Below are 230,686 nucleotides of genomic sequence, written 5' to 3'. Positions count from 1 at the left end.
CATGCTTGCGTTGAATATGTGTATCAGGAAAGCGCGCCAATAAACTGAGAAACAGACCGGTGATAACCCACTCTCTACTTTGCCAACGCTGCTCATATTCACGAAGCTGTGGAAGTGCGAAATCGAAAAGATTTGCGTAGCCTGTTGCATATTGGCGTGCAATGGTATCTCTATTTGATGCATGCTCCATCACTTCGAGCAGATGACCTGTGGGTGTCTCAAAAACATCATGCTTCGCTGACGCTCCAAGCCCTCCTGGTGCAGCCAATCGAATCGCACGAAACAACCAATCCATATCTTCTTCATTGGCCTGAGTCAGAACATTGCACAATCTGTCACGCAACTTGGTTTTACTGCTGTCTTTATCAAGCATTGCTTGAATCAGTGGCGCACACAACATCAGAATGCCAAGATTGGTATTGCAGCCCACTGCATCGTGGGTAGCTTCAACGGCTCGGTAGATACGCTCTCCCAATCCCAAGCCAGGCGCTGTCAAAGGTTTAGCGCTGACATTAGCGCTATTTGTGAAATCCTCCAGGGTCATGCCGTGTCCATCTGCGTAGCGATGGACATTACCTGGTTTCAGGGCATCAAGTTCACTCAGGCAAGACTGATGATAAGCTGCTTCTATCTGCTGCCTTAGATCACCACCCTCTATCAGGAACTCGGTCACCAGACCACCTCCGTCAATGGTTTGTTTTGACAACAACCAAGAAAGTCTTCAACCAGTAGATCAGTTACATCATGCGGTGTTACCTGTTGTAATCCTTTCCAGGCCGGAATACTGTTGACTTCCAAAACATAGGGCTGATCTCTACCATCACGCAGTATATCAATACCGGCATAGCTCATATCCAAGGCACCAGCAGCTGCTTCTGCCAGCTCTTTTAGTTCCTGATCCAGCACTGCTGCATGACAGCGTGCCCCTTGAGCCACATTACTGATCCATCCCTTTCCTCGACGCAGCATCGCTGCAACTGCTTTGCCATTAATGACAAATACGCGCCAATCATGGACATCTTCTCTACCGGTGGAGATATAACGCTGTAGATAGTAGATACCGTTATATGACTCCGAATCCGGGAGTTCCTCAAAGTTTCTGACTCTCATAAGTCCATTCCCCTGGGAACCGAACAGGGGCTTAAGTACCAGTTCATGGCCTGCCTCGAACTCTTTCATCGCAATCTTCTGCAGATCATGTCCAGCTTGCAGAACCCAGGTTGGTGGTGTCGGTATGCCTGCTGTGTGCAACAGAAAGCTGGTCATGCCTTTATCCACACTGCGTTCGATCGCTCGTGCATCATTGTAGACACAGACACCAAGATGTTTAAGGGCATGCAGAATATCGAGGTAGTGCACAACCTGCTCAAGTGTTCCACCAGGAACGCCCCTAACGAAAACCCCTTCAGGGAGTGTTTCGAAGCCAGGTATCAACAAACCGTGTCGACCACTATTGAGAGTAAACCCGCACTCTTGTAAAGAGACGAATTCACTGCTGTATCCATGGGCATTGAAAGCCTCGCGCAAACGAGCCCCATGCCAACCTGGATCATCGGTAAAAATAGCAATACGATTACTCATGGTGCTATACCGAAGGAGGCCGTGAGCAGGGTATTATCGAGTTTACCCCCTGCGTAACTGTTTCCGCTCTCAAGCGAACTCACCACTACCCTCGCCGGGCTGAACAACATCGGGTCAATTTTGAAAAAATCATATTCATAGGCTTTGAAAACTTCGGCAAATGGACGCCCATAGTCTCGTGATGCACTACTGGGCAGGTCAGTTGCCAGCTTTTCGGCTGCCCCATCCTCTCCATTGACAAACAGTTGCACCAGACCGGCAAATAGAATTGCATCGTTGGTTCGACCCATGGCATTTAGAAAATCTGGTGCTGGCGGTGGCAACGGTGCACTACCAAATCCATCTTGAATAGAATCCAGGTCAAATCCCAATTCATGGGCTTTGTGCATTGCAACTTCCAGAACTCTGGCAACGATCTGTACTGTTCCAGCAAGACTGCTGGTAGGCGTCAGAATCAGTGTCAGGTTCGCTACATCTATTCCGCAATCCCGTGCGATTTTCTCGCACAGCGGCTGCGGTGGAAATCGATCAACCTCGAGCACCAGACAGGTGGAATCTGCCTGATCCCGATAGCCCATCTCTTTCAACAGTGGCTCTTTGTATGCCAGTACACGACCGGGTCCGGAACCCAGTGCGTTAAAGCCTTTTTGACCCTCTTCTTTGTGGGACAGACTCCAGCCTGCATACTGACTGCCCAGACAGGCGAGGACTGGATTCGTTGTCTGTACGTGAACAGAGAGCGGCCAACCGGCCACCGGCCCACTGCCACTTAAACTGACACGGCCCAAACCACCAAGACAGATCTCTGCTATTCTGCGTCCAGCTTCCAGAGAGCCTGGTACATTGATCCCTGCGTCTACAATGACACAGCCGTTTTCCAGGCGCTCAACTGCAATTCTCAATTGGTCTGCATCAGACTGTAGTGATTCCACCAAGGGTTGAGTCAAGGCATTGATACTGGGCATCTTCATACCACCGCCTTACGTTGCTTCGATTCACTGGAGAATGTGCCGAACATTTGTAAAATATCTTCCTGGTAGCTTTCTAAAACAGCTTCTACCCTGTCCACACTTGTGTCGCTTGCAAACAGACTGCACAGTGGTTGTCCCTCGACGATGCGGGTTCCGTCAGCAGGACGATCTTTTACCCAGTCAGGCCAGTTCATAGAGAATGGAATTTGAAGCGTTCTTGGTGCATAGACAATTTGATGACCATGCACAACAGCACTGCTCACCATAGGCACAATTGGCAGTTGGCCCTGGCAAGCTTGGATATGATGTTTAATCCAACCGTCAGTTAATAGATGTTCATACAACTCCAGTGTGGCTGATGGTCTTGGATTAAGATCAATCAGGTAGAGATCGTTATCATTGAGTATGAAGTCAAAGCTGTTTACACCGCGTAATCCCAACTCGAACACCAGCTTTTCTATGATATTGTCCAGCTGATGTCGCTGAATTCCATTCAGTGAAGCCTGGCCTATCGCACCGGTGTAAAGAAATGGTGCAGGCGCATTGGCAGAGTCCATTCCTAACCTGTTATAGCCAATGGTTCTGTGCCGTTTGCCATCGGCAATAAAGAGAACTGACATCACCTGCCCTGGGAGATGTTTTTGGTAGTAACATTTGTAATCTGCCGCAGAGTGCTGAGGATCAAAATAGGCTACCCCCTGGCCACCACAACTGCCTGTTCGTTTTATCAGCCAAGTTTTTTCAACCGCTGAATATGGCGGGGTAAAGCTGACTTCTGGATAGGGGATCCTCAACCTGTTTAGCAAAGAGAAATAGCGACGAGGTTTTCCTATTATCTCAAACACATCAGGGTCATTGCCATAAAGCTGAAATACATTTGATAATCGCTTCAACAATGCAGATGATTCTTCCAATCCCGCACCGAAGATCACTCCACTGATATCGTCTGGGGCATGAGAGACAATTTCGTCGACGAACATATCCATATCTTGTCGCAAGAACCCTCGACTGACAGGCCAGCAATCAGCTATAGCCAAAGTGTCTTGATCACAGAAACCGTCAAGTACTGTGACCTGGTAACCACTGCGAACTGCTGACTCTGCTATAGCTCTACCGCTGTTAGCCAGAACCAATAACGCTTTATGCTCAACTGACATAGGCTCTTGCCACCTCAAAGGCACTGCTGAAATCAAGAAATTCAGGATTACCGGTTTCAAACATTTGTTTCAATAATCTGTGTTGGGTCTGGTATTTCACATTTCCTACTGCCAACGCGCCTATACCCACAGCACCACTCGGCGAATCGGCGATTGCCACACCATCATCCATCACCCCTACCCCTTCAATACCTTCCGGGGGTACCGCATTCACATCACAGGCAACTTTGAGTCGTTCAGCTTTTTGTATATGACTCTTATTCAGCACCTGAACACCCGCTTTGGCTGCGTTGAAAACCACATCAGCCTGGCTGGCAAGTTCAATAATCATTTCATCGTTGCTCGCCACAGCGGCAGACATTGTAGAACCGTATCGTTGATTGCATAACGCCACTAAACCTTCAGCTTTATCCAGGGTGTCATGACTGACAATCACTGCCTCGGCACCTGCATTGGAGGCGAGCATCGCTGCTGTGGATCCGACAGGCCCTGTACCACCGAATACCATCACACGCATATCCTGCAATCCTTTGCTATCGAGCTTCTTGAGCTCTCTTTCTACACATGCGACCATTCCTGCAGCCGTTGTGAAGGCGCCGCTGGGATCTGCAAACAGGGATACCTCGAAAGGTGGCACCATCGACTGTTTTGCTCTATTCATCATCTCCATAGCCACATGAGCATCCCGGCCGCCAATGAATATGCCTGTTCGCTTAACCCCTTTTGGACCACGAGAGAAGATTGCGTCCTGAACCAGATCCTGTACCTCATCCACAGTCACGTTGATGTAGGGTGTACAGGCAGTCCACCCGGCGTCGTACGCCATATTTACGTCAAAAGGGCTGAGATTCTTGACTGCACTCAGCATATGCAGCAAATAAGGTCTTTCCATCAACGGGCTCGCTTGTTGTTTATAAGTCTTGTGGGTTGTTGTAAAAGGGTGATATCCGCACCTTGGTTGCGAGCTGCAACCTGCTGGCAACGGAATGATGAGAACTCGCCAAAATGGTGTTTGAGTGATTGTTCAAGCCAATCGGCCTGATCAGCATCTTCGAGCAGCACAAATCCGGTGGGGCCCCATGAGCTCTGACCAATGCCGTTGAATCCCTGATCTGAAATCCATTCCAAAGCAGCAGAAATCACCGGGCTGGTGAAACGTCCACCCTGGGCCGGAGAGAAATGGTCACCAACCACCTGTTGAATCTTTCCAATCGCATTTGAGAATGGAGAGAGTTGAGCCTCCATGACACCTGGGATCACCTGCATCATCACCAGTCGACACAGATCTGCTGCAGATTGCTCCGGGAATTCCGGCAGGTCTGAGAATGCTGTTAACTCAGCTTCACCATGTAACCCTTGCCCCCGAGTATCAAACAGCAACAAAGCTCGCCATGCTTTGGGAAAATCGAGCCTGACTGCAACTGGGGGGACAGCGTCAATCTCGCCCCGACCACAATCGAGTATGAAACCACCTTGCTCAAATGCGCCTATACCGATTCCCGATCTAACACCGCGCTCCATACACTGGGCAATGGCTCTACTATCACTATCGCCACCATATAGGCGTTCAATTGCTGTTCCTACGGCCAGCGCCATCTGGGTACCTGAGCCCAAACCCACATGGTCTGGAATCGCTTGCATCAACTTGATATCGACGCCACCTTTCAAGCCCCGAGCCTCAAGGTATCGTCTTGCATATTTGATTGCCCGCGCCTCTCCTGGGCCACTGGCAGTAATTTCTGTTGATTTTGCAGCCCTTAAGTGAGTTGCCAGAGTATCGATGGTCAGGCCTATACTGCCAAATCGTCTCCCCAGACCACCGTGCAGATCGAGGAAACCCAGATGCAGGCGTGCAGGTGCCTCAACTTCCACCTGGAGTCCTTCATGACTGGATATGGACGGGTATATCATTTGGTCGCCTTCATTAATTCTCATTATCAATTCACCTCCTGCAATTTGCATGCCTGCAAACCTGAAAGCTATAAACCGTCAGCATCGACACTCTCTCAATAGGATTTGTAATATGCAAAATCTACTCTTGCCTAGAGTGCTATGTGACCTAAACAGAGAAGAGATTGTCACAAATAACCTGTGCGCAGCCAGTAACGAAAAACAAGCTATTGACAGCAAGCATGAGAGATTGGAGAGTGGATTCAGAGGGTGTTTAGAGTAGTCATCAACTGATTTCATATGCAGCATCCATTGCTCGATGAGTCCTGATTGTTGGTAAATGGTGTTAACTGGAACGGGGGTTGTGATAAGTGTTTAATTCCCTTCCAGACCTACAGTTCAATGCACCTGACTTGAATCAATGTGTCACATGCCATGCCCCAGCATTAAACAGTTGACCATTCCCAATGAATGTGCAAGTACAAAAACACATTAGGTTTTGACCAGTTAGCTTGCAAATTGATGAAGAAACATAACTCAAGGGAGCAACCCTTGTCTGCGGCCCACGCCTTGATTTTGAACGGGTCGTAAAGCCAGAGGGCATAAGCAGTTAATAGAGGTGCCCTATTGATGCTCCTGCAGTACGGGTTATTTATAAAGTGGCACACTTTCTGCACTACTGCATGGATTATTCACCGCATCGCCAACAGGATCATTGATACCACATGTGGAATAACACATTACAACAAACCATGAATTCAGTGACCTGCCCCGGCTGCGGATTGAGCTGCGATGATCTGCAGATCACGGTAGATGATGGTCAGCTGAAATCATTGAATAACAGTTGTGAAAAGGCACGCAGCTTTTACAACACAGCCTTCGATAATGCTGACCCAACCCCTATGATTGAAGGCTCCGCAAGCACAATGGATGAAGCATTGTCACTGGGCGCCCAGTTATTGCGGGATTCTGTCTCTCCATTATTTGCGGGTTTAGCTACTGATGTAAACGGCATGCGTAGCATACTGAATGTGGCCGACCATTGTGGTGCAACGTTGGATCATCTCAATGGCGATGCCATGTTCAGGAATCTTCGCGTGGTGCAGGATAACGGCTGGTTTACCACCACCTTTTCTGAAGTACGTAACCGAGCAGATCTGGTGCTCCTGGTGGGTAAGCAGGCTACCGATCGTTTTCCTCGTCTCGTTGAACGGGTATTTCATCCTCAGGAGTCGCTCTTCACCAAGCAAGGTCAACGAAAGATTGTGTTACTGGGTCCCTGGCAGGATGAGGATCTACCAGGAGAGTTGGCAGCCCTGAATCCAACGGTTATTACAACTGAAATCGACTCTATATCAGATACTGTCAGCTTGCTACGCGGTCTGGTTGCCGGCAAACCCGTTAATCCTGGTCATCTGGGTGATTCCCTGACTGGCTTGGCCGAACAACTGTTACAGGCGAAATACAGTGTCATCTGCTGGAGTGCTGCAGAACTCGATATGCCCCATGCTGAGTTGATTGTGCAAGGTTTGGCAGAACTGGCAAAAGCACTCAATGAAAAAACCCGCAGCGCTGCCCTCCCCCTTGCCGGAAGCCAAGGGGATATTACCAGCAATCAGGTCTGTACCTGGCAGCTTGGATACCCTCTGCGTACCCGGTTGAATCGAGGTTATCCTGAGCATGATCCACGCCTCAACCGCTGGCAGGATCTATTGAGCCGTGGTGAGAGTGATCTGTTGATCTGGACCTCATCCTTATCACCTCAGGCGCTACCACCGGACTGTGAATCTCCAACCATTGTTTTGGGTCATGCCGGTATGAAATTTGAGAAACAACCTACGCTCTTTATCCCGGTCGGGGTGCCGGGTATAGATCATCATGGACATTGGTATCGAAGTGATTCCGTCTGTCCGCTACCTCTGGGAAAGTTGAGGGATAGCGATCTCCCATCCGTCGCCAGAGTTATGCAGCAGTTACTCGAAAGGGTGCAATCGAACAAGACAGCGTCAGAGAGGACAAGCGCATGTTGATTAAGCTTGCAGGCGCCAGAGTCTACGATCCAGCAAACAGTGTCGAAGGTGAAATCAGAGACATCTATATTCGTGACGGCATCATTGTCCCTGCTCCAAAAAGTGATGAGACCATACAGAAGACCTATTCCCTTGAGGGTAAGATTGTGATGGCTGGTGCTATTGATCTGCATACCCATATTGGCGGCGGTAAAGTCAATATTGCGCGCACCATGTTGCCTGAGGATCAACGAGGCAACCACAGATTGAAAACCGACCTGACCCGCTCAGGAGGTGGACATGCAGCGCCCTCTACCCTGTCGGCAGGTTATCGTTATGCAGAGATGGGCTATACCAGTTGCTTCGAACCTGCAGTACTGCCTGTGAACGCAAGACAGGCTCATATGGAGATGGCAGATACCCCAATGATCGACACAGGTGGTTATGCAATGCTCGGTAATGACGACCTGTTGTTACAACTGATGGCCGAGGGTGCTGAACAGCAGACGATCAATGACTATGTTGCATGGACGATGAAAGCCTCGCAGTGCATCGGCATAAAAGTGGTCAACCCAGGTGGTATCAATGCCTTCAAGTTCAATCAGCGGAAATTGGATGTTGATGATCTACATCCACATTACAAGCTCAGGCCTCGCGATATAGTACGTACTCTGAGCCGTGCTCTGAATGAACTTGGCGTCCCTCATCCTCTGCATGTTCATGCCAGTAACCTTGGTGTACCAGGTAACTATCAGTCAACACTGGCCACCATGGATGCAACAGAGGGATACCCGATTCATCTGACCCATATCCAGTTCCATAGCTACGGCACTGAAGGGGATAAGAAATTCTCATCTTCAGCTGCAGAGATTGCAGAAGCGGTCAACAAGCAGCCTAATGTCTCCATTGATGTCGGACAGGTGATGTTCGGTCAGACAGTTACAGTTTCTGGCGACACCATGGCGCAACATGCCAACCATAGCCACGCCCACCCAAACAAGTGGACCTGTATGGACATCGAGTGCGATGCCGGTTGCGGTGTGGTTCCGTTTCGATATCGGGACAAGAATTTTGTCAACGCTTTGCAATGGGCGATAGGCCTGGAGCTGTTTCTGATGGTAGACGATCCGTGGCGTGTCTTTCTCACAACGGATCATCCGAACGGCGCCCCCTTTACCAGCTATCCCCATTTAATAAGACTTTTAATGGACCGCAGCTTCCGCAATGATCTCTTGGCACAGATTAATCCCGATGCGGCTGCTGCCAGTCACCTGAAGAGTATGAATAGGGAATATTCACTCTACGAAATCGCAATTATGACCCGTGCAGCACCAGCCCGGATTTTAGGCCTGAAAGACCGTGGACACTTGGCGCCTGGGGCCATGGCAGATATCACCGTTTATCACGCCAACAGTAATCCTGAGCAGATGTTTGAGCGACCTATGATGGTTTTCAAACAGGGCCAGGTAATTGTTGAGGAGGGTCGGATCACAGCACCAGTCACTGGAGCCACCCAAGTGGTGCGACCAGAGTTCGATCCAGGTATAGAGAAGGTGATTGGGCGTTGGTTTGAACGTTATCACAGTATGGATATGCAGAATTTTATGATTTCAGATGATGAGATGTCTGAAGGCATTGGCAGTCCGGTCAACATTCACCCCTGTATGGACAGCCGAGCATGATCATTAACGGTACTCAAATCGAGGATACCTTTGCCGAAGCCTTCGGCATGAGTGCAACCCGCGTCATCATCACCGCAATCAATCCCCGTTGGGCGCGCATCGCCGGTGAGACCATGACCGGCTTTGCCACATCGGTCATTGGTTGTGGCGTAGAAGCGGGTATCGAAGCGGAACTGGAGCAGGATGAAACCCCTGATGGACGACCAGGTATCAGTGTGTTGCTGTTTGGTATGTCGGGAAAAGCCCTGGCAAAGCAGCTGGAGACCCGAGTCGGTCAATGTATTTTGACCTGCCCCACCACTGCAATTTTCTCAGGCATGCAGGGTGAAAAACAGATACCCCTGGGTAAGAATTTGCGCTTTTTTGGTGATGGCTACCAGATTTCGAAACAGATTGGTGGCTCACGTTATTGGCGGGTGCCGGTGATGGATGGCGAGTTTCTTTGCGAAGAGAGTGTCGCCAGGGTGCCTGCTGTAGGTGGAGGTAACTTTCTGGTGCTTGCTGAGAGTCAACAGCAGGCATTAACCGCCTGTGAAAAGGCTATAGAGGCAATGAGCATTATTCCGAATATCATTATGCCTTTTCCTGGCGGTATCGTTCGTTCAGGATCAAAAGTCGGATCAAAGTACAAAACGCTGATGGCCTCAACCAATGATGCTTACTGCCCAACTCTGAGAGGTCTGGTCAAATCCAATCTTGATGAAGATATCGGTTCAGTGATGGAGATTGTTATTAACGGTTTAACGGATACCGATGTAATGCTCGCTACCCGCACCGGTATCAGTGCAGTCTGTGAACTGGGTGCAGAGGCAGGTATCAAGCGCATTTCTGCTGGAAATTATGGGGGTAAATTGGGTCAATTTCACTTCCACTTACGGGAGGTGATGGCATGAGTTGCCTGACCTTGAGATTAAAGTATTCTCTCGCTCAACGAATCGACATGAGTCCGTTCACCCCAGAATCACTCGCTGGAAAATCGGCACATGAAATTGCCCGCATCCCTGTTTGGCAGGGTAACCGGCAGATAGACCTCGGCGAACTGTTCGAGATAGAGGGTAGTGCATCAGAGCAGTTAATCATTCAGTCTGAGAGTGACCGACTTGATTGCATTGGTGCAGATATGAGCAGTGGTAAAATCATTGTTGAAGGTAGTGCAGGCGCCTACCTGGGATGCGCCATGAAAAGTGGTGAGATCTTAGTTACAGGAGACGCAGGTGTTGCCGCTGGCTGTGCCATGAAGTCCGGCCGACTGACCATTAAAGGTAACGCCGGGGATTTTCTTGGTGGCGCCCTTACTGGAGAGCGTCAGGGAATGCGTGGTGGATCGATCATCGTTAAAGGTAATGCAGGTGACCGGGCTGGCGACCTGATGCGTCGAGGAACAATCCTGATAGGTGGTAATAGCGGCGATTATTGTGCCTCACGAATGGTTGCTGGAACCATCATCGTAGGTGGTAAAAGTGGAAAACAGACTGGCATGGCTATGCGCCGTGGCACGCTGATTACTGGCAATGAGCCGACATCGTTACCCGCCACATTCAACGACAATGGTCAACAGACACTCAGTTTTCTTGCCCTGCTCAGCCAAAATATCCCGTCTGATTCAGGATTCGATAATCTCATCGAAAAGGGAACACGGGTTCAACGTTGGCTTGGAGATCTAAGCTGTGATGGCAAGGGAGAGATACTGATCTGGTGCTCATAGAGCTCAGACTACTCTCTGCGCCCCCAATTTCCTGGATATTCTGTTCCTCTCTGACAAGCCAATGGTGCAGTCGAAAAATGATTTTATCCATCCTTCTCTTACATCTTTAAAGATGGGTCTTAAAAACTATCCGATGTAATCAGTCATCTTTGATTCAACTGTCCCTTTTGTGGCACACCCCCCGGTCAACAATATCCCAAGTTGATAACTGCGACAGGAAAATTTCCCAACCATTTTCTGCCATATTGTCTGTCATACCCTCATATAGGGTAAAAAACCTGTAAAAATCTACCATTTCAATTAAAAGGCACAACATTTGCTATGAAGTGGTTACGCTGTCAGAGACTGATAGTGAAGTTATAACAGAGTTAATTCGCTAAAAAGCACTACAAACTTGAGGAGTGATGTCACATGAAATGGTCTACACCTTCCTATGAAGATCTGCGTTTTGGTTTTGAAATAAATCTCTATATCAACAACCGCTAGCAGGTCACTACTGTTACCACCTGTAATACAGGTGGTAACATATAACAACAAAACTATATGCTAATACACATTCTAGGTTCCGGTGCGGGTGGTGGCTTTCCCCAGTGGAACTGTAACTGCCCAAACTGCCAGGGTGTCAGAGCTGGCACCATCAAAGCTACCCCCCGTACACAATCATCCATCGCCGTTAGCGCTAACGGAAAAGAGTGGGTACTCTTCAATGCTTCGCCAGACATTCGTGCACAACTCGATGCCTTTCCAACACTACAGCCTGGTAGATCGATACGGGACACGGCAATCCGTGCAATTCTGTTAGTCGACGCACAGATTGATCACACCACAGGGCTTTTGCTGCTACGAGAGCATACAGAGCCATGGGACGTCTATTGCACTCAAGCCGTACATGATGACTTAACCACTGGCTATCCCATCTTCAATATCCTTGGTCATTTCAGGGGTGTTAACTGGCACGAAGTTAAGACAGATGAATCCACTTTTACCATCCCAGGCATCGACGGTCTGCTCTTTACTGCGGTTCCATTGAAGAGCGAAGCCCCCCCCTACTCTCCCCATCGCCACAACACTGTACCCGGCGATAACGTCGGTATCAGGGTGCAGAATAGTGTCACTGGTCAGAACCTATTCTATGCTCCCGGGCTTGGTTCCATGGAACCCCATATCTTGCCTTACATGCAACAGGCCGACTGTGTCTTGGTCGATGGCACCCTGTGGAAGGACAATGAGATGGTGCAGGCTGGTATCAGCCAAAAGCTGGGGAGTGAAATGGGACATCTCGATCAGTCAGGTGATGGAGGCATCATGGAGATTCTGGGTAGTTTGACCAAGCCAAGAAAAATACTGATTCATATTAACAACACAAATCCAATCCTCGTGGACGATTCTCCTGAGCGCCTGGCGCTAACTGAAGCAGGTATCGAAGTCTCCCACGATGGCATGCAGATAGAACTATAAACGAGAAGAGTTATGACCCCAAATTTACACGCCCCATGGTCAAAGGAAGAGTTCGAAAGCAAACTGCGAGAAAAAGAGAAGTTCTACCACATCAATCATGAATTTCATCTGTTGATGAATAGTGGAAAACTGGATAAGCCGGCAATTCAGGGTTGGGTCGCCAACCGCTTTTATTACCAGGTCATCATTCCGGTCAAGGATGCAGCAATCATGTCCAACTGTCCTGATCGGGATGTTCGCCGACACTGGATACAGCGCATGATTGACCATGATGGCACACAGGGCGATGAAGGTGGTATTGAGGCCTGGCTGTTACTGGGTGAGGCAGTAGGTCTACCCAGAGAGGATCTGCTCTCGCACAAACATCTGCTCCCCGGCGTTAAATTTGCTATCGATGCCTATGTAAACTTCGCTCGCCAGCAACCCTGGGAAATCGCAGCAAGTTCATCACTGACAGAACTCTTTGCCCCAACCATTCATCAGAACCGACTCGATAACTGGCCCAAATATTATCCCTGGATTGATGAGCGTGGTTACCACTACTTTCGTAAACGCCTGACTGAAGCACGACGTGACGTAAAGCACGGACTGGATATCACCTTGAATTACTACAAAAGCCGAGAGCAACAGGAGAAAATGTTAGAAGTTCTGCAGTTTAAACTAGACATTCTCTGGACGATGCTCGATTGCATGTGGATGGCCTATGTGGAAAACAAACCGCCTTATCACAACATACCGGCCTGACCCATGAATAATCATTTTAAAGCAGATGATATTCCCCAGATCGCACCCACTTTTCGTTTTCAGTGGGAAGAGGCACAAGGATGTCATGTGATTCTCTATCCTGAGGGAATGGTCAAACTGAATCCTGCTGCAGGTGAGATTCTCAAGCGATGTGATGGTGAAGCCAGCGTCGCCCTGATCTTGAATGATCTAAAATCGACATTCCCCGAAACGGACCTGGAGGATGATGTCTACCAATTTCTGGATACCGCTTATGACAACCAATGGATCCGACACAAGCCCGCCTAAACCACTCTGGTTATTGGCGGAGTTGACCTATAAATGCCCGTTGCAATGCCCCTATTGTTCCAATCCGCTTGATATCGCACGGTATAAAGATGAATTATCAACGGAAGAGTGGATCAGAGTATTTCGTGAAGCCAGGGCCATGGGTGCAGTCCAGCTCGGATTTTCTGGCGGCGAGGCACTGGTTCGTAAAGACCTGGAGATATTAATCGCAGAAGCCCATCAAATGGGTTACTACACTAACCTGCTTACCTCGGGGGTAGGCATGGATGAAGCCCGCATCAAAGGCTTCAAAGAGGCGGGACTGGATCATATACAGGTCAGCTTTCAAGCCAGTAGTGAAGAGCTAAACAACTTTATTGCAGGCAATAACTCCTTTCAACACAAAATGGAAATGGCTCGGTTGGTGAAGAAGTACGACTACCCGATGGTGCTATGTTTTGTTCTTCATCGTCATAATGAAGACCAGGTAGAACAGATCCTGGAGATGTCCTACGCGCTGGAAGCCGACTATGTTGAACTGGCCACCACTCAATATTACGGTTGGGCACTGCACAATCGTGAACAATTACTGCCTACTCAAGAGCAAGTCGAAGCCGCTGAGGCCGTCGCCCATCGCTATCAAGAGAAATACAAGGGAAAGATGCGGATCTTCTATGTAGTCCCCGATTACCATGAAGCACGGCCAAAAGCCTGTATGAACGGGTGGGGAGCAGTATTCCTCACTGTTGCGCCTGACGGCACTGCCCTGCCCTGCCATGCTGCCAGTGAACTACCCGGACTTACATTTCCAAATGTACGAGATCACAGTGTTGATTGGATATGGAATGAATCATCGGATTTCAATAAGTTTCGTGGATTTGGATGGATGAAAGAACCTTGCCAGAGCTGCTCTGAAAAAGAGAAGGATTTTGGTGGCTGTCGCTGCCAGGCCTACCTGCTCACTGGCGATGCAACCAATGCAGATCCGGTATGCAATAAATCACCACATCATCAACAGATGGTTCAAATGGTTGAACAAGCGAATAATAAAAAAGAGAGTGATGCAGCACCCTTGGTATTCCGCAACATGCGAAATTCAAAAAAGCTGACCTCTGATAAGTGGCCGGAAGCAAGCAGCCAGTAAGCAGAATATTTCCAGATGCGACAGAAAGCATCTCTATAGGGTTATCAAGCTCTGATGCTGAAAAAATAGTGGCAATCCAGAGGTAATCTATGAGGTGCCCTTATCCCGCCTAACTTCCGGATAACATCACTCTAAACCGGTCAGTCTCATGCAACAGAGCAGAAATCATTGCAGGTTCCTCGATAATATGACCCGTCTGCTGCAGCTGAATAAATCTTGAATCAGGGATAGCCTGGTGCAGTAGCCAAGCCGACTCCATAGTACAGGTCAAATCGAAATTACCGTGTACAATAGAAACAGGCATTGAGGGTAGTGATTCAATTCGACTCAGCAACTCATTTTCATCGATAAAGTAACGGTGATAAGCGTAGTGAGTCTCGATTTTTACCTTTGCCAGCAATCTCTGCCGCTGAATACTCGTTTCACTCGCCCGCTGTGGACTTTTCTCACTATCTTTTGCTTTATGCCAATGAACTATGTGATTACCCCATGCAGACCATCTGCGGGCAGCCTGTAGCGATAGATCAGCATCATCACCATGAACCGCACTATAGTACCAATCTATTAAACCAGCTGATTCCTTACAGTTGGGTATATTTATCGAAAGCCCATTCCACACTTGTGGAAAAAGGCGCTTGAGGCCAACAAAAAACCACTCAAGATCTGATTTTCTTGCTAAAAATGTTCCTCTCAGGATCATCCCGGATATCCTGCCTGGATGAGCTAATGCATAGGCCAAACTCAAGGTGGCGCCCCAAGAGCCACCGAACAGCAGCCAGTTCGAAATACCCAGATGCTCCCGAATCACTTCAAGGTCCGATACAAGATCTTGAGTTGTATTCTGTGATGTATCACCTGATGGTTGAGATTTCCCTGAACCTCGCTGATCGAATAAGATAATTCGATAGGTTTCAGGATCAAATAAACGTCGATGATCTGGAGAACAACCTGATCCTGGACCTCCATGTAGAAATATCACAGGAATCCCCTCTCTATTGCCACTCTCCTCAACATAAAGCCGGTGCTTATCTACTGATATATAGTGAACACTATTGGGTTCACAAGAAGCATAGAGAGATCTCATCTTATTATTGGCCTTTGGGTTGTAATCAAAGGATGGTGAGCACTTAACCATTGGGCAGTTAACCACCTGCTATTGGATTCTTTAAGGGAACATTAAGTATCGTTTAGTTCACTTAAGCCGGGTTGAAATAAAGTGTCCCAGCTGTGACACACACCTAAATTCCACACCGAATAAAATGAATCACATGATTTTTCATGAATTGAGTCTTTCTTATGCATATGTATTTTCTGATAGTTCTAAGCAATACAAGTATCTGAATATTTAGGCGGTATGACAACAAACATAAGCATTATAAACTAATAAACTAATAAACTCTTAACTGATTGTTTTTTAAAAGCACACTAATTATTCATATCAAGTTTGCTAATTATTCAGGTCACTATCCATTTTAAATTCAGTAGTTATGAGACGCTTTTTCATATTTTAAACAGTAAGTTAGATAGCATTTATAAAATATAATAAATAATTACTATATATCTATTTTTTAATATTGAAATCTCGAATAAGGGTTAAGCTAACACTGACGAATGAACTGTTAATTAAATTTTATCTACTTTTAATAGTCTAATATTTATATCACTGAGAACCGCAGATTCTCGCCCTTTTATTTCTATTATTTTATTTGGCACACTAGTTGCTCCTTTCAAATTGTCGCGAAATAAGACTACCTGCATTTATGCGACAGAACATATTTATATACCCAAATTAGGAGTGTTCATTGATAGCAGAGGAGAAGCTATACCGACTATTACGATTCAGTACCGGCAGGATGCCACTTTTTCGAATCGTTTGTTTTCCCTTGTTGAGTAGGTAGTCCCACTAATGAAAAAGACCCGAGGATTTAAACTATGGTAAAAGCAAAACGCAAAGTTTTGGCGATATGCTTCACCGCCTCTGCCATGCTGGCTGCAGCAGGTGGTGTTACAGCAAACTCAGAACTTTTGAAAATGCAAAAGAACGCTGATGACTGGGTGATGCCAAATGGTAACTATGGTAGTACCCGTTACAGTGAACTGAATCAGATCAATGCAAATAATGTTAAAGACTTGAAAGTTGAGTGGACATTCTCAACTGGCGTTCTCCGCGGTCATGAGGGTGGCCCATTGGTATTGGGTGATGTGATGTATATCCATACCCCATTTCCAAACAAGGTTTTCGCTCTCGACCTTAATGATAGTGGTAGGATTATCTGGAAGTACGAACCTCGTCAGGATACCAGTGTAATTCCTGTTATGTGTTGTGACACAGTAAACCGTGGACTGGCTTATGGTGATGGCAAGATCCTCATGTCACAAGCCGATACAACACTGGTTGCCTTGGATGCAAAAACAGGCAAGAAAATCTGGTCTGTGAAGAATGGTGATCCAAGCAAGGGTGAAACCTCAACTGCAGCACCAATGGTCGTTAAGGATAAAGTCTTTATCGGCATCTCTGGTGGTGAATTCGGTGTTCGTGGATCAATGACTGCTTACAGCCTCAAGGATGGTAAGCAGGTATGGCGTGGCTATTCAATGGGTCCAGACAGTGACACATTGATGGATGGCAAGAAAACCACTCATCTGGGTAAACCAGTTGGTAAAGACTCCGGCATCAGCACTTGGCAAGGTGACCAATGGAAAATCGGTGGTGGCGCTACATGGGGTTGGTACTCTTATGATCCAGATGAAAATCTGATCTACTACGGATCTGGTAACCCAAGTACTTGGAACCCGGTACAACGTCCAGGTGATAACCGCTGGTCAATGACCGTTTGGGCTCGTGATGCTGACACTGGTATGGCCAAGTGGGTCTATCAGATGACCCCTCATGATGAGTGGGACTACGACGGTATCAACGAAATGATCCTGGTCGACAAAAAGATCAAGGGTAAAATGCGTAAAGCACTGGTTCACTTCGACCGTAATGGTTTTGCCTACACCATGGATAGAGTAAGTGGCGAACTGCTCGTCGCAGAGAAGTATGATCCAGCTGTCAACTGGGCCACTCATGTGGATATGAAGACCGGCCGCCCACAGGTCGTATCCAAGTACTCCACCCATCAGAATGGTGAAGATGTGAACTCTACCGGCATTTGCCCGGCTGCATTGGGTTCCAAGGATCAGCAACCAGCCTCCTATTCACCACGTACCGGCCTTTTCTATGTGCCGACCAACCATGTTTGTATGGATTATGAACCTTTTGAGGTCTCATATACTGCAGGTCAACCCTATGTTGGAGCAACACTCTCCATGTACCCAGCACCTGGTGGTAACAACCTGGGTAACTTCATCGCATGGGATGCAGACAAGGGTAAGATCGCATGGTCAAACCCAGAGCCATTCTCAGTATGGAGTGGCGCACTCGCCACTGCTGGTGATGTAGTTTTTTACGGTACTCTGGAAGGTTATCTGAAGGCAGTTGATGCTAAATCAGGTAAAGAGCTTTATCGCTTCAAAACACCATCCGGCATCATTGGTAATGTCAATACCTACATGCACAAAGGCAAGCAGTACATTGCAGTCCTTTCAGGACTTGGCGGATGGGCTGGCATCGGAATGGCAGCAGGTCTGACCGATCCAACTGCGGGTCTTGGTGCTGTGGGTGCTTATGCATCTCTCAGTGACTACACCCAACTTGGCGGTACCTTGACTGTTTTCTCACTGCCAAATTAATGAGCTGATGTAGCGCTCTAAACCGTCGCCATTCACGCAGATAAATTAGCGTGAATGGCGACAACATACCAACTGAACAACACCTTTACATGGTAATTTTTACGAGGCTCTATATGCAGCACTTAAGATACAGCAAAACCTTTTTCCTGGCAGCCATGGCGCTCACGTATTCTATAACCAGTTATTCAGCTGCATCCAAAGCCGATTATCGGTCTTTTCAGCCATCACCTGATAAACCTTACTATTTCGAAGATGGAAAAGTTGACTTCGGTACCTATAACGGCTTTCGCCGCTATCATGCAGATTGTCATGTTTGCCACGGTCCCGCTGGTCTTGGCAGCTCTTATGCCCCAGCGCTGATGGATTCTCTAAAAGTCATGACCTGGGGAGATTTCGTCAATGTAGTAATCAGTGGACGGGAAGGCATTGATAACAGAATAATGCCATCTTTTGCTCAAAACGTTGATATCGTAACCAACCTATCTGATATTTATGCTTATTTAAAAGCGCGTTCAGATGGTGTCATTGGGGCAAACAGACCCAAGAAATTCCCTAAAGTTAAAAAAATGATTGCTGACAAGTAAAGACCTCTACACATAAAAAAATAAACAATTGTGTATATTTATCAATAGTACAAGTAGTGATAATCTACTCTGTCATTGATGACTGGTCTAGCCGATAGCAGTGGAGATCAAGAAAAATGTTAAAATCAGGTTCAATCTATTCTGTAAGAATGTTGGACCTTTTTTTATTTCTCTCATTGCTATTCCTGGTAGTAGCAAACACGCCAGCAGAGGCAAAAAACACATTTGAGGCTCGAAACAAAGACTATTTAACAGTCTGTGGAGATCCAAACCATCTTCCCTTCTCCAATAAGGAGATGGAGGGATTTGAAAATCAGATAGCTCAGTTGATTGCAGATGACCTCGAGAAGAGGCTTCGTTATCACTGGTGGCCACAAACGATTGGGTTTGTTCGTAATACCCTTCGAGTTCGTCTCTGTGATCTGGTAATGGGTGTTACCTCAGTTAATGAACTGCTACAAAATACCAACCCTTATTACCGCTCTGTCTACACCCTGGTCTATCGTAAGGATAGTGGACTGGAGATTCAATCTCTCGATGATCCTGCATTGAAGGATCTCCAACTCGGAGTTGTTGCAGGAACCCCACCAGCGACATTGCTAAGTAACTATGGACTGATGGGACAGGTTCATCCGTATCACCGTACAGTAGATACCCGGCTATTTTCACCAGCCACTCAAGCCATTGAAGATGTAGCTATAGGGAAGATTGATATTGCTGTCATCTGGGGACCCATAGCAGGGTATGCTGCCAAGCAGCAATCTACTCCCTTAACTGTCATCCCCCTACCCGCAAAAGTTGATTCAGTGCCATTGGCTTTCAATGTATCGATGGGGATACGAAGACGCGAAAACAATTGGAAGCATCAGTTAAATGAAGAGTTAAAAAAACTTGCTCCAGATATTGAAAAGATTTTACTTCAATATGACATACCGCTGTTAGACTCAGACAACAGACTGATCAAACCTTGATACTGACTAAAACAAATAATCTGCTGGATGGTAAACATATCACAGTAATAGTACTGCTCTATGTTGGCTTGTCTGCTTTAAATCTCTTCGCATCGGAACCTAACTCTACGCTTTTTTCATCAGAAGGTTATCGCATTGCTGATTTTCGTGCGCCGGTTCCTGACTCCGTACCTTCAGGCACAACTTTAACAGCGCAGCAGCTAAAAGATCTAATGGATGAAAAGTCGATTCTGTTGATCGACGTCTTACCAACACCGATAAAACCCAAGGATCGGCCGGAAAATCTCTTATGGCTTCCTCCAGCGAGGTTAAACATCACAGGTTCTCATTGGTTACCCAATGTAGGGTTTGGTGCATTGTCAGATGAACTGGACAACTATTTCAAAGGTAACCTGAAAAGATTGACTAAAGAGGATAAGAAAACCCCTATAGTGATCTACTGCCTGGCAGATTGCTGGATGTCATGGAATGCAGCAAAACGCGCTGCAGAAGAGTATGGCTATAAGAGTATATACTGGTTTCCCGACGGTACCACCGGCTGGGAAAAAATGGGTTTGCCACTGGAACAAAGTTTACCGATACCGATTGAGTCAATTGAATAACCCCGTCATACCCAACCACAATGCAGGCACATCCAATCAAGATGGTATAGGCCAACCGTAGGGTGGGGCCATGCCCCACCTTAAACCGTTGATTGTAGTGGTCAGGTCTTATTTGCTCTTAGTCTATTTTTAAATGGCAAATAAACACACTAATATTGCTTATCAAATATCTTGAACGACCAGTGAAATATTCGAGGCTTATGGTGGGGCATGGCCCCACCCTACTGTACTGGAACAAGGTTTTCCGATACCGATAATAACCCAATCATACCCAACCACAATGCAGACACATCCAATCAAGATAGTATAGGCCAACCGTAGGGTGGGGCCCTGCCCCACCAAACCCAGCTACAAAGCAGGCAAATTCAGTCAAGATAGTATGCAATCGTACGAGCCAATGACCCGAGCTTCTCTTCAACTACCCGCGGGCGAGTACAAAGATATTGGATAAAGGTCTCTCGCTCATCAAACATTCTCTGTTTAATCTCCATCTCATTCTGCATCAGAATAAAACGTGCCTGAGCATCTGGTGAGGGGTCATCCTGCAATCGAACCATCTCATCGAGTTCTTCGCTTAGTCTATTGGCACGTTCTGCCTGTCCTTGGGCATACCGGGTTATACCATCAAGCTCCTTTTTGCGCTTAACATTAAGTGACTCAATAACCCCTGCAAACAGCAGGGTAAGTTTGTTATCTTTCTCCTCAGGTATTTGCTGATCAGCAAAAGTAGCAATTTCCCTGTCTGCATCATCAACTACATAATCCGCTGATACGAATCGCAGAACAAGACTCTCAATCTGCTTATCATGTTGCCAAAGTTTCTCCATCCCATCTATCGATGGCCCGGCCCACACCACAGCCGCTGGCACATCAGAGACATAGGCTTGTTCACACGGCCAATCAGGATTTTTCTCCTCTGCCGCAACCTGAAGTGGAATATTTATACTTATCAGGCAGACAAACAGAAGTTTATTCACTCTCTTTTGAAACAATTTCTAACCTCCTCCCTGTTTTCGGGTCATCAACCCTCGAGCCGGGTCATAACCATAAAGTGCACCAGCCAAAAACAGTAATAGTGAGCCAACAACCGCAAACAGCGCAACCCAACCTATCTGTCCATAGAGCGAAAACCTGATTAGCTCAACAGCATGGGTAAATGGGTTAAAGCGACATATCTCGTAAAGGAAAATACTGGAATCCTTAATGCGCCATAAAGGATAAAGTGCTGAAGATGCAAAAAACATGGGGAATATGACAAAATTCATTACCCCAGCGAAATTTTCTAACTGCTTTATAGCGGAAGATAGCAACAAACCCAATGCGCCAAGCATCAAACCAGATAAAAAGAGTGCTGGAAATGCCAATAGATACCCTATCAGTGGTGGTTGAACATCCCAAAACCAAGCTATTGCAAGAAACAGATATACTTGTGCAATAGAAACCAATGTCCCTGCGGTTAGTTTGCAAAGCAGCAGATACCATCGAGGAAAGGGACTGACCATTAACATACGCATGCTACCCATTTCACGGTCATACACCATGGAGAGAGAGCTCTGCATACCACTGAATAGAAGAATCATCGCAGCCAGACCTGGAACTATATACTCTTCATAAAGAATATAGGTTTCATAGGGGGGGATGATGGATACACCAAGTATTGAGCGAAAACCTGCTGCAAAAATAAAAAGCCACACCAGAGGTCTTACCAGCGCACCAAAAAAGCGTTCTCTTTGGTGCAGGAACCTTAAAGCCTCACGAGCCAGAATACCCCATAAACAGATTAGATACTGCTTTATATTCATGCTTGATCACTTCTTGTGAGACTGTTGAAAGCCGACTTCACACTATCAGTTTCTGTCTCCTGCATAATCTGTTTTGCGCTACCTTGAGCGAGTACCTTGCCCCCATGAAGTATCACCAGACGGTCATCGAGTTCAACTTCATCAACTAGATGGGTAGCCCATAACACACCAATTCCATCCTCACGACAGCGTTTACGAACCTGTTGCAGAATTGCCTGACGACTATGTATATCAAGCCCTACTGTTGGTTCATCTGCGAGTAGAAGAGTGGGTTGATGCAGAAGTGCTCTGACAAGTTCCACACGGCGCCGCTGACCACCACTTAAGGCTCTTACCTTGTCTGTAGCACGGTCTGACAAATCAATTTCATCCAGCACGGTAAACATTCGCTTCTCAATTTTATTCGGGTTCAAGCCCTGTAATGCACAGTGATAGCGAAGATTCTGTATTAATGAGAGATCCAGATCCAGGGTCGGTTGTTGGAATACCACACCCAGTTGAGCTAATGCCTTTCGGGTCTGTTTTTGCAGATCGTGGCCATAGATATCAATCTTACCGCCGCGACTCACAAAAAGCCGGGTAATTAAAGAAAAGAGTGTTGTTTTACCGGCACCATTAATACCGAGTAAGACACAGAACTCTCCCGGTTCCAGGGTAAAGGTAACACTATCCAGAACCGGTCGCTTGGTATAGGAGAAACTGACCTCTTTTAAAGTAAGCGCTGCTTCACTCATTTTTTCACCACAATACCCCACGGTAGACGTCCCACTCTGATCGATTTTTTGACTTTTAACCGATTTACATCGATAACCGAGACATCGTTACTTACCCCATTGGTAGTAAATAAAAATTTTTCATCAGGAGAAAAGGCAAGGTTCCAGACCCTCTGACCTACCAGTAGATATTTCTCAACTTCAAATGTGGAAGTGTCGATGACTGCCACCCTGGCCGCTGGCCCTAAGGCGACAAAGGCCTGTTTGCCATCGCCGGTAATCTTGATGCCAACGGGTTGAATAGTCTCTTTGTGGAGTCCTGGAATCTGAAAACTGATCTTCTTTATAATTTTATGGCTATCTGCATCGATCACGCTGACTGTGCCACCAATCTCTGATGAGACCCATACCTGTTTGCCATCGTTGCTGAACTGAGCTACCCGAGGTCGTTGATCGACCAGCACATTATGTTCAACCTTCAAGGTTTCAAGATTGATAAAGTGCGCCATGTTAGTGGTTTCCGAAGTATTGACCAACCATTTACCATCAGGACTGATACCCATACCTTCAGGTTCCACACCAACCTGGATTTCGGTTACCTTTGAGCGCCCCTCAATATCAACCATGGTCACCATATTGTCATCTTCGTTGGCAGCATAGAGATACTTACCCTGCGGCCCAAGCACAAGCAACTCAGGATCTGGACCAGAAGGTAGTTTGTGAGTAACTTTTAAAGTCGCGAGATCAAGTACTTCGATATGATCGGCATCACTGGCACAGACATAGAGTGTTTTGCCATCTTTACTCAAAGCGATACCCCTTGGTCGCTCTCCTACTGCCACTTCATCCAGTACTTTGAGACTCTCTCCATCGATGATGACTATTTTATTGTCTTTCTCACTACTCACATATACGGTATAAGCCGGTAGAGTTGTGGTAACAAGGGATAGTAGTGTCAACCACAGAAGCTGTCGTTTCAGCAGATAGTCGATTCGACCTCGAGAAGATATTCGAGACATTTAAGACTCCTGATTAATATTTGTTTTTTAGTTCTGGGCCCTGAAACCACTTGCAGAGCAGATTCTTCACTTGGCGCATTTGCTTTCGGGTTTATCGTAACCAAGCGTATCCAAGGTGGAGAACTGATGAAGAAAGCCTTTCTGGGGTGATACTGAGATCATCAATCTCGGTGAGGTGATCAATAACGGTTGTCTCATCTGATTATTCCATTCCCGGTAAGTAACCGGTCTGCCTTTGAAAGCAGCCAGATTGAAATCCCCACTCAGAATATATGATTTCAGTTTTTCCACATCGTTGTTTGATGTGCGAGTCGCCGCTTCGCCAATAGTACGCACAGCCAACCAGGCCGCATAATCTCGATCGCTCATCCAGCGCCCCTGTTTCTCCTTGAAACGACGTTGGAACTGTGTTGCGCCCCACTGTTCATGCACCCCACTCCAGGCTGCCGGTGAGAGACCATGTGATCCCCCTACAGGCCGAGGTAGAAATGTTCGGTAGGTGAGAAACTCACCAAACTCATCATGTTCGTCAGCCACAACAAGAATGTCGTAATCCCCAACCTGGCTGAATACATTGACTGCCTCCTGCTCCCTGTTGTGTCCTGAGTCTGTTCGCCTGGCTCCTGGCTCGAAGGTCCAGATTTTTTCTTCAACTATCTTGTGACCATAACGTTTTGCAGCACGTTTAAGTGCCTCGGCATAAGCCTTGTCCTCAGGATGACGACCTGTTACAAGAAACCACTCATCCCATCTTTTCCAGGTCAGATATTGTGCAAGCGCATCTGCGAGCATCGCACGACTGGGAATGGTATGAAATAGGTTAGCTCTACATTCTTGAAATCTGAGATAGTTTTCTTGGGCACTGATATTGAACAATAACGTGTTCTTTGCCTCTGGCAATTCTGCCAGTTTAAGGAGTTTTTTTGCCGGCAGATTGAGAATAAAGAGCCTGAAGCCCTGTTGCTGCAGTTTGACAAAGGCCTCGACCACTGAATCTTCTGGTTTAATATCAATTGTAGTTAAGCGAAATATCTGACCGGTAAACTGCCCCGTTGTATTATTATCGCTGATACCCTGTTCTGCGCCAGCCAGCCCTGTATTGTCGATAACCGGCTCTAGTAGAGATAAGGGTATGTGCTTATCCTCATGCTCTGATAGCAGGGCAATGGGTATCTCCAGAGATTCTGCGAGCGCAGCACCAGAGAAAAACAACCAGCAGATGAGAAAGATATGTTGCTTTATAAGGCTAGCTTTGCTCTTTTTTTTATAATCAGTAACCGATGTGCTCAAGACAACTCCAGATAAATCTCTCTGACTAAGCGGATAGAGAATCCCTGTTGAAATTTTGCAAATTCCATACCATTAAAGTGTTTCAGTTATTTCAGCAATTACAGTCAATATTTGCCTGGGCTGTCATTTTTTCTGAATCGTTCAGTGTCAATGGTGACACACTCTGTCGGTAATGGTGTCTCACATTGGTCAGCTATTGATCCACAAACCCAGTGATCTGTTCGATACTCAGACCGATAGCAAGCCATTGTGTAGCCTCATCATAGTCCAATTATTAAAGAACAGTTAAGGGATTTTTTCCCTATTATCCACTCAAGTAACAAGCATAATAGAACATAGCCACATTGCGATTGGACGAATAACATTCGATTCCCCATCTAGTGTGGTGCGTCATACTAATTGACGATTCTAGCGAGACGCTAAGTGGTCAGCCTCTAGGCGCGTGCTGCAGGGAATGGCAGGGCCATTCCCTGCGCATTACGCCTTATCTCCTGGCCTGAGCTGGCTTCTAGAATCGTCAATTAGTATGACGCACCACACTAGAGAGGAAAGTGATTAATTTCCGAAAATCAGGCACGAATATTGCTGCCTTGGTTATTTAGAAAGAGAAGAATATCTAAAACTATCCTATTGGAGGTATCTGTGAAAAGAATCCATATTCTCCTTCCTGTCGTACTTCTACTGTTTGCAGTAGTCGCTCATGCCCATGGACCAACCCGTCAAAAGGTTATAGTAAAAGAGCAGATCTCAGCTACACCAGATGCAGTATGGGAACTGATCAAGAACTTTCATGATATGAGTTGGCACCCAGTTGTTGCTAAAACCGAAGGAGATGGGGGGAATACTGTCGGTGCATCACGGACTTTAACCTTGGTGAACGATGGAATAATCCATGAATCTCTAAAGAAATATGATGCTGAAAAGCGCACTTTCAGCTATCGAATTGATTCTGTTGATGTCAAGGTATTGCCTGTCACTAACTACAGTTCAACCCTAAGCGTTAAACCTTCTGATAACGGCGGTAGCCTCGTCACCTGGAAAGGTGCCTTTTATCGAGGATACCCTAACAATGATCCACCTCCAGAACTCAGTGATCAGGCAGCTAAGGATGCCGTAACCGGTGTCTATCAGGGCGGTCTTGCAAACCTGAAGAAGCTCTTGGAATAGGATTACTGTTGATTCTGTCGAAATGAATATAGCACTGGCAAAAAACCATCAATTTAAGATTAAGTCTATTTCTTTATGCTTAATCTTACTGTTGACTGGTTTCACCAGTGCTGTTTTATTCGCCGCACCCTTCGCTTATGTAACAAATCAGGGTGATGACTCAGTTTCTGTCATCGATTTGGCATCTTTGACAGAGACAGCAACCATTGATGTAGGTGCGAAACCTGCCGGTATTGTCGTATCCCGTGATGGTAAGCGCATCTACGTATCAAACCCAGAAAGTAAGGATGTCTACCTCATTGATGGTTCAGATTTCAAAATAGTCACAAGCAAGAAGATTGGGCTTGGACCTCTGGGCATAGCACTCAGCCATGATGACAATCAGGTCTATGTGGCTGATTGGTATCAGGATGTAGTGTACATCTTGGATAGCATAGATCTGTCGGTTGAGGCAAAAATTGCGGTTGGAGATTCACCTTCAGGTCTTGCTGCCAGTAAAGATGGAAAACGACTCTATGTTGCAGATAGAGATGATGACCAGATATCTGTAATAGATATTGATGAACAGCGGGTCATCAGCCGTATTGCGGTAGGTAATCGCCCTTTTGGCATCCGTCTCGATCCAGTTGATAAGAGACTCTATGTAGCGAATGTTGCCAGTAACGACCTTACCGTTATCGACCTTAAAGAAAATAGAGTAATTGCCACGATATCAGTGGGTAGTTCACCTTACGGTGTTGCGATCACACCACTCAATGATCGGGTGTTCGTAACAAATCAACATGATAATACCTTATCGGTTATTGATCCGCTCAGTTTAGAGGAAACACACAGATTGGATATTGGTGAATACCCTGAAGGGATCATTGTAGATCCGATCGGTAACAGGGTTTATATCGCCAACTGGTTTGACAACGAATTGGTAGTACTCAATACCAAAACGTTGCAAATAATTAAGCATATACCCACAGGTGAAAGCCCACGTGCCTTTGGTGTATTTGTTGCTGGCGGAACATAAGCTAATTGTCCCATGAGAAAAACCTCAATACAGGAGGAGTGAACCATGCCTCATCAAACCTTTCCAGAAGACTCTACTCTTAAACGTCATTTTGAATCTACAGTTGAGATGAAACGTCAGAGGTGGCTTCAACTGCCCCCTACCGACTCGATCCTCTACCGACATACGACGATGAGTGGTAAAAATCGATCTAAATCGACCTCAATAAATACCTCAACAACCACTGCTGTTAAATCCTCTGCAGCTAATGCCTCGCCAATGCCGCAGTCAGTAGAGAATATACCCCCTGAAAGAGGGTTTTTAGCAAAATTTTTCAGCTTATTCAGCCGTAGTGCATGAAACAGGAGTTATCTTAAATGTTCACGCGCAGTTTGATTATTGCAATATTTTCAGTCTTTTTATGCTCTACACCAATGCTGGCGGAGACCCAGATTCTACCCCCTCCGAGTTTAAACAAAGCTCAGAAGATGTTTTTTTACAAAGATCACCTTCAGGGGATTGGTAAAGGCAGCCAGCTCGACTATGGCTTGAAAAGCACAACTACTGATGATGAGAGCTTCACTGATAAGATTGAACTCAAAGTAACGAATGTTATCAGTGAAAGAAAGCGGGATATCGAGTTTAACTTTCTGACAGGCTCACGACATATCGATTTTTCTCCTGCTAAATCCTACACTGGAAATCCAGTGATTATTCACTTTCTTGAACGGGATATATCCATGATGTCGAGGGATACAGGCGGGTGGAATGGCTATTTTAGAAATCGTATCCGTGATTCTTTTAAGCATCCAGTTCATGTTAAGGATGTGAGTATTAAATATAAAGGTCAAGATATAAAAGGCACTGAAATAGTTATTACCCCATTTATTGGGGATCCAAATTCCGAAAACTTCAAACTGTATGTTAAAAAGAGTTATAAGTTTATCTTCTCTGATCAAGTACCAGGCGGTGTTTATCGAATCCACACACAGGTTCCAAGTGAAAATGGTGAGCAAGTTTTGATTGAAGAAGATATGACATTCCAGAAATTAACGCCTGGCGCATAAAAAATGATAGATAAATTGAGGCCATCCATGTTCAAAACAAGACTATCATTTACCTTGATCACTGTAGGATTTATTTCTATTTTCTCATCTGTAGTAACCGCTGATGAGTGCGATAAATCGGACGCCTACCCTACTTCAGCAAAAGTAGACTATGTCATCGGTTGTATGGCATCTAACGGACAGACTCATGAGATGATGCAAAAGTGCTCGTGCAGCATCGACTTGATTGAAAAGGCAATTCCTTATACTGAATATGAGCATATATCAACCTTATTGAGTCTACAACAGATGGCAGCAGCTGGTAGAAATGCTGTCTATAAAAGCTCTACCTGGTCACAGAAGGCCGTTGCAAAATTGCGGGATGTTCAAGCTGATTCTACTTTACGTTGTTTTTGAACTACCCAGCTTTTGTAGAATTTCCACCCATGATATTCCCATCATCAGCCAGATCATGTTCAATGGAGTCTCTGTATAAACCCTGAAACAGAGGCTCCAATCGTCTTAAAGGCAGCTCTATTAATTGCTTGTGCCCTTATCTGCTATGAACTCTTCTTTGGTAGATCTAACGTATGTGTAAAAGTCCTGCCTTTTGAGTCTTTGACATGTACTTCGAGCACACCAGTCTCTTCCGGCGAAAAACCAAAACGTATACTTGGATCTTCACTTATGGATATATCCGTATCTGCGGTGAAGACCTCCTCTCCATTGAAAGTAACTTGTATCGTTCTGATGAAATCAGCAGGTATGTAGAATCGAGAAACCTGATCAAATTGCAGTCCAGAATTATTGGGATGTTTTATCATTAGTTGGGTTGGGATGATTTCTCCTGAAGTGAATGATTCTGGTAGACGAAATTTTATCCGTCCCAGTTGCGCTTCAGCTGCTGCCGGATCTTTCAACGAAGGTGCAGAGCACCCTCCGGATGCCTTCACATAATTATTCACCATATAGATATTGCCATCGCTAACCTCTGCGATAGCTCGAAGATCAGTATAGGCATTGATACGTACCCGGGTGGATAGTGTTTTCCAACTATGATTTCCAGGAAATTTGAAAACCGCAGCCACGGGAGAAGGATTGTTGTCAATTATAATATAAAGCTTCTTGATATAGCGTTCCGGCGTCTGCTCAAACTTGGATTCAATCGAAATAGGTACAATTGCAGCATCCATAGCCCTTTTTGGCGTTTCAAGCGCAAGAACTTCTGTTCCATCCTGGATATATCTATCCCCTATCAGGGAACTTTTTATCTGAAACCATCGGGCACCATCTTCTGTGGCCTCTACCTTGGCAGGTAGTATAAAACTGATCAATATTACTATTGTGAAGAGAATGCAGGTGTTCCATACCCAGCCTTTGTGTTCCATTGTTGGGACAACTATCATAGTAAAAATCCTCTTTATGAGAAACAGAGTGACTGGAACCTGCTATTCGTCACGTAGTAGGAATTAGATCCAAATCTAATGAAAGTGTTCCAGGCAAAACCTGGACAACCGATTGAGGTGTTTCGACCTCCTAACTGTTTACCAATTATGATTCCTGAATTCCAGCTTCAACCACACAAAAAAACAGGACATTTCTAACCCTCACTTTTTATCACCCCCTCTCTACTCCCACTCTAATTCTGCAAATGCAGCTGTCACATTCCTGCCATGATATGTTTTAAATAACAACCAGTTGGAACGCTCATTCAAACCAACCTGCTCTACAGCCTGTGTAATCGTCCCTCCCTGTTTTATGATCTCTCTAATTTCATTCGCTATATTCTCTAGGTAACGTCGTTGATTGAGCAGTGCAGTTTTCCATTGAGTTACGACTGGTCCGTGACCAGGTACAACTCTCGCTATGGCATCACAGTTCAGACTATCCCTGGCTTTATGATCATCTTCTGTCTTTGCTGAATTGTTGAAACAGTTAGCATTTATAAGACCATTAGTGACCTTCATCCACCCTAGAATACTGCCATCAACCACGGGTATACGATCAATAAACAGCAGATCAGAAAGCCACAAGGTTGCCGTTTTACTGTCATAGATGCTGATATCATTATTAGTGTGAGCAGTAGGATAAGCTGTTAAATGAAGCAAACGTCCGCCAAGATCCAAACTTAGTCGTTGATCGACAGTCACCGTTTGATCAGGAAACACCATTTCAGTGCCCTCAGATGCAGAGCCTAAAATTTGTGTCATATTGTTCAGATAGACTGACTGACGCCTGGCTAGTGCATCTCCAAGCTGAGCATGTCCAATAAATTTCGGGTTATCCTGGCGGAATGCAGCCGCTCCCAAGCTATGATCCGGGTGCATATGGCTCAATATCACATACTCAATCGGTAGATCAGTAATTTCGCGAATCATCTGCCTAAGTGCCATCCCCTCCTGAATATTACTTCCAGTATCAATTACAGCTACACGATCATTACCTACAATAAAACCGATGTTGGCAATATGACCTTGGTTCGACTTGGAAAAATCCTCATGCAAGCCTGGCCTGATGTATATGCCTGGTGCTATTTCTTTTAACTCCCCAGCAGCTGCCGCGTAGATCGGCACAAGCAAAAGCAGTACGCTGGTTGTGAAGATTAGAGTAGTGTGGAATCGGAACCTATTCTGCCTCTTGCTAATCTTCTGAAATATTAAAGTAGAAAATATCCTGTACTCATTGGCATATATTTTGCGAAAATAATTAGAAATAAATTGATGAAGATTATTCAGCATACTGTCTCATCCTGAATCGATACATAGATAAAAAAACAGAATCAATAACTGCTGGAGGAGAGATGACAGCATATTTCCTATGGGCCATTAAAAATACCTGTTTCACTTTCATTGCATTACGAAATCTTTTCTTTGTTGTAACTCTATTGCTCTACAGTACATGCACATTTTCGGCCAACACGCTAAAGATGGCTGTTTTGCAGTTTGGTACTGCCAATTGGGAACTCGATGTAATCAAGAGACATGGCCTTGACCAGGAGCAGGGGTTTACACTTGAAGTCACCAAAATGGCAGGAAAGCAGGCGACTATGGTGGCACTGCAGGCTGGATCTGTTGATGTTTCTGTCAGTGACTGGATCTGGGTCTCCAGACAAAGAAACAGTGGCAAACCCTATACCTTCGTACCCTACTCCACAGCGCTTGGTGCCCTTGTGGTTCCCCAAGGGTCTGACATCAAATCAATCAATGATCTGCAGGGTAAAAAGCTTGGTATCGCTGGTGGACCTCTGGATAAAAGTTGGCTACTGCTGCAGGCGCTTGCACTCCAGGATTCCAATATTGAATTAAGTAAAACTCTGACACCGGTATTTGCCGCACCCCCTCTTCTAAATCAGCAATTAAAACAGGGACGTATCGATGCTGTACTCAATTTCTGGCCATATATAGCACGCCTGGAAGCATTAGGCATGCAGCAGATTATAGGTGTAGAGCAAGTTACGCATGGCTTAGGCATCAATAGCCGTGTCCCTTTCGTTGGTTATGTATTTGACGAACTATGGGCGAAGGAAAATCATCAAATTATCGAAGGTTTTATCCGCGCTACAGATAAAGCCAAACAGATCATGCAAAAATCTGATCAGGAGTGGGAATTACTGCGTCCCTTGATGAAAGCACCGGATAATGCCACTTTTATTGCATTAAGAGATGGTTTTCGAGCGGGTATCCCAAGCCGTTGGAGTGAACAAGAGCTTAAAGATGCCAAACAGTTGTTTGATATCCTCTTTAAATTGGGTGGTAAAAAACTTGTAGGCAATACAACTCAGCTTGCACCGGGAACATTCTGGCCGAACATAACTGATTAAGAGTAGTATCCTTGAATATTCCTGTATATGTCCGTCGTTTCTCTTCCATACTGTTGCTACTACTGATATGGCATATCACTGCTCTAATGTGGCAGAACAGTATGCTACCTCCGCCCAGTAGTGTCGTTGAGGTTATCTGGCAGGAGATGCAGAGTGGACAACTTTGGTTTCACTTGAGTGCTACCCTGATACGTGTTCTGATTTCATTTGTCATTGCGATGCTGGTAGGAAGTATTATCGGAATCATCATGGGCCGATCGCGCATGACCGATCAATTTCTCGACCCCTGGTTAATCGTTTTCCTCAATATACCGGCACTGGTAATCATAATTCTTGCTTATGTTTGGTTTGGTTTGGCTGAGCTAACGGCAATCTTTGCGATTGCAGTTAACAAAATTCCCAATGTTGTGGTGACCATGCGTGAAGGTGCTCGTACTCTGGATGAAGAGTACCATGAAATGGCGCGCAGCTTTAATATAGGCAGACGAAAAACTCTGCTATACATAACCCTGCCCCAGCTACTCCCTTTCTTTGCAGTCGCTGCACGTTCAGGCATTGCATTGATTTGGAAAATAGTGCTGGTGGTCGAACTGCTGGGGCGTAGTGATGGCGTAGGTTTCCAATTGCATCTCTATTTCCAGCTCTTCGATGTCAGTGGCATATTAGCTTACAGTCTCTCATTCATCATGATTATGCTGTTCATTGAGTATGGTTTACTGCAACCTCTAGAGCGGAGAATAAACCGCTGGCGCGGATAGACCTATGTTAGATATCGATATACAACGAAAAAGTTATATTCAGCACAATCCAGAGCGTGAGCTTCTGGTATTGGATAACATCAGGATCAAGGTGAAAGAGGGAGAATTCCTGGCTCTTGTTGGTCCTTCCGGCTGTGGAAAAAGTACCCTTTTACAGATTTTATCTGGCCTTGATAAAACCTTTGAAGGCAACATTACATGGCTTGATAAACACAGCAATTCTTCAGCTAACCTGGGTTATGTATTTCAAAACCCGAGACTTCTACCCTGGCTCAACTTACGTGACAATATTACCCTGGTGCTGGATAATCCTGCTGAAAAAAAACAGCAGGTTGATGAGTTGCTGGAAGCAACTGGTCTGTCAGCATTCAGCGATTATCACCCTGGCCAGCTTTCGATCGGCATGCAACGTAGAGCAGCACTTGCCAGAGCCTTTGTAGTGGAACCCTCTCTACTGATTATGGACGAGCCTTTCGTCTCCCTGGATGGTCCAACAGCCTTTCAGCTCAGGCAACTTCTGCTCGATATACTGGCTATACGTTGTACTACAGTGGTGTTTGTTACTCATGATCTGCATGAAGCAACCATGCTTGCAGATAGAATTCTTTATCTCTCATCCTCACCGGCAAAAGTGATCGGAGAATCACTTGTCGACTTAGCAAGGGACAAGCGTACCAATGAAGAGGAAATTGGAAAAAGATATTTAGAGATCAAAACCCTTTTCAAGAGCTTCTATCAATCTGACAGACTGCCCACAGAGTCATAATGAGATCAGCTCAAACTTGATCTAATATTCGATACCTTTGCGGTCCATCGCTACAAAGATCTACAAAAATAGAGGTTTTTCCTCTATCAAAAGATTCATCGAAGATTGTCTTGCTGAAGTGACAGCTACAGTTCAATGTGCCAGAAAAGTGGAGCACTAGCCTTATGAGGCTACTCAATTACACCCTGTCACTCTATATGGCACATGAATTGCAGTTTAGTTATGAACGATATTTTAACCAATCAGCTCATGAGATATTCTTTTGTCACCCTCAGCTAAACCACAAAAAAGACGACTGGGACAACGCAAGGGACGTAGTGTAGATCAAACCACCCTCAAATTAGTCCGCGAGCTACTTGATGGGATTCCACGACGCCCTGACCTGCTCATAGAATCACTTCACAGAATTCAAGATCATCTGGGATATATCTCCGTAGAACATCTTTCTGCCCTCGCCAGTGAGATGAATCTCTCCAGTGCAGAAGTATATGAGGTAGCGAGCTTCTATCACCACTTTGATCTGGTCAAAGAGGGCCAATCTCCCCCTCCCCCCTTGACTGTGCGTGTGTGTGATTCCATATCCTGTAGTTTGTCGGGCGCTGAAAATCTATTTGCCGAATTACAGGCAGGACTGGGTAGTGGCGTCAGGGTTCAGCGAGTGCCCTGTGTCGGTCGTTGTCAGGAAGCGCCTGTCGCTGTGGTTGGGAAACGGCCTCTCTCCCAAGCAAATGCAGTAAAAGTTCAGCAACTGATTGACGCTGGTGATATAGAAGCTGAATTGCCTGACTATCTTAGCTATAGCGACTATCGTGCTGGTGGCGGCTATAACCTGCTGCAGCAGATTTTGAATGACAAAAGTGAGAGTGATCAATCAGGGAAGCTGTCTGCTGAACAAGTTATTCAGTGCCTGGAAGGCTCAAACCTCAGGGGGCTGGGGGGGGCTGGTTTCCCTGCTGGTCGTAAGTGGCGGATCCTGAAAGATCAACCATCGCCCCGTCTTTTAGCCGTTAATATTGACGAAGGCGAACCTGGCACCCTGAAGGATCGCTACTATCTTGAACGAGACCCTCATCGATTCCTCGAAGGTACACTGATCGCTGCCCAGGTAGTGGGTATCAGCGAAATCTACATCTATCTTCGGGATGAATATGCAGGAATTCGTATGATGCTGGAAAAGGAGATCTCTGCCCTGCAGTCTGATCCTCCCTGTCCACTGCCACCGATACATATGCGCCGGGGAGCCGGTGCCTACATCTGTGGTGAAGAGTCCGCGATGATTGAATCCATCGAGGGTAAACGCGGCATGCCTCGCCAACGCCCCCCCTACGTTGCCCAGGTCGGGCTTTTTGGTCGTCCCACTTTGGAACACAACATGGAGACCCTCTACTGGGTCCGGGAGTTGATTGAGCGTGGCGCTGAGTGGTTTACCGCTCAGGGACGAAATGGCCGGCATGGGTTACGCAGTTTCTCCGTCAGCGGCCGAGTCAATAAACCTGGCGTCCATCTGGCCCCCGCTGGCATTACCATGCGGGAACTGATTGATGAATATTGTGGTGGCATGCAAGAAGGTCATGAACTCTACGCCTACTTTCCCGGAGGCGCCTCCGGTGGAATCCTACCTGAATCACTGGCGGATATACCACTCGATTTTGACACTCTGCAAGCCTACGGCTGTTTCATCGGATCAGCTGCAATTATCGTATTGTCGCAACACGACAGCGCCCGCGATGCAGCGCTGAATGCAATGCGCTTCTTCGCTCATGAATCCTGTGGTCAATGCACCCCCTGTCGGGTCGGCACTGAAAAAGCAGCTGCCCTGATGGCGCAGAAGCAATGGGATCCGGCGCTACTCGAAGAGCTCTCAACAGTCATGATCGATGCATCTATCTGTGGTCTGGGTCAGGCCGCCCCCAACCCTATGCTGAGCATATTGAAATATTTCCCCCAGGAGTTGGATCATGGCGAATAACTCCGAATCAACAGCTCAAGCGATCAACTTTACCCTTGATGGCATCCTCCTGAGTGCAACACCTGGAGAGAGCGTGTTGCAGGCTGCTAAACGCGCTGGTGTGGAGATCCCCCATCTCTGCTACAAGGAAGGATTAAGGGCCGATGGCAACTGCCGTGCCTGTGTTGTTGAGATTGAGGGTGAACGCACCCTCGCTGCTTCCTGTTGCCGCACACCCAGTGAGGGTATGGTGGTGAACAGTCAAGGGGAGCGTCCCCGCAAGTCGCAACAACTGGTGTTGGAATTGCTGCAATCCGACATGGTTGAATCCCAATATACTCACCAAAATGAGCTAGACCATTGGTCTAAAAAGATGGAAGTTGGCAAACCCCGCTTCCCAGCGCGCCAGCAACCTGTAAGTGACAGCTCACACCCTGCCATAAGCGTCAATCTTGATGCCTGTATTCAGTGCACACGCTGCCTGCGTGCCTGCCGTGAAACCCAGGTTAACAATGTGATTGGCTATGCGATGCGAGGAGCAGTTTCATCGATAGTCTTCGACACTGACGAACTATTGGGTAATAGCAGCTGTGTCGCTTGTGGTGAATGTGTACAGGCCTGCCCTACAGGTGCACTGATGCCATCTGAGAATAGGGGTTTGGAAGAGACTGAAAAACAGGTCGATTCTGTCTGTCCCTATTGTGGTGTCGGCTGCCAACTCACTTTTCATGTCAGTGATAATCGTATTCGTTATGTCACAGGAAGAGATGGCCCGGCAAATAACAGTCGCCTTTGCGTTAAAGGCCGTTATGGATTTGATTATGTACACCATAAGCATCGACTGACGAAACCACTGATCCGACGTGCTGATGCCCCCAAACAGGCAGAACTCGGACCCGATCACAACAACCCATTCTCAGATTTTCGTGAAGCAAGCTGGGAAGAAGCCCTGGCAGTGGCTGCTGAAGGCCTCAGCGAGATACGCAGCAATAGTGGTCCCTTAGCATTGGCCGGCTTTGGGTCGGCCAAGGGTTCGAACGAAGAAGCCTATCTTTTCCAAAAGCTGGTTCGCACAGGCTTTGGCAGCAACAACGTTGATCACTGTACCCGTCTCTGTCACGCTTCATCGGTTGTGGCACTACTGGAGATGATTGGATCAGGTGCAGTATCAAATCCAATTGCAGATGTAGATAAGGCTGAGGTTATCCTCATTATCGGTTCCAACACCACTGATAACCATCCTGTGGCCGCCACCTTCATCAAGAATGAGGTTAACGCGGGCAAGACACTCATCGTGATGGATCCGCGACGTACCACGATTGCAAACCATGCAACACATTTCCTGCAGTTCAAACCTGACACTGATGTAGCGTTGCTGAATGCCATCATGAATGCCGTCATTGAACAAGGCTTGGTGGATAGCGCTTTTATTGAGCAACGCACCAGTGGATTTAAAAAGCTGGAGCAACACCTTCGCCCCTTCACCCCAGAAGCTATGGCACCTATTTGCGGCATCGACGCCGCCACAATACGCAAAGTTGCGCGTGTCTATGCCAAATCCAAGGCCTCGATTATTTTTTGGGGAATGGGTGTCTCACAACATATACATGGCACCGACAATTCACGTGCACTGATCTCCCTGGCGCTGATGACTGGCCAGATCGGCAGACCTGGCACCGGACTCCACCCACTACGTGGTCAGAACAACGTCCAGGGCGCCTCTGATGTGGGGCTTATTCCGATGGTATTTCCAGACTATCAGCGAGTCGATAATCCCCAGATTCGCGCTAAGTTCGAAGCACTGTGGGAGACAGAGCTTGATCCAAACCCCGGTTTAACCGTGGTCGAGATCATGCATGCAATCAGTGATGGCAAGATAGAGGGCATGTACATCATGGGTGAGAATCCAGCCATGTCTGATCCAAATCTGAATCATGCACGTAAAGCACTTTCCAGCCTGAAGCACCTGGTGGTGCAGGATATCTTTATGACTGAGACTGCCTGGTATGCGGATGTCATCCTTCCTGCCTCAGCCTTCGCTGAAAAAAACGGAAGCTTCACTAACACTGACCGGAGAGTTCAGCTCGGCCGTCAAGCCATTGATCCACCAGGAGAGGCCCGACAAGATCTTGAGATCATTCAGCAGATGGCAAATCATCTGGGACTCGATTGGCACTACAACCACCCCAAGCAGGTGTTTGATGAAATGCGTCAGGCAATGCCGAGCATTGCCGGGATCTCATGGGAGCGCCTGGAACAAGCCGGAGCCATAACCTACCCCTGTGCAGATGAGAGCGATCCAGGACAGCCTGTGATCTTCATAGATGAATTTCCAACTCCAACGGGTAGAGCCAGCTTTACCCCGGCACCATTTACCAATGCGGATGAACTGCCTGACCACGAGTATCCTTGGGTGCTGATCACCGGCCGTCAATTGGAACACTGGCACACAGGAGCAATGACCAGACGCGCTGAGATGTTAGACAAGATTGAGCCAATTCCAGTAGCAAGTGTCCACCCGGAAGAACTGGCCCGTATTAAGATCGAGCCAGGCGATCCTATCAAATTACAATCCAGGCGCGGCGTTGTTACCGCGTTTGCCCGCGCCGATACTGGGGTTTCTCACGGACAGGTCTTTCTGCCCTTCTGTTACCACGAGGCTGCGGCCAATCTTCTGACCAATGAAGCTTTGGATCCGTCTGCAAAAATACCCGAATTCAAATTCTGCGCCATTCGTCTAATGCCTGGTCAGGGAGACGAATAAGAAATGATCATTTTGAGACAGAAAAAGGACGGTGTGGCATTTCTGTTACAGTTTTTCAGCTTAGTAACAGCTGCAGTTGGCGAGGTGACTCTCTCACATTTAAAAACAAAGTTTATTTCATGTTAATTCAATGGCTTATGATATTTTTTTATATATTGGCCCGTATTCTGCCTTCGGTATCAGTTACGCCAGAAAAGAAAGCTGTATGTGGCGTTGTAAATCACCAACAAATCCGGAGAAGAGAACGTGACCAGTAAGAAAATATCACTAATACTGACCAGTACAGCACTAACAGCACTCTCAATGTCTACCCACGCAGTTTCCTGGGATGCAGGTGACTGGAAACTGGGTCTCTCAGGCAACGTTAACGCACACTATGTTTATACAACCTGTGATTCAGGTGATCTTCAGAGTGGTGGAACTACTTTGACCAGTCTTCAATGTGCTGGTTCAGTAGATGAAGATGGTAATCCAGACGACGTTTCTTCCGTTCAGAATGGTCTATTGCCCGCAGCTATGGTTTTTAGTGCAGGCACCAATCAGGATGGCTATGACCTAAACGCCACTATCGGCGTTTACTATGGCACCAACAGTAACGAGGCTTTGGGATTCTCTACTGTCGATGCCCGTCAGATATTTCTAACCTTTGGTAACGAAGGTATGGGTAGTTTTAAGTTCGGCCGTGACTTCGGGCTGTTTGGTTTTGATGCAATCATCGCTGACATGTCTTTGATCGGTATTGGCGCAGGCTTTACACCTTCCGAGCCAGGCCATACAACACTGGGTGGTCTTGGTTTCGGCTATGTCTATGTCGATCGCCTCACCCAAATCAACTACACAACCCCCTCCATGAATGGATTGACAGGCACAATTGGTATATTCCAGCCAATGGATGGCAATGGTGGCGAGAGCGGCAGCAATCCAGGCATCCACGGTAAAGTTGCTTATGGCTGGAAAGGCTCAGTTCCAGGCAGTGTATCAGCAACCTTTTTAACCCAGGACATCGTTACTGATGCCGGAACCTCTGAATCGATCACCGGTTTCGACCTGTTTGGTAAAGTCGATGTCGGCGATATCGGTGTAGCCGCTTCTTTCTTCAGCGGCGAAGGTATGAGCACCCTGGCACTTGGTGGTCTCGTCCTGCCTGGTTTCGATGCAGCAGATGGAACACCTGAAGAGTCACAGGGCTACATGCTCCAAGGCACCTACAAACTCAACAAAACCAAACTGGGCCTCAACTATTCATTCAGCGAAAGTGACAAATTGGTTGAAGTCGAAAACACCCGGATCACCGTGGGTGCTTACCACTCACTGACTGCAAACCTGACACTGCTTGCAGAGTTCTCTTCACTGGAGAGTGAATTGTCTGCAGGCTCAGATGAATCGAACAGCTTCAACGTCGGTGCATTTATGTCTTTCTAGGCCATAGGTAGAAAATCTGCCTATAGATCTAAATAGAACTTTTTCAGTTCCTCCACCCTTAATGCCCACCTCATGACTTTCCCCAAGTCATGAAGGGCATTTTTTTTGTCTGAAATTTACCCTAGATTTGGTGAGTGACGAAACCAGTCGCACACAAATAGTTATCTAAACCCCTTGACGAATAGCCCAGGTCACATCTGCCGCTTGACGATTCTGTAAGACATCATGAACCCGGAAAACTTTTACTCCAGCCATCACGCCTAAAGCTGTGCATGCACAGGTTGCAGGTATCAACTGGGTGGGATCACTCACTTCACACACAGAACCCATAAAGCCTTTGCGGCTAACCCCTAGCATCAGGGGATAACCCAACTCAGCAAACTGCTGCAACTCGGATAAGAGTTTTAAATTGTCTCTTTTGCGTTTGCCAAATCCAATACCAGGATCCAGTAATAGCGAATTTGGATCCACTCCAGCAGTAAGTGCCGCCTCTATACGTTTCTCAAAAAATGCTTTTACCTCTGAAACAACATCTTTGTAGACAGGCGCATTCTGCATGGTAGCTGGAGAGCCCTGCATATGCATCAATACGATAGGTACACCATTTGAAGCAGCAAGGGATAGTATTTCAGGATCATCTCGCCCAGCTGAAATATCATTAATCATGCTTGCACCATGCTCAATCGCAATATCTGCAACCTCACTCAGGGTTGTATCGATACTGATGGGAAATCCTGCAGGCAGGCGTTCACGCAGTTCCACTATGGTGTCGAGTACCCGATTAATCTGCTCTGTTGCACTGATTTTCAAGGCACCTGGTCTGGACGATTCTCCACCAATGTCAATGATATCGGCCCCCTCAGCCACCATTTCTAATCCACGAGATACTGCATTACTACTCTCATAGCGCCCACCATCAGAAAAGCTGTCGGGAGTGAGATTTAGAATCCCCATAATTAGAGGGGATGAAAAATCATTCTTGAACATAGGGTTACACTAATATTCTTATTGGAATGCGATTTGTCAATTGGCCGAACTTGTCTTAGAATTGGTGTGATAATAAATATGAAATATTTAACCTATAAATACACAATGTACTTGATTAAGGATCGATCAGCACACCGGCTTGATATGACCTTAGGAGATAATTTTGGCTAGTGCTATCCTCCAACCGGACAAATCCAACCATGAGGATCTTGTGCTTGCCGCTTTGAGTGGTAACCACTTGGTTCAATCTCCTGAAATTGACGACCTGACACTCCGCTCCTGGCACCGCTGCCGGGACGAGCATGGTCTCGATCCTGGCGCATCTCCTGATCCTGTAATCATTGACAGACAAGATCTACGTGAGCGTCTGCAGCAATACAAACGGATGTTGAATATTGCACGTGTGGAGATGACCGATCTCTATCAGCAACTGGCTGGCTCTGGTCATGCCATTATGTTGACAGATAAAGAGGGCATCCTTTTAAACTTTATCGGTGATCCTCAATTTACTGATGCCGCCGCCCATGCTGGCATGCAACTTGGAGCAGTATGGAGTGAATCAGTTCAGGGTACCAACGGTATGGGTACCTGCCTGGTTGAGAAAAAGCCGCTTGTAATACATAAACAATCCCATTTTTTCTCCCGCAATGCCAGCCTGACCTGTGCTGCGGCACCAATCTTCGATCCTCATGGAGAGATACTGGCAGTTCTCGATGCATCGAGTGAGTCAAAAATGGCTCAGCAGCACACCATGGTGCTGCTCAATATGTCTGCACAGGTGATTGAGAACCGAGTCTTTTTCTGCGCCATGAAGCAATCCTTTGTGCTTCGTTTCCATTCACGCTCGGAATTCATCAGCACCTTGGGTGAAGGTGCCATTGCCTTTGATGAAGATGGGAAAATAGTGGCGATTAATCGTAGTGCAATGTTTCAGCTAAACCTGGAATCACCTCAACAGATTGTTGGCCGTCATATACATCAGCAGTTTACAACCTCACTCACCTCCCTGCTAAAGCATGCCAATTCCAACGCCTTCCCTATTCGGGAAACGCAACATGGAAAACGTTTTTTTGCAACGCTTCGACTACCTGAAAACAGTTGTCGCACCAGTGCAACACCGCCCTGGGAATCAAAGACGAGTGTACCGAGTAGAAGTACAAACAATCCAGGCTCTTCAGACTCCCTCGATGCTTTGCACTTTAACGAACCCCGTATGGCGCGCAACATAAAAACTGCTATAAAGCTGATCGACCGGGATATTCCCTGCATGCTGTTTGGCGAGACCGGCACGGGTAAAGAGATGTTCGCACAGGCTCTACATATGGCCAGTTCACGCCATGATAAAGCATTCATAGCAGTCAACTGCGCCTCCTTACCTGAAAGTTTGATCGAGAGTGAACTATTCGGATATCGACCTGGTGCTTTTACCGGTGCCAGCCGTGAAGGCAGTAGAGGTAAGATTCTACAGGCTGATGGGGGCACGCTGTTCCTGGATGAGATTGGTGACATGCCGCTGCATCTACAGGCACGTCTGCTCAGAGTGCTGGAAGAACGAGAAGTTACACCGCTTGGTGGAGAAAAACCGGTCAAGGTTTCAATTAAGCTGATCAGTGCAACTCACCATGATATTCAAGGCCTGGTAGAGGATGGTAATTTTCGTGAAGATCTCTACTACCGACTTCATGGTGTTTCATTAACAATGCCTGCCTTAAGAGAGCGTTCAGACAGGGTTGAGTTGATTAAAAGTATTGCTCAGTTGGAAGCACTCGATGATGAGGAGTTAACCTGGGATAGTGAAGCACTGAAAATACTTGACAGCTTTCGCTGGCCTGGCAACATCCGGCAACTTCGAAATGTGCTTCGCACTGTCACTGCTTTGTGTGAAAAGAATACAATTACAGTACATGATTTACCGGATGATATTCGTGAAACAGTCTTTTGTGACGAATTACCGGAAGGTTCTGAAAACAACCTCAATGCACTGGCCATAGCTGAACGAGATGCCCTTTTGGGCGAACTCGAAGAGATGCACTGGAATATCAGCAGAGTTGCAAAAAAACTCGATCTTAGTCGTAATACACTCTATCGACGCATGAAACGTTTTGGTATTACACCGCCTCGCTAGAGATTGAAGCTGACTAAGAATTGAATTTTAATGTTAACAGGCCCTAGTCAGCAGTTTCTGCTGACTAGGCTTTAGTCGAATCAACGCCCATCTACTCGTTGCAATATGGCATAATCCCCCCTTCAGATAGTTGGCCCTTTTATTGCGTACAAATATGCTGGTAAGTTTTCAAGGCAGATGATATTTAACGCTCTCAGATATCAATCAAACTTCGTATAAAGCAACACAATCATTAAACGGAAAAGAGTATGGCTAAGTATGATAAGCCACGTGAAGCCTGGGCGATAACTGGCTCAGGACACTACCTCAAAGAGTGCCTGGAATTGGCCAAACAGCGACCAGAGGTGGATCTGTTTTTAAGCAAGGCAGCAGCTGAGGTACTCCCTATGTATGACATAGATATGCCATCATTACGGGATCGTTTTACCTGTTTCCGTGATACCACAGCAAGTGCCTCTCCGGTAGGCCTATTCTATCAGGGACGCTATAGTCGCCTTATCATTGCGCCGGCCACATCAAATACGGTGGCAAAAATGGTTTGGGGCATTGCAGACACCCTGGTAACCAATATCTATGCCCAAGCAGGAAAGTGTCGCATACCAAGCATTGTCTTCGCATGTGACACAGAACCGGAAATGGAGACCGAGGCCCCTGGCGGTATTGTGCCTGTCTACCCAAGACGAGTAGATCTGGAAAACGTCAAGCGGTTGCAGGATTTTGAATACACCAAGGTAGTATCAAGTTATGATCAGTTGCTCTCAGTCCTCTGATATATACACCTTTTTAGTCGTTTTTAAAGAATTTAGAGCATAATTTAAAGTTTTTCACTCCGCTTCCGTTATCAATACAACGGGCAAGGTTTTTGCTCTGGTTTTTTCTGGACAGCTGCCAGGTTGGGGATGAAGTTTTGCCTAGAGTTCTATTGATCGAGCACTCTGCCACGATTCGGCTGATTGAGAAAAATCACTTGATCAAAGGTGGCTTCGAAGTTGAAGTTGACCACGACTACTTAACAGCAAGTAAGCGCCTTAAAGCAGGCTCAGATCACGCTGATGCATTTGATGCCATAGTATTGGGCTGGTCAGGTCATACTGTTCCTGGCGCTGAACAGCTCTTTTCATCTTTGGAAAATCCCACCTATACCGCTTTGCCTCTGCTTACATTTGCCCACGAAGCCGAGAGTCAAATCATCTCCCGTTCGAACAAAAGAGCAAATTCGGCATTCCTACTTTGGGAAGAGTATCGAAAAACCACAGACACCCTCTCTGTTCTGCTAGCTAATTTGAGTGAAAGAGAAAACAAGCAGGGGGTTACCAAGCCTGTCGTTCAACCGATACGAGTACTAATTGTCGATGACTCGACAACCGTAAGGGTGAAATATCGTCGTTTGCTGATGAGTAACGGATACCATGCTGAAACAGCTGATTCGGTATCCGATGGTATGAAAAAAGCTCTGGAGTCACCATTCGATATAGCAATAATTGACTACTTTATGCCCGATGGTACTGGGGACCTTCTCTGCCAAAAACTGAGAGAGCACGAAACGACTTCAACCATTACAACAGCTCTACTGACCGGCACTTATCAGGATAGCGCGATAAAACAGTCTCTCGAAGCTGGCGCTGTTGAATGCATGTTCAAGAACGAGAGCGATGATCTGTTCCTAACCCGTATAGATGCCATGAGCAGACATATCCGCACTCAAAAATCGACTGAAAAAGAGCGTCAACGACTTGATGGCATTCTTCGGTCAGTTGGAGAAGGGGTCTATGGCGTGGATTCAGAAGGATATATATCGTTTGTTAATCCAATTTGCAGAGAAATACTTGGCTATGAAGCAGCGGATCGACTGATTGGCAAGTCAGCAATGGAACTATTTCACTACTCAGATGCTGAGGGAAACCTAAAAAAAGATAGCAGCTGTTTACTGCAGCAAAGCTACTCGAATGGAGTGCCAATAGTAGGACATGAGACAGTCTTCTGGCATAAATCAGCAAAACCAATTCCTGTGGAGTGCACAATTCATCCGCTGACAATTGAAGGCAGATGTGAGGGCTCAGTTGTTGCATTCCGTGACATCTCGGAACGCAAAGCACTTGAACAGGAGTTACGCTGGCAAGCAAATCACGATGCTTTGACAAAGCTCACGAATCGGCGCCTTTTCGAAGAACACCTGACAAATGAAGCAGATCGCCTTAAAAGAAGCAGTGAGACCAGTGCCCTGCTCTATATCGATCTAGACCGTTTTAAATATATTAATGACACTGCAGGTCACGCCGCAGGTGACAGGTTATTGATTGAAATTTCACAACAGATGAAACAACGCCTGAGAAAAACCGATTTACTGGCTCGATTAGGTGGAGATGAATTCGCAATAATATTACGGAATGTAAATAGAGAGAGCGTACTTCAAGTAGCCGATGAATATCGCTTAATGCTTGATCACTACATGTTTATCTACAATGGTAAACAATATAAGGTCAATGGCTCAATTGGTATCGCACTGATAGACAAAGATTCAGAGTCAGCAAGTGAAATACTTGCAAATGCAGATATCGCCTGCCACCTGGCAAAAAATGAAGGGCGAAACAGAACCCATCTATTCTTCCCAGAGAATGATAGTAAAAAGACGATGGATTTAGATCTGGGCTGGTCTTCAAGACTGCACAATGCCCTGTTAAAAGATAATCTGATTCTACATATTCAGCCTATCACTCCTTCACATTGTATCCCGCCCTCATTAATGTCCGAGTCTGAAGGTCCAATTTATAACGAGCTTACAGGTTTAATCCCAGAAGATCAGCAGATCAATGAAGTATTACTACGCATGGATGATCCCGTATGGGGGATAGTCTTTCCCGGTGCATTCCTGCCAACTGCAGAACGTTTCGACATGATGGATAAAATCGACTATTGGGTCATCAATGCCGCTTTGAAAAAGCTCTCGCTGCTGCAGCAAGAGGGTTACAGCGGCATGTTCACTATCAATCTATCTGGTCAAACCATTGCCAACAAAAGCTTGATCGATGATATTGAAGAGCTGGTTATCAATTCTGAAGTAGACACAACAAAAGTCATCTTTGAGATTACAGAAACCTCAGCAGTGACAAATTTAATTTCCGCTAATGAGCTGATTACAAGATTGAGTGTTTTGGGTTGTCGCTTTGCCCTCGACGATTTTGGCAGTGGCTTCTCTTCATTTTCTCACTTAAAGAATCTGCCTGTTGATTTTGTTAAAATCGATGGTCTATTTGTCAGGGGTGTTGCCTCAGACCCCAGTGATCAGGCGATTGTCACCTCCATAAACGACATTGCACACTCCTTGGGCAAAGAGACCATAGCTGAATATGTTGAAAACGCGGAGATACTGGAATTTCTTATGGCATCAAATGTGAACTATGTCCAAGGTCACTACCTGTCGAAACCAATGGACATCTCCAATATTGCACAACAGATGAAAGCCTAATCTTATATATAAAACAGTGATCAAATAGTTTGCTTTCAGGGTTACAAAAGCGCCTTGATTAAGGTATTGCGAGAACGAAGCTTGGTGGTAAGCGTCACTTTTATCAAATAGAGCTATCTGTGGGCCAGAATTGATCAGGATCTTCTTCATCTTTGAGCCTATATTTTTCCTCTAGAAGGGCTTTTCTCTCTTTAGCTCGATAACTTTGAGCGCTAACACATTTCCCAAAAACATCAGTTCCCAAGCTGAAAGTTTTCTAAGCTATCTATTAATTTTTTAAAACATTTTCCGAATAATTCGGACTTACTAATCACCAACCTAGTACTGTTCGACAATAACGATGCTATCGAGTATTATTATTTATGTAGCAATCTGCTACAATATAATCCATGACATTATATTGAGGAATCTCTGATGGCTAAAGCCGCCTCCCCTATACGTTTGCAGGAAGAGTTGATGCAGGCCGCCGCACTGATCGGCGAGCAGGAGCACCGCAGCGCCGCTGAACAGGTTGAATATTGGGCATCGCTCGGCAGGAAGATCGCTCGGCAAGTGAATCCTGACACCCTGTTGGAAGTAGCAGCCGGGCTTGCTCACATCAAGGTGGAGCCTGCAGTAGGTCAACCGGTTGATCCCAAAGCGGTGTTTTCAGCTGTGGAGGCACGACGTCACTCAGGCACCCTCGCCCAGGAGGTAACAACGGCAACCCCGACCTACCAGGCCTCCCTCACACATCCGGGCTGTCTGGAACAAATTGATAAACAAGGAAATCGGAGAGTCGGAAGGTTTCAAAATGGGGTCTTCACTTCACTGGCCGAGCAAGAAACTTGAGTTTGAAAAAGCAGCTTTGGATGCTGGTGGGTGGTAATGGCGCCGGCAAGAGCACATTTTATGAGTTGTTTTTAAAGGATCTGGGCTTGCCCTTTGTCAATGCCGACAATCTAGCGAAAATCGCCTACCCGGAAGATCCGGAAGGCCGTAGCCGGGATGCCGCAATGCTGGCCGAAGGGATGCGGAAAAATCTCTTGCTATCCGGCCAGAGTCTTTGCTTTGAGACGGTCTACTCTCACCCCTCCAAAATCGATTTTGTGGCCGAAGCAAAGGCCCTAGGGTATTACGTTGTAATGGTCTTGATCCACCTCAATGACACGAACCTGAACCAGGCACGTGTGGCCGAAAGGGTCTCAGAGGGTGGTCATTCTGTGCCAGCTGAGAAAATCGTTGCCCGAGTGCCGAGGATGCTCTCGCATGTGCGGATGTCGATACCGCTATGTGATCTCCTCAGAATATATGACAACTCATCTCAGGATGATCCATACCAGCGGGTATTTACGATCGAACAAGGTAAAATAACAAAACATCTAGATCCCCTGCCCGACTGGGCTGAGCAGTTGTTGCAGACAGCTGAGTGAACAACCAAGAGACATCAAAAATAGGAGCATTTTCAGGGATGGGAATCTTACACCATCCTCCCTTGTTTAGCGGCTACCTGTAACGAATCCCTGATCGCGTAGGCGTGGCTTGCGAGTGGCCTCATGATTTTCCTCCAAAAAGTATAGTTTGCCACTGTCACGATATGCTGCGAATGTATAGGTATATGGACTGCTCCTGTTCAGCAATATATTTTCAGGAAAAACGAAATAGTTTTAGTTCACGTATATCCGGTCTTTATTATGGGGAGCTACCCCTGACCTTAACGGCTTAATACACCGTTTGCCAGATACCTTATCGAGACAGTGGCTTCAAGAACCGTCGTTATACCCAGGTTTTATCTGGCTGACTATTTGTCACTTTCCGTTAATACACTGCCAAAACTCGGCTTACATCTTTGGCGAGGTCTATAGTAATTGTGGTAGTATTTTTCATGGTATGGGCTCCGTTGGTTTTGTTCGACCTGTCACTTTAACGAGATTTCGACTTAAGGTGGAGGAGTCCATACCATTGAGACAAGGGGTCTCGTTAATAAAGCTGTTATGCCCAGGAAATAATAATGACAAACAGTACAGTTAAATATTTATTGCTAATGGTGATGCTTGTAACCACAAATATGACACTTGCAGCTTATAACGATGCAAAATATCAGACAAAATCAGAAATGTGTGAAAAGTTATGCGGAGAAGACTCTAATTTATTTCCCAGTGACAACTCAAAATATGAGGGACGTAGAGATGTTGTTAATAATAATAAACAGTCAGTATTCAGCTTCGTTTTCTTAACATGGGGTTATTACATAGCGTATTACATAATCGCAATCGCACTAGCCATATTAATATTTAGAAATGCTAAAGGTCGTGAAACACTTGCGCTCAATTTAAAGCCTATATGGTGGGGTATTCTTGTATTCATTGACCCTGTTCTAGGTATCCTTGCATATTGGGTAATGAACATACTAGATGTTCAAGGCATTATTGAACGCTCAAGTAAAATAAGGGCTTAACCAGTCGTACCTGAAAGACGCTCGTATCACTCACACCTTTGCGCTTAAACGTTCAGCACCACAGGATGCCACCCATGCAAATCATACTCGTTGGATCCTTTACGCCGGCTTTAGTACCACATAGTAAAAACCAATTACGTAGATGGATTTAAGGTATAGAAAAATTTATAAGAGAAACAATGGTCGATATGTTTTTGTGCGACTATTATTTATATTATCAATTCTAGTCGTAGGTGGCCTTCTATATAGCTTTGCAGGGCCGGAGAAAGAATGGGGAACTATTCAAACCATTGGCGTAATACTTTGTGCGATATACTTTCCATGGGAATGGCTTTTTTTAGACAAAATAAAAAAGAATTCAAAATCAAAGCGGTAGCATTGTTGATTGAGTGAAACTTTACATCAATGTAATTCTATTCACGGGGGCTGTACTAACCAGGCAATTCCACTTGGACGCCTTGCTATCAGTTGGCTTCCCAGATACCTATGTGGGAATGCTCAATGCTGTGGAATGCAAAGAAGATCCAGACTCAGAACGTCGGGATCGAGAATTGGCGATCTACCGCTAAAAATTTATAACGAGACAAGAGCTCTTGTTAATAGAGATTATATGTGACAAAAATCAAAGAGCGATAGATGAAAATATTGAAATGCCCTTGTTGTGGTTCACTAATCGACACTAAGAATATAGAAACTCTTTCTTGGTTCACTAATCCTTTCACAAGACCTTCAATTAAGTGTACAAATTGTGAAGCTAAAATCAAGACTAAGAGATGGTTGCTTATACTATGGTGGATATGGGTTTTTACGGGGTTTTACTTCATGTTTTCAGAGTATGACTCATATTATTCTAATTCAATAATACTCGGTGGGTTAGTAGTTATACTCAGCCTACTTTACTCTGGCTTAAGTCATGAGCCTGAATAAACTACATAACAAATGGAAATGGGCGTTTTTGACGTCTGTAGCACTTTCGTTTGTTGCGATTGTGTTTTTGCTCTACGCGGTAATTGACCAAGGCGTCACTATAACCTACATGTCTCAAGGATATCATGACAGCGAAAAAGACTTACAAAGACTGGCTGCAGTATTTCCAAAAGAGGCTTATTCTAAAAAGGATCTGGTTTATTTATTAAGGCGAGAAAACCCGGATGCTATTATTGTTGACAGTAAATGTGCGGTTCAATTAAGGGGGCTTCGTTTTGAATTTAGCGAGAACGGAAAGCTTATTAACATTAATACAAAGGCTGAGTCTTCTCCAGAATACGAATGCGGAGATAGATAACCAGTCGCTTCATCCGATTCTCGTAAATAAAGCTGTTAGATTATTATCTGAGGCCTTGACCTGACTATAACTTCATACTTCAAGATTGCTTTTGACGGTGCTAATCGTCCTATTATTAACCCGGTGACTAAGTACGTTGTCTTCAGGCTTGAAACCCCTAACAATATGATTTTTTAAAAGACAGACTGAAGACAACGTACTTAGTCGCCGGGTTAATAGAAACCAATTCAGGAGAAACAAATGAACAGGCAAGCGATGAACAAAGAAAGCTGGGTAGCCCTATTTCAGTCAATAGGTCTAGATGATGAAAAAATGGCATTGTGGCACAAGGAATTCGAGAACCGTCACCCTGAAGGGCATCAATCTTTTTTGGAATGGCTAGGAATTTCTGGTGAAGAGATCAAGTCAATTCGGTCGGCACAGTAGGTAAAAAAAGGGGCTGGCTTTGTCAGTCCCTTTCTGGCTCGAGGCTCTACATATGAAAACTTACACAATAGGCCAAGTTGCGAATCAATTCTCGATATCTCGAAGCACCCTCATTTACTACGACTCAATTGGGCTTCTTTCCCCAAGTGAGAGGAGTGTCGCAAACTATAGGCTATATACCGAAAAGGATATCTCAAAAATGGAGAGAATATCATTATTTCGAAAGGCTGGCTTACCCTTGGAGTCGATATCATCTCTTCTTAACCATGACGAAACAGATTTAGACTTGGCCCTTGAAAACAGACTGTCCAGTATAAACTCAGAAATTCAATCGTTGAGGGAACAACAGAAGTTTATACTGACGCTTTTAAAGAATACGGATTCCACTAAGTATTCAAGAAGTCTCACCAAGGAAGTTTGGGTGGCGCTACTAGAAGCATCTGGACTCGACGAGAAAGGCATGGAAATATGGCATATTGAGTTTGAACGAACCTCCCCAGAGGGCCATCAAGACTTTCTAGAATCAATTGGAATAGACGCAGATGAAGTATCTGAAATTAGAGAATGGTCTCGCAAAAATATAAACAAATCATCAGTGCATCAAACCGGTAGGGTGAGTCACTCCCCTCTCCCCTCGCGGGAGAGGGGCCGGGGGAGAGGGGGAGAATGAACAGCCTAATTTCATCAACAATCAGTATGATAAAGATGACGGATCAATGTGGCCTTATCTTTCAACCAGATGAAACGCTTCGCGTACACCCTCTCCCCAACCCCTCTCCCGAAAAGGGAGAGGGGCTTTTAGAGTTGTTCTGAGGAGATTGAAAGTTAACGGGACAGCAGTGAAACAAAATCTAAAAATGTAAGGCCGAAATTCACCCCTTGGTCTCTCCATTCTCCAAGACCATCTGCTCCATAAGATCGATAAACTTCTGCTGATAACGCCGTAAATACTTATCCTTATGGTATGCCACCCAGGTGGTCTCCCAAGGGAGCATGTGACTCAGATCCCGTATCTCCAGATCTGGGTCCTGTTCAGGTGAATAGGCCATACTGGCGATCAAACCTACTCCCATACCCTCTCGTACATAGGTTTTTATAACATCAGTATCCGCAGCGCTCAGCACTACATCGGGTTGCAGGCCGGCACGGGCAAAGGTGGTCTGCATATGGTTGGCTCCGGTGAAACCAAATGTGTATGTGATTAATGGGTAGTTACAGATCCGTTCCAGTGAGAGGGGCTTTTCTGCCAATACCGGATGCCCTTTCAGCGCAATGAGAGAACGGTTCCAGCGATAGCAGGGTATTGCATTCAGGGTTGAGTGGTGGCCCAGCTCTTCGGTACAGATTGAGAAATCGACCCGGTCTGTCAATACCATTTCAACCAATTGTTGGGGTGTTCCCTGATTAATCTGCAGATTTACAGAGGGAAATAACTTGCGAAAGGTGCGGATTATCGAAGGTAATACATAGCGCGCCTGAGTATGGGTTGTACCGATTCGAAGAATACCACTCCCCTCCTCTACATGCTCCCGGCCTATGGCGAGGATATTTTCACGGATTGAGAGGGCTTGCCGAGCATAGTTAAGCACCTCCTCTCCAGCCGCAGTCAATCCAATCAATCGTTTACCTTTTCGCATAAACAGTTGCGTTCCCAACTCCTGTTCAAGTTGTGCCAGATGTTGGGATACCGCCGACTGCACCAGATAGAGTTGCTTGGCAGCTAGTGTGACGTTGAAACCGGCGGCCTCCAGGGCGACCAGGGATGTGAGTTGTCGCAGTTCCATATCTTATTTCATGATTGTTTATCAAAATATATTACTTCACAAGATAATAGCTCTCTTCCAATATTGCTACCCAATACCCGTAAATATTTTTGGAGTTTTCATTATGGAAGTCATCGCCAGAACCAAAGAGAGGTTTCCAGCTAATCCTCTGGATGATTTGCAGTTCAAAGGCCTGCAACAGGCGATTCAAAGCTTGAATAGTGAACAACTCGCCTGGGCAAGCGGTTATCTGGCCGGACTTGTTGCCTTGCAACCCACGGGTAATGAGGCTGCCAATGAATCTCCCGCTCTGACCATTCTTTATGCCACCCAAGGTGGTAACGCCCGCAGTGTGGCTGAATCCTTGGCGGTGCGTGCTCAGGATCAGGGATATGCTTTACGTTTGGTCTCTGCCGAAAACTACAGAGCCCGTGATCTGGCTAAAGAGCAACTTCTGATTGTGGTGATCAGCACTCAGGGTGAAGGAGAACCCCCGGAAAGTGCTTTTGAACTGTTTAAATATCTACGTAGCAAAAAAACAGCGCAACTCAAAAATCTTCGTTATGCCATTTTCGGACTCGGAGACTCCAGTTACGATCATTTTTGTGAAGCGGCTAAAGAGCTGGATCATCTACTGAAAGCTCAGGATGCAAAAACACTGGTTAAGCGTATCGATGCCGATGTTGATTTCCAACAGCATCTGATGCATTGGCAGACAGAGGTTTTGCAGTCAGTGGAGAAAGTTTTGCCATCTGATCAAGCCAAGATCATACCGATATTGCGGTCAACTACAGTTCGTCATGACCGTAACAATCCATATCAGTCTGAGCTACTTGAGCGGCGGCGTATCACTACTGAAGATGCTCTGACTGAGATTCACCATCTGGCACTTGAGATCGACCCTGCTGTTATCCAATACCAGCCTGGTGATGCTTTAGGTCTGTTCTTCCGCAACGATCCAGCTCAGATCGAGGAGATCCTCTCTCTTACAGGTTTGGAAGGCTCTGCACAGGTCACTCTAGAGCAGCAAAATATATCACTCACTGAGGCCCTCACAGATAGGCTGGAACTCACTCAACTCCATCCCAGTGTCGTAAAAAACTGGTCATCGATGGCTGATAACAGAGATTTAAATACCATCGCAGAAGATCAAGACTCACTGCGAGGATTTGTTAGGAACCGCCAATTGATCGATCTGATAAGTGACTTTCCCACAGATCTGGATGAACAATCCCTGGTGAATCTATTACACACTCAACAACCACGCCTCTACTCCATCGCCTCCAGTCAGAACAGCATCGAGGAAGAGATCCATCTAACGGTTGCTGCGCTTCGTTACAAGAGTCACAACTGTGACCATCTGGGTGGTGCCTCCGGTTATCTGACCCAGCGAATTAAAGAGGGTGACCCCTTAGGTGTCTATGTCGTGAAGAACCCCAGCTTCAAACTCCCCCAGGCAACAGACAGACCGATCATCATGGTCGGCGCTGGAACCGGTATCGCGCCGTATAGAGCTTTTCTCCAAGAGCGTGAAGCACTAGGCAGCACGGGTAGGAACTGGTTGGTCCTTGGCAATCGCCATTTTCACCGTGACTTTCTCTACCAGACAGATTGGCTCAACTACAGAAAATCAGGTCTGCTGAATCGAATCAGCCTTGCTTTCTCAAGAGATGAGAGAGAGCGAACTTATGTTCAGGCCAGGCTCTATGAAGAGCGCGCTGAACTCTATCACTGGTTACAGGAGGGTGCCCATCTCTATGTCTGCGGTAGCCTTGAGATGGAAAAGGGAGTGCACCACTCCCTGATAGCCATTGCGCAGGATCAGGGCGGGCTAGATGAGGCGTCCGCTATCGAATATATCGAATCTCTGCGTGAGCAGGGACGCTACCAGAGAGACGTCTACTGATGGATATCAAAGTCAATCCAAATGAACTGATCAAAGCAAACAGTCGCTATCTCCGTGGCACCCTTGAACAGAGCATGGCGGATCAAGCAACGGGTGCACTATCTGCGGATGATGCACAAATCAGTAAATTTCATGGATTCTATGAGCAGGATGACAGGGATCAGCGGCAGTCACGTCAGCAACAGTTTCTCGAACCCTACTACAGTTTCATGTTACGGGCACGGCTTCCTGGCGGCGTATGCACACCGCAACAGTGGCTGACCATAGATGCTGTTGGTCGGGAACTGGGGAATGGCACTATCAGACTGACAACCCGTCAAACTTTCCAGTACCACGGCATACTGAAACGAAATCTGAAGCCTCTGATCAAGCGTATCAACCAAGCCATGATCGACTCCATTGGCGGCTGCGGTGATGTTAACCGCAACGTGCTCTGCAATCCCAACCCTGAGCACTCGGAGCTGCACCAGACAGTCCACGATTGGGCCAGACGCATCAGTGAACATCTACTGCCGAAAACACGTGCCTATCATGAAATCTGGCTCGATGGTGAACCAGTGGCCGGTGGCGAGTCCGAGCCTCTATATGGTGAAACCTACCTACCCCGTAAGTTCAAGACTGCGGTAGCAGTTCCACCCTATAACGATGTTGATGTCTACACCAACGACCTTGGGTTTGTTGCCATAGCAGAGGGAGGTCACTTGTCAGGTTTTAACGTCCTGGCTGGTGGTGGCATGGGGGCAACCCACGACGATCCAACAACATTCCCACGCCTGGCCGATGAGTTGGGATTCATCACACCTGAGCAAACTCTGGCTGTCGCCGAGGCGATAGTTGCTGTGCAGCGCGACTTTGGTGACCGGGTCAGTCGTCGTCATGCCCGACTCAAATACACCATTCAACGTATGGGCCTGGCATCCTTTATCGATGAAGTAGAGCAACGTGCCGGGGTACAATTCAAGCCTTCCCATTCTGTCCAATTCACCAGCCAGGGCGACCGCTATGGTTGGGTAGCGGATAGTGAAAACCGTTGGCACTTGACCCTGTATATTGAGAATGGCCGCATTGCAGATACCCCCGAAGCCAATCTTATGAGCGGCCTGCGGGAAATCGCAGGTATTCACCAAGGTGATTTTCGCATTACACCAAGTCAGAACCTGATTATTGCGGGTGTATCTGCCCGTCAAAAACAGCATATAGAAAATATTGCCCGCGAGTATGGCTTGATCAGCAACGCCCAAACCCCAACCAGACTTGCAAGTTTAGCTTGTGTCGCTCTACCCACCTGCCCTCAAGCAATGGCTGAGGGAGAGAGATATTTTCCAAGGTTTCTGGATCGAATTGAAGAGATTGCCGCCCGTTATGGCATACAGCAGCAGGCAGTTGTGATGCGGATGACAGGCTGCCCCAATGGGTGCGCTCGTCCCTATGTGGCGGAAATCGGTCTCATTGGTAAGGGACCTGGGCGCTATAACCTGCAGCTGGGAGGTGATGGCAAGGGATTACGGCTCAATCGTCTGTTCAGAAAGAACCTGACTGAAAATGAGCTGCTCAAGATTATTGACGAACTGTTTCATCTCTATGCTGAGAAGAAATTAACTGATGAAGGTTTTGGCGACTTCAGCGTTCGATATGGCCTGGTCAAGCCAGTGATCAATCCTGCGGAGGACTATCATGACACACCTTGAACAGATCACCTCCCATGAACCTCTCGACGAAGGGTATCTAAAGTACCTGAATCAACAGTTTGAAGCGTTGAGTGCTGAAAAGCGTATTGAGTGGGCTATTGCCAATTTGCCAGGCAATCACATCATGACCTCAAGCTTCGGTATTCAGGGCGCCCTGATGCTGCACCTGGTCAGCCGTATTGCGCCTGATATTCCCGTAGTGTTAGTCGATACCGGTTATCTGTTTCCTGAGACCTATGGCTTTATCGAACAACTGACCGATCGTTTGAAGCTGAACCTTAAAGTCTTTCGTGCAGAAAAATCACCTGCCTGGCAAGAGAGCCGCTACGGTCACCTCTGGGAGCAGGGTGTAGCGGGTATCGATCTCTACAACCGCATTAATAAAGTGGAACCACTGAAGCTTGCCTTGAAGTCACTTGAAGCTGGCAGTTGGTTTGCCGGATTACGACGTCAACAATCCCAGAGTCGCTCTGCGTTACCTGTGGTGCGTATCCAGGATGGCCGCTACAAAGTCCACCCTATAATCGACTGGCACAATCGAGATGTCTATCGCTACCTGCAAAAACATGACTTGCCCTACCACCCTTTGTGGGAGAAAGGCTATGCCTCCGTTGGCGATGTACACACCAGCCAACCCCTGGCAGTGGGTATGCATGAAGAAGAGACTCGATTTTTCGGCCTGAAACGGGAATGTGGTATCCACGAGTAACCGGCTTAAAGCGTTGCTGAATATCGGGGACTGTCACAGTAAAAGAATCCAAGTTATTTAATTAGTTAAGGAGTAATAATCATGAGTAGCAATATTGTATGGCACTCACATCAGGTCGACCAGCAGACACGATCAGAGCAAAAGTTTCAACGCCCATTGGTAATTTGGTTTACAGGTCTCAGTGCGTCGGGTAAATCGACTATCGCGGGTGCTCTGGAACAGATCCTCACCGGCCAGGGTTACCACACCTATCTACTCGATGGCGACAATGTTCGTCACGGCCTCTGCCGTGACCTTGGGTTCAGTGACCAAGATCGACAGGAGAACATCCGCCGGGTGGGTGAAGTGGCAAAGCTGATGACTGATGCCGGATTGATCACCCTGGCAGCCTTTATCTCGCCCTTTAGAGACGACCGTAGAGTGGTTCGAGAGATACTGCCCGATGCCCAATTTGTTGAAGTCTTTGTGGATGCTGATTTGCAGGTCTGCCAGGATCGTGACCCTAAGGGGCTCTATGCAAAAGCACAACGGGGTGAAATCAAACAATTCACCGGTATCGACAGTCCCTATGAAATACCGGAGAAACCTGAAGTGCATATTCATGCTGATAAAATTTCAGTTGCTGAGGCTGTTAATCAACTATTAGCCTATTTGCATGAAGTCGGCGCACTGCAGGCAGGTTATCAACCTGTAGCCTTAGAGGCATAGTCACTGCTGACCACTAACTCTACTCCAGAAAGAGTTGCAAAGCCCCTCTCCCCTGAGAGGGTGTAAAAAAATCGTAGGGTGCGGCCCTGCCGCACCATTAAGGGCTGAAAAAGGTACGATCTACCACCCTTATTCACTGCAAAGCCCAGATAATTGCAACCACCACTAACATAAACCCACCCAGATAGAGCATAAGATGAAGAAGTGCAGCATTCAGCTGAGCTCTTTTTTCACTCTCATCTGGCTCAATCTTCCTAAACGCCTCTAAATCTATTGGAGCCTTCACCTTGTAGTCCGGGTTATCAATCAGTTGCATTGCTTCGCTAAACTGCTCATCGACATATACCCAGAGGGTAGGTTGAAAACCAAATCGAGGAATTATCATTCTTGCTGTATTCTCACCTTGTACAACAGCTGGTATTCCGTTACTTTCCAAACGAGCTTTTAGCTCATTTAAGTATTCTGTGTCATTACTGCGAGTTAACAGCTTCATATCTAAGGAGTCTCTGAAAAATCAGCTTTCAGGAAATGATCTTACTTTTCGAATTGAGTATTACCATCATAAAAAAACCAATATCATATCACTGCTGTCCCATTAACTTTCAATCTTCTCAGAACAACTAAAAAAGCCCCTCTCCCTTTACGGGAGAGGGGTTGGGGAGAGGGTGTACGCGAAGCGTTTCATGTGGTTGAAAGATAAAACCGCATTGATCGTTCATATTTATCTTGCTGATTATTGAAGAAAAATAGGGAGTTCATTCTCCCCCTCTCCCCCAGCCCCTCTCCCGCGAGGGGAGAGGGGAGTTTCTCTCCCCACCTATTTATGATACTCATGATTTGTAAGTTTTTTTAGCTGTGATCCTCTGCTGCTGATGCTTTTTCATATCCCAATTCTCAATCACCAATAGAAACCAATATCAATTAATCAGTTACAACCAATATGGTTGAAGTAAACTGGACAGCAGTGACATCATATATAACATCATGAAAAACAAAAAAACAAATAGGCTTCTACAGATCCTGGCCTCCCTTATGGAAGACTCACCAAACCCTAATGGAAATACAGAGATTAAAAGCTATGGTTTGATTGCCTGTGCCAATCGGGTAAGTATTCGCCATGTTCCAATTGATTCCCCTTGTATACTGTTTATTCTTGAAGGCAGGAAGACTATGTTTAACCAGGGCATGGAGATCGTATGTGATGCCGGAGAGGTTCTCACCCTGCCCTCGCCTGCCAGTTTTGACCTGAGAAACGAACCTGATCCCCAAACAGGACGCTATCGAACCCTGGTTCTCCCTTTTAAACAGTCTGATCTTGAATCAGTACGTAAAATTCATGAATTCTCACAGCCGACAAGTGACAGATTTCCTGAAATTCTCAAATTTGAACACAATGATCTACTGCTGCGTGCTCTACAACACTACCTGAGTTCTGACTCTGAAGACTATCTCTTGAATCACAGACTTCTGGAGCTTCTGCTTATTCTTGCAAAAGAGGATAGTCGACTACTTAACTACAGCTTAAGTCAGGAGAGCTGGAGCCAAAAGGTACGGGCATTTCTAGCTACTGATTTATCAAAAAAATGGGAGATTTCTGAGATCTGCCAACGTCTTGCCATCAGCGAAAGTACCCTGCGCCGTAACCTGAAAAACGAACAGACCGGCTTTCGGGAACTACTTATTGAACAACGCCTTTCCACAGCACTGATGCTGCTATTGCAAACCTCTCTTCCGATAACCCAGATTGCTTTTGAATGTGGCTATCAGTCTGCTTCTCGTTTCAGTAATAACTTCAACAAGCGCTTTGGCCTCTCTCCATCTGAATTTCGCAGTAATGTGAACGAAAACGAACATGACTTGACCGTTAGCGAACATTCATAGCGCAATTGAAATGGCACAATTACTCCCATCATGACCAAGCAGGAGTAATTAAGATGAAAAAGAAAACCGTAGCTCTGCTCAGCACTATCGCACTGACACCCTATGCCAACGCCAGTGAGTTCATTTTAACCAGTCCGCAAATCAGTGAAGGTGGACGTATAGCCGAAGAGCAGGTCTTTAATGGATTTGGCTGTGAGGGAGCAAATTTATCCCCTGAATTACATTGGAAGAACGCGCCGGAAGGGACTAAGAGCTTTGCGATCACCATGTATGACCCTGATGCCCCGACAGGTAGTGGATGGTGGCATTGGAGTCTCTACAATATACCAGTGGAGGTCAGCAGCCTGGATAAAGGGGCGAGCAGTAGTCTGAATCGCTTACCTGAAGGAAGCAGCCAAGGAGAAACCGATTTTGGTAAACCTGGTTATGGCGGCCCATGTCCTCCAGCAGGTGATGCCCCTCATCGCTATAAAATTACAGTTTACGCCTTGAAAACTGACAATATCGATTTAAGCGAAGATGCACCAGCAGCAATGTTGGGGTTTTATCTGCATCAGAACCTTATTGATAAGGCTGTACTATCAGGGTACTACTCTCGTTAACTTTCATTGTATCGCTTTTAAAATTGGAGCCTTTTGTCGATTCTGGGTCGGTACATGGTGTGCGGAACTATGTCGTATCATGGTAATAGAGAAGACATTAAGCCATTATCAAATGCTGAAGTAACACTTTCTGCCAGCTCGAACCGATTCATGAATTGATCAAAGGCGTGTTTGTCACATGGAGTCTACCGAGACTCTCTTGCACAGCTACAGATAACCACTAACACAGTTGCTCTCTGATCACCAATCGAGCGCAGTTTGTGTACAAACTCAGATTGGTACCAAGCTCCGTCACCTGATTCAAGTATCTCCATTTTATTTGCCACACGAAGTTCTATTTTACCGGACAACACATAGATAAACTCTTCCCCGGAATGGATCGCTTGTGGTAAGTCGGAGTGAACTTCATCTGTGACCATTTCAGGGTATTGAATATAGACACTAAGCCGGGCTCCCTGCGGTGCACTGTTACCATGCAGTAGTTCAAACAATGGTGACTCGCCAGCTGATGGCAGTGCTCTTCGGTTCTGATTACGCAGTATCCTGAATCCATCCTGGGAGACCTGGTCACCGACAAATTCAGATACGGTGATACCAAATGCCTCTGCCAGGCGAGCAACGCTGGATATTGACGGTTCACTCAGCCCCCGCTCCAGTTTTGAGAGATAGCTTTTCGTCAAACCAGAGAGTTCAGCCAACCGCTCCAGACTAAACCCCGCCGTGATCCTAAGAGTACTTAACCGAGCAGCTATTGGTAGTTTGCCGGGAGATGACTTTTTTGAGTTGTTCATATTCTGACATTCACCATAAGGTCAGTAATCGGTGGTTGTTAAATTCATATTCATATTACTAATGACACATTGTGTCATATTTGATATATTGAGTCATCAACAAGATGGAGTGCGCCATGCAAGCTCAAAGCTTCACACCCACTGTTGCGGTGATCAGACATCTTGCATTTGAAGATCTGGGACTTTTCAAAACCGTATTGGTGGAGAGAAGTCATCGTGTAAAAACCTATGATGCTGGTATTGATAACCTTGCAGTAGCCATTGAGTCGGCCGATCTGGTTATTGTATTAGGTGGCCCCATTGGTGTTTACGAAGAGGATCGATATCCCTTTCTGGCCATTGAGAGAGAGGCGTTGAGTTTACGTATCAAGCAGGATCGCCCAACGCTTGGAATCTGCCTGGGTGCGCAACTGATCGCTGCCGCTTCAGGTGCAGAGGTCTATGCGGGAAACATTAAAGAGATTGGTTGGGGCAAACTGCAACTGACAGAAGCGGGAAAAAACTCTTGTCTTGCAGCATTGGAAGAGATCCCTGTCCTGCACTGGCATGGCGACACTTTTAACCTACCCGATGGTGCCACGCTATTGGCAGGGAATGACAACTATCCCCATCAGGCCTTCTCTTTGGGGAGAAATATTCTTGGTTTACAATTTCATCCTGAAATCGATATATCACACATTGAGCAATGGTTGATTGGACACTGCTTTGAAATAAATGCAGCAGAGATAGACCCTGTTGCGCTACGCCATCGTAGCCACGAAGTCCAGGGGGTAGTCGAACCGGCGGCACGCCAGTTATTGGAAGTCTGGCTTAAACAACTATCAAAACCAGCTACCTCCTGACAGATTACTCAATAATTAATCTACTAGTCCCTACCCTGTCTGTTCTGGCTTACTGTTGGTGGTAGTTACATCGCCTCAGGCAGTCAGGCGGCCGCTACTGCTTTTGTGCTGATATCAATCGGAACACTGGTTTCATCGAAAATCCTACTTGCCTGGATCGCATCTCACTTCAGCTCGCTGTTACAGAGTCAAACCTAATGTTGGCTAATACGGTTGCTCGGTGTTCTACTGGGAATCTTTGGCATATTTCTCATACAGAAGGGATTCTTATCATTTCTCACAATATTGTAAGGAGATGCTGGACAGGAACAAGAAGCAGCCATGGAGTCTTAGAAAGAGTTCTTCGCTTAAGCTGGCTCATTGACAGATGTCGCTTCAGGTGCTCTGATGGGAAAATGTCATTTGTCTGGTATATATCCGCAATCGATACAAGGTAATCAGATTTAGATTACATATTGGGTATGCGGCGTATCCTATTGTATTTTATAGTATTTATCTGTACACTATAAAATTAAAACACCTTCATCTCAATTTTATACAAAGTCTGACCAATAAGATGTCAATCAACCTCGCCGTTGCACAAAAGAAACTCAGTCAAGGCAAGTTGAGCGATGCTCAAAAACTCCTAACCCGAGCGTTGAAAAAAGAGCCTGAAAATTCAAAAGCACAATACCTGCTCGGTGAAACCCTGCTTCTGCAGGAGAAGATTGATGAGTCTATCCCCTACCTGATGAAGGCAGTCGCAAGTAAGCAGGTGGAGCCATGCTGGTTTGTGATGTGTGGCGTGGCGCTTGAGCGAGTGGGCCAATATGCCGATGCTGAAAAATCATACAATCTGGCAGAACAAGCCGGCTGCATTGATGACCGCATGTATTACATGATCGGTAACTTCCACACCAATATCACCAAAAACTACCAAAAGGCTGAAATCTACCTGGCCAAATTGATCTCAAACAAACCTGAAGCATCAGTGGCCTATTTGGCGCTCAGCAAACTCTATATAAAACAGGAGCGACATGAAGAAGCCATACAGGCACTGGATTGCTGTTTGCAGCAAAATCACGAAACACCAGAAGTCTATATCAATTTAGGCCATGCCTTGTCACACCAGGGCAGACAGGAAGAGGCACTCGCCTGCAACAAAAAGGCCATGGAACTGGACCCCGGCAATGCCGTCGCTATCCAAAACTATTTGGTACAACTGCTCTATATCAAAGACGACCAGGCAGAGATTTACCAGGAAGTACGGAAAATCACAGCGAAAATCAACAAGGGTGCGAAGACAAAATTCTCAGGTACGATTGACTGCGACAGTGAACGGAAATTAAAGATCGCATTTGTCTCTGCCGACTTACGTCATCACGCTATCGCTTACTATTTCAAACCAATTATTGAGCAGTTTGATAAGGGCAGATTCTCGCTATGTTTTTACTATAACAACTTCGTATATGACGAGACCACCAACGATATAAAGCAACATGCGGAACTGTGGCGCGAAACACCCCACTTGAATGATCAGCAACTTGCGAACCAGATAAGAGAAGACAAGATAGATATCCTGGTTGATCTCTCAAATCATACAGTCGGTAACAGATTAACAGCTTTCACTCTGCACCCCGCACCTATGCAGGTCTCATGGATGGGACTGCCAATAACCACAGGCCTGGACTGTATGGATTATGCACTGAAGGATCAGTTAATCGTTGAAAAATGCCATCTTGAAGAGAACGCTTCGGAGAAGATACTGGCTGTTGAAAACCTGACACTCTACAGTCCATTATCTGAGTTACCACCACTCAGCGAACCGCCCTGCATAAAAAACGGATACATCACTTTCGGCTCTTTCAACGGATTGAGAAAAATAGACCGAAAAATAATGGGCACCTGGGCGAAAATCGTTCTCAAACTTCCTGATTCCCACATCAGAATGGTTATCGAAGACTATAATAGTGTCACCATGCGAGAACATATCTACGACATCTTTGGAGAATTTGGTGTCGACAAACATCGAGTCGAGCTAAAACCTAGCCTTGGCATGTCAGACTATATGGCATCTCATAGTGAGGTCGATATCGCTCTCGACCCCTATCCATATCATGGGCAAACAACCAGTTTCAACGCTTTGCTGATGGGATTACCCCTGGTCTCGCTTTGTGGTAAATCTGTTGCCAGTAATATCTCCAGACGCATTCTCACAGCAATTGGAAAGCAAGCCTGGCTGGCCGAAGAGATCGATCAATATATCGAAATTGCGCTGAATTTGGCTCAGGATAAAGAAAAGCTTATCTCAGTTAGGAAAACACTGCGCCAAGAGTTACAGGACTCTTACATAATGGACTATAAGAAACTCACTGGAGAGATAGAATCAGCTCTATTGGCTGGTTGGAACAATCTTTGCGCTAAAAAGTAAACCCAATAAAAACGAACAAAAAATAACGATCACCTCGACCACTGGTTTATCAATTTGGAGTACCTTGAAAACTATGAATATGTCAGAGAAAGTTGATTCAATCGAGGCGGCAATCCCAGAGAGAGACACTTTAAGTCGATTGCGCAGATGGGCCAATGCCAATGATCGAAGCGCTGCAGCAAATGAGGTCAGTGCCTACACCGAACAGCTGATTGAACGCACCGGACACGGAATGGTGCTACGAGAAGCCGACTTGCGCAACCTTAATCTGTCAGGCTTTAACTTACGCCTTGCAGTACTCAATCGTGCCGTATTGCATGGCACCAATCTGAGTAAAGCTGATCTCTCAGGCGCTTTAATGGTTTGTCCGGGAATGGAAAGAACCAATCTTAAAGGGGCTAATCTACAAGGTGTATATATGCATGCCTTTGCCGCTCAGGTCTGCGATTTCACTGATGCTGATATGAGCAATCTCACTGATGCAACAGGCAGTCTTTTTCATGGCTGTTTCATGGGGAGTGTAAACTTTTCCGGTTCCACTATTGCCGGTACCAGCTTCTATCAATGCATAATGGATGGGGTCAGTTTTTCCCGATGCAACCTTCAGGGCTCTACGATCAATGAGTGTCACCTGAGTGGCGCAAACTTTGAAGAAGCGCAACTTTCCCAGCTGACAATTACAAAATGCAATCTACGTGGAGCAACATTGGAGAACGCCAGTGGAGAAGGGTTGGTTCTACAACGGCTGTTAGATGCAGAAGAGCTACGACTATCTCAAGCCAAATTACCTGGCCTGAGAATCAGCCATTCCACTTTATCAAATCTCAATGCAGCTCATTTGTCGGCACCTGAAGCGGATATCTCCAAATCAACCATGCCATCTGCCAACTTCACCTCAGCCAATCTAGAGTATGCTCGATTGATTAATGTCAGTATTGAAAAGAGCAACTTCAGTAATGCAAAACTGGATGGCGCTTTAATTACCAACTGCTCAGCTAACAATGCTGATTTCAGCGGCGCGATGGGCGAAAACATTGCCGTTAGAGAATCCTCTTTTCAAAAAGCCAACATGAATCGCTTCTCGGCTCGCTGCGCCCATTTTCGTGACTGTAATCTTGCTTATGTATCACTCCACAAAGCCTACCTCTATCGGGCAATGATCACGGGTGATCCGCCAAAGTCGATGTCAATGATGGGCGCTGATCTTTCAAATTCCACCCTGGTTCAATCCTATATTGCAGGTGACTTAAGTGACGCCAACCTGAGCGATGCGCTCCTGGTCTACGCCCGTTTGAATCAGGCCGTTTTTAACAATGCCAATTTAACCGGAGCATCTCTGTTTGGTGCAAGTCTGGTTAAAAGTATCTTCGATGGTGCTCTACTGGACAATGTAGTCGGCCCTGCCTACAGCGATCGATGCAGTGGCCTGCAAGAGGCACTGGCAAAATCCAGTGGCGAACAAAGCCAGCGCCTGAGCAAGTTTATCGATGGCTTAGAGTCTCTACTGACTGATCAGAGCCGTGGTTCAACGTGACAGAGGTTTCTCCAACCAAAAATAGAGTTGAAATCCCGCTCGCTGATGTAAAAAGCATCTGCTGGAATGCACTAAACGGCTTTATCTCACCCGTTTCGGCGGTTGATGAAGTGTTGTCGCAGTTACTGGATGCTGAACTCAGGGGTAAACAGAGCCATGGTCTTGTTCGTATTCCATGGTTAAAGAAGAGATTGAAACGGATAGTTCACCAACCCGCTATCAAGCACGAGATCTCACCCTGGTTCAGCCGTTTTGAATGCTCCAGCAGTATCGGTTATCTAGCCGCTCAGGAAGGGACTCTGGAGCTGCAGCGTATTCTGGCCGATCATCCCTTTGGCGTCTCTGTCTGCGCCAGTGCGTTTCCGACAGGAGTCCTAGGACACTACTTAAGCAACTTGGCGAATTCCGGGTATATCGCCATCGGTGTTGCAACCTCCCCCGCACTTGTATCCCTCGCACCAGGAGAGAAACCTCTACTTGGAACCAATCCGATAGCACTCGCACTGCCTGCTTCTGAGAATAAACCTCTATTTATAGCCGATATCAGCCCAGCCCCTGCCACCTTCGGGCAACTACTCTCAATGCTATTCGGTAATGAAGGTGACCTGGAAGAACTAAGTGTTATTAACGGAGATGGCCAACATCCTTCAGAAGCAGGTGAAATGTTTGACGATCAGATACGCTTGGTCGGACAGATAGTTCAGCAATTTAATACCTCTGCACAACGTCGCTCTTACGCACTTACCATTGCCATCCAGCTTCTTACCATTCTTTTTGCAGGAGATTCTCCTCGGGGTGCTCTTGTGCTTGTGGCATTGGATCCAAATCGAATTCCGGGTTTGCACCTCACAGAAACGATCAGTTTTCTTGAAAAGCTGATACAGCGGGGAGCAATAGTTCCTGGTGCACACGGAGAAGCTCACTTAAACAAACAATATCAAAAAGGCACATTATCGCTTCCTGTACCCCTTTGGAATGCTATTGAGAGCTTGGCATCAGCAAGTCATTAAAAGCAGGATACAATCTTGAAAATTTTGATTTTCCCAGTCGACATGGATGCCTCTGAGGCTTTTATCTCAGTCACCCGCTCGCTGGATATACCACTACTTGGCGCCACATCGGTAGAGAAAACAACTCATCATCAAGGTATAGATCAGTTGATTCATCTACCCTACATCACCGAACCGGATTTTGACAAAATCTTTGCCGATACCTTAAAAACACAAGATATAACACATATCTATTCACCCCATCCCGGAGTCTGGACCTATCTGAAGCAGTTAAATGAAGAAAATATGGAGCACTATACCTATCATTTGTGCCACCCCTCACCCTATCAGAATAATTGGTTCGAATATAAAGCCAGCTACGATTGGGCTAAACAGATCTCTGTCGATAGGTTCCTAGACGGTTTTGATACGGGTACAGGAACAGATCCACATCGTCAATTGACGATTAGTGAGTATGCAGGTCTTCATAAACAGTTTGTTCGAATAGCCGGTCAGTGTGATGAAAACAAACTCGCTGCTCTCACACAGATACTGCGCCTGACCCAAAAAGGGGATCTCGTTGAAATTGGCTCCCTCTATGGGCGTTCTGCTTTTGTCATTGCCTGGCTGTCAGATCGATACCGTATCGGAAACTTCATTACTATCGATCCTTGGTCCAATGAGGCACTTGAGAGCCAGGGAGAATCGGCAACTATTTTACATACTGATACAGAAACAATTGACTTTGAGCCTATTTTTAAAAGTTATCTCAGCAATATGTCACTACTCAATAACGTCGGGTATATTCGTGAAACATCCGACAGAGGAATTGAAAAATACCGCAACGCCATAGATCAAGGTAGCTTGTACAACTCTGAGTTCAATGAGATCACTGTTTCAGGGTCGATTGCCCTACTCCACATTGATGGTAATCACAGCTACTCTCATGTTCGTCAAGACATAGAACTTTGGGAACCCTATCTGGCCTCAGGTGGATGGCTACTACTGGATGACTACCTGTGGGCATTTGGAAGAGGTCCTCAGCAAGCCGGGGATGACTTGATAGGTAGGGGGAATTTCGATTTGGCCTTTGTCGCTAGCGATACACTTTTCCTGAGAAAGATTTAATCAATTTCTGACTTGGTGAAAACAGGACCAAGCTGAGGATTAGACACGCTAGGATTATCCCGTATCACCTTTGCTGGAGATCCCACCGCCACGACATTGTCCGGTATATTTCGTGTAACCGTGGCACCCGCTCCAATGATGCTGTTTTTCCCCACTGAGACACACTCTATAATCTGGCATCCAATGCCTAAATAGGTCTCATCGCCACAAACAACATCACCGGCAACACGACTGCCTGGGCCGGCAAATATCGAACTACCCAGCTGGGCGCCATGACCAACCGTGACTTGCCAGTCCAAGGCAACAAAGTCATCAAGTAAAGCACCATGATTGACTGCATTCATCCCCATTAGCAAGACACCTGCACCAATTTTTGCATCTGCTGAGATATAACTTGAAGGATTTACTATGGCCGGACATTCAGCATGCTGTTGCAATAGTAGCTTACCATAGCGATTTCTAGCCACTGGATCGCCAATTCCAACAGCAAACAGATGATCATCAATAAACGATTTTTCTAACAATAGATCATCACCTCCGATGATAGGAAGTCCTTTCACAAATTCTGCCTTCAGGTTGGTTCGATCAATAAAACCAGCAACATCAAATCCCGCTAAGTGTGCAACCTCCAACATACAGCAAGCATGACCACCACTGCCGATGATCACCAACGGTTTTTCAGATTGGCTGCTATTCATCAAAACTCCTATTGCGGTTATCGATTACGCGGCGAGCCTTGAACTTATTACTAGGGAAGCTACCAGGATTACATGTTTCAACCTTTACCCTGAGTCCGAGGTTGGTTTTAAGAAGTCGTTCGGCCTGATTATGAAATTGGGATCGATTTACAGATAGTTCAACCTCCGCTTCTACTCTGATCTCATCTAAAGCTCTACATTTCTCCAGAACGATCCTGAACTCAGTTCCCATTCCATCGATACTACGCAGGATATCTTCTACGTCTGAAGGGTAAAATTTGACTCCTCTTACAATGATCATATCATCCAGACGCCCAATGATTCCGTGGGGCAATCGTGGGTAGCTTCTTCCACATGAACAGGGCTCGTCTGTCATTAACGTTTCATCGCCAGGATAGTAGCGAATCATAGGCTGTGATCTACGCCATAGGTGCGTATAAACAACCGCACCTCTCTGGTTAAAGCCCAAGGATCGGTTTGGGTTTGCGGGATCAACCACTTCAGTGAAATCAATGTCCTGATAGACATGCATACCTGTGCGATCAGCGCACTCCATATTGGAACAAGGGTGTAACTCTGCCACATTACCAAAATCGATTGCGCTGATGCCAAACCCCTCTTCCAGTCGTTTTTTAACTGTAGGAATACTGCCCCCAGGTTCGCCGCCAAAGAAACCAAGGCGTAAACGACTGGACGAAAGTTCAACACCCATATCTTGAGCAGTCTCCAAGATATGCAGGCAATATGATGGTGTTCCGCAAAGCACTGTCGAGCCTACCTGTTGCAGCATCATAATCTGTCGCTCAGTATTCCCCCCCGCCATAGGCAGCACTTTGGCACCAATCTTTTCTGCAGCAGCCAACAGTCCCCAACCACCGACATAGAGACTCAATGGAAAGACAATTTGCACAATATCGCTGGCCCTCAGGCCTGCTGCCCAGCACTGTAAAGCCTGGGCTTCAGAAATCCCATCCCAGTCATCCCCTGATATAGCGAATAGTGTGGGCTGCCCAGTGGTACCAGAAGTACCTTGAATTCGCGATACTTCACTAAAATCCACTCCCAGGTAGTTACCAAAGGGAGGAAAATCCTGCTGGGATTGCCTGAGCATAGCCTTTGTAACAACGGGAACCTTACTGGTAAAGTCGTCTATAGTCTCAATATCACTCGGATGGACCCCATGCTCAGTGTAGAGCTGTCGGTAAAATGGGGTCTTCTCATAAGCATATTCCAATTGAAACTTGAGACGCTGTAATATCAACGCTTGTCGCTCTTCCGGTGGGCGTGTCTCCCTCTCCTTGTCCCAAAACTGTTCATCAGTAGAATGCATGATTGGTTAGTAGTTTACTGTTTACCTGGATATTGTCTGCCCCTTTTAAAGGGCTGCGAACACTAATCTGTTATAGGGGATATGTTACACTCAACCTTAGCATTGCTTTGGCATGCAGTATCTGCCCTCATGCATCCCAGAAAACGGTCTCAATCCTATCATTGAGGTTTGTTTCAGCTAATCCTAGTATATCAACAATGAACTGCCTCATCTGCAATACTTCAAGCCACTACTTCTTTACAAAACAGTTCGATTGTTTTGGCCTGGAAAACGTGGATTACCATCGTTGTCACCACTGTGGGAGTGTTTTCGCCAAAACCTTATTGGAACTAGCAGAAGAAGAATGGCAGACTCTGTGTAGTGATTATCACGGTAGCTATCGGGATAGTGGCAACAACCCTGACGACCCGAATTGGTTACAACGAATAAATCACCAGGGAGAGACGCTGCTGGCACTGACTGACTTAGGCATACTACCTGGAGATGAGAAATGGCTCGACTATGGCTGTGGCGAGGGTGAACTGGGTTCCTTACTTAATGCAGCAGGTCTAAATGTTGATTGTTATGACCGCTATTGGAAAAAAACAACATATATTGATAGCTCTGATTTGATACCAGGTCGTTACCCACTTGTGATCAATACCTCCCTATTCGAGCATCTTCGTGACCGAGATACTATGGACGCAATCATTAACCTAATATCCCATGACGGCGTCTTTGCCCTGCATACCCTGGTACGGGGTGAAATCCCTAAAAATCCCGACTGGTTCTATCTGCTACCAGTACATACAATTTTTTTTACAAACAAAGCCATGGAAATACTATTTAGCAAATGGGGATTCAAGTGCTCTCTCTATGCCGTAGATGCCAGATTATGGTTGTGGTTCCGTCAACCCCTAGCCACTATGTTAAAGAGGGTTCCTGAAATGGATAAACCAAAACAGTGGCGCATCAGTGAGGGGTTTATGGCTTACTGGCCGTAATCTGATATAAAAATGCAAATCTCTGGCCTCCAATATTAATGAGTTCTGATTATGTCATATGAGCTGGACAATGAACTGAGAACTGAACCGTTTCTTCGAAACCCGCGACTGGAGACACTTCTTGAACAACTCAATGGAATGCTACATTGTGTCTCTGTAGAACAGTTGAAACAGTTCAAAAAGCCAAAGTACCCAATTATCTTTGTGGTTGGCGGGCCTCGCTCAGGCACCACATTGATGATGCAATGGTTAGCCTCTAGTGGCCTTTTTGGATACCCATCAAACCTGCTTGCACGCTTTTATCAAGCACCTTACATCGGTGCGATGATTCATCAGATGCTGTTCAATCCTGAGTTCCAATATAAGGATGATTTTGCAGACCTGAGCCCCTACACTTTGGAAAGCAGCTTTAAATCTGATCTTGGTAAAACTGTCGGCATCGCTGCACCGAATGTGTTTTGGTATTTCTGGAGACGCTTTTTTGATTTTAATGACTGCCCATATTTGAATAAACAGCAACTACAGAATGCAGATACTTCATCCTTTGTCAAAGAGTTGGCAGCCATTGAGTCAGCATTCGATAAGCCTTTCGCATTAAAGGGGATCATCGCAAATTGGAACTTGGAGTTCATTGACACACTCTTTGATAAGGTTCTGTTTATCCACGTACGACGCAATCCAGCCTATCAGATGAACTCCATCATTAATGCCAGGGAACGTATTCGGGGAGATCGAAAATTATGGTGGGGCTTTAAAACACCAGAATTAGAAAATCTCGAGTTCCCCACTCCGGAAGAAGAGGTGGCCGCTCAGATTTTTTTTACCCGGAATACAATAGCAGAGTCATTTAGTAGAATTTCAAGTGATCGTTGGCTAGAAGTAGATTATGAAGCATTTTGCCTTAAGCCCAAGCAGGCATATCGTGAACTGGCCAAACGATTAGCGCAGCAAGACTACTCTATTTCCGATCAATACCCTGGCCCTTCAAGTTTCTCAAACAACAATGGGGCCTATACCAAGAAGATAGAGTCGCTAGAGCATATCTACGAAGAGTTTATTAACAGTCAGCAGCAGACGATGGTTCAGCCAACAGCACCCGAATAATTGAAACCACCGTTTCCACCATTGATTCATCAAGCGTTGAACCTGTTGGCAAGACAATGACTCTTTCAGATACCTGTTCGCTGTTTACCAGATATTTCTTTGCTGATGGATAGAGATTTCGATAAGGCTCCATATTATGGCAGCCAGGCCAGAAATAGCGTCTGGCAAGAATATTCTCAGCATGTAATACTTCTACGATCCTATCTCTGCTAACCTGACAACTGTCACTGACCTCAAGAATGATATACTGATAATTATTTAACTCCCTTTCATCATATTCGAGCAGATGAATATCTGATATATCAGATAGCCCTCTTTGGTAGGCATGATAGATCATTCGATTATGTTCAGTTACTTCATCAATGACCTTCAGATTTGAGAGTCCCATAGCAGCAGAGATCTCAATCATCTTTCCATTCGTACCGGGATAGATTACTTTATCAACGCCAGCAAACCCAAAGTTTCGCATGAGCCTCATCTTTTCGGCCAGATTGTCATCATTGGTTAGAACAGCGCCACCTTCAAAGGTATGAAAAAATTTCGTGGCATGAAAACTCAAAACTTCACATGCACCAAAACCACCCACTCTCTTACCCTGGTAGGAACAGCCGAAAGCATGAGCTGCATCAAACATCAATTTCAAACCACTCTCTCTGGCAATTTCTTCCAGTTCATCAACAGGAGCAACGCGCCCCCATAAGTGAACACCAATAATGCCCGATGTTCGCGAGGTAATCATTTTCTTAACTGCAGCGGGATCGAGATTATGGGTTTCAGGGTCTATATCTGCGAAGACGGGGGTAATTGCCTGCCAATAGAGAGCATGAGCAGTAGCAATGTAAGTGTGAGATGGAAGTATAACCTCTCCCTCTAACTTCAGAGCCCGTATAGCAATCTCCAATGCGACTGTCCCGCTACACATTGCAACACAATGTTCAACCTTGTGTATTTCGGCAATCCGTTGCTCAAGTTCTCGAACAACAGGACCATTATTTGTTAACCACTGACTATCTAAAATTTGTTCTGTGTATTGCAAAAAAAGCTTACGATCGCCGATAAAGGGGCGCCCAACATGAAGTGCCAGTTCAAACGCAGGTTCAGCACCATTAACTGCCAAATCATGGATATTTCGAATAGATTTCATTCAGTGTTTAAAAATAGGATTTACGAACACAGTAACGGGTTACTTACCCTGTAGTATTAAGGGCACCTCAAAGTTTCACACCTTGTCCAAGGAGTTACTTTGAGTCCCGTACTCTAATACACAGACGTTAATAGATGTCTCGGATTGTAACAATCACACCAAAACGAAAATATACACTACCCTCTCATCTACTGCTAACTATTCCATTTACGCCTTTTAATACAGGTTCGCAATCAAGGCTTGTAATCATTAACTAGCCAGATAATTGTTAGGATAAATATCGCTACGAATATGGCCAACTGATACGCAATTTTAGACCGCGCCAATTCCCCAACAAAAACTCTTGGTCTTTATCTTTGAGAGAGGATTCAGGATAAGTAATAAAGCCCATAGTAACGAATGGATTATGAGATTCGACGGCTATTGATAATAGAGCATCAAATTAATTCCCAGGCTGAACTGATTCATGACTAAAAACAGACTGATCAATTAATAGAGGTACCCTTAACATAAAGAAACCCAAGACATTCAGCGCATGTATTTGAATATTTTAGTAATAATTGATTAATACCTTATTAAACAGCATGTTATGAGTGTTTTATAAACCATTACATAAATATTCTAACGCTAAGTATTTAAATAAAAAAATAATCTCTAATATGTAATACAATTGTAATAATTTAGGCATATGATTGTAATCGTTTTGTAATATTTGATCCGGATGGAGGTTCTTCTGTACCAGTACAGATGAAGCGCCTCAATAATGGTGCCGACAGATATACATTACAGATACGACAAGAGGCGTTAAGAAGCCCTGTTTCAAATAATTAATCACACATATATCTGAGGGGAATCATGAACATCAAACGATACACTACCCTATCAATGGCAGCTGCTGCCTTGTATCTGACTACACAGGTTGTCAGCGCTGCAGATCGCACCGTTATCCAAAACAAAGGCTCAGATACTCTAGTTAATGTCGCTCAAGCCTGGGCAGAAGAGTACCGAGATGTCGATTCCAATGTCGCTATTGCTGTTTCCGGTGGCGGATCAGGAACGGGAATCGCAGCGATGATTAATGGTACCGTAGATATTGCCAATGCCAGCCGTAAAATGAAATCAAAAGAGATTCAACTGGCAAAAAAGAAAGGACAGAATCCAGTCGAACATGTGGTGGGCTATGATGCGCTTGCCGTATTTCTCCACAACGACAATCCAATCAACGAGCTCAATTATAGCCAGTTACAAGACATATTCGCCCGTGGAGGCAAGGCCACCAAATGGTCGGATTTAGGCATTTCCTTACCTGGTTGTAAAAGTGATGAAATCGTAGTTGTCAGTCGCCAAAACAATTCCGGCACTTACGCCTACTTCAAAAAAGCAGTCTTGGGTAAGAAAGGTAAATTCCGCCAGGGAACCCTCGATATGCACGGCTCTAAGGATGTGGTCGATCTGGTCGAAAAGACACCTTGCGCGATCGGATACAGTGGTCTTGCCTATGCTACCGATCACATAAAGATGGCTTGTGTCAGCAGTAAGGCTGGAGAAACTTGTATCAGCCCCAGCGTAGCAACTGCAAGCGATCGTTCTTACCCTATTGCCCGCCCTCTTTTCATGTACAGCAATGGTGAACCCAAGGGTGAAATCAAAACCTACCTTGATTGGGTAAAAAGCGACGTAGGACAATGCATACTTCTGAAGAAAGGCTACGCCCCTATCAGAAATGTGAGTTGTAACTAATACTCTTATAAGTTCCACTGAGACTATTGGGGTCGAGCTGGTTGAGTGTCAAAGTGACATCTCAATCAGCCTGAACAGGATATGTAGTAAATAGTTTCGGCATAACAAACTAGAAAATATATTCAGAATCACGTTCAACCTGGAGCATCGAGCAATGTCGCATCTTGAAGAACGACTGGAGCGAGACCTTTCAAATCTGCATGACCGTGTAGCAAAAATGGCAGCTCAAGTTCAGGAAGCAGTAAAAAACTCAGTCTATGCACTACAGACCGGAGATAACAAGCTCGCTTATTCGACAGTATTAAACGACAACCCAATCAATCGATGTATGCGTGAAATCGATAGAATATGTCATCGTTTTTTTGCTGTGCACATACCAAGTGGTGGACATTTACGCCTTCTCTCTTCAGTAATTCGCGCCAATATAGAGTTAGAAAGAATTGGCGACTATGCAGTAACGATTGCACGAGAGGCAGCTCAACTTTCTGAATCTCCCAGCGGTAATCTTGGCCGGGAATTAGAGCGGGTGGCAAATGAAACAATGCTGATGCTTCAACAATCAATCAAGGCATTCACTGAATTGAATGCAGAATTAGCCAAAAGCACCATGGTTATGGCCAGTGAATTCGAGCATAATCTCGATGTCATCTATACAGAGATGATGGCCAACGATGATCGGCAACGTGTAGCTGAAGTATTAGCGATATTTGTTGTCTTCAATCAGCTAAAGAGAATTGCTGATCAGTCAAAAAATCTCTGTGAAGATACAGTATTCGCTGTTACCGGTGAGCAGAAAGCGCCGAAAGTCTTCAACATTATGTTTGTAGATGAAGACAACAGTTGCCACTCTCAATTGGCTGAAGTCATTGCCAGGCAAAATCATCCCAATGTCGGCAACTACCGTAGTGCTGGCCGAGTTGCTGCAGATACAATCAACAGCAATCTAATCGAATTTCTTGAAAAGAGAGGCATCGATTACAGTAACGCAGATTTAACAACATTGGAAAAACTGACTGGAAAAGAGATATCAGATCAACATGTAATCATAAGTCTTCAAGGAGAAGTCTCCTCCTACTTGCCAAAACTTCCATTTCGAACATCAGCGATTGAATGGGGCCTGGGTGACATCCCTGAAGATGAGGACAGCCATGAGTTTGACCATCTGTACCGTGAGTTAGCTGTTCTGATCAAAGATCTGATGGAACTGCTTCGTGGGGAGGATGCTTGAAATGCCCGAAACCAATTCGCTGAAAATACCGATTGCCAAGGACTTCGATCGTCGTAATCTAGACTGGTATATCGATAAATTCATTCAGTCTATTGTCTTTGTGGCAGGCATTTCTGCAATTATCTTTATTATTGGCATCTTTGTATTCATTACTATGGAGGGTATGGGATTCCTATTTGAAGACTTTACTTTTAAGGAGTTCTTTCTCTCTCCTTTTTGGGAACCCTCAGACGAAGATGCACCGGAATATGGCATCCTGGCTCTAGTTGCCGGTACAGCCAGTGTCACTGGATTGGCAATGATTGTTGCAATTCCCTTCTCCCTTGGCGCCGCTATCTTTATAGGGGAATTTGCCACAGGAAAAATGCGCGAGTCACTCAAAGTTCTGGTGGAACTCTTAGCTGCAATACCATCAGTAGTATGGGGGTTCATCGGCTTATCCATTATGAATCCGCTTATTATCGATTTGTTTGATGTGCCTGTGGGTCTAAATGTCTTAAATGCCGGCATAATCCTCGGATTGATGGCAGCACCAATAATGACATCCATTGCAGAAGATGCCTTAAAGGCTGTACCTGACCGTTATAGAGAGGCGGCTGAAGCGCTCGGCGCAACGCGCTGGCAAGTGATCTATAAAACTGTAATCCCTGCAGCTAAAAATGGCTTATTGGGTGCTGTGCTTTTAGGTGTTGGCCGAGGCTTTGGGGAGACCATGGCGGTATTAATGGCAACTGGGCACGCTGTAAATATCCCAGGCAGTCTATTTGATCCAGTTCGTGCACTGACAGCCACCATTGCCGCAGAGCTGGGTGAAACAGCCGTTGGCTCACCACACTACCAGGCACTGTTCACCATTGGCATCTTTCTATTCATTATTACTTTTCTGATAAACCTGACAGCGGATCTGATTGTCCGTGGCATCCGTAAGGGGTAAAACAGATGTTTGCTGAATCCGATTTAAATATTAGGAACAAACGAGTACAAAATCTGTTCCGCACACTTTTTTTAATGATGACAGTGTTATTGATCATACCTGTCGCCATCATCCTGATAACACTTGTTGCCAAAGGTGGCAGCGTTATCTCAATAGATTTTCTATTCACCGATCCTACAAACGGAATGACTGCCGGCGGCATCTTTCCTGCGCTGATTGGTACAATATGGATAGTAACCGTCGCGCTACTGGCATCTGTTCCCCTGGGTGTAGCTGCTGCGATATATCTTAATGAATATGCCGGTGATAATTGGTTCACCCGCATCATTCAACTGGCTATTATCAACCTGGCAGGCGTACCCTCCATAGTTCATGCCCTATTCGGCGTTGGTGCTTTCGTTATCTTTTTTGGTTTTGGTACGAGTATTCTTGCAGCCAGTTTAACCCTGGCGATAATGACCCTGCCTGTGGTCATCGTCTCTACACGTGAATCTCTAAGAGCCGTCCCGCAGGCATTCCGTGAAGCTTGTTGGAATATGGGTGCAACCCGATGGCAAACCATTCGGCGTGTTGTATTACCAAACGCAGTCAGCGGCATATTGACCGGTGTCATTCTTGAAGTATCTCGCACCACTGGGGAAACCGCGCCAATCATGTTCACCGGCGCCGCTTTCTTCCTTCCTTTCCTGCCTCAGGGTGTTTTTGATCAAACCATGGCACTCTCACTCCATCTATTTGTTGTTGCAACCCAGGTACCCGGGGTACCAGATGATCTGCCATTCGGCGTTGCCCTTGTGCTGATTGGAATGGTACTTCTCATGAACAGCATTTCGATCGCGTTCCGCATGTATCTAAGAGGTAAAAAGAAATGGTAGACCTGAGTGCAAGCGCAATCACTGAGACAGAGATTGAAAGTTCAGCTGAAGATGCCCCAATAAAACTCAGTATTGACGACTTAACGATCAAGTATGGTAATCACACCGCGCTGAAGGATGTAAACCTCACTGTTCGGGAGCATGAAATATTTGGGATTATCGGGCCTGCCAATGCAGGGAAAACCTCATTTCTTAAAGCATTGAACCGTATGGACACCTTTGACAGCAACATGTCTGTAGAGGGTGAAATCAAGTTTAACGGTTTAAATGTACATAAGTTAAAAAATATCTATGCCCTACGCAGCCGCATTGGGGTGGTTTTTCCACTACCAGTAGGCCTGCCCCTCACCATCTACGAAAATGTCGCGTTATCACCCAGACTTCGAGGCATAAATAACAAGAGTGACCTGGATGTGATTGTTGAGCGTTGTCTTACTCGGGCCGCACTATGGGATGAAGTAAAAGACAGACTAAACTCACTCGGCAGCCTGCTATCAGGAGGACAACAGCAGCGACTGACAATCTCTCGAGCACTATCACAGGATCCTGATTTATTGATGCTGGATGAGTTCTCTATTGCGGTAGACCCAGTGACAACGATGCGCATAGAGGATGTACTAAAAGAGTTGAAACAGGATATGACCATCATATTGGTTACCAACCTTGTTCAGCAGGCTCGTCGCCTTGCAGATCGAACCGCATTTTTTCTCGAATCTGAGTGTGTGGAGGTAGGCAACACTGAAGATCTATTCACTGGTAAGGTAAATGACCAAAGAACCCGCGACTATGTCGAAGGTAAATTTGGTTGATTCCAAATAAATAATTCCAAACGAAGACCAAATATGAACGCCACTGCAAACGCCGAAATGAGTAATTCTCCTGAGTATGCCATTCATACCCGTGATCTAAATCTATGGTATGGAACCTTCCAAGCTCTATTCGATGTGAATCTCAGTATAAAAAACGGCATTATAACCTCGCTGATCGGCCCTTCAGGTTGCGGCAAATCTACCTTTCTGCGCAGTGTTAACAGGATCAATGAGCGATTGGGATATGTTCGTATCAAGGGGAATATTGAAGTTCTTGATAATAATATCTATGCCCCAGGTGTTGAACTGGTTCAGGTAAGAAAGCAGATTGGAATGGTTTTTCAAAGACCCAACCCTCTACCGGTATCGATACGCGACAACATTCTTTTTGGTCATCGCCTGCACAATAAAGATCAAAAGACTTCAAAAAGTGATGATGATGATATTGTCGAGTCGGCACTGAAAGAGGTCTTATTATGGGAAAAGGTCAAGGACCGCCTAAACGACAAAGGCACAGAACTCTCTTTAGAAGAGCAACAGAAACTCTGCATAGCCCGCTTACTACCAGTAAAACCAAGTGTGTTGTTAATGGACGAACCCTGCTCCGCTCTCGATCCTAAAGGAACAGCTGCAGTTGAAGAGCTGATCTGGGAACTACGGGGTGAATACACGATACTGATCGTTACCCATAATATGGCTCAGGCCAGACGAGCCAGTGAAGAGTGTATCTTTATGCTGATGGGTAAGGTAATCGAGCATCAGCAGACAGATGACCTGTTTGTAACACCAGAAAAAAAAGAGACTGCCGACTATATCGAAGGCCGATACGGTTAGGTCCCGGGTTAACTCTGATTACTCTCTGTTCATCTGTTCATCATTCTGACGTATGACCGCCAGCTATTGTCTGGAATATATTTAAGTTATCTATGGTGCGTCAGGGCCGCACCCTACATTGCATGTCTATTAACTCCTGCTATCCAACACTAATCGTTCAGGGACTCTCTGGGTAACTACAATAAAAAGCCCCGACAAGATTCGTATCAAGCCGGGGCGAATTATCCGCAGGTAAGCAGGGGGGCGCTTACGTGGTGCGAATCTCTATTTTTTTCGCTTTGAACTCCTGGCGCTTTGGAATTTTCATCACCAGTACGCCATCGTTGAGTGAGGCATCAATCTGTTCACCATCAAGTTCTTTACTAAGTGAAAAGCTTCGCTGGTAGCGGCTAGCATGCAGACCGGCATTGCCCTCCTTTATACTGTCTGGTAGAGGTAATTGAACCTCACCATCAATTGAGAGGATCTCGTTGTCGATCTCAATATCCAGTCTCTCTTTGGCGACACCGGGTATATCTGCTACCAGCGTGATGCCGTTGCTATCTTCGAATATATCCACTTTTGGCCTAACTGATTTGTAGGAATTAGCTCTAGTGGCTTGACTGTTTTGCGATTGCCTAACTACTTCTTTCTGCTGGGTCATGATTCTTTCCTCCAATCCACAACTATTGAACTGATATTTGACGTGGCTTAGCAGGTTCGCGTCTTTTAACACTGACATGCAATACACCATGCTGATAATCCGCATCTACCTTTTCAGCATCCACATCATCAGGCAAATTAACCAGATAACTAAACTCACCAGAAAAACGCTCTTTTTTTACAGCACTCGCCGCTTCACTATTTCCTTCAGAACGACTACCTGAAATGCTCATCTGATTATTATCCAGTGTTATATCCAAGGCCTTGGAATCAATACCTGCGATGGCAAGATAGATATCAACCTGTTCAGATGTCACACCTACATTAAGTGGGGGTTGATCTGCACTCTTTGGTTGATTGGGTAGGGTTCTAATACCTGCCGCCTCAAGTAGACGTTCCATCTCATTCTCTAGGAACATAAAATCCTTTCTCATGCCTCTTTCAAAACCGTTTAATCTTGTGAACATTTTAAAATCTCCTGGCATTTGTTATGCGTTAGGTAATAGATAGGGACGCATCTAATTTTTTTCAAGTGAGTATAAATTTGAAAAAAAACCTTGACTTGACCGATCGGTCTAATATACTGAACAGATGAATAGTGAACTGGATACTAAAGAGAGAATCCTAGCGACAGCCCGTGAACTCTTTCATGGCAGAAGCTACGCAGATGTAGGTATTAAAGAGATCTGCTCTCTCGCGAAAGTCCAGAAAGGCAGCTTCTATCACTTTTTCCCTTCCAAGCAAGACCTTGCTATGGCGGTCATCGACAACATGTCAGATGATTGGGCAAACGGTTTTGTTGCTGAAGCTTTCGATGAAGCTCTGGCCCCTATAGAGCGTCTCGACTATATGGTCGATGCAGTCTACTACTGGCAAAAAGCAGCGAAGAGCATCGAGGGACGTATGCCCGGATGTCTTTTCGGTAATCTTGCACTTGAAGTCAGTACCCGTGACGAAGTCCTGCGAGCCAGACTGAACGCTGTCTTCGAAAAGGCAAGCAGCCGCTTCAATGAAGCGCTAGAACAAGCAATAGAGATTGGCGATATTCCCCCACTTGATACAAAGGCAACAGCTACTGCGATGCTGGCCTACCTGGAAGGTGTGATTTTGCTAGCTAAAACCAGAAATGATCCTGAGGTTGTGCGAAACCTGGGACCTGCTATCAAGAGTATTCGTATCGAATATAAACATAAGAATTGAGTACTATTTTTTTGACATCAGACTTGACCGACCGGTCATCTTGTATGACTTAACAGCAACATAGAGGAGAAAAGTCATGAATGAAAACACACACACACTGGATGCGCGGGGCTTGAGTTGTCCATTGCCAATATTGAAGACAAAAAAAGCGATCTCTGCACTGGCCGCAGGAGAGATATTAGAAGTGATTGCAACCGATCCGGGATCGGTAAAAGACCTGGACTCATTTTGCAGTCAGACAGGCAATGAAATGATCACAAGTGAATCCTCAGAAGATGGATTTTTTTTCAGGATTCGTAAGGCTTGAAATTAGTGTCAATCTGATCTGAATATTACTAATTGCAAGGAGTTGGAAAATGAGCAGTACAGCATCTGTTGTCGATTTACCGACGAATGAATTAAATCAGTGGTTTGATCAACGTTTTACCGAAAAGATGGAGGAACGTGAAGCAAACCATATCCCTTCAATGACCATCATCGCTACTAAAGGTACTCTGGATATGGCCTACCCGCCATTTATCCTTGCCTCAACAGCGGCAGCATTAGGTTGGGATGTATCGATCTTCTTTACCTTCTATGGTCTGAATCTTTTGAAACAGAGCCTGGATTTAAAGGTTAGCCCACTAGGTAATCCTGCAATGCCAATGAAATTGCCCGAAGGCCCGAGTTGGATCAAGGGCAAAGAGATTCCGATGCCTACCTCAATCATGACGCTACTGCCGGGCTTTGAAAATATGGCAACTGGCATGATGAAGAAAACCATGGATCAGAAAGGTATAGCTTCCATAGATCAACTCAGAGAGTTGTGTATTGAGGCAGAAGTAAAACTCATTGCCTGCCAAATGACAGTGGATCTATTCGATTACGGGAAAGAGGATTTTATTCCTGAGATTGAAGAGTGGGTTGGTGCCGCCAGCTTCCTGCCCAGAGCAATGAAAGCTGATGTTAATCTTTTTGTATAACGAATTATCAAACAATAAGGTTTAGTCTTCTGCCCTCCTCCCCTGTTATATGGGATGGAGGGCAGAAAGCGGAGATTACAAGTAAGTTAAGCAATGTCCACTCTGCCCTTGAGTGGAATATACCTCATATCGGCATTTTAAAAGTGGTAGGGTTAATATAATATCGCTACGCCCCTTATACATTTCTATATGACATAGATTTTCGCATCTATTGTTAAACCCGATGCATGTGTGGATGTATGGTCATAAATATGGATTGATCGATTGCCACCCAGAGCCTGTTAACACAAACCCAATCGGCTCTGGTGCCCCTGAAAGCCTGGAACTATTTGATTTGTATTAACAAGCTCTGGGAAGTTAGGTAAATCATCCTGCCCCGACAAATTGGCATATTTTTTTTCTCCTAGATAACAGTCATTTACCCAGTCATCCATCTATTGGCATGACATTTTGTCATATTCTTGGGGTGCAACTCCTCCCAACCTTTTTTTGTTTTTTTCCATGCCAGACAAAGGGATATCTACACTATTCCATACCTGGCATAAGGATTGCTCTTTCTATATGAATTGGTTTGCACGTTTACCATAAACACCCAACATAACAGCGTGCTGTACCAATCAGGCTTGCTTATTGCCAATAACCAATAACTGTCGGCTGGCATAGTTCCGTGTAACGGAATCAAGCGAAAACAGATACAGGCACATGGGGTGACCTAGATGATTAAACAGTGGCTCATTCAAATAGAGCAGTGGTTATTTGATAAAAACAAGAATAAGCAAACGCCCAATCTCGCCCGCAGGCGACTCTTCAGGCAGGCAGCCATTGGTGCGGTGAGTGTCACTGGTACCGCAGGCTTGGCCAAGAGTGTTGTCGATGCCGTTCCCGCTCCTGATATAAAACAGAAATACCGGCAAGATGCCGCGCAAGGAGAAGTGGAACTCAGACAGAGAGAATATGTAGTAATGACCAACCATGAGAAAGAGGCGATGCTGCAATCATTGATCAAAAACTACAACAACAAAACCTGAGCACCATGAGAGGCTTCAAGCCTTTATGATAGCCACTCGATCAGAGGACAGCCATGCCCAAACAAGATTCGAGCAAAACGAAAGATAACAAACTCACAACCCGCCGGGATTTCCTGCGCAGTGCGGGAAACTATACAGTGGCATCACTCTCCGGCGCGGCAATGCTGCTCTCTGAACCAAAACCGGCAAAAGCCAATGTGACCTGGGAGGAGCATTTCCAAAAGAACTATCGACTGATGACGGACGAGGAGAAACAGCAGGCCATCGAACGCCTTGAGACCCGCTATTCCGAGAAATTTGGCAAGCAGGTTACTGTTGCTGGCACCCCCTCCATGGAGGGGGTTCTGTTCGGTTATGCATTAAATATTCAGAAGTGTATCGGTTGTCGTCGATGTGTTAAGGCCTGTGTGGCTGAGAATAATCAGTCCCGCGGGGATGAGCAGCAGATCGAGTGGATCCGGGTGCTACGTATGGAAAAAGGAAAGTTCTCTGAAACAGACAGGGATCAACATGGCTATCCTGAATCCTTTGGCGTACAGGTAGGTGGTAATGCCTACAAACCTGCCGGTGTTGTATTGGAAGGTCAACACTACTACGAACCGGAACAGGTTCCGGAAAAGGATGCCTTCTATTTTCCAATGCAGTGTATGCAGTGTGAAAAGCCACCATGCGTCAAAGTCTGTCCGGTACGCACCACCTATCGTGATCCAGATGGTATTGTCGTTATCGACTACAACTGGTGCATCGGCTGTCGTATGTGCATCGGCGCTTGTCCCTACTGGGCAAGACGCTTCAACTGGGGTGAACCCAATCTGCCCAAGGAGGAGATGAATCCTGTCACTCACTATCTGGGTAATCGTCCACGCATGAAAGGGGTTGTCGAGAAGTGTTCCTTCTGCGTTCAACGCACCCGCAAGGGCCGCTGGACTGCCTGCGTCGAAGTCTGTCCCGTTGGTGCGCGAAAGTTCGGCAATCTGCTGGATCCCAACAGTGAAATCCGTAAGGTCCTGGACAAAAAGAAGGTGTTTCGTCTGCGAGCCGACCTCAACACCTATCCAAAGTTTTTCTATTTCATGGACTAATGGGAGATCCCCCAATGCGTTTTTTTCAGTTCGTGGTCGATTATCTCAAGGCGGGCTTTACCGGCGGTATCCTGTTCTGGTCCTGGATGCTGCTACTGCTGTTTTTCATCATGCTCTGGGGCTATGGTGAGTATGTACAGATCGCCAATGGCATGATTGTCACCAATCTTAACGATCAAGTCAGCTGGGGATTCTATCTGGCTAATTTCGTCTTCATGGTAGGTGTGGCGGCAGCTGCAGTGACAGTGGTTTTTCCCGCTTATGTCTATAAACACAAAGAGCTGCAGCGGATCGTGGTGTTGGGTGAAATGATTGCCATTGCCGCGGTAGTAATGTGCCTGCTGTTTGTGATTGCCCATATGGGAAGACCTGACCGACTATGGCATCTCCTGCCAGTGATAGGCATCTTCAACTGGCCCCACGCCATACTGACCTGGGATGTCATTGTGCTCAACGGCTATCTGCTGCTGAACATCATCGGCGGTTACTACTACCTTTATAAGAAGTATAGCGGTGGCGAAGTCAACAAGGCCTTCTATCTGCCGATTGTCTATATCGCCATTGTCTGGGCATTGAGTATCCACACGGTTACCGCATTCCTAATCAATACCATGCCGGCACGCCCCATGTGGTTCCATTCGATGATGCCGATCAAATTCATCACCACCGCTTTTGCCGCAGGTCCATCACTGATCATTGTTGTGTTCCTACTGGTGCGCCGCTTTACCCCTATGAAAATTGCCGATGAAGCCTTTCATCTGCTCTCACAGATTGTGGTCTGGTGTCTGGGTATCGCTCTGTTTTTGACTATGTCGGAGATCGTCACCGAACTCTACCCTGCGACAGAACACTCCCTGGGATTGCAATATCTGATGTTCGGACACAATGGACTGAATAGCCTGGTGCCCTTTTTCTGGACAGCGCTCTCCCTGATGGTGGGATCCTTCATACTGCTGCTAATCCCCAGGATCAGGAAAAATCTGACGCTACTACCGTTTATTTGTGTTGCCGCTTTCGTCGGCATCTGGATCGAAAAAGGTATGGGTTTGATGCTGCCCGGTGTGATTCCAACACCGGTTGGCGAGTTCGCAGAGTATACCCCCAGCCCTATTGAATTGATGGTGGTGGGTGGTATCTGGGCAATAGGTTTTTTCCTGCTCACCTTCATGCTTAAAGGTGCAGTGGCGGTACTACTGGGAGAGGTTCGTTACCAAACAGGAGCTAGTAAGCAAACAGTTTCAAAGCAGCAGGCCGAAGCGACAACCTGAGTGAATGAGGCTTGAATTGAACAGGCAAATTCGAATTGGAGAATAACCATGACATGCTATCGAAATCATCGGCCACTCATTGGTTTATGTCTGCTGCTTTTTCTATTCGCCAGACCATTAATCGGCACAGAGAATCAGACTGGCGAAGAGTGTTTCGAAAGTCGGGATGGCATGTCTCAGGTTAAGGTTCGGCAAATCAGCCCTGAGCGGGTGAATGTTAAATGTTCATCTACAACCGGGGGTGTGCTCTGGTGGGATGACCCATTCGCAGACACCATTCCCATGGGGGATATGGAGATCGAAGCGGACTACTCCAATGAAGAGGCAGTGGTGAGACCCCGTGAACCACAGCTCGACAGAAACAAACTACTGACAATCTGTAGCATGGCCTGCCATGATGGCAGTTATGTACCGATTCCCCACACTAAGAATGCACGTCCGCTGAAGATGCATCTGGACACGGTACCAGATGCCATGAATCTCAAACATGGCAAGGGAAACATCTGGTGTCTTGATTGTCACCATCTGGTAGACAGAACCAAACTGATTGACAATTTTGGTTACTCAATCAGTTTCAACCAGCCCCAGAAGCTGTGTGGCAAATGTCATGGACAGGTCTATCGTTCCTGGCGGAACAGCATCCACGGCAAGCGTATCGGTATGTGGGACAAGGGGGGGAAAAAACGTTGGTGGGTCTGTACTGAATGCCATAATCCTCATGATGTTGAACAGGAAAACAGAAACTCAGGTTTTGCCCAACTGCGTCCTGAGCCAGCACCAAACCTGCCCAAGGGAATGGCCAATGCGGATCATGAAAGAATGCTCCATGGTGCAAACCTGGACGAGGCAGATCATGAGTGATGTCGCAGGCTGCAACTGCATGACCATTTAACACTAGGGTAGATCTTATGGTATCAAAAAAAGAGTGCCCTGCTCCTCAAGTCCATATGGGGATTATATGCAGTTTACTATTGGAAATATTGTCATGATAAGTCAAATCAGATTGATCAGTGTAACTCTATCTATTCTCTTCTCTATGTTACCGGTCAGAGTAGAGGCACTGGATGCGGCAGCGCTATATCATGAACGAACCTGTATTGCCTGTCACGGAGCTTATGGCAAGCAGCCGGTGATGGATGAGTATCCAAAATTAGCTGGACAAGCTGAGGCCTATCTACTGGCGCAAATGAAGGATATCAAGAGCGGATCGAGATCAAACGCTCATTCTGTCGCCATGAAAAATGTCATGCATCTGATCAGCGATGAAGAGATTGCTGTGTTGTCTAAATGGCTTGCGTCATTACCTGAATGAATGTTTTATCTAAACAGCACCAATGGTTGCAATCATTGGAATCAGTTGCTCCTGATGCTATCAACCAAAGCTGCAATCCGTTCATAGTAGGTTTCACGGTTCATACCGAGGATAGTGGCACCGAATATTTCTGCATCATTGGCTGTGGCGAGGTCACCATAGTTGACCAGCACCAACTGATAGAGAATAAGCAAAGGAAGATCGTCGTGTCGATTTTCAAAATAGTTATGCACCATGATGGTATAACCATCTTCGGGGTTCTCCGAGACCGGCTCTGTTCTGGCAAACATACCGGGCTCTATACCCTCGGAGACAAACATAAGCTTTACCGGGTAGCGAACGGACTTTCGATCCTCGAGCATATCAAGCACACTCTGGTAGTCAATTACCCTATCATAGCGCTCACGTATCTCTTCTGCCTTTTCCCGGGCATGCAGCGAGACAGCGCTGTGAACAACCTTCCCTGCTCTTTTTTTGACCTTGGGTTTCTGATCTGTCATGACAATCTCACATTAGCTTTTCCAATAAGGATAACGCATGGCTGAGTACAGACTGAAGTTTAGCGAAGATCCCATTGAGGAATCCAGACATCGCACCATGGATGAGATCCATCAGTTCATCCGCCTGATGGATGGAAAACCATTGGCAGTGGTAACCCTTGATGACAAACAGAGCGACCTATGGGACTCAGAGGAAGAGGTGGACTATCAGGATCAGTATGGACAACAAATCGTCAACCAAGTTTCAGATGGCACCACTGAAACGTTGCTCATCAGAAATAGCAACGGACTCCCGCTGGCATTGGGAGTAATCAACCATACTCATGGATGGCAGGGTATAGGCATAGATAAACGTCTTCGCTTTGAAGTCGCCAGAATGTTTCAAGCCGATGAAACAGAGTTTGATTGAGTGTAGAAGTACCACAGATTGTAATTAACCTAAGAGGTTGATATGAGAAAATCAAAGCATATTGATAGATTCATCTATCTCCTCATCGCCACAATTGCGATATCCAGCGCTTATGCGGAAAATGCAGACAACGATAGTGCCAGTCTCTACCTTGCGAAAGCGTGCGCAGGCTGTCACGGGGTGGATGGCCGCACACCGACAACGCCTTACTACCCAATCATTGCAGGGCAAAATGAAGCTTACCTTTATAATCAGTTGAGAGACATGAAGAACGGTAGCCGATCAAACAGCATGTCGAGTGTGATGAAAGGCATCATGAGCGCACTCAGCGAGAATGAGATGCGTACTATTGCAGCTTGGCTTGCCAAGCAGTAGCGGTAATCAACTTGCTTTGTAATTACTCTCGTCTAACTCGTAACGCTTAATCATACGATAGATACTGCGTTCACTGATACCCATAGCTTCAGCAACTTTGCCCCGGCGTCCTGAGTATTTTTTTAATTGATAGGATAAATAGTGCGCTTCCAGCTCTTCCAAGGAAGGATCGTGGTCAAAACTCAGGGTCACTACCCCTTCACTCTTCCCAAGCACACGGCTAAATGAAAAATGCTCTGGTTTGATGGTCTGCCGATCGCCAGAGATAATGATTGCCCGTTCGATTATGTTCTTTAACTCTCTGATGTTACCTGGCCAGTCGTAAGCGACCAGTGAACGAACCGCAGCTGAAGAGAGCCTCTTGCTGACGCGGGTTGAAAAAGAGTGATTATTTACGAAATACTCTGCCAACTCATGAATATCGTCACGCCTGTCCCGTAATGGTGGTATGACGATATTAAATGCGTTGAGTCTGAAAAACAGATCGGAACGAAAGCCACCTTCAGACGACATGGTCTCCAGATCCCGGTTAGTGGCTGCGACAATTCTGACATTCGCCGTCAGATCCTTGGTGCTGCCCAACCTCCGGTACTGTCCAGTTTCGAGCACACGTAAAAGTTTGGCCTGACCACTACTGTTGATTTCCCCAATCTCATCAAGAAACAGAGTGCCGCCCTCTGCCCCTTCGATCAAGCCTTTCTTCTGTTTATCAGCACCTGTAAAAGCACCCTTCTCGTGCCCAAACAACTCGGATTCAAAAAGGTTTTCCTGCAGTGTACAGCAGTCAACAGCAACATAGTTCTGCTCTTTTCGATGACTGTGCCCATGCAGGGCTCGCGCCACCAACTCCTTACCTGAACCACTCTCACCCTGAATCAACACAGTAATATCATTAGGCGCCACGACACCGATCGTCTGTTTCAGTTGAGCCATCGCTGTACTATTTCCCACCAGGGAAGAGTTGCGCTGAATGCTCTGCTCCAACTGTCTTTTGCAGAACATATGGTCTCTGCGTAAGGCAGCATTATCGAGCGCCCTTTCAACAGTAATTGTCAATGTGTCGAGGCTGACAGGTTTTACAATATAATCCACTGCGCCCGCTTTTATAGCACTTACAGCATCGCGCACAGAACCAAATGCAGTCAAAACGATTACAGGATAATTAACTGACAAACCCCCGATATACTCAAGACTATTGGCATCAGGCAGGCGTGCATCGGTGATAATCAAGGATGGTTCATACTTTTCCAGGTAGTCCGTTACACTGCCCCAACGACTCAGACCTTCCACCTCATAATCTAATTTTGATAGGTGTTTTACCATGAGGCTTCTAAGCGTATCGTCATCCTCTACTACAACCAATTTGGATTTCATCTATTCCTCCAGTTCATTCTGGGCATTCGGTAGTACTATGGTAAACACACTGCCAACAGAAACTTCACTGGACACATCAATAGTCCCACCATACTTTTCTATAATCGCCATACTGATTGACAGACCTAAACCTGTCCCTTTTACATCGTCGGCGCGGCGCGAGAAAAACGGATCGAAAATATAGGGGAGATCTTTGGGTCGAATACCCGCACCAGTATCAGAAAAAACCATCCGGACTTTATCCTCATCGACCGAACAGGAAACGGTTAAAATGCCGCCACCAGGCATCGCATGAAATGCATTCTGCGACAGATTGAGGGCTACCATTCTGATTTCACTGTCAGAGGCCAGGACACGGGGCACCTCATGTTCGTAATTCTCTTCAATTGTGATATTCGACTGATCAGCCTGCCATCTGATCAGCGTAAGTGTATCATGCAGCGCACTCGCGACATCGACCAGTTCCAGGTATTCCTGGGGCAATGCGCCGAGCTTCAACAACTTGCCGGTGATTTCAATACAGGTACTGATCTGATCGTCTATCAGTTCGAAATTATGCTTTATCTCTTCAGTGTAGTTGTTACGGATAACAATCTCGTTCTTAGCGGCATCCATAGCCAATTTAAGTGAAGCCAGCGGATTGTGAATCTCATGGGCGACGCCGGTGGCCAGACGCCCCAATTCAGAGAGTTTCTGTTCCTGGGAAAATTTAATTGTTTTTTCAAGATCTCGAATCGATTCAACAATGAGGGTCTTTGTCTGTCTGCCTTGTATAGTCGTTATGGGCGCCGCAAAAATCTCGGCTTCGAAGGTAGTGTGATCCAGACGGTGGTGTTGATGCATCACCTTGATCGGTTTTTTATTTCGTAACACTTCATGAATCGGGCACGTGATCAGGGTCGGTGGACAGGGCTTGGTTGCATTGTGCGTAACCCCGTAACAGGTGGCACCGACCTCCGCCATATCCTCCAGCAAGTGTTGTTCGCAATAGGCTTTGTTGACTAGTAAGACCCTGAAATTATCATCAATAATCCTGATGCCGTCAGGTATGGCGTCAACCAGGGCCTGCAGGAACCCCCTCTGTTCCTCCAATTCCAGCAGTTTCTCCTGTAGTCGCTCAGTCATCAGATCGAAGGTATTTCCAAGTCGGCTTAGTTCATCAGCCCCCTGCATGGAAACCCGGGTTTGTAAATTTCCAGCGCTCAACTCCTGACTTGCATTTGTGAGCTGTTTGACAGGCCTGAGAATATTACTATTTACGAACCACCAACCTCCTGCCAGGTTGAGAATCACGATCAGGAATCCTGCGCTCATCAGCATCAAGGTGGTATTGCTTACTTTGTTCCTAAGTGGTGTGGCATCGTAGTCGACATAGAGAATACCGTTGATCGGGTGCTGTTCTGCCTGACCATGACACTCTTTACAGAGAGGTTTGTTGTGTACCGGATTGATACTGCGCAGCAGCTCTTGCTGCGCTTCATTCTGCACAAAACGGGTTGTTTGTATTGTGCCCTGATAGGGATTTTTCAGCTTTTTGCCAAAGTCCCCGTCGTCACTGCTGAAGCGGATCTCACCAGCCGGATTAGTTATGAAAACCCTGACTATACCCTCTTGTTCACCAAGCTTCTTCACCATCTCGCTCAAGCCGGGAAGGTCTCGTTTGAGCATGGCATTTTCCAAGGATACCTGCAGCAGTTTGTTGACCTGGTTGGCGGTATCCGCCCTTGCCACCTCCAGCTCCGACTGGTATAGCGGGATGTAGAGTAATAGAAAGACAAGGGTGCTTAAAGCAAGACCTGATGTGGTACCCAGGATAAATTTTCTGTTCAGGCTGTCTCTTATCCAGTTCATCTCTTGTAACAACTCAGTTGCTCAGGATCAGATGGTCTAACTGAAATTGTAATAGTAAATAAAATATTTTTTTCTGACAATTTGTCATGTTCATGCGATGAATCCAATGATCATTTCGTAAATAAAAACTTGCTTTTCTGCTTTTGGCTTATGTTTTGCTCATAAATTGGGAATCCGATCACCTTACCCCCCCAATTGCAGGAGAGCCACAAATGAGAAACAACAACAACTCTTCCGATCTCCACCACACTGCTCAAGTATTGTGGTTCCTTTTATGGTTACCGATTATGGGCTTAGCGGAACCGGTCAATCCACTTGGGGAGTCATTACGTGAATCCTTGATCCAGCAGGGATGGCAAGAATACACCGCGACAGATGGCAGTATTATCTACCATCAACCTAAAAAAGAAGCTGCTACTGACATTCAGTCAGTAGTTACTGAAGCATCCGGGATGCACAAGTTCAAGGATGCTTTGCAAGGTGGAGGATGGCAAGTCGAGTGGGATGCAAACAACACTTTAATTTTGATTCCGCAAACAGCACAGGCAGCATCCGAAATCACGCAACAGCCAATACTGACCTCAACCAGTGATTCACTTCAAACAACCGGGGAGTTGCCGAGTGACCTTTCCGGCTTTGATTACTGGCATATTGAACGGGATCAACAGGGGGCGCTACTGTTTCATCCCGTGGATTTATCCCACCTAAAACAGCAACCTGCAGAAGATAGCAATGAGACTCAATTGGAGTGCCGAATTGATCATTTTCAATTGACCAGCAGCTCACTGCCTGTGGATACTTGGTCAGAAGCGCAGGATATTGCAAAGCAGTGGCTCAACAACTCTGGTACAGAGGGACTTCAAGTCGGTCGCATCCGCAAGATAAACCGCATCTATCTGGTTAGTATTGTTGGAGATTCGGCACCCTATCCACTAAAGCACCAACTGGCTATCCGTGTTTCAGATGCTGGTGTGGTACTGATTGAGTAGTGATCGTTTAGACATAAACTCAATCAAATTTATCACTATCAACAACACAACCGGGGAGTGAAGGAATATTGTTACCCTTCCACTCCCCGTTTTCTTTCAGGCGACAAACATCTGATCGATGATGTATGACGAAATGTCAGTCATAGGATATTTCCTCGTCAGGAATAAATTCAATTTGTATATATTCTCTAACTAAATGAAAAATAATATTTAAACTCTCTTTTAAACTCATCCCTACTTTTTTTTCATGTGCAAGCTGTTTGGATCGAAGCCTTAGAGCATGACAAATCGTCAGATTAACTGATTAAACGATAAATCATGAAATCAGCCAAAATCTTTAAAAAACCCTTATAAATCAATACAAAGAATCTCAAACCAAAGCTCTGGCATAGCGCTTGCGTTGTAACTCGTACCAACCCGTACTGATAACAATGACGAATGGAGGAGGGTTTTGGAATGCGGTTGTTAACTACTGCCAGCACTGGTCTATTCGTATTGCTTCCGTTACAGCTCATGGCTGGCTATCCCATAGCTGGTGTAGAGCCTTCAAAGCGTCCAATGAATGCACCGGTCATGAAACCTGTTTCGCGTGATAAGGCTTGGTATCAATCAGCCTTGACTGGTATTCAACAACCATATCCCAGGAGTCTCTACTTCCTTGACAACCAAGGTAACTGGTACACACCTTTCATCCGCCCAGGGATGAGAGGTCCATACGATATTCGACAATGGCATCAGTAGTGTTGGAATTAATTAGAACCAATCTCAATTGATGGTACGACTACAAAGCAGTTAACGGTTCTAAATAAAAGTATAAATATTTATTACAACTAGAGGCGAAAATCATGAAAATTATTCGAATGCCAAACTTGAAAGGAGTGATCAAAGCGATGGGGATGGTCGTAGCACTTGCTGTTACCCCACTCGCTAGCGCAGGCATGTCAGGAATGAGCGGCATGGATGGGATGTCCGGTATGGGTGGCATGTCCGGTATGAGTGGCATGTCCGGTATGAGTGGCATGGGTGGCATGGGTGGCATGGGTGGCATGGGTGGCATGTCCGGTATGAGTGGTATGGGTGGCATGTCCGGTATGAGTGGCATGGGTGGCATGTCCGGTTACTTCCAGATTACTCCCCAGGGACAGATCTTTTTCTATCCAGCTAGTGGTATGTCCGGTATGGGCGGCATGTCCGGTATGGGTGGCATGTCCGGTATGAGCGGCATGGGCGGCATGTCCGGTATGGGTGGCATGTCCGGTATGAGCGGCATGGGCGGCATGTCCGGTATGGGCGGCATGAGCGGCATGGGTGGCATGAGCGGCATGGGTGGCCAGTGGGTTTGGATGCCTTCAGGTATGTCCGGCATGGGCGGTATGAGTGGTATGTCAGGCATGGGTGGCATGAGCGGTATGTCAGGCATGGGTGGCATGAGCGGTATGTCAGGCATGGGCGGCATGAGTGGTATGTCAGGCATGGGCGGCATGAGCGGTATGTCAGGCATGGGCGGCATGAGTGGTATGTCAGGCATGGGCGGCATGAGCGGTATGTCAGGCATGGGCGGTATGTCCGGCATGGGCGGAATGAGCGGTATGTCAGGTATGGGCGGCATGTCCGGTTACTTCAAGATCACCCCTCAGGGACAGATCTTCTTCTACCCGGCTAGCGGTATGTCCGGTATGTCCGGTATGTCCGGTATGGGTGGCATGAGCGGCATGTCCGGTATGGGTGGCATGAGTGGCATGTCAGGCATGGGTGGCATGAGCGGTATGTCCGGTATGGGTGGCATGAGCGGTATGTCAGGTATGGATGGCATGTCAGGCATGAGTGGTTGGCGTTAATTGACTATAGGTTTCTGGAATATCCAGTAATACCATTTTCTAGAGCGCAGGGACGCGCTCAAATCCAAAAAGACTTCCCAACTTCATATTTCTATTAGGGCATCAGCTGAGGAAGATGTAATGATTTTATCTATCAGGACCTTTATTCCGCTGTTATTGTCGATGCTGCTATCGACCGATCTGGTTTTAGCCCGTGACCTTGGTCCTGAGGATTATGAACGATCACGCTGGCACTCCATCCATTTCAAACCTGATATAGATAATGCAACAGATGAACAGTGTGTCAGCTGTCATCAAGAGATTCTAGAGAGGAAGGTGCTGGCTCAGGCACCGGCAGGCAACACCTCGACTGAGGCATTGGCTTGGTATCAAACTCTATCAACCTATGAAGGTGAACAGGAGACATTTCATCGCCGCCATCTGGTGACACCGCTGGCAATGGAGTTGATGGACTTGAAATGTAATACCTGCCATCAGGGCAACGATTTAAGAGAAGAGGCGGTGAACCCGCCAGACCATAGCAATCGTGATATATCACTCCGCAAGTCGGTCAATCCTGACATTTGTCTGATGTGCCACGGTGCCAATGCCTACGATCTTATGGGCCTTCCTGCTCCCTGGACGGAGTCACGCAAGAACTTTCAAAACAACTGTCTTCTTTGTCACTCCTATATCCGCACTGAGCGGCACCAGGTCAACTATTTGAAAGCCGAGGCCATCGAGGCTGCAGGCAAAGCGAATTCAGATGTCTGTTATGGCTGTCATGGGGGTCGTCAATGGTATCGCATCGCCTACCCCTACCCCCGGCATCCCTGGAAAAGTATGTCGAGCGTCACCCCAGAATGGGCCAAAGATAGACCAACCGAATCGGAACCCAGGTTCCGTAAAGAGATCCAGCAGGCTGCAAACTAGCAACAGCTGACAGTGCGAGGTACGGATGAGTATAAAAAAACTAACCCAGAGTCTGAATGAACGTTTGAATCTTTCCCGGCGTTCATTCCTGAAATCCGCAGCAGTGGGTAGCGCATCTTTGGCTGCCGGAGGTTTGGTGGAAATGAAGACCGCCAAGGAGGCCAAGGCATTTGCCTACGAACCTTATCCAACAGACGATCAACTCGAAACGGTGGTAACCAGTTGCGCCCATAATTGTGGCTCACGGCATATGTTGGTCGCTCATAAGTGGAAAGATGTGATAGTGCGCCTTTCCACAGACGATGGTCGTTACCAGCGGAATGGCCATTTCGGTAAGGACGATAACGAAGAGCCGCAACTGCGGGCCTGCCTGCGTGGGCGCTCCTATCGGCAACGACTCTATTCAGCTGAACGCCTGCTCTACCCAATGATGCGGGTTGGCAAACGGGGTGAAGGTAAATTCAAGCGTATCTCATGGGATGAAGCCCTGACATATGTGGCCAGTAAAATGGTTGAAATCAAAGATACCTACGGTCCGACTGCGCTAGTGGATCAGAGTTATGCCGGAGCCTCCTATGGGGTTCTGCATAAATCGGATCAGATCGAGGGTCTGCTGGGTCGCTTCCTGGGAATGTTTGGCTGTCGCACCAGCTCATGGTCGGTGCCCTCCTACCAGGGAACCACCTTCAGCTCGCGCATGACCTTCGGCACCATTGAAGATGGTAATGAGGATGATACCTTCGCCCATTCGAAGCTGATGATCATGTGGGGCTGGAATCCTGCCTACACCTTCCATGGCGGCAATACCTTCATGTATATGCGCATGGCTAAACAACGTGGATGTAAGTTTGTTTTGATCGACCCGCAATACACCGACTCTGCAGCCGCGTACGATGCCTGGTGGATTCCCATTCGTCCCAATACGGATGCAGCGATGATGGCGGGCATGGCCCACTATATCTTCACCAGCAACCTGCATGACCAGGAGTTTATCAACAAGTTCTGCCAAGGTATGGATGCCGGAACCATGCCTGATTGGGCCAAGGACAAGGAGAACTTTAAGGACTATATCCTGGGTAAATATGATAATGAGCCAAAAACCCCGGAGTGGGCTTCGAAAATCTGCGGTGTATCGGCCAAAGACATTATCAAACTGGCCGATATGTATGCCCGTACCAAACCGGCTGCTCTTAAGGCATCCTGGGCACCAGGCCGAAACGCTTATGGTGAGCAGTACAACCGCATGGCCGCAGCCCTGCAGGCGATGACTGGCAATATCGGCATCCTGGGGGGGTGCGCTGAAGGTGTTGGCAAGGCCTGGCATGCGGAAGCAGTGGCCTACCCCTATGATCAATACTCAAATATCTGGTTCCAGTCCATCAAGTCTGATCGTTGGGCACACTGCGTCCTAAACTATCCGAATGTAAAAAGAGAAGAGATTGGGCTATGGCCGCGTCAGGACAAAACAGACGGACAGATCCCCAATATCAAAGGCATATTCTGGCAGGGATCTGATTGGTTCAATCAGCTAACCAATATCAATAAAGAGATTGAGGCGATCAACAAGATGGAGCTTGTGGTCTGCATGGATTCGACCATCACTCCATCAGGATTATATGCAGATATCCTGCTACCCATAGCAACGCACTTTGAACGGCATGATGTGGCGCTACCCTGGTATAAAGGCCACTACTATATTCATCGCCCCAAGGTCATAGAGCCCATGGGAGAGTCAAAATCCGATTTCCAGGTTTTCACTGAACTAGCCTACCGGATCGGCGGTGATGTCTTCGGTCAGGCCTTCAACCCAAAAGCAAACCGGGACTACTTTCATACTAATGACAATGTGGATGAAGCCTATCTCAAGGAGTGGTGGGAACAGAAAGTGATGGCTCACCAGCATGTGGATATGTCCTGGGATGAATTCAAACAACGAGGCGTCTACAAATTTAAACTCGACCAACCGCACGTTGCCTTCAGGGAACAAATAGAGAACGGGAAAGCGTTCCAGACCCCTTCCGGCAAAATTGAAATCCTGGCCTCACAACTGGCACAGATCACCGACTGGAAAACAACCATGTATGGCTATGAGATTCCCTATATACCTAAGTGGATCGAGCCCTGGGAGTCGCTGAACAGTCCTAAGACCAGTGAATATCCATTTCATCTGATCTCGCCCCACCCTCGTTGGCGTACCCACTCCATATTCAATAACTGCAGTTGGCTGCGCGAGACCTATGAACAGGAAGTGACGCTGAATGCCGCAGATGCAAGAAAACTCGGTATCAGAACTGGCGATACAGTTGAGATCTGGAATAAGCGCGGCCGGGTCGTGGTGCCGACCTATGTCACAGAGCGCTGTATGCCAGGGGTGGCGGTACTGCATGAGGGAGTATGGATCGACCTGGATGAGGAGGGTGTCGACCGGGCTGGCAATCCAGATATGTTAACCCTGGATGAGCCGAGTCCTGCCGGAGCTTTCGCCTACAACACTGTATTGTGCAATATCAAGAAAACGGATCTGGAGCATCGGCCTGGCTGGGACCAACAGGCCACATCACGAGCTCATGTCTTTAGGCGTGATCTTTAATCCTGGAGGTTAGATCAATGACAAGTAAAAAAGATAAGTCCAGGATTAAAGCTGCAGTAAAGCGACGCAAGCGTGAGACCTACACACCGGTAGTGCCTGATAAGCAGCTGGGATTCGTTCATAACAATGTTGACTGTATCGGCTGCCGGGCCTGTGAAATCGCCTGTAAAGATAAGAATGGACTGGCTGCTGGCCCCAGATTCAGACGGGTTCAATACATCGAGGGTGGTAAGTATCCGGATGTCTATGCCTATAAGGTCAACATGTCCTGTAACCATTGCGAATCACCCGCCTGTCTACCCACCTGCCCCACTGGGGCGATTTTCAAAAGACAAGTGGATGGCATAGTCGATATCGACTCCACCTTATGTATCGGCTGCCGGCGTTGTGAAGCGGCCTGTCCTTATGGTGCACCACAGTTTGATCCTGGGGATAACATCGTTAAAAAATGCAATATGTGTGTTGACGAGATCGAAGCGGGCCGCAAACCTTATTGTGTCATGGCTTGCATGATGCGGGTGTTGGATATTGGCTCCATCGATGAAATCTGGAGAGGCAGTTTAGAGACGATTGCTGTCGGTCCAGCAGATAAAATTTCAAAACAAGTAAAGAACATGGCCGACATTGAGTTAACTAAACCCTCCATCGGTTTTGTGGCGCACAGCAAAGGAAAGGTTAAATAATGAATCTGTCAGTTGATCAGAACGAAGACTCAAATCAAGCGCAGATAAAGAGCTTTATGCAAGCTATCGCTGATGACCTGCTAATGCTGACCCGCTTGCACATCAAGGAACCGGATGCGGAATTGCTTGAGATATTGGTGAATCATGAATTTCCCAAGACAATGGGCCTGAAACTTGTCAGTGAAGATGGTGAAAAGGCATCTCACTTTATGTGCCAGATGATTGAAACTTTGCCATCATCATTCGATGATGAGTTTCTCGATCTGCTGGCGGCGGATTATGCAGACATCTATCTGAATCATAGTCTGCAGGCATCGCCGTTGGAATCAGTATGGATCGATGAAGAGAAGCTGACCTGTCAAGAGAGTATGTTTCAGGTACGAGCCTGGTACGAAAATTATGGTCTGAAAGCGGAAAACTGGCGCATCCGACCGGATGATGACTTGGTCTTGCAACTTCAGTTCATCTCTCATCTATTTTCCATTGCTGATTCCGTCCAAGAATTAGAGGATATTGCCCGTTTTATGGATGAGCATCTGCTGCGCTGGCTTAGTCAATTTTCAACACGTGTTGCTCATCGGTCTGCGACACCTTATTTTTCAGCTGTCGCTCTTTTGACAGGGGCTTATTGTGAAGAGTTAAGGGATCTCATGGCCACGATCACCAACCAGCCCAGGCCATCAGAGGAAGAGATCGCTGAGAGAATGAAGTCTGGTTCGGTGAGCCAAGAGGTAACGCTGAGTTATATGCCAGGCATGGGGCCGGCAGTATAGGTTTTTTTATGATCATTCGAAAACAATATATCTCTTAGACTCATGAGACCTCTAAAAGATCTAATCAATAGGATACGACAAGAAGAGAGATTACCGGTTATAAACCCGGACCGTTGTGTGCACTCCCTGGTAGAAGTCGCCAGTTGTTCCGCTTGTGTGGATGTTTGTCCCGCACAAGCTTGGAGCCTGGATGATGAAGCATTACAGTTCGATGCGTCACTTTGTAATGGCTGTGGTCTCTGTGTACCGGTCTGCCCGGAGAGTGCTGTCACAGTCCAATATGAGATCCTCATCGGTGATTTGAGAGAGGGAAAGATTGTACTCTGTGCCTGTGAACAAACTGGGATGGAGGATAACCAAGGCGTTTTACCCTGTATCAACCTAATTGGCTTGAGCGATATACTTAAACTCTATCGTCAAGGTCATCTGCATTGGGTGAGCGCAACCGGTAGTTGTCCTGAGTGCCCGCATGGTAGCAGCACAACCCTCTTTGAACGGATTCAAGATATCAATAGTGCACTTGTTGAGGAAGAACTCCCGCTCATTGAATATCACAATTTGAGTCTCAAGCAATGGCGAAGTGTCCAATCCCGATTGGATGTAAATCCCGTAACGTCAAATCTCAGTAGACGGTCATTCTTACGAGATGTGATGGGCAGCGGCGTCGAAACCGCATCCACCCTCTTCAAACTGAATGAACAAGCTGCGAATGTTTTTCCTTCACCGGGTGAACTGCTGCCTAATGGGAAAAAGTCATCAACCTGGCCCTACGTACCACAAATAAACAGCAACCGATGTGATGGTTGTGATGCCTGTGTCAAAACATGTCCTCATAGTGCTATTGCACTCATTACTGAGCCAAACAAAACGTTTTATGAAATCAGACCTGAGGCCTGTACAGCATGTGCAATTTGCCGGGATATATGTGAGAAAGAAGCCATCACTATCTTAATGTGGTCGAGGATACCGCAAAAGAGTCTGACCCTAAATACCTTTACTTGCACAAGATGTGGCAACATTGTACACACCCCTTCAAAAGCCCCCAAACAACTTTGCAGAATATGTGCTCAAGTCAACCATCACAGTAACCTTTATCAGGTAATGGATTAATAGAACCTATGCGGTAAATTGGGCGACCCTCAGAGCCACGATAGTCGATGAAATATAACATTTTCGTAACAATTGCTTTGTTGATACAGACAATGCAGTTTTCCTATGCTCTACTTGAAATCAAGTTCGAGAAGTCTGGAAACATAATACTATGACCAACTGGCACAAATCTGCTTGTATTGTTCTTTGTTTAAAGTTTTCCCTACTCTTGATGGCAGCACTGATCACCGCCAGCTGCTCATCTGAAACACCAGAGTCTGAACAAAAACCTGTCACCCCCAGTAAAACCATCGATAAGCAAAGTGAGTTTGCTCCGGGATTACCGTGGCTGAACGTTGAGCGTCCACTGACACTGGATGACCTGCTGGGCAAGGTTGTTATTCTGGATTTCTGGACATATGGCTGTATCAACTGTATCCATGTACTGGCTGATTTAAAAAAACTGGAAGAGAAATATGGCCATCAATTGTTGGTTATTGGCGTGCATACACCAAAATTTGATAACGAAAAAAACCTGCATACCTTAAGGAAAATCGTGATTCGATACGGCGTCGACCATCCTGTAGTCAATGATGTGAATGGATTACTCGGAAGATATTATGGCATGCGTGCCTGGCCTACGCGGGTGATAATCGACCCTGAGGGTGAAGTACTCGGCAATGTGGTAGGAGAAGGTCGATATGATCAGATCGACAAAAAAATATCTGAGCTACTAGAGCAACACAGGCCAGCTATTGATCCTTCCCCCATACCAATGAGGCTTGAGCGGGAGGGAGATGATGACACACTCTTGTCAGCGCCGGGAAAAATCGCTGTATCAAAAGAGCATATAGCCATTAGCGATACCCTCAACAATCGTATAATTGTCACCGATCATAATGGCAAAATCGAGCACATCATTGGATCTGGTGCTGTTGGTCGCCGGGACGGCAGTTTTACTAATGCCAGCTTCAGCTCCCCGCAAGGAGTGGCTTTTGTTAACAATGATATTTATGTTGCGGATACCGGAAACCATTTACTCAGACTGATAAACCTAGATAAAAACAGAGTCAGCACCATCGCAGGTAACGGCTCTCTGGAACGAAAACGTAGCGGTCAATATCAAGCCACATCTATCGGTATGGCCTCGCCTTGGGCACTCGCTTTATTGGATGACAGGCTGTTTATTGCCATGGCCGGTAGCCACCAGATCTGGGTTTATAACATCAACAACAAGCAACTTGGCGTATTTGCCGGATCAGGACGCGAGGGTATTGTGGACGGCGATGCGGAGCAGGCCACATTCAGTCAACCAAGTGGGCTGAACATCCACGACAATTGGTTGTACATTGCGGATTCTGAAGCCTCCGCAGTTCGACGAATTCATCTGCAGAAAAAAGTGGTAGAAACTTTGGTGGGTAGCGGATTATTCGATTTTGGAGACAGGGATGGCAATCTGAAAAGTGCCAAGTTACAACATGCACTTGGTATATCAGTGAAAGATGAGACGTCGATTTATCTCGCTGACACCTATAACCACAAACTCAAAAAGCTCGATCTTGAGTCATCAACTGTGGAATCGCTAATTGGTGATGGCAAACCGGGCTTTTTAAGTACTGTAGATGGCCAACTTCAGTTAAACGAGCCAGGAGGATTGACCCTGTATGAGAACAGGCTCTATATCACAGACACCAATAATGATCGTATTGTTATCTATGACATTGAAAGCGGAAAACCGACACTCCTGGATATAATACCTAATGAGTAATACGGACTGAACAATCAATCCTACGACCCATCAGGTTAGAACCAGGATCTATGCATCAGTAAAATCCAACCCTTTTTATCGGATTGAATCCAAACTACTACAGACTATAGGAAGGGAGCAGCAGAAAAATGGGAAACCATTAATCCTTTTTATTGGGACGGCTTCCCTTCCTAACCATGCACAGCGCAATTGCGAATGGTCTATTTAGTCGAAATTCCTTATCGGATGCAGTCTTTCAAACTGACTCCAGGAATCAACGAAATCACGACAGTCGCAAGGATGATCACTGGACTGATCAACACTAATCCCAATGCGATAGGCTGGATGAGTAATAGATTGATGTCGTTGGCCAGTAGGTGAGCTGTCACTTCAAGTAACATACCACCAATTAGAAAAATGCCCGCCACAGAGACGATACGACGCAGATACTTACAATTTAAAAATGACATAGTACACCTCACTACTCGCGTATTAGTCACAACTAACATAATGCCGTTTAAATAGCTTTCTAGCACTGACAATCCTCAATCTGCACTATAAGCCTGACAAACCAATAATGTTCCTTCCTATCCTTGTTGTCGGCAATATTAATAGTTTCTAAAGTATTAAACTAGTCGTAAATACAATAATTTACATTTCATGAAGTAACCAGAAACCGTGATAAAACATTAACACTCTGTTTTTATTGTATTTTTTGCATAATTAGCAGCCTAATCACAACTATGATCCTATTTTTGAGGGAGCCATATATTGAATTAAGAACGCCTTATCAACCTCTATCAAGAGGATTGGAGGCTGCAAGCCCCTCCCCTTTCTGCTAATAATCTCTCGATGCATTCCAAAGTGGTGTCTCATCCGGGATCTTCGTTCAGATCTGCACGCGACCAAGATAAGGGACGAGCCAGCGATTTTGTTCCTATTCTTTTAGAAATTGGCGAAATTAGAGGACAACCATGTCAGATTTCTCGCTAGACCCAGATATTATCTACCTGAATCATGCTGCCGTAGCCCCCTGGCCTACCTGCTCCGTGGAAGAGGTAGTGGCGTTTGCCCATCAAAATGGCACCTACGGCTCTCAAAACTACCTCCAATGGTTGGCAAAGGAGGATGAATTACGCACTCTACTGGCCCAGTTGATCAATGCCCCCTCTAAGGATGAGATCGCCCTGCTGAAAAGCACCTCGGAAGGTCTCTCCTTTGTTGCTTATGGACTGGACTGGCAGGTGGGCGACAACATTGTGTCAGTTGCTCAGGAATTCCCATCCAATCGCATTGTCTGGGAGTCTCTGCAGAGCCGTGGGGTTGAGTTACGCCTGCTAGATTTGGAGAGCAGCAAGCAACCTGAAGAGGCGTTGCTAGCGCTTTGTGATGAACGTACGCGGCTGATCTCCGTCAGTTCAATTCAATACGCGAATGGGCGAAAAACAGATTTGAATACTATTGGCGACTACTGTCGCTCGAAAGATATCCTGTTTGTCGTCGATGCCATCCAAAGCCTGGGCGCATCTCCTTTTGATGTAGTGCAATGCAAGGCCGATATTGTTGTTGCTGATGGGCACAAGTGGATGTTGGGCCCCGAAGGGCTTGCACTCTTCTATTGCCGGGAATCGATTCGGCAGAGACTCAAACTGAATGAGTATGGCTGGCATATGGTCGAGGCAATGGGTGACTTTGATCAGAAAGAGTGGCAGCCTGCAGATAGCGCTCGCCGTTTCGAATGTGGCAGTCCGAATATGCTAGGTGTTCACGCTCTGCATGCCAGTCTGACACTGCTGCTTGATCAGGGTATTGACTCTGTCTCCTCCAGGATTGAGGAATTGACTCAATTTATAATCGATCAAATCGATCTACTCGGTTTTCAGCTACTCACACCCAGAGCCCGGGAAATGCGCGGCGGAATTATTACTTTCTTTGTGCCTGACCAGGATAATCAACTCCTCTATCAGGCACTTATGGAGCAACGGGTGATGTGCGCCTATCGGGGAGGAGGCATCCGCTTTTCCCCGCATTTCCACAACACAGAAACACAGATTGTGGAAGCCTTCAATCGCCTCAAATGCCTACTGTAGTGAGGTTATATTAATAGTTGGTAATTTTATGATTCAAATCAACATTTTTTTCTCTTTCTGATTTATATTATTAGTCAGGTCCAGGAAATCATATCAGTAGTCTTGAACCTCTTTTACCGATGAAATTTCATGTTGAGGTTTTGACGCCCTGAGTCCTCCTAAAAAACATAACAGATGAGTTAAGTTGGAGAGAATTTGCCATGAAAAAAACCTTAAAATCCGCTGTGATTGCAGCTATCGCCAGTTCCGCCCTGCTTGCCACACTTCCCGCGCAGGCATTCTGGGGCCCTTTTGATTGGTTTGATGATGATGACTACTACGGTGGTCCTTGGGGCGGCGGTCCCTGGGGCTATCCTGGTTATGGCTACGGCTACCCTGGTTATGGGTATGGTTATCCGGGTTATGGCTATCCTGGCTATGGTTACGGCTATCCGGGAGCTTATCCTGGTTATGGTTATGGATACCCCTATGCTGCACCCGCTGCGCCAGCACCTGCAACACCATCAGAATAATAAGCAATCACTACGATAAAAACTCCCCGCTGTCATGGCGGGGTTTTTTATCTGCTATCATTTCAAGGCCTAAACAAAGATACTGCTTCCTGGCCCCCCCTGCCCTTCGTTTTTTTATCTGATTTGACTGACTCTATGAATCTACCTGATAGACATATTTCTCTCGCCCACGGCAATGGCGGCCGTTTGATGCGTGAACTGATAGAGATGCTGTTCGCCCGGTATCTTAAAAATCCTAACTTGGACGTCCAGGCCGATGCAGTCAAACTACCCATTGATAGGATGGGAGATCTAATGTTCACCACTGATGGTTTTACTGTACAACCACTAGAGTTTCCAGGTGGCAATATTGGGTCTTTAGCGGTACATGGCACTACCAATGATCTTGCAGTATCAGGTGCCATACCAAAATATCTCAGTCTTAATGCATTTATCGAAGAGGGTTTCGAGGTTGAGGCCCTGGAACGTATCATTCAAGGCATTGCCAGCGCAGCTAAAGCCATCGACGTAGCCGTGGTTGCAGGTGATACCAAGGTGGTGCGGCGAGGCGAAGGTGGTGGTGTCTATCTAGCCACTACCGGCATTGGCATCAAAGCACCCGAGATCAACTTAGGGATCTCAAATATTCAAGCCGGTGATCGTATTCTTGTGAGCGGGCCTGTTGGTGACCATGGTATTGCGGTAATGCTGGCGCGTGAGCAGTTTGGTTTAAGTGGGGCGTTGATGTCCGATGCGGCAAGTGTTCTGCCCTTCACTCAACAATTACTGGATCTACCAGGCTTGCGATTTATGCGCGACCCTACCCGAGGGGGGCTGGCAACTGTTGCTCATGAATTGAGCCGAGGAACTGGTCTTCGAATCAACCTTGATCAATTGGCCATTCCTGTGCGGGATCAGGTGGTTTCCGTATGCGAAATGCTTGGGTATGACCCGCTATTTCTGGCGTGCGAAGGGAGAGTCGTGGCTGTGGTCGCTGCAGATGAGGCAGAACAGGCCCTCAGCAGATGGCGTAAACTGCCTGACGGAGAACTAGCGGCAATCATTGGTGAAACAGAGGCAAATGACCCTTATGTGGTTTTGCATACTGAATTGGGCGGGTCGAGAATTCTTGATGAGCTTGAAGATGACCCTTTGCCAAGAATCTGCTGAAACATTCCAGTGATGCAAACCAACATCTATGATTATCCGTTTTAGTTTTTTAACCCGGCAACTAAATACCTGTGTAAAGCGCTTATGGGTGGTGTACAGTTAGGACCTGTTAACACTCAATTGTATGAAAACAGACAAATCAGCTATTTCTCTTTTAATCTTTTCAATGAGTTAGTTTTGGATTGATAATTGCAATGGATTCAATCTCTATAAGCTGTTTGAGTTGTTGAATCACTCATATTATTTCAAGTAGCCAAATCTATTAAGCAGGTGGAACGATTTGAAAGAAGATTCCATGAATAGTCATAATCCATGGCTCGTCTACCAGATGTTGCTCAATCAACTATCTGACAGCGGAGAGGTAAAAGAGGTACTGATTGGCCTTACCTGGACATTGGCCAGAGGATCATCTTCACTAGGGCTGGCAATGAGTCCGGGCACAATGACCAGAGTCCTTCCCTGGTCTGGCACCCTTAGGGGTCAAGATCTTCAACAGCTGGCTACCTGGGTGAAATCATGGAACCCCTATGAAGCCACTGTCGGTATGGCCTGTATCAATGCAGTTCTCAATAACCAGAACAGTCTTGCCGAAAGTGCCACACCACTATTTCCTACCGGCCCGGCCAATCTGAGTGTCTTTGAGTATTTCAGACCCAGACTATCAGGCAAAAAAGTAGTGGTCATTGGTCGATATCCTGGAATTGAGACTCTTGAAAGTGATGATATCGAGTTGATTATCCTGGAGCGAAATAGCACAGAAAATGACCTGCCAGACCCAGCAGCTGAGTATGTTCTCAGGGATGCGGACTGGGTATTTCTAAGTGCTACCACATTGATCAATAAGACCTTTCCACGTTTGGCAGAGTTATCTGCAAAAGCGAAAATGGTACTGATGGGTCCAACCACACCCTGGGTCCGGGAGCTGGCTGATTTTGGTATAGACTACCTTGCCGGGGTACAGGTAGTTGATTCAGATTATCTCAGGCAAACAGTCAGCGAGGGTGGTGGAACCCGTATTTTTGAAACGGGTGTTCGATATGCCGTGGCAGATTTATGCAGTGATGAATTAACCCGCTTGAAAGATGCTATCGGCTCAGTGGTCTCCCAAAGAGAGCAGCTCAAGAGTGATATGGAAGCTTGGTATCAGCGTAACTCTCAATCCTACCCTCAGAAAAAGTTACTTCTGGAATTGGATCAACATCTCTCAGTACTGGATACACGCTATAAAAAACACTGGGATGCCTGGCAAAACCCCACCGACCTCAAGAACATAGCCATGAAGTCGGCGGAGGAATAAGCATCGAATCGTTTGCTTATAGGGAATAGCTTGGGTCAGCGGATTGTAACGCCTTCACCCAATCCGCTGATGTTCGCAAAAAAAGAGGCAGCGCCAGCACCAAGATTACGCGCCAGACGATCCCAAACCTCCTCCTTGTGAGTGAAATCAACAATCTCTTTAGCACCGATAATCTCTCTTGCGACGTAGCTGCTACTGCCGAACTCATCAATCAGGCCTAGCTTCAAGGCTTCTTCACCGCTCCAGAAGAGACCACTGAAGAGCTCTGGATGCTCATCAACTTTGAGTCGATCACCCCTACCCTCTTTTACAGTCTCGATAAACTGTTGATGCAACTGATCGAGCATCTGTTTCACATGGCCTACCTCTGACTCTATGAGTGGAGAGAAAGGATCAAGAAGGCCTTTGTTTTCACCTGCAGTTAACAGACGCCTTTCAACACCCAGCTCTTGCATAGCATCAACAAAGCCAAATCCATTGATCAGTACACCTATGGAGCCAACAATACTGCCTTCATCTGCATAGATTTTATCTGCAGCAGCTGCAATGTAGTAGCCGCCGGAAGCACAGATATCAGAAACAACGGCATATACCGGTATATCGGGGTGCTTCTCTTTCAAACGCACTATCTCTCGATTGATATATCTTGACTGAACCGGGCTTCCACCCGGGGTATTCATGCGCAGAATGATGCCTTTGGTTTTTTTGTCTTCATAGGCATCACGCAGCGCAGTTACCACCTTATCTGCACTGGCTTTTGTTTCTGATGAGATGAGACCTTTCACATTGATCAATGCTGTGTGTTCTGAGGCTGAAATATCATCAACATGCAGCTTATCTGCCCATAAAAACATACCCAGAATGATAAACAGATAGGCAAATGTAAGTAGTTTGAAAAAGATACCCCAGCGTCGACTTCGCCGATTTTCTGCGACTGTTGCCATCACCATACGATTGAGTAAATCTCTTTCCCACTGAGTGGGCTCGGATTGATTTCTCTGTTCCTCTTGACTCTTATCTGACATTAAAATAGTCCCACAAATAATTGAAATATATGATTTTATATATTGGAAGAAGAAGTTTTTTCTAGATATGAATCCAACCAGTCAGGTATCTCTGTTATGCGATCGACGCAAGCAAGGGGAGCGTGTTTGCGCAATCGCTCTGGAGTATGTACACCATAGGTAACACCCAATGAGGGCATACCGGCATTGAGCGCCATTTCAAGATCGTACTCAGTATCACCAATCATCAATGCCTGGTCGGGATAGGCGCCACTGACCTCAAGAATCTGGTTAAGCATTTCTGGATGGGGTTTAGAGAAAGTCTCATCAGCGCATCGGGTAAAGTGGAAAAACCTCTCCAATCCAGTTGTCTTCAGGGCATGATCCAACCCCTGACGCCCTTTACCTGTCGCTACGGCCAACATATATCCCCTAGCAGCGAGGTTTTCAAGTGTCTCACGCGCCCCTTCAAAGAGTTGGGAGGGCGCTTCACTGCCACTGAAAAAGTGTACCCGATAACGTGCTGCAATCTGTAGATGCAGTTGATCATCACTTTCAGGAAACAGCTGATGCACCGCCTCGCGTAATCCGAGACCAATGATATTACTGATCGCTTCACGCTCAGGAACCGGCATCTCAAGATCCCGTACCGCTGCCTCGACACAGGCTACAATACGGGCTTCTGAATCCATTAAAGTTCCATCCCAATCAAATACTAACAAGCTAAATTTCATATTAACTCTTAAGTCTATTTAAAACCTGATCCAACTCTTCGGGTAGTGGCGCTTCAATCACCATATCCCGTTTTTCGCCTGGCCAGCGCAGGCTGATTTTATAGGCGTGCAGAAACAGTCGCTTCAGACCTTTCTCTTTCATTGCCCTATTGCTGGCTGTATCACCATACTTCTGATCACCAAGAACCGGCGAACCCAGCCAGGCAGTATGGACTCGAATTTGATGAGTGCGCCCGGTAATCAGCTCTGCCTCGACCAAGGTCGCCTCTGAATAGCGCTGCAGGCGCTTGAAGCAAGTCCGTGAAGGTTTTCCTTCTGCATCGACACGAACCACCCGCTCACCACCCTGTAAGGTATTCTTTTTCAGTGGCATATCGACGACTTGTACGCCTTTGCGCCAACTTCCCGCAAGCAGAGTAAGATACCGCTTATCGACCCGGTTTTCCCGAATCAGTTCATGTAAAGTTCGTAATGCGCTGCGTCGTTTACTGATCAGCAGACAGCCAGAGGTATCCCTATCCAGTCGATGCACCAGCTCAAGGTGCTTCTCTTCAGGACGGATTTGGCGAAATATCTCAATCAATCCAAGATTGACACCGCTGCCACCGTGAACAGCAAGCCCCGATGGTTTATTGACTACAAGAAATCGATCATCCTCAAATACAACCGCCTGACTGAGAAGATTTTTAAGGGATTCTGATACCTTGTTTTCCTGCTCTGACGGAGTAGGCAGCCTCACAGGGGGAATTCTAATCGTATCTCCCGTATTGAGTTTATAGTGGGCTTTTATCCTGCCTTTATTGACCCTCACCTCCCCTTTTCTCAAAATACGGTAGATGTAGCTTTTCGGAGCCCCTTTGAGATGTCGAAACAAAAAGTTATCAATTCTTTGCCCGGCAAACTCCTCACTGATGTCAATGAACGTGACTTTTAGAGAATTCTTTTTTGATTCTGACATTTAGCGCCGATTTAATTGCATTGTAAGATTGATGTTCCGGGTGAAGGTTGCTATATTCAGCTTAGTTTTTCAGGCGCCGGCTTGCATACGAACCTCTGTAGCAGCCGACGTCAGTGCGGTAAGTAATCCGTGTTGCAGCCCGATTTTTCGTTTTGGCGCAGCCCGTATTACCAGCCAAGCGCACAGGTGCCGTTGGGACCTAGCTCTTAATCTGAACCCTCACAGCCGCGCCAGAGCAACTATCGAGTGTCAGTCCGTCTTAATTCGGAACTGGCTTTGGTGACATGTACCGGGCCAAATGAACACCCATAATGCACTCTCTGCTCTGAGCGCCTTGATTGGTTCAGCCATAAGCAAACCCCAAGCGGCGGACTTTAACAGTTTTTCAGCCGTCCGAGCTAGCTTTCTGGTTTGGAACACCCTCCTTGTCCCGGAGGTTGCTGACTGATGCTCTGACCAAAGCAGGTGGAATTTTTACCTGTGGCGATTGGAGTTGTACGTCATGCGCAATGGGATTGGATGTCGGACAGCTGTACGGATAATAAAATATGAAACGTATGTTGATCAACGCAACTCAACCTGAAGAGTTGCGTGTAGCCATTGTTGATGGCCAAAAACTTTTTAATCTTGATATCGAAATCCCTGGTCGGGAACAGAAAAAAGCCAATATCTATAAAGGTCGCATCACCCGCGTCGAACCGAGCTTGGAAGCGGCTTTCGTAGAATACGGCGCTGAACGTCATGGCTTCCTCCCCCTCAAAGAGATCTCCAGAACTTACTTTACCGAAAAAGCACGACAGGCTTCCGGTCGTGTCAATATCCAGGAGGCTTTGAAAGAGGGCCAAGAGGTTATCGTTCAGGTTGAGAAAGAAGAACGAGGCAATAAAGGCGCCGCACTGACCACCTTCATCTCATTGGCAGGACGCTATCTGGTACTGATGCCCAATAATCCTCGGGCCGGAGGGGTCTCTCGCCGAATCGAGGGGCAGGATCGTACCGAACTGCGTGAAGCGATGAGTGAACTACAGATCCCTGATGATATGGGACTCATCGTGCGCACTGCAGGTGTCGGCAAAAACAGCGAAGAGCTTCAATGGGATCTCGATTACCTGATTCAACTCTGGACTGCCATTGAGCACTCTGCAGAGAAACCCGCACCTTTCCTGATCTATCAGGAGAGCAATGTGATCATTCGATCCATTCGTGACTATTTACGGGTGGATATCGGCGAAATCGTTATCGATGACCCTGAAGTCTATAACCAGGCTGAACGTTTCATCAACCAGGTTATGCCTCAATACGGTAAGAAAATGCGTCACTATGACGATGAGGTTCCGCTTTTCAGCCGATACCAGATTGAAAGCCAGATTGAATCTGCTTTTCAACGCGAAGTCAGCCTCCCTTCCGGTGGTGCTATCGTCATCGATCACACAGAGGCCCTGACTTCTATCGATATCAACTCCGCCCGGGCAACCAAGGGTGCCGATATCGAAGAGACAGCACTGAATACAAACCTTGAAGCCGCAGACGAGATTGCCCGCCAACTCCGTCTACGGGATCTTGGTGGACTGTTCGTTATCGATTTTATCGACATGACACCCTCCCGTAATCAACGGGAAGTGGAAAACAGACTCAAAGATGCCTTGAAACAGGATCGGGCTCGTGTCCAGATAGGACGAATCTCCCGCTTCGGCTTGCTGGAGATGTCGAGACAGCGTCTACGTCCTTCTCTGGGAGAGGCCAGTGAACAGGCTTGTCCGCGTTGTAAAGGTCATGGCACGGTCCGTGGCGTTGAATCCCTCTCTCTATCGGTACTTCGTATCCTCGAAGAGGAGGCCATGAAGGAGAATACAGGCCGACTCATGGCACAATTGCCTGTGGACATGGCAACCTTCCTGCTGAACGAAAAACGTCAGATGATCCATGACATCGAGAAACGCCAATCGATCGAAGTCGTGCTCATTCCGAACATCCATCTAGAAACCCCCAATTATCAGATTGACCGGATACGTGTCAGTGACCTCCCAGGTGAGGATGACGCGATATCAAGCTATAATATGGTCTCTGATGAGAGATCTGAATCTCCAGAATATATCAACACCAAGCAGGTTAAACCTGAACAGCCGGTGGTTAAGTCGATTGCTCCGGCCAGCCCTGTTCCACAAAGAGCTGAGCCGCCATCACCTGCAACTCAAGGTAGTGAGACTGGTTTCCTGAAAAAGATATTCAGTATCTTCTCTTCGAAGGAGAGTGAACCAGCTCAAGCAGAGACTGAAGAGAAAAAAGCAACTACACCTCAACAGTCTGGTGCCAATTCAAACAACCGCAACAGAGGCCGCAGATCGCCGAATTCAGGTGGGCGCAATCGCAGACCTGCCAATGGAGAGCGTCGCAACGAAAACAAAAACCAGGACAAACAAAGTAACAGACGGCGCACACCTGGAAACAACGCCGCTAGCCAGGAAAAGAGACAGGCTGATGATAAAAAGCCTCAGGAACAGATCGCTGAGACTACCGCGACTACTCAAGCCAGCGAAACTGATACAGCAGCAACTAAGCCTAAGTCACGACGGGGACGTCGTGGCGGCCGTAGAAGGCGCTCCGCTGCTGAAAGAAACAGTGAACAGACAACGGCAAATAAGGTTTCCGAAGAGAGAAGTGAAGAGACCACTCAAGAAAAGAGTCAGGAACAACCTAAAAAACAACCCAGGGCTCGGAACAAGCCTGCTAACCAAAGGTCTCCAAGATCAAATAGAGCTGAGTCCAAGGGTTCGACAGAGTCACAGGATGGTCAGAAAACAGGTGGCGTAGAAAATACAACACCTGCCAAGAGCAGTTCAGGAGAGGCAGAGACCAAAACAGCCTCAGCCGAGCCAAGTTCCGTTCAGCCGGAAAAGGTTGAGGTGCAAGCTAAAAGCAGTAATAAATCAGATCTAGCTGAGACCAAGCACGCCAAGCCAGCTGAGTCAAAACCAGCCTCTGAGGTTGCTGCATCTAAGCCGGCCACTGAAACACCGAAGCAGGTTACTCCTAAAGCTGAATCCTCACCCAAGCCCAAGCAAGCTGAATCTAAAGCGGCCAAACCAGCTGCGCCTGAAGCGTCAAAGGCACCCAGGCAGACTCAGACTAAAACTGATACGAGTAAATCTGGCCAAGTAGAGACTAAAGTCACTAAAGCTGCTGCGAGTGAAGCAGTGCCAGAGCCTCAGAAACAGCCTCGCAATAAACCTAAAGCAGCTGAAAAAGTGAGCAAGCCACGTCCGAAGGCAAAACCCAAAGCGGTGAAACTACAGCAAGTTGAGACCAAACCAAATGCTGTCGCACCTCAAGCACCTAAGCCAAAGTCTGACGCCCCTGCTCCGGTAGAACAGAAACCGGCAAAGGCGCCTGCACCAAAGGCAACTATCGAGAAGGCTCAGGAGAGTAAAGCTCAGGTTGAGTCAAAATCTGTTCAGGTTGAAACCAAAAAACCGGCACAGCCTGCACCTGCTGCCTCCAAAAAAGCTGATGTTGCCGATGCTGGTGGAGAATAGCTGCTTAGATCGTGTTTTATATCCTGACCTGAGTTAAGACGTAGTCCAGATATGGGTTTGCCATCGTAGTAGGCAAACACCATAGCTGAACTGCGAAGAAGATCCCTGGGAAACCTCTGAAGAGGTTTGGGGTTGATCTTAACTGAGATTACGATCGCGGATATGCTCGAGAAGACCACGAGAGGCCGCCTCAACCAAATCAAATACACGCTCAAATCCTGCTGCACCACCATAATAAGGATCTGGCACTTCCTGCTCCTTCAGATGGGGAGCGAAATCCATGAAAAGATGTAAGCGCTCTTCAGCGCCGGTGGGACAGAGAGCACTCAAATCTTCGTAGTTAGAGCGATCCATGGCCATTAGATAGTCGAACTGTTCGAAGTCCTCGACTGTAACCTGGCGGGCTCGCAGGTCACTAAGATCGATACCACGTTTATTTGCAGTTTCACGAGCACGACGATCCGCTTTACCCCCGGTATGGTAGTCGATGGTACCAGCAGAGTCGGTTACGATTATTTCACTAAGGCCCTCCTTTTCAACGATGTCACGAAACACGCCTTGTGCAGTGGGGGATCGGCAGATATTGCCCATGCAAACAAATAGAACCTGTATCTTCTTCTCATCTGTCATTGTGTTTTACTCGGATCCTATGATCATACCTTTGAAACTTAATGGTTAGTCAGTGCCAAAAAAGCTTAACCATAACTCTGAATATATTCTACCCTATTGGCCGAGTCTCTGAATCCTCTGTTAGGCAGATAAGGTGGGCTTGGAGCCCCTGACATTCTAGTATTAAAAGGACAGGCTGAAGATGACCTATTTAATTGCCGAGTTACTAGGAATTGATCAATGAGCGTTATCTTTTTGGTCTGAATGGCAGCTTCATTCTAGGTGGCACACCTTTCACATCCTTTTCTATTTGCAGTTCGAGTTTTATTTTTTTGCCCCGACGCACGACGGTAGCGCTGGCGGTATCAACGGTTTCCAGCTTCCAATCATTCTGGTTCATTCCCTGAGCAACTCGGAGTAATCGATTGTTATTAAGGTCTCTGATAACCGCGACTCTATTCTTAGGCGTAATAACCACACCCTCCAACCTCAGCTTCAGTGGTGCTTGACGGGCAACGGGTGATTTTGCCGGCTCTTCAGGCTCTTCAGGAGGTAGACGACCCTCTCTGAATAAGGGTCGTTCAGTGATCTCAGAATAGATATTCAGGGGTACAGGCGTAAATGGCGAGATGCTAGCATTCTTCTCAGTATCAGCGGATGATCCTGTGCCATTCTCAACTGTAGATTGTGCTTGAGGCGGATTGAACCATTGAAAATAGAGCAATGCAGTGGTGATGCCAATCAATATCAGTAGCAGTATGGTCAGGGTGTTAAAAAAAGTTTTCCAAGGGCTCATGAACCAAGACTCTTCATATAACCCACCAATTTAAAATCGATATCAAGCAATTCCAACGCTCGCTTGATCTTCTCATTGACAGGTAATCTACGTCTGGCAACGGGACGACTGCGTATCGTGATCTCCTCAACAAACAGATACGGTTTCTCACTCTCCAGCTTGTGGAAAATAGTGACGCTATCTTGAAGAGTGCTTTTCATCCTGACACGTATTGCCACTCTTACAAAACCATCCTCCTCATCGTTACCTATAATCTGCGTACTTAGAATCTCCCCCTTTGCTGCTGATACAACTCCCTTTACCCTGCGTTGTAATTCCGCCTTAGCCAGGGAATCGGTTTCACTTTGAAGATAACGTCGATCAGACGCTCTTATACGTTTCAATCGACCCGCTTCAGATTGGTAGTAACCTGCTTGTGAAGCGATACGTTTATAGAGTTGAATCTGATGTTGCTGACTACTTATCTGATCATCGTAATGCTGATTTAGTGACCAAATCGGGTAGATGACTGCAAACAGAACAATGGAAATCAGCAGTATCAGGATAGTTAATGCAAGCAGTTTGCTTTGTCTGGGCGTCAATGTGTCATACATGGCGATAACTCCCATGTAACAGGACTTGTCGATTGCAGTGAATCACCTGCACTTCCCGAAGCTGTGGCCCTGTGACACGCAACATCACCCTTCACCCTGTAGATCTGCGATCAGCTCTGCTGAGATATGGAAACGTTCTGTATTGTTCTTTTTATTCTGAGTTACTGGCGAACGAAAGGATACATTGCGAAATAATTTGGAGGATTCTATTAGTGGAATTAAAACAGCCGAGGCAACAGATTGGCCATGTATATGTACTTTGTCGTCTCTGATTTCGAAGTGGCTGACCCAAGTGTCATCTGGCAGTAACAGGGTCAATTCATGCAGTATCTCCAGCATCTGCCTCGAAGATCGTTTTTTATCCAGCAGAAAACTGTTTTCGCGCTCCGCCTCTGTCACCGCATCTCTTAGTTTTGATACTTCATTGGCCTGTTTTTGGCTGTTGAGCAATTGCTGTTCAAGGCTGGAGGCCAGAATTGATTTCTGCCATACGGGTAATATCAGATTACCAAACAACACAAGCAACAACACAAAAAACAGTAGAAGATTGATTAATCGATAACGTTTTCGTGGTTTTTCACGTTTTTCAGGCGGCAATAAATTGACCGCATTAAGTTTGGGGTCTGCCTCCTCGCAGGGTGAGATGGCGTTTATCCTGACATCATTCTCTTCCAATTGCTGAAGTGCACTGGCAATTTTATCCACCGGAGCCAGGATCAGAGTGATATCCAGGATTCGATTCTGCTTGTCACGTCCGTTGATGACATGGTCGTAGTAGACCTGACTTGCATTGAAAGGGGTCTGGCGATCCATCTCAAATGAGAGCACTTCTCGTAGGTTCTCTTCTGCCTCGATGGGTAAGGTGACTTTTTTGAACAGATATTTCTTTCGTTCCAGACATAAACGTATTTCGCTTGCTGAAGCCAGTAATCGCTTCTGATCCGGATTCTCAAAATCGATGACCTTTAAGTAATTCTCTGCGACCTCTTCACCACTCAGTCCGTGGTTGACTATCCGTAGTGCCTCATTCTCATACAACAGTTGAGCCGGCCGACCACCACTGAACAGGGCGCGCAGAGGCTCTGGCAAGAGCGTACTGATCTCACCACTCCACCATGTCCAGAAACCAAGCCATCGATATCTCAGGGATTGTACTGCCATATCAAGATTCTAACCGGTTTTAACCCTCATAACGACTCATGCCAGGAATGAATCGAATAAGGTTCACTCCCACTGCTTCTCAAATCGACATCCGCTAGAATCCTCGCCTGACTCCCCTGCTCGGTATGGGCATCAATCTGGATCCGATAGACTTTGCTCTGCGACTGCCCACCCCCCTGTGAAAAATCCAACTCCGCCAACTCACTATCGATCTGATCAAGTGCATCAGTCAACTCAGAAGAGAGTTGACCTGCACTTTTCAAAAGGGTTGCCAGCTCCTTGGAGGCGAACCTGAAATCGACCACTGAGCTGACGGCGTTGAGTGTGACATAGGGACGAAGCTTATTGACACGATCTGCATCAAACCCCATAACGTAGCCCAACTCCTCAAGGGTCTTCAAATCTTGACCCGCTGTGATATAGGCGTATCCAGCTGCTCGATAATCCGTATCTTCTGCACCTTGAAGACGACGCAGGTCATCGCTGTCACGCCAATCATTCAGTCTGTCAACCAATGCCTCCCTCTCCTGAGGATCATCTGTAAGCAGAATGAAGAGCTTACTGAGTTGATCCCTGTTTGCCTTGTTCAAATCAAGCAGTCCGGATACATTTCGAATAGCGATTTTTATTTCACCCTGTTTTGTCTCCAGGGGATAGATTTGACCATTGAAATTCCAGCGGCTCTGCGGATCACTAACCATCAGTTCCATAATTGCCCGATTAAATCCACTCTGCGCCATCAATCTCGCTTGCAGGGCATCCTTAGCATTACCGGCGAGTCGACTTTCAACCTTTGAATGGGTTGAAAAGCTGGCCGCAACGATAGTCAGGAGTGCCACCAGCCAAAGAACCAGAACCAGCGCCACCCCTTTTTGCCGATGATGTTTAAATTTCTTTACCATATTATCAATAGGTTACCTGGGCTCTTCAGATATTAACTGCTTTGTCGCCTGATACGAACAAAGTGCTCCTGTGGGTGATCCACTCCTTCCTCTGTATGACTGATTTTGATCAACTCAGGAAAGTAGCGGTAGCTCTGCTGCCACTGCTCTGTCCACTCTGGTTGAGGACGATTCTGTGGTTTTCCGTAAAAGCTGAATTCGATATTTTGCAGCCCGGAGATCAAAATGCGTCGACGACCTTCCTCAGGGAGTGAGAACTGCTGTATGTTTGGATAGTAGGGTGCATAGTAGAGCACCAGACTTAATCCCAATTCTGAATCCCGCTCTTGGACTAAGCGATATTCAAACAATCCACCCGATTGATATTGCTGCGGAGCAGGTGCGATAAACTGAACATGCCCGGCATCCCCTGAGAATGCCAACTGACGAACCCGTTTCTGCTGCCAGGTGAAAGGCAGTAGATTTCTTATCAGATGCTCAATCCGGGCCGATGTGAGATGCTCGGCTATTTCAACCTCACTTCGCTCTGAAACACGCTCCCAGCCTTTGATATTCAAAAACAACATCGACACAGATGTTGTTGTGATCACAGCAAGCAGTAGCAGGGCAATCATGATTTCCAGCAGGGTAAAACCACCACTGAGAATATGGGCACGAGATCGCTCTCTATTGAGTTCTACATGATCAGGGTTTTGCACGGATAACTCCGATGCGGGTAAATGAGATCTCACGGCTTCCACCAGGGGAATCCCAGGAGACAGTCAATATCTCCTCAACAGGAATCAAGGGCAGTGTCAGTAACTTCTGTTCTTGCCAGGTATGGGGTTGACGCAGATAGCGCCAGGTATAGGCATCTTGATCAACACCCTCCTGGGTATAGTTCTCCACATCGATTTCCGCACTCATCTGTTCAAGACGGGACTGGGCAACTGACACAGCCTCGAAATATTGCATGGCAACTTGATGATTCCTCACTGCGCCCGAGTTTATTCTCAGTATCACGCTCATTGTCATAGCGAGTATGATGAAGGCGACCAGCACCTCTATCAGAGTCATACCCTCACACTTCGAATCGAGCATCTTCTTTTAGATCACGGCTGTTGATGATTTGCACCCTGCTGGTCAACCAATCCACTGCGATAACAAAAGCTTGTGCTTCATTACCGAGACGAATCAACCCCCCACTGGAGCTACCATCTGGATAGAATCGCAGAACCAGGGTTTGTTGGCGATCAGCGACCTTCTGACTCGCAAAACTAATACCATCTGGTAGATGCCGAACTTCTCCCTGATTGACCAGGTCGCTTTGATAGCGGCTGTTCTCAATATCAAAACGCATGCGGGACTCTCTACCTGTAATTATGGCTGTCTGCTGTACGTAACGAATCTCCTGAGCAAGATCACGGGTTGCCGCTTTCAGTTTGATTGCTGGAAACGCTTTATGCAGTAAGGGCGGCGTCAAAGAGAACAGCATGCCCATCAAGACCAACACCAGCAACATCTCAATCAGAGTAAAACCTCGGCAGCGTTGAGCCAGTTGCCTGCTCATAACGCGACCAGAGAGTTGACGCCTAAAATAGCCACCAGAATCGACATCACGACACCGGCGATAATTAATCCGAGCACCAGTATCATCACAGGCTCAACCAGGCTAAGTGCCCTTTTGATCAGAGTTTGCGTTTCGAGGTCGAGGATATCAGCTGTCTGCATCAACATCGGCTCCAGTTGCCCTGACTCCTCACCAACACGAATCATCTGCAGCGCAAATTGAGGAAATTGAGCATGTTCAGCCAAGGGATCGGCCAATCTGTGACCCGACCTGAGGTGTTTAATGACATGATCCATGCCATCCGCAATTACAAAGTTGCCAATTGTCTCTTTAACAATTGCTACGGATTTGAGCAGTGGCACGCCATTTTCCAATAGCGTGCCGAGCGTTCTGCAAAAACGAGCGGCCTCAACCTGTCTGACAATCGGTCCAACCACACCAAGATTGAGCAGACGGGCGTGCCAACGTTTTGCTGTACGTCTTTTACTCATCTGCCATTTGAAATAGAAAACCAGCAGCATGACCCCCAGGGCTAAAACCCAGCCATACTCCTGCAGGAATGACGCCATGCCCATGGTGATGCGCGTAGAAAGGGGTAGAGCCTCTCCCATATCCATAAACAGTTCGCTGAACTGAGGAATTACATAGGTCAATAGAATCAGGATTGAGCTAATGGCAACAAACAGTAATATGGCCGGATAGATCAGAGCAGAGATCAGAGAACTTCTAACCTCCTGTGATTGCTCCAAGTGAACTGCCAGACGTGAGAGTACATTTTCCAGCGCCCCTCCCGCCTCACCGGCACGAACCATCTGTACATAGAAATTGCTGAAAATCCCCTCCTCTTTTGCCAGGGCATCAGCAAAAGAGTGTCCACTCTTCAGACTGTCACGGATGCTGTTGATATGCTGGCTGAAAAGTGATTCAGCGCCAGCAATTGAAACCAATATGCCAAGTGCTGATTCGAGTGGCTGACCAGATTTCAATAGGGTTGCAAGTTCACGGGTAAAAGCGACAACCTGCCCCTGAGGAACCTTCTTGCGTTTGAACAGTTGACGAGGCGCAGCCCGAATAGTCTCCTGGCTCTCCTCAATACGGATTGGCACCTGCCCGCTAAGATGAATCTGGTTTACTGCATGCTCACGGCTTACTGCATCGAGCATTCCCTCTACAACCTCACCCTCGGGGGTAACCGCCTTATAGAGATATGATGCCATTAACCTTCCTGAGTGACTCGCAGCACTTCTTCAAGGGTGGTAATACCTCGGGCCACTTTATGCAGTCCATCGTCATACATCGATTTCGCTCCCTCCTGCTTGGCACAGGCAGCCAAGGCATGCTTATCTTTACCCTGAAGAATCAGAGACTGCATCGCTTCGCTCAATTCGATCATTTCAATGATAGCGCTACGACCACGATAGCCACTACCACCACACTCATCACATCCAACTGCCTTGTAGAGGGTTGGTGCTTTGTCAGATCCAGTGAAACGGGCAAGGACTTCAGGTGGCGGCGTATAAGGCTTTTTACAATGCCGGCAGAGATTTCGTACCAAGCGTTGTGCAACCACTGCGTTAACTGTTGAGGTAAGAAGAAAGGCCTCAATCCCCATATCGAGAAAACGGGTAATACTGCCTGCCGCGTCATTGGTGTGCAGTGATGAGAGAACCAGATGTCCGGTAAGTGCTGATTGAACCGCAATCTTAGCCGTCTCCTGGTCACGTATCTCACCAATCATGATCACATCCGGATCCTGACGCACGATGGATCGTAGAGCTTCTGAGAAACCCAGACCTATACTGGCTTTCACCTGTATCTGATTCACCCCCTCGATGTTATATTCCACTGGATCTTCAACCGTGAGAATCTTTCTCTCAGGACGATTCAGATAGTTCAGAGCAGCATACAAAGAAGTGGTCTTACCACTACCGGTAGGCCCGGTAACAACAACAATGCCGTGGGGACGATCGAGGATCTCCAATAGACGCTTTTCCGTAGCGCTTTCAAAACCCAGACTGGAAAAATCCAGGTTCACCTCATCCCGTTGCAGCAACCTGAGTACCATACTCTCCCCATGCAGGGTAGGCACGGTAGAAACACGAAGATCCAATGTGGCGCCATGCACTCTAACTTTGAAACGTCCATCCTGGGGCAGACGGCGCTCTGCGATATTCAGATGGGCCATAATCTTAATACGTGAAATCAATGCAGGCGCCATGTTGATAGAGGGGTGTTCCGTCTCACGTAACAATCCATCAACCCTGTACCGTATCTTCAGAACTTGCTCGAAAGGTTCGATGTGGATATCGGAAGCCTTGCTGGATACGGCACGGGAAATGATCTGATTGACCATCTTGATTACCGGCGCTTCACTGGCAAGCTCTTTGAGTTGCTCAACATCATCCAACAGCAGTTGGTGTTCCAGGCCATCGCCCTCATCACCAGAACCACTCTTTTGTAATTCGTTAAAGTGCTCCTGTATGGTCTCGTCGATTTCGCTGGCAATACCAACCTGAAGCTGCACCGACTTACCACTGATCAACTCCAGTGCTTCAATGACATAAAGATCACTGGGATCGACCATAATCGCCAGAATGTGGTCATCAATATGATCGAACACCACCAGGCGATGCTGCTTCAGAAAGTTTGCAGAGATATTCTCGCTGAGATTGGCCAGATCGGGGTAATCCTTTCGTTCTGCTAAGGGTACGCCACAAATATCGACCAGGGCTGTGGCCAGATCCCGATCTGAGATCAGGCCAAGCTGGAGTAGAATATTCCCTATAGATTCGTCACTTTGTTGACTCTGCTTGAGTCGAACTGCTCGATCCGCCTCAGCAATACCCAAGCGGCCTGAAGCAACCAAAGCAGCGCAAAGCGGCTGACTGGTGTAGACAGGTTCCAGTTGCTCCTGCTGTTCGGAGGTAAGGGTTTCGTTGTTGATGCTTCGACTTGTTGTATTCATCCCACGCCTGTATTCGGACTACGGAAATATCCACACATTACTATTGAAGTTTAGAGCCTGATAACACTAAAGCAATGGACTCTGCAGGAATCATTTGCTCACCCTGCAGAGCTGATTGGTGCAGTTTATTCGTTACATCACACTAGTGGTGGTCAGGCAATAAGATTCTATATTCCCGATCTTTCAGCGCGTTTCCTGTTGAAATCATCCTGAAACAGTGTGGCATCTCGTATCTTTTCCCGTAGTTCCTGGGAAATATCGTAGGCCTCTTGAGGATTACGAACCACTTTAGGCGTGAGTGTGACAATCAATTCCGTGCGACTGACATCCTTTGTGGTGCTGCCAAACAGACTGCCCAGAAAAGGAATCTGCATCAGACCAGGTATGCCGGTTTTGCCGCTACTGGTGTTCTCTCTTATCAATCCACCCAGAACGACGGTCTGGCCGTCATGCACAACAACGGTACTCTCTATTGTACGTTGTGAAATAGCAACATTGCCACCACCACCAATTGCAGGCGCCGATCCGGGTGTACTCACCTCCTGATTGACCTCCAGGGTGACCATCCCGCCCTCATTGATACGAGGCGTGATCTGAAGCAAGGTACCTGTATCTCTGAACTGAACTTCAGAGACAATCGGCGCATTCGGATCAGAGGTACTTTGGGAAGCTCGGGTCACGATTGGAATCTGGTCGCCAACCCGGAAACTGGCAGTCTGATTGTCGATGACCATGATCTGTGGAGCAGAAAGAAATTTAACCGAGGACTCATTTTCAAGTATATCGAAAAATACTTTCAGATCATTCAGGTTATTGAATAATCCCAGAGCAAAGCCATCACCTCCGACGCTACCAGGTAGAGGCGATCCCAAGCCACCCTCATAGGGGCGACCGCCTCCTGTGGAACCATTAAAAAACCAGCGCACACCATAGCTCAGATTATCTGAAAGTTGCACTTCAGCAATCGTTGCCTCGATCATGACCTGTTTGGGCGCTACATCCAGGCGGGTGATGGTGGCTTTGATCTTCTGGTAGTCCTTGGGGCTTGCCATTACCAGTATGGCATTGTTATCCGGGTCAGCAATTATCGTTGCAGATGATGCCGCCCCAGCTGAAGCCGATGGCTGGGCTGCACCACTCGCAGCAGCACCACTGGGCATCTGAGGCTGATCTTTGGTCAATGCGGCATTCCTATCTGCATTACTGTTATTAAGATCAATACCTGAAGCTGTCGGTGAACGGACATTTGAACGTAACAATGGGTCACTACTGCTCAACCCTCCCGAAGCAGAAGGAGTGGTCACTTCATTGCCAAAAATACTCTGAAGAATTGTGGCAATGCTCTCCGCTTTACCATTTTTGAGATGGTGAACATAGAGCCGACGATCTGGCGACTTATCGCTGCCCTGGTCAAATTGTGCAATCAAGCGGCGCGCTTCATCGATATATTTTGGCTGCTGACTGATCACCATCACCGCACTCAGGCGTTCAACGGGAATCAGTTTAATCATATGGCCCAGGGGAGAGGCTTCTCCATCCCCCAGAATGTGTTTCAGCTCTTCAGTGAGGGTTTTTGCATCAGTGTATTTCAGCGGAATCAGGCCGAAAGACATACCACTGAGCCAATCCACATCAAACATTTTAACGGTTTGCAGCAGGTTGTTGATCTTTTGGTAAGAGCCACTGAGAATCATCAGATTCCTACCAGCATCAACCCGCACCTGTTCAGCATTGGTTGTGAATGATTCGAGGATTTTTTTCATCTCCAGAGCGGAGATGTACTTCAAGGGTACGATCTGTACACCCTGGCCAGCTTTCATTTTCCCTTGCCCTTTGCCTATCGAGGGTTTCAAGGCCATCCCTTTCAACTCCCCAGCAGGCAAAATCTTATACAGCGCACCGTTGCGAACCATTACCGCACCATTCATTTGCAGAATGTTTTCCAAAATCGGTAATACCGCATCTATAGATACCGGATAAGTTGTGTGGATGGTGACTTTGCCCTGAACCTTCTCATCAATGAGGTAGTTCTCTTGCAGTATTTCCTCAAAAATAACCTTCACTACTTCACGAAGATCTACTGCTTCAAAGTTGAGGGTAATATCACCTTTTGCTGGTTGGGAACCGGCTTTCGACTGGGCATTCTGGTTGAGAAATTCACCACTCCCCTGTCGAATAAAAAATTCGGGCTCCCGCTGAACCTGCTGTGAGAGTACGAGTTCATTGCCATCCCCTGAATCTGAGCCAGGCAGTTCGGGTCTCTTGGGGGCAGTATATTGATAACCGTCATTAGCCTTTGTGTCGGAAACCTGAGGCTGTTGGGCGCAGGAAGCCATTAGCAGGGTCAGGCCTGCAGACAGAACGACTACCAACAATCTATTGTCTCTTATTCCCATTGGCTTACCTGTGGTCATTTCCTATGCTCGCAGCAGTGCGGCTAACTCAATAAATCTCTGAATATCTCTAATTCTTTGGTAGGTAGCGGCTGAACCATGTCGAATCTGTAAAAATTGAACAGAAGATCACACTCTGTATGCTTACCAATCAACATGAAAAAACTTCACTCCATCCCATCACCTCCCTGTATCTGAATCAATCAGATGTTCCCTTATACTATCTCAGCAGATTTCCGTTGATAGTATGATTCATGGGAAGGTGTATTTATGCATAGGGTAATGCCTTACCTTTGATGCATAAAAACCCTACCTGCCATCTACTGTCTTACCTTGGGCCGGTTTAATGAAAAACCACTAATCACAACCATCTATAGAGTATATGTGCTTTATATTCTTATAATTTACATACCAGGTCAGGTAGTAACATACCTCATACTCTGGTAGTAGTAGTCTGCATATCGCACTATAGGTACAAAGAATATAGTTAATAAACTGATACTGTGGAACAAGGGCCTGTTAACACTAATCGAATAGGCCCTAGTATAAACAGTATCCTTCCCCATTAAGGAACTAATCGTCTTTTATGGCGAATGCAGCATGCGACACCAACTCTCTAGCATACTTTTTGTAGTGGCAATCACCACCTATCTGCCCTCTGTAAACGCAGCAGCGATTCTCACAGCTGATGTGGAAAGGTTGGTTGCGGATGCCAGTCAACGGACATCAGTCCCCGTCATAGTCCGTTTCGAAAAAGAGTATGAAATCAGTGAGCTTAAAGAGGCCCATCGTAAAGCACATCAGTATAAGAGCGCCTCTGATAGTCAAAAAATCAATCGCAAGCAGTTTCGCACAGGTGTATTTAGCAGTCTGAAAAAGCAGACTCAGAGAGCCTCAGCTGCAGTTGCCAGGTTACTGAGAAAACATGGTGTCAAAACCGAGCTTAAGATGCTATGGACAATCAATGGTATCGCCCTCGATCTACCTGCTGATCTGGTGGATGATATCACCGGACTGCCCGGCGTTGAGCGTGTGACTGCTGATATGCGTTTAACCATGAGTTCCCCTGAGGTTGAAGACAGTGCTGCCATACCCCAGTGGAATATCGACAAACTCAATGCCCCAAATCTATGGCAGCAGGAGGTATTTGGTGAAGGTGTAGTCGTAGGCATCATGGATTCTGGTGTCGATGTCAACCACCCGGATCTTTCAGGCCGCTGGCGCGGAGGCAGCAATAGTTGGTTCGACCCCTACCAAGAACACGATCTACCGGTAGACCTTGTCGGTCATGGAACACAAGCCCTTGGACTGATTCTTGGGGGAGACGAAAGTGGTTATCAGGTAGGTTTGGCTCCTGAGGCAAAATGGATTGCCGCAAAAATATTTGATGATGGCAATCAAACAACTCTGAGCGCGATTCACCTGGCTTTTCAATGGCTGCTCGATCCGGACGGCGACCCATTGACTGATGACGCACCACATGTAGTCAACAACTCCTGGGGTTTTGCCAGCACCATCAATCAATGCTATCAAGAGTTTGGCGAAGATATTCGCCTGCTACAGGAGGCCGGCATAGGTGTCGTCTTTGCAGCAGGCAATTACGGCCCTTCTACAGCTACCAGTATCAGTCCTGCCAATAATCCTGGCGCTCTGTCTGTAGGCTCTATAGATCAATCGGAGCAGATCGAGCTCTTGAGCAGCCGCGGCCCCAATGCTTGTGATGGCGGCGCCTACCCCAAACTTGTGGCACCCGGCGCACTGGTTTTCACTACCGACCTGCTACCGATAGCCTACAACGTCGTCTCCGGCACCTCATTCGCAGCACCTCATGTCACTGGTGCTATTGCGCTGCTGAAAAGTGCCTTTCCTGAGCTACCTGTATCGCAGATCGAAACTGCTCTATATGACTCTGCAGTCGACCTTGGCGAAACAGGAAATGACGATCAATCTGGCTACGGCCTGGTTGATGTCTCAGCCGCTTATGAGCTGCTCTTCAGTAATTTCGGCTCTGATGAGCAGAGCCAGCTTATATTCAGCGAGCCCTTCTACTCTGTCAATGAATCCACACAGCAACTGATTGTCACTGTAAGGCGCATGGGAGGTACGACCGGTGAAGTCTCTGTCGACTTTGCTACCAGTGGTACTGATGCCCGCGCCAACGTCGACTATTTACGACAATCAGGACGATTAATCTTTGCCGATGGCGAGACAATGCGCAGTTTCGAGATCCCGATTATCAATGACCGGGAAGATGAGGAGAATGAGTCTTTCGTTATTAGCTTAAGCAATGTAGAAGGTAAGGCCTCTTTAGGAGATCAAAGCGAAGTCGAGGTATTGATACTTGATGATGATGGCGCGGGTTCAATTGCTTTCAGCACCGTCTCAGTTGCTGTTAATGAAGCCAATCGAGAAGCACTGATCAGCCTGGTTCGCACTGGTGGTAGTGCTGGCACTGTAGATGTTGAGTATCAAACTATCTCTGATACAGCTACTGCCGAAAGTGATTTTATTCCCACTGAGGGGAAGGTTCGTTTTCTCTCAGGAGAGACAGAAAAGCAGATCTCGGTCGAATTGATCGATGATAGCCTGTTTGAAGGCAGTGAGTTATTTCAGATAGTGTTAACTGACATCGAAGGAGAAGCAACAATCGGTGAGCCTGCATCGACAACCATAACCATACTGGATGATGACCCGGACAGCCGGTTTGCTTCGATCTCACTTGAATCCGTGAGTTATGAAATCAGGGAAAATGATGGACAAATTACTGTAAATTTGATTCGTGAAGGAAATCTCGACACTGAAGTATCTGTAGCATACAACACCCTCGATGGCTCAGCGACGAAGAGTGAGGATTATATCCCTAGAAACGGTAGAATAACTTTTGCCGAGGGTATCAGCCGTCTGCCATTATCGATTGAGATAATCAATGACACTTTGTATGAAACTGAAAGCAACTTCACCCTAATCCTATCAGATGCCAGTAACGGTGCAGTGATCTCCGATCCTGGAACGGCTATTATCCGCATAATAGAGGATGATGCACTACCCTTTGTCTCTATTCAGTCCCCTACTCCCCGTTCATCATCAAACCAGGGAAGTTCAGAGTTGGGTGGTCAACAAAGCAGTGATCAAGCGGCTGGAAAAAGTGAAGCCAAGGGTAGCTCTTCACTACAGATTTTCGATCTCAACTTAAGAGGCTATGGAGAATCGAATGGACGTGGGATGAAAACCAGCCAGGAGCAGGATGGCGATTCAAACAAGGGTTCCGATGAAGAAAACAGTGAAGATTCGTCATGTGGTTCAGACAGTGGTCACTCTAACTGTGATACTGAAACAGATGAGACAGATCAAAAGTCAGATGTGACCTCTGAAGAGAGTTTATCAAAGAGCAGTACTACCGAGGATCTATCTGAATCAAATACAGGGGGTACTAAGAGTTCAGAAGAAAACAAAACCCCTGATGCCGCAACTGATTCTAATCCCACATCACCTATTGCAGAATAACTACGACATTTGTGCCCTAGGTAGGGTGGGGCCATGCCCCACCAAAACAGGTTAAATAACTCGCTACCAATAGATTATCACTCTATATCTTGAATAAGATAATTGGCTACATTGTACTATTTTTCAACTAAATATGTTGGGGCATGGCCCCACCCTACAGCTCTATTTTTTTCCAGCATACAGATCATAATGAAGTGAAAAATATCACTGTAAGTCATGTCTCTATATACACTGCAACTGATTCTGATCCCTCATTGCTATTGCAGAATAACTTCGATATTTGCGCCTTAGGTAGGGTGGGGCCATGCCCCACCAAAACAGGTTAAATAACTCGCTACCAATAGATTATCACTCTATATCTTGAATAAGATAATTGGCTACATTGTACTATTTTTTAACTCAATATGGTGGGGCATGGCCCCACCCTACAGCTCTATTATTTTTCCAGCATACAGATCATAATGAAGTGAAAAATATCACTGTAAGTCATGTCTCTATATACACTGCAACTGATTCTGATCCCTCATTACCTAATGCAGGATAACTTCGATATTAGTGACCTAGGTAGGGTGGGGCCATGCCCCACCAAAATGGGTTAAATAACTCGCCATCAATAGATTATTACTCGATATTTAGAATAAGAAAATTGGTTATATTGTAATATTTTTCAGCTTAATAGGTGGGGCATGGCCCCACCCTACAGCACCATACAGGTCATAAAGAAGTGAAAAATATCAGTGTAAGTCTTTTCTACCAAACGCTAAAAACAGAGTCTATAACCTAAACTGATGTTGTCAGTTAGCAGTCATTACTATGACACTATTGACGTACTCTCATTTTCCTCAGGAGTCTTTTTTCTTCGATAACTCACAAAGCCCATCAGGCCAGAAGCGAAAAGCCAGGTAGCTGCAGGTAATGGCACTGGATTAGGTGGGTTGGTAGATAAGGTAAGTTCCGCGTCCATCGATAAATTATATGAGGAAAGTATTGATGGATCAGTAGCCATAAGACCAGCGCCAGCAATAGCGAATCTCTGCCCATATCTCAGATTATCAAGTGTCACCGAGAAATCCTCACCCAAATTGTATGTTTGTCTTGTGTTCAAATTGATGAGCAGAAGTTCACTATTGTACATGCCGCTATGGGTTCCACTGAAAGTTACACTGGCACTATCCCTCCAATTATATGTGCGCGTATTGAAATCGAACTCATCCCAAAATGCCCCAGAAGTATCAATTGAATAGTTACCATCCGGATTGTCAGGAGTGACATAGAAAGTTCCTACATTATAGGTAGCGGCATTAACACTAAAGATTGGAATAAGAAGAGAAGCAGCTACTAAAGTTTTTAGATATTGTCTTTTCATAATTTAGTCCCTTATTAAGTTTCTTCCGATCGACCCACGACAGAGCTTAGCATTGTAAATCCCGAAAAACGTGATCCCTGTCAAGTAAGATATTCTTTTTCATATTGAACATTAATATTTTACAATTCTATAGCGCACAACATTCAAAACCGACATAGCCAAAGATTGTTAATACTGAAATGGGAAACGCTTACCAACTAAATATACGTTGTTTCTACGTTACAGTTCATCGTAAGACTATGATCACTTAAGAGCGTTAAAAAAGAGAATCCACCAGAGTACTCTTTTTTCAAGAATATTTTTCCTCCGCCCCCTCTAACATAACTGAACAGACTATCTATACTCATGTAACAAGAGTAAAAACACTACAATCTGGAATCCCTTATGACTGATATAACAAAACTACTGGGTTCTGAGGCCGAACACCTGTTAGGCCATCAATGCAGGACTATTGATCAAACCGCACTCCATCTTCCTGGCTCCGACTATGTGGACAGGGTTGTTGCAGACAAGGACCTCAAGCCAGGCGTATTGCGCAGTTTACAGACCCTCTTCAATACTGGTCGCCTGGCAGGTAGTGGATACCTTTCAATACTACCGGTGGATCAGGGTGTCGAGCACTCAGGAGGTGCCTCCTTTGCGCCCAATCCGATCTATTTCGACCCGGCTAAAATTGTCGAGCTGGCCATTGAGGGGGGATGCAATGCGGTTGCCTCTACCTTGGGAGTGCTGGGTGCAGTGTCACGTCGCTACGCTCACAAGATCCCATTTTTGGTTAAGCTTAACCATAATGAAATGCTCACCTATCCCACGATTTACGATCAAACCCTGTTTGCATCAGTTGAACAGGCATTCGATATGGGGGCGGTAGCCGTTGGCGCCACAATCTATTTTGGCTCCTCTGATTCCCGTCGCCAGATCATGGAGATCTCTGAAGCGTTTCAACAGGCTCATGAACTGGGTATGGCAACAGTCCTTTGGGCCTATTTAAGAAACAGCGCTTTCAAGGTTGATGGCGTGGACTATCACTCTGCCGCTGATCTTACCGGACAAGCCAATCATTTGGCTGCCACCATCGCAGCAGATATTGTGAAACAGAAGCAAGCAGAGGGTAATGGCGGTTATCGAGCAGTTAATTTCGGTAAGACTCATGACAAGGTCTATAGCGACCTCACCTCTGAGCACCCAATCGACCTGGTACGTTACCAGGTAGCAAACTGTTATATGGGTAGAGCTGGACTGATCAACTCGGGGGGCGCCTCCTCCGGTCAGGGTGACCTGTCCCAGGCTGTGCGTACGGCAGTCATTAATAAGCGCGCTGGTGGCATGGGTATGATATCCGGGCGTAAGGCCTTCCAGCGTCCAATGGAGGAAGGGGTCGAGCTGCTTAATGCCATCCAGGATGTCTATCTTGACTCTAATGTGACTATCGCCTGATTGTTGGAATCTTATTCTCCCAGCAATCAAATCTGTCATATTAATGGTTATTCAATCTGGATCGAAAAATCAGGCATGCTTACTGATCCCGTCGTTGCGGCACATAACACCTACTGTCCTGATTAAATTCAACGGTAGGGTGCGGCCCTGCCGCACCATGTCCAACTGAAAAGAAAACCACCTATCGAGCCGCTATACAGACGACGCTGATGGAGATGAACAAACTACCTGGGGTTTCTGGGGAATCGACACTCTTATGGTGAGGCAGGGCCTCACCCTTGTGATGTGAGCTTGGACTCTGATTTTAGTAACTCTTATTCATGATATTTTGAAATTCACGAATGAATAGGGGGTTTTTGAGAATGGTCGCATGTCCCGCGTTAAAGCCATATAGCCGAGTAGCCTCTGTTTGCAGTGCCAATGGAATCTGACTCTCCAGGTCAACCACCCCATCGTCTCCCTCACCACTCTGATAAGAAAATACCAAGTGATAAGGCAATTTACCTGGCCAGGGCCAATTCCTGATATTGTCTAAAAATTCACTGTTTTTCGCGATATCTCTCCAGGAGGGAACGACAATTGGAGATGACTTCGCTCCAAATTCAGCACTGGCCATACCATCCATGGGGCTGTTGATTGTCATTGCCAGACCGATAACAGGCTGGTGTTCACTTTCGTAATATTTTTTAACGGTTGATCGCATCACCAACCCGCCCATACTATGAGCGATCAGATAGAATGAGTCGAATCGATATTGACTCTCTAACTGGTTGATGCTTTTCACAAGATAGTCGCTGACAATATCGAGTCTCAAGCCACTGGGATAGTGAAGCACCCAGGGTTGAAATCGACTCTCATCCAAACTTTCTGTCAACTCAGCGAACTCAAGCGGCGTACCACCAGCACCATGAATAAAAATCACCGGAATACGATCTGCTTCAGGAGCAGAGAGCATATAGAGCCCTATACCCACCTGATCTATGAAGGAGATGGGTCTCCATAATCCAAGGGTACCAATCTCACGGGAGAACCTTGGATCATCCAGAGAAACCCTCTCTCCAGTATGGTCCTGTTCAATATTAAACGAGATATTGTCTCGATTTGTTTGTTTCGATATCAGATTTTTCAGCGCCAGATTGTTCAGTTCAATATGATCACTGGCCCCAAGTACCAATGGGGTTGCAGAAAATATATCATCACCACCATATATTACTGCTGGTTCTGTTTGCTGGTAGAGATTGTCACGATTTGTGTCCTGAAATGCTGCAACATAATAGCTACCTTCCGTAGCATAGAAGCGAAATTTACCTGCGCCCTGTAGAACATATTTTCGCTCAAGTTCCGGTGCAAAATCCTCTTTTGTAAAAAGCAGAATAACTACTGGCGCATCACTCTCACTTTCGATAGTGACACTACCGGAAATAGTACCAGCCTGATTAACACCCTCGGTCTGTTGGAAAATTTCCATCAAAGAACATCCACCACTCATCACTGCAATAATGAGCATCATCAAAAGCCTGTTTGTTACTATTTGCAAGATCGGCAGTCGGGATAATAAGCCTAGATTATCGGGGGAATTTAATAGCTTCATTTTTACTTCACTACCTGTCTATTTTTTTTAATCGGCGCTAAAGTAGAGTATTAACAAAGATTATAAAAAGTCCAGCCACTGGACTGTCTGCTGGGGAGTTCAATAAAAATGAGTGGGTCAAGAAATGGCATCATCGGACTAACCATGGTCTGTCTATCTCTCTGTGGATGTAGTGAACCTCCTACGGCTGAACCGGTAGATGTGGTGCGTCCAATCAAGAGTTTTCTGATTGAAACAACGTCCAGTGGCGCTATCCGCACTTTTCCAGCACGGATTGATGCTGGTCGCAGGGCCGAACTCTCTTTTCGGGTATCCGGGGTACTCAATCAGTTGCCAGTCAAGGAGGGTGATCAGATAAAGGCGGGGCAACTGGTTGCGGCACTCGATCCAACCGATCTTGAAATCGTCTATAACGACCGAAAAGCCAACTATGACAAGGCTAATCGTAACTTTAGTCGCGCTAAGGAACTGATCAAGAAAGGCAATATCTCCAAAATGGATTTCGACAAGCTTGAAGCGGAATTCAAAAGTGCCAGCGCAACCCTGAAGGCGGCGCAGCAGGATCTCAACTACACCAAACTCACGGCCCCCTTCAATGGCAGCATTGCGCTACTCAACATTGACAACTTTGAAGAGATACAGGCCAAACAACCGGTACTCGTCCTACAGGATATTTCTGAACTCGAGGTAAAATTCGATGTACCTGAGAGCCTGCTTCGGGGATTGACATCCGCAGACAGAGAGAGAGCCAAAGAGAATGTTCTGGTTACTGTCTCCTTCGCCGACATTCCCGGCAGCCGTTTCCCGCTGACCTTTCGCGAGATAACAACCCAGGCAGATGCCAAGACCCAAACCTTTCAAATTACCTACACTATGCAAAGAGTGGATAGTGCCAATATCCTACCGGGCATGACCGCAAAGGTGACTGTTGATTTCAGTAAATTAAGTAGTGACAGCACAGTCTACACAGTACCAGCCAGCGCCATTGTTGGTGACTACAAACTTGACCCCCAGGCCTGGGTTGTAGAAGCAGAGAGCATGACCGTCGAACCCCGAGTGGTAAAGGTTGGACGTCTCCTCGGTGAAAATATTGAAGTCTTTGAGGGGTTAGAGCCTGGAGACCGTATCGTCACAGCCGGCACCCCCTTTCTGGTCAAGGGCATGAAAGTACGACTGATGCCGGACAAAGAGCAGGCCATGCAAAGAGCGGAAGATCTGAAGTACCAGTAACGGGCGACAAAAAGAAGAATCATTAAGGGGCGCACATGAATATCGGGGAATACTCCGTACGCACACCGGTCATCTCCTGGCTGCTGGTCATCATACTGGTCGGTGGTGGTCTACTCAGCTTCGACAAGATGGGCAAGTTGGAAGACCCGGCATTCACCATTAAAAATGCCAAGGTAATCACTCTCTACCCCGGTGCCTCCGCACAGGAGGTGGAAGATGAAGTAACCTACCATATCGAGGATGCTATCCAGCGCCTTGAGCAGGTCAAGCGGATCAAGATGTCGATCTCCAGACCCGGCATGTCCGACATCTCCATAGAATTCAAGGATAAATACCGGGCGGGTGACTTCCCCGACATATACGATGAGCTGCGACGCAAGATTGCAGACATGAAGAACAAGTTACCACCGGGCGCCCAGGCTCCGATGGTAATCGACGACTTTGGTGATGTGTATGGTGCCTATCTGGCTGTCACCGGTCAGGGATACACCTGGCGAGATCTATGGGATTTCGCCGACTACCTCAAACAGGAACTGGTTTTAGTGCCAGGAGTGCGTAAAGTCTCCATCGGTGGCACACAAAAAGAAGTTGTCTATGTGGATATCTCACGTGAGCGGCTCGGCGAACTGGGTATCTCTCCTTCAGCCATAGCCCAACTGCTGCAGTCCCAGAATACGGTGGTCACCGCAGGCCACGGCAGTGTCAATCGCGAACGTCTGCGTATCGTACCCAATGGCGAGTTACAGTCAGTCACCGACATAGGCGATGTAATGGTTGCCTCTGAAGATAAACGCCTTATCTATCTGCGGGACATTGCCCAAATCACCCGTGCATATGATGAAGTGCCCAGCCAGATGTACTACCTGGACGGCAGGCCGGCACTGACCATAGGTATCTCCATGCAGGCTGGTGAAAATGTGGTGGCGGTGGGTGAACTACTCAATGCCAGAGTTCATGAGCTGATCGGAAGTATCCCTGCCGGCATGCAGATTAAAGAGATCTACAATCAACCCTTGGAAGTAGAAAAGTCAGTCAGTGGATTCCTGGTCAGTGTAGGTCAGGCAGTGGCCATCGTGATCATAGTCCTGCTGCTTTTTATGGGGTTGAGGGTTGGTCTGATTATTGGCGCCGTACTTCTGATCACCGTCTCAGGCACTCTGTTGCTGATGTACATAGACGGTATCGAACTACAACGGATCTCCCTTGGCGCTCTGGTTATTGCTCTGGGTATGCTGGTGGATAATGCCATCGTAGTCGCCGAGGGAATGCTGGTACGTATGCAGAGCGGCATGAGTGCGGCCAACGCATCCAGGGAGACTGTGGCGAAGACCATCTGGGCGCTGCTCGGAGGTACTGTTATCGGCATTCTGGCCTTCTCTGCAATTGGACTCTCTCAGGACAGTACCGGTGAATTTGCCAACTCTCTATTCTGGGTCATCCTCTACTCACTGCTGCTCTCCTGGGTCACCGCAATCAGTACAACCCCCCTACTCTGTTCAATACTGCTGAAACCGGGTTCGGCTGAGGCGGGCCAGGGTGAAGACCCCTATGGTAAAGGCGTCTTTAAACTGTTTCGCGGTGTAGTAGACAGCGCCGTGCGATTGCGCTGGATTACAGTTGCCATGGTGATTGGGCTGTTTGTGCTGGCAGTGGTCGGCTTCGGCAGTGTCAAGCAGGCCTTCTTTCCTGAATCCAACACACCGATGTTCTTCGTCGATGTCTGGGAGATTGAGGGAACCGATATTCGCGCCACCCGTGAGGACACCCTGCGCATCAACCAGTTTCTGATGGAACAGGAGGGGGTGGAGCAGACCAGCATCAGCATAGGCAGCGGCCATCAACGATTCACTCTTGTCTACGACCCCAAAGAGACCTCAGCAGTCTATAGCCAGATCATCGTTCATACCGATAGCAGAGCGCGTATCGCTGAGATCTGGGCAAAGGTGGATCGCCACATCAAAGAACACTACCCCTGGACAGATCCGATTATAAAATCCATGCGCATCGGCCCAGGTAGAGACAGCAAGATTGAGGCGCGCTTTCAAGGTCCAGATCCGGTTGTATTGCGCCAACTTTCTCAGCAGGCCCAATCGATCATGCGAGCTGATTCCGAAGCAAAGGATATCCGTGACGATTGGCGGCAGCCTGTAAAACTGATTCGCCCGATTTTCAATGAGCAGGTTGGTCGTCAACTGGGTATTACTCGTGAAAACCTGGCTTCGGCACTGCAATATGCTATGGATGGAACCCCGGTAGGGCAGTTCCGGGATGGCATACGGGTACTTCCCATCTACATGCGTGCCTCTGAGGATGAACGAAGTGATGTAGGCAACCTGCGGGATATCGTGCTTTGGAGTCCGGTATTGAACCAGTCAGTGCCTGCAGCTCAGGTAATCAATGGCTTCGAAACGGTATTCGAAAATCCACTGATCCGATCCCGTGATCGTATTCAGACCATTATCGCTTCATGCAATCCAACTACAGAATTGGCCACTCCCCTGTTCAGCCGTTTAAAACCTCAAGTAGAAGCAATCGAACTACCGCCTGGTTACAATTTCAGTTGGGGTGGAGAGTATGAGGATTCGAAGAACGCACAGGCAGGATTAGCCAGCTCCCTGCCCTTCGGTTTTCTGCTCATGATTTTGGTCAGCATTCTACTATTCGGCAGACTCCGCCAGCCATTGATCATCTGGCTGACTGTACCTTTAGCCATAGTTGGTATCACCGCCGGATTGCTTGGCTTTAATGGCGCCTTTGATTTCATGTCACTGCTTGGCGCCCTATCCCTGATCGGGCTATTAATCAAGAATGCCATCGTACTCATAGATGAGATAGACCAACAGATTGCCAGCGGTAAGCAGGCCTACGACGCAATCCTTGACTCGACTGTAAGCCGTCTGCGACCAGTAGTGTTGGCGGCAGCCACCACCATTCTCGGATTGATACCACTGCTACAGGATGTCTTCTTCGTCAACATGTCACTCACCATCATGGCAGGACTGGGTTTTGCTACACTCTTGACGCTGCTATTCGTGCCAACACTCTATGCAATCATGTTTAAGATTAAACCAACCTCATAAACAGATAAGCTGAGCGCCCTTAACTATTAAGTGAGGCACCAGCAATTACACCCTGGGGCAAAGTGTCGGGAGCCGGCGAGAACTGCAGACGCTTAATTGAAGTCAGCGGTATGACATGCAGATGGCCATCGGCTTCAATAACAAATCGATCTGTCTTCATAGCGTCATTCAATTTACTCATAAGATCAAAATGATCCTTCGCTTGCTTGGGAAAGGTGAAAGTCTCATTTGAGCCATCCAGATAGTGAATTGTCAAAAAGCGACTTGCTGACATCTTTAACCTCTTTATTATGTTGGGGCCTGTTAACACTAATAGTCAATCAGAGAGTTACATCAAGCTTAGTAGTATCAGGTTATTGATTCAACACGCCTCGCCATTGGGATATTAGCATTGATATCTTGATAATATATATTTCTGCGTTACTTGAAATCAGCGACCATTGGTTTTTACTCTTCTCTGATCCATAGTAGTAGAATCGGGTTAATAACCAAACTTTCAGTAGGATTTTCAGACATTGAACCAATCAATTTTTTTGTTTCTTTTATCTCTACTACTATTTCCAGTCATAGGTCATGCAACTAATTTCAGTTCGTTGTTTGCGAAAGTAGATCCCGCTGTTGTTACACTCCATACCTATTCAAAATCCCCTCTTTCCGAAAAAGTGGATCGAGGTATTGGCACAGGTATTGTTATCAGCAACAAGGGGGATATTTTAACTGCCGCACATGTTGTTCATACAAGTGATGCTGTTCATGTCGAATTCAAGGCTTTGCTGTTACTTCAAATACCGCACGCAGATTGATGTTAGAAAGGAGCAACTTTTGGAGCGGTCTTAACGCCATTTCCATTACCCCAGATATTGCCAAGGCTATCAACTTTCCTCTTGAGCAAGGGGTGTTAGTGCAAAAAATCGCCGATGGCTCAGCTGCAGACAGATTGGGATTGCGTGAAGGCAGTGTTCCAGCAACTATTGATGGTCAAGAACTCTTGCTGGGTGGTGACATCATCGTCTCTGTTGCCGGCATTCCTCTCGATAGCCAAAATAGCCTGCAAGCAATACGAGGCAAAATTGATCAATATAAAAAAGGACAATCAATAAACATTCAGATCTATCGAAAAGGGATGTTGGCTGTTTTAAATCTTAAGAAACCCTAAACCCACTGTGACCCTCCATATTAGATCACCCTATCGATCCAGGCATTGCAAAACGCAACGATAGTTACGGATTGCAACAAACCTTACATCTCACACAATTCAGTAGTTCTACGACATTCCTGTGAATGAACGATTGCAAAATGCAACGCCATCAAATCAGCGCCTCTAATTATCTACTTACAATCAATAACTTAACGGCACCGACTCATGGCACGAACAGTGCAATAAGATCATTAAATGGTGAACATGACACTGGATGTTTATAGCTAGACAAGGCTGTCATAGGGGTGAACAGAACCAGATCATTCATGTTGCACTGCAATTCAAGCATCAGTCTCACAACATGAGACTCATGAATTTCATAGAAGTAAAAATTTCATGCAAACAACGACTCATCCTGCCTGGTGGAGCTGGTTTCTACCCTTTCTGAATTGGCTGCCAAATACGTCAAATCGTGATCTGCGTGCCGATCTATCTGCCGGAATAACCGGTGCCATTGTCGTGCTTCCCCAGGGGGTTGCCTTTGCTGCCATTGCTGGTATGCCACCGCAATATGGACTCTACGCAGGTATGATACCGGCTGTCATTGCAGCCCTCTTTGGCTCCTCGAAGCACCTTGTATCCGGCCCTACCACAGCGGCATCAATCGTACTTTTTTCAGCCCTGTCGGTTTATGCTGAACCTGGGACTATCGATTACGTCTCTCTGGCGTTGACCATGACTTTTCTTGTTGGTCTGTTTGAATTGGCCCTGGGTCTCGCACGTATGGGTGCTCTGGTCAATTTCATCTCCCACTCGGTTATTGTAGGTTTCACTGCCGGTGCAGCGATATTGATTGCTGCAAAACAGTTAAAGTACTTTTTTGGCATAAGCATGGAAGGCGGTGGTCATCTACACGATATTCTCATCCAGTTTGCTTCCCAATTCAGTCAAATCAATGTTTATGTCACCAGTGTTGCCCTATTCACCTTATTCAGTGGTGTACTGGTAAAACGCTGGCTACCGCAGATTCCATACATGATTTTTGCGATGGTATCCGGCAGTCTATTAGCATTTGGTCTGAACCAGTTTCTCGGTGAATCCATTACAGGCATTGTTACAGTCGGTGCTTTACCAGATACCTTGCCGCCTCTGTCAGCCCCCAATCTCACCCTGGAGAACATCAAGAATCTAGCCCCATCCGCATTAGCAGTCACCCTCTTTGCACTTACCGAGGCTGTATCTATAGGTCGCTCCCTGGCAGCACGTGGCGGATATCGGATCAATGGTAATCAGGAATTTGTCGGTCAGGGTCTGTCAAATATTGCCGGTGCGTTTTTCTCTGGATATGTTGCAACAGGCTCTTTCAACAGAAGCGGCCTCAACTACCAAGCAGGGGCTAAAACCCCAATAGCGGCGGTCTCAGCAGGCCTCTTCCTGATGGTGATCGTGCTCCTGGTGGCTCCATTGGCAGCCTATCTACCAAAAGCTGGCATGGCAGGCATTCTGTTTCTGGTTGCCTGGGGATTGATCGACTTTAAAGAGATCAAGCATATCCTCCACACCTCCAAACGGGAGAGTGGTGTGCTACTGGTCACCTTTTTCAGTGCGCTTTTTCTGGAACTGGAATTTGCTATCTTTGCCGGAGTGCTTCTCTCTCTTGTCCTCTACCTGGAGCGGGTTTCAAAACCTTTAATCACCTCCCGCATTCCAGATCCACGTCTTCATAAAAGAGCCTTCTCATGTAACAGCGAACTCCCCGAATGCCCACAATTGAAGTTCGTTCGCATCGATGGTTCGCTATTTTTTGGCTCGGTCAACTACGTTCAGGAGAGATTCGACAAAATAAGGTCGGAAGCACCGCAACAAAAACACCTCGCGATCATCGCCCAGGGTATCAATTTCGTCGATCTTCAGGGTGGTGAGGCGATAGCGGAAGAGGCTCGTCTTAGAAAAGAGAATCAGGGTAACCTCTATATAACCAATGTCACCAAAGGATTGTGGACCTCTTTGGAAAAATATGGCTGTCTGGATGCGACGGGAGCCAGAAACGTTTTCCAATCAAAAACCGCAGCAATCAGGGGTATATACCAAAAACTGGACAAATCGATATGCGCCAGTTGCACACAGCGTATTTTTCATGAGTGTCAGAAAAAACCTTAACAACAATAACTCACTGTCTTAGTTAGGCAAAACATATAACCTTGCTCACTAAAACCAGGGATGGGATGGCAAATTTTGGAATCCTTCTAATTGACACTTGATCGAGTGTATGTGCTACAACCGGTTTATTAACTGATCTAAGGCACTCCTGATATTTAAAGCTATTATTGTTGTTCAGGGAGGTGCCTGCAGCCTTCTCCTGAGACCAGCGGGCCATGTCAGGTCTCTTCTAATCCTGCATGGAGATGGACTGAGTAACAGTTTCTCGGCTTTGCTCTGGTGTTTGCCATGTCCCCTAGTGAATAGACTGCTTCTGGGCCAAATCGGAGGTGTTAATCTTTTTACCCCCCCTGCCGCTAGGGTTCTAATGACAGAGTACAATTTTTGGACCGCTTTTTAGATATGTGGAAGTTATCAATAATTGCAAAACCACTCCTTTGGATCCCCTTGTTGCTATTGCTAAGTGGCTGCGAAAAGGCAATAGAACCCAGCTATAAACCCACATTTTCAACCACACCGCCAATAACTGATACTGTCTATCACTTTGGTGTCCACCCCCTGCACAATCCTCAAAAGCTATATGCGGTCTTTAGCCCTCTAACGGATTATCTCAGTGAGCAAATCCCAGGGGTAAGATTCAAGCTTGAAGCATCGCGCAACTACGCCGCTTACGATAAGAAACTCTATGCCGGTGAGTTTCATTTCAGTTTACCCAACCCCTTTCAGACTATTAACGCTATCGACAAAGGCTACCGCGTATTTGCGAAGATGGGAGACGACACAAATTTCAGAGGTATCATTCTGGTCAGAAAGGATAGCGGAATCAGTCGGGTCTCAGATCTAAAAGGCAGAAAAGTCAGCTATCCTGCGCCCACTGCCCTGGCCGCCACAATGATGCCCCAATACTATCTGCAAACTAATGGGGTTGATGTCATGAAGGATCTTGATAACCGCTATGTTGGTTCTCAGGAGTCCTCGATCATGAACGTATACCTCAAACAGACAGCTGCGGGTGCTACCTGGCCACCGCCCTGGATAGCATTAGCCAAGCAAAGACCTGAGCTGGAAGAGGAATTATCGGTTATCTGGGAGACTGACTCTCTCATCAATAACAGCCTGGTGGTTCTACCCGAAGTACCGAAATCAATTGTGCAACAGGTTCATGATCTGCTCGTCAATCTGCATAAACACGAGCCTGGAAGAGAGATTTTAAGACCGATGGAACTGTCTCGATTTGAAACTGCTGAAAATCAATCTTATGATGTGGTTAGGCAGTTCATCGATAACTTTACACAGAAAGTTCGCCCTGTAGGCGGTGCTGGCTAGTCATATTATGCTGAAGCTGTTTCACCACTTCTGGACTGCATCCATCGGGCGTCAACTGATGCTCGGTATCTCCTTGGTCCATGCTTTTCTGATGACCGTCTTTGTCTATGACCTGGTCACTCGCCAACAGGATTTTCTGCTGGCTCAATCCCAACAGCAGGCTATCTCCTTAGCCGAAACACTGGCAGCTAATGGCACCTCCTGGATTCTGGCCAGAGATTACATCGGCATCGAAGAAGTTATTCTCTCTCAGCAGAAGTTTCCTGGCCTGCAATATGCCCTTTTTATCGATCTGCAAGGCCAGGTACTGGGCTATACAGACCGCAGCAAAGTGGGTAGTTATGTCAATGATGCTGTCAGCCTGCAACTATTGCAGGCACCTAAAACCACCCAAATCCTTCTCGACAACCCCCTGCAAATCGATGTTTCCCACCCAATCATGGTTGAAGAGAATCATATTGGCTGGGCCCGGGTAAGTATCAGCCGTGCAGCGATTACTGAAAATCTTCAAGTAGTTACCCAGGAGGGGCTGATCTATACCGTAATTGCCATCTTCGTCGGCGTCATTTTTGCCTGGTTGATGAGCCGTGGTCTAACCCAGGACATCCGTAAACTGGCTGGATTCGCCAAAGGCATTGAAGCGGGAGATCGCGATCAACACTGCCATCTGAAACGACCAGACGAACTGGGTCAATTATCTGATGACATGAATCATATGCTCGACACCTTGGTTGAAAGGGAGAACGAGGTCGAATTGATGAATGAGCGCATCAGTGCCAGCGAAGAACGACTGCGCTATGCGTTGGAAGGGAGCAATGACGGCATATGGGACTGGGATTTAACAACCAACAAAGTCTACTTTTCACCCCGATGGAAAGAGATGCTGGGTTTCAAGGAACATGAGATAGCAGATCACTATCAAGCCTGGGAAGATCTGATCCATCCCGAAGACAGGCCCGCTGTACTCAGCCACCTCAAGGCTCACCTGCAAGATCCAGCTTCAACTTATGAAATCCTACATCGTATGCACCATAAAGATGGCAGCTTGCGCTGGATATTGACCCGTGGCCGTGCCTGGGGAAATAGCGATGGGGAAATGGTGCGAATGGCCGGCACACATGTTGACATTACTGAGCAGAAAGAACTTGAATCAACCCTTTATGAAGAGCGGGAACGCGCATTAGTCACCCTAAGCTCTATTGGCGATGGCGTCATTACTACAGATGCAAATGGTCTCATTACATTCCTAAACCCAATTGCAGAGAAGCTGACCGGCTGGCAAAACGAGGATGCAGATGGCAGGACGCTGGAAGAGGTCTACCCAATAATTGATGAGAATGAGCGTACCCCAATAGAAAACCTGGTAGAACACTGCTTGCGTGAGGAGCGGGTTATCAACCTCGGCTACCAAACCCTGCTGATCAATCGAGAAGGTAAAGAGATAGCCATTTCAGACTCCGCCGCACCTATACGCAATGAATCAGGCCAGATCATTGGGGTGGTTCTGGTATTTCATGATGTATCCGTTTCACGGCAACTGCAACGGAAAATTGAATATCAGGCAATGCATGACAACCTCACTGGATTGTGGAGCCGTACTGCATTTGATCAAGAATTAGAAAAGCATGTCGGACTTGCATTGAATGGTATGGGAGAGCATGTACTGATCTATATCGATCTGGATCAATTTAAAGTTGTCAACGACACAGTCGGTCATGTGGCAGGTGACGAATTACTCAAGCAAGTTGCTACTCTGCTGCTGAGTCATACCCGGGAGTCTGACATGCTCGCACGTCTGGGGGGTGATGAATTTGGATTACTATTGAAAGGCTGTGATGTTGATCACGGCCTTAATACTGCAGAGCAACTACGTAGCAGTCTCGCCGACTTCCCCTTTGCCTGGGAGGAACGTCATTTTCAGATCGGCGCCAGTTTCGGGATAGTCGAAATAAATAGTGATTTGCCCGATCCAAACGCGTTGAGTCTGGCTGATCTGGCCTGCTACAGCGCAAAGGAACAGGGACGTAACCGAACGCACGTCTACCAGGCAGATGATCAACTGATGGTTGAGCGACGCAGTGAGATGAACTGGGTTACACACATTAAAGCGGCACTTAACGAAGAGCGGTTGGTTCTCTATACCCAACGCATACAACCCCTCTCACGGGAGGCATCCTCCAGAATCTATCACGAAGTTCTAGTCAGAATGGTCGACGAAAACCAACAACTTGTAATGCCCGGACAGTTTATTCCTGCCGCAGAGCGGTATGACATTATGCATCGAGTGGATGAATGGGTGATTCACAAAGCATGTAACTGGTTAATGATCCCTGAAAACAGTGATATCAGTCTTTTCATCAATCTCTCCGGTGGCTCTCTAGCCAATCGCCATATCCTGGAAGGTGTTGAGGCACGTTTGCATCAAAACCCTGAATTGGGCGAAAGAATCTGTTTTGAGATCACTGAAACAGCCGCAATAGGAAATCTGCAGAAGGCCCTAAACTACATAGGGAGACTGAAAAGGCTCAAGGTAAAATTTGCCTTGGATGATTTCGGCAGTGGTTTGTCTTCTTTCAATTACCTTAAAACACTCCCCGTAGATTATGTAAAAATCGATGGGTGTTTTATCCGTGACCTACCTGATGACCCCCTGGATGCAGCAATCGTGGAGTCTATCTGCCAGATCTCCAGACAGCTGAATATTGAGACCATTGCTGAGTTTGTTGAGGATCGAGCAATCATTGACTGGCTGACTGCAATAGGCGTTGATTTTGCCCAAGGTTATGGTATCGAAAGACCTCAGCCTATCCAGCTGGCTGACTGACACTGAGAAGTAAAATTTAGTGAATCTCTGAATAGGTTCAAGATGACCAGACTGACTGTACTACCAAATGATCTTTCTCCATCGCAAGGATATAGAATTCACCACCTGAAAGAATTGTTTTCTCCTGCAAAGATATAAAGAAACCAGGCAACTTATTCTGATACTTTGGTTCAATCATATTACTGTCAATCTCAGCACGTAGAACCAGGTGATTTTCCACCTTTTCCATAGTGAAGTTTACTTCACCATCCAGGTGTTCATCTAAACATATCATTTTCAGTGTATCTTTAAACATTCGATAGAGAATTGATTTCTGATCCCGATAGATCTGATCCTCATCAACCGCGATATCTATGCTGATTTGCAAACCTGTCGTGATCGTATGGCACTCAGAGACAAGTGAGTTCAAAGCCGCCTTAAGCCCAAAATCATCCAGACTCGGAGGCCGAAGATCTATCGCCACCGACCTTATTCTATGAGCCGCTTCTTGCAACACAGGTATGATATTTTTTGAAAGCTCGGTTGCGTTATCGTCTTCATCCAGCTCACCAATCGACAAAATATAGCGCTCTAGCTGCATTTTTACACCAGACAAGGTCTGCACCACATCCTCATGCAGTTCAAATGCAATACGCTTTTTCTCATCCTCTTGAGCTGTAATCATTTTCGAGGTCAGAAACTCGAGAAGCTTTTTCTTCTCTCTGGTCTCTCTGTTTTGGCGCTCTATAATACGTTCTGATCTTTTAATATGCAGCAGTAGGAAAAAGTAGAGGAATGCCATCAGAAGCAGGATGACGATCAGTAACAGAAAAGTGGTTTTATTCGCCTCAACAATATAACCACTAATGTCTGAGTAGATCTCCATCACCCCAAGAACGGGAGATTTCTCAGTAGCTCTAATTGGCACGTAAGTTTGTACCAAGCTATTCTCTTTAGTCGGTCTGAAGAGCTTAATAGTGCTCTCATAGACCGTACTTGTTGCTGGAATACCACTGATTGCAGAGGAGAAGGCCTCGTTGTGCTCTTCATCATCCTCTATGTAGGATGGGTCTGTCGTATAGACCACCTTGCCAGAAAGGTTGTAGAGCTTGATTCTGACCACATGGGTGTCAGAGAGCATTTTTCTGATGACACGCTCCAATACCGGCTCAAACGGCATATGTGATATTTCGCGGTCCTTATTATTCTTAACCACATTGAGAAACATCACAAAATGGTCATTCAGGGCATACTCTGTGGCTATGGTAAGAGTTTCGTTACTTCGCTTGCTGGCATCTTCAATAATTGAAAGTGCTTCGAATCGTATGAAAAAAAAGATAACCACTAAGGTTGCAGCCATTGCGGCTAGACTGGTTATACCATAGCGCTTGGCAAGACGATAACCGGTAGTATTTAGTTTTGTCCCTGAGGGTTCCATATTTTCAAGCACACTATCCAGTCTAGCTGTTAGCGTTGTAACCAGCTGGGGTCAGGGTGCTTGCCAATTGGTAAGCTGAACCAACCCACCACCTTGATTGTCGACTGTTGCAATGTAGAACCCTCTGGAGACGAATCTTTGCCCTGGGGCCAAACTAACCCTTGGATATATGGAAGTATAGGGCAAATCGTCAACCATATGTTCTATTTTTTCGATCATATAGTCGCGATAAAAGTAGCCTCGTATCTGCTTTACCGCATCTCCGGCTGCTTTCATGGCAAAGTAAGCATTGGCCTGAATCTCCTTGGCCTGGGGGTTATAGATACGTTTTGACTTGAACCACCCGGTGGATCTGAGCAGCAGGCGGTTCAGTTTCGATGGCATCTCAGAAGAGTGAACAAACCTCAGATTACCCCGAATCTGTTTGGGAATCGATTCGGTTGAGGAACCATAGAAACGGGTTGAGAGATAGAGAGCAGGTCTCTGCTCCTGGCTTTTTGCCAAAAATTTAGCCAGCAGTTGGTCGGATTTAGCCTTATTAGCCCAGATTACTAAAGCCTGTTCGGCATCAAGCGGGTCAATATGTGTCAAGCCCTCAGAAAGCTTATCGAATTGAACCGTTTTGACTGCCATACCACGCTGTTCCATAGCAGATATAAATCTGTTTGCGGCAATCTGGCTCAATGGATCAGAGCGATCTGCTATTTGCACAATCTCACCCACTCCTTTCCATGATGAAAGATGAGAGGCCAGTGCCTCCGCTTCCTGTGCAACCCCTCTATCAAGATAGAGATTATAAAAACTTACATCTGATTCAACCGGAGTCAGTGTTGTGGGAAAGAGACAGGGCAAGGCGTTCGATTGGCAAAATTCATGCACCTTCTCCCAACCCTGGGGGACTAAACCGTTGAGAACTGAAAATACTGGTGTTTCCCTGTAATAGGCTTCCAGCTGTTCCGGCCAGCTCTCAGGTGAGCCCTTCAGCTCCCAGACATGAAGCCGCCATTTTCTATAGGGCTTGAGTAACCACTCCTTATGCCAGGGTGCGTTCTTAGCCCTTTTAGACTCATAACGGGTCTCAATATTCTTCTGCTCAAAGTAACCCTGCATAACATCCAATAGCGCTTTATTCTCATCGGCAGAATTTGTCTCGAGTATTATTGTCGCGAAATGTATATCCACTTCATCTACACCAGGGGAGATCTCCTGGGAGAGTGTATTCATATAGGCGATCAAACCCTCTACATCTGCCTCATCCAGCTCATAGCGAGGCATAAAGGGATCAAGTGGATCACCATTGGCATCAACACCATCACGAACAGCCCTGAGTAGACTCTCTTTGGTATAAGCTGGCCGGTAGACTGGTGGCTCCGGGGGTTTGGTGATGGGCAGTTTCAGTGGTTTGAACAGCATATGCCCCGCAATGGCTGGCACTACCTGCTGCCCTTCTGTCGAGCCCATGCCACTTCTTCTATGGCAGGTTTCGCAGATCAGTTGATCCCCTTCCACCTGAATATCATTCTGAACAACAGCCCTGACCAGCTTGCCTGAAGCACGCTTGCCCTCTGTATATATCTTTTTGCCTACCAGGTAACCCTCGGAATCGATCTCTGCGTTAAGCAACGAGGGTGATGAATAACCAACACAGCTAGCTAGTAGTACAGCGTTGAGCAAGCCATGGGGCTTTTTAATCATTGTTTTGTCTTGTTCAAAATATTTTTATACTCTTTGACGATATCCTCAGCGCTGGCCAATCCATCTATACGGGTCCAGGCACCTTCTTCACCACCTCGAATCAAGGTAATGGGTTCGTGGTTCATTTTTGATCCACGGAAGATATCAAATGCTTTTTCAACAGCAACCACGTCATTATAACTACCTGTATAGAATTTCCAATTCTCTTTAGCTTTAAAGCGCTTTGAATATTTCATCAACTGCTCAGGCGTATCATATTCCGGATCGATGGTAATCGAGATCATTGATACGCTCTGATCTTCACCCAATATTTCCTGAACCTGGTGAAAACTGGCAGACAACACAGGGCAGATAGTCGTGCAGGTGGTGAAAATGAAGTTGAGCATGACTGGCTTATCGGTATTCAGAAGCTGAGGCAGGTTGGTATCTTCACCCTCATGAGAAGTCAGTACAACATCTGGAATCGAATAGTTGGCGGTATCCACCTTGTAATCTTTCTGATCCATCATCATCTGGTGATGAGCATGATGATCATGTTGAGCTTGTTCACTCATATTCATCGACACCCTGAACCTGTCAGAGCTTTTACTATTCTCAGATGGTTTGGTAACACAATCCATCTTGAAGGGGGGAAGCAGAGTCTCTTCGTTCTGTTTGGTTGCTATTTCAGGTAAATCAGCTGAATGTGCAATAGAGGCACATAGCATTCCACAGAATAACCATAAACCTTTACTCTGCTGCCTAATCAGTAATGCCATTTTATAACTACTCCAAACAGTTTAATAACTAATGCTTTACTCGCCCTTACAGACGAGACCTGCTCGCTCGTGGATTTCGGTAAAGCAGAACCAGACTACACAGCAACATAGCTAGCAGCATCAGATCGAGACTTCCGCCTCCGCCACCACCGCCGCTATCACTACCACCTCCGTCACCGGGATCTGTTGTTGTCGTCTCATCGTCAATAATCGTAATCAGCAAACTATTGTTAGCGCTATCAATCGTCGCACTGCCTGATGCATTGCCTAAAGTAAAGGTGATTGTCTTATCTCCATCCTCTACCGTGTTGTCAATGATCTCCACATCTATGCTCTTTGACGACTCACCATCCGCAAACTGAAGCGTTCCTGTAGTGACATTGAAATCAGTACCAGCTGTAGCATTCGAAGAATCCACTGTCAGATCCACCGTGATAATTCCGCTGGTGGATGTAGCCCGAGTGATGGTGAATGTTGCGCTCGCAGTTGATTCATCGACACTCAGACTGGTTGTCTGGAAGGCAAGAACGGCAGTATTTGAAGGTACCTCATCATCGGCAATGGTGATAACTGAATCACTTTGAGCCCCCAGCACAGCACCACCCTGTACATTACCAAGCTGCAATGCGATCTGTTCGCTACCTTCCAGCTCGCTGTCATCATTGATGGTAACCACAAAACTCTTAGCGGTGGTTTCACCATCAGCAAAATTGATTCTGCCAGCAGTAAACTCGTAGTCCGATGAAGCAACAGCCGATATATCAAAAGTGGCATAGTCAACACTGATGGCACCAGTCGAGCCATCGCTTCGGGTTACATTAACCGTGACGCTGGCGCCATCTTCTGTAACATCGTAATTGACCAGCGAGAAGCCTACAGCACCAGCTGCAGGTGCGGTATCATCATCACCCAGGCTAACTGTAGAGGTCACCTGACTACCGAATATGGCACCGAAAACCGTGCTTAACTCGATATTGATAGTCTCACTACCCTCATAATTACCATCATCGATAAGGCTGATATCAAAACTCTTGGAAACCTCGCCATCGGCGAACACCAGGATTCCGCTGGCAACGTCATAATCACTACCAGCCGTCGCAGTACCATCACTGGTGGCATAGTTGACTTGTGCTGTTCCGGAACTGCCACCTACACGCTCGACAGTAATGGTCACGCTGCCATCGAACTCTTCGGCAGAGTATTCAGCTGTTGTGAAGCCGATGGCGCCAGAAACTGGAGCCAGCTCATTATCATCAATGGTTAACGTGGCACTATTGTTGGCGCCTAGTACAGCACCACCTGTTGGACTGCTCAGGGTGATATCTATCGTTTCATCACCTTCGTAAGCGCTATCATCTATCAGGCTGATCTGGAATGTTGCAGACGAAGCACCATTGGCAAGACTCAAGGTACCCGATGCGGCATTGTAGTCCTCACCAGCGGCGGCACTACCATCTGAGGTTGCGTAGTTGACAGTGATTGCACCTGATGTGCCACCGGTTCGGGTCACAGATATGGTTGCAGTGGCTGAATCCTCAGTCTGACTGAACTCGCTGAGACTGAACTGTAAACTGCCAGCGCTTGGTACCGGATCATTATCGTGAATGGTAACGCTGGCCATAACGGGCGTGCCCAAAACCGCATTTCCAGATAGTGAACCCAGGCTGACAGCAAAGGTTTCATCATTTTCATAACCGCTATCGTCAGTGATTGGAACATTACAGTGCTGAACGATCTCTCCACTGGCGAAGTTAAGCGTGCTCTGTGTGGCGGTATAGTCGCTGCCGGAAACCGCACTCGAATTGGTACTGCTGCAGACCACACTCACAGCACCGCTGCTACCATTGATACGGGTAACCGGAATGCTGATCTGAGTTGCCCCTTCAGTGACCTCGTAGGAGGCACCACTAAACTGAAAACTGCCACCAGCAGCCGCAGGCTCATTATCAAGAATAGTCACCTCAGTGAAATCCTGATCTCCCAGACTTACGCTAACCGGGTTACTCAGACTCACCATGAAGGACTCCGAACCCTCCTGTGAGCTATCGTCAGTGATAGCAACAGTAAAACTCGCACTGATCTGGCCATCGGTAAAACTCAAGGTACCAGAGGTACTGGTATAATCGCTGCCAGCAATGGCTGAGGTATCAGCCGTCGCATAGTCGACTGAGCCACTACCCAGTGAACCTTCATTTCGCTGTACAGTAATCGTTACACTGCCTGCACCTTCCGTAACCCTGTACTCACTGCCACTGAACAGAACTTGGCCAACAGGCTGGGAATCATTTTCCTGAATTGTCAGTATGGCCGAGTTCAATACCCCAAGGTCGCTCCCACTCAAAAGCAGATTGACGGTTTCATCACCTTCATAGACACCATCATCGATGAGATCCAAGGTAAAGGTTTTGCTGCTCTCACCGTCAGCGAAATCGAGCGTCCCTGAAGTGTCTGTATAGTCCTGGCCACTGGTAGCCGTACCACCAGTTGCGATCTCATAGTCGACAGAAAGTGCACCAGAGGTTCCACCACTACGCTCTACTGTAATCTGTACACTGGAAGCGCTTTCACTGACGCTGTAAGTTGCACTGCTGAACTGCAGCTTCTGTCCAGGAAAAGCCCCAGCTTGAGCAGCCAGGGTGAAGTCATCTGAGAAAAAGGTATTTGCTTCCGGACCAGTCTCATCAACTGTTTCAATGAGTAGTGTAGAGAAGCCACCATCATCGATGAAACCGAGGAAACTCCAATCGAATACAGTCGCCTGCTCGCCTGTGAAATCCACTGTATCGCCATTGGTGGTAAAACCCAGTTGCGCGCCACCAGAGCTGCGAAACCATCCACCAACACCGTACAGGGTAATCCCATTGGCAGTGAGGGTTATCTTATCTGGCACCAGATGACCATTATCTTTATCAGCGGCAAACAGCAGATAGCTGCCTTCATGGACATCCCCGCCTCCGGTGCTGGTTCGTACTCCAGAGACGCCAGTGGAACTGGCAGCCCAGGTTACACTCTGGGAGGTTACGCTCACCTGAGGTGTGGTACGGGTTCCCGCCCAGTCGCTACCCTCGAAGCTTTCAGTGGTCATATCCACCGAAACTGAGGTCAAAGCTGCAAGATCCTGTATGTATTGAGCTTCGGCATTGGCATCACAGCAGTAAACTGTCACTGCTGCATGACTTTGAAAGGAAAAAAGGAGGGCAATCAGCGAGAGAATCTTTAAGGCAGGATTCCTGGTGAGCATATATCCATCTCTTATGATAAGTGGTTCAGTTAACAGTCAAATTAGCGGCTTTAAAATCCCCTATGACCATGGTCACCTTCTCACCTGATTTGACATGTGCATCAGGATTTGCAAAGACCATGTAGTAGGTCCTATCCGGCTTAATGTTCTTGCCACGATTGGTGGTGCGGAAAGCACCGACTTTCGCTGCCATAGGTATAGGTAGTTTAGCATTTGAGCGTTTAACCACCAGTAGAGGTTTAAAGCGGTTGTCAAAAAAGACTTTCGCTTTTTCCACATCCAGAACGCGAAACCGAAAATCGATCATATAGCCTGCGGCAGTAAGCCTGAGACTGACCAGTTCCACACCCCATTTCTCTGCGATATGCTTGGCCATCTCCTTGTCAACCACGGGTTTCAGGGTTACAGCTTTAGCGACTGGGGGACGCCAGGTATCAACCGCCTTTTTACCCTCCTTCTGAGGCACTTGAGTTTCACCGGCTTTTGCAGCCAATGCGAACCCCATCAGAACCGATGCACAAACGATTAAAACCAGGATAATTAAGAGCGGATTCTTTTGCAGTTCAACGTCCCTGCAATCCAGTTCAGTAGTTTCTTGAGTTTTCATAGCCAACCAACTTTTACAACTTTAGATTATGCCAACTCAGTGATCGACCCCGCTCCAAGCAGGATCGATCACCTAGTTCACTATGGCATGATAAACACAGGATAGTTCGTGTAGACAGCATCTACAAAGCCTTCAACTTCAACCCTTAGAGTATCGCCAGGTTGTGGCTCAGGACCAATGTTGTTTGCATTGATACTCCAGGTGTTATTGGCGTTGTTGAGTACTACACCACTGTTATTCACATTGACGTTGGCATGGGGAACAATCTCTGCAACATCAACGCCATTACGCACCAGGAAGACATGTACCTGTGTGCCAGGTGGAATACTCACATCCGCCCGACCCCGAATACGCCAATCATCGTTCGCCGGATTGGTATCTTCACGCAGGTTGTACTCAGAACGGTTGATCGACACCAGCCTCATAAAGTCGGCCTGGGCCTCAAGACTGACTGCACCGTTTGAGTCGGTTGCCTGATAGGTCAGACTGCCAACTACACCAGTTGCAACACTGTCGACTGTTATGGTGGCAGCGCCATCCACACCAACCAGTTCAGGTGTAATTCCATCAGGATCGTTAACCTCAGCTGCAGTCATGGTGTCGCCTTCGAGATCGACATCATTCGCCAATACACCCAGTGCAGGGATATTGAAGATTGTCTCCAGAGGTTGGCCATCAGGATCCAGGGTGGTCAAAGTAGCATCCGTCAACAACAGGGTGTCAGCGTTCGCCTGTGGTGCATCATTCTGAGGAGTAACTTCAATGGTTACCGTCACCAGATCTGAGTTAAGCGTTCCATCGTTCGCCATGTAAACGAAGCTTGTAGTGCCGCTGAAATCTGCAGCTGGCTCATAGTGGAACGAACCATCAGGATTAAGCACAAATGATTCTGGAAGGTTATCGCGAATTTCCAGTGGTGCACTGACCAACACCGCAGTGATCGGGTCACCATTAGCGTCGGAATCATTCTCCAGCACACCAGGAGCAGCCACATCAAAAACAGTGTCTTCAAGCATCACATAGTTTTCAGCTACACCGACAGGAGCAACAGGGACATTTTCCATAATGTTAATGGTAACTTCTGTTGCAGGATCTGATTCAACATTTACATTGTCAGTAATGGTGTAGGTGAAGGTCAGTGCCAGTGGCAACGTGCTGGGCGGCGTAACTGGTGCCTCATAGGTACAAGCACCTGTTAAGTTGACACAGGTCAGCGTACCTACTGTGATGCCTGTAGCATCCAGCGTGACGATTTCGAGAGCATCACCTTCATTGTCCAGATCATTCAGTAGAACGTTGAAGTCCACCGTCGTACCAGGCTCGACATTAACTTCATCATTAACCGGACTTGGTGCCTCATTGCCGATCATTTCCACAGCGACCTGAGCAGTCACCTCGTTGACTCCATCGGAAACGGCGTAGTTGAAAGTTCCGGTACCCTGGACATAGAAGCCCGTGTTGACATCGATCTCTGGGGTGAAGGTACAACCGCCAGCGGCCAGACAATCAACGGTACCACCTAAACCAGTGACAAAGGTATCGGTGTTGGCAATGTTCAGACTCAGTAGCATACCTTCTGGATCTGAATCGTTGGCGAGCACATTAAGCACGCCCTCTACACCTGTAGTTGCTTCAAGTGGATACTGAATGGTAAGTGTGTCTGGCTGAGGAACTGGAGGCAGGTTTGCAACACTGGTTCCGAAACTCAGAAAACGAAGCATACCGCCTACCGTGTCGCCCTGAGTGATAACTTCAGGATCACTGGGATTGGTCATATTGCCATTACCATCGTAGAGCGCATAGCGCCCTGCCAGTGCTGGTGTAATGATGACATCCTTGGTCTTCAATGGTGGCAGTCCGACTGAATATTGCTCGCGAGGCGCATATTCAAAATCTCCCGCAGCACTGTTCTGCCAGTTATAACGAATACCGTCCTCTGCGTGGATAACACCGTGCATACCTTGCAAAACCGGTACATGCTTCTCACTGGAAGCGCTCAAAAAGCGCAGCAGTGTAGGTTCACCCGCACTACCCAGCGCAAGATCCGTCATTGTCTCCACATAGGGTTCGCCATTGATCAGGAACCACTTGGGATGGTAATGGATGGGGGTGTAGTTGGGGTCACCAGCTGCAACCGCCGCATTGTGATCCGGATCGATCTCACTATAGAAGAGGATCTGTTCGTTAACGAATGGTACCCCTTCATAGACCTGGCCAGCAGCAAAACTCTTTGTTGCAGCGCCATACAATCCCATATAGACCTGCAACTGAGGCTCTGTACCAGAGTAGTAGGTAAAGGTACCACCAGGATTGGCGATTTGTGTACCGCGATTATTATTCCAAATATATCGCTGTTTACCACCCCCTGCATCGGCTTCACGTCCATATGAGCGTACTCTCTGGGTCGAATTGATACGCGAACCAACATGATTGTCATTCCAAGTTGGGCCATTGTTATTCGCTGACCAAGGACGCTCCTGACCCGTCATAAAGAGGGAGGTTGGAACAGGAAGAAGGTTGGTTAGAAAAATCCTGACATTATCCATGCCTGGGGGAATAACCAACTCAGGTCCTGGCGCAGTAGCCTCAGGAGTTGTACAAGCAGTATCTGTCGCAGGCGTTGCAGCCGCATAACAAGTGCCCGCCGCATCATCCTCTGCGTAACCCCACATGGTCACAGTGCTGCCATCTGGTAAGGTTTTGGTGAACTCTTTAGCAATCAGATAGAAATCTATTGCCATAGCCGGTCCACTCGCTAGAGCCAAAGCACAGGCAATAGCGATAGGTTTGATCTTAGCATTCATGATTTTTGACCTTTTCATTGTCTCTTTCTCCCCTTATTGAATGCCAACGTAGGGCGGAAGGACGACAACTGCACCCAGGCTTCCACCTGGAAAGATATCGAACGTGGTGAGCTCTTTTTCAGCATGTGAGTGCCATACAAGAAAGTAACCACCGAATGGATTCAGACCACCTTCACCCGGAGGCAGATCGCCTGTGTCACCCAGGAAGGGGCTACCACTCCACCAACCACCCAGTGTCATATCGCCAATACCAGGAATGTTGACCAGGTTGGAGAGCGCCTTGCCATGGTCATCGCAGAACTCATGCTCATAGGTACTGCCTGCTGAAACGTCACCAAAACCGTCACCATTACCATCAATACAGACGTGGTTGGTATCGTGTCCGTAGATATCCCAGTTCAAGTTCTTACCTGACCAGGTCCAGAGGGCATCAACGGTCTGCTTGGGAGCTGAATTAATAGTGTTGTCAGAACGCCCTAAATTGGAAACCGCACCATCAGAGGTAAGCATTTTGCCATCACGACCTATGAATCGCAGGTTCTCACCATGGTAATGCATTGGATGTGAGTCCTGACCTGCATTGACATTGCGTACCAGGACGTAATCACCAGGATGGGCCATTACCAGTGACTCATAAGGCTGATGAGGAAAGAGATTATTGAAGTCCCCTTGGAAGAGATCGGGGAAAACCCGGCCGTTGATAAACCAGACCTTGGCATAACGGTCAGAGTTGGTGAAATGCTCGAAGTGACCCTTCTCCATCTGAATATGGATATCGGGATCAATCTCAGTCATCAGATAGAGATTTTCCTGATCATAGTCAGTCAGGGTGCCCGCACCGTAGGCAGTACGACTACCGTCTGCAGGACGCACAATCATCACACCCTGCAACCCCATTTCAGCATGCAGACCCGGATTCGAGCCATCAAGACTGTGGTAGATATAGGTACCTGGACTGCCAGCAGTGAAACTGTAGGTCACTGACTCGCCAACATCGGCTGATTGGGTTACCAGACCTGGAGAACCACCGGTTGCTTCCAGATTATGACCTGTCATGACGATGGATACCGGATTAGGCACACCGTAATTGGTCAGGTTGATGGTAATCGCCTGACCTTCCTGAACAATCAAAGTCGGCGCAGGATATTGAGGCAGTGCATAGCCATCCCCTTCCTGATGGGTTGCTCCGGTTCCCCCATCGCGATCACCAAACCCCCACATATAGAGGCTGGTGCCTTCTGGCAGGTTCATATTGAAAGGGAAGCTGTATAGGTTAAACACCCCATTTGTATCCGGCATAATGCCGCGGATGTCGTGTGCCGCCTGAGCCTGCGCCCAGGGAAGCAGACTCGCAACACCCAACATCAGGACGCCCATCAGCCGTCCAGGTTGTTTGAGTAATTTTCTCATCATCATTATCTCCTAGCTCGGCTTGGCTTTAGTTCACGACGATCTCAGTGATCATGCCGCCATCGAACTGTGTCATGTTGCTCATCTGGTGGAGTTCAGTTGTATGCAGGAAGTAGGTCCCTGGTGCGATGTCTGCTGTCTCGACAATCACGTCAAGCGTCTCACCACCACCGAAGTTCAGTGAAGATGCGGTGTGATAGAGGTTCTTACCATCTGCACCTCGCATGTGGCGAGCACCGGTTCCGACTACTGTCATCTTCAAACCAGGCGCTGAAATGGTCCAGAAGCGATCCAGTCCCACATTGGAAAGTCTCAGCAAAAGTCTCTCACCCTGGTTAACTTCAATAACTGAATCCAAAGTTTGGGAGGGCGTACCATTGTTAAGGATTTCACCAGGAGTGCCGGTGACCTTACCCGTTGCGTCATCGACAGGAGGAGGAAGAGCACCTGCTCTGACTGTGTCAGGATAGCCTCGACCATTGAACTGCGGATATTCACCCTCCAGTAGCGCGAATGGCAGAGGTTGAACAAACAAACTCGCATCATGGAAATCGGCATCAAAACTGGACAGTTGCAGGGCCACCTCATGATCAAACGCTGTGCTGCCATCGTCGTCGTTGTAGACATACCCTAAAGGTGCGCCCAGATCAGTACCGCCTTTTCTTGTGGCAATCGGGCAGCCTGGATTTGGACTCACACAACCTGTCTCATCCTGACGAGGATGTACATAGAGGTTGGCCAACATGCCCATCTCCATATGCTCTGTGGCTTCCACATGGCAGTGATAGAGATAGGTGCCAGGCTCGACCACATTGTAGTAGTAGGAGAGGGTCGCACCCATGTTGATACTGATCGAAACCTCAGGCACACCATCAAATACTGCAGAGGCATTAGGAAAGCCATGCCAGTGAATGGTGTGTGGATCGAACAGATCAGGACGTATCACCGTACCCACGTTGGTCAGGTTGAGCCAGAACTCATCTCCCTCATCAAGTTCGATGGTAGGGCCCGACCACTCTGCATCGAGGATACCGTTGGCGATGACATTCGACTCAGCGGTTCCAGTCTGATTACCAAAACCGAAGATATACATCGGATTGTCATCAGACATGACGGCAAAACCATCACCGGCAACCAGGCTCATACATTTGTGGTTATCCGGAGCCAATGGATCATCAATCACCGCATCACCGTTGCTGTCACCGGGACACTGGATATTGACCACCGCAGCGGCGCTGCCCATGAAACCCAGCAGCGTCAATGCAATGGCTCCCGCGAGTGTATTTTTGCTAAACTTTTTCATTGGGCGTTACTCCTCGTGATCTTGTAACCGCCTGGCATAATGACAAAATAACTTTCTTGCTCTGTTTGTCCTTTGACCTGCGCCTGGCCAGGCGCAGTCAGGGACAATTCAATTGTTGGTTTTGACTTATTCATTTAAGGCACCATCTCATCAGCACCGATGTCGGACTGACCAGCTGCTGGTGTCCTCGCATCATTGTCAAAGTCAACACTCAACCGACCGTTGGCAGGGGTACTGCCACCGTTGTTGATTGCATCTGAACCAACAGCCAGATGGTAATCAAACAGGGTTGCTCCAGCTGTTCCCGGCTCTACTAGAGAGAGCGGACCAAAAGCTACCTGAATGAAGTTGCCACCCTCGTCGAAAGCCGCTGCTGTCTGCAGCCCAATCGCTTCGTTGAACAGCAAGGTGTTGTTACGTCCTACGTTGAAGTACTCGTTGGCAAAGCCAGGATCACCAGTGATATAGGTGTTATTTGTACTGTAAGGCGTACCTGCCAGGAGCAGTGATCTAATCGGATTGAGACTAAAATCAGGGCTTACTCCAAGACCGTTCAACACCGCAAGATCACGGGAAACATCATCCATCGAGGCCACTGTCGCGATATCGCAGTTAGCGTTACCGACAGGTGCCGCAGGCGTGTCACAGGTCACTGGTACCAGACTGTTTTCAATCACCAATGTGTTTGGATCATCAAAGTTGGTCCAGAAGAATGAACGGTTGTGATAGACAATCGAGTCACGCAGGATCGGATCAGAGAAATCAGAACCCTGTGGGCGATTACCAAACACATCCGGATCGACAAATACATCACCAAAGTTCTCATCCAGGTTCAGCAGCTGATCCATCACATCACTGTGATAACGGGAGACGATACCCGCTGGCATAGCTGTGGAGAGATTTGGTGAGCCAGGTGCGAAGGCCTGAGATCCGGTAGCTGTAGAGTCGTTGTTGGCGACTGTATTGTTACGGATAAAGACCTTAGGTGAATCCAACAGGGCCAAGGCGCCTGCTACACCAGCAACGTTGTTGTCGATCATGTTGTTGTAGACCAAGACACGATACCAGGGACCACGTGCACCCAGATTCTGGCCAATATCCTGACCATTGATGCTGGAGAGCATGATACCGCTACCGTCACCGGCACCTGCCAGGTTACCCCGGATCAGGTTGGCGTCGATGGTGACATGACCTGTTCCAGGTGAGAGCAGCAGACCTGTCTCATCCTCTGGAATAAGTGCTGGCAGACCTGTAACCAGGATACCACCACCTGCCGGCGCACTGCCGGGAGTCTGACGGAAGGTCTCATTGAAAAGGATGGTGTTATCCTCGATCAGACCGTTACGAGAGAGACCCTGGTGAGCGATACCGCCACCGCCGCCCTGGCTGAAGTTGCCGCATACCCAGTTCTTCTGTACACGATAACTGTCGCTGCCGGTATTCAGAGAGATACCGCCACCTGCACCGTTAAGGGTACCGTTCTGGCTGATGTGGTTATGGTGAATACGAACTCGGTCGTTGACCGCGTCATCATAGACCAATGAGCCAACAGCCTGGTTTGGATTGCCATCCACAAAGCTAGGATCGTTTTCATTGGCAATGGCGTGTGTCAGGTCAGGATGACCGATACGAATACCACCACCGTTGAAGCCTGAGTTGGCAGTCAAACGATTGTTAGCGATATGCAGGAACTGGTTAAAACCATTGGCGATGATACCGCCACCGGTGCTGGCACCGATTATGGTGAAACCATCGATTCTGGCACCACGGTTACGGGGATGACCAAAGCGGTTGATGCCGTTACGTACACCGGCAACAAACACGCCTGCACCCTCTTCCGTTGGGAAGGCGCCGTTGTTCAGACCAGGAAAACCGAAAGGTGCATTTACCTGACCTGGTGTCTGGGTAATGGAACCATCATCCACCAGATATTGGGCAAGTGCACGCCAGGCGATAATCTTCTCAGTCGGTGACTTTCTGGCATTGATGGTTACTGCACCAGCGCCCCAGCCTTGGAGCTTAACCGGCTTGTACATAATGACCATCTCATCGTACACACCAGGTGCAACCAGAATCAGATCACCAGCTTCAACACCAGGCTGACCTTCCAGTGGATTACCAATAGCTGACTGAATAGTAGGATATTGGGCGCTTGGAATATTGACTACGTTGTAGTAGGTACCATTACCGCGCAGACCCATCTCAGTGCCGTTAACATCAACACCAACTGTCAGTGTTACACCGATAGGTGTTTCAGCACCATCACTATTAATAACGGTCAGTTGATATTCACCTGCTGCTGTACCGGCGGGTATGGCTGCGAAGATCCGGTTACCGTTTCCACCTGTTACTGTCAGCTGGGAGCGAGTGCCAGTGGCGTCCTCAATCCAGGCTTCAGCAGCTGCTGAGAAGCGATAGTCACGGGTCGTTGTCTTCAGCGCCAGATCAGCACCATCCCACTCTGGATTAGGTACAACAACGTTGTTACCCATAGAGTTGATGCGAATCTCCTGGCCTGGCAGAGCGAAAGGACCGCCACCGCCACTGCTGTTGCGACGCTTCACCGATGAGATCATCGGAGTTGAGTCTGGGCGTTCGCAGTCGACCGGGAACTGTCCAGGACCAGCAAAAGCCGCAACCTGAACCACTGGAGTATCCAGATAGGTAATGGTTCCCGGCATATACTGGAAGGTGTAACAGAACTGGCTGTACTGAGTATCAAAGTAAGGATCGATAATCAGCGCCGACTGTCCGTTCTCATCAATACCATCACCATCAGTATCTGCAGTTGGATCATACTGTGGATTCTTGATCGGACCGGCGTCGTTCATGCAGGAGACAAGCATGTTAGGTGACATACCGGAAGGCATCGGCAGATTGGCAGTAGAGGTCGAAGGCACCAGAGCGTCAAAACGACCATACTGATCGGCATAGACCCGGTTCACCAGATCACCATTCCAGTCATAGAAGGCGACTGGTACATGTGGTGGTGCATACTTCTCACCAAAGCTTGGTGCGCTTGGATCGAACTCATTGGCCAGATCGTTCAGGATGACACCTGATATATTGCCTGCCTTTGGTACATGAGTCATGACGAAGAACTCAGCTGCAGCATTCTGTGCAGATGAGAGCGGTACCTGTTTCATGTCACACAATGGGCGAGTATCACCTGCGAAAGGTGCATAGACGCCTTCATCTCCAGCCAGAGCCGGATCGATCAGATTGGCATCACCTACTCCTGCATCACCGCTGCCATCTTTAGTGACCATGGTGAGATATTGGGGCACAACATGAGGTTCACCTACGCATGATGGTGGAAGAGCCTGTAGATCAGCCCGCCAATCCTGGCCTTCACCTGGGATGTACTCATCACCGAAGTCGACGTTCTTATGTTCCTCTCTAAGGTTTTCGTACCCTGGAGGTGTCGACATCTGCACGATGTAGTCGCTCGGCAGCATACCTAGTTGCAGGTTATCCGCCTTAGCAGGATCGATCGCACGAACCGCGGCATCAGCACTTACCAGATAGTTCTGGATGTCTGCTACAGCGGCTGCGGTGTTACCACCAATAGCGGTCAGATGACCAAGATCATAGTCCGCAAAGGCAAAGCCACCATCAAATACAGCATCACGTAGCTGATTGTAGTTTCGCAGTCCGTCAAAACAGCGGTCATCAGCAATTGGAGGATCGACAATAGCGACACCCACATTGTTTCGCCCCTGACACCCTTCTGGAATGCTGTCGTCCCAGCTGTCAGTGTAAGTGACCTGCAGTGCATCGTTGAGATCAAATACGCCGTTACCTGCACCAGGATTCTGGATACAAACGCCATTTGCATCAGGCGTATTGGACCAGTTGTAATCTATATCCTCGTCTCCAGGGAAGTTATCGAATGGATAGTTATTAACGTCGGCATAACTGACACAGCCGTTAAGATCGATATCATCGATTACACCGTCATCAGGTTGAGCGATACCATCGCCATTCCAATCCACATCACCATAGGTTGCTTCACCAAAGGCATCAGTTCCATTCGGGAAGCTGGCACCTATTGGAAAGGAGTCGATGTCACCATCTGCATATAGAGCCAGCTGCACTCTTGGCATGCCAGGCTCCCACACTTCTGCAGCGGCAGTCTTAGGATCGTCTTCGGCACGGGTGGTGGCATAGAAAACCATACCTGAAATGCCGCCATTTTCACCAACGAATTTCGGTAGGACAGGTGGGAAAGCAGTAAAATCAGCCTCGGTGAAACCGATATAGTCGGTCTTACCAAATTGCATCACATTGGTTTGTCCAAGAAAACCCTGGATACCCATCGTCAAAACCTGGCCGGTCTCTGTGCGAGAGAGATTATCACCAGTATTTGGGTTGATGGCTTCAAATCCTGGACAGCTGTTGGTCGCAGGATCGTATTGGGATGAGTCCGTACATTGGGCTTGAGGAACCAGCTCACCATAGCTTGGAAACTCTGTAGCGGTGGTGTCCACTGGACCGCCAGCGTCAACTACAAAAGTACCGCCGGTAGCTTTCTTGTTGGCAAAGCTGACTTCCGCAACCAACCAATGAAAGAAGGGGAACTTCTCATCGAAAGGCGCCAGGCCTTCACCATCAGTTGGAAAGTTCTGATAGATGGTGCCATCACGCCAGCGCAGTGAGACATCCTGACTCTCAGGCCCGATTCCGGCCTCAGTTGGATCCCAGAAGCCATCCTGATCTTCATCAGAGAAAATGCCAGCATTGACTCTGGAGAACCAGTTGAAGACGCCTACATCGCCAAAGTTACAGGTGCCACCAAGATTACAGGTACCACCAGTCGGATCGACGGTAAAGGGCTGCAAACTAATGACTGCATCCAGGTTGGCATCAAAAATAACCAGTTGATATGAACCAGGACTCAGACCAGGAATTGAAAAATTACTGTTGATACATGGTGTAGCGAAGACACCTTGACCACCACCGGCAGCCATGTCATTCACACCAACCCAGCAACCAGGAAAATCACGTCCACTGTAAAACTGAGAAAAAGGAGGACGGGAGATATGAATATCGGTAACCGTACCTGTGACGGTGGCAACCTGTTCCCCTGGCGTTGATGTCAACGCAGGAAAACCACCATCAGCAGTCGACTTAATGAAGCCGACGAAGACATGTGGACCAGGAGGTCCGAACTCAACAAAAGCTGCAGGCTCATTTGCCTTGACCCAGGCATCGATAACCTTACTGCCCTCGATGGTACTGGTCTGCTGCCAACCAGTTGCTTCATTGGTATCTTTGATCGGGGGCTTGATTATTATGCCATATTTACCAGGCGCCAGGTTTTTAACAAGCAGCAGGCCGTCTTCATTGGGCTGCAGTGTTCCGTTACCCAGTTGATCAATAATCGGCGCGCCATCTACGTAGCAGATGAAATTGGTGAATACATCGGTATCGGGTTGACCGTTGATATCGCAATCTTCACGATAGGAGGTACCGAGATAGTTACCGAAAGCGTCTTGAATGACCTGTCCACCAGCCTGTCCATAACGACCGGCAGGCTCTTCGAGAAAGAGGTTAAACTGAGTCCAATCCACATGACCAGGCTCACCTGGCGCTGGATTGGTCTCTTCTGGAAGATCAGGCGCACCATTGATTGGATAGTTATCATGGAAGAGAAAGATCGAGATCTGTGCAGTAGGAATCGGATAGGCCTGAGATGTCACCGTCAGATCATCAAGCATGTTATCCGGATCGTTGGCGTTTGGTAATACAGTTACCGAACCACCAGTAATGCCATGACCACTGTAGGGCAACACGGATACATAGTATCTACCCGGAGTAACATTCAAAATCTCTACACTTGAGAGATCTGTATTGCCACTCATGCCTCTGGCATCATTCTGTGCCTTTCCGACAGGTGCATAACTCCTGTGAAAGCTCAGTGAGAGCAGCTCATCAGCAGTCGTCGCCGGGGCAGCAGGATCCACCGGAAATGTGGTGTCGTCCTGAATCATCCAGCGGAAACCTTCCACTGGGTTACCTGCGCCATCCACTACATTCAGGTTAAAACGCGCAGCATTTACTGCGGTACTTAAAAAAAGCAGAGTCAGCATAATGAATATCATCGCTACTCTGTTTTTGTAACCCTGATTCTCGTTTATCATGGTTTCTTTCTCCAGACCCTAATTGGTCAACAAACTTTCCGGGGCTTGCATACAAGCCAGCCAGATATACTGGCCCCTTTACCAGCACTTGCAGCTAATCATACGTTTCCTTATATATATGGTCTTTGAGTGGTACTACGCCTTTGGCCGGGGTTCGCCCCTACCCTGCGGGTCTGAAAATATGTAGTTGAGCGGGGTAGAAACCCTACCTACCTGGTAGGGTGTTCAATTGATGGGATATGGTATACAGCGCAGTTAAATGTAATAGTTATGTTGGAGGGAATTTGACCAGGCAATCCTGGCCTCTCATTTGGAATAAGAGGGTCTGCATTCTAGTGGCCAACCAGGTAATGGTTGAGTGCAATAATTGGATACGCTGTTGAACTGTTATCTGAATTTGAATAGACGATCTAAATTCCCTGACTGACAATTATTGATGACATTCAAGCTTGCTTCGAGGTCATCCCCAACTAAACTTTCAGGGAAGCGTGTAAAACAATGGATCCTGAACTTTTAACGCCCGGCTGCTCGAGAACAAACGAAGAACATGAGCTCAGATAAAAAGAATATCCTTATCGCAGAAGATCACACAATTCTGCGCGCCGGATTAAAGGCATTACTCACATCGAATCCAAATTTCGAGATTATTGGGGAAGCTGATAACGGGCGGGATGCCATCCGAAGAACCATAGAACTCAAACCCGACCTTGTGATTATGGATTTAAATATGCCTGGTCTCAATGGAATGGATGCGGTCAGGGAAATCAAAGAGAGAATGCCGGAAGTTAAAGCCCTGGTTCTTACAGTTCACAATGAAGAAGAGTATGTACTGGCAAGCCTTAAAGCTGGCGCCAATGGTTATGTACTGAAAGATGCAACCCAGAACGAATTGATGGTTGCGGCTGAAAGGGTGCTGGAAGGAAAAACCTACCTGAGTGCGGAAATTACAGAGAAAGTAGTCAACAGCTATTTACATACCAACAATGTCAATCAGGAACCACTTACCCGCTGGGACACAATTACCCAAAGAGAGCGCCAAATTCTGAAATTGATCGCAGAAGGCCACACCAATAAAAGCATGGCTGACTATCTCTGTATCAGTGTAAAAACAGTGGAAAAACACCGCGCGAATTTAATGAAGAAACTCGATCTGCACAGCGTCTCTGCATTGACCACTTATGCCTTGGAGAAAGGTATAATCAACCGCTAAGAAGATCGGTTTAGAGTGGAAAAGATGCGCGAATCTGAACGCCTTGATTGATTCCGGTATCGATTCGGATTCTACCTTCGACTGACTCTGCCCGCTCACGCATACCAACCAGACCCATGCCAATTTTACCCTGAATTTCAGAAGGGTCGAAACCAACACCATCATCAATAACCAGCAGATGAATCGCATCGTGGGCCTGTAAAAGTGAGACACTGATTGTCTTCGCTTTAGAATATTTGACTGCGTTATTCAGTGACTCCTGGACAATACGATAGATGACACTTTTGTAGTCATCAGGGATTGCGCTCTCATCAACATCAAAATCGGTTACGACTTGAGTATCGCTGCAAATTTTAGAGATTTGACGACACTGCCATGAGATAGCAGGAAGCACCCCAAGATCATCAAGTATGGCAGGTCGAATAGCACTGCAGATTGACCTGACTTCAGACATCGCCTGTTTGACCATTGAGGATATAGCCTCAAGTGAATCGCGATGTTCAGCCGGCATTGCCTGATCCTGATTTTCATCACAATCATTCAGGCAACGCTGCACATGGAGACCCATACCGGTAAGTAGCTGTCCTAGACCATCATGAAGTTCCCGGGATATGCGCTTTCTCTCCTCCTCCTCTGAAGTTACAAAGGGGTGAGAGGTGTGACTGGTTTTTTTGAGACAGGCTAAGCCGTCTGATAGATGAGGATCGGTTGGCTTGACCTTGTCGTTGATAGATATGCCTGAAGTGAGCTCCCTTTCGGTGACAGGAAAGGCTGAAGAAGAGAGTCTGATTGCGGAAATTTCATTCAGACTGATACTGCCCAACTTGTCTTTCATTAAGGTCATATATTCCCTTTTATTATTTTGTTTTATTTAAACAGTGTTTCGGCTGGTAATAAAAAAAATGAACTGGTTTTGCATCACATTTTATATCTCAGCCTAATTGGGATTCATTATTTGCACGGTTCATGCCAAATAGTATATTATCCTTTAATTACAGTAAGTTATTTTTGTTACTTGATAAATCACTCTCAGTTATTAATTTGATCAGTGTAAAGTATCTCGACAGATATGCCTTTGATTCCTAAATCGCAATGGGTTAAATGCCCTATTTCATGGGTAGCGTCGAATAATTTTACACTGTTTGATAATTGTCAATGACTTGGAATCTCATCAACAGGGAAGTGTAATATCCGGGAAATTGTTCAAAAACGGGCCTACCTGCCCGTTCTTGAGAAGATTTTTAAATCCAGGGAAGGGAGAATAGAACTGTTGCCCTGTGTGGAAATCTCAAGGATTTGTCTGAGATCCCTGGAGAAGCGCTTCTACTTTTGAAATATCATCACGTGTATCCACGCCATGACCAGGATCGACCTTAGCATTACTGACATGAATCCTGCCTCCATGCCAGAGTACCCTGAGCTGCTCCAGGGATTCCGCCCTTTCGATGGGGGCGTGCTCCCAGGAAACAAAACGTGCCAGATAGCCAGCACGATAGGCATACAGACCGATATGCCGGGAAAAGCCGGTCTCCTTGGGTAAGGGGCTCTCAGCCTGCAAAAACTCATCACGATGCCAGGGAATGGGCGCACGACTGAAGTAGAGCGCATAACCCTGCTGATCCGTCACAACTTTGACCACATGGGGGTCAAACAACATATTTCGATCAGTGATCGCAGCAGACAAGGTAGTGACACCTGCGACTTCGTGTCGACTCATATCATCTGCAACCTGAGTCAGCAGCTCAGGCGGCATACAGGGTTCGTCTCCCTGCAGATTGACCACAATCTCATCCTCCCCCCAATTTTTCAGTGCCACCACCTCAGCAATACGATCAGAGCCACTGCGATGATCTGCTGATGTCATACAGATATCTGCTGAGAATGTCCCACAGACATCTGCAATCTGCTGACTGTCTGTGGCAACAACCACCTCTTCGGCTCCACTCTCGACAGCTCTCTCAAAAACATGCTGAATCATCGGTTTACCGGCAATCGGCAGCAACGGTTTTCCAGGCAGGCGAACTGAAGCGTATCGGGCAGGAATGACAACTTTGAAACCCATCGTTTTATCCTTCTGGAATCTCTTCATCTGCTGCTAATTTCCTCGCCTCTTCTTCCAACATGACAGGTATTTCGTCACGTATGGGATAGGCCAATCGATCAGCGCGGCATATCAGCTCTTGCTCTTTTTTCATATACAGGAGTTTTCCCTTACATACAGGGCAAACCAAAATATCAAGCAGTTTTCTGTCCATCTAAGAGCCTTTTTACCTTCGTCAAAAATAGTTGTTCGAATTCAGGATCTACCTTCGCAGTCGCAGGTACATACCAGTGATTAGATTGAGCGTACTTTTCGCACTTTACAGCATCTTTCTCGGTCATGAGAACTGTGTTGTCACGATAAGCGGCCAAATCATCAGCGGAAAAGGGATGATGATCTGGAAAAACATGGCGATCAACCCTGAGCCCTGATAGTTCAAGCATAGAAAAAAATCGCTCAGGATTCCCAATACCCGCTACTGCATCGACACGGCTCCCTGAAAACTCGACCAGGGCCTTAGCAGCCAACTCTCCGTTAAGAGGGATTGCCATCTTGCCTGTAACACTCATCTGGTATTCATCTGTATTGGCTTGGCCGTTTACAATCACCAAATCAACACTATTCACTCTTTTTGGGGTCTCTCGCAAGGGGCCGGCGGGAAGGCAGTAGCCGTTACCAAAACGACGCTGACCATCAATCACAACAATTTCCAGATCCCGTTGCAACGCGTAATGCTGCAATCCGTCATCAGAGAGAATGAGATCACATTGGTAGTTGGAAATTAACTGTTCTGCAGTTTCTGGGCGGTCTGGCCCTGCATAGACTGGACATCCACTATGTCGTTTGAGCAATATCGCTTCATCACCCACCTGCCCTGCACCACTATCGGATGTGACTTCACAAGGCCAGCTCTTCGACTGACCACCATAGCCTCTTGTGATAATGCCTGGCCTATAGCCCAACTCAGTCAGTTGCTGAGCCATCCAAACGATGAGTGGCGTTTTTCCAGTGCCTCCCACTGTGATATTGCCAACAATGATCACCGGCTTTCCCACACTCCGACTACTGAAGAGACCCAACCGATAGAACCATCTTCTTAGTAGAGCAACCAGGCAAAACAAGCCACTCAAAGGCAACAGTAACAGCGTTGAAAGTCGCCGCTCCTGCCAGGAAGATTCAATCCAATTCAATGTAGAGAAAGCCTCACTCTTCTGCCGGCTTATGGGCTGAAAATGTCATCTTGGTCAAACCAAGCTGACTCGCTGCATCCATTGCGGTCATCACCGACTGGTGGGGGGTACGAGCATCTGCATTGATAATCACCGGGATATTCCCCTCTTCACCAATGGCTTTACTGATTGCCATTTTCAAGGTTTCGATTTCTGTATTGACAACTTCTCTCTGATTGACAAAAAAGGTTCCGGCAATATTGATGGTTATATCCAGCTCATTCTTTTCACGCTGAAGTTCCTCACCGGTCGCTTCGGGTAGTTCGATAAGGATCTGGCTCTCATGTTCGAAGGTTGTCGATACCATGAAAAATATCAACAATAAAAACACAACATCGATAAGTGGCGTGATATCCACCTCAGGTGTTTTTCGAGGCTTCAGTCTGAAATTCATTTCAGCGCTCTCTCTCACCGTGTATCACTTCGACCATCTTCAATGCCCGCTCTTCCATACCGATCACCAGTCTGTCGATCAGGCCAGTAAAATAACGATGAAACATCAGGCTGGGTATTGCTACAGAAAGCCCCGCAGCTGTAGTTATCAGGGCTTCAGAGATACCTCCCGCCAAAACACCGGGATCACCTACTCCTGAAGTCACAATGACGCTGAAGACTTTGATCATGCCGATGACCGTACCAAGCAGGCCGAGCAGTGGAGAGATCGATGCAATCGTGCCTAATGTATTGAGGTAACGTTCAAGCTCGTGCACAACCTGACGCCCAACCTCTTCGATCGCCTCTTTCATCACATCTTTGTCATGATTTCGATTGACCAGCCCAGCGGCAAGTATTCTTCCCAGAGGTGAACTGCTTTTTAACTTGTTCAAGTCCGCCAGGCTCAGTTTATTCTCCTGGTGAAGCTGTAGAATCTGCTTCATCAGATAATCCGGCATAACCTTTTTGTGCTGCAGGGACCAGAAACGCTCAATGACGATACCCAATGCAACGATGGAACAGATGATGATAGGCAGCATCAGCCATCCGCCCGATTTTACAAGTTCAAACACTTATCCTTTTCCTTTTATTGCATTTCACTAACAGATCGCTCGATCAGGCCATGTTCCTAATGTGCCGTGCAGTAAATTCGGCAACTCTCGTCCGCACCACAAGTCTCATTGGCAAGCAATACGAGCGGCGACTAGCAGTCTCTAGATCACGCAAGCCTAACACAGCCAATGGCGCTTGTGGACAGGCCCATAGGAAGCGATTCGTTGCGCCTCTGGGAGAGCCCGATATTCACTCCCTATTGTGCCAGTATCGACCATTTAACACCCGGTAGAGCCGAGGCAGTGGATTTTTTTCTCCAGCTGCAATTCGAAATTCAATCGCACCGCTCAGCGCCGTATTCAGATTATCAGCACCTTGAAGCCGCCAGCGTTCAATTACCTCAGGTCTGGGGAAACCATAGCTGTTTTTGTACCCAGTTGAAAATAGAACCCACTCAGGATCGACAGCGGTCACAAACTCAGGGGATGAGGAGCTGTTTGAGCCATGGTGTGGTGCCACGATCAGTTTCGATTTCAAATACTCAGGGCTCTGATCTATCAATTGCTCTTCAGCCGCTTTTTCAATATCTCCCGGAAGCAGAATGCCCCAATCGCCGCTGACTATCTTCAACACGCAGGAACGATCATTACGTCTCTTATAGCTTGCCTCTGCGGTTGGATGGAGTATCTGAAAACTGACACCATCCAATGACCACGCTTCTCCAGCGCGACAGGGTTGAGCCTGATCAATCAACTCCGGCTCTCCAGCCAATATTCTCTCAGTAGGAATCGCTTTGACGAGCGTCTCCAAACCCCCGGCATGATCCCTATCTCCATTACTCACCAGTAAAAGATCGATCTGGTCGTGACCACGCGATCTGAGGAACGGAATGATAACTGATTCAGCCGCATCCTGAGCTGTACCACGCTTTGGTCCTGTGTCGTAGATTATCAAATGATTACTGGTCTCTATAACACAAGCCAGCCCCTGACCCACATCCAGTAGTGTGAACCATAATTCACCCTCTTCTGGCCGCTCCGGTGTCGATAGCAGAACAGGCAGACAAAGCCAGATCCCCATCCCCCGGCCGGGAATGCCACTGGGCATAATCAGAAGCAGGCACCCAACCAAAGCAGAGAACCAGAAGAGCGTCTCTTGTGCCGGCAATTCAGAGACCGCGAACGACAGAGTTGAGAACCATTGCAGGGTATCGAAGGTCATCCCGGAGAGGGTGCCGAGCCAGTTAAACCAGATCTGGGCCAACTCAGGAATAAGCAAAGCAGGTAAACCAATCAGCATCATCGGCACTAAAACCATACTGAACCAAGGCACCATTATCAGATTGACCAAGGGCGAGATCATAGAGACCTGACCAAAGAAGAGAAACAGCACCGGCAGTAACCCCAGGGTAACGGCCAGCTGTATTCGCACTCCCTGGCGCCAACCACGCATTGGAACAACTCGCCCTCCCATATGCCACAATATCACTGCCACAGCGATGAAAGAGAGCCAAAAACCGATACTCAGCGTTGCCAATGGATCGATCAGGACAACCAGAAACAGGGCAAGCAGCAGGCTTCGTCCAAACTGCACACGATACCCAAGAATCACTGCACCAAGGGTGGTCACCAACATCAGCAGTGCACGTTGTGTGGGGAGCGTAAATCCTGCTAAGGCGGCGTAGCCTATTGCTCCCAGCAGAGCGATCAGGGCACCCGCCTTGAGTGCTGGCCAGATCAAACATAGCCTGCTGCTACGACGCCAGAGCCAGGATCCTGTAATCAGTAACCAGTCGGCAACCAAACCGACATGCAAACCGGATATCGCCATCAGATGGTTGGTTCCCGTGCTGCTAAAGACCTGCCAGGCTTGTTGATCGATGCCCCGCTTGTCACCGACAGCCAGCGCCTTCAATAGTGCCGCAGCTTGAGGTGCATCTGTATAGTGGTCTATGGCACCGGCAATGCTTTGACGTAAGCGCCCTATCCATGATGGAATCAATACAGCATCAATTTGCTCATTTCCCTGCCACTTCCGAACATATCCTTTGGCATCAATCTGCTGTAGAAACAGCCAACGTTCATGATCGAATCCTGCAGGATTCTGAGTGCCTCTTGGCCGGATTAATCTCACCTTCAAACGCCAGCTATCTCCGACTTTCAGTGGTTGGTGGGCGCCGTACCAACTGAGTTGGACATGAGAAATTTTGTACGCCACATCGTCAGCATCATGAAGCGAGATTACACGCATCCGAAAATGAGAAATAAGACCACGCTTTACGGGCAGGGAATCCACCACCCCTTGCAGAACCATATCACTACGTTCTAATGAGACAGGCAACTGCTGTTGCAGGGAGAAGCTGGCATGAAGTAGACTCCATGCAAGGCCTATTAAAAGCCCCAGCCATGGACGTAACTGAGTGAATCGCCAAAGGAATGGTACAAATAGAAGTAGTGACAGCCACTTTAACCCAGGCAGGGCATCCAGTTGATGAAACAGTGTTGCCCCTATAACAAAACAGATAAGAATCCAATTCATGACTTCTCCTTGTCACCATCCATTCCCTTTCCATCAGGTATACTCTATCTTTTAGTATCTCAAGAGTTTTTCATGGAAGAATCAGTTTTTAGATCAACCAGCAGAGGACATTTCCCATGCTTTGCTGATGCTTGCAATCCGGTTGCACCCACTAATAGCCATTGAGACCGTTTTTTAACAACAGACATGCCAAAACGACTCATCAAACGTCTGCTGCCCCATCACGACCAGGTGCGTAATCACAAACACCTGCAGATATTTGGCAATCTACTCCATGACCCCAACCTCTGGCACCTGAATAGACACTCTGTCTCAGGCGCATTCGCAGTAGGCCTTTTCATGGCCTTTTTGCCCTTCCCTTTTCAGATGGTTTTTGCAGCTGCCGCAGCCATCTTTTTCCGGGTCAACCTACCTCTCTCTGTTGTCTTGGTATGGATTACCAATCCAATCACCATCCCCCCTATGTTTTATTTCGCATACCGGGTAGGAACTTCAATCACTGGTGATGAAGCGACACTGGAGCCTTTCCAATTCAGCGTGGAATGGCTGCAGAGCGCCGGTTTTGATATTTTGATCCCTCTGATCGTCGGCTCACTGGTCTGCGCCACAATCTCATCAATCATTGGTTACAGTCTGATTCTATGGATCTGGCGCTGGCGAGTAATAGAAAAATGGAAAAGTCGACGACGTAGATGTCCATCCCCAAAAGTCTCTAAATGAGCCTTTCTGCAGGGCCACTGATTTACTCAATATGTTTAGAGCTACTGATTAGCTAATCTGCCATCTACTAAATGCAACGTCCGATCCATGCGCGCGGCTAGATCCACATCATGAGTGACCACGATAAAACTGACCTTACGCTCTGTATTAAGCTGTAACATCAATTCATAGACCTGCTCTGCTGTTTTTCTATCCAGATTGCCTGTTGGCTCATCGGCTAAAACACAAGCTGGGTGGTGAACCAGGGCTCTTGCCAATGCGGCCCGTTGGCGCTCACCACCAGAGAGTTCGTTGGGTTTATGGTGTGTCCGCTTGGCCAAACCAACCTGTTGCAGCATTTCAGCCGCCTGATCCCGGGCACTAGTGACCGATTGACCACCTATCAACAGTGGCATCGCCACATTTTCCAAAGCGGTAAATTCCGGTAGCAGGTGGTGAAATTGATAGACAAAGCCCATGCTTTGATTTCTTAACTTTCCTTTATCCCGTTCATTGAGACTCAGCAGATCCTGACCATTGAGGATGATCGAGCCTGAATCCGGTCTATCCAGTCCACCAAGGCAGTGCAGTAAAGTGCTCTTTCCTGAACCGGATGCCCCAACGATGGCTACCCGCTCCCCCTCTTTTAACTGCAAGCAGACATCCTGCAGAACCTCCACATAGAGATCACCTTGTGCGAAAGTCCTGACCAGATTACTGGCTTCCAGTACTAAACCAGCTTCACTCATATCGCAATGCCTCAGCAGGCTGGGTGCGGGATGCTTTCCACGCTGGATAGAGTGTTGCAATCAGCGTAATCAGAAAGGCCATGCCACCAATAAACAACATATCGCTGGTATGGGGATCTGATGGCAGCTTGGTGATGTAGTAGATACTGGGATCGAGAAAGTCGACGCTCAATGTGCGCTCTATCCAACTCACAATCTCTTCCACATTGTGGGCCAGCAGCATGCCCCCGGCCATTCCTAGAATGTTACCTACAATACCGATTGTCGCCCCCTGAACCATAAAAATCCCCATAATCGACTGGGGTGATGCGCCTAAGGTACGCAGGATTGCAATATCCGACTGCTTATCAGTAACAACCATAACCATTGTCGAAACTATATTGAAAGCTGCCACAGCAACGATCAGGGAGAGGATAATGGTCATCATCCGTTTCTCGGTTCTTAGTGCAGAAAAGAAGTTTCGATGCTGCATAGTCCAGTCGCTGATACGGTAATAGCCCCCCATCTTCATCGCCAACTCACGGGAAACCTGAGGTGCCAGATAGAGATCATCCAATTTCAATCGAATACCGGTAATCCCATCCTGCAAACGCATCAGTTTCGCTGCATCTATGATATGCAGAATAGCAACACCACGGTCATACTCTCCCATACCCACCTGAAAAATGGCGCTGACCCTGAGACGTTTCAATCGTGGCATTATCCCGGCAGGTGTTACGTTGACCTGTGGCGTTACCAGGGTGACCCTATCGCCAACTCCAACATCCAGAACTGAAGCAAGTTCACGCCCCAGAACAATACCGTAATCTCCTGGCTGCAATGTCTCTATCGATCCATGGATAATGGATGATATAACTTCAGAGACCTCACCTTCCTCTTCTGGCAAGATCCCCCTCAACAGCACACCACTGACTTTCTGACCACTGATCAACATGCCCTGCCCCTCAACATAGGGGGCTTCTCCGATCACATGGGGATATTTGGCAGCTTCAGATTGAACTTCCCGCCAATCTGTCAGCTCCCCATTGACGCCGGAAATTGTTGCATGGGAGGCCATTCCGAGAATCCGTTCACGGATCTCTTTGTGAAAGCCGTTCATAACTGATAACACAACAATCAAAGCCACAACCCCAAGCATGATCCCGACCATGGAGATCATTGAGATAAAGGAGATGAAGTGATTTCGACGTTTTGCTCGTGTATAGCGCAGGCCGATAAATAATTCGATCGGTTTAAACATAGCTCGGCATTAAAACACAAAGTTGCCACTAAACCGCATACCCTGGCAAAAAAAATTACCTGAATTGATTAGATTATGAAATCTGTCAACTGCATCTGGGTTTTATGCAGTTCACGCTTTTCATTCCGATTAATTGCTCATGGTTTCCTATAGTTAGACAAGAGTGCTATATTCCTTCTTGAAGAGACAAATTCGGAGTTGCTCAGATGAGTTTTCGCATTACCGCCCTATCCATCACCCTGTTTGCCTGCCTGATATCTCAATCCGTCACTGCGGAAGTGCTGTTGATTGATTCAATCGACACTGCACCGATCAACAGTGAAGAGGGGATACCCCGTCCTAGCCGCAGTATGACAATGGACCAGGTAAGTCAGCGATTCGGTCAACCCAGCGCAGCCCATCCCAGTGTGGGCGATCCCCCTATCACCCGTTGGGACTATCCGAGTTACTCTGTATTCTTTGAATATAACCATGTATTGACTTCGGTACTGCACCGCTAGGCTTTTCCTGCTCAGGTTCGCTAGCCTCGGACTTTGCTTGCTTGACTGGCGATTCCTGGGGATCTCCACAGCTCCCATTGGCTAACAGCTACCGCGTTTGCCAAAAAAACACCCCACGGAGTGTCCGGCAGTAATTCTTGACAATTTTACTAAGTTTTTTATACTCCCCCGCAAACCTATCTCTAATAGATCATTCGGCAGGCCCCCAAGCCGTCAGGTAGTAGAAATGACAAACAATACTTCAGCAACTTTGATGCACTCCATTATTCAACGCATCGCCACTGGCCCGGAACTGAGCAAAGATATCTCACTGGATGAGGCCAGGGAGGGTATGTCAGCTATTCTTCGAGGTGAGATCGACGATGTTCAGACCGCTATTTTTCTGATAGCTCTGCGTATGAAGCGGGAAACCGATGATGAAAACAAGGGTGCTTTAGAGGCGATTCTGAATATTTCTGATAGTCGTACAGCCAACGTAGAGGAGCTGATCTCTTTGGCTGACCCCTATGACGGCATGAATCGAAATCTGCCTGTTGCCCCGATGATTCCGGCTCTCCTCGCTGCTTGCGGACTGCCCTGTGTCAGCCACGGCCTCGATGCAGTAGGTCCCAAGTTTGGTGTCACCCACCGCCATATTCTTCAGGCAGCAGGTATCAATGTCGATATGAGTCTGGATGAAGCGGTATCCCGCATTGAGAATCCCGAGTCAGGATGGGCCTATGTGGATCAAAAAACCTTCTGTCCGGGCCTTCACGACCTGACCGACATTCGCAAAAGAATTATCAAACGTCAGGTACTGACAACGGTTGAAGTTCTTGCAAAACCGATTACAGCACAAAAAAAGACTCACCTGGTCACCGGCTATGTTCATAAGCCATATCCAGCAAAATATGCTTCACTTGCTCGCTTTGCAGAATTTGAGGGATGCCTATTGGTGCGCGGCACAGAGGGTGGTGTAATCCCCTCATTGAGACAGCAGGGTATGCTCTTTCGCTATGACGATATGGGAGAGGAGCAAGCGGTGGAAATCTCTCCGGAAAGCCTGTCGATCAAGCAGTCTGTTCGCGCTGTTCCCTTACCTGATCATCCCGCCATCAATAACAGCGGTGATGACGTCGCACGTATATCTGATGTCTCACAAGCAGCACAACTGGCCGCTGATACCGGCTTGCGTGCGCTTCAAGGTGAACCAGGCCCTGCCTATGACTCACTGGTCTACAGCTGTTCATTGTCTCTATGGCATGCTGGCCGACATGATTCCCTTGAAAAAGCTGCCGCCCAGGTTCGACAGGTTCTGGATTCAGGTAGAGCTGCTGAACGGCTCGTATAGTGGATGTAAAAATGCAGGAACAATGGATCAAGGTCGCAGCCGCTGATGAATTGCCTCCAGGCAAAATGAAGCGATTCGATTTCGAACAACATCGCTATCTGATCGTCAACGCAGAAGGTCAAATATACGCTGTGAATGATCAATGCAGCCATGAGGATGTTTCGCTCTATCTTGGCTGCATTCAAGGACAAAACATTAAATGTTCTCTACATGGTAGCCGCTTTTGTCTTAAAACAGGTCTACCTCTGGAAGACCCGGCTACAGAGGCAATTGCTACATTTCCTGTCAAAATAGAGAATAATCAAATACTAATACAGCTAAAAAAATAGCCGAAAGACTCCCTTTTGGTGACCTGGATCAAAATCAATTGCTTCCTACACTAGCGGAGTCAGGGTAATTACTATATATTCCACCTCATAAAAATTCTGCCTGATAAGGCATTACCATTTCACCACCATACAATGTTCCGGGGGTACAATCGGTGAAATTTCTTTTAATGTTGGCAGTCGCTTTCTGCATGACTCTCTTTTGGCAAACGTCCAACATTGCTGACAGAACCCCTAATCTCCAGAGTTTTGAACAAGAGCAAGTCATTATCAAGGCGCCACAAGCCTCCTAAGATCTACTCTATGCACACCTGATTTCAGGAGTGCGTATCCAAACACCACACTTGCAACATCCTGTATCGCTTTATCAAATGGTAGGTCCCATCGATTTTCGTGACCTAATACCGATTTATGAGTAAAAAACAGTTCGATGTTGAATAAATTCTGGCATTCCGCTGTCCTAGTTTGGGAATATTAACCCACACATATAGATTGAACGGATAATTCACTCGGCTAATTGGCCCAAAGCTTTTTTTTGTTGAGACTCCTGTGTGAGTTCAGGTATTGTTGTCAGGCTAGGTTCTGCTAACAAAACATTAAAAATAGAGGCTGTTAAGCGTACAGAGAGTCCGGAACTGGCTTATTCTGTATTTGCGAGATGAAAGCAGTCCTGGCTGTGCCGGCTGAATTTATATTATCTGGCCTTATAAATACGATAAAGATAAACGACTAAACTTGTGACAACCTCATCTTCCCCCCATTCCACTGCGACATTTGAAGCGAGAGCCCTCTCCTGCATAAGGGACGATCGAATGCTGTTCGAGGATCTTGATTTTACGATCAATCCTGGACAAGCCCTGGTTCTTGAGGGTAGAAATGGCAGTGGCAAAACCTCACTATTGAGGATCTTATGCGGCATTCGCCTCCCCGAATCCGGTAAATTACTCTGGGAAGGTAAAGATATTTTCATGCAGGGCCCAGAGTTCCATGAACACATAGCCTATCTTGGACACAAAGATGGCTCAAAACTCGACCTGACACCCCTGGAGAATCTACGTATTGCCCAAGGTCTGGGCAAGGCCAAAGAGGGTATAGACCTGGAGCATGCACTGGAACAGGTTGGTCTTTACGGCTTCGAAGATGTACCTACCCGTAATCTTTCAGCAGGACAGCAGCGTAGACTCGCTATCGCACGCCTGCTGGTCACCGACGCAAAGCTTTGGATACTCGATGAACCATTCACCTCACTTGATCGTAAAGGCATAGAACATATGGAGCGACTGTTTGAGGGGCACCTCAACCAAGGCGGCATGGCTGCCATGACCACTCACCATCGAGTTGGCTTTAGGGATGAGGTCGAACTGGTGCGCGTAAATCTGTCTGAAAGATGAGTACACTCTCCCTAACCAGCGCTTTTAGCCTGCTCCTGAAAAGGGATCTGTTGCTCGCCTATCGCCGACGTTCAGAGCTGGTCAATCCAATGCTGTTTTTTGTTCTGGTGACCGCGATGTTCCCTCTTGGCATCGGCAACGACGCCAAACTTATCGAAGCTGTAGGTCCTGGGGTTATCTGGGTCGCCGCACTGCTGGCCTCCCTACTCTCTCTGGACAGCATGTTCCGTTCTGATTTTGATGACGGCTCTCTTGAACAGTTTATGTTGAGTGCCCACCCCGTCTCCATTCTGGTGTTGGCGAAGATTTTGGCCCATTGGCTCGTGACAGGCTTACCCCTGTTTATCGTTGCCCCCCTACTGGCGGTGTTATTGAACATCCCCGGATCTGCCATTCCCACCCTGATGCTAACCTTAATACTGGGAACACCTGTGCTCAGCCTCATTGGGTCTGTTGGGGTTGCACTGACTGTCGGGTTGAGACGTGGCGGCGTGATTCTTTCGCTGCTGGTCTTACCCTTATATGTTCCAGTGCTGATATTTGCTACAGATGCTGTTAAAACAGCCATAATCGGCATACCAATCACCGCGCAATTGTCTATTCTGGCAGCGATATTGGTAGGCTCCCTGGTACTGGCGCCCTTGGCCACTGCCGCTTCACTGAGAATTAGTCTAAGTTGATATGATCATACGCTTCTTTCATCAAATGGGTTCTCCCCGCTATTTCTATAACGTTGCGGGTAAACTGGTTCCCTGGTTCATGGTCAGTTTTCTGATCACTTTGGTGGTCGGCCTCTACTATGGTTTGTTCGTGGCCCCTCCTGACTATCAGCAGGGCGAAAGTTATCGCATCATGTACATCCATGTTCCAGCCGCCTGGATGTCAATGTTCATCTATGTCGTGATGGCGGTTTCTGGATTGATCAGCCTGGTGTGGCGGATAAAAATCACTGAAATAGTGGTTATCAGCAGCGCCACTGTCGGCGCCTCCTTTACATTCCTTGCCCTGGCAACAGGTTCTCTATGGGGCAAGCCCATGTGGGGCACCTGGTGGGTCTGGGATGCTCGACTGACCTCTGAGCTGTTATTGCTGTTTCTCTATCTCGGCATCATCGCTTTGCACAGCGCAATCGAAGACAAAAGGGTTGCTGCCAGAGCGGTTTCAATCCTTGCCCTGGTGGGCGTGGTTAATATTCCAGTGATTCACTATTCGGTCGAATGGTGGAACACCTTGCACCAGACAGCCTCGGTCACAAAATTCAGTAAACCCTCCATGGATATCAGGATGCTAATCCCTCTGCTGACCATGGCTATCTCATTTAAACTTTACTATGGCGCTGTGGTCTTAATGCGCGCGCGCGCAGAAATTGTTGAACGTGAAAGAAACAGCCGCTGGGTATTGGAAATGGTTGAGCAGGAGGCGAAATGAGTGAATTTTTCGCAATGGGTGGCTACGCAGTCTACGTTTGGCCCTCCTTCCTTCTGGCGCTCATCGTTCTGGTTGCCAATATTGTTGCTCCTTTGCTGCAAAGAAAACGCGCATTAACTGATATCGCCCGAAAAATTCGTCGGGCCAGGAAAGTAGAGAAATGAATCCCATACGTAAAAAACGACTTACACTGATCGGTTTAATGGTAGCTGGTATAGGTGTTGCCACCTGGCTGGCATTGAACGCATTTGACGAAAATCTGATGTTCTTCTTTTCACCCTCCGAAGTAGTTGAAGGCAAAGCTCCGGTTGCACACCCATTCCGCATTGGCGGCCTGGTTCAGAATGAAAGTGTCAAACGCAAACCCGATGGCCTTACCACGGCCTTCTCGGTCACTGATAATGCGGAAGCCGTTACCGTGGAATATACCGGCATTCTGCCCGACCTGTTCCGTGAAGGTCAGGGCATAGTTGCTATGGGACAGCTCAATCAGGATGGTATTTTCATCGCCAGCGAAGTGCTGGCTAAACATGATGAAAACTATATGCCCCCAGAAGTCGCAGATTCTTTGAAGACTGCACATGATGAGGGCGTTGGTAACACTCAACCTCAGGCCAGCATTCAATGATCCCGGAATTAGGACATTTCACCCTAATACTCTCCCTCTGCCTGGCAGTTACCATGGCAGTGGTACCTTTAATCGGCTCTTACACCCATAACGCCTCATGGATGGCCGCTTCTCGCAGCCTGGCATGGGGCCAGTTTGTGTTTCTGGCTATCTCCCTTTTGATTCTGACAAATGCCTTTCTGAGCAACGATTTTTCAGTAATCTACGTGGCTCAGCATGGCAATACCAAATTGCCAGACATCTACAAGATATCTGCAGTTTGGGGTGCTCATGAGGGATCATTACTACTATGGGCCTTCCTGCTTGCCAGCTGGAGTGTTGCCATTGCCAGTTTCAGTCGCAATCTGCCACTGGAGATGGTATCCAGAGTACTTTCTGTGATGGGTATGATCAGTATCGGCTTTCTGCTGTTCATGCTACTGACCTCAAATCCCTTCGATAGAACCTTTCCGGTGCCTTCCGAAGGTGGCGAGCTTAACCCGATGCTTCAGGATCCCGGCCTGGCGATCCATCCCCCCATGCTCTATATGGGTTATGTGGGCTTTTCGGTTGCCTTTGCTTTCGCCATAGCGGCACTTCTTGGTGGACGACTGGATGCCTCATGGGCTCGCTGGTCACGCCCCTGGACTACGGTTGCCTGGGTCTTTTTAACCCTCGGCATCGTCCTTGGAAGCTGGTGGGCCTACTATGAGCTGGGCTGGGGCGGCTGGTGGTTTTGGGATCCGGTGGAAAATGCCTCATTCATGCCCTGGCTGATTGGTACGGCATTGATCCACTCCCTGGCCGTCACTGAAAAGCGTGGTGCATTTAAAAGCTGGACAGTATTGTTAGCCATATCAGCATTTTCACTAAGTTTGCTGGGTACCTTCCTGGTTCGCTCAGGTGTACTCACCTCTGTACACTCTTTTGCCTCTGATCCGGCACGGGGTGTCTTTATCCTGATATTCCTGCTGATAGTTATTGGTGGTTCGCTGCTGCTCTACACGTGGCGTGCCCCATATATAACCAGTGGTGGACGATTTGATCTGGTCTCAAGGGAGACCTTTCTACTCGGCAACAACCTGCTGCTCTCCGTGTTTGCGGCTCTGGTACTGCTCGGTACTCTGGCACCCCTAATTTACGACGCCTTGGAGCTGGGTAAAATTTCAGTGGGATTTCCCTGGTTCAACAAGATGTTCCTACTCACAACGCCCTTCCTGGCACTGTTAATGGGGATAGGTTCTCTCTCCAGATGGAAACACGCTGAACCCTCCTTATTGATCAAAGAGCTCAAGGTAGCCTTCGCTGTCAGTCTGGCTTTTGGTCTGATTAGCCTGCTGCCTATGTTCTCCGGCGGTAACTGGTTGGTAGGACTCGGTATGGGACTGGCCCTCTGGGTAGCTACTGCTCATCTTGTCAACATCAGGGATCGCCTTAAAAACAAGCATGGCTTCAGTGGATTCTGGCAAGATTTCAAAACCGGCGGCCGCAGTTATTACGGGATGATCACTGCCCATATGGGGGTAGCGGTATTCATAGTGGGTGTCACCATGGTCTCTAATTTCGGGCAGGAGAATGATGTCCGCATGAGTCCAGGTGATGTAAGTGAGATTGCCGGTTATGAGTTCGCTTTCGAAGGGGTAAAACGAATCCCCGGACCGAACTATAACGCCCATCGTGGCAGTTTCAAGGTTTCCAAAAACGGTGAGCAATTCACCACTCTGGAGCCTGAAAAACGCACCTACTTCGTGCAGACAAGACCAATGACAGAAGCCTCTATCGATTGGGGTTTCACTCGCGACCTCTATGTCTCTCTCGGTGAACCACTGGGGGGTGGCGACTGGAGCTTACGTCTCTACTACAAACCCTACGTTCGGTGGATATGGCTTGGGGGTGTATTGATGGGATTGGGTGGCTTACTGGCGATTACCGACCGACGTTATCGCACCGCTCGCGTACGTTCTGCTGAAATGGTAAACAGCGCTACCGCAGCAGCTGCTGCCACTGGGAGATGAACCTGAAATGAATCGATACTTGCGTTATTCCGTTCCGCTGCTCGTTTTCGGAGTAATTGCGGTCTTCCTGTTCAAGGGGTTGGGGATGAATCCAAGGGAGATCCCATCCCCTTTGATCGGTAAATCCGTGCCAGAATTTTCCCTGCCAACAGTTGAGAGTGCTGAGACCTTGATCAGCGACAAAAACCTGAAGGGAAAGGTCTACCTGTTGAATGTCTGGGCAACCTGGTGTGTATCCTGTCGTGCTGAACATCAGACCCTTGTCCGTCTGGCCCGTTCCGGCAAGGTGGATATCGTTGGACTCAACTGGAAAGATGAAAGAGACAAGGCCCAATCCTGGCTGCAACAGCTTGGAGATCCCTATGTCATCAATATCTTTGATAAAAAGGGCCGGACTGCGATCGATCTTGGTGTCTACGGCGCCCCGGAAACCTTCTTGGTAGACAGTAAAGGCATCATCCACTACAAACATGCAGGGCCGGTGACCATGTCACTGTTCAATGAAAAGCTCCTACCGATAATTAATGAATTGAAAGGCCAAGGGTCATAATCGTGCGTCTAGTCTATCTCAGTTTTTTAAGCCTCTTTTGCCTGGCATCCCTGCAAGCCGCAACATTGGCGGAATATACCTTTGAGGACCCAGGTCAGGACGAGGACTTTCGCGCCATCATTGAAGAGATGCGCTGTCTGGTCTGCCAAAATGAATCCTTGGCAGGGTCGAATGCCGAACTGGCAGTAGACCTCAGAAACGAAATCTACGAGATGATGAAAAATGGCCAGAGTAAGGATGACATCATCGAATTTATGGTCGCACGTTATGGTGACTTTGTACTCTACAGTCCACCAGTCAAACCAAGCACCTACCCGATTTGGTTCGGTCCAATGATCGTATTTTTAATCGGTGGCGTGGTTCTGTTTCGCATTATCAGGCGCAAAAACAGAAGCAGCGAAACTGAATTGACTGAAGAAGAACAACAGCGACTCGACAACCTGCTAACAGAGTCGACCGAGAAAAGAGACACGAATCAATGACCCTATTTTGGATTATTTCTGCCGGACTTACTGTTCTGGCAATGGCTTTTGTTGCGCTGCCGTTACTGAGAAAAGAGGTAACCAGCGACATCACCTCAGATGAACTGAATCTAGCCGTCTTCAAGCAGCAGCTGGCTGAGCTGGACAGTGATCTTGAAGAGGGAAAACTCGACCAGGCCCAACATGAGGCTGCCCGCAAGGATCTGCAAAAGGCACTTCTGACTGATGTCTCGCCTAATGCGGAAATCACGCAAAACAAAACCTCTGGCCGGGCGATGGCTGCCACTGCAGTCCTGGTTCCTATAGCTGCTGTGCTGATATACAACATATTAGGCTCACCTGAGATCATTCAGCATTTGGCTCAACAGCCTGCAGGCCAACCCAATCAACAGCCAGTCCAATCTCAAAAAGAGGGTATGGAAAACCTGCCGCCAATGGAGGAGCTGGTTCGAAGACTGGCAGAAAAGCTCGAGCAAAATCCCGACAATCATGAAGGCTGGATTATGCTGGGCCGTAGTTATATGTCACTCAATGATCACTCCGCAGCAATCAATGCCTATCAACGGGCAATGGAGATGAATGATCAGGATGTGAGCCTGCTGCTGGCCTACTCTGAAGCCATCGCAGCCACCAGTGGAAACGACTTCACTGGACGAGCTGCACCGATGATACAGAAGGCCTTTGAGCTGGAGCCTGAGAATCCCAATGTGCTTTGGCTGACCGGTATCCTTGCCTATCAGTCCTCAGACTTCAAATCGGCGATAGTCCGCTGGAACGCACTTCGTGATCAACTGACTCCCCAAAGTAACGAGCTCGAATCTGTCAATAAAGCCATCGATGATGCACGCTCCCAGCTTGGTCTACCGGCTGAAGTAGAGGAGTTACCATCTATTGTCAAAGCGAAAAAGCCGGCAGCGAAACCACAATCTTCGACTGCAGCCAAAGCCATCAAGGTAGAAATATCCCTTTCACCTGATCTGCAAAGTAAGGCAAAACCAAACGATCTGGTATTCATCTACGCCAAAGCGGTCAGTGGCCCCCCTATGCCGCTGGCTGCAGTTCGGAAAAAAGTGAGTGACCTGCCTATCTCTCTCAGTCTCGATGACAGCATGGCCATGATGCCGCAAATGAAACTTTCAGGATTCAGTGAAGTGACCGTTGGCGCCAGAATATCCCTCTCTGGCAATCCAAAAGCTCAGAGTGGTGACCTGGAAGGTGAAATAGAGCCAATCAAACCAGGACAAGCTGAGACGGTACAGGTCGTCATTAACTCTGTACATCCCTGATATTACTACTCCGATAGCCCATTGATTGCGCCCTGGCGCAGCAGCGTGTCTGCTTGCGCCACTTCCTTTGTTGATAACATCAAAAATTCTGTATCTGAAATCAGTGTCACACCACTCTTTTGTCTGCATGGCATGCCATAGGGAGTGATATCTACCGCAACAATACAGATGGCCACTTACCGAACTACCCAATGAAGGTTAGCTCAGGCCAGGCCAACACCCTGTGGTTTACTTTTTTTTGATATACCCTAGGGTTTTATGCCAATCTACTGCTTAAACTCAACAACTGTTCTTTTTTGATTGATATACTGGCAATAAATAAAACCATAAGTCATTTTGCCGACGCCTTCCCTGGCTATTCGAAGCAAGTCGGCAAGTTCCGTTGATAGGAGTCAATATGGCCAACTACTCTACCCACGATATTCGCAATGTCGCTCTGACCGGCCATGCCGGCTCTGGTAAGACCAGCCTGATTGAAGATCTGTTGTACCGATCTGGCGCCATCAAAACCAAAGGCACTATCGAACGTGGAGATACCGTCTGCGATAACGATGATCTTGAGAAAGAGCTTCAACACTCTCTTGACATCGCCATCACACATCTAAGTCATGAAAATAAACAGGTCAATATTATCGACACCCCCGGCTATGCTGATTTTTTAGGGCGGGGCATCAGTATATTGCCAGCGGTTGAGTCGGCTGTAATCGTAGTCAATGCGGCTACAGGTATCGAACCCGTAACAATACGAATGATGGAAGCCGCGAAACGCCGCGATCTCTGCCGCTTTATCATTATCAATAAAATTGACTTACCGGAGGTAGATCTTGCAGCCCTGCTGGAGAATCTTCAGGAGACCTTTGGTAATGAGTGTCTGCCCATCAATCTACCTGCAGAAAATGGCCAAAAAGTCATCGACTGCTATTTTCAACCCGGTGGTGAATCTACCGATTTCTCATCCGTCAGTCAGGCTCATGACAACCTGGTCGACCAGGTTGTTGAGGTAGATGAGGCTTTAATGGAGGTCTACCTCGAGCAAGGAGAGGCAATTGAGCCGGAGCAACTGCATGACCCCTTTGAAAAGGCACTCCGGGAAGGACACCTCATTCCAGTCTGTTTCACTTCCGTAGAGAACGGCGCTGGCATAGATGAGTTATTAAACCTGTTTTCTAAACTCATGCCTGATCCCACTGAAGGTAACCCTCCCCCATTCATGAAAGGCGAAGGGGCCAACATGAAGCCAGTCGAGGTCTCCCCCGATGAGAACAAACATGTCATAGGTCATGCTTTCAAGGTCATCAACGACCCTTACCGTGGAAAACTGGGCATCTTCAGGGTTCATCAGGGGAAACTCGAGGTCAACTCTCAGCTCTTTATCGGTGACGCTCGCAAACCTTTTAAGGTCAGTCATCTCTTCCGTCTACATGGAAAAGATCAAGAGGAGATGAAACAGGCAGTACCCGGTGATATCTGTGCCGTTGCCCGGGTGGAAGATATTCACTTCGATGCCGTGTTACACGACTCTCATGATGAAGATCATCACCACCTGCGATCAATCGAGTGCCCAGTACCCCTGTTTGGGTTGGCTATCAACACGGCCAAGCGTGGCGATGAACAGAAATTAAGTGATGCACTGCATAAACTGGAAGATGAAGATCCCTGTTTCCATGTAGAGCATAATGTCAGTCTAAATGAAACAGTCATGCGCGGACTTGGAGAGTTGCATCTTGATGTACTGCTGCAACAGATCAAAAAGAAATACAGTGTAGAAGTTGAGACTCACCCACCCAGTATCTCCTACCGGGAGACCATTACACGCAAAGCTGAGGGCCACTACCGGCATAAAAAACAGACCGGGGGTGCTGGCCAGTTCGGTGAAGTCTTTTTACGTATCGAGCCTCTTGAGCGCGGGTCTGGTTTTGAATATGTCAATAAAGTGGTTGGTGGCGCTATTCCCGGTCAATTTATACCGGCGATTGAAAAAGGTGTTAGAAGCGCATTGGATGAAGGTGCTATTGGTGGCTTCACCATGCAGGATGTACGGGTCACCGTTTATGATGGAAAGTTTCACTCTGTTGATTCCAAAGAGATCGCATTTGTCACTGCAGGTAAAAAAGCATTTCTTGAAGCTGTCGAAAATGCAGGTCCCGTGATCCTTGAGCCGATTGTTAACATCTCAATTACCACTTCTGACCAGTTCATGGGAGATCTGACAGGAGACCTTGCAGGGCGACGCGGACAGATCAGTGGTACCGAGACAGGACGAAACAATACATTGATCATCAAAGGCCAAGCGCCTTTGGCGGAACTGGAAGGGTATGCCACCCACCTGAAAGCACTCACCGGTGGCGAAGGAATTTACACCATAGAGTTCAGCCACTATGAACCGGTTCCTGGAAACATCCAAAAGCAACTGTCCAATAACAAGCCATCATAGCCATACTGAATCAGTGCAAGGTCAGAATCGATGGGCAAGTTACTTTTTTTCTTGCCCATCGAAACAGCAATCACGAAATAGTATCTGATCAACTGTTATCAACCCGGTTTGACAAACAGATAGGCTAAGGCACAGCTTCGAGTGGCAGCCGAGATATTAAAACCTCATCCTGGGTTGCAGTGAATAGATGGTTGTTCAGGACTGTAACTGCTCTTACCTGTGAGGATGTATGAAAATTTCCCACAAACTCTGGCACTTCAGGGTTATCTACGTTGAGCACTTGAATATTCCCTGCTGAAACTGTACCGGCTGAAGCAAACTCCATAACAGATTGGTCATAGTTTGAATGTAAAGATAGCGCCATGGGATCAGAAATATCGAACAGAGTAACACCTGAAAAGATGCTTGTTGCATAGAGGTGTTGATCTAAAACCAGTGGATTCTGGTACAGGTCAGAGTAGACTTCTGTAGATGTGCTAATGATTTCTTGCATATCTGACAGGTCCAGACTCACAATGCGGCGGTGTTGATCCTCTCCGGACAGCAGAAAAACATGGTTTCCAGCTGATGTGGCGATCTCCTGTACATCCTGTACATCCATACGCCCAACTATTGCTGGACTTTCCACACTCACCCATCCTCTTAAATCAAATATCTGTAAGCCAAATTGATCAATTACAGCAAAAACGACAGATCCAGATCTACTTTGAACATAAAGCCATTCATCAGTGATCGACATTTCAGTTATATGACCAGAGATATAATTCACTTACTGATGGTTCGATGGCATCAAATAATACAATTGTGTGTTGAGCTGTAGATCGATTCTGATGTATATCCTGGATAACTAACTGAAGCTGTTCCAGACTGGGTCTTGTTGTTTCACGATCAAGTCGCGGGTGCCATTCAGCAAGGTCCAGATGATCAATAGTGCCATCACCGTTAAGATCCTGTTTCAGTAGAAACTGCGCACTACTATCCAATGCTAGCAATATGTCAGCCTGGCTTGACCTGCTGGCTAATAGATAGCGAACATTTTGGTATGCAGCTTCGGTTAAAACTGTTGCCTTTGCCTCACCTGAGATCAACTGTTCACCTGTCAACAGGGTATGAAATTTTCCATTGACTTGAGCGGGTGCCTCATCCAGCAGACCATCATCATTTGCATCAATATCGACACCTTGACTGATTAACAACAGATTAGGTTAATAGTTTGCATATAGAGATGTACCACTTTGTGGGTATGCCGTATAATTAATCCAGGGTAGATAATTTATCGGATAGATTTTTACCCCTGAATCGTCAGATATTATTTCACCAGAAATAGAAATAATAATGAACTTTTTATTTTAAAAGATAACATCAAAAAGCCTATATTTAATTGCCTTTTGCTACATTTAAAGACACTTTTAATATTCGCTAAATTTCTACTTTAAATAACTCCATTGGCACTTGATTTAGATCAAGGCATACCCACATCCGAACCGTTCTCATAGACCTGAGTAAGCACTAATAAGAACAGGGTTTTACTGACCATAAGAGTGAAACCATGCTGTCCCCATATCTATAATAAATTAAGTGGGGTTGGGTAATTTAGTCAAAACTATCCCTTTCTTCGAACTTGGCTTGCCAATACTTCAAGGGTGATTTTCAACAGTGATTCAATGTGCTCGATAAAGCAGTAGTTTTTCGACACAAATCCCTATTGGAGGAGATCCCTCATTATATCAACCCACTATAGGAGGGAGCTATGAAACGCTTCGGTAACCGTACGTTCACAGCGATACTGGGTAGTATGGCAGCGGCACTGACTCTATTGCTGCAAGTCTCAACTGCTGATGCCGCAAGACCATCAGGTTCAATAGGTAAGGATTGGGGAAACCCAAAAGGCCAGGAGTGTATAGAGTGTCACTGGCAGGAAGACCCCGGATTGACCATGGAGTGGAACCGCAGTCAACATGGTCAGAGTGGCGTCAACTGCCTCGACTGTCATGAAGCAAAAGCTGATGATATTGATGGCTTTGAACATGAAGGACAACGTATCACCATCATCGTTACCCCTAAAGACTGTTCAAAATGCCACTCTGTGGAATTTGAGGAGATGGATGGCTCCCACCACTCAAAAGGCGGTCAAATCCTAGCTTCACTTGACAACCTGCTCGGTGAAGTTGTTGGTGGCCCGGCTGCTGTTAATGCAGGCTGTCGACAATGCCATGGTGCAAAGATAGAGATTGGTGAAGATGGCAAACCAAGCCCGACAACCTGGCCAAACACAGGTATAGGCCGGATTAACCCTGATGGCTCAACTGGTTCATGTACAGCCTGTCATGGCCGCCATCGCTTCTCTAAGGCACAAGCCCGAACACCGGATACTTGCGGTAAATGCCACGTCGGCCCTGACCATCCGCAGATTGAAGTCTACAACGAATCCAAACACGGCATTATCTATCGTGCAAAAGTCGATGAAATGAATATGGAATCGGACAAATGGGTGGCTGGTATCGATTACTCTGCCGCACCTACTTGTGCCACTTGTCATATGAGTGCTGGTGGTAAAGAGAGCAAGACTCACAACGTTGGTGATCGTATATCCTGGACACTGCGCCCACCCATCTCCCAGAAAATCAATCTGGTGCGCCTGGAAGATGGTAATGAGTTTGATGTCAAAGAGGGTAATGCTCTACCAAAGGTAGGCGACAAGGCCAAGGGCTCTACCGTGGTCGAAGTACTGACCTGGAAAGAGCGTCGTAAAAAGATGCAAGAGGTCTGTAAAGCCTGTCATAGCGACAGTGTCATCAATGGCCACTACAACCAGTTCGACAATGTGGTTGAACTCTACAATGAGAAATTCGCCAAACCTATCGCAGCTGTGATGGGTGAACTGAAAAAGAACGGCTATATCACAAAGAGCCCCTTCGACGACAAAATCGAGTGGACCTGGTGGGAGATCTGGCATCATGAAGGACGTCGCGCCCGCCATGGTGCTTCCATGAATGGCCCCGACTACACCTGGTGGCACGGTATCTATGACGTTGCCAAGCATACCTACTTCAAGTGGATTCCTGAATTGAAAGAGGCAGTTCATAAGAAGGATGGTAATGAAAAGTTTGCCGACGCAATGCTCGATAAGTACTTCAGGCCGATCGATGGTCATACCTGGTACTTTGAAGGTATGAGCAAAGAAGCAATCGACAAGGTACGTAAAGGCTTTGAAGACCGCTACGGTAAGGGTGCACTGAAATAAGCAAGCCCTGCCCCTTCAGGTTTCAGCCTGAAGGGGCTTTTATTAACCCGGCGACTAAGTATGTCGTCTTCGGGGTTTCAAGCCTGCCCTTGATCAAGGCGCGGCTCGTAGGCAATGGTTGTTCCCTTGTCAAGAGCCGCAACACCGAGCAAGGGCAGGCTTGAAACCCCTAACAATATGATTTTTAAAAGAGAGGCCGAAGTGTACCTGCCTGCAGACTGCGTTATCAAAACTTGCTGTAGGAGTACTACAGCGGCGTTTTGATGCCTTGCCGCAGGCAGGCACACTTCGGCTGAAGACAACATACTCAGTCGCCGGGTTAATAGCTTTTACAATCTACGGAAACTGATCAATCTCACGAGGTATTAAATGCTGCAATACTCTAAATACCTGTTTCTTGCTTTTCTCGGGTGTACTCTTTGCATATCCGCTACAGCAAACAGCGAAACTGATTCTTTAGTCAACCAGGCATTGGTGCAATCTGAAGCTGGTGATATGAAAAAGGCACAGTCTCTGTTGGAAGAAGCAGTTAAAACAGAACCCTCCTCTTTGGCTTATACGCGACTTGGTGGCGTACATCTGCTTCAACAGGCCTACTCATCAGGTATTGACCATTTTCAACAGGCCATTATGCTCGATCAATCCAATTCAGAAGCTTTTATCGGATTGGCGATAGCCTATTTGCACCTGGGTAGATATCAACTAGCCAGAGAAGCTCTGAAACAAGCGCAACAGCTAGATCCCACCAAAAAACAAGAAATAGATAAAGTTGTCATATGGTTGAATCAGCGTTCCTCCCAACAATCAGTACACTGATTCAGAAAATATCAGAGGAGATTTTCATGACTATAAGAAAAATACGACTTTTGGCAATCTGTGCCGCGCTGATACTCTCAGGCACTCTTTATGCTGAAGGTGTGCGCACTCCGAGCATGCTTGCCAACACCTGTGCCGGCTGTCATGGCACCCTGGGTGCAAGTGCCGGTGACCTGATGCCAATCATCGGTGGAATGGAAAAAGAGTTTTTACAAACCATTCTCCTGGAATATAAAACTGGAGAACGTGACTCCACCATTATGGGTAGGATTGCTAAAGGCTACAGTGATTCAGAATTGAAAGCGATAGCTTCATTCATGGCAGATCAGGAGTGGGTCTCCAGTCCAGTGAAAACAAATTCAAAAATGGTTTCAATGGGTAAAAAGATTCATGACAAGCAGTGTAAAACCTGCCATGAAGAGAACGGCCGTGTACAAGAGGATGATGCGCCACGCCTGGCCGGCCAGTGGCCTGAATATACCCTGCACTATCTGCAATGGTGCCATAGTAAGGGAAAACGTTGTCAGCCCCGAAAAATGGGTACTCGTGTCATGAAACTCTCCGAAAAAGAGTTAAAAGCCATGGCTGAGTTTTATGCCAGTGAAAAATAACTTTTGGGGAGAAACAGATATGGCTAAATTCACTCGAAGAAGATTTATTAAAGCGGCTGGTGTCTGTAGTGCATTAGGTGCGATGGTATCAATGGGCGCCTGTACTGCCAGTAATCCCAAGCAATCTTCCAGTAGCAAGAAAGGCCGGGTGATTGTTATTGGCGGTGGCTATGGCGGCGCAATTGCTGCGAAGTATGTCAAACTGACCGATGCAGAGATCAGTGTTACTTTGATCGAAATGAACAAAAAATATGTCTCCTGCCCACTGAGTAATGAAATACTGGGTGGAGACAGAACGATCGACAGCATTACATTTGGTTATGACAAGCTCAGTGATAATCGAAATATCAATGTCGTATACGATGAAGTCGTTGCAATTGATGCTGATAAACATAGCGTTAAATGCAAGAGTGGTAAACAGTACAGCTATGATAAATTGATAGTCTCACCTGGTGTAGACTTCCGCTACGAAAAGATTGATGGATACAGCGCTGAGGTTGCTGAACAGATTCCCCATGCCTGGAAGGCTGGACCGCAAACTGTCACCCTAAGAAAACAACTTAAGGCCATGAAAGATGGTGGCGTTTGCTATATTGCAGCACCACCAAACCCGTTTCGTTGTCCTCCAGGGCCCTATGAGAGGGCCGCTCAAATCGCTCACTACTTTAAACAGCATAAGCCCAAATCCAAGGTTATCATCCTTGATGCCAAGGATAAGTTTTCAAAACAGGGGCTGTTTATGCAAGGCTATAAAAAGTTCTACGTCGATATGGTGGAATGGGTATCCGGTGCCGGTGGTGGCATAATCGAAGCGATCGACCCTAAAAACCGTACCCTGGTTGGCCAGGTTGATGAGTATCAAGGTGATGTTGTTAATATCATACCGGCACAGAAAGCGGGTAAGATTGCGCAAATTGCAGGCTTGGCAGATGACTCAGGTTGGTGCCCGGTGGATCAAAAGACCTTTGAATCCAAACTGCACAAGGACATACATGTCATTGGTGATGCCTGTATTGCCGGCAAAATGCCTAAATCCGGCTATGCCGCCAATTCTCAAGGTAAGGTATGTGCTGCTGCAATTGTGGCGGCATTGAATGGCCAGGATCCGGGCGAGCCATCGTACGTCAATACCTGCTACAGCATTATCGCACCTGAATGGGGTATCTCGGTCGCAGCGGTATATCAGCTGGTAGACGGAAAGATCGTTGGTGTGAAGGGTGCTGGGGGGCTGTCGCCCATGAATGCCAGTGCCGCAACCCGCGCCATCGAAGCCAAGTTTGCCCGAAGCTGGTTTAAAAACATCACTGGAGATATGTTTACCTGAGCTAAACCTAACATGAAGTAGGATGAGTAGAGGAATAGTGTGACCATTCCTATGAGTGTATAACGATACCTTCAGTTATTCACAGAATCTGATGTAGTCACATCACCACTAACTCATCCTACTTCGTTGCAAATGGGGCATGTTGTAAATCGCAGCGATCACCCCATTATGGCTTCCAGTGTAGTGTTACATGTAATTTGGACCTTACAGGTTCATTTTTTGTTAAACCACACCAGATTACACCTTAAATTGCGCAATAAGGCCTTTTAGCTGTTCAGAAAGTTCTGCGAGATCCAAACTGGCCTGGGCAGTTTGTTCAGCACCAACTGAAGTCTGTTCAGCAACGTGAGAGATATTGACTATATTACGATTTATCTCTTCTGTAACCGAACCCTGCTCTTCAGCAGCGCTGGCAATTTGGGCGTTCATATTGTTGATCAGATCCACTGATTCAGTAATCAGATCCAGCGATTCTCCTGCAAGGCTGGCTTGTTCCACACCATCTGCCGACTTTGCTTTACTGGCCTCCATAACCTGAACTGCTTGAACAGCACCAGTTTGAAGTTTACTGATCATCTCTTCAATCTCTTGAGTGGACTTCTGAGTGCGACCAGCGAGTGTTCTGACTTCATCCGCAACCACGGCAAATCCACGACCTTGCTCACCTGCCCGTGCAGCTTCAATTGCAGCATTGAGAGCAAGAAGATTGGTTTGCTCTGCAATACTCTTAATCACATCAAGAACTGACCCTATACTCTCTGTCTCAGTCTCAAGTCTATGTATTACGTTTGCAGCCTGTTCCACTTCAGTTGCCAACTGGCCGATAGCTTCAATCGTTTGGCTTACCACCTCCTTACCTTTTGCAGATGAGTGATCAGCTTTCTGAGTTGCTTCAGCAGCATTTACAGCGTTTTGAGCGACATCATGTACTGTAGCATTCATCTGATTAATGGCAGTCGCAATCTGTTCAGTCTCAGATTTTTGTTGATTGATTGCATTTGTGGTTTGTGCAGTAACAGTCGATGTCTCTTCGGCAGCAGATGCGAGCCGTATAATAGAGTCTTTTATCTGACTGATGGTACTACTGAACTTCTCTGCCATACTATTAAATTCAGCTGCGATATGGCCAAGCTCATCCTTTGCCACATAATCTACCCGGGCTGTAAGATCGCCCTCTGACATTCGTTTAGCAGATTTTTCAATCGATTCAACGCCCTTTGTAATACTGGAGATGGAAAGATATGCCAGAAATGCACTGAATATCGATCCTACAACAAGAATAAAGATAACCAGCTTTAGCATCGATTGATAGTTATCATACGATTGATTGAAAGAGTCTTCCGCCTCTTCCATCTGCATCTCAAATAGCTTCTCTGCAGCTTCGTTAGTCTTCTGGAATGTAGGATTAATTACCTCCACTATAATTTTGTTCGCTGCAGTATAATTGCCAGACTTGATTTGCTCGACAGCGGGCACGATTCCCTGTGATTCCAATTTCTCTTTATACATTTCAAACTCGTTTGCAGCAGCTCTCTCTTCACTATCCAATTCAGAGTCAGTGATCTCCTTCCAATGCTCATCAATTTGTTCCAAGTTATGAGCAATAGTATCGAGATGCTTCGATATGTTGTGGTTATGCATATTGGCATATTCGCTACTAGGATCATGCTGCACGCTGAGTAGCAACTGGGTTCTATTGTCAGAGCTATGCTCTAATACAACGCCTAAAGCATGGGTATGGTGCATCCCTCCGTGATATAGGTCATCTATCGACAGGTTTGCATTACGCATTCCACTGATTGCAAAGAGACCGACAATCACGGTCATCGAAATTGCAATTATGACAAGTATGGTTAGCCGCCATTTGATAGGTAGACTGTTTAGCAGTGACATATCTATTCTCCTTCATAACATGTTGATATAGCACACAAAACAGTCCGAATTTAAATCCAGGGATAGCGCTAAGATCAGCAAGAGTCCATAAGGGGATTAAATTAATCCATTCGACAGAAAGAGTCGGCTCTGATCAGGTTTTCTTCAACTATATTTAATTAACTTTTTTGACCTAAATCAATTAACCATCACTAGTATTCTTCACTATTTAATAGTTTATGCCGATATAAAAACCATCGACATTAAGGATGGATATACCGGTGACTTTATCTAAAAATACTCTCCTTCCTATACTATTGTGTTTATATCCAGGATCCCAGGTTTTTGGTGATGAACCACAAGATAGATTTGGTCTTCTCACTCCAGCCATTCCAGGAGTTGAGGTTGGAATGACAATGATTTGGCAAGCGGCTGATGATGAAAATGTAGACCGTGAGTTATTGGCATCATTGGATGTAGTAGGCCATTGGTCTGTCGCAGGAGGAGCAATCACCCTCTATGTAGAAGGCAGCACGACACCGGGCTCATCGGCTGTCTCATCTTCGTTTCCAGAAGCTAATGGTGATGCAGGAAGTGCATTGAATAAGAATGGCGAGGGACGCGTACAAGTGTCTGAACTGTTTTATGAAAAGGAATTCGGCCCAGCAACTGTTTTTGGTGGCTTGCTGAACCCCACCTCTTCGCTTGATAATAGTGATCTTATGAATGATGAGACCTCACAATTTTTGGCGACGCCACTGGTCAACAACCCTACGATTGGATTCCCTGACTATTCATTGGGGGGACTACTTCATCACGAACCCTCATCGAATTTACCAGGTTTTAATCTATTCATCTCCAGTTCACATGGGCTCGGCGATAATCCGAATGCAAGTTATGATGAACTTTTTCATATTGGCGATGAAGAGAAAGGCTTTTTTACAGCGATAGAGGCCTATAACTATAGCCAAAGCATAACCTGGCGATTTGGTGCTTGGCATAATAGTGCAGATCATGAACAGCTAGATAATCCCAGTAAGAGTGACACAAACTACGGTATGTATATGGTTTTGGATGGAGAAACAGATCTGTTCAACTGGTCTCATCGTTTAGGTATTGCTAACCCAAAGAGTTCTGCTGCCGACCGATTTATTGCCCTGGCCATATCACGAGAATTGACTGAGGATTTAGAATTAGGAGCGGGCTTTGCACATACTATGGTAAGCCGAGAGTTACCTAATGATCTCGAAGATCAATCAATTTCAGAGATCTATCTCAAAAAAGCCATAAAAAAACACGCTGAACTCTCACTTTCAATTCAATATCTCAACCAAGCAAATTTCGCTGATCCGGAAAGTGTCAGTGGTTGGATCGGTAGTGTAAGAGTGTCTGTGGTACTTTGAGAAAATGGACTACAATCTGATAACCGAGTTGCGCTCTAGTGGGCCGCTCGGTAAATTTCACCTTTCAAATATCTCTTACGAACTACCTCAGGAAATTTCTCAATCGCATACCTCAACATAGTCCGGGGCATTGCTTTATAGTGTTTTTCAAGGAATGCTTCTTCAATCTTCCTCTCCCTGTTACCCACTTCACGCAACATCCATCCTACTGCTTTATGTATTAAATCATGCTCGTCATTCAGCAACAATTCTGAAAGTATCAGGGTATCCTGAAACTGATCTCTTTTTATAAAATGATAAGTGGCAATAATAGCTATCCGTCTCTCCCAAAGGGAGGGAGATTCAACCAACTGATAGAGCGGAGCCTTATCTTTTTCAAATAGATAACCACCAATTATGTGATAGGCGGAGCTGTCAACCAGATCCCAGTTGTTTATATAACGTGTCTGTTTCAAGTAGAGCTGATAGACTCGACCACGCAATGCTTCATCACCACGCTCGAATTTTCTTACCAGTAACAGCAGTGCGCATAAACGCTCCTCGTGATAGGCAGATTTGAGTAAGCGTTCAACTTCCTTGAGTGACATCTCTTGAAATGTTTTTGCCTGCTGCCTGAGGAGAGGCACTCTTATACCCAAGAATTTATCACCTTCTCCGTACTCTCCCTTGCCGGTTTTAAAGAACCTCTGGGAATGAGTAGCTATCTCAGGATTGGCTAACTCTCTAAGCCGCTTTCTAAGGTGATCAGCTTTTAATGTTGCTTGAGAAATCGCCATGACATTTATTCTGGATCGCGTTTATTGCCAATTGCCCCATCTAAAATATTGCCTCTCAAATCGACACCTGCAAATAGTGCTTCCCGTAAATTGGCCTTACGTAAGTTGCATCGATGTAGTTTGGCCCCTGTAAAGTCTGCTCCATAGAGATTTGTCGATGTGAAATCAGTGAATTCCAAATGTGCCCGGCGAAAACTTGCCCCTTTAAGATTTGATCCACTCATGTTGACCCGCATGATGCTGGCGTCAGAGAAGTCTGTATCGATAAGGTTACCACTGACAACAACCCCTTCCAATTGAGCCTCCTGAAGTTGCGCCCCTTTGAGATTAACTCCCAACATCTGTGCCCTGTTCAACTTAGCTCGACGCAGGTCAGCGCCGATCAGCTTGGTTTTTTTCAACTCGGTTTCTGATAACAGGGACGATAGCAGACGACTGTTCGACAAATCTGCCTTGAGTAGTCTGGCTTGAGTGAAATCGACATGGCTCAGATCCAGTCCTGATAGATTGCTGTTGCGCAGATTGGTTTGTCTGAAACTGACCTGACTGATCGAACTGACCTGACTTAGATCGACACCTCGTAAATCGGCACCATCAAGGGTCGCATTAGAAAAATCTGTAGCCACGAGTCTACTTTTGGAGAAGAGTGCCGATTTCAAATTTGCACCACTTAGATTAGCATCCGAGAGGTTCGCGCCACTAAAATTTGCCTCTTGCAGATGGCTCTGCTGAAGATTGGCACCGCTTAAATCTGCCCGACTGAAGCGACCTCGCTTAATCACTATTCCTTGCAGGTTGGCTCCGGAGAGGTCAGATTTGGCGAAGCTCGCGCCATTTAAGCTTGCCCCTCGGAAATCAACGTTGCTGAGATCACTGCCATAGAAGATGGCATTATCCAGTTTGGCGCCTCTCAGATCACTGCCTGATAAAGATTTCATCCTCAGGTCAGCGCCGGATAGATCGCACTCCCGGCATTCACCTTGCGTAAGCAGTTGTTCCACAGCCAACTCAGAGGCAGATAGAGAGCCGAGCGATCCGATGATGAGAGAGATCGATATCGAGTAAAGTATTTGCACTGACACTCGCATTGAAGACCTTTAAGTTTATTTAGGAATAGTCAGGGAACCTCTGAACAGGTCATGGATCGACATCTTGCCGCCAGAACGGGCTGCTTCTGCATCAATAATCTTCGCTATAGCTGGGTTATTATCTGCAATTCGCGCTTGAATCACCCCATTTTGTTCGGCCCAGACTTATTAAGAGGTTCCATAGCTGTTATCAGCCTATTGTAGGCCTGTTTATAGTGCTCGCACCAATTAGATGCACTGTTTTTTTTGCCGCCTGACCTGTGGCAGTAGTTGTGAGACAATTAGCCGCTTTTTATTTTCAGCTAGTCGTAGATGAACACACAAATATCAAACCACTCCCCTCTCACCCCTGAACTGCCCCGAGCTGCCGGAGAGCGCTTTCAGTGGGGCGGCCTGCGTGGTTGCAGTGCCTCTCTGGCGATTGCCAATACAGCACAGCACTATCAAGGTGTTATTTTAGTTATAACCCCGGATATGCAGTCGGCAAACCAGCTCGAAACTGAGTTACGCTTCTTTCTTGGTGAAGAGGATATTCCGGTCATCAACTTTCCAGACTGGGAGACCCTGCCTTATGATCTCTTCTCACCACTACCCGAGCTGATATCACAACGACTGCTTACCCTGCAGCAACTGCCCTCTATGAACCGGGGTTTGCTGGTCACACCAGTCTCAACTTTGATGCAGCGGCTGGCGCCACAGCATTTTCTCGATGCCAATTGTCTGCTGATAAAAGCTGGACAGCAGCTAAATATCGAAGAGACCCGGAAACGACTGGAGCATAGCGGTTATCAGTGTGTCTCCCAGGTCTTTTCCCATGGTGAGTTTGCCGTTAGAGGCTCTCTGCTCGACATCTATCCTATGGGTAGCCAGACACCCTACCGAATAGATCTCTTCGATGATGAAATTGACACAATCCGCACTTTTGACCCGGAAACCCAACGTTCACTGGAGAAAGTCAATGCCATCGAGATGCTGCCTGCACGGGAGTTTCCGCTTGATGAATCCGGCATCCAACAATTCCGGCGTAGCTATCGGGTCCAGTTTGAGGGTGACTTACAACAAAGTCTGATCTACCAGGATGTATCAGAAGGCAGAATCCCCAGTGGACTGGAGTACTATCTGCCACTCTTTTTCGAACAGACTGCTACCCTGTTCGACTACCTGCCACAACAACACCTGGTTATCCAATGGGATGATATCAGGCAACAAGCTGACAATTTCTTCGCAGAAGTTGCCAGTCGTTTCGAGGAGCGTCGACATGATATTGAGCGCCCTATCCTGCCACCACAACATATCTACTTGCGGGAAGATGAACTGGTAGCAGAACTGAAACGGGGACAACTGATTACAGTCAGCCGTACTGAGCTAGCACAACGTAGCAAAGGCTACGCTGACCTGATCAACTACCAGACTCAACTGCCACCACCTGTTGCCTTTCAGGCCCGCAGCAAAACTCCAGCTATCGCTCTCAAACGATTCCTTAAGGATCAGGGAAGACGAACCCTGTTTGTTGCCGAAGGTGCCGGCAGGCGTGAAATGCTTCTTGGAACGCTTCGAGACATCGGCATTCATGCCAAACCTGTCGAGACATGGCATGACTTTCTTGATTGCGATCTCGAAATCGGGCTCTGTGTCGCTCCCCTCGAACAGGGCCTGTGGCTTGAGTCTGCTGGCATTGCGATCATTACCGAAACCCAGCTGTATGGTGAACGGGTACGTCAGCAACGCAGACGACGCAAGGTCAGTCAGGATCCAGATCAAATCGTTCGCAACCTTACCGAGCTTCACGTTGGAGCGCCGGTTGTTCATGAAGATCACGGTGTCGGTCGTTACCTGGGGTTACAAACCCTGGATGTAGGCGGTCAAACCACAGAGTTCCTTACCCTGGAATATGCTCGGGGTGACAAACTTTATGTCCCGGTTGCCTCCCTGCATCTAATCAGTCGTTACGCCGGTGCGTCGCCCGAGCATGCTCCTCTACATAGACTGGGTGGAGACCAATGGGAGAAAACCAAGAAAAAAGCGGCCAAACAGATCCGCGACGTTGCCGCTGAGCTGCTGGAGATTTATGCCCGCCGTGCGGCCCGTCAGGGGGTAGCCTTTCCTGCCCCAGATGCAGAGTATCAGGAGTTTGCCGCATCATTCGAGTTCGAGGAGACTCCAGATCAGCACCAGACTATTTCTGCAGTAATAGAGGATATGACCTCCCCTCAGCCTATGGATCGTGTTGTCTGCGGTGATGTGGGTTTTGGTAAAACCGAGGTGGCGATGCGAGCTGCTTTTACTGCTACCCAAGGCAACAAACAGGTCGCAGTATTGGTGCCCACCACCTTATTGGCGCAACAGCACTATCAAAATTTCGCAGATCGTTTTGCCGACTGGCCGGTCAAGGTGGAGAGCCTTTCCCGGTTTCGTACCGGCAAACAACAGCAGGTCGTGTTGGATGGGCTGAAAAGTGGCGTTGTTGATATTGTCATTGGTACCCATAAACTCCTCTCCGAAGGCATACAGTTCAAAAACCTGGGGCTTGTCATCGTTGACGAAGAGCACCGTTTTGGCGTGCGTCATAAAGAGAAACTTAAGGCACTTCGCAGTGAGGTTGACCTGTTGACCCTCACAGCGACTCCGATTCCACGAACCCTGAATATGGCCATGTCGGGTATGCGGGATCTGTCCATCATTGCCACCCCTCCTGCCTTGCGACATCCGGTGAAGACCTTTGTCAGCCAGTGGAGTGACAGTCTGATCAGTGAGGCCTGTCAACGTGAGTTAAAACGTGGCGGTCAGATCTACTTTCTGCACAATGAAGTCAGCACCATCGAAAACATGGCAGAACGGTTGGAAGCACTGTTGCCAGGTGTGCGCCTGCAGGTAGCCCATGGGCAGATGCGGGAACGCCAGCTGGAAGGGATCATGCGTGATTTCTATCATCAGCGCTTCAATCTTTTGGTCTGCACCACTATCGTTGAGAGTGGCATTGACGTGCCCACAGCCAATACCATCATCATCAACCGAGCGGATAAACTTGGCCTGGCACAACTCCATCAGATACGTGGACGCGTTGGACGCTCACACCACCGTGCCTATGCTTATCTGCTGACGCCAGCAACTGAAAGCCTAACATCTGACGCAAAGAAACGCCTGGAAGCCATTGAATCTCTTGAGGATCTTGGAGCTGGATTTACGCTAGCAACCCATGACTTAGAAATCCGTGGCGCCGGTGAGCTGCTGGGAGATGTACAGAGCGGGCAGATACAGGAGATCGGTTTTGCCCTCTACACAGAACTGCTGGAACGGGCTGTGGAAGCACTGAAGTCCGGTCACCAGCCGGAATTGGATCGACCTCTCGATCATGGCACCGAAATTGAGCTCAGCATACCGGCACTGCTACCCGAAGACTATCTGCCGGATGTTCACAGCCGTCTGGTGCTCTATAAAAGGATCGCCAGCGCTAAAGACAAAGCAGAGCTACGGGAACTGCAGGTGGAGATGATTGACCGCTTCGGATTGCTTCCAGATGCAGCTAAAAACCTCTTCTCAATCACAGAGCTGAAACTCCGCGCCCATCCTCTTGGAATCAGAAAGATAGAAGCCGGTCCAAAGGGGGCAAGATTGCTGTTCGATGAGAGTCCTAAATTTGATCCAGCTTCGCTGATACGACTGATACAACAGAAACCTCAAGTCTATCGATTTGAGGGTAGTGATAAATTGAGATACCACACACCACTTGAGAATCCTGCCAGTCGCGTTGAAAAGATACACGAGCTGCTCGACAGACTGATAGACTAGGGTCTGTTAACCCCAAGTAGATTACTGATTTCAGAGGCATGTCCCACAAACACAAGGTGTTTTTTGTACTATGATCCGCGAGATGTTCGATAAAAAGGAAAAAAATCTCCTCCTTATTCTTGGCTTTCTGCTGATTCTTCCCATGAGTCTGCAGGCTGAATCCAATAGCGGAGAAACGTCCGAACCCTGGTATCAGTTCGAGATCCTGGTATTTCGTCGTATAGCTCCAGGTGCCGGGGGTACTGAAGCCTGGGAATTTGACCCAGGCATACCAGATCAAGAAGGCAGCGTACGGCTTACTCGAGGTCCTCTCACACAGGGGAACAAACCGATTGCCTATCGCGCACTACCTGCAGTGGAGAAGAGCCTGACTGAGGCCTGGAGCATTATGCGTAGATCGAGGGACTATCGGCCGCTATACCATATCGCCTGGCGTCAGCCTGTTACTCATCCTGATCGAGCCACACCACTCTATTTCAGTTTAAAACCGAAAAGTAACTCCGCATTCGATGAGCCCCTACCAAGACTGGAAGGTCGCATTAAATTTGGTGTGAAACGCTATCTACACCTGGAGACCGATATCCTATTGAGAGCTGAGAACAGCAACTCACTTTCTGAGGAGGGCTATGGCCCCAGTTTTCGTAGCTATCGGATGCAGGACAAACGTCGTATGCGCAGTGGTAAATTGCACTATCTGGACCATCCCATACTCGGTGTTCTGGCTATAGCTAAGCGTTATGAAATGCCTGTTCCTGAGGTTATTGAACCACCTGCAGCTAAAGCCGTGCCGATCGAGGCAGAAGAGACACAACAGAGCGAGCAGTAGTGTTATCGCCACGCCACATCCGCCACTAATTACCGTTTCTTTTTTTACGGATTTCACCGGCAGACCTTAGGCTAAAGGCTAAGGTAGCCTGGATGGAGTGCAACGGAATCCGGGGTAGTTTCGTACGTTGATCTTCCCGGATTACGTTACACTCCATCCAGGCTACGGTGTGGTGGTGAACGTTGGGATCTATTGTAAGGCTTGCTTGTTTAATCATACCTCTCTGGCAAGGGGAGAGGGTAATTGATTGGGGAATGAGTGGGTTTGAAAGTTAAGAATTTCCTGGTGGGACGTCGGCTATCTGTTTGTCTCCCAGTCTCAACGTCACTTTAATTTTGCGTATTATCACAGCTACTTACTGTTATTAACCCGGCAATCAAATAGGCCATTTTCAGTAGAACGTTTATCGGTTTTTCACATGATTTCCAATTTGAGACGCCATATGTTCAGCCAATCGACTCACTGCCCGATTGGCAGCCTCGACACCCGCTTCAACCGCTCCGGAAAAGGCTTCTTGCAGGGTTATTTGCTGCATCTCTACAATCTCACTGGCATGGCCTTCTATCAGACTCCAGAGCGCCTGTATAACCACCTTATCACCCACCCTATCGAAACGTTGGATTGAAAGCGTCAATTCATAGTCTGGACTTATACCTTGTTGCCAGGGATAGGTGATCACCTGCATCGTCTTGAGCTGCTTTTGTAATCGATCACTTACCACACGCTGTAAATTATCTTGCAGAGAGCCTGCCCACTGGTCAAAGTCATAGAGTTCCAACCGATGTCCAGAACGACGTTCAACAATCTGAGGTCGATCCAGATAACCGGCCAATACCACAGAGGAAACACCTATTTGGACAACACCGGGCTGGGGTTTCAGATCGACTATCTCTGGGTTGGCTTCACCGCTATCCAAACGATAAAAGCGCGTAGGCTGAGAGGGGCTGGCGCAGCCTACCAGACTGGCTACGACCAGCGCCGTAACAATCCGATTTGTGATCTCCCAACATTTCATATGATTACTGTTTCCCACGTAGTAATGCCTCCGGATGGCGTTCAAGATATTCAGACATGATGCGTATCGACCGCGCCGCACTCCCCAGTTCACGCAGAGTCATGGTGAGCTGACTCATCAGTTCCGAATCCTGATTCAGGACCTGATCAGCGGACTTTGCCGTATCACCGACCTGTCTTAAGGTTGAATCCCATCGAGAGAAGGCCGATGAGAGTTTCTTATCCGTGGTTGCGATCAATGTCTGTGTCTCTTTTGCGGTGTCCGCCACATCAGAGATCATCGCACGAGCCTCAACCAGGGTTGCATTGCTGTTATTCAGCAGCACAGGAGCCTCTTCAACAAGTAGTTGACTCACTTTATCCAATCTTTCAGTTATCTGAGATAGAGAAGTGATCAGATTTTTAAGCCCACCATGATCCATCATCCCATCGATGCTATCCAGAATCTCCGACAGCCGTTGTGTTATTCGCTCAACCGGTATCTTATCAATCGCGGTTGCCAGCTTTTCCATGCTGGATTGAATGGTGGGTATCTCAGGATAGCTATCATCCTCATTGACCAGTCTGATTGGCGTATCTGGCATGAAATCCAGTTCGATCTCCAATCTACCTGTGACCAGGCTTTGTAGATTCAATCTGGCTCTGAGTCCTTGCTGGATCAGCTTATTCAGTTCCAATATACCACTTTGATCGGTTACCACCCCTTCCACTTCGACTCGAGAATCCTCTATACCAATCACAACTGGAATCCTGAACTCCTGTGACTCATGAAAATAGGTAATCGACATCGATTCGACCTCTCCTACCTTTACCCCACGGAAGTTCACAGGCGAACCAACCTGCAACCCCTTCACGTCCCCTTCGAAGTAGAGAATGAATAGCGTAGGCTTTTTAGCCAGGGAGCCATTTGAGAGAAGAAACAGAGAACCCAGCCCCAGCACCAATGTCGCCAAGACGAAGCTTCCAATAAGGGTTGGGCTAATCTTCGATTGCATGATAGTGGTTTGCCTCTGAATCACCCCGGGTCAGAAATTCTCTAACCCTGGGGTCTTCGGTCTGAGCTAAAAGTTCTACTGGATTACCTTGTGCAATCATGGTTTTGCACTCCGGATCAAGAAATACTGAATCATTTCCTATTGCAAATATGCTCGCCAACTCATGGGTCACAACAACAACGGTAGTGCCCAGGGAATCACTCAACTCCATGATCAGGTCATCTAGACGTCTCGCACTAACCGGATCCAGACCTGCGGAAGGTTCATCGAAAAACAGCAGTTCAGGGTCTAGCGCCATGGCGCGAGCCAGTCCGGCACGTTTCTGCATACCACCACTGATCTCTGATGGGTAGTACTCCTCGAAACCTTTCAATCCCACCAGGGAGAGTTTAAACGAAGACAACTCACTCACTTCAGCGACAGACAATTCGGTGTAAGTTCGCAGTGGCAGAGAGATATTCTCAGCCAGGGTCATATGAGACCAGAGGGCACCGGACTGGTATAGAACCCCCATTCTACGCATGATCTGTTGGCGATCCTGGAGGTCAAGATCCCAGAAGGATTGCGCCTGATAGTGTATTTTTCCCTGTGCTGGCTTTTTCAGCCCTACCAAATGGCGTAAAAGGGTACTTTTGCCACATCCACTCCCCCCCATGATAATGAACACATCACCACGCTGGATAGTGAAATTCAGATCCCTTTGAATGACAAAATCACCATAGGCCATAGTAAGCCCTTCTACCTCGATTAAAGCCTCATCAACGCTCTCATGCTCTGCTTGCAACACCATGGCGATTAAAAACCTAACTGGTTAAAAAGAATGGTGGTAATAGCATCCCATATAACGATCAACAGGATGGCTGTAACCATAGCCGATGTGGTCGCTTTACCTACTGAAGAAGAGTCTTTGCCACTCTGTAAACCTCGCAGACAACCAGACATGGCAATAACGATTGCGAACAGTACACTTTTTATCAGTCCAGCTGCGATATCTTCCCAAGCTATGGCATCTTTGCTCTGTACCAAATACTCCAATAGTGAAAGATCGAGAATGAAAACCCCCACTAATAGACCACCAACAATACCGAGAATATCGGCCCAAAGCGTCAGCAGTGGCAACATGATTACCAGAGCCAGAATACGCGGCAGTACCAGAAAATCGATCGCTGATATACCGAAGGTTTTTAGTGCATCAAGCTCATCATTGACCTGCATACTACCCAATTGTGCCGCATAGGCTGATCCAGTACGGCCCGCCATGATGATTGCGGTCATCATCGCTCCCATCTCCCGTACCGAACCCAAGGCAACCAAGTTAGCAACATAGATCTCTGCGCCAAACATCTGCAGTTGTATTGCCCCAACAAAAGCCAGTACGGCCCCAACCAGAATAGCAATCAGACTGACGATCGGCAGGGCTTCCGGGCCTGCAGCCTGAAGAAAGAGATAGAAATCTGTGGAACGGAAACTTGCCTTTCCCCTCAACAACCGAAGAAAGGCGATAACCAGCTCCCCAGCAAAGGTGGTAAAGCTGACAGACTCCCGCCAGGCGGACAAAACGGTATCACCAATACGATACAGCAGGGAAAACTGCTGGCGCCCTCTTCTCGCCCCTTTTCTTTCGGCAACAGCCTGCCCCAAATCCAGCAACCGCTCTATCCCTGATGGCAAGTCACCAGCCTGCAGCCGACACTCATTCTCAGTACAAAAATCGTTCAATTGCTGCAGTAGCGTTAACAGACGGCTATCCCACGAACCAAGATGGTGGGTATTGAGCCGGATCTCATTTAAATCTGTCTGGGAAAGTAGCTGATCCTGCAGCTGTTCCCACCTATAGATATCCGACTGAATAGTCCAATCGCCAAGGAACACCAGCTCTACAATATCAGCCGCAGGAAAAGCTATTTTCAGCGAATCATGGTGCATTGATCAATGTCCATTCTCGACCGAAATAATCAAGTTAAGGAATACCTGAATAAGTCTGGGCCGAACAGATTGTCGAACAAAATGGGGCGACTCAAGATACCTATTTCTCATAATAGCCCAGCCATTGTTAGAATTCGCAACGCTGTAGCAGCCGTTTTGGCAGCAAGATATTGGCCCATGACTTGTTCAGAGGTTGCTTCAACACATCAATATCATATCCCGGGTTTGCTGGATAGCCCACAATGATCCATATTATGGAATCATAATGAACGGTTCAGATATTTCTACTCGAGTCGATGTAGATAGAGCTGCCACAAATAAAACAGAATGGTTGAAGCCATGTCTAATGACCACAAAATCAGCGGAAATCACGGCAAAGCTCTAATTGTCGAGGACGAAATCACCAACAGGATGATTTTAAAAAAGCTGTTACAAAAACATGGTTATGAGGTAATCGAAGCGGAAAACGGCATTGAAGCTGTGGCATATTTTGAACAGCAACAACCCGATATCGTCTTCATGGATGTCATGATGCCGGAAATGGATGGCTATGAGGCAACCACTCAAATCAAACAAAAAGCGGGTGACCACTTTGTGCCCATAATATTTCTCACAGCCATGCAAGATGAGAAAGCCCTGGCTCGTTGTGTCGAAGTCGGGGGAGATGACTTTTTATCAAAACCTTATAGTTTTACGGTTCTTTCCGCAAAAGTGAAAGCAATGGAGCGTATTCGCATCCTGCAGCAAGATACTCGGATGCTCTACAGTAGAATGCAGAGGGACGAAGAGATCGCTGAACAAGTCTTCAGTGGCGCAGTAGTTGCTGATAATGTTGCACTTGATCAAATCCATAGTCTGCTAAAACCCGCCAGCGTATTCAGTGGTGACCTGCTACTCACAGCATTCGCGCCATCTCACGATCTATACGTCTTATTAGGTGACTTCACCGGACACGGACTGGCATCTGCGTTGGGTGCATTACCGACCTCTGAGGCCTTCCGCTCTATGACTGCGAAGGGGTTTGCGCCACAGCAGATTCTTCAAGCCATTAATAACAAGCTCTACAGTTTACTCCCTACCGGGATGTTTATGGCTACCCAGTTTGTAAAGATAGACAGTCAGCTCGACCATATAACCATCATCAATTGTGGCATGCCTGATTGCTATCTGATTGAAAAAGATAGTCGTCGCGTCAAACAGAAAATCGTTTCCCAGTCACTCCCGCTGGGAATATCACCCAATATCGATATGAAGGGTGAATTCCATGTACTGCGAGTCGATGAAGGCGACCGAATCATGCTCGCAACCGATGGTGTGACTGAAGCACGTAATCCCCAGGGTGAGCTATATGGCCAGGCGAGATATTCTGAATCTATCAGCAACAGCATCAAGCATAGCTACATTCTGGAAAAGTTGGAGCAGGATCTGCATAACTTCTGCAAAGACGCAGCCCAGGACGATGATATCAGCGTGGTCGAGGTACCATTGGTTAGAGAGATATTTCCAAGCTGGGGATCGGCTTCAGATTACAGTTCGCTTCAAAACGGCTATCCAGATGCTCTTTTAAAAGAGCATCCCGACTGTGTTGAATTCGAGTTTACGCTTTATGGCACACAACTTCGCCAGGCAGATCCTATACCTATCCTGATCAACTCAATACAGGAAACTGCAGGACTCCACGAACACAGACGTCCTCTTTTCACAATTCTGACAGAACTCTATGTCAATGCACTTGATCATGGCGTACTCAAGCTGGAATCAAGTCTTAAACAGGGTGAGAACGGTTTTACTGACTATTTTCAACAGAGAGAAGAGCGTTTGAGTAATATATCCCAAGGTTGTGTCAGATTAAATCTGAGGATTCATAGCCAGGATGACGGCGGTTATATCATCATCACCATTGAAGACAGTGGCACTGGATTTGATTACAAAAACCATGTAACTGAAATTACCGACGACCAACTATATAGTGGGCGTGGTTTAAAACTGGTTGAATCTCTGTGCAAGCAACTACACTTTTTTGAACCGGGTAACAAGGCCGAAGCCATCTATACCTGGAAGCATACTGAATAGAGGCATGGCTGGTAATGAACTTTTCATTTTAGTCATTACATGATCTATAGTGACAAATAATAATAGAGTTTTTACACCCAGATTAACCAGAGGTTCCCAAGAAGCCGGAATAGTACAATCATGGAAAGTGACCAATTTACTCCACTATGATCTACTGATCTGATAGTCTCTCAGCATGGCTAAAACACTCATTATAGACAGTAACGATCATACCCGTGCGCCCTTCCTGCGGGGCATATTGACTCGTTCCTTAACTGATTCAGGATTATCCTTCGAGACAGCCTATCAACTCTCATCAGAGATCAGGCAGCAGATCAGTGGAAAAGATGAAATCTCAAGCCGCGACCTGCGTAAGTTGGTACTAAAAAAGCTCGAGCAACTTGAACAGCATGAGGTTATTGAGAATTACGAAAGCATCGCACCCTCAACCACTGAAATTATGGTTACCGACCGGAAGGGTAACGCTCGCCCCTTTTCAATTATCGAACACAGACAAACATTGGAATCAACCGGCCTGAGTAACGATAAAGCTGCTTTGATCTCCCAGGCCATCTATCTGGATCTGTTGGAATCCTTCCAGGATGGCGTTACTAGTAGCACTGTAGGCAAACTGACCTATGAGAATTTAAAACAACGCTATGGCAAGCAGGCAGCTAACAACTATCTGGTATGGGTCGACTATAAGCACTCCAAGCGCCCACTGATCATATTAATTGGTGGGGCCACCGGTTGTGGCAAGAGTACCATTGCCACAGAAGTCGCTCATCGACTCAATATCATTCGTACCCAATCGACCGACATGCTGCGGGAAGTAATGCGCATGATGATCCCGCAGCGATTGATGCCGGAACTGCACTCTTCATCCTTTAATGCCTGGCGTAAAACACTTGGGCAGCATGAACACGAAGAGAGCAGCGAAGAGATGATGATTCATGGCTATCTGCATCAATCCGAACTGGTTTCGGTTCCCTGTGAAGCGGTAGTGCAGAGGGCTTTGCGAGAGCGGGTCTCATTGATCCTTGAAGGTGTCCATGTGACACCAACACTGTTCAATCGATTTCGTGAAAATGAAGACGCGGTGATCGTGCCAATCATGTTGGCAGTATTAAAACAGAACCAGCTGAAACACAGACTCAGAGATCGAGGGATCTCCGCCCCTGAGCGGAGTGAAATGAGTAACTATCTTTCGAATTTCGAATCAATCTGGATGTTACAGACCCATCTGCTTTCCGAAGCTGACAATCACTCAGTCTCAATCATCTCCAATGACAACAAAGATCTTGCTACAGACAATATCATGCGCTTGATAATTAGGGTGTTAGAGCAAAATTTTCATGCTAAAGTGACCGATGTATTTGGTGTTGACGAGGATCAGTCGACAACAAAAGATTAATAACAAAACTGCAATGACATCCCCCTATTCGGCAGAGGTTATTTGACTTGATAGCGACCCGCAAAGGCCTGATGATTGTCCTCGATGGCCTGGGAGACAGGGGTATCCCCTCATTTGGAGGAAAAACCCCCCTAGAGGTAGCGCAGACAGCAAACATGGATAGTCTAGCCAGTGCTGGTCAGTGTGGCTTGATCGACCCCCTCTTTCCAGGTATGCCGGTAGGAACCCACACCGGTTTCTGTCCTTTGTTTGGCCTATCCCAGGAGCAGACGGTTCAATTGGCCAGAGGTCCTGTGGAAGCGTCTGGTATCGGATTAGACAAGAGCGATCAGGCACTCTACTTCCGATGTAACTTTGCAACACTGAAAAAAGCTGGTGAGCAATTTCATATTCTCGATCGACGTGCCGGGCGTATCAATCAGGGCACCGAAGCCCTGGCCTCAGCATTGGGGCAACTGGATCTCGGTGAGGGCATCACAGCCACACTCCATCCCGCGACTCAACATAGGGCTGTTCTGCAACTGAGAGGAGAAGGGCTTTCTCATAATGTGAGTAATACAGATCCAGGAAACCACTATCATACCAAGGGATTACTCTCCTGCCAGGCCAACGCCCCTGCCGACCCTGGCGCAGAAAGGACTGCCCGTGCCATGAATCGGCTGATAGATATCGTGCATGAGAAACTGGAACCTCATCCGATCAATCAGAGCCGCGTAAATAGTGGCCTGCCGCCAGCAAATGGCCTCATCTGTCGCAGCCCAGGCAAGCTTCCAAAAATCAAATCCCTGATAAAATACTTAAAGCTACAAGCAGCAATCATTTCGGGTGAAAGAACTGTACTCGGATTAGGTAAGTTACTGGGTTACAAATTGTATGAGGATCGTCGTTTCACAGGCACTGCCGATACCGATCTCAATGCCAAAGTAGCTACAGTTTTGAAAGCATTGGAGAAACATGACCTTGTCTATCTTCATATCAAGGCAACTGATATCGTCTCGCATGACACGGATGCAAATGGTAAACGGGAGATACTGTTAAAAATCGATGATGCAATTACACCGTTGATCAATGATGAATTGGTAATCGGCATCACTGCAGACCATAGCACCGATAGTAACACCGGCCGACACACTGGAGATCCTGTTCCCAGCCTGATCTACAACCCCTGGGGCAGGAGAGATGCCTGCAAGGAATTTAGCGAAACCGAGTGCACAAGAGGCGGCCTTGGCAGAATTAACAGTTTCGGATTTCTTCTGACATTTCTCGACCAGATGAATCAACTGGAAAATTTCAGGCCGAAAGACAGTACATATATTTTTTGACAGCTACATAAGATATTCCACTATTGCTGAATCAAGGCATATACTTACAGGGCAGCTGATAAAATCTTGAGCAACTGAATGGTGATTGTTGAAACAACCAGCTGCTCATAACCTATCCACCTACACCACTACACACAGCGAACCATGAACAATCCAGAGCCGATGACAGTCCAGCAGGAAGTAGATGCCGATAAGATGGACAGTGAGCAAACCGAATTCGATTTGGAAGATCCCAGCCTATACCTGAACCGGGAACTTACCTGGCTTGCTTTCAACAGCCGGGTTTTGTCTGAGGCATTGAGAGAGAATAACCCTACTCTTGAGCGGGTAAAGTTCCTGGCAATTGTAAGTAATAACCTCGATGAGTTTTTCATGAAACGCATTGGTGGTTTGAAGCAACAGGTGGCTGCAGGCATCAGTCTCCCGAGTATCGATGGCCGAACTCCGATACAACAGCTCGAGGCATGCCACGAAGTGACCCGGGAAATGCAGCAGACTCAGCAGGACATCTACAGGGAGCTACTCGAAGCGCTATCCCTATCGGAGATAACAATTGCAGAGTATAAAGCCCTGGACGCCAGTCAGCAGGAGAGCCTGCGGGAACATTTCCAACAAAATATATTTCCCATGCTCACCCCTCTTGCTATGGATCCCAGCCATCCATTTCCCTTCATTTCAAACCTGACACTCAACCTTCTGGTGACATTGCGATTCCCAGGTGGACATGATCTGCACATGGCCAGGGTCAAGGTCCCTGTAAGCAAGGATGTCTCGTCACGTTTAATCCAGGTCGGAGAAGGTTTCACTTATGTCACACTGGATGATTTGATTGCCAACAACCTGGATATGCTCTTCCCAGGCATGGAGATTCAATCCTGTGATCTGTTCAGGGTTACCCGAAACGCTAATGTTGAGCTCGATCAGGAAGCGGCCAACGACCTGCTTGAAACCATTGAAACTGAGTTACGCGAACGTCATTTTGCTCCAATTGTACGCCTGGAAATATCAGATGGCATGAGCCCGGTGCATCGTGGCATGTTAGCTGCTGAGCTTGGACTCAATGAAGAGCAGGATGTCTATATCATCAAGGGCATGATGGCCCTTTGTGACCTATTCGAGCTGGCCAAGCTGAATCTGCCCGATTTACACGATGCGCCACATCACCCGGTGGACCATCCTCAATTGGCCCATGACAGACGGAATATTTTCCACATCCTCCGTGATCACCAGGGATTACTGTTACAACACCCCTATGAATCATTCAGTACCACGGTCGAGCGTTTTTTACGCACTGCTGCAGAAGACCCCAAAGTACTGGCGATCAAAATGACCCTCTATCGTACATCTGCGGACGGTAATGTACTCGATTCGTTAACCAAGGCTGCCCGTAACGGCAAACAAGTCGCTGTACTGGTCGAGTTGAAGGCACGCTTCGATGAAGCTGCAAATATACGTTGGGCCAGACGCCTGGAGCAGGCAGGCATCCATGTTACCTATGGTGTTCTCGGGCTTAAGACTCACAGCAAGTTGACCATGGTGATTCGCAAAGACTATTCACAATTGCGGCGCTACTACCATATTGGTACAGGTAACTATCATGCAGGAACTGCCCGTCTCTATACTGACCTGGGCTTATTGGGCTGTGACGAAGAGATTGGTATGGACCTCACAGAACAATTCAACTACCTGACAGGCTACTCTCCGCCTCCCAGCTACCGAAAGATTCTCGCTGCCCCCTATAGCCTGAAACAGTCACTGCTGAACAAAATTGAGCGTGAGATCAAGATTCACCAGGAATCTTCAACGGGACACATTCAATTGAAAATGAATGCCTTGGAGGATCATGACATCGTCAGAGCACTCTACCAGGCAACTCAAGCTGGAGTGAAAGTCGAGTTGATCGTACGCGACACCTGCCGCTTCCGTCCTGGTATCAAAGGACTCAGTGAGAGCGGTAGTGTAGTCAGTATCGTGGGACGCTTCCTGGAACACGCCCGAATCACATACTTCCATAACGGAGGAGAGGAAGAGTACTTCATTGGCTCAGCCGATCTCATGCAACGCAACCTGATGCAACGGGTGGAGGTTCTGGTTCCCGTTGAGGCCCCAGCACTCCGTCAAGAACTGCGTTTGATTCTCGATGTCCAGCTGAGTGACAAACAGAATGCCTGGGATATGCAATCAGATGGCAGTTATATTCGCCGGACTCCTGCAGAGGACGATAAATCTCTAAATTGCCAGGAGACCTTGATTGGTGTTGCAGAGCGACGCTTGGAAGCGGCAAAGAAACATCGTGAAAAACGTATGCGTGAAAAGCTGATGACCCATTTCAAGCATCGTGTGAAAAGTCATTCTCAAAATGGCAACAATGCCTGATCATCGGGAGAAGAATCAGTTTTTAAAGAAATGATAGATCGATATGACATCAGGCAGTCGAGGCTTGCTGCTGTAGGAGCAGAGTCTGAGTAGGAAAGGCGAACTCAATACCCTCGCGCTCGAAGGCTTCGTTTATCTCCAGGTTAATCTCCTGCTGTATGTCCATATAGAGGTTATAGTCAGGACCGAGCACATAGTAGACAATCTCGAATACCAACGAGTAGTCGCCATACTTGAAGAAATGGGCGCGATCGAAGCGTGTCTTATCCTGACGCTCGATCGCTTCACGCATGATGCCTGGAATCTTCTTCAGTTGTTCTCGGCCAGTGTCGTAGGTCACACCAATATTGAAGGCAACACGCCGCTCATACATCCGGCCATAGTTGCGCAACCTGCTCTTCAGTAAATCCGAATTTGAAAAGACCAGTTGCTCGCCCGACAGACTACGTACACGGGTGGTCTTCAACCCCACATGTTCAACACTGCCCATATAGTCGTCGACGATCAGGAAATCGCCAACTACGAATGGTTTGTCGATCAGAATGGAAAGAGAAGCGAAGAGGTCGCCCAAAATCGACTGCACTGCCAACGCCACTGCAACACCACCGACCCCAAGACCTGCGATCAGGGCCGTGACATCATAGCCGAGGTTATCGATAGCAAGCAGAAAAACTGCCAGCCAGAGAAGACCGGTGGCAAACATGTTGATGGCATTCAGGGCAGTGACACTGGCTGGATTCTTCTCCAGTTGCCTTTGGCGATAGACCTGAAAACTTAATTTGAGGGCAGTACTGACCCAGATCCCCAGCTGTAGAAACAAGGCGATAACCAGCATCTTACCCAGGATATCAGTGACCCGTGCAGGCAGTTCCACAAAGAGGGAGCCGAGAAAGAGGGAGAGAATCCCCAACAACCACCACTTGGTCTTTTTGATTATCTGCGTGATAACATCATCGATATGGGTGCTGGTCTTCTCCGCAACGTGCGAAAGCTTGCGTCCCAGTATGCTGATAAGCAACTTCAACAGTAAAAATGTCGCGACCACCACTGCAATGGCGATCAACCACATCTCCAATGGCCCGCCTGAAAGGCTGAGGTTCAGTGTCTCCTCAAGAAAGCTCTTTACGACATCGTTCATGCCGTGGATCCTTGCTGTTTGTCGGTTTGATCAGTGGTCAGTGTAAGTTCAAAGAGAATAAGCACACCCTCCCCGTCTGGCAAGACGCAAGAGTGGGTATCTGAGCCCTCTTGTGTGGTGCTTCAACCTGTCGACCCGAGCGTAAAAACACCACAATCCTGAAATCAGGATTCCGTCAGTAGATTCTGGGCCTGGTCAGATTGGTCACTACCGGTTCTGCATAATATGACCTGATGAATACGACGTGTGGAGGCATCTTCAACACGCACCATTAAACCATCCAACTCGAATTTTTCATCCTTGGCTGGAATACGCTCGGTATGCTCCAGTAGCCAGCGATTGATGGTATCGGTGGGCTTACCAGGAATATCTATTGAGAAAAACTCTTCCACTACACGCAATTCAGCAGTGCCTTTGACGAGGATCTTATCCTTATTAAGCACCATGATGTCATCGGGTTTCTCGTCACTTTCGTCGTAGATTTCTCCCACCAGCTCTTCAAGCATATCTTCCAGTGAGATGACACCTACCATCGCCCCATGTTCATCAACAACCACGGCCAAATGAGTGCTTTTGTTTTTAAGTGTTCGAATCAGTTCATCAATTGGCGTTATTGATGAAGTGAATAGAGGCTCTTGACCCAGTGTTGAGAGTTCAACATCCAACTCATCCTTGACGATGTACCCAATCATGTCTCTTAAAATGATAACATTGACAATCTCATCAGGATCGTCTCGGAAAACCGGTATACGGGAGTAGCTTTGATTCAAAATATCCGGAAGCGTGTCTCTGAGTGTACGCCGGCCATCCAGACGAAACACCTGTCTTCTGGGTGTCATGACATCTTCAGCCTTGAGATCATTGAAATTGAAGATACGCTCAATCATCTCTCGTTCACCAGTATCAATGACACCCTCTTCTTCACCGTGCTCAATAAGGGTTATCACTTCAGATTCCGTGATCAGAGGATCATCCATCGCATTAGTCGAAGATTGTACCCAGTTGGTAAATTGCAGAAACAACCATACCAGCGGATAGATTGTTCGCATAAATCCGTAGATGAGGGGAGCGATCGCAAGGGATATGCGTTCAGAAAAACGTGTCGCCAGGCTCTTTGGTGTAATCTCTCCAAAGATAAGAATTACAATCGTCAGTACACCGACGGCAATACCTGGGCCAGTCTCCCCGAAATAGTCAGTTGCGATCACTGTCGCTATCGCAGAAGCGGCTATATTGACTACATTATTACCGATCAAAATCGTGATCAGCATGCGGCTGGGATCTTTCTTCAGAATGTAGAGGGCATGAGCACCTCTTCTACCCTCCTTGTACAATGACTCGGCACGAGCCATCGATAGGGACACTAACGCTGTTTCTGAACCGGAGAAAACGCCCGACAGCACGAGCAATACAACCAAAATAAGGTAACTTTCCACTAAGTTTCTTTAAAAAATACGCCAGACACGGCCTAGTAGTGGATTATCTCTGTTGAGGCGTGGAATCACAAGTCATCCCAGCACTTTTTTAAGACTGCCTGCTTAGCGGAATAACTGAAAGAGACCTATAATTATATTTTCTTATTAACTATCAATTTGTTAATAAAATTTCTTAAAGTTAAATATATGAAAAGACCAAGTGAAAATCCAACTCTTTTATTGGCCAATCTCTGCCAGTCAAACTGGCCGAACAGGAGCCCCAATAACAACTGAGCAAGTTGGCATATATGATTTAGAATACGCTTACATATGATGGCCAAAAAATCTAAAATGCCAATTTCCATATACAACCAGCCATTGACCAGGCGATTGAAATTCAAAGCATCGAACAACAGAAAACTATAGTGTTGCAACTTCATCTTTTTCGGTAGGAAGACACGATTAAGCGATATTCAAATAGTGTGCTCTACAATTCCTGGAATGGATCTGTATAGACAGACACTGATCACCTGGATCCCAATAGAGCCAAATGCCTAAAATATTAATCGTAGAAGATGAACCGGAAATCAGAGAGATGATCCGCTTTGTATTGGAGCCAAAGGGATTTACTGTGTGCGAAACGGATAACGCCCAGGATGCTCGAAAATTACTGGCACACAATAGCTACGACCTGATCCTGATGGATTGGATGTTACCGGGTCGATCAGGCCTGGATCTTACTCGAGAACTTAAACAAAAATCCCCCTCATCAACACCAATCATTCTATTGACCGCAAAAACAGATGAATCTGACAAAGTCAAAGGACTCGACGGTGGTGCTGATGACTATATTACCAAACCATTTTCCACCAGAGAGATGATAGCGCGAATCAACGCTGTGCTACGAAGAGCTGGAAGCAAGGACGATCAACATGCAATCGAGTACCATGGATTACACCTCCACCCCGCAAAACATCTGGTTCTTGTCAATGACGCCCCACTCCACCTCTCTCCAGCTGAATATCGTCTACTCCATTTTTTCATGTCTCACCCAGATCGCGCGTATAGTCGACCACAAATCCTTGACCATGTCTGGGGTAATGATGTGTATGTTGATGAGCGCACTGTGGATGTGCATATTCGTCGCCTTAGAAAGCTGTTAACCCCATCCAGACACGATCGACTTATCCAGACTGTGCGCGGCGTTGGTTATCGATTTACGCCCCAATCATTTAGCCAAGAGCCAGAAATAGAGTGAGACACTACTTCAATATTGAACTCAGTCAGCTAACAGGCGCGCTACTGGTATTTTTACCATTTGGTTATCTATCTGATTCTCTAACCTTATCGTTACTACTGGGCATTACTGCCTACCTGGGTAAACATGGCTACTACCTGGTCAAATTAGCTTATTTGATCAACTACGCTAAACCGATCCCTCCCCCCTATCCTGTTGATATCTGGGGACTGATTTACAAAGAGTTGTCAAGACACAAATCAAGAAGCCGCAAACGCAAACGTACACTCAATCGTTTTGCTTCCCGTTTTAGAAAAGTCACAAATTCAATCCCTGATGGACTGATATTGCTCAATAAATCAGGAAAAATCGAATGGGCCAATCCAGCAGCCAACAGTCTCGTCAATATCAGTTGGCCACGCGACGAAAATATCTCTCTGGTAGACAGAATCAAGCAACAGCCCCTGGCTGAGTATTTAAAGAATCCTGACTACTCCAATCCATTGGAATTTCCATCTCCCGCGAATAAAGCAGTTATCGTTTCACTTCGCGTCAATCGATTTGGTGGAAAAAAGGCGCAACGTTTGGTTGTCATACGAAACATTACTGATGTCTACACCTTGAATCAGACACGTCGGGACTTTGTCTCAAACGTCTCTCACGAATTACGAACCCCACTGACTGTCATTACTGGATTTTTAGAAAATCTTTCTGACAATGAGATGCTGCCGATCCAAGAACGACCATTCGCTTTGATGAACCAGCAGGCAGAAAGGATGAATAGCATCATTAATGATCTTCTGGCTCTATCCCGACTGGAAATGGGTAGTGCCCCATCGGCGGATAAGCCAATCGCCGTGCCGGAACTGCTGAATAGAATCGTTGATCATGCACGAATACTGGCAGATCAGAAAGGTGGATACACAATTAACCTGCAGGTAGATGAAGATCTATTTTTATTGGGTGAAGAGAGTGAGTTAACCAGCGCCTTCTCCAATCTGATATTTAATGCGATCGTTCACACGCCGCCCGGGACAAAGATTGATATCAGTTGGAATAGAGATGGTAAAAGTGCTCGTTTTGCAGTCGTAGACAGCGGCCCAGGAATAGAGCAAAGAGATATTCCCAGGTTGACTGAAAGATTCTATCGGGCTGATAAGGCGCGCTCACGCCAATCAGGTGGAACCGGTTTAGGTTTGGCGATCGTCAAGCATATTATTGGCAGGCACGACGGAGAGTTACTGATTGTCAGTCAACTTGAAGTTGGCAGTCAATTCATCTGCCTGTTTCCAGAAGAGGTAATCCTCAATAAGGGGGAAATGAAAGTCTCTGAACAGAGTCCGTCTAAAAACCTTGAGTCGACAATCTGAACAGACGCCGATACATCAGGATGTATGTGGTAAATGGGATAAGTAGCGGTGCATGTGAGTGAACCTAGATAACCAGGGGCAGCACCCACAAGCAACACCATCAAGGCCTATATAGAGAGCTATAAGGCCTGAATATTCACTGAAACAGTGAGGGGTAGACGAACTTACGCCGACTCTTCCTCTGCATTTTCCAATGAATAGGTATAGTTGATATTTACTCTGTCCCGCAACTCTTTGCCAGGTTTGAAATGTGGTACGTACTTGCCCGAAAGTGCAACAGTTTTTCCGGTCTTGGGATTACGCCCCATTCTAGGTGGTCTGAAATGCAGCGAAAAACTGCCGAAACCACGAATCTCAATCCGTTCACCAGATGCAAGAGACTGACTCATGTGTTCAATCATGCACTTCACAGCCAACTCAACATCCCTATAAGCAAGATGGCTCTGCTCCTTGGCAATTATTTCTATCAATTCGGATTTTGTCATTCTTGTAAGTTCTCCAATTCGCCGTTTATTAAGGGGTTGCACCTTAATTGTGCAACCCCTTATTCCCGGTTTCGGAGTCTCTAAGTTGCAGACTCCAGGATCTATCAGTCGCCCTGATTATCCATCTGCTCCTTCAGCAAGTCACCCAATGTCGGGGCACTGGTTGCAGCATCACGAGCATAGCCCTTGATTGCTGCGGCCTCTTCATCAGCATCCTTTGCTTTGATAGAGAGCGAAATGGTACGATTTTTACGATCGACTCCGATGAACTTCGCTTCAATCTCTTGACCATCCTTAATCATGGCACGGGCATCTTCTACCCGGTCCCTAGAGAGTTCTGAAGCCCGCAAGTATCCCTCTACGCCATCAGCTAGAGTGATAACTGCACCCTTTGCATCTACCTCAGTCACTGTACCTCTAACGAAACTGCCCTTTTCATTGGCTGCTACGAAGAGTGAGAAAGGATCCTGAGCAAGTTGCTTGATACCCAAGGAGATACGTTCACGTTCCGGATCTACAGAAAGTACAACAGTTTCAACTTCATCGCCTTTCTTGAAGTTACGAATAGCATCCTCACCCTCGTCATCCCAAGAGATGTCAGAAAGATGAATCAAACCATCGATACCACCGTCAAGACCAATGAAAATACCAAAGTCAGTGATTGACTTGATGCTGCCACTGACGTGATCACTTTTCTTGTGTATTGCTGCAAACTCATCCCATGGGTTGGGCTTGCACTGCTTGATACCAAGAGAAACTCGACGGCGCTCTTCATCAATATCCAGCACCATAACCTCAACTTCATCACCCAGAGAGACGATTTTTGAGGGGTGGACATTCTTGTTGGTCCAATCCATCTCAGAGACATGAACCAGGCCTTCAACACCCTCTTCAATCTCAACAAAACAACCGTAGTCTGCAATGTTTGTAACCTTGCCGAACATACGGGAGCTTTCTGGATAACGGCGAGCCAAGGCTACCCAAGGATCATCACCCATTTGTTTGAGACCAAGAGAAACACGATTGCGATCACGATCGAATTTCAAAATTTTGACATTGATCTCATCACCAATTTCAACAACTTCAGAAGGATGCTTAACGCGCTTCCAAGCCATATCGGTGATGTGCAACAGACCATCGATACCACCAAGATCAACGAAAGCACCATAGTCGGTCAGATTCTTGACCACACCAGTGATTTCCTGACCTTCCTGTAGGTTTTCAAGCAGCTTTTCGCGCTCTTCACTATACTCTTGCTCAACCACAGCACGTCGGGAAACTACGACATTATTGCGACGGCGATCGAGTTTGATCACCTTGAATTCGAGGTCTTTACCTTCAAGATAAGCGGTGTCGCGTACTGGACGCACATCCACCAGAGAACCAGGTAAAAATGCACGGATATCATTGAGTTCAACAGTGAATCCGCCTTTAACCTTGCCATTGATGCGACCAATGACGGTCTCTTCGGCTTCGTGGGCTTTCTCAAGCACTTTCCAAGCTTGGTCGCGCTTGGCTTTTTCACGGGAGAGTCTGGTGGCGCCGAAACCATCTTCAACTGCATCGAGAGCGACTTCGACCTCGTCGCCAATCTCTACTTCAATCTCACCAGAGTGATTAAGAAACTGGGAACGGGGAATAACGCCTTCGGACTTCAGGCCAGCATTAACGATAACAGCTTCGGATGTGATATCCAGAACGGTGCCAGTGATAATGGAGCCACTGCGAAGTTGAGTACTGGAGAGACTCTCCTCAAATAATTCTGCAAAACTTTCGGTCATGGGATTGGATTTCCTGCAACATGTCTGTTGCACAAGTGGAGCGAATTAACGAATTTGATCCACTAGATGTTAGAGTTAAAACAAAGCCGGGAACATCCCGGCCACCAGTTCTTACTGATACACTCCATTAATAAAGAGTGCTAAGTAGTCAGATCAGGCAGGACATTATTGACCTGCTGCATGACCTCGTGAAAAACCTGATCGGCTGTTAACTCAGTCGAGTCCATCTGCAAGGCTGCCGCCGCCGCCTTGAGCGGAGCCACAGCCCGTCCACTATCACGTTCGTCACGCTCTTTGATCTCTTCAGTAAGATCGGCGAGATTAACACCCAATCCCTTTTCTTTCAACTGTTTATAACGCCTTAACGCGCGCTCCTCCACACTTGCAGTAAGAAATATCTTTACTTCAGCATGAGGAAAAACCACGGTACCCATATCCCGCCCGTCAGCTACTAAACCAGGAGATTTGGCATAATTTCGCTGCCAATCCAGCAAAGCCTGCCTCACCTCCGGGATAGCTGCCACTTTCGAAGCTGCATTTCCAGCGGTCTCTGTGCGAATAGCGTCCGAAACGTCCTCATGACCAAGCCAGACCTTGCCCTTTTCGAATGAAAGCTCAAGACTGTGAGCAATTTCCACTACTTTAGCGACATTTTCAACGCCAATAGCAGCACGTTCGACCGCCAACCCCAACACTCTATAGATTGCCCCGCTATCCAGCAGCCTCAAACCCAGGGCATTTGCAACCTTTTGTGCCAGGGTGCCCTTGCCAGAGCCGGAGGGACCGTCAATTGTGATTACCGGAACGGCCATTACTCGGCACTCTCGGTAATGGTTAAGCCTGTTTGGTTAGCCAAGGCTACAAACCCAGGAAAAGAGGTGTTCACATTCGCCACATCAGAGATTTCGATAATACCTGAGGCACCCAGGCCTGCCATTGCAAATGACATGGCTATTCGGTGATCTCCATGACTCACCACACGGCCGGAAGTTATTTTGCCACCTTGGATGGTAATTCCATCCTCTGTTGGTTGTGCTTGAATTCCCAGGGAAATCAGGCCGTCAGCCATGACTTGGATGCGATCACTCTCTTTTACCCTTAACTCTTCCGCTCCCCGCAGACGGGTTTCACCTTCTGCATAGGCGGCTGCAATAAATATCGCTGGAAACTCATCGATTGCCAGAGGCACCAATGATTCGGGAATATCAATACCTTTCAAGCGACTTGCACGTACGCGGATATCGGCAACCGGTTCGCCACCGATCTCCCTTTGATTCATCAGTTCGATATCTGCTCCCATCAGGCGCAGAATCGATATCACGCCGTCCCGAGTTGGATTGATGCCTACATGTTCCAGTAGCACATCGGATCCCTCTGCAATGGATGCACCAACCATAAAGAAAGTAGCTGAAGAGATATCCCCAGGGACATCGATTTCACACCCTTTCAGAGAGCCTCCACCTTGCAGGCAGATTTTTTCGCCATGACGGTAGACTGAATAACCAAATCCCTGCAGCATTCGCTCAGTATGATCACGAGTCGGAGCTGGCTCAGTCACACAAGTTTCACCCTCAGCATAGAGACCAGCCAGAAGAAGAGCAGATTTGACCTGAGCACTCGCCATAGGTAGTTGGTAATCAATCCCTTTGAGCTTTTGGTTTCCAGCTAGAGTCAACGGAGCTGTCCCCCCCTCAGCTGCATCAATTTTCGCCCCCATCTGACTCAATGGGTTGATTACACGTCCCATCGGTCGTCCGGAGAGTGAACTGTCTCCTGTCAATGTTACTGCCAGACCAGTGCCAGCCAAGAGACCGCTGAGTAGGCGCATGGATGTACCTGAATTACCCAGATCCAGAGGCTCTTGAGGTTCAACAAGCCCATCCATTCCGACACCATCGATGGTAACCTGACCCATTTCAGGGCCTTGGATTGTTACACCCATAGTGCGAAAGGCATTCAGGGTTGCCAGGCTGTCCTCACCTTCGAGGAATCCGTTGACCACGGTTTGACCCTCTGCCAGCGAACCCAGCATGATCGACCTGTGGGAAATGGATTTATCACCAGGAACGCGAAGGCTTCCTTTGAGTTTACCGCCTGGTTCAACACGATATTGTCGTTTTGTGCCTTGCAAAGTTTTGCTACTCATATTCCTAGGGCCTGTTAACACTAATTGAATATGGATTTTTCAAATTCGGGTGGTGAGGTTGAACTCACCCAAAGGTTGAGAAGAAAAATCACTTTTTGATTCATTTTGAGGATTTAACCCCATCCACATATCGATCCCGTGCACTTTTGGCTGATTCAAATAGCGCCAATAGACCACTCTCATCGCCCTTTTCCAGTAGTCCCGCCAAGCCATGCAACTCATTTGCAAACCCGATCAACATTTCCGTCAAGGCCTTCTGGTTGGCAATACAGATATCCCGCCACATTACAGGATTGCTCGATGCAATACGGGTAAAATCACGAAACCCTCCAGCTGCAAAGCGGAAAATTTCATCATTCTCTTTCATCCGCGAGAGGCTATCCACAAGTGCATAGGCAAGCATATGGGGAAGATGACTGGTTGCCGCCAACACCTCATCGTGATGCTCAACACTCATTTTTGAAACATCAGCACCGCAATCGCACCAAAGCTGTTCAACCCGGGCAACTGCTTCCGGCCTAGTCTCTTTCAGAGGTGTCAATATCACTCTGCGATTACGGTATAACTCGGGAAAAGCAGCCTCAACACCGCTCCGTTCAGTACCAGCAATTGGATGTCCCGGTACAAAAAAGTCTGGCACACCCTGGAAAACCGCTTCAACATCAGCAACAACACTGCCTTTAACACTACCAGCATCGGTGACCACTACATTATCAGATAGATGATCTCGCATAGCCTCCAGCGCAGATCGAATCGCACCAAGAGGGATAGCGAGGAGCACCATATCAGCACCATTTACCGCCTGAGCAATGTCATGGGTATAGTGATCAATAACACCCAGCTCTTCTGCTTTCTGCAGATTTGCACTGCCGCGTCCGCAGCCGACAACCTCTTTCACTCTGCCCTCTTCCCGAAGGGCCATAGCAACCGAACCACCAATCAGTCCAACACCAATTATTGCAAGCTTTTCGATCATCGTTGAAGTACCTCTTTCAATGCTGTGAGGAGTCGTTGATTCTCCTCCTCCAGTCCAATGGAGATCCTTAAATGATTTGGCATGCCATAACCGCTTAAAGGACGGGTGATACAGCCCAGTCTTAACAATGACTGATCAATGCTTGAAGCATTCTGCTGCAGATCCAGAGTAATGAAATTACCAACGGAAGGAATATAGGGGAGCGCCAATGAGTTGAAACCCTCACACAGTTGCGCCATACCTGCACTATTCAAGGCAACACTCTGTTCAATAAACAGCTGATCTTCCAACGCTGCCAATGCCGCCACTTGCGCCATGCTGTTAACATTGAAAGGTTGGCGCACACGGTTAAGCAGATCTGCAATCACTGGGTGGGAGATGGCATAACCAACTCTCAGCGATGCCAATCCATAAGCTTTGGAAAAGGTTCTGGTTACAACCAGGTTTGGAAATTCATCAAGCCAAAGTGAGGCGTCAGGATAGTCTGCCTCTTGAACATATTCGAGATAGGCCTCATCCAACACAACAATTGTGTTCTCTGGTACCTTCTTCAGGAAACTGTAGAGCAACTTCTCACTCAACCAGGTTCCTGTGGGGTTATTAGGATTGGCAATCCAAACCACTCGCGTATTCGCTGTTAAGCGCTGCAACATGGCATCCAAATCATGCCCATAGTTTTTGGCAGGTGCAGCAACCAGTTTTGCCCCGGCTGCCTGACTGCTGATCGGATAGACTGCAAAGGCATATTCTGAAAAGAGTGATTCACTTCCTGCTGCCAGAAAAACTCTGGCAACCATATCCAGCACATCATTGGATCCATTACCCAGAGTAATAGCAGATGGATCAAGCTGATGCTTTTCCGCCAACCGCTGACGTAATTCAAATCCACTGCCATCAGGATAACGGGCAAGATCCCTCATCGCATCATTGATGGCCTCTATTACCTTGCCGCTCACGCCGAGAGGATTTTCATTCGATGCCAGCTTAATAGAGTGGCTGATACCCAACTCCCGTTCCAACTCCGCAATCGGCTTACCAGGTACATAGGGGGTTAACCCCCTGACTCCGGGAGAAGCATGTTCTAAAAACGGGAAGTCTGAACTGGTCATTATCGGCTGTTATTCGAAGGTTATGGAATCAACGGACTCAAAGAACCGCTTTGGGATACGAACCCAGCACCCTGAACTGGGTTGCTGCCTGTTCTATTTTCTTCAATGCCGCTGAAAGATTGGCATCATCTTTATGCCCCTCGACATCAATAAAAAAAACATAATCCCAACGCCCACGTCGCGAGGGTCTCGATTCGATGCGGGTCATACTGATGTCATGTTCAGCAAATGGACTCAGCATCTCATGCAAGCCACCTGCCTTATTGTGAATCGAGAACAGGACTGTGGTTTTATCCCTGCCGCTGGCAGCAACATCCTGCTTTCCAATAACCAGAAAACGTGTGGTGTTTCCCGGTTCATCTTCAATATTGGTAGCCAACTGATTTAATTGATAGATCTCTCCAGCAGCTTCACCAGCAATAGCCGCCGCACCAGCTTGTTGGGATGCCAATCCTGCAGCCTCGGCATTGCTACTGAGAGGAAACCGTTCGGCATTGGGCAGATGTCGATCCAGCCATCCTCGGCACTGGGCCAGGGATTGTGCATGGGAATAGACCTTATCAATCTGTTCAAGGTTATTCTCCATACTCAATAGCTGATGATTGATACGAAGGGTAACCTCACCGCAAATCAGCAGTGGTGAATTGAGAAAGCTGTCCAAGGTATGGCTGATTACCCCCTCAGTCGAATTCTCCACGGGCACTACACCATAGTGACAAGCTCCCGCTTCCACATCACGAAAGATATCACCGATCGAATTCAATGAGTGGGTTCTTACTGAGTGACCAAACTGCTTCAGAGCTGCAGCCTGTGTATAGGTGCCATCAGGTCCGAGAAAAGCCACATTCAGTGGCTGCTCCAAGGCAAGACAAGCAGACATGATTTCGCGAAACAGGCGAGCAACCTCTTCACCATTGAGTGGACCCTGGTTGCGATCCTTGACGGCTCTCAATACCTCGGCTTCTCGCTCTGGTCGATAAAACTCCGCCAGAGGATTAGCGTTCAATTTTATACGCGCTACTTCCTGTGCCGCCTTCGCACGTTCGTTGATCAGCTGCTGCAGCTGAAAATCGATTTCATCAATCCGCTCGCGTATGCTTTTTAGCTTGGCATCATCGTTCATGCATTGATCCTGGTGGACAAAAGTCCTCTATCAAGCTTCTCCACTTAAAGAACGAACAGATAATACACCTTCGATGGATGCTAATGTTTCTATAAGTCTATCACTGGGCTGCTGGTCAACATCAAGCAGTGTCACTGCCACACCATCACGGGACTTATTCAGCATATCGAGGATATTCAAGCCTTCATTGGCTAAATCTGTAGAGATCTGACCAACCATATTCGGTACATTATTATTCACCACTGCTATCCGAAATCCACCGTTTCTTGGCAGATTTATGCTGGGAAAGTTAACAGAGTTGGTGATATTTCCGTTTTCAAGATAGTCCTTGACCTGTTCTGCCACCATGATGGCACAATTATCCTCTGCTTCCTGAGTAGAGGCGCCTAGGTGAGGTAGAGTGATTACTCTTGGATGTGCTTTAAGCAGGTTACTGGGGAAATCACAGACATAAGCGTAAAGCTGACCACTATCCAATGCCTCTACTGCAGCCTCGTCATCAATGATGCCATTCCTGGCAAAATTAAGCAGGACCGAACCAGACTTCATTAATTTCAGGCGTTCTGAATTAATCATATTAGCTGTGGCATCGGTGAGTGGGACATGAAATGTGACAAAATCAGACTTTGAGAGCAGGTCATCCACACTCAGCGCCTGTTCAACCTCTGAAGCCAGTTTCCAGGCACTTTGTACTGTGATTGTCGGGTCATAACCAATTACGTTCATACCCAGCGCACGACAGGCATTGGCAACTTTAACACCAATCGCACCCAGTCCGATGACACCCATGGTACGCCCAGGCAATTCAAACCCGACATAATCCTTTTTACCCGCCTCAACCTGCTTGGTAATCCCAGGATCATCACCTTCTATAGAGCTGGCGAAACGCCACGCCTGCCCCAGATTTCTGGCAGCCAGTAGAGCACCGGCCAGGACCAACTCCTTTACCGCATTTGCATTAGCTCCCGGTGCATTAAACACCGGAATGCCTTTTGCCGTCATATCAGAAACAGGAATGTTGTTGACCCCGGCTCCTGCGCGCCCGATCGCCTGTACCGTCTCAGGTATCGCCATATCGTGCATTTTGTAGGAACGCAGTAAGACTGCATCGGGATGGGTAACCTCCGATGCTACTTCGTAACTCTCACGTGGCAGGCGATCCAAACCAGCTACGGAAATATTATTCAGGGTCAAGATTTTATACATGCTATCTCTCAGTTTTCTTCTGCGCCACAAGGCGTATTTCTATAAAACGGCAATCTATATCAGATAGATTTGGCCAGCTGATGTAGAGAACAGATGAACTATCCGTTTACCCTCTCGAATTCAGCCATGAACTCGATCAGGGTCTGCACCCCGGCTTCCGGCATAGCATTGTAGATACTGGCGCGCATACCACCAACTGAGCGATGCCCTTTCAAGGTCTTCAGCCCCTCTGCACTCGCCCCTTCCAGAAACTTGCTGTCCAGCTCCGCATCAGCCAGTGTAAAGGGAACATTCATCCATGAACGACTCTCAGGATTCACCGGATTAGCATAGAAGTCAGAGTTATCGATTGCGCTATAGAGTGCATCAGACTTACGACGATTGATTTCAGCCATCGCCTCGAGCCCACCTTTTCCCTGTAGCCATTTAAACACCAGGCCTGCCAGGTACCATCCGTAGGTAGGCGGCGTATTGTACATTGAGCCATTGTCACTGTGAGTGGCGTATTGAAACATCACTGGTGTGGTGTCTGCGGCTTTTCCTATCAAGTCTTCACGGATAATCACCAGCGTCAGTCCGGCAGGGCCAATATTTTTTTGTGCGCCCGCATAGATAATTCCGTATCGAGAAACATCTATTGGCCGGGAGAGAATGGTCGATGAGAAATCAGCTATCAGAGGGACGCCATCAGTCTCCGGAATATAGGGAAACTCCACACCCTGAATGGTCTCGTTGGGTGTGTAGTGTAGATAAGCCGCATTACCACTGAGTTGAAGTTCAGACTGGCTTGGTGTGCTAGTGAACTTTGACTCTTCAGTAGTCGCAGCAATATTCACGTCTGCAAATCGCTTAGCCTCAGCAATTGCCTTTTTTGACCATGAGCCTGTATTGATGTAGTCCACTTTAGAATCAGTACTGGCCAGATTCATCGGTATCATTGCAAACTGACTGGAAGCACCGCCCTGTAGAAACAGCACCTTGTAGTTATCTGGAATATTCATCAAGCTGCGCAGGTCAGCTTCTGCCTGCTCAGCGATTGACATAAACTCCTTACCTCGGTGACTCATCTCCATCACCGACATACCAGCGCCATGCCAATCCAGCATCTCTTCTTTGGCCTGTTGTAGAACCTCTTCCGGCAACATCGCCGGACCGGCGCTGAAGTTAAAGACTCGTGACATCTTAGCCTCTCAATTTTGGTCTATAGAAACGGCCTGCCCCATGCGGTTCAGACCAATTAGTTATGAAATAGTGGGTTATTCAGTAGTGTCATCCGATTCAGAGGATTCACTCTCTGAGTCATCGCCTTCTGTATCATCATCGAGACTCTCGACACGTTCGATTCCGATCAGCTTCTCGTCATTACTGAGCCTTATCATGATCACCCCTTGGGTGTTACGGCCCATTTGAGAAATCTCAGCGACCCGGTTACGCACCAGGGTACCGCCATCAGTGATCATCATCACTTCATCCTCATCTGTCACCTGAACCGCACCGACCACATTACCGTTGCGGTCTGAGGTTTGGATTGAGATAACGCCCTGACCACCGCGACCATGTATAGGATACTCAATTATAGGTGTGCGTTTACCGTATCCATTTTCTGTGACCGTTAGCACATCCCCTTCGGAAGCAACGATCAGTGAGACAAGACTATGTGAATCCTCCAGACGAATACCACGAACACCACAAGCGGTGCGACCCATGGGGCGTACATTGGATTCAGAAAAACGTACCGCTTTACCACTACTGCTGAACAACATGATGTCCTGCTTGCCGTCTGTGACAGAGACACCCACCAGCTTGTCACCATCGCGCAATTCCAAAGCAATGATGCCATTCGCTCTGGGTCTGGAAAAAGCTTCAAGAGATGTTTTCTTTACGGTACCGGAAGTGGTGGCCATAAAGACATAGCGATCATCGTCATATTCACGCACTGGCAGGATTGCATTGATCTGCTCGTCGCTACCCAGAGGCAGCAGGTTGACAATAGGCTTGCCACGGGCATTTCTTCCAGCCTGCGGCAGCTCGTAGACCTTGAGCCAATAGACCTTACCCATGTTTGAGAAACAGAGAATCGTGTCGTGGGTGCTGGCAACAAATAGCTTATCGACGAAATCCTCATCCTTGGTAGCTGTGGCTATCTTTCCTTTTCCACCTCGACGCTGAGCCTGATAGGTACTCACCGGTTGGGCTTTGGCATAACCGGCGTGGGACAGGGTAACAACCACATCTTCCTCTGTGATCAAATCTTCCAGAGTAAGATCCAGACGGGTCTGGATGATCTCTGTACGACGCTCATCACCATACTGTTCAAGTATCTCCAGCAACTCATCCCGTATCACTTGCATCAAACGATCAGGGCTGCCGAGAATATCGAGAAGATCAGCTATTTTTTCCAGTAGATCTTCGTATTCCTTAATAATCTTGTCTTGTTCAAGACCAGTCAGACGATGCAGACGCAATTCCAGTATGGCCTGGGCCTGTACTTCGGTGAGTCGATACCCCTCAGAGGTCAGCCCAAATTCATCTGTCAGCTCTTCGGGTCTTGTACTTGAAGCACCGGTACGCTCTAACATCGCCTCCACAGCACCGGACTGCCAGCAGCGTTCCAACAGCCCTTTTTTCGCTTCTGCAGGACTGGCGGCCTGTTTTATCAGCTGGATCACTTCATCGATATTGGCCAGGGCGACAGCCAGGCCTTCCAACACATGAGCCCTGTCTCTGGCTTTGCGTAGCTCATACAGAGTACGTCGGGTCACGACTTCACGGCGGTGTCGTATGAAGAACTCCAGCAACTGTTTCAGATTCAGCAATCTTGGACGGCCATCGACCAGAGCAACCATGTTGATGCCGAAGACACTCTGCATCGCGGTCTGTTGATAGAGGTTATTAAGCACCACTTCGGCCACTTCACCGCGCCGCAGCTCGATGACAATACGCATACCGTCCTTATCGGACTCATCTCGCAACTCAGTGATGCCTTCGATTCGTTTCTCTTTCACCAGCTCGGCGATCTTTTCGATCAGTCGCGCCTTATTGACCTGATAGGGCAACTCATTAACGATGATGGTCTGCTTGCCATTGCTCTCATCGGTTTCAATTTCAGAGCGGGCACGCATGTAGATACGTCCGCGGCCGGTATGGTAGGCCTCATGAATACCGTTGGCGCCATTGATCAGGCCATAGGTGGGGAAATCGGGGCCTGGCAGGTAGCTCATCAACTGATCGATTGAGATGGCCGGATCATCAATCACTGCCACGCAGGCATTGACAACTTCCGTCAGATTGTGAGGCGGTACATTGGTCGCCATGCCTACTGCGATACCGGCTGAGCCGTTCACCAGGAGGTTGGGTACACGGGCAGGCAATACAGAGGGTTCATGCTCCGTTTCATCGTAGTTGGCGATGAAATCAACTGTCTCTTTGTCGAGATCATCCAGCATGGTGTGAGCAATACGAGCCATGCGAACTTCGGTGTAACGCATCGCAGCAGGCGAGTCGCCATCCACTGAACCGAAGTTACCCTGTCCGTCGAT

Annotated in this window: 198 protein-coding genes (2 of these 198 only partly in view); 113 read left to right on the top strand and 85 right to left on the bottom strand. The window is 47.1% G+C overall.

Annotated features, from left to right (window positions below):
- The 6 genes in view from AC4IFB_RS07795 to AC4IFB_RS07770 are tightly spaced (each overlapping or abutting the next) and all read right to left on the bottom strand, a layout consistent with a single transcriptional unit that may run on beyond the window.
- Window positions 1–673, bottom strand: partial view of a triphosphoribosyl-dephospho-CoA synthase gene (locus AC4IFB_RS07795; RefSeq protein WP_490776791.1) — the 5' portion only. It extends 281 nt beyond the left edge of the window; the window shows 673 of its 954 coding nt (coding positions 1–673); it begins with the start codon at window positions 671–673; its stop codon lies off the left edge, out of view.
- Window positions 670–1,581, bottom strand: coding sequence for an ATP-grasp domain-containing protein (locus AC4IFB_RS07790; RefSeq protein WP_490779848.1), 912 nt, complete (start codon window positions 1,579–1,581; stop codon window positions 670–672). The genes AC4IFB_RS07795 and AC4IFB_RS07790 overlap by 4 nt, the downstream gene beginning before the upstream one ends.
- Window positions 1,578–2,552 (bottom strand): methenyltetrahydromethanopterin cyclohydrolase, encoded by a 975-nt coding sequence (gene mch / locus AC4IFB_RS07785; RefSeq protein ID WP_490776793.1) that lies wholly within the window; start codon window positions 2,550–2,552, stop codon window positions 1,578–1,580. The genes AC4IFB_RS07790 and mch overlap by 4 nt, the downstream gene beginning before the upstream one ends.
- Window positions 2,549–3,709, bottom strand: coding sequence for an ATP-grasp domain-containing protein (locus tag AC4IFB_RS07780; protein ID WP_490779847.1), 1,161 nt, complete (start codon window positions 3,707–3,709; stop codon window positions 2,549–2,551). The genes mch and AC4IFB_RS07780 overlap by 4 nt, the downstream gene beginning before the upstream one ends.
- Window positions 3,699–4,601 carry an NAD(P)-dependent methylenetetrahydromethanopterin dehydrogenase gene (locus tag AC4IFB_RS07775; protein ID WP_490776795.1) on the bottom strand — a complete coding sequence of 301 codons (903 nt, stop codon included), beginning with the start codon at window positions 4,599–4,601 and terminating at the stop codon, window positions 3,699–3,701. The genes AC4IFB_RS07780 and AC4IFB_RS07775 overlap by 11 nt, the downstream gene beginning before the upstream one ends.
- Window positions 4,601–5,644, bottom strand: a complete 1,044-nt coding sequence (locus AC4IFB_RS07770) for a beta-ribofuranosylaminobenzene 5'-phosphate synthase family protein (RefSeq protein WP_490776796.1) — start codon at window positions 5,642–5,644, stop codon at window positions 4,601–4,603. Before AC4IFB_RS07770 ends, AC4IFB_RS07775 begins: the two co-directional genes overlap by 1 nt.
- 680 nt (window positions 5,645–6,324) lie before the next feature.
- Here AC4IFB_RS07770 and AC4IFB_RS07765 point away from each other — a divergent pair.
- The 9 genes from AC4IFB_RS07765 (at window position 6,325) to pqqE (ending at window position 14,608) form a co-directional block, all read left to right on the top strand.
- Complete coding sequence (locus AC4IFB_RS07765) at window positions 6,325–7,629, top strand: formylmethanofuran dehydrogenase subunit B (RefSeq protein ID WP_490779846.1); 1,305 nt, start codon at window positions 6,325–6,327, stop codon at window positions 7,627–7,629.
- Entirely contained in the window at window positions 7,623–9,290 is a 1,668-nt protein-coding gene (locus AC4IFB_RS07760) for a formylmethanofuran dehydrogenase subunit A (RefSeq protein ID WP_490776798.1), read from the top strand. The genes AC4IFB_RS07765 and AC4IFB_RS07760 overlap by 7 nt, the downstream gene beginning before the upstream one ends.
- The gene (fhcD, locus tag AC4IFB_RS07755; RefSeq protein ID WP_490779845.1) at window positions 9,287–10,183 is read left to right on the top strand and encodes a formylmethanofuran--tetrahydromethanopterin N-formyltransferase; all 897 of its coding nucleotides are present in this window, start codon (window positions 9,287–9,289) and stop codon (window positions 10,181–10,183) included. Before AC4IFB_RS07760 ends, fhcD begins: the two co-directional genes overlap by 4 nt.
- A complete protein-coding gene (locus AC4IFB_RS07750; protein WP_490779844.1) occupies window positions 10,180–10,995 on the top strand; it encodes a formylmethanofuran dehydrogenase subunit C in 816 nt (271 codons plus the stop codon). Before fhcD ends, AC4IFB_RS07750 begins: the two co-directional genes overlap by 4 nt.
- Window positions 10,996–11,406: 411 nt before the next feature.
- Window positions 11,407–11,481, top strand: coding sequence for a pyrroloquinoline quinone precursor peptide PqqA (gene pqqA, locus AC4IFB_RS07745; protein ID WP_490777039.1), 75 nt, complete (start codon window positions 11,407–11,409; stop codon window positions 11,479–11,481).
- 57 nt (window positions 11,482–11,538) lie between these two features.
- Entirely contained in the window at window positions 11,539–12,453 is a 915-nt protein-coding gene (gene pqqB, locus AC4IFB_RS07740; protein ID WP_490776801.1) for a pyrroloquinoline quinone biosynthesis protein PqqB, read from the top strand.
- Between the two features lie 12 nt (window positions 12,454–12,465).
- Complete coding sequence (pqqC, locus tag AC4IFB_RS07735; RefSeq protein ID WP_490776802.1) at window positions 12,466–13,197, top strand: pyrroloquinoline-quinone synthase PqqC; 732 nt, start codon at window positions 12,466–12,468, stop codon at window positions 13,195–13,197.
- 3 nt (window positions 13,198–13,200) lie between these two features.
- Window positions 13,201–13,485, top strand: coding sequence for a pyrroloquinoline quinone biosynthesis peptide chaperone PqqD (gene pqqD, locus AC4IFB_RS07730; RefSeq protein ID WP_490776803.1), 285 nt, complete (start codon window positions 13,201–13,203; stop codon window positions 13,483–13,485).
- The gene (gene pqqE / locus AC4IFB_RS07725; protein ID WP_490776804.1) at window positions 13,451–14,608 is read left to right on the top strand and encodes a pyrroloquinoline quinone biosynthesis protein PqqE; all 1,158 of its coding nucleotides are present in this window, start codon (window positions 13,451–13,453) and stop codon (window positions 14,606–14,608) included. Before pqqD ends, pqqE begins: the two co-directional genes overlap by 35 nt.
- A 109-nt stretch (window positions 14,609–14,717) precedes the next feature.
- Here the strand turns inward: pqqE and pip are convergent, their stop codons facing one another.
- Window positions 14,718–15,692, bottom strand: a complete 975-nt coding sequence (gene pip / locus AC4IFB_RS07720; protein ID WP_490776805.1) for a prolyl aminopeptidase — start codon at window positions 15,690–15,692, stop codon at window positions 14,718–14,720.
- An 848-nt stretch (window positions 15,693–16,540) separates the two neighbouring features.
- Between pip and xoxF5 the strand changes: the two genes are divergently transcribed.
- The 4 genes from xoxF5 (at window position 16,541) to AC4IFB_RS07700 (ending at window position 20,500) form a co-directional block, all read left to right on the top strand.
- Window positions 16,541–18,343 carry a lanthanide-dependent methanol dehydrogenase XoxF5 gene (gene xoxF5 / locus AC4IFB_RS07715; protein WP_490779843.1) on the top strand — a complete coding sequence of 601 codons (1,803 nt, stop codon included), beginning with the start codon at window positions 16,541–16,543 and terminating at the stop codon, window positions 18,341–18,343.
- A gap of 50 nt (window positions 18,344–18,393) precedes the next feature.
- Window positions 18,394–18,927 carry a cytochrome c family protein gene (locus AC4IFB_RS07710; protein WP_490776807.1) on the top strand — a complete coding sequence of 178 codons (534 nt, stop codon included), beginning with the start codon at window positions 18,394–18,396 and terminating at the stop codon, window positions 18,925–18,927.
- A 116-nt stretch (window positions 18,928–19,043) separates the two neighbouring features.
- A complete protein-coding gene (locus tag AC4IFB_RS07705; RefSeq protein ID WP_490779842.1) occupies window positions 19,044–19,898 on the top strand; it encodes a substrate-binding domain-containing protein in 855 nt (284 codons plus the stop codon).
- On the top strand, window positions 19,895–20,500 hold the full coding sequence (locus AC4IFB_RS07700) for a PQQ-dependent catabolism-associated CXXCW motif protein (RefSeq protein WP_490779841.1): 606 nt from the start codon (window positions 19,895–19,897) through the stop codon (window positions 20,498–20,500). The genes AC4IFB_RS07705 and AC4IFB_RS07700 overlap by 4 nt, the downstream gene beginning before the upstream one ends.
- Before the next feature lie 365 nt (window positions 20,501–20,865).
- On the opposite strand, the gene AC4IFB_RS07695 is transcribed toward AC4IFB_RS07700, so the two are convergent.
- The 5 genes from AC4IFB_RS07695 to AC4IFB_RS07675 all read right to left on the bottom strand — a co-directional run bounded on the left by AC4IFB_RS07695 (window position 20,866) and on the right by AC4IFB_RS07675 (window position 25,324).
- Window positions 20,866–21,492 (bottom strand): hypothetical protein, encoded by a 627-nt coding sequence (locus AC4IFB_RS07695; RefSeq protein ID WP_490779840.1) that lies wholly within the window; start codon window positions 21,490–21,492, stop codon window positions 20,866–20,868.
- A gap of 3 nt (window positions 21,493–21,495) precedes the next feature.
- The gene (locus AC4IFB_RS07690) at window positions 21,496–22,302 is read right to left on the bottom strand and encodes an ABC transporter permease (protein WP_490776811.1); all 807 of its coding nucleotides are present in this window, start codon (window positions 22,300–22,302) and stop codon (window positions 21,496–21,498) included.
- The gene (locus AC4IFB_RS07685; protein ID WP_490776812.1) at window positions 22,299–23,036 is read right to left on the bottom strand and encodes an ABC transporter ATP-binding protein; all 738 of its coding nucleotides are present in this window, start codon (window positions 23,034–23,036) and stop codon (window positions 22,299–22,301) included. Before AC4IFB_RS07685 ends, AC4IFB_RS07690 begins: the two co-directional genes overlap by 4 nt.
- The gene (locus tag AC4IFB_RS07680) at window positions 23,033–24,034 is read right to left on the bottom strand and encodes a YVTN family beta-propeller repeat protein (RefSeq protein ID WP_490779839.1); all 1,002 of its coding nucleotides are present in this window, start codon (window positions 24,032–24,034) and stop codon (window positions 23,033–23,035) included. The genes AC4IFB_RS07685 and AC4IFB_RS07680 overlap by 4 nt, the downstream gene beginning before the upstream one ends.
- A 66-nt stretch (window positions 24,035–24,100) precedes the next feature.
- A complete protein-coding gene (locus AC4IFB_RS07675) occupies window positions 24,101–25,324 on the bottom strand; it encodes an ABC transporter substrate-binding protein (protein WP_490776814.1) in 1,224 nt (407 codons plus the stop codon).
- A gap of 642 nt (window positions 25,325–25,966) precedes the next feature.
- Here AC4IFB_RS07675 and AC4IFB_RS07670 point away from each other — a divergent pair.
- From AC4IFB_RS07670 to AC4IFB_RS07650, 5 genes are all read left to right on the top strand, one after another.
- Window positions 25,967–26,491, top strand: a complete 525-nt coding sequence (locus AC4IFB_RS07670; RefSeq protein ID WP_490776815.1) for an SRPBCC family protein — start codon at window positions 25,967–25,969, stop codon at window positions 26,489–26,491.
- Window positions 26,492–26,582: 91 nt separating this feature from the next.
- Window positions 26,583–27,509 carry a YVTN family beta-propeller repeat protein gene (locus AC4IFB_RS07665; RefSeq protein ID WP_490776816.1) on the top strand — a complete coding sequence of 309 codons (927 nt, stop codon included), beginning with the start codon at window positions 26,583–26,585 and terminating at the stop codon, window positions 27,507–27,509.
- 45 nt (window positions 27,510–27,554) lie between these two features.
- The gene (locus AC4IFB_RS07660) at window positions 27,555–27,848 is read left to right on the top strand and encodes a hypothetical protein (RefSeq protein WP_490776817.1); all 294 of its coding nucleotides are present in this window, start codon (window positions 27,555–27,557) and stop codon (window positions 27,846–27,848) included.
- Between the two features lie 17 nt (window positions 27,849–27,865).
- On the top strand, window positions 27,866–28,555 hold the full coding sequence (locus tag AC4IFB_RS07655) for a hypothetical protein (protein ID WP_490776818.1): 690 nt from the start codon (window positions 27,866–27,868) through the stop codon (window positions 28,553–28,555).
- 27 nt (window positions 28,556–28,582) lie between these two features.
- Window positions 28,583–28,951: a hypothetical protein gene (locus tag AC4IFB_RS07650; protein WP_490776819.1), complete on the top strand. Its 369-nt coding sequence runs from the start codon at window positions 28,583–28,585 to the stop codon at window positions 28,949–28,951.
- A 143-nt stretch (window positions 28,952–29,094) separates the two neighbouring features.
- On the opposite strand, the gene AC4IFB_RS07645 is transcribed toward AC4IFB_RS07650, so the two are convergent.
- Both AC4IFB_RS07645 and AC4IFB_RS07640 read right to left on the bottom strand, forming a co-directional pair.
- Entirely contained in the window at window positions 29,095–29,940 is an 846-nt protein-coding gene (locus tag AC4IFB_RS07645) for a quinoprotein dehydrogenase-associated SoxYZ-like carrier (protein WP_490776820.1), read from the bottom strand.
- Window positions 29,941–30,162: 222 nt separating this feature from the next.
- On the bottom strand, window positions 30,163–31,107 hold the full coding sequence (locus tag AC4IFB_RS07640; protein WP_490779838.1) for an MBL fold metallo-hydrolase: 945 nt from the start codon (window positions 31,105–31,107) through the stop codon (window positions 30,163–30,165).
- A 227-nt stretch (window positions 31,108–31,334) separates the two neighbouring features.
- On the opposite strand from AC4IFB_RS07640, the gene AC4IFB_RS07635 reads away from it, so the two are divergent.
- From AC4IFB_RS07635 to AC4IFB_RS07610, 6 genes are all read left to right on the top strand, one after another.
- Entirely contained in the window at window positions 31,335–32,354 is a 1,020-nt protein-coding gene (locus tag AC4IFB_RS07635; RefSeq protein ID WP_490779837.1) for an ABC transporter substrate-binding protein, read from the top strand.
- A gap of 11 nt (window positions 32,355–32,365) precedes the next feature.
- Window positions 32,366–33,112, top strand: a complete 747-nt coding sequence (locus tag AC4IFB_RS07630; protein WP_490776823.1) for an ABC transporter permease — start codon at window positions 32,366–32,368, stop codon at window positions 33,110–33,112.
- Window positions 33,113–33,116: 4 nt separating this feature from the next.
- Window positions 33,117–33,878, top strand: coding sequence for an ABC transporter ATP-binding protein (locus AC4IFB_RS07625; RefSeq protein WP_490779836.1), 762 nt, complete (start codon window positions 33,117–33,119; stop codon window positions 33,876–33,878).
- A 262-nt stretch (window positions 33,879–34,140) separates the two neighbouring features.
- Window positions 34,141–35,847, top strand: a complete 1,707-nt coding sequence (locus AC4IFB_RS07620; protein WP_490779835.1) for an NAD(P)H-dependent oxidoreductase subunit E — start codon at window positions 34,141–34,143, stop codon at window positions 35,845–35,847.
- Window positions 35,837–38,590, top strand: a complete 2,754-nt coding sequence (gene fdhF, locus AC4IFB_RS07615; RefSeq protein ID WP_490779834.1) for a formate dehydrogenase subunit alpha — start codon at window positions 35,837–35,839, stop codon at window positions 38,588–38,590. Before AC4IFB_RS07620 ends, fdhF begins: the two co-directional genes overlap by 11 nt.
- Before the next feature lie 246 nt (window positions 38,591–38,836).
- The gene (locus AC4IFB_RS07610) at window positions 38,837–40,012 is read left to right on the top strand and encodes a porin (RefSeq protein ID WP_490776827.1); all 1,176 of its coding nucleotides are present in this window, start codon (window positions 38,837–38,839) and stop codon (window positions 40,010–40,012) included.
- A 165-nt stretch (window positions 40,013–40,177) separates the two neighbouring features.
- Here AC4IFB_RS07610 and folP read toward each other — a convergent pair whose 3' ends face one another.
- Window positions 40,178–40,999, bottom strand: a complete 822-nt coding sequence (gene folP, locus AC4IFB_RS07605; protein ID WP_490776828.1) for a dihydropteroate synthase — start codon at window positions 40,997–40,999, stop codon at window positions 40,178–40,180.
- Between the two features lie 163 nt (window positions 41,000–41,162).
- Here folP and AC4IFB_RS07600 point away from each other — a divergent pair, with 163 nt between their 5' ends.
- The 9 genes from AC4IFB_RS07600 to AC4IFB_RS07560 all read left to right on the top strand — a co-directional run bounded on the left by AC4IFB_RS07600 (window position 41,163) and on the right by AC4IFB_RS07560 (window position 51,408).
- The gene (locus AC4IFB_RS07600) at window positions 41,163–43,124 is read left to right on the top strand and encodes a sigma-54-dependent Fis family transcriptional regulator (protein ID WP_490776829.1); all 1,962 of its coding nucleotides are present in this window, start codon (window positions 41,163–41,165) and stop codon (window positions 43,122–43,124) included.
- 248 nt (window positions 43,125–43,372) lie between these two features.
- Complete coding sequence (locus tag AC4IFB_RS07595) at window positions 43,373–43,894, top strand: flavoprotein (protein WP_490776830.1); 522 nt, start codon at window positions 43,373–43,375, stop codon at window positions 43,892–43,894.
- 137 nt (window positions 43,895–44,031) lie between these two features.
- Window positions 44,032–46,590, top strand: coding sequence for a two-component system response regulator (locus AC4IFB_RS07590; RefSeq protein ID WP_490779833.1), 2,559 nt, complete (start codon window positions 44,032–44,034; stop codon window positions 46,588–46,590).
- A gap of 414 nt (window positions 46,591–47,004) precedes the next feature.
- Entirely contained in the window at window positions 47,005–47,421 is a 417-nt protein-coding gene (locus tag AC4IFB_RS07585; RefSeq protein WP_490776832.1) for a TA system antitoxin ParD family protein, read from the top strand.
- Between the two features lie 2 nt (window positions 47,422–47,423).
- The gene (locus tag AC4IFB_RS07580) at window positions 47,424–48,002 is read left to right on the top strand and encodes an ATPase (protein ID WP_490776833.1); all 579 of its coding nucleotides are present in this window, start codon (window positions 47,424–47,426) and stop codon (window positions 48,000–48,002) included.
- A gap of 578 nt (window positions 48,003–48,580) precedes the next feature.
- Window positions 48,581–49,027, top strand: coding sequence for a hypothetical protein (locus AC4IFB_RS07575; protein ID WP_490779832.1), 447 nt, complete (start codon window positions 48,581–48,583; stop codon window positions 49,025–49,027).
- A gap of 913 nt (window positions 49,028–49,940) precedes the next feature.
- On the top strand, window positions 49,941–50,312 hold the full coding sequence (locus AC4IFB_RS07570; protein ID WP_490779831.1) for an Imm58 family immunity protein: 372 nt from the start codon (window positions 49,941–49,943) through the stop codon (window positions 50,310–50,312).
- A 240-nt stretch (window positions 50,313–50,552) separates the two neighbouring features.
- A complete protein-coding gene (locus AC4IFB_RS07565; protein WP_490776838.1) occupies window positions 50,553–50,738 on the top strand; it encodes a hypothetical protein in 186 nt (61 codons plus the stop codon).
- Between the two features lie 52 nt (window positions 50,739–50,790).
- The gene (locus AC4IFB_RS07560; protein ID WP_490779830.1) at window positions 50,791–51,408 is read left to right on the top strand and encodes a MerR family transcriptional regulator; all 618 of its coding nucleotides are present in this window, start codon (window positions 50,791–50,793) and stop codon (window positions 51,406–51,408) included.
- A gap of 202 nt (window positions 51,409–51,610) precedes the next feature.
- Here the strand turns inward: AC4IFB_RS07560 and AC4IFB_RS07555 are convergent, their stop codons facing one another.
- A complete protein-coding gene (locus tag AC4IFB_RS07555; RefSeq protein WP_490779829.1) occupies window positions 51,611–52,522 on the bottom strand; it encodes a LysR substrate-binding domain-containing protein in 912 nt (303 codons plus the stop codon).
- A 103-nt stretch (window positions 52,523–52,625) separates the two neighbouring features.
- Here AC4IFB_RS07555 and AC4IFB_RS07550 point away from each other — a divergent pair, with 103 nt between their 5' ends.
- From AC4IFB_RS07550 to cysC, 4 genes are all read left to right on the top strand, one after another.
- Complete coding sequence (locus tag AC4IFB_RS07550) at window positions 52,626–54,407, top strand: diflavin oxidoreductase (RefSeq protein WP_490779828.1); 1,782 nt, start codon at window positions 52,626–52,628, stop codon at window positions 54,405–54,407.
- Window positions 54,407–56,095 (top strand): assimilatory sulfite reductase (NADPH) hemoprotein subunit, encoded by a 1,689-nt coding sequence (gene cysI, locus AC4IFB_RS07545; RefSeq protein WP_490779827.1) that lies wholly within the window; start codon window positions 54,407–54,409, stop codon window positions 56,093–56,095. Before AC4IFB_RS07550 ends, cysI begins: the two co-directional genes overlap by 1 nt.
- Window positions 56,082–56,804 (top strand): phosphoadenylyl-sulfate reductase, encoded by a 723-nt coding sequence (locus tag AC4IFB_RS07540; protein WP_490779826.1) that lies wholly within the window; start codon window positions 56,082–56,084, stop codon window positions 56,802–56,804. The genes cysI and AC4IFB_RS07540 overlap by 14 nt, the downstream gene beginning before the upstream one ends.
- Window positions 56,805–56,885: 81 nt before the next feature.
- Window positions 56,886–57,512 (top strand): adenylyl-sulfate kinase, encoded by a 627-nt coding sequence (cysC, locus tag AC4IFB_RS07535; RefSeq protein WP_490776844.1) that lies wholly within the window; start codon window positions 56,886–56,888, stop codon window positions 57,510–57,512.
- A 133-nt stretch (window positions 57,513–57,645) separates the two neighbouring features.
- On the opposite strand, the gene AC4IFB_RS07530 is transcribed toward cysC, so the two are convergent.
- The gene (locus AC4IFB_RS07530) at window positions 57,646–58,005 is read right to left on the bottom strand and encodes a putative signal transducing protein (RefSeq protein WP_490779825.1); all 360 of its coding nucleotides are present in this window, start codon (window positions 58,003–58,005) and stop codon (window positions 57,646–57,648) included.
- Window positions 58,006–58,544: 539 nt separating this feature from the next.
- Here AC4IFB_RS07530 and AC4IFB_RS07525 point away from each other — a divergent pair.
- A complete protein-coding gene (locus tag AC4IFB_RS07525; protein ID WP_490779824.1) occupies window positions 58,545–59,393 on the top strand; it encodes a helix-turn-helix transcriptional regulator in 849 nt (282 codons plus the stop codon).
- Window positions 59,394–59,446: 53 nt separating this feature from the next.
- Window positions 59,447–59,995: a YbhB/YbcL family Raf kinase inhibitor-like protein gene (locus AC4IFB_RS07520; RefSeq protein ID WP_490779823.1), complete on the top strand. Its 549-nt coding sequence runs from the start codon at window positions 59,447–59,449 to the stop codon at window positions 59,993–59,995.
- A 185-nt stretch (window positions 59,996–60,180) separates the two neighbouring features.
- On the opposite strand, the gene AC4IFB_RS07515 is transcribed toward AC4IFB_RS07520, so the two are convergent.
- Window positions 60,181–60,786: a helix-turn-helix domain-containing protein gene (locus AC4IFB_RS07515; RefSeq protein ID WP_490779822.1), complete on the bottom strand. Its 606-nt coding sequence runs from the start codon at window positions 60,784–60,786 to the stop codon at window positions 60,181–60,183.
- Window positions 60,787–60,902: 116 nt separating this feature from the next.
- Between AC4IFB_RS07515 and AC4IFB_RS07510 the strand changes: the two genes are divergently transcribed.
- The 5 genes from AC4IFB_RS07510 to AC4IFB_RS07490 all read left to right on the top strand — a co-directional run bounded on the left by AC4IFB_RS07510 (window position 60,903) and on the right by AC4IFB_RS07490 (window position 67,689).
- A complete protein-coding gene (locus AC4IFB_RS07510) occupies window positions 60,903–61,628 on the top strand; it encodes a glutamine amidotransferase (RefSeq protein WP_490779821.1) in 726 nt (241 codons plus the stop codon).
- A gap of 556 nt (window positions 61,629–62,184) precedes the next feature.
- On the top strand, window positions 62,185–64,038 hold the full coding sequence (locus AC4IFB_RS07505) for an O-linked N-acetylglucosamine transferase, SPINDLY family protein (protein WP_490776846.1): 1,854 nt from the start codon (window positions 62,185–62,187) through the stop codon (window positions 64,036–64,038).
- Between the two features lie 73 nt (window positions 64,039–64,111).
- Window positions 64,112–65,572 (top strand): pentapeptide repeat-containing protein, encoded by a 1,461-nt coding sequence (locus AC4IFB_RS07500; RefSeq protein WP_490779820.1) that lies wholly within the window; start codon window positions 64,112–64,114, stop codon window positions 65,570–65,572.
- Entirely contained in the window at window positions 65,569–66,582 is a 1,014-nt protein-coding gene (locus tag AC4IFB_RS07495; protein WP_490779819.1) for an Ldh family oxidoreductase, read from the top strand. The genes AC4IFB_RS07500 and AC4IFB_RS07495 overlap by 4 nt, the downstream gene beginning before the upstream one ends.
- A gap of 15 nt (window positions 66,583–66,597) precedes the next feature.
- Complete coding sequence (locus AC4IFB_RS07490) at window positions 66,598–67,689, top strand: class I SAM-dependent methyltransferase (protein ID WP_490779818.1); 1,092 nt, start codon at window positions 66,598–66,600, stop codon at window positions 67,687–67,689.
- Here the strand turns inward: AC4IFB_RS07490 and AC4IFB_RS07485 are convergent.
- Together AC4IFB_RS07485 and AC4IFB_RS07480 are read right to left on the bottom strand one after the other, a co-directional pair.
- Window positions 67,686–68,387, bottom strand: coding sequence for a NeuD/PglB/VioB family sugar acetyltransferase (locus tag AC4IFB_RS07485; RefSeq protein ID WP_490776850.1), 702 nt, complete (start codon window positions 68,385–68,387; stop codon window positions 67,686–67,688). The genes AC4IFB_RS07490 and AC4IFB_RS07485 overlap by 4 nt on opposite strands.
- Window positions 68,380–69,717, bottom strand: a complete 1,338-nt coding sequence (locus AC4IFB_RS07480) for a phenylacetate--CoA ligase family protein (protein ID WP_490776851.1) — start codon at window positions 69,715–69,717, stop codon at window positions 68,380–68,382. Before AC4IFB_RS07480 ends, AC4IFB_RS07485 begins: the two co-directional genes overlap by 8 nt.
- 197 nt (window positions 69,718–69,914) lie before the next feature.
- On the opposite strand from AC4IFB_RS07480, the gene AC4IFB_RS07475 reads away from it, so the two are divergent.
- Together AC4IFB_RS07475 and AC4IFB_RS07470 are read left to right on the top strand one after the other, a co-directional pair.
- The gene (locus tag AC4IFB_RS07475) at window positions 69,915–70,700 is read left to right on the top strand and encodes a class I SAM-dependent methyltransferase (RefSeq protein WP_490779817.1); all 786 of its coding nucleotides are present in this window, start codon (window positions 69,915–69,917) and stop codon (window positions 70,698–70,700) included.
- A 51-nt stretch (window positions 70,701–70,751) separates the two neighbouring features.
- Window positions 70,752–71,804 (top strand): sulfotransferase, encoded by a 1,053-nt coding sequence (locus AC4IFB_RS07470; protein WP_490776853.1) that lies wholly within the window; start codon window positions 70,752–70,754, stop codon window positions 71,802–71,804.
- On the opposite strand, the gene AC4IFB_RS07465 is transcribed toward AC4IFB_RS07470, so the two are convergent.
- On the bottom strand, window positions 71,758–72,948 hold the full coding sequence (locus tag AC4IFB_RS07465) for a DegT/DnrJ/EryC1/StrS family aminotransferase (protein WP_490776854.1): 1,191 nt from the start codon (window positions 72,946–72,948) through the stop codon (window positions 71,758–71,760). The genes AC4IFB_RS07470 and AC4IFB_RS07465 overlap by 47 nt on opposite strands.
- A gap of 855 nt (window positions 72,949–73,803) precedes the next feature.
- Between AC4IFB_RS07465 and AC4IFB_RS07460 the strand changes: the two genes are divergently transcribed.
- The 6 genes from AC4IFB_RS07460 to AC4IFB_RS07435 all read left to right on the top strand — a co-directional run bounded on the left by AC4IFB_RS07460 (window position 73,804) and on the right by AC4IFB_RS07435 (window position 79,368).
- A complete protein-coding gene (locus AC4IFB_RS07460) occupies window positions 73,804–74,688 on the top strand; it encodes a PstS family phosphate ABC transporter substrate-binding protein (RefSeq protein ID WP_490776855.1) in 885 nt (294 codons plus the stop codon).
- Between the two features lie 154 nt (window positions 74,689–74,842).
- On the top strand, window positions 74,843–75,916 hold the full coding sequence (gene phoU, locus AC4IFB_RS07455) for a phosphate signaling complex protein PhoU (protein ID WP_490776856.1): 1,074 nt from the start codon (window positions 74,843–74,845) through the stop codon (window positions 75,914–75,916).
- Between the two features lies 1 nt (window position 75,917).
- Window positions 75,918–76,850: a phosphate ABC transporter permease subunit PstC gene (gene pstC / locus AC4IFB_RS07450; protein WP_490776857.1), complete on the top strand. Its 933-nt coding sequence runs from the start codon at window positions 75,918–75,920 to the stop codon at window positions 76,848–76,850.
- Between the two features lie 5 nt (window positions 76,851–76,855).
- Entirely contained in the window at window positions 76,856–77,725 is an 870-nt protein-coding gene (pstA, locus tag AC4IFB_RS07445; protein ID WP_490776858.1) for a phosphate ABC transporter permease PstA, read from the top strand.
- On the top strand, window positions 77,719–78,534 hold the full coding sequence (locus AC4IFB_RS07440) for a phosphate ABC transporter ATP-binding protein (protein ID WP_490776859.1): 816 nt from the start codon (window positions 77,719–77,721) through the stop codon (window positions 78,532–78,534). The genes pstA and AC4IFB_RS07440 overlap by 7 nt, the downstream gene beginning before the upstream one ends.
- Window positions 78,535–78,591: 57 nt before the next feature.
- Entirely contained in the window at window positions 78,592–79,368 is a 777-nt protein-coding gene (locus tag AC4IFB_RS07435; protein WP_490776860.1) for a phosphate ABC transporter ATP-binding protein, read from the top strand.
- 247 nt (window positions 79,369–79,615) lie between these two features.
- Here AC4IFB_RS07435 and AC4IFB_RS07430 read toward each other — a convergent pair whose 3' ends face one another.
- Both AC4IFB_RS07430 and AC4IFB_RS07425 read right to left on the bottom strand, forming a co-directional pair.
- Window positions 79,616–80,011, bottom strand: a complete 396-nt coding sequence (locus tag AC4IFB_RS07430; protein ID WP_490776861.1) for an Hsp20/alpha crystallin family protein — start codon at window positions 80,009–80,011, stop codon at window positions 79,616–79,618.
- A 22-nt stretch (window positions 80,012–80,033) separates the two neighbouring features.
- Window positions 80,034–80,477: an Hsp20/alpha crystallin family protein gene (locus tag AC4IFB_RS07425; protein WP_490776862.1), complete on the bottom strand. Its 444-nt coding sequence runs from the start codon at window positions 80,475–80,477 to the stop codon at window positions 80,034–80,036.
- Window positions 80,478–80,601: 124 nt separating this feature from the next.
- Here AC4IFB_RS07425 and AC4IFB_RS07420 point away from each other — a divergent pair, with 124 nt between their 5' ends.
- From AC4IFB_RS07420 to AC4IFB_RS07385, 8 genes are all read left to right on the top strand, one after another.
- Window positions 80,602–81,210, top strand: a complete 609-nt coding sequence (locus tag AC4IFB_RS07420; protein ID WP_490776863.1) for a TetR/AcrR family transcriptional regulator — start codon at window positions 80,602–80,604, stop codon at window positions 81,208–81,210.
- Window positions 81,211–81,286: 76 nt separating this feature from the next.
- On the top strand, window positions 81,287–81,517 hold the full coding sequence (locus AC4IFB_RS07415) for a sulfurtransferase TusA family protein (RefSeq protein WP_490776864.1): 231 nt from the start codon (window positions 81,287–81,289) through the stop codon (window positions 81,515–81,517).
- Between the two features lie 160 nt (window positions 81,518–81,677).
- A complete protein-coding gene (gene dsrE2, locus AC4IFB_RS07410; RefSeq protein ID WP_490777040.1) occupies window positions 81,678–82,172 on the top strand; it encodes a sulfur carrier protein DsrE2 in 495 nt (164 codons plus the stop codon).
- Window positions 82,173–82,888: 716 nt separating this feature from the next.
- On the top strand, window positions 82,889–83,200 hold the full coding sequence (locus AC4IFB_RS07405) for a hypothetical protein (protein ID WP_490776865.1): 312 nt from the start codon (window positions 82,889–82,891) through the stop codon (window positions 83,198–83,200).
- A gap of 53 nt (window positions 83,201–83,253) precedes the next feature.
- A complete protein-coding gene (locus AC4IFB_RS07400; protein WP_490776866.1) occupies window positions 83,254–84,282 on the top strand; it encodes a 4Fe-4S dicluster domain-containing protein in 1,029 nt (342 codons plus the stop codon).
- A 14-nt stretch (window positions 84,283–84,296) separates the two neighbouring features.
- Window positions 84,297–85,550: a sulfate reduction electron transfer complex DsrMKJOP subunit DsrP gene (gene dsrP, locus AC4IFB_RS07395; RefSeq protein ID WP_490779816.1), complete on the top strand. Its 1,254-nt coding sequence runs from the start codon at window positions 84,297–84,299 to the stop codon at window positions 85,548–85,550.
- Window positions 85,551–85,598: 48 nt separating this feature from the next.
- Complete coding sequence (locus AC4IFB_RS07390) at window positions 85,599–86,411, top strand: hypothetical protein (RefSeq protein ID WP_490779815.1); 813 nt, start codon at window positions 85,599–85,601, stop codon at window positions 86,409–86,411.
- Window positions 86,412–86,535: 124 nt separating this feature from the next.
- A complete protein-coding gene (locus tag AC4IFB_RS07385) occupies window positions 86,536–86,862 on the top strand; it encodes a c-type cytochrome (protein ID WP_490776869.1) in 327 nt (108 codons plus the stop codon).
- 41 nt (window positions 86,863–86,903) lie between these two features.
- Here the strand turns inward: AC4IFB_RS07385 and AC4IFB_RS07380 are convergent, their stop codons facing one another.
- Window positions 86,904–87,362, bottom strand: coding sequence for a hypothetical protein (locus AC4IFB_RS07380; protein ID WP_490776870.1), 459 nt, complete (start codon window positions 87,360–87,362; stop codon window positions 86,904–86,906).
- Between the two features lie 37 nt (window positions 87,363–87,399).
- Here AC4IFB_RS07380 and AC4IFB_RS07375 point away from each other — a divergent pair, with 37 nt between their 5' ends.
- Both AC4IFB_RS07375 and AC4IFB_RS07370 read left to right on the top strand, forming a co-directional pair.
- Window positions 87,400–87,771, top strand: coding sequence for a hypothetical protein (locus tag AC4IFB_RS07375; RefSeq protein WP_490776871.1), 372 nt, complete (start codon window positions 87,400–87,402; stop codon window positions 87,769–87,771).
- A gap of 42 nt (window positions 87,772–87,813) precedes the next feature.
- A complete protein-coding gene (locus tag AC4IFB_RS07370) occupies window positions 87,814–88,146 on the top strand; it encodes a c-type cytochrome (protein WP_490779814.1) in 333 nt (110 codons plus the stop codon).
- A gap of 6 nt (window positions 88,147–88,152) precedes the next feature.
- Here AC4IFB_RS07370 and AC4IFB_RS07365 read toward each other — a convergent pair whose 3' ends face one another.
- Together AC4IFB_RS07365 and AC4IFB_RS07360 are read right to left on the bottom strand one after the other, a co-directional pair.
- Window positions 88,153–89,520: a sigma-54-dependent transcriptional regulator gene (locus AC4IFB_RS07365; protein ID WP_490776873.1), complete on the bottom strand. Its 1,368-nt coding sequence runs from the start codon at window positions 89,518–89,520 to the stop codon at window positions 88,153–88,155.
- Complete coding sequence (locus AC4IFB_RS07360; RefSeq protein ID WP_490779813.1) at window positions 89,521–91,371, bottom strand: ATP-binding protein; 1,851 nt, start codon at window positions 91,369–91,371, stop codon at window positions 89,521–89,523.
- 212 nt (window positions 91,372–91,583) lie between these two features.
- On the opposite strand from AC4IFB_RS07360, the gene AC4IFB_RS07355 reads away from it, so the two are divergent.
- From AC4IFB_RS07355 to AC4IFB_RS07315, 9 genes are all read left to right on the top strand, one after another.
- Window positions 91,584–92,360 (top strand): hypothetical protein, encoded by a 777-nt coding sequence (locus AC4IFB_RS07355; RefSeq protein ID WP_490779812.1) that lies wholly within the window; start codon window positions 91,584–91,586, stop codon window positions 92,358–92,360.
- Between the two features lie 456 nt (window positions 92,361–92,816).
- Window positions 92,817–93,101 (top strand): hypothetical protein, encoded by a 285-nt coding sequence (locus AC4IFB_RS07350; protein WP_490776876.1) that lies wholly within the window; start codon window positions 92,817–92,819, stop codon window positions 93,099–93,101.
- A 104-nt stretch (window positions 93,102–93,205) separates the two neighbouring features.
- Window positions 93,206–94,198, top strand: a complete 993-nt coding sequence (locus AC4IFB_RS07345) for a hypothetical protein (RefSeq protein WP_490779811.1) — start codon at window positions 93,206–93,208, stop codon at window positions 94,196–94,198.
- Window positions 94,199–94,318: 120 nt separating this feature from the next.
- Window positions 94,319–95,110 (top strand): hypothetical protein, encoded by a 792-nt coding sequence (locus AC4IFB_RS07340; RefSeq protein WP_490776878.1) that lies wholly within the window; start codon window positions 94,319–94,321, stop codon window positions 95,108–95,110.
- A gap of 25 nt (window positions 95,111–95,135) precedes the next feature.
- The gene (locus AC4IFB_RS07335) at window positions 95,136–97,700 is read left to right on the top strand and encodes a molybdopterin-dependent oxidoreductase (protein ID WP_490779810.1); all 2,565 of its coding nucleotides are present in this window, start codon (window positions 95,136–95,138) and stop codon (window positions 97,698–97,700) included.
- A 17-nt stretch (window positions 97,701–97,717) separates the two neighbouring features.
- On the top strand, window positions 97,718–98,383 hold the full coding sequence (locus tag AC4IFB_RS07330) for a 4Fe-4S dicluster domain-containing protein (protein ID WP_490776880.1): 666 nt from the start codon (window positions 97,718–97,720) through the stop codon (window positions 98,381–98,383).
- A complete protein-coding gene (locus AC4IFB_RS07325; protein ID WP_490776881.1) occupies window positions 98,383–99,156 on the top strand; it encodes a TorD/DmsD family molecular chaperone in 774 nt (257 codons plus the stop codon). Before AC4IFB_RS07330 ends, AC4IFB_RS07325 begins: the two co-directional genes overlap by 1 nt.
- 42 nt (window positions 99,157–99,198) lie before the next feature.
- On the top strand, window positions 99,199–100,266 hold the full coding sequence (locus AC4IFB_RS07320) for a 4Fe-4S binding protein (RefSeq protein ID WP_490779809.1): 1,068 nt from the start codon (window positions 99,199–99,201) through the stop codon (window positions 100,264–100,266).
- 151 nt (window positions 100,267–100,417) lie between these two features.
- Window positions 100,418–102,013: a thioredoxin-like domain-containing protein gene (locus AC4IFB_RS07315; RefSeq protein ID WP_490779808.1), complete on the top strand. Its 1,596-nt coding sequence runs from the start codon at window positions 100,418–100,420 to the stop codon at window positions 102,011–102,013.
- A 218-nt stretch (window positions 102,014–102,231) separates the two neighbouring features.
- Here AC4IFB_RS07315 and AC4IFB_RS07310 read toward each other — a convergent pair whose 3' ends face one another.
- Window positions 102,232–102,462, bottom strand: a complete 231-nt coding sequence (locus AC4IFB_RS07310; RefSeq protein ID WP_490776884.1) for a hypothetical protein — start codon at window positions 102,460–102,462, stop codon at window positions 102,232–102,234.
- Window positions 102,463–102,966: 504 nt separating this feature from the next.
- On the opposite strand from AC4IFB_RS07310, the gene AC4IFB_RS07305 reads away from it, so the two are divergent.
- From AC4IFB_RS07305 to AC4IFB_RS07290, 4 genes are all read left to right on the top strand, one after another.
- On the top strand, window positions 102,967–104,082 hold the full coding sequence (locus AC4IFB_RS07305; RefSeq protein ID WP_490779807.1) for an aminotransferase class V-fold PLP-dependent enzyme: 1,116 nt from the start codon (window positions 102,967–102,969) through the stop codon (window positions 104,080–104,082).
- 200 nt (window positions 104,083–104,282) lie between these two features.
- Window positions 104,283–104,594: a hypothetical protein gene (locus AC4IFB_RS07300; RefSeq protein ID WP_490779806.1), complete on the top strand. Its 312-nt coding sequence runs from the start codon at window positions 104,283–104,285 to the stop codon at window positions 104,592–104,594.
- A 135-nt stretch (window positions 104,595–104,729) separates the two neighbouring features.
- The gene (gene hypE / locus AC4IFB_RS07295; protein WP_490776887.1) at window positions 104,730–105,743 is read left to right on the top strand and encodes a hydrogenase expression/formation protein HypE; all 1,014 of its coding nucleotides are present in this window, start codon (window positions 104,730–104,732) and stop codon (window positions 105,741–105,743) included.
- Between the two features lie 295 nt (window positions 105,744–106,038).
- Entirely contained in the window at window positions 106,039–107,040 is a 1,002-nt protein-coding gene (locus AC4IFB_RS07290) for a Rossmann-like domain-containing protein (RefSeq protein ID WP_490779805.1), read from the top strand.
- 35 nt (window positions 107,041–107,075) lie between these two features.
- Here AC4IFB_RS07290 and AC4IFB_RS07285 read toward each other — a convergent pair whose 3' ends face one another.
- The 3 genes from AC4IFB_RS07285 to rluC are packed head-to-tail and all read right to left on the bottom strand — an operon-like array spanning window position 107,076 to window position 109,736.
- Window positions 107,076–108,065 (bottom strand): S49 family peptidase, encoded by a 990-nt coding sequence (locus AC4IFB_RS07285; protein WP_490779804.1) that lies wholly within the window; start codon window positions 108,063–108,065, stop codon window positions 107,076–107,078.
- A gap of 35 nt (window positions 108,066–108,100) precedes the next feature.
- Complete coding sequence (locus tag AC4IFB_RS07280; RefSeq protein ID WP_490776890.1) at window positions 108,101–108,778, bottom strand: HAD-IA family hydrolase; 678 nt, start codon at window positions 108,776–108,778, stop codon at window positions 108,101–108,103.
- 1 nt (window position 108,779) lies between these two features.
- A complete protein-coding gene (gene rluC, locus AC4IFB_RS07275) occupies window positions 108,780–109,736 on the bottom strand; it encodes a 23S rRNA pseudouridine(955/2504/2580) synthase RluC (RefSeq protein ID WP_490776891.1) in 957 nt (318 codons plus the stop codon).
- 548 nt (window positions 109,737–110,284) lie between these two features.
- Between rluC and rne the strand changes: the two genes are divergently transcribed.
- Window positions 110,285–113,269 carry a ribonuclease E gene (gene rne / locus AC4IFB_RS07270; protein WP_490779803.1) on the top strand — a complete coding sequence of 995 codons (2,985 nt, stop codon included), beginning with the start codon at window positions 110,285–110,287 and terminating at the stop codon, window positions 113,267–113,269.
- 138 nt (window positions 113,270–113,407) lie between these two features.
- Here rne and AC4IFB_RS07265 read toward each other — a convergent pair whose 3' ends face one another.
- From AC4IFB_RS07265 to gspD, 11 genes are all read right to left on the bottom strand, one after another.
- On the bottom strand, window positions 113,408–113,899 hold the full coding sequence (locus tag AC4IFB_RS07265) for a low molecular weight protein-tyrosine-phosphatase (RefSeq protein ID WP_490779802.1): 492 nt from the start codon (window positions 113,897–113,899) through the stop codon (window positions 113,408–113,410).
- Window positions 113,900–114,125: 226 nt separating this feature from the next.
- A complete protein-coding gene (locus AC4IFB_RS07260; RefSeq protein ID WP_490779801.1) occupies window positions 114,126–114,674 on the bottom strand; it encodes a hypothetical protein in 549 nt (182 codons plus the stop codon).
- Window positions 114,671–115,267, bottom strand: coding sequence for a type II secretion system protein GspM (gspM, locus tag AC4IFB_RS07255; RefSeq protein ID WP_490776911.1), 597 nt, complete (start codon window positions 115,265–115,267; stop codon window positions 114,671–114,673). Before gspM ends, AC4IFB_RS07260 begins: the two co-directional genes overlap by 4 nt.
- An 84-nt stretch (window positions 115,268–115,351) precedes the next feature.
- Complete coding sequence (locus AC4IFB_RS07250; protein ID WP_490776912.1) at window positions 115,352–116,428, bottom strand: PilN domain-containing protein; 1,077 nt, start codon at window positions 116,426–116,428, stop codon at window positions 115,352–115,354.
- A gap of 26 nt (window positions 116,429–116,454) precedes the next feature.
- Window positions 116,455–117,330: a type II secretion system minor pseudopilin gene (locus AC4IFB_RS07245; RefSeq protein WP_490779800.1), complete on the bottom strand. Its 876-nt coding sequence runs from the start codon at window positions 117,328–117,330 to the stop codon at window positions 116,455–116,457.
- Between the two features lie 32 nt (window positions 117,331–117,362).
- Window positions 117,363–118,028: a PulJ/GspJ family protein gene (locus tag AC4IFB_RS07240; protein WP_490779799.1), complete on the bottom strand. Its 666-nt coding sequence runs from the start codon at window positions 118,026–118,028 to the stop codon at window positions 117,363–117,365.
- Window positions 118,015–118,386, bottom strand: a complete 372-nt coding sequence (locus AC4IFB_RS07235) for a type IV pilus modification PilV family protein (RefSeq protein ID WP_490779798.1) — start codon at window positions 118,384–118,386, stop codon at window positions 118,015–118,017. The genes AC4IFB_RS07240 and AC4IFB_RS07235 overlap by 14 nt, the downstream gene beginning before the upstream one ends.
- 4 nt (window positions 118,387–118,390) lie before the next feature.
- On the bottom strand, window positions 118,391–118,879 hold the full coding sequence (locus AC4IFB_RS07230; protein ID WP_490779797.1) for a GspH/FimT family pseudopilin: 489 nt from the start codon (window positions 118,877–118,879) through the stop codon (window positions 118,391–118,393).
- A complete protein-coding gene (locus tag AC4IFB_RS07225) occupies window positions 118,876–120,096 on the bottom strand; it encodes a type II secretion system F family protein (protein WP_490776917.1) in 1,221 nt (406 codons plus the stop codon). The genes AC4IFB_RS07230 and AC4IFB_RS07225 overlap by 4 nt, the downstream gene beginning before the upstream one ends.
- Window positions 120,096–121,844 carry a type II secretion system ATPase GspE gene (gspE, locus tag AC4IFB_RS07220; protein ID WP_490779796.1) on the bottom strand — a complete coding sequence of 583 codons (1,749 nt, stop codon included), beginning with the start codon at window positions 121,842–121,844 and terminating at the stop codon, window positions 120,096–120,098. Before gspE ends, AC4IFB_RS07225 begins: the two co-directional genes overlap by 1 nt.
- A gap of 167 nt (window positions 121,845–122,011) precedes the next feature.
- The gene (gene gspD / locus AC4IFB_RS07215; RefSeq protein WP_490776919.1) at window positions 122,012–124,258 is read right to left on the bottom strand and encodes a type II secretion system secretin GspD; all 2,247 of its coding nucleotides are present in this window, start codon (window positions 124,256–124,258) and stop codon (window positions 122,012–122,014) included.
- A 579-nt stretch (window positions 124,259–124,837) separates the two neighbouring features.
- Here gspD and AC4IFB_RS07210 point away from each other — a divergent pair.
- The gene (locus AC4IFB_RS07210) at window positions 124,838–127,741 is read left to right on the top strand and encodes a Calx-beta domain-containing protein (protein WP_490779795.1); all 2,904 of its coding nucleotides are present in this window, start codon (window positions 124,838–124,840) and stop codon (window positions 127,739–127,741) included.
- An 811-nt stretch (window positions 127,742–128,552) separates the two neighbouring features.
- Here AC4IFB_RS07210 and AC4IFB_RS07205 read toward each other — a convergent pair.
- Complete coding sequence (locus AC4IFB_RS07205) at window positions 128,553–129,107, bottom strand: VPLPA-CTERM sorting domain-containing protein (RefSeq protein WP_490779794.1); 555 nt, start codon at window positions 129,105–129,107, stop codon at window positions 128,553–128,555.
- A gap of 384 nt (window positions 129,108–129,491) precedes the next feature.
- On the opposite strand from AC4IFB_RS07205, the gene AC4IFB_RS07200 reads away from it, so the two are divergent.
- On the top strand, window positions 129,492–130,544 hold the full coding sequence (locus tag AC4IFB_RS07200) for a class I fructose-bisphosphate aldolase (protein WP_490779793.1): 1,053 nt from the start codon (window positions 129,492–129,494) through the stop codon (window positions 130,542–130,544).
- Window positions 130,545–130,848: 304 nt separating this feature from the next.
- Here the strand turns inward: AC4IFB_RS07200 and AC4IFB_RS07195 are convergent, their stop codons facing one another.
- Window positions 130,849–132,012 (bottom strand): esterase/lipase family protein, encoded by a 1,164-nt coding sequence (locus AC4IFB_RS07195; RefSeq protein WP_490779792.1) that lies wholly within the window; start codon window positions 132,010–132,012, stop codon window positions 130,849–130,851.
- Between the two features lie 231 nt (window positions 132,013–132,243).
- Here AC4IFB_RS07195 and AC4IFB_RS07190 point away from each other — a divergent pair, with 231 nt between their 5' ends.
- On the top strand, window positions 132,244–133,365 hold the full coding sequence (locus AC4IFB_RS07190) for an efflux RND transporter periplasmic adaptor subunit (RefSeq protein WP_490779791.1): 1,122 nt from the start codon (window positions 132,244–132,246) through the stop codon (window positions 133,363–133,365).
- 35 nt (window positions 133,366–133,400) lie between these two features.
- Window positions 133,401–136,445, top strand: coding sequence for an efflux RND transporter permease subunit (locus AC4IFB_RS07185; RefSeq protein WP_490779790.1), 3,045 nt, complete (start codon window positions 133,401–133,403; stop codon window positions 136,443–136,445).
- Window positions 136,446–136,464: 19 nt separating this feature from the next.
- Here the strand turns inward: AC4IFB_RS07185 and AC4IFB_RS07180 are convergent, their stop codons facing one another.
- Window positions 136,465–136,719 carry a hypothetical protein gene (locus AC4IFB_RS07180; protein ID WP_490776926.1) on the bottom strand — a complete coding sequence of 85 codons (255 nt, stop codon included), beginning with the start codon at window positions 136,717–136,719 and terminating at the stop codon, window positions 136,465–136,467.
- 241 nt (window positions 136,720–136,960) lie between these two features.
- On the opposite strand from AC4IFB_RS07180, the gene AC4IFB_RS07175 reads away from it, so the two are divergent.
- From AC4IFB_RS07175 to AC4IFB_RS07155, 5 genes are all read left to right on the top strand, one after another.
- A complete protein-coding gene (locus AC4IFB_RS07175; RefSeq protein WP_490779789.1) occupies window positions 136,961–137,248 on the top strand; it encodes a hypothetical protein in 288 nt (95 codons plus the stop codon).
- Window positions 137,248–137,601 carry a PDZ domain-containing protein gene (locus tag AC4IFB_RS07170; RefSeq protein WP_490779788.1) on the top strand — a complete coding sequence of 118 codons (354 nt, stop codon included), beginning with the start codon at window positions 137,248–137,250 and terminating at the stop codon, window positions 137,599–137,601. The genes AC4IFB_RS07175 and AC4IFB_RS07170 overlap by 1 nt, the downstream gene beginning before the upstream one ends.
- Window positions 137,602–137,979: 378 nt before the next feature.
- Window positions 137,980–139,743, top strand: coding sequence for a SulP family inorganic anion transporter (locus AC4IFB_RS07165; protein WP_490779787.1), 1,764 nt, complete (start codon window positions 137,980–137,982; stop codon window positions 139,741–139,743).
- 450 nt (window positions 139,744–140,193) lie between these two features.
- Window positions 140,194–141,069: a phosphate/phosphite/phosphonate ABC transporter substrate-binding protein gene (locus tag AC4IFB_RS07160; protein ID WP_490779786.1), complete on the top strand. Its 876-nt coding sequence runs from the start codon at window positions 140,194–140,196 to the stop codon at window positions 141,067–141,069.
- A 7-nt stretch (window positions 141,070–141,076) separates the two neighbouring features.
- Window positions 141,077–143,893 carry an EAL domain-containing protein gene (locus AC4IFB_RS07155; protein WP_490779785.1) on the top strand — a complete coding sequence of 939 codons (2,817 nt, stop codon included), beginning with the start codon at window positions 141,077–141,079 and terminating at the stop codon, window positions 143,891–143,893.
- A 37-nt stretch (window positions 143,894–143,930) separates the two neighbouring features.
- Here the strand turns inward: AC4IFB_RS07155 and AC4IFB_RS07150 are convergent, their stop codons facing one another.
- The 10 genes from AC4IFB_RS07150 to AC4IFB_RS07105 all read right to left on the bottom strand — a co-directional run bounded on the left by AC4IFB_RS07150 (window position 143,931) and on the right by AC4IFB_RS07105 (window position 163,271).
- Window positions 143,931–145,322 (bottom strand): sensor histidine kinase, encoded by a 1,392-nt coding sequence (locus AC4IFB_RS07150; RefSeq protein ID WP_490776931.1) that lies wholly within the window; start codon window positions 145,320–145,322, stop codon window positions 143,931–143,933.
- A 39-nt stretch (window positions 145,323–145,361) separates the two neighbouring features.
- Window positions 145,362–147,005 (bottom strand): c-type cytochrome, encoded by a 1,644-nt coding sequence (locus AC4IFB_RS07145; protein ID WP_490779784.1) that lies wholly within the window; start codon window positions 147,003–147,005, stop codon window positions 145,362–145,364.
- Entirely contained in the window at window positions 147,002–147,763 is a 762-nt protein-coding gene (locus AC4IFB_RS07140; RefSeq protein ID WP_490776933.1) for an SCO family protein, read from the bottom strand. Before AC4IFB_RS07140 ends, AC4IFB_RS07145 begins: the two co-directional genes overlap by 4 nt.
- Before the next feature lie 46 nt (window positions 147,764–147,809).
- Complete coding sequence (locus tag AC4IFB_RS07135; RefSeq protein ID WP_490779783.1) at window positions 147,810–151,004, bottom strand: Calx-beta domain-containing protein; 3,195 nt, start codon at window positions 151,002–151,004, stop codon at window positions 147,810–147,812.
- A 25-nt stretch (window positions 151,005–151,029) separates the two neighbouring features.
- A complete protein-coding gene (locus tag AC4IFB_RS07130) occupies window positions 151,030–151,611 on the bottom strand; it encodes a hypothetical protein (protein WP_490776935.1) in 582 nt (193 codons plus the stop codon).
- An 80-nt stretch (window positions 151,612–151,691) separates the two neighbouring features.
- Entirely contained in the window at window positions 151,692–154,433 is a 2,742-nt protein-coding gene (locus AC4IFB_RS07125) for a cadherin-like domain-containing protein (protein ID WP_490779782.1), read from the bottom strand.
- A 15-nt stretch (window positions 154,434–154,448) separates the two neighbouring features.
- Window positions 154,449–155,828 carry a multicopper oxidase domain-containing protein gene (locus AC4IFB_RS07120; protein WP_490779781.1) on the bottom strand — a complete coding sequence of 460 codons (1,380 nt, stop codon included), beginning with the start codon at window positions 155,826–155,828 and terminating at the stop codon, window positions 154,449–154,451.
- 25 nt (window positions 155,829–155,853) lie between these two features.
- On the bottom strand, window positions 155,854–157,128 hold the full coding sequence (locus AC4IFB_RS07115) for a multicopper oxidase domain-containing protein (protein ID WP_490779780.1): 1,275 nt from the start codon (window positions 157,126–157,128) through the stop codon (window positions 155,854–155,856).
- The gene (locus AC4IFB_RS07110; protein WP_490776939.1) at window positions 157,125–157,262 is read right to left on the bottom strand and encodes a hypothetical protein; all 138 of its coding nucleotides are present in this window, start codon (window positions 157,260–157,262) and stop codon (window positions 157,125–157,127) included. Before AC4IFB_RS07110 ends, AC4IFB_RS07115 begins: the two co-directional genes overlap by 4 nt.
- Window positions 157,263–163,271 carry a right-handed parallel beta-helix repeat-containing protein gene (locus tag AC4IFB_RS07105; protein ID WP_490779779.1) on the bottom strand — a complete coding sequence of 2,003 codons (6,009 nt, stop codon included), beginning with the start codon at window positions 163,269–163,271 and terminating at the stop codon, window positions 157,263–157,265.
- 547 nt (window positions 163,272–163,818) lie between these two features.
- Here AC4IFB_RS07105 and AC4IFB_RS07100 point away from each other — a divergent pair.
- Entirely contained in the window at window positions 163,819–164,481 is a 663-nt protein-coding gene (locus AC4IFB_RS07100) for a response regulator (RefSeq protein WP_490776941.1), read from the top strand.
- Window positions 164,482–164,491: 10 nt separating this feature from the next.
- On the opposite strand, the gene AC4IFB_RS07095 is transcribed toward AC4IFB_RS07100, so the two are convergent.
- From AC4IFB_RS07095 to AC4IFB_RS07065, 7 genes are all read right to left on the bottom strand, one after another.
- On the bottom strand, window positions 164,492–165,316 hold the full coding sequence (locus AC4IFB_RS07095; protein WP_490779778.1) for a sensor histidine kinase: 825 nt from the start codon (window positions 165,314–165,316) through the stop codon (window positions 164,492–164,494).
- Between the two features lie 453 nt (window positions 165,317–165,769).
- Complete coding sequence (gene kdsB / locus AC4IFB_RS07090) at window positions 165,770–166,543, bottom strand: 3-deoxy-manno-octulosonate cytidylyltransferase (protein WP_490779777.1); 774 nt, start codon at window positions 166,541–166,543, stop codon at window positions 165,770–165,772.
- A 4-nt stretch (window positions 166,544–166,547) separates the two neighbouring features.
- Complete coding sequence (locus AC4IFB_RS07085; RefSeq protein ID WP_490776944.1) at window positions 166,548–166,736, bottom strand: Trm112 family protein; 189 nt, start codon at window positions 166,734–166,736, stop codon at window positions 166,548–166,550.
- A complete protein-coding gene (lpxK, locus tag AC4IFB_RS07080; protein WP_490776945.1) occupies window positions 166,717–167,712 on the bottom strand; it encodes a tetraacyldisaccharide 4'-kinase in 996 nt (331 codons plus the stop codon). Before lpxK ends, AC4IFB_RS07085 begins: the two co-directional genes overlap by 20 nt.
- Window positions 167,713–167,725: 13 nt before the next feature.
- Window positions 167,726–168,145: an ExbD/TolR family protein gene (locus AC4IFB_RS07075; RefSeq protein ID WP_490779776.1), complete on the bottom strand. Its 420-nt coding sequence runs from the start codon at window positions 168,143–168,145 to the stop codon at window positions 167,726–167,728.
- A gap of 1 nt (window position 168,146) precedes the next feature.
- Window positions 168,147–168,758 carry a MotA/TolQ/ExbB proton channel family protein gene (locus AC4IFB_RS07070; RefSeq protein WP_490776947.1) on the bottom strand — a complete coding sequence of 204 codons (612 nt, stop codon included), beginning with the start codon at window positions 168,756–168,758 and terminating at the stop codon, window positions 168,147–168,149.
- Between the two features lie 229 nt (window positions 168,759–168,987).
- On the bottom strand, window positions 168,988–171,276 hold the full coding sequence (locus tag AC4IFB_RS07065) for a DNA internalization-related competence protein ComEC/Rec2 (protein ID WP_490779775.1): 2,289 nt from the start codon (window positions 171,274–171,276) through the stop codon (window positions 168,988–168,990).
- Window positions 171,277–171,462: 186 nt separating this feature from the next.
- On the opposite strand from AC4IFB_RS07065, the gene AC4IFB_RS07060 reads away from it, so the two are divergent.
- Complete coding sequence (locus tag AC4IFB_RS07060) at window positions 171,463–171,996, top strand: DUF2062 domain-containing protein (RefSeq protein ID WP_490776949.1); 534 nt, start codon at window positions 171,463–171,465, stop codon at window positions 171,994–171,996.
- 41 nt (window positions 171,997–172,037) lie between these two features.
- Here the strand turns inward: AC4IFB_RS07060 and lolD are convergent, their stop codons facing one another.
- A complete protein-coding gene (gene lolD / locus AC4IFB_RS07055) occupies window positions 172,038–172,724 on the bottom strand; it encodes a lipoprotein-releasing ABC transporter ATP-binding protein LolD (protein WP_490776950.1) in 687 nt (228 codons plus the stop codon).
- Complete coding sequence (locus AC4IFB_RS07050; RefSeq protein WP_490776951.1) at window positions 172,717–173,964, bottom strand: lipoprotein-releasing ABC transporter permease subunit; 1,248 nt, start codon at window positions 173,962–173,964, stop codon at window positions 172,717–172,719. Before AC4IFB_RS07050 ends, lolD begins: the two co-directional genes overlap by 8 nt.
- Before the next feature lie 206 nt (window positions 173,965–174,170).
- On the opposite strand from AC4IFB_RS07050, the gene AC4IFB_RS07045 reads away from it, so the two are divergent.
- The 12 genes from AC4IFB_RS07045 (at window position 174,171) to ccmI (ending at window position 183,879) form a co-directional block, all read left to right on the top strand.
- Window positions 174,171–174,464 (top strand): hypothetical protein, encoded by a 294-nt coding sequence (locus AC4IFB_RS07045; RefSeq protein WP_490776952.1) that lies wholly within the window; start codon window positions 174,171–174,173, stop codon window positions 174,462–174,464.
- A 226-nt stretch (window positions 174,465–174,690) separates the two neighbouring features.
- Window positions 174,691–175,794, top strand: coding sequence for an anthranilate phosphoribosyltransferase (locus AC4IFB_RS07040; RefSeq protein ID WP_490776953.1), 1,104 nt, complete (start codon window positions 174,691–174,693; stop codon window positions 175,792–175,794).
- Between the two features lie 11 nt (window positions 175,795–175,805).
- A complete protein-coding gene (locus AC4IFB_RS07035; protein WP_490779774.1) occupies window positions 175,806–176,123 on the top strand; it encodes a non-heme iron oxygenase ferredoxin subunit in 318 nt (105 codons plus the stop codon).
- Window positions 176,124–176,857: 734 nt separating this feature from the next.
- On the top strand, window positions 176,858–177,511 hold the full coding sequence (gene ccmA, locus AC4IFB_RS07030; RefSeq protein WP_490776955.1) for a cytochrome c biogenesis heme-transporting ATPase CcmA: 654 nt from the start codon (window positions 176,858–176,860) through the stop codon (window positions 177,509–177,511).
- Window positions 177,508–178,191 (top strand): heme exporter protein CcmB, encoded by a 684-nt coding sequence (ccmB, locus tag AC4IFB_RS07025; RefSeq protein ID WP_490779773.1) that lies wholly within the window; start codon window positions 177,508–177,510, stop codon window positions 178,189–178,191. The genes ccmA and ccmB overlap by 4 nt, the downstream gene beginning before the upstream one ends.
- A 1-nt stretch (window position 178,192) precedes the next feature.
- Entirely contained in the window at window positions 178,193–178,939 is a 747-nt protein-coding gene (locus AC4IFB_RS07020) for a heme ABC transporter permease (protein WP_490776957.1), read from the top strand.
- Window positions 178,936–179,103 (top strand): heme exporter protein CcmD, encoded by a 168-nt coding sequence (gene ccmD, locus AC4IFB_RS07015; RefSeq protein ID WP_490776958.1) that lies wholly within the window; start codon window positions 178,936–178,938, stop codon window positions 179,101–179,103. The genes AC4IFB_RS07020 and ccmD overlap by 4 nt, the downstream gene beginning before the upstream one ends.
- Window positions 179,100–179,567 carry a cytochrome c maturation protein CcmE gene (gene ccmE / locus AC4IFB_RS07010; RefSeq protein WP_490776959.1) on the top strand — a complete coding sequence of 156 codons (468 nt, stop codon included), beginning with the start codon at window positions 179,100–179,102 and terminating at the stop codon, window positions 179,565–179,567. The genes ccmD and ccmE overlap by 4 nt, the downstream gene beginning before the upstream one ends.
- Window positions 179,564–181,561: a heme lyase CcmF/NrfE family subunit gene (locus AC4IFB_RS07005; protein ID WP_490776960.1), complete on the top strand. Its 1,998-nt coding sequence runs from the start codon at window positions 179,564–179,566 to the stop codon at window positions 181,559–181,561. The genes ccmE and AC4IFB_RS07005 overlap by 4 nt, the downstream gene beginning before the upstream one ends.
- A 7-nt stretch (window positions 181,562–181,568) precedes the next feature.
- A complete protein-coding gene (locus AC4IFB_RS07000; RefSeq protein WP_490776961.1) occupies window positions 181,569–182,111 on the top strand; it encodes a DsbE family thiol:disulfide interchange protein in 543 nt (180 codons plus the stop codon).
- A gap of 2 nt (window positions 182,112–182,113) precedes the next feature.
- Complete coding sequence (locus AC4IFB_RS06995) at window positions 182,114–182,593, top strand: cytochrome c-type biogenesis protein (protein ID WP_490779772.1); 480 nt, start codon at window positions 182,114–182,116, stop codon at window positions 182,591–182,593.
- Window positions 182,590–183,879 carry a c-type cytochrome biogenesis protein CcmI gene (gene ccmI / locus AC4IFB_RS06990; RefSeq protein WP_490776963.1) on the top strand — a complete coding sequence of 430 codons (1,290 nt, stop codon included), beginning with the start codon at window positions 182,590–182,592 and terminating at the stop codon, window positions 183,877–183,879. Before AC4IFB_RS06995 ends, ccmI begins: the two co-directional genes overlap by 4 nt.
- A gap of 5 nt (window positions 183,880–183,884) precedes the next feature.
- Here the strand turns inward: ccmI and AC4IFB_RS06985 are convergent, their stop codons facing one another.
- Window positions 183,885–184,055, bottom strand: a complete 171-nt coding sequence (locus AC4IFB_RS06985; RefSeq protein WP_490776964.1) for a hypothetical protein — start codon at window positions 184,053–184,055, stop codon at window positions 183,885–183,887.
- 221 nt (window positions 184,056–184,276) lie between these two features.
- Here AC4IFB_RS06985 and fusA point away from each other — a divergent pair, with 221 nt between their 5' ends.
- A complete protein-coding gene (fusA, locus tag AC4IFB_RS06980) occupies window positions 184,277–186,313 on the top strand; it encodes an elongation factor G (RefSeq protein ID WP_490776965.1) in 2,037 nt (678 codons plus the stop codon).
- Between the two features lie 124 nt (window positions 186,314–186,437).
- Here fusA and AC4IFB_RS06975 read toward each other — a convergent pair whose 3' ends face one another.
- Both AC4IFB_RS06975 and AC4IFB_RS06970 read right to left on the bottom strand, forming a co-directional pair.
- Window positions 186,438–186,941, bottom strand: coding sequence for an LVIVD repeat-containing protein (locus AC4IFB_RS06975; RefSeq protein ID WP_490779771.1), 504 nt, complete (start codon window positions 186,939–186,941; stop codon window positions 186,438–186,440).
- 112 nt (window positions 186,942–187,053) lie between these two features.
- Complete coding sequence (locus AC4IFB_RS06970) at window positions 187,054–187,509, bottom strand: hypothetical protein (protein ID WP_490779770.1); 456 nt, start codon at window positions 187,507–187,509, stop codon at window positions 187,054–187,056.
- A gap of 554 nt (window positions 187,510–188,063) precedes the next feature.
- Between AC4IFB_RS06970 and AC4IFB_RS06965 the strand changes: the two genes are divergently transcribed.
- From AC4IFB_RS06965 to AC4IFB_RS06950, 4 genes are all read left to right on the top strand, one after another.
- Window positions 188,064–189,557: a multiheme c-type cytochrome gene (locus AC4IFB_RS06965; protein WP_490776968.1), complete on the top strand. Its 1,494-nt coding sequence runs from the start codon at window positions 188,064–188,066 to the stop codon at window positions 189,555–189,557.
- A gap of 369 nt (window positions 189,558–189,926) precedes the next feature.
- On the top strand, window positions 189,927–190,373 hold the full coding sequence (locus AC4IFB_RS06960; protein ID WP_490779769.1) for a tetratricopeptide repeat protein: 447 nt from the start codon (window positions 189,927–189,929) through the stop codon (window positions 190,371–190,373).
- A gap of 26 nt (window positions 190,374–190,399) precedes the next feature.
- Complete coding sequence (locus AC4IFB_RS06955) at window positions 190,400–190,984, top strand: c-type cytochrome (RefSeq protein ID WP_490779768.1); 585 nt, start codon at window positions 190,400–190,402, stop codon at window positions 190,982–190,984.
- A 19-nt stretch (window positions 190,985–191,003) separates the two neighbouring features.
- Window positions 191,004–192,308: an FCSD flavin-binding domain-containing protein gene (locus AC4IFB_RS06950; protein WP_490779767.1), complete on the top strand. Its 1,305-nt coding sequence runs from the start codon at window positions 191,004–191,006 to the stop codon at window positions 192,306–192,308.
- A gap of 237 nt (window positions 192,309–192,545) precedes the next feature.
- On the opposite strand, the gene AC4IFB_RS06945 is transcribed toward AC4IFB_RS06950, so the two are convergent.
- Entirely contained in the window at window positions 192,546–194,201 is a 1,656-nt protein-coding gene (locus tag AC4IFB_RS06945; RefSeq protein ID WP_490779766.1) for a HAMP domain-containing methyl-accepting chemotaxis protein, read from the bottom strand.
- 260 nt (window positions 194,202–194,461) lie between these two features.
- On the opposite strand from AC4IFB_RS06945, the gene AC4IFB_RS06940 reads away from it, so the two are divergent.
- On the top strand, window positions 194,462–195,583 hold the full coding sequence (locus tag AC4IFB_RS06940) for a hypothetical protein (RefSeq protein ID WP_490779765.1): 1,122 nt from the start codon (window positions 194,462–194,464) through the stop codon (window positions 195,581–195,583).
- Window positions 195,584–195,618: 35 nt separating this feature from the next.
- Here AC4IFB_RS06940 and AC4IFB_RS06935 read toward each other — a convergent pair whose 3' ends face one another.
- Window positions 195,619–196,359 (bottom strand): DNA alkylation repair protein, encoded by a 741-nt coding sequence (locus AC4IFB_RS06935; RefSeq protein ID WP_490779764.1) that lies wholly within the window; start codon window positions 196,357–196,359, stop codon window positions 195,619–195,621.
- A 5-nt stretch (window positions 196,360–196,364) separates the two neighbouring features.
- The gene (locus tag AC4IFB_RS06930) at window positions 196,365–197,435 is read right to left on the bottom strand and encodes a pentapeptide repeat-containing protein (RefSeq protein WP_490779763.1); all 1,071 of its coding nucleotides are present in this window, start codon (window positions 197,433–197,435) and stop codon (window positions 196,365–196,367) included.
- A gap of 324 nt (window positions 197,436–197,759) precedes the next feature.
- On the opposite strand from AC4IFB_RS06930, the gene mfd reads away from it, so the two are divergent.
- Together mfd and AC4IFB_RS06920 are read left to right on the top strand one after the other, a co-directional pair.
- Entirely contained in the window at window positions 197,760–201,236 is a 3,477-nt protein-coding gene (mfd, locus tag AC4IFB_RS06925) for a transcription-repair coupling factor (RefSeq protein WP_490779762.1), read from the top strand.
- Window positions 201,237–201,318: 82 nt separating this feature from the next.
- Complete coding sequence (locus tag AC4IFB_RS06920) at window positions 201,319–202,062, top strand: CsiV family protein (protein WP_490779761.1); 744 nt, start codon at window positions 201,319–201,321, stop codon at window positions 202,060–202,062.
- Window positions 202,063–202,465: 403 nt separating this feature from the next.
- Here the strand turns inward: AC4IFB_RS06920 and AC4IFB_RS06915 are convergent, their stop codons facing one another.
- From AC4IFB_RS06915 to AC4IFB_RS06900, 4 genes are read right to left on the bottom strand one after another with little or no spacing between them, the layout of a single operon-like run.
- Window positions 202,466–203,077, bottom strand: a complete 612-nt coding sequence (locus tag AC4IFB_RS06915) for a PqiC family protein (protein WP_490779760.1) — start codon at window positions 203,075–203,077, stop codon at window positions 202,466–202,468.
- Window positions 203,078–203,081: 4 nt separating this feature from the next.
- Window positions 203,082–204,071, bottom strand: coding sequence for an MlaD family protein (locus AC4IFB_RS06910; RefSeq protein ID WP_490776979.1), 990 nt, complete (start codon window positions 204,069–204,071; stop codon window positions 203,082–203,084).
- Entirely contained in the window at window positions 204,055–204,861 is an 807-nt protein-coding gene (locus tag AC4IFB_RS06905) for an ABC transporter ATP-binding protein (protein ID WP_490779759.1), read from the bottom strand. Before AC4IFB_RS06905 ends, AC4IFB_RS06910 begins: the two co-directional genes overlap by 17 nt.
- Window positions 204,862–204,866: 5 nt before the next feature.
- The gene (locus AC4IFB_RS06900; protein WP_490776981.1) at window positions 204,867–205,997 is read right to left on the bottom strand and encodes an MlaE family ABC transporter permease; all 1,131 of its coding nucleotides are present in this window, start codon (window positions 205,995–205,997) and stop codon (window positions 204,867–204,869) included.
- A gap of 339 nt (window positions 205,998–206,336) precedes the next feature.
- Between AC4IFB_RS06900 and AC4IFB_RS06895 the strand changes: the two genes are divergently transcribed.
- From AC4IFB_RS06895 to ppk1, 4 genes are all read left to right on the top strand, one after another.
- Entirely contained in the window at window positions 206,337–208,070 is a 1,734-nt protein-coding gene (locus AC4IFB_RS06895) for an ATP-binding SpoIIE family protein phosphatase (protein WP_490779758.1), read from the top strand.
- Between the two features lie 175 nt (window positions 208,071–208,245).
- Window positions 208,246–209,463 carry a hypothetical protein gene (locus AC4IFB_RS06890; protein WP_490779757.1) on the top strand — a complete coding sequence of 406 codons (1,218 nt, stop codon included), beginning with the start codon at window positions 208,246–208,248 and terminating at the stop codon, window positions 209,461–209,463.
- A gap of 47 nt (window positions 209,464–209,510) precedes the next feature.
- On the top strand, window positions 209,511–210,785 hold the full coding sequence (apgM, locus tag AC4IFB_RS06885; protein WP_490779756.1) for a 2,3-bisphosphoglycerate-independent phosphoglycerate mutase: 1,275 nt from the start codon (window positions 209,511–209,513) through the stop codon (window positions 210,783–210,785).
- Window positions 210,786–210,947: 162 nt separating this feature from the next.
- Window positions 210,948–213,161, top strand: coding sequence for a polyphosphate kinase 1 (ppk1, locus tag AC4IFB_RS06880; protein WP_490777041.1), 2,214 nt, complete (start codon window positions 210,948–210,950; stop codon window positions 213,159–213,161).
- A 49-nt stretch (window positions 213,162–213,210) separates the two neighbouring features.
- Here ppk1 and AC4IFB_RS06875 read toward each other — a convergent pair whose 3' ends face one another.
- Window positions 213,211–214,299 (bottom strand): mechanosensitive ion channel family protein, encoded by a 1,089-nt coding sequence (locus AC4IFB_RS06875; RefSeq protein WP_490779755.1) that lies wholly within the window; start codon window positions 214,297–214,299, stop codon window positions 213,211–213,213.
- A 164-nt stretch (window positions 214,300–214,463) separates the two neighbouring features.
- Window positions 214,464–215,735: a hemolysin family protein gene (locus AC4IFB_RS06870; RefSeq protein ID WP_490776986.1), complete on the bottom strand. Its 1,272-nt coding sequence runs from the start codon at window positions 215,733–215,735 to the stop codon at window positions 214,464–214,466.
- Between the two features lie 529 nt (window positions 215,736–216,264).
- On the opposite strand from AC4IFB_RS06870, the gene phoB reads away from it, so the two are divergent.
- Both phoB and phoR read left to right on the top strand, forming a co-directional pair.
- Complete coding sequence (phoB, locus tag AC4IFB_RS06865; protein ID WP_490776987.1) at window positions 216,265–216,972, top strand: phosphate regulon transcriptional regulator PhoB; 708 nt, start codon at window positions 216,265–216,267, stop codon at window positions 216,970–216,972.
- Entirely contained in the window at window positions 216,969–218,321 is a 1,353-nt protein-coding gene (phoR, locus tag AC4IFB_RS06860) for a phosphate regulon sensor histidine kinase PhoR (RefSeq protein ID WP_490779754.1), read from the top strand. The genes phoB and phoR overlap by 4 nt, the downstream gene beginning before the upstream one ends.
- Window positions 218,322–218,485: 164 nt before the next feature.
- Here the strand turns inward: phoR and ihfB are convergent, their stop codons facing one another.
- From ihfB to gyrA, 10 genes are all read right to left on the bottom strand, one after another.
- Window positions 218,486–218,806 carry an integration host factor subunit beta gene (ihfB, locus tag AC4IFB_RS06855; protein ID WP_490776989.1) on the bottom strand — a complete coding sequence of 107 codons (321 nt, stop codon included), beginning with the start codon at window positions 218,804–218,806 and terminating at the stop codon, window positions 218,486–218,488.
- Between the two features lie 104 nt (window positions 218,807–218,910).
- A complete protein-coding gene (gene rpsA, locus AC4IFB_RS06850) occupies window positions 218,911–220,587 on the bottom strand; it encodes a 30S ribosomal protein S1 (protein ID WP_490776990.1) in 1,677 nt (558 codons plus the stop codon).
- A gap of 140 nt (window positions 220,588–220,727) precedes the next feature.
- A complete protein-coding gene (cmk, locus tag AC4IFB_RS06845; RefSeq protein ID WP_490779753.1) occupies window positions 220,728–221,399 on the bottom strand; it encodes a (d)CMP kinase in 672 nt (223 codons plus the stop codon).
- Window positions 221,399–222,733 carry a 3-phosphoshikimate 1-carboxyvinyltransferase gene (gene aroA, locus AC4IFB_RS06840; RefSeq protein ID WP_490776992.1) on the bottom strand — a complete coding sequence of 445 codons (1,335 nt, stop codon included), beginning with the start codon at window positions 222,731–222,733 and terminating at the stop codon, window positions 221,399–221,401. Before aroA ends, cmk begins: the two co-directional genes overlap by 1 nt.
- 100 nt (window positions 222,734–222,833) lie before the next feature.
- Window positions 222,834–223,709 carry a prephenate dehydrogenase gene (locus AC4IFB_RS06835; protein ID WP_490779752.1) on the bottom strand — a complete coding sequence of 292 codons (876 nt, stop codon included), beginning with the start codon at window positions 223,707–223,709 and terminating at the stop codon, window positions 222,834–222,836.
- The gene (gene hisC / locus AC4IFB_RS06830) at window positions 223,706–224,818 is read right to left on the bottom strand and encodes a histidinol-phosphate transaminase (RefSeq protein WP_490776994.1); all 1,113 of its coding nucleotides are present in this window, start codon (window positions 224,816–224,818) and stop codon (window positions 223,706–223,708) included. Before hisC ends, AC4IFB_RS06835 begins: the two co-directional genes overlap by 4 nt.
- Window positions 224,819–224,855: 37 nt before the next feature.
- Entirely contained in the window at window positions 224,856–225,941 is a 1,086-nt protein-coding gene (gene pheA, locus AC4IFB_RS06825; RefSeq protein WP_490776995.1) for a prephenate dehydratase, read from the bottom strand.
- 30 nt (window positions 225,942–225,971) lie between these two features.
- The gene (locus AC4IFB_RS06820; RefSeq protein ID WP_490776996.1) at window positions 225,972–227,147 is read right to left on the bottom strand and encodes a 3-phosphoglycerate dehydrogenase family protein; all 1,176 of its coding nucleotides are present in this window, start codon (window positions 227,145–227,147) and stop codon (window positions 225,972–225,974) included.
- Window positions 227,148–227,245: 98 nt separating this feature from the next.
- The gene (gene serC / locus AC4IFB_RS06815) at window positions 227,246–228,328 is read right to left on the bottom strand and encodes a 3-phosphoserine/phosphohydroxythreonine transaminase (protein WP_490776997.1); all 1,083 of its coding nucleotides are present in this window, start codon (window positions 228,326–228,328) and stop codon (window positions 227,246–227,248) included.
- Window positions 228,329–228,403: 75 nt separating this feature from the next.
- Window positions 228,404–230,686: the 3' portion of a DNA gyrase subunit A gene (gyrA, locus tag AC4IFB_RS06810; RefSeq protein WP_490776998.1), read on the bottom strand. 306 nt of this gene lie beyond the right edge of the window; 2,283 of the gene's 2,589 nt are visible here — the last part of the coding sequence; its start codon lies beyond the right edge, outside the window; it ends in the stop codon at window positions 228,404–228,406.

Source organism: Candidatus Thiodiazotropha sp. AKIB8, assembly GCF_058244675.1.
The sequence above is the reverse complement of the archived record's forward strand: the minus strand, read 5'-3'. Positions and strand labels throughout refer to the sequence as shown.

Coding starts and splice junctions, on each gene's coding strand:
- AC4IFB_RS07190 (WP_490779791.1), top strand. CDS start 132,244: ATGAGTGGGTCAAGAAATGGCATCATCGGACTAACCATGGTCTGTCTA.
- rne (WP_490779803.1), top strand. CDS start 110,285: ATGAAACGTATGTTGATCAACGCAACTCAACCTGAAGAGTTGCGTGTA.
- fusA (WP_490776965.1), top strand. CDS start 184,277: ATGGCCAACTACTCTACCCACGATATTCGCAATGTCGCTCTGACCGGC.
- AC4IFB_RS07165 (WP_490779787.1), top strand. CDS start 137,980: ATGCAAACAACGACTCATCCTGCCTGGTGGAGCTGGTTTCTACCCTTT.
- AC4IFB_RS07100 (WP_490776941.1), top strand. CDS start 163,819: ATGAGCTCAGATAAAAAGAATATCCTTATCGCAGAAGATCACACAATT.
- AC4IFB_RS06960 (WP_490779769.1), top strand. CDS start 189,927: ATGCTGCAATACTCTAAATACCTGTTTCTTGCTTTTCTCGGGTGTACT.
- AC4IFB_RS07575 (WP_490779832.1), top strand. CDS start 48,581: ATGACAAACAGTACAGTTAAATATTTATTGCTAATGGTGATGCTTGTA.
- ihfB (WP_490776989.1), bottom strand. CDS start 218,806: ATGACAAAATCCGAATTGATAGAAATAATTGCCAAGGAGCAGAGCCAT.
- AC4IFB_RS07170 (WP_490779788.1), top strand. CDS start 137,248: ATGTTAGAAAGGAGCAACTTTTGGAGCGGTCTTAACGCCATTTCCATT.
- AC4IFB_RS07355 (WP_490779812.1), top strand. CDS start 91,584: ATGAGAAACAACAACAACTCTTCCGATCTCCACCACACTGCTCAAGTA.
- fdhF (WP_490779834.1), top strand. CDS start 35,837: ATGGCGAATAACTCCGAATCAACAGCTCAAGCGATCAACTTTACCCTT.
- AC4IFB_RS07045 (WP_490776952.1), top strand. CDS start 174,171: ATGAGTTTTCGCATTACCGCCCTATCCATCACCCTGTTTGCCTGCCTG.
- AC4IFB_RS07060 (WP_490776949.1), top strand. CDS start 171,463: ATGCCAAAACGACTCATCAAACGTCTGCTGCCCCATCACGACCAGGTG.
- mch (WP_490776793.1), bottom strand. CDS start 2,552: ATGAAGATGCCCAGTATCAATGCCTTGACTCAACCCTTGGTGGAATCA.
- hypE (WP_490776887.1), top strand. CDS start 104,730: ATGAATCTACCTGATAGACATATTTCTCTCGCCCACGGCAATGGCGGC.
- AC4IFB_RS07595 (WP_490776830.1), top strand. CDS start 43,373: ATGGCTAAGTATGATAAGCCACGTGAAGCCTGGGCGATAACTGGCTCA.
- AC4IFB_RS06900 (WP_490776981.1), bottom strand. CDS start 205,997: ATGCACCATGATTCGCTGAAAATAGCTTTTCCTGCGGCTGATATTGTA.
- pqqE (WP_490776804.1), top strand. CDS start 13,451: ATGACAACCAATGGATCCGACACAAGCCCGCCTAAACCACTCTGGTTA.
- cysI (WP_490779827.1), top strand. CDS start 54,407: ATGGATATCAAAGTCAATCCAAATGAACTGATCAAAGCAAACAGTCGC.
- AC4IFB_RS06915 (WP_490779760.1), bottom strand. CDS start 203,077: ATGAAATGTTGGGAGATCACAAATCGGATTGTTACGGCGCTGGTCGTA.
- AC4IFB_RS07365 (WP_490776873.1), bottom strand. CDS start 89,520: ATGAAATCCAAATTGGTTGTAGTAGAGGATGACGATACGCTTAGAAGC.
- AC4IFB_RS07685 (WP_490776812.1), bottom strand. CDS start 23,036: ATGAGTGAAGCAGCGCTTACTTTAAAAGAGGTCAGTTTCTCCTATACC.
- AC4IFB_RS06935 (WP_490779764.1), bottom strand. CDS start 196,359: ATGGCGATTTCTCAAGCAACATTAAAAGCTGATCACCTTAGAAAGCGG.
- aroA (WP_490776992.1), bottom strand. CDS start 222,733: ATGAGTAGCAAAACTTTGCAAGGCACAAAACGACAATATCGTGTTGAA.
- AC4IFB_RS07510 (WP_490779821.1), top strand. CDS start 60,903: ATGCAAGCTCAAAGCTTCACACCCACTGTTGCGGTGATCAGACATCTT.
- AC4IFB_RS07265 (WP_490779802.1), bottom strand. CDS start 113,899: ATGACAGATGAGAAGAAGATACAGGTTCTATTTGTTTGCATGGGCAAT.
- AC4IFB_RS07130 (WP_490776935.1), bottom strand. CDS start 151,611: ATGAAAACTCAAGAAACTACTGAACTGGATTGCAGGGACGTTGAACTG.
- serC (WP_490776997.1), bottom strand. CDS start 228,328: ATGTCACGAGTCTTTAACTTCAGCGCCGGTCCGGCGATGTTGCCGGAA.
- AC4IFB_RS07050 (WP_490776951.1), bottom strand. CDS start 173,964: ATGTTTAAACCGATCGAATTATTTATCGGCCTGCGCTATACACGAGCA.
- AC4IFB_RS07250 (WP_490776912.1), bottom strand. CDS start 116,428: ATGGCAGTACAATCCCTGAGATATCGATGGCTTGGTTTCTGGACATGG.
- AC4IFB_RS07145 (WP_490779784.1), bottom strand. CDS start 147,005: ATGATTAAAAAGCCCCATGGCTTGCTCAACGCTGTACTACTAGCTAGC.
- AC4IFB_RS07110 (WP_490776939.1), bottom strand. CDS start 157,262: ATGAATAAGTCAAAACCAACAATTGAATTGTCCCTGACTGCGCCTGGC.
- ppk1 (WP_490777041.1), top strand. CDS start 210,948: ATGACAGTCCAGCAGGAAGTAGATGCCGATAAGATGGACAGTGAGCAA.
- lolD (WP_490776950.1), bottom strand. CDS start 172,724: ATGAGTGAAGCTGGTTTAGTACTGGAAGCCAGTAATCTGGTCAGGACT.
- AC4IFB_RS07415 (WP_490776864.1), top strand. CDS start 81,287: ATGAATGAAAACACACACACACTGGATGCGCGGGGCTTGAGTTGTCCA.
- AC4IFB_RS06820 (WP_490776996.1), bottom strand. CDS start 227,147: ATGTATAAAATCTTGACCCTGAATAATATTTCCGTAGCTGGTTTGGAT.
- AC4IFB_RS07085 (WP_490776944.1), bottom strand. CDS start 166,736: ATGGACAGAAAACTGCTTGATATTTTGGTTTGCCCTGTATGTAAGGGA.
- AC4IFB_RS07690 (WP_490776811.1), bottom strand. CDS start 22,302: ATGAATATAAAGCAGTATCTAATCTGTTTATGGGGTATTCTGGCTCGT.
- AC4IFB_RS06945 (WP_490779766.1), bottom strand. CDS start 194,201: ATGTCACTGCTAAACAGTCTACCTATCAAATGGCGGCTAACCATACTT.
- AC4IFB_RS07520 (WP_490779823.1), top strand. CDS start 59,447: ATGAAAAAGAAAACCGTAGCTCTGCTCAGCACTATCGCACTGACACCC.
- pqqD (WP_490776803.1), top strand. CDS start 13,201: ATGAATAATCATTTTAAAGCAGATGATATTCCCCAGATCGCACCCACT.
- AC4IFB_RS06835 (WP_490779752.1), bottom strand. CDS start 223,709: ATGATCGAAAAGCTTGCAATAATTGGTGTTGGACTGATTGGTGGTTCG.
- cmk (WP_490779753.1), bottom strand. CDS start 221,399: ATGGCCGTTCCGGTAATCACAATTGACGGTCCCTCCGGCTCTGGCAAG.
- AC4IFB_RS07075 (WP_490779776.1), bottom strand. CDS start 168,145: ATGAATTTCAGACTGAAGCCTCGAAAAACACCTGAGGTGGATATCACG.
- AC4IFB_RS07305 (WP_490779807.1), top strand. CDS start 102,967: ATGTCAGATTTCTCGCTAGACCCAGATATTATCTACCTGAATCATGCT.
- AC4IFB_RS07205 (WP_490779794.1), bottom strand. CDS start 129,107: ATGAAAAGACAATATCTAAAAACTTTAGTAGCTGCTTCTCTTCTTATT.
- pstC (WP_490776857.1), top strand. CDS start 75,918: ATGCCCGAAACCAATTCGCTGAAAATACCGATTGCCAAGGACTTCGAT.
- AC4IFB_RS07390 (WP_490779815.1), top strand. CDS start 85,599: ATGACATGCTATCGAAATCATCGGCCACTCATTGGTTTATGTCTGCTG.
- AC4IFB_RS07135 (WP_490779783.1), bottom strand. CDS start 151,004: ATGCTCACCAGGAATCCTGCCTTAAAGATTCTCTCGCTGATTGCCCTC.
- AC4IFB_RS07180 (WP_490776926.1), bottom strand. CDS start 136,719: ATGTCAGCAAGTCGCTTTTTGACAATTCACTATCTGGATGGCTCAAAT.
- AC4IFB_RS07565 (WP_490776838.1), top strand. CDS start 50,553: ATGAACAGGCAAGCGATGAACAAAGAAAGCTGGGTAGCCCTATTTCAG.
- AC4IFB_RS07400 (WP_490776866.1), top strand. CDS start 83,254: ATGCCCAAACAAGATTCGAGCAAAACGAAAGATAACAAACTCACAACC.
- ccmB (WP_490779773.1), top strand. CDS start 177,508: ATGAGTACACTCTCCCTAACCAGCGCTTTTAGCCTGCTCCTGAAAAGG.
- AC4IFB_RS07000 (WP_490776961.1), top strand. CDS start 181,569: ATGAATCGATACTTGCGTTATTCCGTTCCGCTGCTCGTTTTCGGAGTA.
- AC4IFB_RS07095 (WP_490779778.1), bottom strand. CDS start 165,316: ATGAAAGACAAGTTGGGCAGTATCAGTCTGAATGAAATTTCCGCAATC.
- AC4IFB_RS06965 (WP_490776968.1), top strand. CDS start 188,064: ATGAAACGCTTCGGTAACCGTACGTTCACAGCGATACTGGGTAGTATG.
- AC4IFB_RS07005 (WP_490776960.1), top strand. CDS start 179,564: ATGATCCCGGAATTAGGACATTTCACCCTAATACTCTCCCTCTGCCTG.
- AC4IFB_RS07360 (WP_490779813.1), bottom strand. CDS start 91,371: ATGAACTGGATAAGAGACAGCCTGAACAGAAAATTTATCCTGGGTACC.
- AC4IFB_RS07320 (WP_490779809.1), top strand. CDS start 99,199: ATGAGACCTCTAAAAGATCTAATCAATAGGATACGACAAGAAGAGAGA.
- AC4IFB_RS07230 (WP_490779797.1), bottom strand. CDS start 118,879: ATGAGCAGGCAACTGGCTCAACGCTGCCGAGGTTTTACTCTGATTGAG.
- AC4IFB_RS07340 (WP_490776878.1), top strand. CDS start 94,319: ATGATTTTATCTATCAGGACCTTTATTCCGCTGTTATTGTCGATGCTG.
- AC4IFB_RS07065 (WP_490779775.1), bottom strand. CDS start 171,276: ATGAATTGGATTCTTATCTGTTTTGTTATAGGGGCAACACTGTTTCAT.
- AC4IFB_RS07765 (WP_490779846.1), top strand. CDS start 6,325: ATGTGGAATAACACATTACAACAAACCATGAATTCAGTGACCTGCCCC.
- AC4IFB_RS07385 (WP_490776869.1), top strand. CDS start 86,536: ATGATAAGTCAAATCAGATTGATCAGTGTAACTCTATCTATTCTCTTC.
- AC4IFB_RS07570 (WP_490779831.1), top strand. CDS start 49,941: ATGAGCCTGAATAAACTACATAACAAATGGAAATGGGCGTTTTTGACG.
- AC4IFB_RS07185 (WP_490779790.1), top strand. CDS start 133,401: ATGAATATCGGGGAATACTCCGTACGCACACCGGTCATCTCCTGGCTG.
- AC4IFB_RS07540 (WP_490779826.1), top strand. CDS start 56,082: ATGACACACCTTGAACAGATCACCTCCCATGAACCTCTCGACGAAGGG.
- AC4IFB_RS07460 (WP_490776855.1), top strand. CDS start 73,804: ATGAACATCAAACGATACACTACCCTATCAATGGCAGCTGCTGCCTTG.
- AC4IFB_RS06950 (WP_490779767.1), top strand. CDS start 191,004: ATGGCTAAATTCACTCGAAGAAGATTTATTAAAGCGGCTGGTGTCTGT.
- ccmE (WP_490776959.1), top strand. CDS start 179,100: ATGAATCCCATACGTAAAAAACGACTTACACTGATCGGTTTAATGGTA.
- AC4IFB_RS06890 (WP_490779757.1), top strand. CDS start 208,246: ATGGCTAAAACACTCATTATAGACAGTAACGATCATACCCGTGCGCCC.
- AC4IFB_RS07325 (WP_490776881.1), top strand. CDS start 98,383: ATGAATCTGTCAGTTGATCAGAACGAAGACTCAAATCAAGCGCAGATA.
- AC4IFB_RS07225 (WP_490776917.1), bottom strand. CDS start 120,096: ATGGCATCATATCTCTATAAGGCGGTTACCCCCGAGGGTGAGGTTGTA.
- AC4IFB_RS07750 (WP_490779844.1), top strand. CDS start 10,180: ATGAGTTGCCTGACCTTGAGATTAAAGTATTCTCTCGCTCAACGAATC.
- AC4IFB_RS07350 (WP_490776876.1), top strand. CDS start 92,817: ATGCGGTTGTTAACTACTGCCAGCACTGGTCTATTCGTATTGCTTCCG.
- AC4IFB_RS07435 (WP_490776860.1), top strand. CDS start 78,592: ATGAGTAATTCTCCTGAGTATGCCATTCATACCCGTGATCTAAATCTA.
- AC4IFB_RS07155 (WP_490779785.1), top strand. CDS start 141,077: ATGCTGAAGCTGTTTCACCACTTCTGGACTGCATCCATCGGGCGTCAA.
- AC4IFB_RS07660 (WP_490776817.1), top strand. CDS start 27,555: ATGCCTCATCAAACCTTTCCAGAAGACTCTACTCTTAAACGTCATTTT.
- AC4IFB_RS07420 (WP_490776863.1), top strand. CDS start 80,602: ATGAATAGTGAACTGGATACTAAAGAGAGAATCCTAGCGACAGCCCGT.
- AC4IFB_RS06955 (WP_490779768.1), top strand. CDS start 190,400: ATGACTATAAGAAAAATACGACTTTTGGCAATCTGTGCCGCGCTGATA.
- fhcD (WP_490779845.1), top strand. CDS start 9,287: ATGATCATTAACGGTACTCAAATCGAGGATACCTTTGCCGAAGCCTTC.
- ccmI (WP_490776963.1), top strand. CDS start 182,590: ATGACCCTATTTTGGATTATTTCTGCCGGACTTACTGTTCTGGCAATG.
- gspM (WP_490776911.1), bottom strand. CDS start 115,267: ATGTATGACACATTGACGCCCAGACAAAGCAAACTGCTTGCATTAACT.
- AC4IFB_RS07425 (WP_490776862.1), bottom strand. CDS start 80,477: ATGTTCACAAGATTAAACGGTTTTGAAAGAGGCATGAGAAAGGATTTT.
- dsrE2 (WP_490777040.1), top strand. CDS start 81,678: ATGACCATCATCGCTACTAAAGGTACTCTGGATATGGCCTACCCGCCA.
- AC4IFB_RS07770 (WP_490776796.1), bottom strand. CDS start 5,644: ATGAGAATTAATGAAGGCGACCAAATGATATACCCGTCCATATCCAGT.
- phoU (WP_490776856.1), top strand. CDS start 74,843: ATGTCGCATCTTGAAGAACGACTGGAGCGAGACCTTTCAAATCTGCAT.
- AC4IFB_RS07315 (WP_490779808.1), top strand. CDS start 100,418: ATGACCAACTGGCACAAATCTGCTTGTATTGTTCTTTGTTTAAAGTTT.
- AC4IFB_RS07780 (WP_490779847.1), bottom strand. CDS start 3,709: ATGTCAGTTGAGCATAAAGCGTTATTGGTTCTGGCTAACAGCGGTAGA.
- AC4IFB_RS07470 (WP_490776853.1), top strand. CDS start 70,752: ATGTCATATGAGCTGGACAATGAACTGAGAACTGAACCGTTTCTTCGA.
- AC4IFB_RS07625 (WP_490779836.1), top strand. CDS start 33,117: ATGTTAGATATCGATATACAACGAAAAAGTTATATTCAGCACAATCCA.
- AC4IFB_RS07505 (WP_490776846.1), top strand. CDS start 62,185: ATGTCAATCAACCTCGCCGTTGCACAAAAGAAACTCAGTCAAGGCAAG.
- AC4IFB_RS07200 (WP_490779793.1), top strand. CDS start 129,492: ATGACTGATATAACAAAACTACTGGGTTCTGAGGCCGAACACCTGTTA.
- AC4IFB_RS07515 (WP_490779822.1), bottom strand. CDS start 60,786: ATGAACAACTCAAAAAAGTCATCTCCCGGCAAACTACCAATAGCTGCT.
- AC4IFB_RS07790 (WP_490779848.1), bottom strand. CDS start 1,581: ATGAGTAATCGTATTGCTATTTTTACCGATGATCCAGGTTGGCATGGG.
- AC4IFB_RS07680 (WP_490779839.1), bottom strand. CDS start 24,034: ATGTCTCGAATATCTTCTCGAGGTCGAATCGACTATCTGCTGAAACGA.
- kdsB (WP_490779777.1), bottom strand. CDS start 166,543: ATGGGTTTCAAAGTTGTCATTCCTGCCCGATACGCTTCAGTTCGCCTG.
- AC4IFB_RS07330 (WP_490776880.1), top strand. CDS start 97,718: ATGACAAGTAAAAAAGATAAGTCCAGGATTAAAGCTGCAGTAAAGCGA.
- pip (WP_490776805.1), bottom strand. CDS start 15,692: ATGAGATCTCTCTATGCTTCTTGTGAACCCAATAGTGTTCACTATATA.
- AC4IFB_RS07245 (WP_490779800.1), bottom strand. CDS start 117,330: ATGGTAAAGAAATTTAAACATCATCGGCAAAAAGGGGTGGCGCTGGTT.
- AC4IFB_RS07585 (WP_490776832.1), top strand. CDS start 47,005: ATGGCTAAAGCCGCCTCCCCTATACGTTTGCAGGAAGAGTTGATGCAG.
- pstA (WP_490776858.1), top strand. CDS start 76,856: ATGTTTGCTGAATCCGATTTAAATATTAGGAACAAACGAGTACAAAAT.
- AC4IFB_RS07645 (WP_490776820.1), bottom strand. CDS start 29,940: ATGATAGTTGTCCCAACAATGGAACACAAAGGCTGGGTATGGAACACC.
- AC4IFB_RS07480 (WP_490776851.1), bottom strand. CDS start 69,717: ATGCATTCTACTGATGAACAGTTTTGGGACAAGGAGAGGGAGACACGC.
- AC4IFB_RS07635 (WP_490779837.1), top strand. CDS start 31,335: ATGACAGCATATTTCCTATGGGCCATTAAAAATACCTGTTTCACTTTC.
- AC4IFB_RS07020 (WP_490776957.1), top strand. CDS start 178,193: ATGATCATACGCTTCTTTCATCAAATGGGTTCTCCCCGCTATTTCTAT.
- AC4IFB_RS07500 (WP_490779820.1), top strand. CDS start 64,112: ATGAATATGTCAGAGAAAGTTGATTCAATCGAGGCGGCAATCCCAGAG.
- AC4IFB_RS07375 (WP_490776871.1), top strand. CDS start 87,400: ATGGCTGAGTACAGACTGAAGTTTAGCGAAGATCCCATTGAGGAATCC.
- AC4IFB_RS07105 (WP_490779779.1), bottom strand. CDS start 163,271: ATGATAAACGAGAATCAGGGTTACAAAAACAGAGTAGCGATGATATTC.
- phoB (WP_490776987.1), top strand. CDS start 216,265: ATGCCTAAAATATTAATCGTAGAAGATGAACCGGAAATCAGAGAGATG.
- gspE (WP_490779796.1), bottom strand. CDS start 121,844: ATGAATACAACAAGTCGAAGCATCAACAACGAAACCCTTACCTCCGAA.
- AC4IFB_RS07550 (WP_490779828.1), top strand. CDS start 52,626: ATGGAAGTCATCGCCAGAACCAAAGAGAGGTTTCCAGCTAATCCTCTG.
- AC4IFB_RS07475 (WP_490779817.1), top strand. CDS start 69,915: ATGAACTGCCTCATCTGCAATACTTCAAGCCACTACTTCTTTACAAAA.
- AC4IFB_RS06920 (WP_490779761.1), top strand. CDS start 201,319: ATGTTCGATAAAAAGGAAAAAAATCTCCTCCTTATTCTTGGCTTTCTG.
- AC4IFB_RS07345 (WP_490779811.1), top strand. CDS start 93,206: ATGAAAATTATTCGAATGCCAAACTTGAAAGGAGTGATCAAAGCGATG.
- AC4IFB_RS07125 (WP_490779782.1), bottom strand. CDS start 154,433: ATGAAAAGGTCAAAAATCATGAATGCTAAGATCAAACCTATCGCTATT.
- ccmD (WP_490776958.1), top strand. CDS start 178,936: ATGAGTGAATTTTTCGCAATGGGTGGCTACGCAGTCTACGTTTGGCCC.
- AC4IFB_RS06875 (WP_490779755.1), bottom strand. CDS start 214,299: ATGAACGATGTCGTAAAGAGCTTTCTTGAGGAGACACTGAACCTCAGC.
- AC4IFB_RS06910 (WP_490776979.1), bottom strand. CDS start 204,071: ATGCAATCGAAGATTAGCCCAACCCTTATTGGAAGCTTCGTCTTGGCG.
- gspD (WP_490776919.1), bottom strand. CDS start 124,258: ATGACCACAGGTAAGCCAATGGGAATAAGAGACAATAGATTGTTGGTA.
- folP (WP_490776828.1), bottom strand. CDS start 40,999: ATGTTCAAGAATGATTTTTCATCCCCTCTAATTATGGGGATTCTAAAT.
- AC4IFB_RS07555 (WP_490779829.1), bottom strand. CDS start 52,522: ATGGAACTGCGACAACTCACATCCCTGGTCGCCCTGGAGGCCGCCGGT.
- cysC (WP_490776844.1), top strand. CDS start 56,886: ATGAGTAGCAATATTGTATGGCACTCACATCAGGTCGACCAGCAGACA.
- pheA (WP_490776995.1), bottom strand. CDS start 225,941: ATGAACGATGATGCCAAGCTAAAAAGCATACGCGAGCGGATTGATGAA.
- AC4IFB_RS07530 (WP_490779825.1), bottom strand. CDS start 58,005: ATGAAGCTGTTAACTCGCAGTAATGACACAGAATACTTAAATGAGCTA.
- AC4IFB_RS07280 (WP_490776890.1), bottom strand. CDS start 108,778: ATGAAATTTAGCTTGTTAGTATTTGATTGGGATGGAACTTTAATGGAT.
- AC4IFB_RS07380 (WP_490776870.1), bottom strand. CDS start 87,362: ATGACAGATCAGAAACCCAAGGTCAAAAAAAGAGCAGGGAAGGTTGTT.
- AC4IFB_RS07260 (WP_490779801.1), bottom strand. CDS start 114,674: ATGAGCCCTTGGAAAACTTTTTTTAACACCCTGACCATACTGCTACTG.
- AC4IFB_RS07120 (WP_490779781.1), bottom strand. CDS start 155,828: ATGATGAGAAAATTACTCAAACAACCTGGACGGCTGATGGGCGTCCTG.
- AC4IFB_RS07760 (WP_490776798.1), top strand. CDS start 7,623: ATGTTGATTAAGCTTGCAGGCGCCAGAGTCTACGATCCAGCAAACAGT.
- AC4IFB_RS07430 (WP_490776861.1), bottom strand. CDS start 80,011: ATGACCCAGCAGAAAGAAGTAGTTAGGCAATCGCAAAACAGTCAAGCC.
- dsrP (WP_490779816.1), top strand. CDS start 84,297: ATGCGTTTTTTTCAGTTCGTGGTCGATTATCTCAAGGCGGGCTTTACC.
- AC4IFB_RS07235 (WP_490779798.1), bottom strand. CDS start 118,386: ATGACTCTGATAGAGGTGCTGGTCGCCTTCATCATACTCGCTATGACA.
- AC4IFB_RS07140 (WP_490776933.1), bottom strand. CDS start 147,763: ATGGCATTACTGATTAGGCAGCAGAGTAAAGGTTTATGGTTATTCTGT.
- AC4IFB_RS07310 (WP_490776884.1), bottom strand. CDS start 102,462: ATGTCATTTTTAAATTGTAAGTATCTGCGTCGTATCGTCTCTGTGGCG.
- AC4IFB_RS07560 (WP_490779830.1), top strand. CDS start 50,791: ATGAAAACTTACACAATAGGCCAAGTTGCGAATCAATTCTCGATATCT.
- AC4IFB_RS06905 (WP_490779759.1), bottom strand. CDS start 204,861: ATGGTGTTGCAAGCAGAGCATGAGAGCGTTGATGAGGCTTTAATCGAG.
- pqqB (WP_490776801.1), top strand. CDS start 11,539: ATGCTAATACACATTCTAGGTTCCGGTGCGGGTGGTGGCTTTCCCCAG.
- AC4IFB_RS07115 (WP_490779780.1), bottom strand. CDS start 157,128: ATGAAAAAGTTTAGCAAAAATACACTCGCGGGAGCCATTGCATTGACG.
- rluC (WP_490776891.1), bottom strand. CDS start 109,736: ATGTCAGAATCAAAAAAGAATTCTCTAAAAGTCACGTTCATTGACATC.
- AC4IFB_RS07650 (WP_490776819.1), top strand. CDS start 28,583: ATGTTCAAAACAAGACTATCATTTACCTTGATCACTGTAGGATTTATT.
- mfd (WP_490779762.1), top strand. CDS start 197,760: ATGAACACACAAATATCAAACCACTCCCCTCTCACCCCTGAACTGCCC.
- AC4IFB_RS07335 (WP_490779810.1), top strand. CDS start 95,136: ATGAGTATAAAAAAACTAACCCAGAGTCTGAATGAACGTTTGAATCTT.
- AC4IFB_RS07290 (WP_490779805.1), top strand. CDS start 106,039: ATGAATAGTCATAATCCATGGCTCGTCTACCAGATGTTGCTCAATCAA.
- pqqC (WP_490776802.1), top strand. CDS start 12,466: ATGACCCCAAATTTACACGCCCCATGGTCAAAGGAAGAGTTCGAAAGC.
- AC4IFB_RS07705 (WP_490779842.1), top strand. CDS start 19,044: ATGTTAAAATCAGGTTCAATCTATTCTGTAAGAATGTTGGACCTTTTT.
- AC4IFB_RS07655 (WP_490776818.1), top strand. CDS start 27,866: ATGTTCACGCGCAGTTTGATTATTGCAATATTTTCAGTCTTTTTATGC.
- AC4IFB_RS07405 (WP_490776865.1), top strand. CDS start 82,889: ATGATTAAACAGTGGCTCATTCAAATAGAGCAGTGGTTATTTGATAAA.
- AC4IFB_RS07775 (WP_490776795.1), bottom strand. CDS start 4,601: ATGGAAAGACCTTATTTGCTGCATATGCTGAGTGCAGTCAAGAATCTC.
- AC4IFB_RS07485 (WP_490776850.1), bottom strand. CDS start 68,387: ATGAATAGCAGCCAATCTGAAAAACCGTTGGTGATCATCGGCAGTGGT.
- hisC (WP_490776994.1), bottom strand. CDS start 224,818: ATGACCAGTTCAGACTTCCCGTTTTTAGAACATGCTTCTCCCGGAGTC.
- AC4IFB_RS07285 (WP_490779804.1), bottom strand. CDS start 108,065: ATGTCAGATAAGAGTCAAGAGGAACAGAGAAATCAATCCGAGCCCACT.
- AC4IFB_RS07300 (WP_490779806.1), top strand. CDS start 104,283: ATGAAAAAAACCTTAAAATCCGCTGTGATTGCAGCTATCGCCAGTTCC.
- AC4IFB_RS07040 (WP_490776953.1), top strand. CDS start 174,691: ATGACAAACAATACTTCAGCAACTTTGATGCACTCCATTATTCAACGC.
- AC4IFB_RS07195 (WP_490779792.1), bottom strand. CDS start 132,012: ATGGAAATTTTCCAACAGACCGAGGGTGTTAATCAGGCTGGTACTATT.
- AC4IFB_RS07210 (WP_490779795.1), top strand. CDS start 124,838: ATGCGACACCAACTCTCTAGCATACTTTTTGTAGTGGCAATCACCACC.
- AC4IFB_RS07035 (WP_490779774.1), top strand. CDS start 175,806: ATGCAGGAACAATGGATCAAGGTCGCAGCCGCTGATGAATTGCCTCCA.
- xoxF5 (WP_490779843.1), top strand. CDS start 16,541: ATGGTAAAAGCAAAACGCAAAGTTTTGGCGATATGCTTCACCGCCTCT.
- AC4IFB_RS07370 (WP_490779814.1), top strand. CDS start 87,814: ATGAGAAAATCAAAGCATATTGATAGATTCATCTATCTCCTCATCGCC.
- AC4IFB_RS06895 (WP_490779758.1), top strand. CDS start 206,337: ATGTCTAATGACCACAAAATCAGCGGAAATCACGGCAAAGCTCTAATT.
- AC4IFB_RS07525 (WP_490779824.1), top strand. CDS start 58,545: ATGGAAGACTCACCAAACCCTAATGGAAATACAGAGATTAAAAGCTAT.
- rpsA (WP_490776990.1), bottom strand. CDS start 220,587: ATGACCGAAAGTTTTGCAGAATTATTTGAGGAGAGTCTCTCCAGTACT.
- AC4IFB_RS07440 (WP_490776859.1), top strand. CDS start 77,719: ATGGTAGACCTGAGTGCAAGCGCAATCACTGAGACAGAGATTGAAAGT.
- AC4IFB_RS07465 (WP_490776854.1), bottom strand. CDS start 72,948: ATGAAATCTATTCGAAATATCCATGATTTGGCAGTTAATGGTGCTGAA.